Genomic DNA, 226,507 nt, shown 5'->3' with positions numbered 1-226,507 from the left:
CCGTCGAACGAAGTGCTCTGCTGGCCTTCAAGGACCGCGAAAGTCGTCGCAGCGGTGGCGGTGTCGCCAACCTTGAGAAGGCAATTAATTCCGGCCTGTCCAGCCATGTCATGTCTCCCTAGATAAAAAGGTAAAGGACGGTCGGAGCCGCCCTTTATTTATCGGGAGAGGTGTTTCATTTAGGCTGTAGGAGAGAGGATGATCCTGAACCGCGAAATACCGTGCTGTGTCTTGCCATCCTCGTCCCGGAAACTGTCCGAGTACTCCCAGCGACACAGGATCGTCTCGTGGCCCTCGACCACCAGCGGGAAGTTATGCAGGGCGGCGTAGACCGCGGCCTGGAGTTCCTTGGTTTCCTTACGGCTCCGGCTCTCCGACCACGTGTGGACCACCACCGTGGTCTCGGCGCCGTCGGTGGCCTTATCGTCGAACGGCACCGCGGTTTCCTCCCCGATGCTGACATAGGGGCACTGGGCGCCGGGTGGCGCGAAGTCGTAGACCGGCACCGCCAGGGCGCTGTCGAGCCGCGCGAAGAGTGCTTTCTGAAGGTTCCAGCCGGCCAGCATCACCGCCCCCTTGTCTGTTGGATCACCCGGTCGGTCGCCTCTTTGAGGGCGGCCAGGATCTTGGCCTTGCGGATCTCGAACGCCGGTCGGACGAAAGGCCGGGCCGAGTGGTGACGGGTGCCGTGCTCCATAAACTTCGCCAACATCCTATTCCGGCGCCGCTTCTTGCCCCGGTTCTTGAAACCGGCACCGACCTCGACTGCCAGACCATCCTTGATGTACGTGCCGTCGGCCGCCGGGGCGACGCCGATCGAGGCGATCAACTGGCCGGTGCGGACGGCGCCGCGGGCGTTGAGTTCGCGCTTCATCTGAGTGGCGAGCAGGTCGGCCTGATGAGCGATCGTGTCCTTGAGTTCGTCGGTCAGATCGTCCGGCAGGGTGCGGAGCCACGCCTGGAACTTCGGGTTGATTTCGAGGAACCGCTTCGCCATCAGGTCGGCCCGCCGTATTCGACCTCGATGACCCGGAACGCCGACCGCGGGCCGGGATCGGCCGCGTCGGTGATGTTCATAACCAGGCCGCGCCAGACCAGCCGGTTATCAACCGTGATGCCCCGGCGGTTCCGGATGGTGATCCGGTAGCGGTCGCGCGGCTGGGTCTGCTCCGCGTGAACGACCTCGCCCGCCTTGCCCGTCTGGGCGATCACCTCGGCCCACAGCGGCGTGACGGTGGTCCAGGCGACGGTATAGCCGCCACCGCCGTCGGGGGTGTGGACCTCCGCCTGGAGGAGGACGCGCTCCGAGAGGTTACCGGGCTGGATCTGCCGGGCCATCAGAAGGACACCAGCTTGTACGGCGCGATCAGGCACTCGATGCCGAACGGGATCTTGTTCACCGCGGCGCCGACGGAAACCGGAAGCCGCTCGCTGTGCCAGAGTGCCACCAGGAGCAGCAGGGCATGGCGGATCGCTTCCGGAATATCGCTCGGGTCGGTGCCGAAGCCACTGAGGTAGCGGATGCGGACCGCATCGGGTGCGCAGGCGGTGGCCGGCCAGACCGCGTTGGTGCGGAGATAGACCCGGCCGGGTTCGCTGGCGGTGCTGAGCCGGTAGATCGAGGGGTTCACGGTCTGCTCGACTTCGGCGCCGTCCAGATAGGTGATGGATTCAACCGCGATGGTCCGACCATGCAGATCGATCGGGCCGCAGGGGAAGCCCGGCAGGACGGTTTCCATCACGGTCGCCAGCAGCGGGCGGTTCAGGATCGTCTCGACGTGGCCGGTTGCCGCGGCGAGGTAGCCGAACAGCAGCGCGTCCTCGTCCTCGTGGTCAATCCTCAGATGGGCTTTCAGGTCTTCGAGGGAGACCGGCAGGCCGGCGGCCGGCGTGATGATGCGATAGCTCATGCCGCGCCTCCGACGACGAGTTGCTTCCGAATGTGCATGACGCCCTTGAGCGGCGTCGTGACGGCACCGCTGGCATCGGTTAGCTGAAGCTCGTGATAGAAATCACCCGACAGCGACACCGTGTCCGCGGGCTCCAGGTCGATCTGGAGTTCCCCCGCCGCGGCGTTGGTGATCGTGATGCCGGCGTCGGTCGTCTTCGTCAGCACCGGCGTCGGCGAGAACCGGGCCGGCGTGCCCTGGCTGGCCTGCCAGATCGCGGTGACGCCCGTCAGGTTCATCGCGGCACCGGCCTGATCCGTGATGATGACGAAAACCGGCATGGTGTCGCCTGCCGTGGCGCTGAAATTCCTCATGACGAGCCCTTCCCTGTCAGCCGGGTATTTAGCTCCACGCCGGTCAGCATCCGGGGTTGGACAGGGTTGACGCCGGTCAGGTGGATGCCGGCCGGCTGCTGACCCGTGAGGCGGATCACCGTGCGGGTCGAGCCCTGGCCGATCGCGAGGTCGTTCCAGCGGAGGTCGATCAGGCGGCCGATGGTGGCGCGGAGATCATAGGGCAGGTCCACCGACAGGCCGGCGGCCTCCCGGTCGTCCCACAGGAGATCCAGCGGCAGACCGACCCGGTCGCGAATGGCCCACGGGTGCTCGATCACCTGGGCGATCGGCTGGCGGATGCCCCAGCGGACATCGATCGGCACGCCGGAGAGAGCGCGGTCATGCCAGCGGAGATCGATCGGCGATGCGGCTTTACCCCGGACATCGAAGCGGGCATCGATGTCCCGCTGGACCCGCTCCCGGACGTGCCAGGACATCTCCAGAGCGGCGGCCGACGCGGAGATGGTCTGCTGGATGTTCCAGCGCAGTTCCGCGCCCTGGCCGACGCGACCCCGATCATCCCAGCGGACATCCAGCGACTGGGGCAGGGCGGAGCGGATCGAGTAGCGGAGTTCCGTGGTCGCCGGCAGGGTGGTCCGGTCGTCCCAGCGGAAATCCCGGCCGGCAGAGACGGTTGTCCGGTCGTGCCAGAGTGTCGTGACGATCTCGCCGATGGTCTGGCGGATCGAGTAGCGGAGATCCGCGGCCGAGGCTGCGGTCGTCCGGATGTTGTAGCGGGCATCCAGCGCGGCATTGAGGGCCGCCCTGTCGTTCCAGCGCGCATCAACCGCATCGGCGACGGCTGTTCTGTCGTGCCAGCGCGCATCGATCGAGGAACCAACCGCCACCCGAACGGTCGCCGAGGCCGTGTCCCAGCGGGCATCGAGCAGGCCGGCGACGGCTGCCTTGTCGTGCCACCGGGCCTCGACACTGCCGGTGACATTCGCCCTGTCGTTCCAGCGCGCGTCGATCGAGCCGGTGGTTTTCGTGCGGTCGTGCCACCGGGTCTCGACGTTACCGGCGGCGGTTGCCCGGTCGTTCCAGCGCGCGTCGATCGCACCGGCGACCGCTACCCTGTCGTTCCACCGCGCGTCGATCGATGTGCTGACCGGAGTCTTCACCCCGGCTGCTGCGGCCAGTGGTTCAACCAGCACCACGGCGGCGCCGACGCTGTTGAACGGGGCGCTGAAGGTCGTCGCCTGAACGCCGGGGGCATCGACCTCCCTGACGAACCCGACTTGCTGGTGGTTCGGGTTGGCCTTGTTCTCAAATAGGATCGCCGCACCGGAAGCCGTCAGGGCGCCGCCGGAGGTGTAGTGGTCGTGGCTCGAACCGATCAGCAGGCGGTTCTTGCCGGTGTTCGTGGCCTCCAGCGTGACCGACGCATTGGCGTGGGCCGCGGCAAACCCGCCGAAGGGGTTGCTCGCCTGGGTGTTGGCGAGGTTGATCGCGCTGGTGACACCCGTGTCGCAGTACTGGTCGGCCTTCGAGATGACGATGTTGCCGGTCGTCTGGGGCGGGTTGTTTAGGGCGAAGACCCAGAGCGTCCCTTGACCCCCGCTGCTGGTCGAGCGACCCAGCAGCGTCATGGCCTGCCCGGCGAAGCTGGCGGTCGGGTCCCAGGTGTACCCACCCGCGCTAGACGCGAAGACCAGGAGAGCACTGGCGCCGGTGGCGTTGTGGCTGACCGCGTGGTTATACGGGTAGGCGCCCGCCCAATTCGCGGTGGTCGTTCCGAGGACGGCCGGCAGGGTCGGGCTGTCGGTGGTCGTGTCCAGCATACCCAGCGGATAGCTATCGTAGTTCGCAACCTCGGCGTCCGACCACACCGTGTTGGTGGCGCCGATCTCGTATATCAGGGTCTGGAACTTCTGATACTGACCGCGCGGATCGTAACCGACCGCGATCTTGCGGCTGGTGTCCAGGCCGGGCGTCGTGATCGTCGCCTTCAGCACGCCGTTGACATATGCCTTGGCCGTCGTTCCCGAGATCGTCAGCGCGACGGTCTGGGTCACGGTCGCCGGGCGGTTGCCCAGGGTGGTGAAGGTCGATCCGTCGTACAATTCCCAGATCGAGCCGTAGAAGTCCCAGGTCAACCAACCGCCACCGGTGGTCGGGATACCGAACAGCACCAGATCGGTGCCGTAGTCGGGACCGTAGGGCTCGACGCGGGCGAAGACCGTAACAGATGTCCCCGTGACCCCCCACTGCGACAGGGTCGAGGCCGGAACACCGTTGTCCGACGACCCGCCCGCGGGTCGGAAGCAATTACCGATCGCGGTGTTGTCCCGGTTGCCCAGGCCACCATAGGCGAGGTTGTCCGCGGGGTTGACAATGTTCGGCGTGGTGGCCGAGGAGTCCACCGGCGGCGCTTCCCAGCCGGGCTCCAGCCACGCGAACAGCGCCCGCAGGCCGCTGTATTGGCCGATCAGATCCAGTTTCCAGGGACGCGCCCGCTTGACGATTTCCCGGTCGGGTGACCCGGTCGCCGCCGCAACGTCCCACCGCAGGTCGAGCGCCCCACTGACAGGAGTCTTGCTGGAGCCCCCGCCGAAGTACTGGCCGGTCAGCAGAGCGGCGGTCGAGGTCGTCGCGGTCAGGTTCTGACGGGTGAACCGCGGACTGCCGAGGACTCTGTAGGAGGTGCTCATCGCGGTTCCCTATCCTGCAACAACGCTGAGAGAGCCCATCACGAAGGCATTGCTCGCCGTGGGGGCCGCGTGCATGACCATCTGCAAACACGCATCCGGTTCGATCCGAGGGAGGCCCAGCGTCGCGAAATCTGCCGTGACTGCCACGTTGGCCACCGGCAGGGAGATCATCGCTACCCGTTTCAGGAGCACGATGGCGATGTTGCCGACGGCTCCGCTGGTGCCACTGAAGGTCAGGGACTGAATGCGCTGCACACCGGTATCACCATCCGCCAGGGGTAGCCGGCGCATGGTCCCCAGCGGAGGATTTGCGAAGGTCGATGTAGCGATCGTGCTCCGGTTGGCGACGCCTGCGGAGTTCGTGTAGGTGACGGTGGCGGCAGGACCGGAAGCGCCGGTGGCGCCATACCATTCCAGCCAGATCTCCAAACCTTGCCCGTTATTGGGGCAGCGGGCTGCTGGGATCGTCGCGGCGCCGCCGACAACCGTCTGGGTTGTCGTCGTGTTGCCGGAGAACCCGGCAGACGCCCACACCCGGTCGTAGATCCCAATGCTGCCGAAGATGCTGGACTGTAGAGTGCAGCCGGCGAGATACAGGTTCTGACCGGCGGGCGGGTCGTTCAGGTCGGGAAACCCGTGGGTGGCATCCGTCGGGACATCGGCCCCGACCGTATACGCAGTCGGCGCCGACGCCGTCCCCCAGGGAGAACCCGTCCCCCAGCGGTCGAGGCCGAAGAACAGCGAGCTAGTTCCCGTGAGGAGCGAGTGGTAAATCGGGATGTCCTGGCAGGCGCCGGTGAACGCCGCAACCAGCCCGTCCATCGACGAGATCGCCATCAGGGCACCGCTTCGAGGTATTGCTCGATCGAGACCGTCGTCTGGCCGAAAAGAACGTACTGGAAGTTATCGGTGACTTCATCGACCGGTACGTTGTTCTCGTCCAGATACTGGATGTCGTAGACCGTGTATTCGACGTAATCGACGAAAGGTGCGGTGAATTGGACCTTGTCGCCGGGTGAAAAGATCGGTGCGGGCATGGCGTTTCTTCCTGGTAAAAAAGCCGACTAGGCGGAGATCAGGGTCAGCGAACCCCAGGTCGGTCCGGTGCCGGTGCTCCCGGATAGCTGGACGAATTGGAGCGCGGCGTCCGGATCGATCACGGGCATCCCCAGTGCGACGAAATCCTGAACGATCCCGGTGTTGGCCGATGAGATGTGCACCACCGCCTTCCGCCTGAGCAGCGCGAGGCCGAAATTGCCGGCCGCGCCGGTGGATGCGCTGAGTCTGACCGACTGGACGGATGCCACGCCGCTGTCGCCATCCTGGAGGGGTATCCTGAGCATGCGACCGATCGGGAAGTTCGCGATCATCGCCGCGGTGGCTGTCCGGCCCGTGATACCGTCCGAGTTGGTGTAGGTGACGGTCACGTTGGACGCGGTGGCCCCCGTCGCGTCGTAGCTCTCCAGCCAGATTTCCAGACCCAAGCCGCTGTCCGGGGCACGGGTCGCCGGCAGGGTGGCCGTCTGGGCGATGTTCTGGGTCGCCGTTGAGGTGCCGCTGAACCCGCCGACCTGATAAACCCGGTCATAGAGCGCGCAGGATTGGATCACCGATGATGCAAATCCCCAGCGGGCGAGATACAGGCTCTGGCCGGCGGCCGGAGCGGTCAGGGGCGGATAGCCTCGGGTAGCGTCCGTCGGGATCAGCGGGGTGCTCGGGGTCAGCGACTGGTTATAGAGGTTGCCGCCGAACGTGTTGTTGAGATTGGCATATCCGCCCACCGCGGTCGTGCTGGACCCGTAGTATATCGGGATCTCCTGCGGCGATCCGGTCAGCCCCGCGATGAAGTCGTCCATGGTCGTGATGGGCATCAGGCTGTCCCCTTATCGGCATCGGCGGTAAAAACAGTGAGCATCCCGGTCGCCTATCCGGCGACGACGGTGACGGTGCCCTGGGTGAGCCCTGACGTGGTGGTGGTCGGTAGCAGCACGAATTGGAGACAGGCGTCCTGATCGATGGCCGGGAGCCCCAGACCGGCGAAATCAACCGGGTTGCCGGTGTAGGTTTGCGTCAGCGGGATCATGCACTTGCGCTTCAGCAGGGTGATCGCGAAGGCTCCCGCGGTATTCGCCGCCGACAAGGTCACCGAGTTGATCGCGGAAACGCCCGTGTCGCCCTCCTGGAAAGGGATGCGCTGCATGCGGCCGACTCCGAAGCTCGTGATCAGCGCCGTGGACGGCGTTGTCCGGCCATCGACACCCGCCGAGTTGACATACGAGATCGTCGCATTGGTGGCGGTGCTTCCTGAGGTCGTCTGTCCTTCGATCCAGATCTCCAGCCCTTCACCGCCACTGGGGGCGCGGGTGCTCGGGAGGGCCGGGAAACTCGTCACAGCCTGAGCCGCTGTGGAGTTGTTGACGAACCCGCCCCGCGCCCAGATCCGGTCATAGATCATGATCGCGCCCATGTTGGTCGGGGTCAGGTTGGCGCGGGCAATGTAGAGAGTCTGGCCCGCGGCGGGCGCCGTCAGAGAGGGGTAACCGGGGGCATCCCCGGTCATGATGTCCGAGGCTGCGGTTACGACCGCGGCCGTTCCCCAGGAGTTCGCGAGACTTACATGCCGGTTGAGATTGTAGTGTCCACCAGCAGCGGTCGTACCGCTCAGGAACAGGACTGACAGTTCCTGGTGGGTCCGGGAGAGTGCCGTGACCAGTTGATCCATGGTGGTGATGGTCATGCCGTTACTCCCCGGTCAGCGTCGTGTTGGATCTCGCTCAGGCGGCCGTTAGGACGCGCTGTCGCCCTCGGCCTGGATCACGACGCTGTCGGCGTTGTAGGCAGCGGCGCCGGCCGTCACGACCCGCTTGATCCAGATCGCCTTGGCCTGCCCGGCCGGGATGTCGCCGATCAGCAGGCCGCCGGCCTTGCTCGTCGGGGCGCTGAACGTAACGCCCGCGGGGGCGACGCCCTCGTTGGCAACGGCCGTTTCGGTCGCGTTCACCGCGGCGGCGCCGAGGCCGATTTCGCAGGTCGTGCCGGCCGCCGGGGTGTTGGCCGAGATCCAGACGGTGACTTGCTCCCACGTCAGGGTAGCATTTGCATTGTGCAAATACACGCAGCGGTATTCGGTGTCGCCGGCTGCCGCTTCATCGCCCGAGACATTGTCCCAGAGGTTGTTCAGGGTCGCGGTCGTGATGCTGGTCGAGGACTTCGTGCCACCGATCGACGAGCCGGGGGCGCTGTTCGAGGCGCCGCCGGAGAGGCGGAACTGGATCTCGGAGGAGATGATAGCCATGGTCGGTTACCCTGTTACTTCGCGCGCTTGCCGCGGCGGATGGTGGCTTTTTCCGGCACGGCCGGGGCGGTAGCTTCCTCGATCACGGGCTTCGCGGGCTCGGACTCGGAGATTGCGGCGGCGATGCCGGCCTCGATCCACGCCAGCGCGGTGGGGTCGGGCAGGTCAACGATCTCGCCGAAGGCGAAGGAGTGGTCGCTCCCTGCCAAGCTGGTCAGCATCGAAACTTTCATGTCGGTATTTAGCCAGGTCCCCAAAACAAAAGGGCGGCCCGAAGGCCGCCCCGATGCTGGTTACCGGACCCCGAGGGATCAGGTGGCCGAATGCTGGTAGAACTTCACGGCCGCCGGGTTGACGCCGTTGCTGTCATGCCGGCTGTAGGCCAGGAAGCCGACCTGGAGGCTGTCAGCATAACGCTCGTTCAGGCGGACCATCTGGACATCCAGAACATCACGGATGATGAATTTGGTCAGGTCGCCGAACAGGACGGTCTTGGCGTTGGCCGCGGGGACCGGCATGTCGTTGTTGATGATGTACTGGAAGCCCAGGAGGCGATCCGGCTCACCAGCGACCATGCCCGGCTGCCAGATCGGCAGGCCCGTGCTGTCCTTCAGCTTGCGCAGGTTGCGCAGCATGGCGTCAGACAGCATGAACTTCGCGTTCGCACGGTAGGACGGGTCCACGGCGTGAACGAGATCGATCAGGTCATCATAGGTGATCGAGGTGGTCTGGCCGACAGCGCCAACCTTGCCGGAGGTCGCGAACGGAACGATGCCCTTCGGCTGATTGATGCCGGTACCCAGGGTGAAGTGGGCGTTCGTCGCACGCGCGATGCGGGTGCCTAGAGCCGAGGCGAGATACGATCCGAGATCGAACGCCGCGTCCTGCATCAAACCGTAGGGGACTTTCACCTGACGCGAGGTGTAGGTATAGGCACCCAGGTTGACGGAACCGAACACGACATCGAGATCCGACACAGCGGTGTTCTCGGCGATGATCGAGCCCGAGTTCGCGGTGTCGTCCACGGTCGGCATGTTAATGGTGTTGCCGGTGCTGGTCCGCAGGATCTGCGCGCCCAGGCGGACGCCACCGAAAGCCTTGGTAGCGGCTTCAAGCTGATCGCGGAAACCGACGGGGACCAGATAGCCACCCTCGCTGGCGGTACCAACGGACTGGGCGCGGGTCTCGGCCTGCTGGTTCAGCACGTAATTCCGCATTTCTTCAGAAAGGCCGGCCATGCCGCCCTTCAGGAACGCGTTGAACGAGCGGACTTCCAGGTCCTCGGCCTTGGCGGCTTCACCACGGGAAACGCGGCCACGGTCGGCGCGGGCTTCGATCCTGGCTTCCAGGGCAGCTTCTGCATCGAGCAGGCGCTGTTCACGGGCGATCCGGCCTTCGACCTTCTCGGCCGCTGCCATCTGCTCGTCAAAACGGGCCTCGACCTCGGCAACCTGGACTTCGTCCATGTCATCCGAGATCTGGGCCAGTTCGGCGCGGGCGCCGGTGATCAGTGCAGCACGCTGCTCCCGCAGCAGATTAATGTGAGACATTCTGTCTTCCTCATACGAGGGCGGCATTCTGCCGCCTGAGCAAATTGACTGCGGGAGACCGTCAGTCACCAATGAAACGTCGCTTGAGATTTACTCTTGCGATGTCGGCACGGTATTTAGCCGCGGGCGCTTCAGATGTGGTTTTGTCTTCCCACTCCTTCAGAGACCGGACAGCAATGCTGGTGTCGAGATAGGCGGGGTAGGTCACGGGTGAGACATCGAAGAGTTCGACGCTCTTGAGCGTGCGGATATTCTTACCGCCGCGCTTCTCCCAGGAATCCTCGCGAACCCGGAAGCCGAAGCTCATTTGATCCACGTCGCCGCGACCCATGCTGACCATCAGGTCGCGCGCCCACTGGGCGTCGGGCGGGTCGATCTCGATCCGAAGACCGCGGTCGTCCTCGCTCATCCGGAGAGTGCCGCTCTTGTTGCGGCCGAGGCACCAGTCGGGGTTATGGTTCCAGAGGGCGCGGACATCATCGCGGGCGATGGCATCTTTGAAGCAGCCTGGAGCGATCTCTTCCACGAACCCGCCCAGGTCCTGCGACGGCGAGTTGAAGAGCGCGGCGTAACCGACCATCGTGGCCGGATCGTTGTCGCTGCGCTGTTCCAGGCCCAGGCTCTGTAGCCCGTAGGTGCGGCGTTCCACTTTCTTGTCCCCTTCCCGGCGTCCCGTCATGGCGTTTCCTCGCTGTCTTCGGCCGCCGGTTCTTCGGGGTCCGTCGTATTGGTCGCGTTCTTCACCGCATTGCCGGCCGTGCCGTCGGCAATCGCCTGGACGCCGGCCATGTTCTGCTGGAGGAAAATCTGATCGCCGGGCTCTACCGGAGGCAGGTCTTCCAAAGCCCTAGCCTCGTTAGGCGTGTACAGCCCGGATTGAATGCCCTTGGTCAGGCCATCGATCCGGTCCTTGTAGACACCACGCATCAAGGCGTTGAGATTGAATTTCACGAAGTATTTAGACGCCGCGGCACCGACGAATATCTTCCGATTAATCTCCGCCTCGATGCGGACGATGTACGGAGCGATGCAGTACTTGGCGAAGTGAAGATCTTGAGCTTCGCTGGAGGCGAAGGTATTGCCGATACTGCTTTGCAGGAACGACAGTGGTACCCGGAAGACTCTTGCGATTTCTTCCAGTTGGAAGCGTCTATTCTCCAGGTGCTGGGCATCGGCCGGCGGAATGCCGAGGCTTTTGACATCCAGGCCGTCTTCCAGCACCATGGTCTTGAAGGCGTTGCCGGCGCCCTGGTGGCTCGCGTTGAAGGACTCGCGGATGCGCTTGGCAGCCACGTCGCTCAGCGCCTTCGGCGACATCAGGATGGTGCCGGGGACACCGTTGTTCCGGTAGAAGCTCGACCCGAACTTCTCGGCCGCCATGCTCAACCCGATCGCGTTGCGCGACTGGGCGATCGGGCTGAAGCCCTTCAAGCCGTCGCCGAACAACGGCACGTGGAGCACGTCCTCGGACGGCAGGATGCGGACGGCGCCGTCGGTGGCGACTACCTTGTAGACCAGCCTGGGAGAGCCATCGATCTCCACCAGCTTGGGTTCGGTCCGGTCGGGCGGCAGCGGCCACAGTTCGACCGCTTCACCGCGGCCGTTCCTGGTGATCTCGCAGTAGGAATTGCCCCAGATCGCCAGATGGCTAGCCATGACTTCCCGGAAGCTCACGGCGCTCTGCATCGGGTTCGGCTCGATCGCCAGCATCCGGTGATAGACGCCCGCGCTGACCTTGGTGGAGCCGTCGGCGGTGTTCTCGTAGAGGTGCAGCGGCAGGCTGGCGACCGTCTCGGCGATGACCCTGACGCAGGCGAAAACGGCCGCGCTCTGCATCGCGCTGACTTCGGTCACGGTGACGCCGCTGTCGGTCGTGCCTCCCAGCCAGGAGACCAGCCACTCGTGCGGGTTGGCGAGCGATGTCGAGGGGTTTTCCGGACTGGATCGGATCTCCGACACCCAGCCGGCCAGCCTGTTGAGGATATTCATGCGATCCGGCCCCGAAGTAATAATGCCGGACTCACCGGCTCATTACTTACTTATCCAGATCACAGGGTGATAATGCCGCGATCTTCGTAAACACTAGCCGTGGACTTGGCCCCGAACAATGCCCTACCGAGGGCCATAATGGCGGAGACCACTCCGTCGATCTTGTTCTCTATTCTTTCTTTACGCGGGTAAATATTATCTTTGTTGTCCACATGGCACACAACGTTGGACATCATCCAGGCGAGCACGGGATCGCCGTCATGGTGCAGGCGGCCCTGCCTGATCAGCGCGTCGAGTTCTTTCATCGGTTCACTAAAATTCAAGACAGTTGGTTTGTATTCGATGCAGGCGGCGCCCTCAGCCATCAGGCGCTGGGATAGCTGCGTCGCCTGCCAGGGATCGTAGGCGATCTCGCGGACTTCGAACCGCTGGGCGTCCTCCAGGATATCTTCCTCGATCGTCGTGAAATCGAGGACATCGCCCATGGTGGTTTTCAGGCGGCCCTCGATTTCCCACCCGCTGTACTGTGAATTTCTGCCGTCCGTGACAGCATCTTCTGGTAGATAGCATTGGTTGAACAAATAGTAGTGGCGGACACCGTCAATATCCCGCCAGAATAGGCGTGAAATGGCTGCGATGTCGGTCTTCGACGCCAAATCGACCGCCATGACGCAGGGGTCACCCTCGAAGTCGGCGATGTCGAGGGTCGGGTCAGCGCACCGATCCCACGCTCTCATGTCCATCCAACTGGAATTGGCAGATACCCAAACATTCAAATGTTTTGTTAAGAAATTGTTCTGTGCCGATGGCATCGCCATCGCTTTTGTCGCCAACTGCCCAATGATTTCGGGCATGACGCTGACATTCCAATTCGGGTTAGCCTTCTGCCAACTCTTCTCACTGGTCCAGTCGTCGTCATCATCTATCGTGTAGATGATGGCAAACTGACTGTCATCTTGTGCGACACCATCGAGTACTTTGGTGCAGAATGTGCGGACTTCGTAGCAGATACCTGATCTGTCACTGCCCGCTGTGGTGATGCACCACAACAAAGACTGGTCTCTCTTACCAATTCCAGTCTCGATTACGTCGTAAACGGCACGTGTCCGGTGAGCATGAAGCTCGTCAATACATCCGAAGTGGATATTTAAACCGTCAAGGTTGTTGCCCTCCGCCGACAATGCCTCGAACTTGCTGGCAGACTTCAGCACGTGGATACTGTGGGCGGCGGTCTGGACGCCGAGGGCCGACATCAGACCGGGTGACCGCTCGGCCATTTGTCGGGCTGTCGCCCAAACAATCTTGGCCTGATCACGGGTCGTCGCCGCGCTGTAGACCTCGGCTCCGCCCTCGCCATCGGCAGCCGTCATGTAGAGGGCGAGCGGTGAGGTCCAGGCCGACTTGCCGTTGCCGCGGGGGCACTCGATGTAGACCCGACGAAAGCGTCGCTTGTCCTTGCGCGGACCGTCCTTGAACACCCAGCCGTAGACGGCCGTCGTGATAAAAAGTTGCCAGGGCTCCAACTGGATATTGACCCCCGCCAGGGGGCCTTTGATGTGCTTCAGGTTCTCGACGAACCGGCAGACGCGGGCCGCCTTCTCCTCGTCGAACCGGTAGGGGAACGCCTTGCTTTTGGCCTTCTTCAGATCGTCGAGGTGACGCTGGCAGGCGAGGACGACCCACTTGCACGCAGGGATCTTCCCGGCGACGACATCACGGGCGTACTTGAGAGCTTTGGAAATGTGTTCGGGACGGGCCATTGCCGTATTTATCGGCCTGCCATCCCCTTGAATGTCGGGCGCCAGAGAAGCTTACGCTGACCTGCTCCATGATTGTTTTGCCTACCAGACTTGAAACCATGGTTCAGCATCTATACGTGACATCCTCGGGAATTCGATCTCCAAACTGGTGAGTTGCCGAAAGATCGCAACGATGATGTTTCCTGAATATTGGTGGGTGCAATCATCCATGAGGGATCGGGAACGGCGCCGCGCTGGGAAAGCAGAGCTAGAATATACGGCACTTGAAGAAAAAGCCCATGATCTCGGCGACCAGAAAGGTCCAAATTATGATGAGGAAGCATCGCTGAGGCTTCACACGGCATCTCAACCCAATGTTGCACTCGTTACCAAGGCTGAGGGCGAAAAAGACGTTAAATCTTATCGCGAGGAGATAGTATATGCGCGTCATCTTGGCGAGCACATCTTCAAATTTTTCTCAGTAATACTTGCTGGATTAGGAGTGATAGCTTTTCATATTTTCGATGGCAAACTTTACGGTCTTGATATAGCAAGTATCGCTCATGATCACATTGAGTTACTGCTAGTTATCCCTTTTATTTCATCAATTTTGTTTGTGACTATTGGCCTTGCGTCGTTTGTAGTATTGTTGGTGTTTTTTGTGATACTGATGTTTTCGAGCACTTTCACGATCGTAATGCTTCTTATTAGCTGTTTTCACTTTATTTTTGGCGATCCTGGGGACTTTATCTGGTCATTTAGATGGGCCATTATAGGATTGTCAACTTCGATCACATTTCATCTGAGCGAACACATGCTGTGCAACTACCTCGAATTTAGGGACGAGCGAGCGAGGAAAATAGCTTTGAACAAAGCCTCGACCCTTACAGATTTGCCAAACTGATTCTCTATCAGAATATTTCATAGAAATTCGTCGAACGGGCTGGCTTCCGGCGTCGGTGTAGCCTGCACTTTAGACCGAGCCGCGGGCGTCAAGCCAAACTCGACCAGACCCGACATCACGCGGCGCCATGCCTCGGCCCGGATGCCGACCGCAGGGTGCTTCTTGATCAGGCCGTTCTCGGACATGAAGGTCATGCCGTCCCGCTCGATCTGCGCGTTCGCCTCGCGAAACTCAGCATACGAGATGCAGAGCATCTCCAGGGCGCTGGCGTCGGAGAGGGTCAGGACGCCCATCTTGAAGAGGTCCGGCGCCAGTCGGTCCCACAGTTCGCGGGAATGGCCGCCGGTCAGGAACCAGTCCGGGCAGGGTGGGATGCCGGTCTCGGGCTTTGGCTCCAGCTTGTTCAGCGGTCGGCCACCCGGATTTCCGGTGACAAGCTTCAGCGCGGTGGGTTTTGGACGACGGCCGGCCATGATTTCAAACCAGTCTGCGGGGGAGGGAAGGCCACCCGGAAAAGATTTTCAAATCGCTCTCGCGCGAAAAGAGTTCCCCTGGCGCGGTCCCCTCGGGTAGGGGGCCAAGAGGGGACCCGCCCCCTCCCAGAGCCGATCGACGACGCGGAAGGGGTAGAACACCACCAAACTGTGGGTAATTTACCTCGGAGGGGGTAGACGACCGCGCCCGGTGGCGATTTCGCTCGAACTATTTAGCACGGCGGCCGAATCCGCCGTCCTCCCGCGCCGTCTTCACGTCGTGATGGTGTTTACACAGGCTCTGGAGGTTGGACGGGTCGAGGCGCCTGTCGGGATCGACGCTGATCGGCACGATGTGATCGACCACGTCGGCGACCACGATCCTGCCCTCGGCCTTGCACCGTCGGCACAGCGGTTCGCTCTGGATGTGGGCCAGCCTCAGCCGACGCCAGTCGCCGTCGTAGCCCCGGCTGGCTGCCGATCCCCGATGGCGATCGACCGCGGCCTTGCGCCGTCGCTCCTGGATCTTGCGCTCCTGCTCCTTGATCTTGGGATCACCCGCATTGGCCGGCCGGTGGGCGGGGGCGCGTCTAGGCATGACCGACCGGCATGCAGGCCAGCACCCTGGCCTGTTCGCGCGTCGCCAGGGCGATCCGCAGGGCCAGGAGATCGTCCTCTCCGGCAGGTAGCCCGGCACGCTGGCGGATGATCAGGGCGAGATCCTTGCTCATCTCCCGGACCATGCGGTCGAACTCGCAGGACGGCAGGAAGGTCGAGGGCAGCACGAGGTCGAGGGCAGCGGCCTCGACCAGATCGACGATGTAGTCCTCGGCCGGCGCGCCGGCATCCTCGATCGCGTCGAGGAAGTCGTCGAGGTCCAGGAAGCTGACCGTGAACTCATCGGGAAAATCGAGATCGTCGTCCATGGGATGGTCTTTCAGTGGGTGCTGACCAGGGCCTGGAGCAGCAGGACCAGCGCGTAGACACAGCCGGCCAGCATGGCGTAGGCGGCGATCTGCTCGGCCAGGGTCGGCCGCTGCTTATGACAGGGACAGGTGCAGTGGCGGGGATCGAAGACCGGCGGTGGGCAGTGGATGTCCGGGTCGCAGGCTTCCCAATCAACGTCGAAATCGTCCATCACCGACCTCCATCAGGGGCCGGTATTTAGGACAGCAGCCGCCGGATCTCGGGAGGCAGCAGCCAGCAGGTCACGAAGCGGTCCCGCTCGTAGACGAAGAGGTGATGGCCGTAGATGCGGGGGTCGCCTTCGGGATGGGCGGTCGAGACCGCGCTCTCCAGGAGGACTCGGATACCGGTCCCGAAGTCGCTCAGGCGGCGGCCCTGAGCCAGTGCCCGCTCGGCCATACGGGCAACGGCCCGGCGGGGGATACCGAGGCGCTGACGCGCTCTCTGGTCGCCGTGGAACGTGACGTAGACCATGTCACGCTGCCGGGCTCTCGGTGGTCATGATCAGCATGGGAGGTTCCTGTCCGGGTCAGGATATTTATCGACCCGTCGGACCGATAGCGGGCACCGGAACGTGAAAAGGGCCGGCCGAAGGATGAGCGGCCAGCCCTTTCCGCAGACGCACCTGCTAAGGAGACCGATCGGCGAATGGCTCAATAAACCCCGACCGGCCTGTCGCGAGGTATAGACCGGTCGTGGTTAACACTCCATTAACCAGCAGTGCGGTTCCGGCTGAGACCGGCGATGATCTCGGCCGTCGTGCGGGTCGGATCGCTCGCCGGGATGCTGTACTTGGCAACTTCCGGATCGATCGCCACGGCCGGCGCCGAAGCGGTCCGGTTGGCGTTGGCCGGCTTGTTGTCGATCTTCAGGCCGAACGGCTTGTAGTAGGCGCCGAAGCGGTCGGCATCGTACAGTTCGCCGTTCACCGAGGCGTGGAACATCTCCTCGATCGCCTGGACCTGCTCCGCCGTCGGCTTCGCCGGCAGGGCTTCCTTGAGGTCGTGCAGGCCGTGGGTGTCGATCGCCTGCCGCTCCGCCGGGGTCAGCGCGCGGGTCTTCATGCTGAACATCGACGAGCCGTAGGACTTGTAATCGCCCTGCTTCGCAACGCTGATCCGGAAATCGCGGCCCTTCTCGAAATCGATGACGAAGTCCTCTATATCGCCGTCCATCAGGGTGTTGTAGATGATCTTGTAGAGCGACTCATTGATCACGAACCGGCGGATCGGATTGGCCGGGACCTCGGCTTCCTCGAACCCGCTGTTCACCACGAAGCCCTGGAAGACGTACGACTTCTTCCGGTAATACAGGCGAGCAAGCTCGCGCTGAGGGCCGTTCCACCAGTCGCGGATGCCTTCCGTGACGGCGCACTTCTCGCCCCACATCTGCATGCAGGGGACCTGGACCGACACTTCCTTGGTCTCGTCGCCGCCGCGGACACCGACGAACGGAAGCTTGATCACCATCCGCTCCCGCCAGAAGAACTCGTTGGTCTCGTCGGCATCGGGAAGAAAACGGATAGTGCTGGTCTGACCGACCGGCGTGATCCAGAAAGCATAGGACGCGTTGTCGCCCGTGCTCGTCTTGGACTGTTGTGCTGCCTTCTGGGCCAAACGTGCCCGGATTTCTGCCAGTGAAGCCATGATATCTCTCGTTTTGCCGTTAGGAGCGGTATTGCCCCCTCGATTTACTCACCATGGCAGATCCGATCCCTGGAGCGTTAATTTCTTTTCAGCCTCGCGAGAACTTTTTCCAGGAGGGCGCCGCGGTTCGGATCATCGACCCGGATGGCATCCTGGGGGTGGTTGCTCCGGCGGAGCATCTGGGCGTTATACCGCTCCATCTCCCGGCGCCATCCCTGCCACCGCTCGCAGAAGGCCGCCCAGGTCTCGCCGCGGCGGGGGCGGTCGGGTTCGTCGGGTGGCGGTTGGGGTGGGCGGAAGCCGCTCAGGCGGGGGTCGAAGTATTCATCGTCAGTCATCTGGACCTCGTTTTGTAGACATGCAGACAGGATGTAGACAGGATTTCTCGATCAGATCAATGTGTTAAGTTGGTTTGGGGGTCTGTCTACAGTCTACATTGCCAATACCCCCCGGCTGCTGTACTGTATATCTCTCCCTCTCTTCTCTCTTTTCTTTCTTCTTCTTCTTTTTAATGTAGAATGTAGAAAGAAGAAAAAGAGAGAGAAAAACCCAGACGGGGCCTGGGTTTTTCGTGTCTACATCGTGTCTACAAACTGTCTACATTTTTACCGGATTGTAGACACGGATCAGAAATCCTGGTCATCGATGACCACGGCGCGACCCCCCACCCCGACCAGCTTGACCCCACGGAAGGATTTTCGGTTGTTGAACCCATCCTTCCCGACACCCTCGACCACGTCACCGCCGGTCTTCTCCTTCCAGAACTTCACCATCTGGACCTTGAACGTCTTGAGATCTTCGGGTCTGGCCTTGGTGTGCAGCTTGGCCCAGTCCGCGTAGGCGCCGTGCATCTCGGCCCACTTCCGGAACCGATTGCCCCAGTCTTCCACCAGGGTTTCCTGCTCCTCGTCGATCCACTGGCCGATCGTGCTGCTGAAGTTCTCGACCAGCTTGGCGCGAAGCTCGGTCTGGAACGGCTTCCTGATGAAGTCGTAGTCGATCTCGACGGTGGCCAGGATGGCGGCGAACCCGGTGGCGATCCTCCGATCGACCAGCGAGTTGTCGGTCGAGTTCCACAGAGCCGAGGCCCGCTTCCGCCAGATCCCGTCGGGATCTTCGGTCGTCTGGACGTAGGTGTTCTGCCGATCCTCGGCATCGACCATCATCGGCTTCTCGTTGTTGGTCGTGAAGATATGCATCGCCACGGCGAGATGGTTGGCGATCCCCATGCCCCGCGTCGTCAGCGTCACCGTATCGTTGCCGGTCTTCAGTTTGATGTAGTTGGAATAGTCGTGATAGGTCTTGCCACCGAACTCGTCCCACTCGACCAGTTCCTTGCCGAACATGAAATCATCCCAGCCGCGGGTGATCTCCTCCTCGACGACCTTCTGGACGGTGGCGCTGCCCAGCAGGTATCGCATCAGCCCCACCAGGGAGGATTTCCCGATGCCGCGGGCACGGCCGATGAGCCACAAATTTGTCTGGCTGGTGAACCCCGGCCGCTGATACCTGGCTGCCAACCAGTGGATCACCCAGGCGAACAGCGTCCTGGCCTCGCGGATCTCCTTCAGCATGGCCTCCAGGCCGATCTCCTTGGGTTCAGCGCAGAGGCTGTTCCGGATGATCTTCAGAAGCTCCTCGGCCGCCGGGATATCGTCGGTCTCGCCCCGCAGGCGGTTGTTGACGAAGACGTTGAGCCGCTTCCTGTCATCGAACACGACCTGCTCCCCGACGCCGGGAGCGTAGATCAACGCCTCGTAGACCGGCATCGCGAGGCTGAGATACTGGTTGATCACATCCACGTCGAAGAACAGCGGGCCGGTCGGCCAGTCCTGCACCCCGGTGTACTGGCTGACGATCTGGGCGCGGAACGTTTCCTTGCTGTTGTAGCGGTTCCACGTTCCGGTGCGGCGATCCCGGAGCCAGTACTGGCCGGCCACGGCAACCGCTCGGGTGGAGAGGAACTGGAACCATTCATGGTGGTTGACGTGACCGGGCTGGTTCCAGGTCTGGTCCTCGAAATTGTATTCCTGGACCATGTCGGTCTTCAGACCGGTCGTCATCGCGTCAGGCGGCAAGGTGAGCATCGAAGGCATCCTTCAGCATGGGGTCGGGGTTCAGCACCAGCAGTTGCGCCAGCACCTCGGCGTAGTGCAGGGGCTTCTTTTCGCGGAGCCGGGTCAGGGACTTCAAAATCTTTTCGCTCGGCCGCTCGCCGCGGAGCCATTCCGTGATAGCGCGATGGCCGGGGATCGTCTCGTCGATCAGCAGCACTTCCGGGGCGTTCCTGGGTTCCCGCGGCATGCTGGCCGGCGCCGTCGTCTCGCCCTCCGGAGCGGGAGCAGGCTGCTCCCGCCCTTCCGGGCTCGCCTCCCCGACCGCGTCTCCGACGGGCTGGGACATGATGAAGTCCAGCAGGGCTTCCAGCTTGTCCCCCGGATAGTGGGCCTGGAAGTAGCCGCCATCCTGGGCGTCGATCTCCTGGAAGAGCTTGGTCATCTCGGCCGCGGCCAGCGTCGCGCCAGACTTCATCCAGATCCGGGAGAGCAGCGAGCGCATCGTCTGCCAGTGCGAGCCCCCGGCGATCTTGGCCTTGTAGTCGCCGTTCCAATTGGCGTTCCACAGGCGGGGGTTCTTCAGGGTGGTGAACGGCCGGACCTTGGTGCTCGACCGCAGTTCCCGGAACCGCTCCGCCTCCTCCTCGGTCAGCGGCCGGGTCGGTCCGCTCTGCCGGGGAGCCGTGCTGGCGCCGGCTTGACGAAGAGCCAACCGGTAGGCCGCCGGCAGGGCGTCCCAACGGGCCAGGGTGGCGTCAACATCCAGGGGATCTCCCGGTGAGAGGGCACCGATCCCGTAGCGGGCCGCCGGGCCATAGAGGTGATCGCCCTTGTCGTAGATCGAGAAATCGCCCTGCTGGCCGAACACCTCATGGCCCAGCACACCGGCGACCCGGAAGCACTCGTCCCAGGTCATCGCCCTGGAGGAATCAATGACGACGCGGAACTTGTGGCGGCCGTCCTCGTCGTGCGAGTAGGACGGGTAGAGGAAGAACGACAGACCGAGATCCTCCAGGGCCTGCTCGGCATCCTCCATCCGGATCTCGGGCTGATCGGGGTTGGCGTTGTCGATGTCGCCGAAGAAGCACGAGACCTCATCGCTGGCGGCCGAACCAACGCGCCAGAGACCCTCCTCGCCGTAGCGGTTCACCGACTCATCGAACAGGGCCGGCGACCAGCCGAAGGTGTGGAACTTGCTGGGCTGCTGGTCCGGATAGGTGAGCGAGCGGATCTGCTCATACAGTTCAGGGAACGTTTCCAGGCACACCTGATTGGTGATGCGCGACTGGTGGAGATCGCCATCACCGCGCTTGCCACGCAGTTCCGCGATGGCGTAGGGGTCGTTTCGAATCATTTTTGATCAAAGTCCTTCGATAATCGTCAGGCTCTTTTCGGCCCGCGTGATCGCGGTGTAGAGCCACTTCTGCCGCGCGTCGCCGCGACCGCGGCCGAAGCCGTCGTCGAGCACCAGGACGTTCTCCCAGGAGCTTCCCTGGCTGACGTGGACCGTGCAGACCCAGCCGTAGTCCAGGACGGCGACACCATCGACGGCTTCCGGGAGTTCACGGGCGACGCGGTAGTCCCGGAAATTGTCCGGCCAGAAAGTGACCTCCCGCTCGCCGTCCTCGAACCGGATCATGGCCCGCAGGGCGTCGCGGCGAACCGTCCGCTTGCTCTCGCCCCAGCCCTTGGTCACCGTTACGGTCACGGACCTCGCCGGCTCCATCAGGATGCCGATGTCACCCTTGGTTACGCCGAACTCGGCGCTGTTCGACCGCACGACCATCTTCATGCCGACGCGCGTTGGCATCAGGTCGGTGAGGGCCAAGCTGTATAGCCGCTTGATCACCGCGGCGTTCCAGTTCAGGCGGGTCGCGTTCTTGCCGGTCAGCGCCTGATCGGCCGCCAGGATGTCGCCGACAATGTCGCGGTTCGAGGGACCGTACTTAGCCGCCTCATCGCCGGGCTCGCCCCACTCGCCGCGGGGGATCAATTCGCCGTTGCGCGCCATCATGCTCAGCAGGATGATCGGCGACTGGTTCTTCTGCCGCAGGATCTTGTCCAGCATGAAGTCGGGCGTCATCGACGCCAACGGGCAGGTGTCCTTGATCGGGTCAAGCTGGCCGGGATCGCCGATGAACAGGATCTTCGAACAGGACTTCACGAGATCGTCGTACTGTTCCTGGCCGATCATGCTGCACTCGTCTGCCACCACCAGGGCCTTGCTCGTCAGGCGGTTCTGGGGGTCGAACCGCTTTACGAAGCGGGGGACTGTGATCGAGGCCCAGTCCTTGACACCGGCCAGCCGGGCCTTGGTCTGTGCAACCTTGGTCGCCTTCTCATCAACCACCGGAAAGCTCTTGTAGATTGCTTTGTGGATCGTCGTCGCCGGACAGCCCTTGGAGTTCAGCACCTTGGTGGCGCGGTTCGTATAGGCGACGTAATCGACCTGCTCGGCCTTCAGCCCCAACTGGGCGATGGCCTGCTCGATCATGGTCGATTTGCCCACGCCAGCGTAGCCGGCCAGATAGAAAATCTTCCGGCTGGAATCTTCCATGAAGTCCCGGAAGGCGCGGACCGCCTGCTGCTGGTCCGGCGTGAGGTCAACTTTCTTCTTCGTCTGGGTATCCATGAACAAGTCCTTCCGACACAGATATCCGGGCGCCGGGAAAGAGACCCTTCCCAGTCGGAACACTGTTGTTTTCGCGTTGAACCCATCATTGCAAAAGGACTTCGCCCGCGTCAAAATAGCATACAAAGAAAAACCCGCCTTTCGGCGGGTTTAAGTCTACGCGAAAACATCGGAGAACTGGACCGCAGGACGATATTCCTGGGAATCGAGAGTATTATACTTCGGTCCCAGCAGGGGGTGTTAATTAAATCTCGGCCTGGGAGGTTTCGTCGAAGCTGGCCTGATACTCTTCGAGCAGCCGGGCGATCATGTCCTTCACCAGGGCGAGGCGGGCGGTCGCCGTGCGGGTGTGCGACAGGATCTTCTGCTCGGCGACGCCGGCACTGTTGTAGTGGTTGCCGACATAGCTCATCAACTGGCTCTCGGCACCCGGCAGCGACTGGCGGGCGGCGATCTCGCCGAAGACCTTCAGCATGGCGTCGGTGTAGGAATAGATCGTCCAGTCGGTGGGGATCTCGCGGCCGGTCGGGTCGGTGATCGTGACCTCGAAGCCGATGTCGTACTGGTCTTCCTGGATCGCATACGTGTAGCCGGTAGCCTTGATCAGCAGCGGGGCTTCGATGTCGGTGCGGGTCAGGGTGATGCCGGAATCGGCGCCAATGTAGGGAAACATGTCTTTGCCTTCTGTGTGCCTGGGCTTGGACACCATGTCCGCGCCGGTGAACCCACAATCGGCGATCGGCTCCCAGAAAATCAAAACTCCCGGCCGTGTTTCAGATTGCCAAAGGTGTTTCACGGCATCAGAATCGCGACACTCTTATATGAGGTGTCTCGATGTCACGTAGACGGAAATACCGCCACAGCCGCGCGACCATCGCCAAGATCCGGGACACCATGCGGCAGATCCAGATGCTGCTCGAACAGCACGGCAGTTACCGGGCAAAGACGAGCGGCCGGATCATCACCAGATTGGGAAATCCCCACGGTGCGGAACACCTGCGCGGTCGTGGCAACCGCGAGGCGATGGCGGCCAAGAAAACCCAGGCTGACGCCTTCGCCCTGTCGGTCGCCCCGGTGATCGAGGAGATTCGCCGGGACTGGACCAGCGATGCCCCGCCGACGCTCCGCCAGTTCTGCGATGAACTGGCGTTGCGCGACGTTCGGACCTGCCGTGGCGGGATCTGGAGTTGGCGTCCCGCCACGGTGAAGCGCCTGCTGGAACGGATCGCGCGACTTCGCCAGCCCTAGAAGATCGAGTAGTAGTCCTCGTTCAGCGGCACGAAATACTCCTGGCGTCGATCATACGAGGCCGTCGTCTGGTAACAGACCTCGCCGTCCTTGGCCCCGAAGGCGGCCTTGAGGGCCGATGCCCGCTGTCGGGCGCGACGACTCAGCATCTCGCAATAGGCGTTCCGCTCCCAGTGGTCGCCGCCTGCGACGATCTCCGCGAAGGAGGGCGCCGGGTGGTCGTAACGCCAGCCCCAAACCTCCTGCGCGGCCTTGTGGGCCTCGACCCACTGGCGGGCATCCTTGACGATGTCGGCGGCCAACCCGAGGATCAGCACCCGCATCGAGTATGCCTTGCCGGTTCCGCGGTGATAGCAGAAGGCCGGGACCGCCCCCGCGTCCTGGAGGAACTCGGACAGGCACCGCGCCACGTCGGACGGCAGGTGGCCCATCTGGTGATCGTTCCACCAGACCTCGACCGCGAAGCGGTCCACCTCGTTGTCCGGGTTGGCCCGCAGTTCGACCGGCGTTCCGGTGATCGGGGTGGTTTCCGCGTCGTCCCAATAGACGTGCGACGGCAGACCGGCGACCTCGACCAGCAGCGCCTCCCGCTCGGGCGGCTGGAGCAAGATCATGGTCGCCATGGCGCGGAGCCGCACCATCTCGGTGCGCGCCATCAGGTTCGGACCGCCCATCGGCTCGTAGTGCAGGCGAGAGTCGGGCATCAGGGTTCTCCCTGGGTGAAGGCGCTGGCGGATTGTTCACGACCAGCGCGAGATGTGCCGCGGGCCGCACGGGCTCGGGCACGGGTTGGGGTTCGGATACCGGTTCGGGCTCGGATTGGACGGCCGCCAGCGGGATCGGGATGCCGTGCTCGTCCAGCACGCTGTCCTCGCCCACCCCGCCCCACCGCTGCACGCTACGGCCCTCGCCGGGCCGCTCGCGCCGCGGACTGCGGAGATGGATGCGCTCGCCCTCGGCATCGAGGTAGTGAACGTGACCATCCTGGGTGACGGCCATCCCCCACCCCGCCGGCAGTTCGTCGAAGTCGCGGAAAACGGCGCCCGGCCCGTGGGTTTTTTCCATGACGGCATAGGCTTCGCGGTAGCTCGTCTTGAGGTCAGCCCAACCCTTTCGGGCAGACCTGCTGACAAACATACCGACATGCTGGGTGGGCTGGAACTTTATCTCTTTTTCGACGAGAGAGAGACGGGCCTGTATCGCGCCCGAGATCGCGTCTATGGGGGCAAAGTGTTCCGGGTCGGCCGGAAGCCTGTCGGGGCAGTCGGCGGGAGCCGGCGGGGGCGGTGGCGGGTTGCGCCAGCGTTCGTCGGCCTCCTCGTTCCATCGCCGCTTCAACTCCGCAGTGGACCGCCGCAGGTCCGCGTCCATGGCGCGGGATCGCGCTACGCGTTCCTCCGGCGTCAGGTCGTCGGCGGTCTCCGCTTTCGCACCGCTGCTGGACGTTTTTCCGCCCCAGCTTCTGCGGGTTGGCATAGATTTTGCCTGCTCACCCCGCTGAGCAGAGCAGGCTGGTCGGCCTCCGCGTGGGGGTCGATCAGGAGGATCGTCGTCCCCGTCCGAATCCGGCGCCTTTTTCTTCCGGCGGGACTCGTTGTCAGCCCACGTCCACCACACCGACTCTGATGGCCACTTCGACTTCGCCACGAATCGCTTCAGCAGCGCGTCAACGTCGATCGTCGGATATCGGGAACGTGTTTCAGCCAACACTTCGGCTGTCGGTTTCCACTTATCAGAATCATCATCCTCCCGAAGGGGGTCGGATGATTCTGATCTAGAATTGGGTGTCGATTCCTGACACCCCCTGTCCATTTTTAATCTTCCCAGATCGGTATCGCTGAAGCGTTTCCGGACATTCTGGAACTGCGGGTGGGCTTCGAGCAGTTCGTAGTAGGACCGCTCCCGGTTCTCGGCGCTGACATAGGCCAGGACCTGCACGCACAGCGGCTGAAGGCCGGTCTGGGCGTGGATCGAGCGGATCACCCCGGCGGCGTGCAGGGTCTTGAAGGCCGCGTTCACGGTCGGCCGCGATCGGCCGATGGCCTGGGCGACTTCGCCCTGGGGGCGGAAGACGATCCCGGTCTGCCGGTCCGCCCCCTCCGCCAGGGCGAGCAAGGTGGCCTTGACCGTGGGGTTGAACCGGTGCCGATCCCACTCCGTCATCCACCGGGCAAAGCCGGCTGGAAGGTCTTGTGTTGCCGTTGCTGTCACGGTCCCCTCTCTGGGGAGTACCTGACCCGCTATGGCTTCCGGATTACCCTACTACTGGACGCACGGAGAGGGTTGACCGTCCCCGTGGGGACGATTATCTTTCCACGAATACGAACAAAGAGGGCCTGTTGGGTCACGGGATTCGTTCCCGCCCTGCTTCAGTTCAGTAGGGTTTGGATCTCGGAAGCTTTATCAGGTCATTAAGCTACTCCGCGTTTCGACGTTTCGGCCTCCTTTCCAGCCACGGAAAAAGCAGGAGGCCGAAACTGTTTCTGGGCGCGACAAAACCCGCGCTGCCCCATCCCACAAGTTGGCTGCGCGGATCTCATCGCCCCTCTCGCGCCCCCAACACTTAACGGCACCGGGCAAGTGCGACGCGATCGGTATCAGCAGAGTGTAGAGCGCGCGACCGCCCGTCAATGCTTCGGCGTAGTACTGGGCCGCACGGCTGCTGCGGTGCGCCTTCAACTGGCCGTTTTTCGTCTGCTGACTCTCTGTGGAAAAAAGGACTTTGACTAGAGGAAGGTTCTGTTCTATTTCGTGAATAGAAGATCAGGTGTTGAGTTGATAAAGTAGTGTCGGGTACAAATAATTCAGCCGAGTTCTCGCATCAATCGAGCGCGTGTGATTGACTCTCAAAAGTCTCAATAAGGTCAGAGGTTTACCGTTACGAGCAATGACGAAGCGCATCATGATGTGCGGCAGCCCGGCGGTGCCGAACACAAGGCCCAGCGACAGCGACACGGCGGAGACCGGGTCGGCCAGCAGCGAGCCGGGCGACATGATCTTGGCGCCGGCCTTGTGGGAGGCGACCGCCTGGGCCGCCATGAAGTCCAGGTCGAAGCCGAAGCGCGACAGGGCCAGCAGCCCGAGCAGCGATCCTCCCCCCAGCAGCAGCCCCGCCTTGATGATCTGCACCCAGGTGGTCGCGATCATGCCGCCGAAGGTCACGTAGACCACCATCAGCACGCCGACCACGATCACCGCGACGGCGTAATCCAGCCCGAACAGCAGTTTGATCAACTGGCCGGCACCGACCATCTGGACGATCAGGTAGAAGCAGACGACCGTCAGCGACCCGATCGCCGCGAAGGTCCGCACCTTGGCCTGGTCCAGCCGGTACGACGCGATGTCGGCGAAGGTGTAGCGGCCCAGGTTGCGCAGCCGTTCGGCGATCAGGAACAGGATGATCGGCCAGCCGACGAAGAAGCTGATGATGTAGATGAAGCCGTCGAACCCGGTGGCGAACACCAGGCTCGACAAGCCCAGCAGCGTCGCCGCCGACATGTAGTCGCCGGCGATCGCCAGCCCGTTCTGGAAGCCGGTGATGCCGCCGCCGGCGGTATAGAAGTCGGCCGCCGACTTGGTGCGGCTGGCCGCCCAGTAGGTGATGCCCAGGGTGGCGACGACGAAGACGAAGAACATGACGATGGCCGTCACGTTCACCGCCTGCTTCTCCGCCCCGCCCAGGTCGGCGGGGGCGGCCAGCGCCGGGGCGGCGAGGGCGAGGGCGGCGAGGCCGAGGGCCGCGACGGGGGACGGCAGGCGCCTCATTCCGCCGTCTCCCGGATCAGGTCGTTGGTCAGGTCGTCGAACGGGCCGTTCGCGAAGTAGGAATAGACGCCGGTCAGCAGCCAGGACACGACGATGATCCCCGCGCCGATCGGCACGCCGACCGACAGCGTGGCGCCTTCGCCCAGCGGCCGGCCGAGCAGGCCCGGCGCGAAGGCCACCACCATCATGAAGCTGTAGTAGGACACCAGGACCAGCGCCGACAGCACGACGGCGAGGCGCCCGCGCCGCCTGACCAGCACTTGGTAGTTCGGGTTCCGGCGAACCCTGGCATAAATGGAGTCGGACATATCATTTCCAATTCGTAGCTTGCTGCAATGCGGTACGATCCATCGTCCTGTCCGGACAGACGGCTTGATGTCGCAGGGCGGCTACGAAGGGGACCGGCGCGCTTTCTGCCGGTCGGACGGCCGGAGTCGTCGCTCGGCCAGTCAAGTCGGAGTGGAGGGAAAACCTGATGCGGAAGCCGCGTTGATCGCCTGGAAAGCAGCAGTCGGGTCGCCGCGTCCAGGTCGCGCCCGATGTCAGCCCAGAGCGCCGGGTTCGATGCCTCGCTCCGCGATCCGGTTTCTGAGGGACTCCGACAGGAAGCGCTCCGGGATCACGTCGGCGGTGAAGCCGGCGTCTGCCAGGGCCAGTTCCACGTCCAGGGCGACGTCGCCGTCCCGGCCGGCGGGAACGGCCATCAGGGCGACGTCGATGTCGGAACGCTCGTCGAAGCCGCCCTCGGCGAGCGAGCCGAACACCACCAGCCGCCCGCCGGCAGCCGCCGCGACCTTCTCCGCGTCCCGCACGGCCAGCACCGCGGCGGCGCGACGCTCCGCCAGGCGGCGGGACCGCAGCTCGTCGAAAGTCGGATAGGAATGAATCGCGGTACGGCGTTCGGAAATGCCTCGGGCTCTTGCGGAGCGGTCAACTCCGGTCGAGGATGGTCGCCTCGCACCGGGCCTGTCAACCGGAAGACGCCGGGCAGGGGGCAAAGGGCTTAGCCGCCCGGCGTTTGACCTGAAGCAATGACCGGCCGCCCCCGGCCCGGCCAGGATTTCGTCCAAGCCAGCCGTACGAAGACAGCGGTCAAGCCGTACCGCCTCCGAAACCAGGACAATGCTCTCCATGCGCGCCGCACCTCTCCTCGCCCTGCTCGCCGTCGTCGGGATCGCCGCCGGCGGCTACGCCTACTGGGACACGCAGCAATCCCGGACCCTGCCGGCCGGCCTGGCGTCCGCCAACGGCCGGATCGAGGTCGAGCGGGTCGATATCGCCACCAAGCTCGCGGGCCGCGTCGCCGAGATCCGCGTCCGCGAGGGCGACGCCGTCCAGGCCGGCGACACCGTCGCCCGCATGGACGTCACTGAACTCCAGGCCCAGCTCCTCGCGGCCAAGGCCGCCGTCCGGCGCGCGGTCGAGAGCATCGGCAAGGCCGAGGCGGAGGTGGCGATCCGCGAGGCGGAGCAGCAGCTTTCCGAGGTGGAGCTGCGCCGCGTCGTGGAGCTGGAACGGCGCGCCGCCGTCTCGACCGCCGAGGTGGACCGGCGCCGGGCGCAGAACGAGGTCGCCAAGGCCCAGATCCTGGGCGCCAGGGCCGCCGTCCGCGACGCCGGGGCCGCGCGGGAGGCCGCCGAGGCGCAGGTCGCCCAGATCGAGGCGACCATCGCCGACATGACCCTGAAGACCCCCGTCACCGGCCGGGTGGAATACCGGCTCGCCCGGGCGGGCGAGGTGCTGGGGGCCGGCGGGCGCGTGGTCACCGTCCTGGACCTGACCGACGTCTTCATGACGATCTTCCTGCCCACCGGCCAGGCGGGGCGGGTGGGCCACGGATCGGACGCCCGCATCGTGCTCGACGCGGCGCCCAGCTACGTGATTCCGGCCACCGTGTCGTTCATCGCGGCGGAGGCGCAGTTCACCCCCAAGGCGGTCGAGACCTCGGACGAGCGCGAGAAGCTGATGTACCGCGTCAAGCTCGCGATCGATCCCAAGCTGCTGGAGACCTACCGCGATTATGTGCGCGCGGGGCTCACCGGAAACGCCTATGTCCGGATCGACCGGGCGGCGGAGTGGCCGGCGGAGCTGGCGCCGAAACTTCCGCCGGCCCCCGAGCCCGCGGAGACCGCCGATGTCCGGTGACGACGCGGTAGCACTGGACTGCGTCTCGCACCGCTACGGGCGCACCGCGGCGCTCGACGGCGTCTCGCTTCGGATCCCCGGCGGCACGGCGACCGCCGTGGTCGGCCCGGACGGCGTCGGCAAGTCCACGCTGCTGGCGCTGATCGCCGGCGTCAAGCGCGGGCAGGCGGGGACCGTGCGGGTCCTGGGCGGCGACATGGCCTCGGCCGCGCACCGCGACCGGGCGGCGCCCGGCATCGCCTACATGCCCCAGGGGTTGGGGCGGAACCTCTATCCGACCCTGTCGGTGGTCGAGAACATCGACTTCTTCGGCAGCCTGTTCGGCCTGCCCCGGGCGGACCGCCGGGCGCGCATCGACCGGCTGCTGCACGCCACCGGCCTGCATCCCTTTCCCGACCGCCCCGCCGGCAAGCTGTCCGGCGGCATGCGGCAGAAGCTGTCGCTGTGCTGCGCGCTGATCCACGATCCGGACCTGCTGATCCTGGACGAGCCGACCACCGGCGTCGATCCGCTGTCGCGCCGGCAGTTCTGGCGCCTGATCGACGACATCCGGGCCGGCCGGCCGGGCATGACCGTGCTGGTCGCCACCGCCTACATGGAGGAGGCCGAGCGTTTCGAGCGCCTGGTCGCGATGGACGGCGGCACGATCCTGGCCGCCGGCCCGACCGCCGAGATGCTGGCCCGGACCGGCGCCGCGACCCTGGACGAGGCCTTCGCCGCCCTCCAGCGGGGCAGGGGGACCGGGCCGGCCGGGGGCTGGACCCCACTGCCGCCCCGCACCCCGGATCCCGGAGCGCCGCCGGCCATCCTGGCGGAGGGGCTGACCCGCCGGTTCGGCGACTTCACCGCCGTGGACGGGGTCAGCTTCCGGATCGAGCGCGGCGAGATCTTCGGCTTCCTCGGCTCCAACGGCTGCGGCAAGACCACGACCATGAAGATGCTGACCGGGCTGCTGCCGGCCACCGAGGGGCGGGCCGAACTGCTGGGCCGTCCCGTGGCGGCGGGCGACATCGCGACGCGCATGCGGGTCGGCTACATGTCGCAATCCTTCTCGCTGTACGAGGAGCTGTCGGTCCGCGCCAACCTGGACCTGCACGCCCGCCTGTACCGCATCCCGGCGGCGGAGGTCGGGCCGCGCACCCGCGAGGCGCTGGAGCGGTTCGACCTCGCCGAGGTGGCCGACGCCCGCCCCAACGGCCTGCCGCTCGGCATCCGCCAGCGCCTGCAGCTGGCCGCCGCCTGCCTGCACCGGCCGGAGGTGCTGATCCTGGACGAACCGACCTCGAGCGTGGACCCGGCGGCGCGGGACATGTTCTGGCGCCACCTGGGCGAGCTGGCGCGGCGCGACGGCGTCACCGTCTTCGTCTCGACCCACTTCATGAACGAGGCGGAGCGGTGCGACCGCATCTCGCTGATGCATGCCGGGCGGCCCCTGGCCGTCGGCACGCCGCGGGAGATCCGCGAGGCGCGGGGGGCGGCTTCCCTGGAGGACGCCTTCGTCGCCTGCCTGGTCGAGGCGACCGGCGAGGACGCGGGTTCCGGGGCGGGGCAGGGGGCGGGGCAGGGGGCGGGGCAGGGGGCGGGGCAGGGGGTGGGGCAGGGGGCGGCGCCAACGACCGCCGGCGCCGACGCCGGCGCCCGACCGCCGGACCATGCCACGCTCGCCGCGTCCTTCGGGCGGATCTTCGCCTTCGCGCGGCGGGAGATGATCGAGATCCTGCGGGACCCGGTCCGGCTCGCCTTCGCCCTGCTCAGCCCGATCGTGCTCATGGTCACCTTCGGCTACGGCGTCACCTTCGACGTGGAGGAGCTTCCCTTCGCCGTGTTCGACCGCGACCGGAGCGCCGAGAGCCGGCAGTTCGTCGAGAGCTTCGCGGGGTCGCGCTATTTCGACCAGAAGCCGCCGATGGGCAGCGAGAGCGAGATCGACGCGCGGCTCCGGTCGGGCGAGCTGCGGGTCGCCATCGACATCCCGCCCGGCTTCGGCCGCGACCTGCTGGGCGGCCACCGGCCGGAGGTGGCCTTCCTGCTCGACGGGTCGATGCCGTTCCGGGCCGAGACGGCGCGCGGCTACGTGGGCGGCATCGTGTCCTCCTACGCGCAGGACCTCGCCCGGCGCACGGCCGGGGAGGCGGTGTCGCCGTACCCGGTACAGGTCGAGGCGCGGTTCCGCTACAACCAGGAGTTCCGCAGCGCCGTCGCGATCACGCCGGGCTGCATCATGATCCTGCTGATCATCGTCCCGTCCATGCTGACCGCGCTCGGCGTGGTGCGCGAGCGGGAGATCGGCTCGATCAGCAATCTCCAGGCGTCGCCCGCGACCGTGGGCGAGTTCCTGCTGGGCAAGCAGGCGCCCTACGTCGCGATCGGCTTCCTCAGCTTCCTGTCGCTGGTCCTGCTGGTCGCCGTCCTGTTCGACGTGACCGTGAAGGGATCCATGGCGGCCCTGGCGCTGGGGGCCCTCCTCTACGTGTTCGCCGCCACGGGGGTCGGGCTGGTGGTCTCGACCTTCGTCAGGAGCCAGGTCGCGGCGATCATCGCGACCGCCGTCCTGGTCACCGTGCCGGCCATCAACTTTTCCGGATACCTCTACCCGGCGGCCACGGTCGAGGGGGCCGGGCGCTATATCGGGCTGGGCTTCCCCTCCCTGTGGTTCCAGAACGTCAGCATCGGCACCTTCGCGAAGGGGCGGCCCTTCGCGGATTTCCAACTGGAGTTCCTGATGCTGTTCGCGTTCGGCGCGGGGTTCCTGATGATCGCCAGCCGCTTGCTCAGGAAGCAGGAGCGTTGACCATGACCACCTGGCTTTCGAACGTCTTCCGCCTCGGCCTGAAGGAGCTGGCGAGCCTCGCCGGCGACAAGGTGCTGTTCGCCTTCATCCTCTATTCCTTCTCCTTCTCGGTCTACAGCGTGGCGACCGGGGTGAAGACCGAGATCGAGAACGCCAGCGTCGCGGTGGTGGACGGCGACCACTCGGCCCTGTCGTCCCGCCTGCGCGAGGCGTTCCTGCAGCCCTATTTCCGGCCGCCCGCGCTGATCGACCGGGCCGAGCTGGACCCGGCCATGGACCGGGGCGAGTGGACCTTCGTGCTGGACATCCCGCCGCGGTTCGAGGCCGACGCGCTGCGCGGGCTTCGACCGGAGCTTCAGCTCAACATCGACGCGACGGCGATGACCCAGGCGGGGGTCGGCGCCGGGTATATCGAGGCCATCGTGCAGCGGGAGGCGATCGACTTCCTGCGGGCGCGCGGCGACGCGGCGGCGGTTCCCATCGATGCCGTGACCCGCGCCTGGTTCAACCCGAACCTGGAGGGCGCCTGGTTCCACTCCGTCATGGCGGTGATGGAGAACATCACGATCCTGTCGATCCTGCTGGTCGGCGCCGCCGTCATCCGCGAGCGGGAACACGGCACGATCGAGCACCTGCTGGTCATGCCGGTCCGGGCGAGCGAGATCGCCGTCGCCAAGATCTGGGCCAACGGGTTGGTGATCCTGGTGGCGGCGGGGCTGTCGCTGCGCTTCGTGGTCCAGGGCGCGCTGGGCGTCCCGGTCGAGGGGTCGATGGCGCTGTTCCTGGTCGGGGCGGCGGCCTACCTGTTCGCGACCACCTCGCTCGGCATCCTGCTCGCCACCCTGGTCCGGTCGATGCCCCAGTTCGCGCTGATGGCGATCCCGGTCTTCCTGATCCTCAACATGCTCTCGGGCGCCACCTCGCCGATCGAGGGCATGCCGCCGGTGCTGGAGACCCTGATCCAGGCCTCGCCGACCGTCCATTTCGTCACGCTGTCCCAGGCGGTGCTGTTCCGGGCCGCGGGGCTGGAGGTGGTCTGGCCGCAGCTCCTGATCCTGGCCGGCCTCGGCGCCCTGTTCCTCGCGGCGGCGCTGGCCCGGTTCCGCACCATGCTGGCCCAGGCCCATCAATGACGGGCCGGGCCATGCGTCACGGGGTGACCGCGACCTTGAGCACGCCGTCGCGCTGGTGCGAGAACAGCTCGTAGGCGGCCTCGATCTCGTCCAGCTTGAACCGGTGGGTCACCATCGGGCGGAGGTCCACCCGGTGGGATGCCACCACGTTCATCAGCCGGCGCATGCGCTCCTTGCCGCCGGGGCACAGGGACGTGACGATGGTGTGGTCGCCCAGGCCGGCGGCGAACGGTCCCAGGGGAATGTGCAGGTCGGTGGAATAGACGCCCAGGCTCGAAAGCGTTCCGCCCGGCCGCAGGACGCGCAGGCAGGCCTCGAACGTCGCCTGGGTGCCCAGCGCCTCGATCGCGACGTCCACCCCGCGACCGTCCGTCAGGCTCATGATCTGCTCGACCGGATCGCCGGCCTTGAAATCGATCACCCGGTCGGCGCCCATCCGGCGCGACGCCTCCAGCCGCTCCCGCACCGTGTCGACGCCGATCACCAGCGTCGCCCCGCACAGCTTGGCGCCCGCGGTGGCGCACAGCCCGATCGGCCCCTGGGCGAACACCGCGACGGTGTCGCCGATCCTGATCCCCGCCCGCTCGGCGCCGGAGAAGCCGGTGGACATGATGTCGGGGCACATCAGCACCTCCTCGTCGCTCAGCCCGTCGGGCACCGGGGCGAGGTTGGCCATGGCGTCGGGCACCAGCACGAACTCGGCCTGGCAGCCGTCGATGGTGTTGCCGAACTTCCAGCCCCCGATCGCCTTCCAGCCATGGGCCGTCCCCGCGCCGTCCTGCGAATGGAAGCCGCACAGCGAGGCATGGCTGTGCCCGCTGGGGCAGATGGCGCCGGCGATGACCCGCTGGCCTTCCCGGTAACCCTGGACGGCCGACCCCAGCTTCTCGATCACGCCGACCGGCTCGTGCCCGACCGTCAGGCCGCGCGCGACCGGGTACTCGCCCTTCAGGATATGGACGTCGGTGCCGCAGATGGTGGTCGTGGTGATCCGGACCAGGGCGTCGAGCGGCCCGACGTCCGGGACGGGCTTCTCGTCCAGCACGATGCGGCCGGGTTCGACGAAGACGGCGGCTTTCATTTTCGGCATGTTTCCCCCCGTGTCTGACACGTGCCCGCAAGCCGGGCTTGGGCGGATCGTACCGGTTTGCCGGCGGGGGTCATTGATCCACGTTAAGCACCGCCGTGGGTCGAAACCCCGTGAAATCCGTCTTCGCGAAGACAAACCGGCCGAAAAGGCTAGGCCGAAAGACTCCGTGGCTTTGAATCAACTGTTAACCGCCGCCCGATACCCTTCTCCGAAAAAACACGACTGGAGAACGGCGTCGTCAACTCCAGCCTGTCACGGGAGGGATTCTATGAGAGACAGCGTGTCCATCGGCGCCGACCAGGCGGCCAATACCGAAACGGCCATCGTGGAACTGGCGCGGGAAATCGGCAGTCTCGGCGTCGCGTTCGCCGACGTGGCCGGCCATGTCGATGACGTCAGCGGCCGGATCGCCCACCAGGTCTCGGTGCTGGCGGAGCTTCGCGGCGATGCCGCCGACATGGCGGCCGGGACCGGGCACGTCGGCGCCGCCGCCGCGGCCGCCCGCGCGGTGACCGCCAAGGCCCAGGAACAGGTGGCCCAGGGCCGCGGCCAGGTAGACAACGCGCTCGCCGGGCTGCACACCCTGACCGAGGACGTGACGGCGATCGACAGGCAGTCGGCCGACCTGACCGACGCGCTGGTCCGCGTCGGCAAGGTCGCGCAGGAGATCAGCGCGATCGCCAAGCAGACCAACCTGCTGGCCTTGAACGCGACGATCGAGGCGGCGCGGGCCGGATCGGCCGGACGCGGCTTCGCCGTGGTGGCCCACGAGGTCAAGGCACTGGCCGGCAAGACCGCCGTGGCGACCCAGGAGATCGACGCGACCCTGCGCTACCTGACCGAGCAGGTGAAGGCCCTGGCGGCCCGCGGGGCCGGGGCGGCTGCCAAGGCGTCGTCGGTCGGCAGCGACGCCAGCCGGATCGGCGACCTGATGGAGACCCTGGCCGGCGCCATCGACGACGTGGACCGGCAGCAGGACCGCATCGAGGACTCCGCCGGCCTGATCGGGACCGGCATCGCCACGGTCGAGCGGCGCATCGTCGAGCTGTCCGCCGGGATCACCCGGTCCAGCGGCAACCTGAACCAGGCCCGCGACCGCCTGAACGGGTTGCTGGCGTCGAGCGAGAAGCTGATCGGCCTGTCCAGCCGCCTGGACGTCGAGACGGTCGACACCCCGTTCATCCGCGCGGTCCGGGACGGCGCAGCCCGCGTCGCCTCGATCCTGGAGCAGGCGATCGACGCCGGGACCCTGACCTTGGACGCCCTGTTCGACGCGGACTACAGGCCGGTGCCCGGCACCTCGCCCGAGCAATGCGTCACCCGGTTCAGCGATGCCGCCGACCGGCTGCTGGCAGGCTACCTGGACGGTATCCTGGAGATGTCGGACAGGATCGTCTTCTGCAACGCGACCGACCGCAACGGCTATTTCCCGACCCACAACGCCAAGTACCGCCATCCCCAGCGGCCCGGCGACACCCAATGGAACGCCGCCCATTGCCGGAACCGGCGCATGTTCAACGACCGCGTCGGCCTCGCCGCCGGCCGCAGCCGCGATCCCTTCCTGCTCCAGGCCTACCGCCGCGACATGGGCGGCACCTTCGAGCTGATGAAGGACGTATCGGCCCCGATCCTGGTCAAGGGGCGCCACTGGGGCGCGCTCAGGATCGCCTATCAGGCGTGAGGCGGGGTCGGGTATGACGGTTGACAAACTTCCGGCTTGATGTACCACTAATTCGCGGCGGAGGATTTGCGTTCCCCGCCTCAGGAGAGAGGAATCGGGCTGGTATGCATGGGAGGAGCAGGCTGGCGCTGATCGCCTCGGTCCAGAACCCGCTGCATGCCCGCGAAAAAGGCGTCAACGGATCCTGGCGTGGTGCGATCCAGGCGCCTTCGGGACCGGCGATACCGGCGATCATCAAGGATCTCGACGCCCGGCAGCTGGCGAACGAGCTGATGGCTCATGCCCTCTGCCGCACCGTCGGCCTGCCTATCCCCGAAGCCTACATCGTCATCGACGACGGAACCATACCCGAAGCCGTCAAGGGGCCGGCGGCTCCCGCGGAGCTTTGCAGCAGCCTCGGCATCGGTGAAGGACGCCTGATGTTCGCCAGCGCGACCTGCGGCAACGCCTTCGCCACGGTCTTCAAGATGCCCCGGCGCGGCGACATGCCCGACAGCCTGTTCGACAGGGTCCGCCGGGATGCCATCGGCGCGATGCGCCGTCGCCTGGTCGAATGGCCGGCCCTGGGCATGGCGGCGGCATTCGACGAATGGGCCGCGGTGATCGACCGGCATGAAGGAAACCTGCTGCTCGACGGGAACGGCGGCGTCTGGCTGATCGATCATGGCCATGCCTTCACCGGCGCCAGATGGGCGCCCGCCGACCTGCGGCAGCTCAGCTTCGGGAACTGCCTCGTCGCGGAAGCGGTTCGCGGCATGGCCAGGGAACAGTTGCTCGGACAGGTCATGCATGGCGCTTCCATCCTCGACGCCAAGCTTGCCGCCAACGACAACGCGCTGGCCGGCGCCGAAGCGGCGATCCGGGGATTGGGGCTGATTCCGGAGGAGGATTTCCGCGCCCTGGGAGCGTTCCTTGCGGAGCGCCGTAGCCGCGTGCGCGGATTTCTGGAACATTCCGTCGGAGAGGCGCTGAAAGGAGTAGCCGGTGGCTAGAACGCCGATCACGTGGCACCCGATCTATATCGAGCCGATCGAAGGGTCGGGCGAGCGCCTGACGATCGCGATCGCGGGCGGCACCGCGGACGTGGTCCGGTTCAAGGTCATCGGGGAATTCCGCGAAACCTTCGGACCCGATATCGAAGCGGCGCTCGCCGCCAAGCGCCCGATGCTGGACGCACTGGCCGGCGCGCTGCGCCACGGTCCGATAGACCTGCTGGCGTCGGCGGAAGAGCTTGGGCCGGGGCTGTTCGTCGGCGAAGCGCGCCGGATCATGACGGTGGACATCGATGCAGCACTGGAGGCCGCCGCTTTGATCACCTCCACCGTGTTCAATGCGCGCCCCGACCGCAAGGCCGAGCATGATGCTGAACCGGTCGAGCCTTTCCAGTGGGATCCGTCCGCCTTGAGGCGGCCCGCATCGATGTTCGATAACGAGGATATCAGGGCCGCCGTCGGCGCCTTCTGAAACAGGAGATTGCGATGGGCGTAAGTCTGGATAAATTGGGCGACGCTGAGGCTCTCGAAGAGATTTTCCGCCAAGCCACGCGAGACTTCGGCCGACTGGGCAGGCCGATCCACAAGAATAACTCGGCGATGGACTTCGATCCCGAAGATGTTCGCAGGTTATCCAACGACTTGCCCGACGAATACGTTCGGCGTCTGGCCGCCGGGTTGGGCAAGATGAAATGACTTCCGCCATGGGAGCAGGTTATCGCCGCGCCTTGTCGGATGCCTTCACCGACACCGCGCGGATGGTGACCCGCGCTCTCGACCTGGACCGGGCGGACGTGGCCGTGTCGGCGCTGGAGCTGGCCCGCGCGCTGGACGAAACCGACCGTTTCGTCCGCACCCTGAAGGAGCGCCGCCGGACGGATCAGGTCTCCAAGGGAAAGTTCGCCGGCGCGCTCCTGTATTTCCTGCGTCAATGCCGCCCGATCCAGCTGATTTCCGAGCAGGACGCCATCGAAAAGGGGGTCGATGCCACGCGGTTCCAGGATCTCGTCTGCGTCATGTTCGTCTGCGAATTCATCCTGCGATACCGGCCGCCCCACGGGATCCTGCTGGAGTTGATCTTCCTGCTTCGGCAGAACGAAGCCAGCGCCGCCGCCATCGGGTTGCTGTTCGAATCGTTCCTGATCCTCACCGACCGGACCGGCCCCCATTACATGGACGAGGCGGTCGTCTGATCCCGCTTCGGTCTTTGCAGCCGGCCGTTCCACTCTCCGCACTGTGTTGCGCCATGGGCGCAACCTACGGCTCGACGCAGGGCGGAAGTGATACGGGCCGACGAGCGTAGGTTGCGCCCGTGGCGCAACGCATCGGAGCAGCCGCGCACGGCGTGGAAATGGCGAGCATAGAATTTGCCGTCACTCCAGCATGGCGCCGGCCGTGCGGAGGACGGCTCGCGTGATGTCGCCCAGGCGGCTGCTCGCGATCCGGCTGCGCTGCCAGAACAGCGGAACGTCGAGCGGCTGGTCCGGGACCAGGGCGACCAGCCGGCCGGTCCGCAGATGGTCGGCGACCAGCATCTCCGGGTTCATTCCCCATCCGAGGCCGACCAGGGCCGCGTCGATGAACGCTTGGGACGACGGCAGCCAGTGGGTGGCCGGCGCGATCTCCGCACCGAAGACCTGCCGCGTCCATAGCGTCTGCAGCCGGTCCTTGCTGTCGAAGGTCAGGCACGGCGCATGGGCGAGGGACCCGGCATGCACCCCGCCGGGGAAATGCCGGCGGACGAACTCCGGGCTGGCGGTCGCGACGTAGCGCAACGCGCCCAGCGGCGTGCTGTCGCAGCCTTGCACCGGCTTGGCGCCGGACGTCACGGCCGCCAGGACCTCGCCCCGGCGCAACCAGTCCGCGCTGTGCTCCTGGTCGTCGATGACGAGGTCGAACAGGCAGTCCCGCGTCTCGGCCATCGCGGCGACGAACCAGGTGGCGAGGCTGTCGGCGTTCACCGCGATGCGGACGGTCACCGGCGGCCCGGCGTGCCGGATGCCCGGAAGCTCCTCGCGCAACTCGCTCTCCAGCAGGGCCACCTGCTCCACGTGCTGGCACAGGCGCTGACCCGCGGGCGTGCCGGCGCAGGGGGAGCCGCGCACCACCAGGATCGTCCCCAGCCTCTCCTCCAGGAGCTTGACGCGCTGCGATACCGCCGAGGGGGTGACGTGAAGCTGCTGCGCCGCCCGTTCGAAGCTGCCGGTGCGGATGACGGCCGCCAGGGCGGAGAGCAGGGCGTAATCGAGCACGGATTAGCATTCCTTAATCAAGCTGATCATCTTTAAGCATGCTAATCCGGTCCGCCGTGCTAGTGAAGCCGCCTCCGCAACCAAGGTGGCCCACCATGCTGTCCGCTTTCCTCCCCGGCCTTCTGCTGGGCCTCAGCCTGATCGTCGCCATCGGCGCGCAGAACGCCTTCGTGCTCCGCCAGGGATTGCGCGGCGAACACGTCCTGGCGGTCTGCCTGGCCTGCGCGGTTTCGGACGCCGTGCTGATCCTGGCGGGAGTGGGCGGCTTCGCCCGGGCCAGCGCATGGATACCCTGGCTCGAGACGGCGACGCGCTATGCCGGCGCGGCCTTCCTGTTCGCCTACGGCCTGCGCAGCTTCCTGGCGGCGGCCCGTTCGGGGAACGCGCTGATGCCGGCGGACGCCGTTCCCGCCAGCCTCGGCGCGACGCTGGCGACCTGCCTGGCGCTGACATGGCTGAACCCTCATGTCTACCTGGATACCGTGGTGCTGCTCGGCTCCGTGTCCACCCAGTTCGCGGCCGACAAAGGGCTTTTCGCGCTTGGAGCCATGACGGCCTCCTTCCTCTTCTTCTTTTCCCTAGGCTATGGCGCGCGCCTGCTGCGGCCGGTCTTCGCGCGGCCCGGCGCATGGCGGATGCTGGATCTGGGCATCGGCATCGTCATGGTCACCATCGCAGCGACGCTGATCGCCTGATCCCGGGGCGCAAATCCTGCGGCTGTGCTATGCCCTGATCGGCCGTTCGAAATGGGCCGTTTTCCGGTAAGACTCCATCCCGTCCAAGGAGACCCCGATGTATGTTCCCCCGGCGTTCCGCGAGAGCGACCTGCCCTTCATCCACGAGACGATGCGGGCCGCCCGGCTCGCCAACCTGGTCACGGCCACGGCCGGCGGATTGGTATCCACGCCGTTGCCCCTTTTCCTTGATGACCGCGAAGGGGAGATGGGCACGCTCCATGGCCACGTCGCGAAGGCCAATCCCCAGTGGAAAGCGGCGCCGGCCGGCGAGGCCCTGGCGATCTTCATGGGTCCGGACGCCTATGTCACCCCCTCCTGGTACGAGGGCAAGGGCCGGGACGGGAAGGTCGTCCCGACCTGGAACTACGTGGCGGTCCACGCCTACGGCCCGGTCGAGTTCTACGACGATCCCGACCGCCTGCTCGACGTCGTCACGCGCCTGACCGACCTGCACGAGGCGCCGCGTCCCCGGCCCTGGGCCGTCGGCGACGCGCCGCCCGATTTCGTCCGTGCGCAGCTGCGCGGCATCGTCGGTTTGCGGCTGCCCATCGCGCGGATCGACGCCAAGCGGAAGATGAGCCAGAACCGCACCGCCGAGGACAGGGCGACCGTGAAGAAGGGGCTTTCCCGGAGCGCCGACGCCCGCGACCGCGAGGCCGCCGGCCTCGTCCCGGAATGACATCGCATCGTCCAGCGCCCGGGCGTCAAGGAAAACGCAAGTATCGAAGGAACATGCACCAAAGGTAAGCGTTGGTGCCATGTCTCGCCGCCCCGTTCCGGCAAAGGCATATGAAGCACTCTTGACCGCTGGTGGCGCCCATGGCCGATCGACTCTCCCCGCAGCGGCTGCCGTCGGGAATCCGCGGGCTCGATGCCGTCCTGGGCGGCGGCTTCGCGGAGGGCCGGGTCTATGTGCTCCAGGGCATGCCCGGAAGCGGCAAGACCATCCTGGCCAACCAGATCGTCTTCCATCAGGCGCACGAGGCGCGCCGAGCCGTCTACGTCACCCTGGCCGCGGAATCCCACGACCAGATGCTCCAGAACCTGGCCTCGCTGGGTTTCGCCGACACCCGGCTGGTGCCCGACCCGCTCTTCTACGTGAACGGGTTCCAGATGCTAATCGAGGAAGGCATCAAGGGCTTCCACGATCTGCTGCGCGACGCCCTCCACAGGTTCGAGCCCTCGGTGCTGGTGATCGACGGGCTCCACGTCATCCAGGAATATGCCGAGTGCGACCGGGAGTTCCGGCGTTTCCTCTACGCGCTCCAGGGCGACGCGGCGCTGCGCCGATGCGCGATCCTGCTGATCATCAACGCGACCGGCCCGTCGTCCAGCCCGGAGCACACAGTGGTCGACGGTATCCTGGAACTGGGCGAGGAACTGTTCTCGGCGCGCGCCGTCCGGTCCCTGATCGTCCACAAGTTCCGCGGCAGCCCGACCTTGCCGGGGCGCCACCTGATCGAGATCACGGGCGGCGGCCTGCAGGTCTGGCCCCGGCTGGAGACGCTGCCGACGCCGGTCGATGCCGGGCGCATCCCGGTCGAGCGCGTCGGCATGGGCATCCCCAAGCTCGACGCGATGATGGGCGGCGGCCCGACGGTGGGTTCGACGACCCTGGTCGCCGGGCCGGCGGGCAGCGGCAAGACATCGTGCGGGCTGATGTTCATGGGCCGGTGCTCCCCGGCCGAGCGCGGCATCCTGCTGAGCTGCTACGAGGCGCCGGGGGAGCTGATGCGCAAGGCGCGCGGGCTCGGCATCGACCTCGAGGGGCTGTGCGCCTCGGGCGCGGTCCGCGTGCTCTGGTATCCGCGCACCGAGACCCTGCTGGACGAGATGGCTCACACGCTGCTGGACGCGGTCCGCGGCTCCGGCGCCCGCCGGGTGTTCATCGACGGCGCCGGCGCGCTGGGCAATGCCGCCGTGTTCGACAACCGGAACGAGGCATTCTTCACGGCGCTCACCCTGCTGCTCCGGGCCGAGCAGGCGACGATGCTGTGCACGGCCGAGGCCAGGGACTTCTTCCTGCCGGAGCTGACCGTCCAGGAGGACGTGGCGTCGGTGGCCGAGAACGTCGTGCTGCTGCGCTATGCCGAGAAGGACTCGACCCTGCGGCGCCTGCTGTCGGTGATCAAGATGCGGCACAGCGCCTTCGACGCCGCGATCAGGCCCTTCGTCATCGACGGCCGGGGCGTCATCATCGACGAAGAGTCCCCGTCCGGTGGGAGGATCGGCTGATGGCGCGCATCCTCCTGGTCGATGACGAAATCCTCAACACCATGGCCAACGCGGCGCTGCTCGCTCGGTACGGGCACGAGGTCCGCGAGGCCTACAACGGATTGGGAGCCCTGCGGCATCTCGAGGGCTTCAGCCCGGACCTGATCATCACCGACTACATGATGCCGCTGATGGACGGCGCGGAACTGGTCGGCCGCATCCGGGACACCCCGCCCCTGGAAGAGGTCAGGATCATCCTGGCCACCGCGGTGACCGAGGCATCCGTCAAGGACCGGATCGCCTTCGACCGCTATCTCGGGAAGCCGTTCAGGGACAGCCAGCTCCTCGCCGCGGTCGACGACCTGCTGAAGCCCTGAACGGATCGCCCGCCGCCGACCTGGCCGCCGGCGGCCGTGCGGTAAAGGCCCCGTCCGGGTCAGAAGGTCGCGGCGCCGTCCGACCCTTGCCGATGGTTGCGGGAGTATGCTGCTGTTCGCGCGACCATCACCCGACCGATGCCCGCGACCATGCAAGCCTCCGACTCCCTGTACCACCGCCTGTTCTCCGACCCGGTGATGATCGAGCAGCTCGTGCGCGGCTTCCTGCCCGCCGGGATCGCCGCTCTCCTGGACTTCACCCGGCTGGAACGGGTCAACGCCAAGTTCCACGCCCCCCGCGGCGACCGGCGTGAGGGCGACGTGATCTGGCGCGTGCCGACGCTGGCCGGCGAGATGGTCCACATCTACCTGCTGCTGGAGTTCCAGGCGACCCCGGAGCGGTTCATGCCGGTGCGGGTGCAGGTCTATTCCGGCCTGCTCTGGCAGCAGATCATCGACGTCCGCGCCCTCGCCCCGGGCGGCCGGCTGCCACCCTTGCTGCCGATCGTGCTCTACGCCGGCGAGGCCCGCTGGGACTGCCCCGCCGACACGACCGACCTCGTGGCGCTGCCCGAGGACTCGCCGCTCTGGCCTTGGCAGCCGCAGGTCCGCTATCATCTGATCGACGAGAAGCGGCTGCGCGCCGAGGACCTGGCCCGGCACGACAGCCTGGTGGCGCTGCTGTTCCGGATCGAGATCTGCGACCGGCCGGACGACCTGCCCGGCCTGGTCGCCCAGGCGGTGGCCTGGTTCGCCGAGCATCCGGGACATGCTACGCTGCGGCTGGCATTCGGCGATGTGGTGGCGCACGCGGTCGCGGGCCTGGTCGGCCCCGCGCCGGCCGCGACGGTGCCGATGGATATCGAGGAGGTTCAGGGCATGCTGGCGGAACGCATCAAGAAGTGGGAACGGGAACTGCTCGCCAAAGGCGCCGCCGAGGGCAAGGCCGAAGGCATCGCCGAGGGCGAGGCCAAGGGCATTGCCAAGGGCGAGGCCAAGGGCAGGGCCGCCCTGCTCAAGCGCCAGTTCACCCGACGCTTCGGCACCCTGCCGGCGGATGTGGAACGGTTGATCGACACCGCGACGCCGGACCAGCACGACGCCTACATGGACCGCCTGATGGACGCCCAGGCGCCGGGCGACGTTTTCCCCGGCCTCCTCCGCCCCGGCGAGTGACCCGGTATTCCGGCCGTTCCACTTGCCGCACCGTGTTGCGCCACGGGCGCAACCTACGGCTTGATGCAGGGCGGGGGTGATACCGGCCGACGGTCGTGGGTTGCGCCCATGGCGCAACGCATCGGATCAGCCGTCTCGGGCGGATCGACCTGATCGGGTACAGCTCCAGCCGACCATCCGGGACACGCCACGTCCGCACCGGTGATTCCCCCCTCTCCCCCGCGCCGCATTGCTGCGATGCAACAAGAATGTTGCGCCTGCACCCCCACCTGACAAAACAAATTTCCCGTTCGATCACAAAGCCCCTTGTAGGGTAGACCGTATCTGGTATACAGTATTCTTCATTCAGAGGCCGGAACGCGAATACCGAGCCGAACACCGGACGAAGCGCTGGAAAGCAAAAGAGCCGGGACGGGTGGAGACAGTTATGAACACCATGAAGTTCGCGGTAGAGCCCCTGGATACGGGGGCTAGTTTCAAGACCAAGGCCTATGCGGCGCTGAAAAGCGCGATTTCGCAGATGGGGATCTACGACCACCCCAGCGAGATCCGGCTCGACGAGCGTCAGCTGTGCGAGGCTTTGGGCGTCAGCCGTACGCCGGTCCGCGAGGCGATGGCGCTTCTGGAACGGGAGGGTTTCGTCCGCTCGGTCCCCCGTCGCGGAATCTTCGTGGTCCGCAAGACCAAGCGCGAGATCATCGAGATGATCACGGTCTGGGCGGCCCTGGAGAGCATGGCTGCCCGGCTGGTCACCCAGCGCTGCACCGACGCGGAGATCCTGGCCCTGGAGGAACTGGTCACGGGCTTCTCCAACGGCGGGCTGGAAGGTCACCTTGACGAGTATTCCGACGCCAACATCCAGTTCCACCAATCCATCATCCGGTCGTCGGACTGCAATCTGATCATCGAGATCACCGAGAACCTGTTCGTCCATATCCGGGCCATCCGCAAGATCACCATTCAACAGGATGACCGTGCCCACCGGTCGATCGTGCAGCACAGGCACATCATCGACGCACTGAAAAAGCGGGACGCGGATCTGGTCGAACGGCTCGTGCGTGACCACACGCTCGACTTGGCGGCCCATGTCGAGAAGCACTGCGACTTTCTCGACTGACCGATCTTGAACCTTAAGGAGCTCGGGGAGGAGCTACTGTTATGTCAAGTGCGGCTGCAACAGCGGTCAAGAACCAAGGCGCCGACGCATCGCAATTCGATGCGCCGCAAGCGTTGACGGATGGCTTCCAGCTCGTCATCGACGCGCTCAAGCTCAACGGCATCGAGCACCTTTACGCCGTGCCCGGCATTCCGATCTCGGACCTGCTCCGCATGGCGCAGGCCGAGGGGCTTCGGGTCATCTCGTTCCGGCACGAGCAGAACGCCGGCAACGCCGCCGCGATCGCAGGATTCCTGACCAAGAAGCCCGGCGTCTGCCTCACGGTGTCGGCCCCCGGCTTCCTCAACGGCCTGACCGCCCTGGCGAACGCCACGACCAACTGCTTCCCGATGATCCTGATCAGCGGGTCGTCGGAGCGCGAGATCGTCGACCTCCAGCAGGGCGACTACGAGGAGATGGACCAGCTGGCGATCGCGCGGCCCCACTGCAAGGCGGCCTTCCGCGTGCTCCACGCCCAGGACATCGGCATCGCCGTGGCGCGCGCCATCCGCGCCGCCGTCTCCGGCCGTCCGGGCGGCGTCTATCTCGACCTGCCGGCCAAGCTGTTCTCCCAGGTCATGGACGAGGCGGCGGGCCGCAAGTCCCTGGTCAAGGTGATCGACCCCGCCCCGGCCCAGCTGCCCGACCCGAACGCGGTCAAGCGCGCCCTCGACGTGCTGAAGAACGCCAAGCGCCCGCTGATCCTGCTCGGCAAGGGTGCGGCCTACGTGCAGGCCGACCAGGAGATCCGCGCGCTGGTCGAGAAGAGCGGCATTCCGTTCCTCCAGATGAGCATGGCCAAGGGCCTGCTGCCCGACACCCATCCGCAGTCCGCCGGCGCCGCGCGCTCGATGGTGCTGAAGGATGCCGACGTCGTGCTGCTGGTGGGCGCCCGCCTCAACTGGCTGCTGTCGCACGGCAAGGGCAAGACCTGGGGCGAGCCCGGATCGAAGAAGTTCATCCAGATCGACATCGAGCCGAAGGAGATGGACAGCAACGTCGAGATCGTGGCCCCCGTGGTCGGCGACATCGGCTCCTGCGTGTCGGCCCTGCTCGCCGGGATGGACGGCCAGTGGCCCGCCCCGCCGGCCGACTGGACCAAGGCAGTCGTCGAGCGCCGCGAGGCCAACATCGCCAAGATGGCGCCGAAGCTGATGAGCAACGCGTCGCCGATGAACTTCCACGGCGCCCTGGGCGCGTTGCGCCGCGTGGTCAAGGAGCGGCCGGACGCCATCCTGGTCAACGAAGGCGCCAACACGCTCGACCTGGCGCGCGGCATCATCGACATGTACGAGCCGCGCAAGCGCCTGGACGTCGGCACCTGGGGCGTCATGGGCATCGGCATGGGCTATGCCGTCGCCGCCGCCGTGGAGACCGGCAAGCCGGTCCTCGCCATCGAGGGCGACAGCGCCTTCGGGTTCTCCGGCATGGAGGTGGAGACGATCTGCCGGTACAAGCTGCCGGTCTGCATCGTCGTCTTCAACAACAGCGGCATCTATCGCGGCACCGACGTCAACCCGACCGGCGGCAACGATCCCTCGCCGATGGTCTTCGTGCCGGACTCCCGCTACGACAAGATGATGGAAGCCTTCGGCGGCGTCGGCGTCCACGTGACGGCTCCCGACGAGCTGTACCGCGCGGTCAGCGAGGCCATGGACTCCGGCAAGCCGACCCTGATCAACGCGGTGATCGACCCGGCGGCCGGCACCGAGAGCGGCAACATCGGCAGCCTCAACCCGCAGAGCACGGTCCGCAAGGCACCGCCGCCGCAGCAGTAACGGAACCGGTCCCCTGGACCCCGACGAGAACGGCCTGCCCCGCGCGGGCAGGCCGACCAACAAGAAAAACGCGGTCAGTAACACACCACGCAAGACCTCGGGAGGATTGCAATGACCAAGGCATTAGACGGCGTCCGTATCCTGGATTTCACCCATGTCCAGTCGGGACCGACCTGCACCCAGCTGCTCGCCTGGTTCGGCGCCGACGTGATCAAGGTGGAACGGCCCGGCGAGGGCGACATCACCCGTGGTCAGCTGCGCGACATTCCGGACGTGGACAGCCTCTATTTCACGATGCTGAACCACAACAAGCGCTCCATCACGCTCGACACCAAGTCGCCGGAAGGCAAGAAGGTGCTGGAGGAACTGGTCAAGACCTGCGACGTGCTGGTCGAGAACTTCGCGCCGGGCGTGCTGAAGCGCATGGGCTTCTCCTGGGAGCGCATCCAGGAGCTGAACCCGCGCATGATCGTCGCCTCGGTCAAGGGCTTCGGCCCCGGCCCGTTCGAGGACTGCAAGGTCTATGAGAACGTCGCCCAGTGCGCCGGCGGCGCCGCCTCCACCACCGGCTTCGACGACGGCCCGCCGCTGGTCACCGGCGCCCAGATCGGCGACAGCGGCACCGGCCTGCACCTGGCGCTGGGGATCGTCGCGGCGCTGTACCAGCGCAACAGCACCGGCCGCGGCCAGCAGGTCCTGGCGGCCATGCAGGACGGCGTGCTGAACCTGTGCCGCGTCAAGCTGCGCGACCAGCAGCGCCTGGCCCACGGCCCGCTGAAGGAATACCCGCAGTTCCCGCACGGCGAGTTCGGCGACACCGTGCCGCGCGCCGGCAACGCGTCGGGCGGCGGCCAGCCCGGCTGGATCCTGAAGTGCAAGGGCTGGGAGACCGACCCCAACGCCTACATCTACTTCATCACACAGGCCCCGGTGTGGGAGAAGATCTGCACGGTCATCAACAAGCCGGAATGGGTCACCGATCCGGAATACGCCAAGCCGGCCGCCCGCCTGCCGAAGCTGAAGGAGATCTTCGCGACGGTCGAGGAATGGACCATGACCAAGACCAAGTTCGAGGCCATGGACATCCTCAACAAGTACGACATCCCCTGCGGCCCGATCCTGTCCATGAAGGAGATCGCCGAGGACCAGTCGCTGCGCAAGACCGGTACCATCGTCGAGGTCGATCATCCGACCCGCGGCAAGTACCTGAGCGTCGGCAACCCGATCAAGCTGTCGGACAGCCCGACCGAGGTCACCCGGTCCCCGCTGCTGGGCGAGCACACCGACGAGATCCTGCGCGACGTGCTCGGCTTCGACGACAACCGGATCGCCGAGATCAAGAACTCCGGCGCGGTCGGACAGGCGACGCGGCTGGCGGCCGAGTAGGCGGTGCCGGGGGGGGATGCCCGGACCTGATCCGGGTATCCCCTCCAGGAGGCCGGAAGAAGATTCGACACCCGTGGAGGCCAAGGGCCGTTCCGCGAAAGCCCCTCCACGGCCTGCAACAAGCGGGAAACTCCAGCGAGTACCAGAGAGGAAACCCCAATGACTGCAGTAATCGACAAAGGCAATGCCAAGGAAGTCGTCAGCCGCCTGCTCGCCAAGGCCAAGTCCGAGGGCCGCGACAGCCTGACCGCTCCCGAAGCCAAGGAGCTGTGCGACGTCTACGGCATCCCCGTGCCGCAGGAAGGACTCGCCAAGACCGCCGACGACGCCGCCCGCCTCGCGGAAGGCATGGGCTTCCCGGTCGTGCTCAAGATCGTCTCGCCGCAGATCCTGCACAAGACCGAAGCCGGCGGCGTGCTGGTCGGCGTCAAGAACGCCGAGGAGGCCCGCAGCGGCTTCCAGAAGATCATCGACAACGCCAAGGCCTATGACGCCAAGGCCGACATCCACGGCATCCAGGTCCAGCAGATGCTGAAGGGCGGCCAGGAAGTCATCATCGGCGCCGTGACCGACCCCAGCTTCGGCAAGCTGGTCGCCTTCGGCCTGGGCGGCATCCTGGTCGAGGTGCTGAAGGACATCACCTTCCGCCTGGCCCCGATCACCCGCGACGACGCGCTGTCCATGCTCGACGGCATCCAGGCCGCCGAGATGCTGAAGGGCGTCCGCGGCTCCGAGCCGGTCGACCGCGAGGCGCTGGCGACCATCCTGGTCAACGTCTCCCGCCTGGTGGACGAGGTCCCCGAGATCGTCGAGCTGGACCTGAACCCGGTGTTCGCCCGGGCCGACGGCGCCACCGCCGCCGACGTCCGCGTGGTGCTCGACTTCGAGGCGAAGGTCCAGCGCTACCGGCCGAACGAGGAGCAGATCCTCAACAAGATGAACCGCATCATGAAGCCGGCTGCGGTGGCCGTGATCGGCGCCTCGACCGAGGACGGCAAGATCGGCAATTCCGTGATGAAGAACCTCATCAACGGCGGCTACAAGGGCGACATCTACCCGGTCCACCCCAAGCTGGACGAGGTCCTGGGCTACAAGGCGTACAAGAGCGTCAAGGACATCCCCGGCAACGTCGACATCGCCGTCTTCGCGATCCCGGCCAAGTTCGTGGCCCAGGCCCTGACCGAGGTCGGCGAGAAGGGCATCGCCGGCGCCATCCTGATCCCGTCGGGCTTCGCCGAGACCGGCAACGTGGAAGGCCAGGACGAGCTGGTCGCGATCTCGCGGAAATACGACATCCGCCTGATGGGGCCGAACATCTACGGCTTCTACTACACCCCGCTGAACCTGTGCGCGACCTTCTGCACGCCGTTCGACGTCAAGGGCAAGGCGGCGCTGTCGTCCCAGTCCGGCGGCATCGGCATGGCGATCATCGGCTTCAGCCGCTCGACCAAGATGGGCGTTTCCGCGATCGTCGGCCTTGGAAACAAGTCGGACATCGACGAGGACGACCTGCTGACCTTCTTCGAGCATGACGACAACACCCAGATCGTCGCCATGCACCTGGAGGACCTGAAGGACGGCCGCGCCTTCTCCGAGGCCGCCAAGCGCGTCTCCAAGAAGAAGCCCGTCGTCGTCCTGAAGGCCGGCCGCACCTCGCTCGGCGCCCGCGCCGCCAGCTCCCACACGGGCGCGCTGGCCGGCAACGACAAGATCTACGAGGACGTGCTGAAGCAGAGCGGCGTGATCCGCGCACGCTCCCTCCAGGATCTCCTCCAGTTCGCCCGCGGCGTGCCGGTCCTGCCGACCCCGAAGGGCGAGAACGTGGTGATCATCACCGGCGCCGGCGGTTCGGGCGTGCTGCTGTCGGACGCCTGCGTGGACAACGGGCTGAACCTGATGACCATGCCGTCCGACCTGGACGCCGCGTTCCGCAAGTTCATCCCGCCGTTCGGCGCCGCGGGCAACCCGGTGGACATCACCGGCGGCGAGCCGCCGACCACCTACCAGAACACGGTCCGGCTGGGCCTGGAGGACGAGCGCATCCACGCCCTGATCCTGGGCTACTGGCACACCATCATCACCCCGCCGATGGTGTTCGCGAAGGTGATCACCGAGGTCGTCCAGGAGATGCGCGACAAGGGCATCGTCAAGCCGGTGGTGGCGTCCCTGGCCGGCGACGTCCAGGTCGAGGAGGCCGCGGACTACCTGTACCAGCACGGCATCGTGGCCTACCCCTACTCGACCGAGACCCCGGTCGCGGTGCTAGGCGCAAAGTATAAGTGGGCACGCGCCGCCGGCTTGCTGTAAGACTTCCAGCTTTCCGCATCGTGGGAGCGGGTTTCGGCCCGCTCTCCCGGTACGGGACAAGAATAAATGCCCAGGGAGGGCCGTAATGAACATCCATGAGTACCAGGCCAAGGCCCTGCTCAAGCGCTACGGCGTCGTGGTGCCGCGCGGCGGCGTCGCCTTCACGCCGGAGGAGGCCGAGAAGGTCGCGAACGAGCTGGGCGGCCCGGTCTGGGTCGTGAAGTCCCAGATCCACGCCGGCGGCCGCGGCGCCGGCCGTTTCCAGAACAATCCCGACGGAAAGGGCGGCGTCCGCGTCGTCAAGTCGGTCCAGGACGTCTCGTCCAACGCCCGGGAAATGCTGAACCAGATCCTGGTAACCAAGCAGACCGGCCCGTCCGGCAAGGAAGTGAAGCGCCTCTACATCGAGGAAGGCTGCGACATCAAGCGCGAGCTGTACCTGGGCTTGCTGCTGGACCGCGCCACCTCGCGGGTCACCGTCATGGCGTCCACCGAGGGCGGCATGGAGATCGAGGAGGTCGCCCACAACACGCCGGAGAAGATCCTGAAGGTCGCGATCGACCCGGCGACCGGCATCTCCGGCTTCCACGCCCGCAAGCTGGCTTTCGGCCTGGGCCTGGAAGGCAAACAGGTCAACGCCGCGGTCAAGTTCATCATGGCCGCCTACAAGGCCTTCGTTGACCTGGACGCCTCGATCGTCGAGATCAACCCGCTGGTCGTGACCGGCGCCGGCGAGATCATCGCGCTCGACGCCAAGATGAACTTCGACGACAACGCCCTGTTCCGCCACAAGGACGTGGAGGAGCTGCGCGACCCGGACGAGGAGGAAGCCTCCGAGCGCGAGGCCGCCAAGCACGAGCTGAACTACATCAAGCTCGACGGCAACATCGGCTGCATGGTCAACGGCGCCGGGCTGGCGATGGCGACCATGGACATCATCAAGCTGTACGGCGGCGAGCCGGCCAACTTCCTCGACGTCGGCGGCGGCGCCACGCGCGAGCGGGTGACCACCGCGTTCAAGCTGATCCTGTCGGACAAGAACGTCGAAGGCATCCTGGTCAACATCTTCGGCGGCATCATGCGCTGCGACGTGATCGCCGAGGGCGTCGTGGCCGCGGCCCGCGAAGTCTCGCTCCATGTCCCGCTGGTCGTCCGCCTCGAAGGCACCAACGTCGAGATGGGCAAGCGCATCCTCGCCGAATCCGGCCTTCCCATCCTCTCCGCCGACGATCTTGCCGACGCGGCCAAGAAGATCGTCGACGCCGTCCAGAGAAAGGCCGCCTGACATGTCGGTTCTCGTCAATTCCGAAACGCGGGTCATCTGCCAGGGCTTCACCGGCGCGCAGGGGACCTTCCACTCCGAGCAGGCGATCGCCTACGGCACCCGGATGGTCGGCGGCGTGACCCCCGGCAAGGGCGGCACCAAGCACCTGGACCTGCCCGTCTTCGACACGGTCGCCGACGCGGTCAAGGACACCGGCGCCAACGCCAGCGTGATCTACGTCCCGCCGCCCTTCGCGGCCGACGCGATCCTGGAGGCGATCGACGCCGAGATCGCGCTGGTCGTCTGCATCACCGAGGGCATCCCCGTCCTCGACATGGTCAAGGTGAAGCGGGCGCTGGCCGGCTCCGCGACCCGGCTGATCGGCCCCAACTGCCCCGGGATCATCACGCCGGACGAGTGCAAGATCGGCATCATGCCGGGCCATATCCACCGCCGCGGCAAGATCGGCATCGTTTCCCGCTCGGGAACGCTTACATATGAGGCGGTGGCGCAGACGACCGCGGCCGGCCTCGGCCAGACCACCTGCATCGGCATCGGCGGCGACCCGGTGAACGGCACCAACTTCGTGGACAGCCTCGACCTGTTCCTGAAGGACGACGAGACCGAGGGCATCATCATGATCGGCGAGATCGGCGGCGACGCCGAGGTCAAGGGCGCCGAGTTCGTCAAGGCCAGCGGCACTAGCAAGCCGGTCGTCGGCTTCATCGCCGGCCGCACGGCACCGCCGGGCCGCCGGATGGGCCACGCCGGCGCCGTGATCTCGGGCGGCAACGACACCGCCGACTTCAAGGTGCAGGCGCTGACGGCGGCCGGCATCCACGTCGCGGACAGCCCGGCGAGCCTGGGGCGCACCATGCTCCAGGCGATGGGACGCTGACCGGGACCTTGCCTGGGACGAGGTAAGAAGAGAACGAAGAAGCAGGGGCAGGAAACCATGGACACGGCCATTCCCAACGAACCCAACAACAGGCATCCCGGTGCGGGGCGCCGCAAGACCCGTGGGCAACCGAGGGGGCGCCAGATAGACCTGGTCGCGCTGGCCGAGGTCCGGGACCTGCTCGGCGACCGTCCCCGCCGCCCGGACCTGCTGATCGAGCACCTGCACCTCCTCCAGGACCGCTACCATGCCCTGCACGCGCGCCATCTGGTGGCCCTCGCGCAGGAGATGCGGCTGGCCCTGGTCGAGGTGTACGAGGTCGCCAGCTTCTACGCCCATTTCGACATCGTGTTCGACGGCGAGGAAGCCCCGCCGCCGCTGACGATCCGGGTGTGCGACAGCCTGACCTGCGAGCTGAAGGGTGCGGCCAAGCTGCTCGAGGCCCTGCCGGACGCGGTCGGTCCCGATGTCCGCGTCATCCGCGCGCCCTGCATGGGCGCCTGCCACAACGCTCCCGCGGTGGCGCTCGGCCATGCCCTGCACGAGCACGCCACGGTGGAGAACGTCAAACAGGCGCTCGACGCCGGCCACACCCATCCCCATGTCCCCGACTATCACGGGTTCGACGACTACCGCGCCGGCGGCGGCTACAAGCTCCTGGAAGAGTGCCTGGACGGCACCCGCGACCTGGAATCGATCCTGACCGCCCTGGAAGGCTCCAGCCTGCGCGGCCTGGGCGGCGCCGGCTTCCCGACCGGGCGCAAGTGGCGCTTCGTCCGGGCCGAGCCGGGGCCGCGCCTGATGGCGATCAACGGCGACGAGGGCGAGCCCGGCACCTTCAAGGACCGCCACTACCTGGAGACCGACCCCAACCGCTTCCTGGAAGGGATGCTGATCGGTGCCTGGGCGGTGGAGGCGACCGACGTCTACGTCTATCTGCGCGACGAATACCCCCAGTGCCGCGAGATCCTGGACCGCGAGATCGCGAAGGTCGAGCAGGCGGGCCTCAGCCGGCACACCAGGATCCACATGCGCCGCGGCGCCGGCGCCTATATCTGCGGCGAGGAATCGGCGATGCTGGAAAGCCTCGAGGGCAAGCGCGGCCTGCCGCGCCACAAGCCGCCGTTCCCGTCCCAGGTCGGCCTGTTCGGCCAGCCGACGCTGATCAACAACATCGAGACCGTCTTCTGGGTCCGTGACATCGTGGAGAAGGGGCCGGAATGGTGGTCGGGCCACGGCCGCAACGGCCGCAAGGGCCTGCGCAGCTACTCCGTCTCCGGCCACGTGAAGGAGCCCGGCGTCAAGCTGGCCCCCGCCGGCGTCACCATCACGGAACTGATCGACGAGTTCTGCGGCGGCATGGAGGACGGCCACACCTTCAAGGCGTACCTGCCCGGCGGCGCCTCCGGCGGCATCCTGCCGGCCAGCATGGGCGACATCCCGCTGGATTTCGGCACCCTTGAGCAGCACGGCTGCTTCATCGGCTCCGCCGCCGTGGTCGTGCTGTCCGACAAGGACGACATGAAGGCGGTCGGCCTGAACCTGATGAAGTTCTTCGAGGACGAGAGCTGCGGCCAGTGCACCCCCTGCCGCGCCGGCACCGAGAAGGCCGTCAAGCTGCTGGAGCGTCCCCGCTGGGACCAGCCGCTGCTGGGCGAGCTGGCGAAGGTCATGACCTCGGCCTCGATCTGCGGCCTGGGCCAGGCCGCCATGAACCCGATCAAGCAAATCATGAAGCATTTCCCGGAGGACCTGACATGACCGAGGCGATCCGATTTTTCCTCGACGGCGAAGAGGTCGAGGCCCGTCCCGGCGAGACCATCTGGCAGGTCGCCAACCGTCGCGGCACCGAGATCCCCCACCTCTGCTATTCCCCGGCCCCCGGCTACCGGCCCGACGGCAACTGCCGCGCCTGCATGGTCGAGGTCGAGGGAGAGCGCGTCCTGGCCGCGAGCTGCATCCGCAAGCCGCAGAACGGCATGAAGGTCAACACCGCGAGCGAGAGCGCCAAGTCGGCCCGCAAGCTGGTGTTCGAGCTGCTGGTCGGCGACCAGCCCGACCGGAAGGAGGCGCACGACCCCGACGCCAAGTTCTGGCAGTGGGCCGACAAGCTGGACGTGACCGACAGCCGCTTCCCCGGCGCCGACGCGGCACCCGAGAAGGACTTCAGCCATCCCGCCATGGCGGTCCAGCTCGACGCCTGCATCCAGTGCAACCTGTGCGTCCGCGCCTGCCGCGAGGTCCAGGTCAACGACGTGATCGGCATGGCGATGCGCGGCCACGCCGAGAAGATCGTCTTCGACTTCGACGATCCCATGGGAAGCAGCACCTGCGTCGCCTGCGGCGAGTGCGTCCAGGCCTGCCCGACCGGCGCGCTGATGCCGGCCACCCAGGTGGACTTGCACACCGGCGTCTTCGCCGCGGCGCCCGACCGCAAGGTGGACAGCGTCTGCCCCTATTGCGGCGTCGGCTGCCAGCTGACCTACAACATCAAGGACGACAAGATCCTGTCGGTGACCGGCCGCGACGGCCCGTCCAACCAGAACAGGCTGTGCGTCAAGGGCCGCTTCGGCTTCGACTATGTCCACCACGAGGACCGGCTGACCGTCCCGCTGATCCGCCGCGAGGGCGTGTCCAAGCATGACGTGGACATCGACCCCGAGAACCCGCTGACCCATTTCCGCCGCGCCAGCTGGGAAGAGGCGCTGGAGGTGGCGGCCAAGGGCCTGGCGAGGATCCGCGACGAGCGGGGCGGCGACGCGCTGGCCGGCTTCGGCTCCGCCAAGGGCTCGAACGAGGAGGCCTACCTGTTCCAGAAGCTGGTCCGCACCGGCTTCGGCACCAACAACGTCGACCACTGCACCCGGCTGTGCCACGCCTCCTCGGTGACGGCGCTGATCGAGGGCATCGGCTCCGGCGCGGTGACGGCCCCCTTCATGGCGGCCCAGGACGCCGAGGTGATCGTGGTGATCGGCGCCAACCCGACCGAGAACCACCCGGTCGCCGCGACCTTCTTCAAGAACGCGGTGGAGCGGGGCGCCAAGCTGGTGGTGATGGACCCGCGCGGCCAGGCGCTGAAGCGCTTCTCCACCCACATGCTCCAGTTCAAGCCGGGCCGCGACGTGGCGATGCTGAACGCCCTGCTCAACGTCATCGTCACGGAGAACCTGTACGACCAGCAATATGTCCAGGCCAACACCCAGGACTTCGAGGAGCTGAAGGAGCACGTCAAGGACTACACGCCCGAGCGGATGGAGGAGATCTGCGGCATCTCCGCCGACGAGCTGCGCACGGTGGCGCGCCTCTACGCCCGGTCCGAGGCCTCGATCATCTTCTGGGGCATGGGCGTGTCCCAGCACACCCACGGCACCGACAACGTGCGCTGCCTGATCTCGATGGCGCTGACCACCGGCCAGATCGGCCGCCCCGGCACCGGCCTGCATCCGCTGCGCGGCCAGAACAACGTGCAGGGCGCGTCCGACGCCGGCCTGATCCCCATGGTCTTCCCCGACTACCAGTCGGTGGAAACCCCAAAGATCCGCGAGTTCTACGAGGATCTGTGGGGCAGCAAGCTGCCGGGCAAGCGCGGCCTGACCGTGGTCGAGATCATGGACGCGATCCATGACGGCAAGATCAGCGGCATGTACATCATGGGCGAGAACCCGGCCATGTCCGACCCGGACGTGGGCCACGCCCGCGAGGCGCTGGCGAAGCTCGACCATCTCGTGGTCCAGGACATCTTCCTGACCGAGACGGCCAAGTACGCCGACGTGGTCCTTCCGGCCTCCGCCTGGCCGGAGAAGGACGGCACCGCGACCAACACCAACCGCCAAGTGCAGATGGGCCGCAAGGCTCTGCCGCTGCCGGGCGAGGCCCGCCAGGACTGGGAGATCGTCGCCCAGCTCGCCAACCGGCTGGGGCTCAACTGGACCTACACCCATCCGCGCGATGTCTTCGCCGAGATGACCAAGGCCATGCCGTCGCTGGCGAACATCACGTGGGAGCGGCTGGAGCGCGAGCATTCCGTGACATACCCGTGCGACGCGCCGGACCAGCCGGGCCACGAGATCGTGTTCGGCAACGGTTTCCCGACCGAGACGGGCCGCGGCCGGCTGGTGCCGGCGGCGATCATCCCGCCGGCCGAGGAGCCCGACGCCGAGTACCCGATGGTTCTGACCACCGGCCGCCAGCTGGAGCACTGGCACACCGGCGCGATGACCCGCCGGGCGCAGGTGCTGGACGACCTGGAGCCGGAAGCCGTCGCCTACATGGCCCCCGCCGACCTGCGCCGGCTGGGCCTGAACGGCGGCGACCGGATGCGCGTCGCCACCCGGCGCGGCCATGTGGAGCTGGTGGCGCGGGCCGACTATGCGGTGCCGACCGGCCTGATCTTCATGCCGTTCTGCTACGCCGAGGCTGCCGCCAACGTGCTGACCAACCCGCAGCTCGACCCCTTCGGCAAGATCCCGGAGTTCAAGTACTGCGCGGCCCGGGTCGAACCGCTGCGGGAAGCCGCCCAGGCGGCGGAGTAGGGGAGCGGGGCGGCCTCCACCCCTCCCGCCGCCCCGAACCCTCCAACCCGCCCCGGCCGCCCCGGCCGCCCCGGCCGCCCCGGCGGCCCCGGCGGCCCTAACCGCCCTGGAACGTCATGACCGGGCTTGACCCGGTCATCTCCCCCAGGCCGAACCCGCGGCGGCAACGGAGGAGATAGCCGGGTCAAGCCCGGCTATGACGACAGGGGAGGGGACAGGGAGAGGACCCTCCACCACCAGTCCCGCCCCCGGCCAGGACGAAGATCAACCGACCGGTCCAAGAACGAGAACGAGAACGAACTCCATTCGGCAACGTGGGTCAGGTGATGGGAAGCCAGGAAGAGACATTGATACGTTCCGAACCGCCGACCCCCTCCAAGGCGGCGTCCGCGACGGCGGCCGACCCCCGATCCCAGACGGTCCAGTCCCTGGTCCGCGCGCTCCACATCATGACGATCCTGGGCGAGGCCGACGGCCCGATGTCGCTGACCGAGCTGGCCCGCACCGCCGACCTGTCCCCCTCGACCGCCCACCGCCTGCTGACCACGCTCCAGCAGGAACGCTATGTCCGCTTCGACGGCGCCACCCGGAGCTGGTATGTCGGCGTGCAGGCCTTCATCAGCGGCAGCGGCTTCCTGAAGACCCGCAACGTCGTGGACCTCGCCCGCCCGCGCATGCGCCAGCTGATGGACCAGGCGAGCGAGACGGTGAACCTGGCGATCATCGAGAACCACGAGGTGGTCTATCTGGCCCAGGTCGAATGCCACCAGATGATGCGCGCCCTGGCCCCGCCCGGCTCCCGCCTGCCGCTGCACTGCTCCGCCGCCGGCAAGGCGCTGCTGGCCCGCATGGCGCCGCAGTATGTCCGCAACCTGATGGAACAGCGCGGCCTTCCCCGCTTCACCGCCGCGACCTTGACGACGCTGGAGGCGCTTGAAGCCGACCTGGAACAGGTCCGCACCCGCGCCTATGCGGTGGACAACGAGGAACACGCGATCGGCCTGCGCTGCGTCGCCGCGACCATCTATGACGAGCGCAGCCAGCCGATCGGCGCCCTGTCCGTCTCCGGCCCGAAGGCCCGCGTGACCGACGACCGCGTGGCCTCGCTGGGCGGGCTGGTGCGGCAGGCCGCCGCCGCGGTGACCAACGAGCTGGGCGGCACGGCGCCGGGGTGAGGGGAGGGACTCCCCACCGCTTGTCAATGATCCGAGTAGTGTCTGGGGGTGCCCCTTACGTCCGATGATTATGGTTCCCGACGGCCCGACACGCGTCAAGCCTGACCCTGCGGGTCACCGCCGATGGCGGCACGGGCTTGACTCGTGCCGTTCCGCCGGAAGCGCCGCCTCCATCGGATGTAAGGGACAGTATCACCTCCGCCCAGTTTCAGAGGCTTGCTTCAGGCGGCTTGGCGTGTCCGCCCGGCGCGTTGCGGGTCGTACAAGCCGCGGCCACGCAACATGGCGCAAGCGGTTTCCAGCAGCCGGTCGCCGACCGTGCGCAACGCCCGGCCATGACTGTGGCCGGCTTTGCGCAGGGCTTGATAGCGCACCTTGCAGGTGGCGTCGCATTGGACCGCGACACGGCTCCAATGATAGACTGCGTCGCGCAGACGCTGGCAACAGGCCTGACGCATCAGCACGATGCAACTCTTGCCACTACGCCGGGTCACCGGCGCCACGCCGGCCAGCGCCCGCAGGGCTTGATGGTCACCCGCCTTCAGGGGCTCGCCGGCCTCGACCAGCAGAGTGGCGCAGACGATCCTCCCAACCCCCGGCAAGGAGCGCAGGATCGTCACGTCGCTCTGCTGTGGCGGCTGCCCCGGCACCGCCTCCGGTTCCTCTGGAGAGGCCGCCAACTCGGTCAGGATCTGGTCGACCCGCCGCTCGGCCGCCGAGATCTGGCGGTTGACGAGGCGCAGCCGGTCGCGCAAAGCGCCGACATGGGCGCTCGCCGCCTCGACCGTGCCGGACGCCACCGTCAGCGCCGGACGACGCAGGCGTCGCACCACTTCGGCGGCGTCGAGCCGGCGAATCCGATGCTTCCTCAGCAGCTTGGCGATCGTGCTCTCGCGCACCCGGCGCGCCTTGGCCGGCGTTGGCGCCAGCGCCCAAAGATCCAGCAACCATGCCGCCGACAGATCGTCGGATAGGTCCAGAATCTGCGGGTAATAGCGCCAGAGCTGCTCGCGCATCCGATTGGTCAGGCGAACGCGCTCGTGCTTACACTCCTCGGTCATGCGCAGCCGTTCGCGCAGTTCGATCATTCTGGGCTCATCCCGCCTCAGGCGCCGGAAGCAGCGGGTATCGGTGCGCAGGCTGTCGCCCAACACCCGGGCATCGCGCCGGTCGTCCTTGGCTCCGGAAACTGAAAATCGGTCCCGGAAGCGGTCGAGTTGCTTGGGATTGATGGCGTGCACCGCGAAGCCGCGTTCCATCAGGCTCTCCACGACCGGACCGTGGGGCAGTTCGATGCCAATGCCGATGCGTTCCGGAGCGGCGCCCGTGGTCTCGATCAGCCAAGCCGCCAGACCGGCCAGTTCCTCGCCACTGTGGCGCACCGCGCGCTCCCCGCGTACCACGCCACGATCATCGACCAGGCAGACCTGATGAACCTCGCTCGCCCAGTCGATGCCGACATACCAGTCGAACATCTCACTCATTCAAGGGCTCCCATCCAAATGGGCCGCCGCAGCCTGGATCCACCCCTGTACTGGCGCTCGCTTGGCGCTGACTCCCCACTGGGCCTCAGCCGCGGCCTGCCGCCGGGGCACGCGTCCCCCCCAGGTGTTCGTGACACAGGGGGCAAAAGGTTGCTCCCGGCGGATCGGCCCGATCAGTCAACGGCGCTATGATACCGCTGACCATTCGACCCGTGAAGGGTACAGGGGGCGGCGGCGGCCCCGTGCCGGTGAGCGGCTTCAGATCACCTCGGAGAAGGGCCGAAGAGAAGCCACGGTTTTTGGCAGCGACTGTCGGAGAGGGGTATCAAGATATTCCCCTGCGGATTTCGGTGGATTCTTGAGCTTACGATGATATCTCTGCGCAGCTATGACGACGGCCGCTCCGTCCAGTTCGAACAGACTCTGAATGAATTCATCCGGGTGGACCGCTTCGAAATCGTGCCTGGATAGCTCGCTCGCCGGAAAATCCTTCAGGTTGAACGTCACGATAGCGTCAGCGCGGGAGTGTATGGCGGCTGCGACGACATGGCGGTCATCCTCGTCCGGCAGAGAAACGGCGGGAATCAGATGCTCATAACCTTTGACCAAGCAATCGAGCACAGCCGTATTCATCAGTTCCCGTGTTCGGCGCAGCCGTTCGATACCCAAATCCGGCCGGTTGGAAAGCAGGTTCCTGATCCATTCATCATGGATCGCATCAGTCCACTTCGCGCGGAACAGGTTCGCAGCGGCGAGTTCGATCAGCAGGTCCCGTAAAGGTGCGGGATAAAGAACGCAGGCATCATAGACAACGGTGAAGCCGGCCAAGATCAATAACCCAGGTCCAGTTCCTGAGCCTGGGCCACAAGATCGCCCATGGCCATCTCGCGCTTCGCATCGGCCTGTTCCTTATAGGTCTTCAGGTCCTGGAACCTGACCCTGCGATGGGTCCCGACCTTGTGGAACGGGATGAAGTTCTCTTCGAGCAGACGCACCAGGTATGGACGCGACACATTGAGGTAATCCGCCGCTTCCTGTGTGGTCAGCTCCGCATGGACGGGTATCAGGGTGACGGCATTGCCGTGTGCCATTTCGGTCAATACTTGCTCCAGCAACCGGGTCGCGGCCATGGGCAGCGTCAGTGCCCGCCCATCGTCCAATTGCACCCGGAGGGCTGCATTTTCACGGCTTGCCGCCAAAACGCGACTCAATTCCGCCGCCAGTCGGGCATCCTCGTCAGTCGGTACGACGCTCTCCGGCCTCCTGATCAGCGCGTTCATGTCTGCCTCCTTGCAAGCTGACCGTTTATGCGCCTTCCGGACCTCAAACGCAATAAACGAAACGCTCGGCGAGAGCAAAGCGACTGCCGGCACGCCCGCCCGCCCGCTCACCGCTCGGCGAGCAGATCCGACGGCACCCGAAGCGCCGCCGCGATCCGTGCCATCACATCGGAACTGCCCGGCGTCTTCCCCGACTCGATCCCCGACAGGTGCGACGGCGAAACCCCGGCAACCTCCGCCAGTTCCCGGATCGTGAACCTCCGGTGCTCCCGCAATACAACGACCGGATGTTCGCCATCGAGCATCCTTTCCGCCACGTCGAAGGAGAACACCTCGGTTTCACCGGCAGCCAAACGGGTCTTCACGACATCGGCATCCGCGAGATCGACTTGATCCTGTGCGTCATTCATGGAACCCGTCCGTCAATGCTGATCTCCCACCGCACTGATCATGATGTCGGCAGAGTTTCGAACGGATCGATCGCCGCGACGCCCAGCGGCCCGAAATGCCGGAAGTTGCGCGTCAGGATGACAAGCCCATGACGCATTCCGGTCGCCGCGATCAGGATATCCGCCGTGCCCGGCGCGAACCCGCCGCCCTGGGCGACATCCGCAAGCTTTCCCGCCAACCGCGCAATCGCCGGATCGACCGGCAGAATCCGATTCCCGTACAGATGAACGAGGGCATCGAGCCATTCCGCCAAGTCGGCAGCCTTGCGCGTCGCTCCCTGCCGGGCCGCCTTGGCTATCCCGGCCTCGATCTCGGTGACCGTGACCACGGACAGAAACAGCCGGTCCGACGCGGCATCCATCCACGCCAGCAAATCGTTCCTCGAAACCGAACCGATGGATAACGAAGTGCTTGCGGATGCGCCGGCGGAAAGGACGTTGGTGTCGACCAAATACATCTACGCCGCATACTACGCAGGGACACGTCGAACGAGGGGCGGCACGATCAGAAATCCGCCGGCCGGATCGGCGCAGCATCCCTCTCGGGCAGGTCATCCGCCTGGAGCGGAGCCGACATCAGCAGCCATCCGAAAGACGGAATCCGCGACATACGCTCCCATTCCTCGAAGCTGACGATGACGGCCGTGGGTTTGCCATGCTTCGTGATGACCGACGGGCAACCCTGCACGGCATCGTCGATCACTGCCGACAGCGACGCCTTCGCATCCCTCAACTGGATTTCGCGCATGGTGCATTCCCGATCGTGAGACTACAATAGTCACTTTGGCCGACCAAAGCGTTGGCGTCAATTGTCGCCTGGGATGGCCTCCGCGAAGTGCCGCCAACCTTGAAACAGCCTGATGGGTTCTTGTCCATACCGGCTCCCGCTTGGCCGGCGCACTGCTCCGCCGCAGGCAAGGCGCTGCCGGCTTGCATATCCTTTCCGGTCACGCGATCCGGCGCTGGCACACGATGCTCTCCGGATCGGTGTCGATGACCTCCAGATTGGCCCTGGCGGGAGCATCGGACGTTCTCCGGCGCCGCTCCCAGTCGCGAAGCGTGCCGACCGGGATGCCGTAGGCGTCGGCAAATGCCTGTTGCGTCAGGCCGAGGCGCTCGCGCCGCTTCTTCAAGTTGACGACCTTGCGCATCCCTGTAAGCCGTGCCGCCGTCAAGGGCTGGGCATCGGGATCGGACACCGCGGCGGTATGCACTTCGGCATCGGTCAGGGAATCCACCCGCGCCCAATCGGTTCCCGTGTCGGGCAGCGGATCGCCGGGGTTATGGACGACCTTCGTGATACTATCGCTCCTCATGCCGCTCAGCCATTCTGACGCTGATGATGCGGGTGCGCTTCTCGCCCGGCTCCGTCGTGACAACGAAGAGCACGCGGAAGCCGTTCATCCCGATCGTGATAATGCGCTCCTATGGCGAATCGCCGTTTCGTTCGATTGAGAACTCCGCATCGGAATCTTCAAGAGCCGGGATACCGTCCGCAAAACCAAGGCCGTGCTTGCTCCGATTGGCGGTATCATTCCTGTTGTCTCACTCGTACTCCATGGGGAAATCCTACGGCTAAGCAGTACAAGCATCAACGCCGGATGATTCGAAATGAACTTGCGGTGCATGCGACGGTGCAGTTCAAGCGCGCCGGTGCGTTGACTCCGCTCAATACAATCATTCATTCTCATTGTACAGAATGATTACATCTAGTATCTAGAGCCTAATTTACTTACATTCTTCGAAAATTTTTATAGACATCCCACCACTAAAGATGATAATCCATAAAGAGTAACGTCTAGGATGCTGTAACATGTCAAGCGCACTCAACTTTGAGGAGTACATACATCGTGATGTATGTAGTGTATCATTATGGCACATCGCTGACCGAGAACTCCTAGTAAAAGCATTAGCGTGGATCTATGCACGTAAACCTCAGCATGCTGAGCGTGTTCTGGCTGCTCTCAATCCTGGAAAAGCACACTTTCCAGGCAAAATTTTTGAAAATGCGATAGCAAAATTATCGATAGAGCTTCATGATCTAGAGGAAGATCTCAAAAGCAGCAACCCTGATTTGGTGGACAAGGCCGAAAAAATTGCTGAGAAGAGAAGAGAGCAGAGAGATGGTCTTCTGTTCCAGAATATTTCTTGGCTGGCCGCAAAAATTAGAAACAGGAATATCTTATCTAGCCCCCCTCATGTTAGACTTTCAGACAAGGGATTTGATAGCACATTCATAAGGGTATCGGATGGCGATCTCAAGCTTACAGCGTTATTTATCTGCGAAGATAAAGCGACGATTCACCCCAGGAAAACCATCCAGAGTTCAGTATGGCCCGAGTTTCGGTCAATTGAGAATGAAGATCGAGATGACGAAATATTAGAATCAGTTTCAGCAATTCTAAAAAATACTTTGACTATTGACCCTGAAGAAGTCTTTAAAGATGTAATGTGGAACAACATACGTGGTTACAGAGTCTCTGTGACAGCGACAAAAAAAGACGAACGAAAAACAAATTATGCACACCTTTTTGAGGGATACGACGAAGTTGTAAAGAAAAATGTAGATCATCGCACAGCATGTGTACTTCCACTAGACAATATCCGTCTGTTTCTTGATGGCTTAGCTAATGATACTGCTGCGGAACTTTATATGATGGGGACTATGGAATGTTTGACTCTTTCACAAGGAATCTGATTGAAAGTGCTCCTCCGCTCGCAGGGTTGGATCTCTCTCACCTAGCCGACGAGCTATCTGCAGCTCATGCCGAAATTGCAGCAGCTCGCCTCAGGATACAATCGCCCATAGATCTTCCAGAGTTCTTAGTTACTTTAGAAGATCTGACTCGAGGAATGAGGCGGCTTGCAGAAACATATGAAGGTTTGATTGTACTTGATATATCCGTAGACGATAGAACGGCAGCTGCTTTTGTCTCAGCTGCCGCTAGGCAAATGTTGCTCCAAATTGAAACTCTGAAAGAAACTCATCATAAGCCTGCACGGCTTGACGGTGACGGAATTGGATCTGCTATCGCCGCTTCGCTCCTCCTCTTGATTGCCCAGCGTCCAGCTGATGCTTACGATATGGCGGATTTCATTCTACCGGTAACCGCTGAGATTCCACAGGGGGTTATCGGATTGTTGTTATCGGGATTGAAGATGCTAGCGTCTGGTCAAATCAAGAAATTAGCCGGTATGGAACTACCTAGAATGGACCAGCCTAAAATAGATTATCAGGAAACCTTTGACCTTGAAGAAGCTGCCTTAACTTCCTTATACACAAGAATACAACAAGGAATTATCTCATTTGCTAGAGAAATTATTGAAGCGGAAGACCTTAAGGGTAATATTTATCCAAGCCAAAGTATCTTTGACCAAGTGATTAGATTATCTTTCGACGTTAAAAACTATCATGATTTGGGCACTGTACCAACCGTTTTTTGTGGACCACATCACTTATCATGTCTATTGAAAGTAGCGACTAGAACACTTGCTGGATCTGCACTGACAAGAATACCACCACCTTCTGGCGTAGACATTCATAAATGGCGGAGTTGGACAAGTGATGAAGCAAAGAGACGCCCCTTTTTATGGGGGAATCACCTCGGAGCAGTGGCTACCGGTTTTCTCAATTCAGGGCAATCACTTGTCACCACATGCCCAACAGGTGCAGGAAAAACAACTATAGCCACTTTAAAAATTGCATCTGTGTTAGCAGCTGGAAGATTGGCAGTATACCTCGCCCCTACTCACGCTTTGGCAGCTCAAGCAGAAAGAGATTTGAAGGAGCGCCTTTCAGTCTTGGCTCTTGCACGTGACATTGCTAACGTGTCACTCGATGAACCAAATATCGACAACCTTCCTAGTATTGCTGTGATGACACCGGAAAAATGCCTTGCTCTTTTGTCATTCTCACCATCTATGTTTTCGAGGGTCGGCGTCCTTATATTCGATGAGTGCCATATACTTGATCCAGGTATAATAAATCAAAACGGATTGAGGCGTCAAATAAACGTAATTGCTCACGGGGTTGGCGAAAAGGGTTGCGCTGCGGCCTAGAATATGAGTCCACTTCGGGATGGAGAAACCGCCGCGCTATCGCCTGAGTGAGGCTGAGAAGGACGCCCTGCTGGTCGAGCAGGCGGCACTGATCGAGCGTCTGGCGGCGCGGGTCGCCGAACTGGAAGCGCTGGTCGGGAAGCCGCGGAAGACGTCGGCCAATTCGCACATTCCGCCGTCGCAGGACGGCCCTGGCGGTGCGTCGCGCAAGGCGGACGCCAAGCGCCGGCGCAAGCCGCGGCCGTCGCGGCCCGGAGTGTCGCGCCCGCTGGCCGACGATCCGGACCGGACCGAGCGCCGCCTAGCCGAGTGCTGTCCGCATTGCGGGACGGCGGTGCCCGAGGCCGCCCAGCGGTGCCGGCACCGCTACGACCACATCGACCTTCCGGTGATCCGCCCGGTGGTGACGCGGGTCGAGCTGTTCGGCGGCCGGTGCGGCGATTGCGGGCGGCGCTACCGGGCCGCCCCGCCCGCCGCCATGCCGCCGGGCACCCCTTTCGGGCCGGGCATCCGGGCGCTGCTGGCCTATCTGCACCACAGCCATCATGTCGGCTTCGAGCGGCTGTCGCGGATGCTGGAGGAGTTGTTCGGACTGACGATCTCCGAGGGGGCCATCGCCAATGCGTTGCGCCGCATGGGGGTGGCGTTCGACACGGCCTGCGCGGCGATCAAGGCCAAACTCCTGGGCGCCCCGGTGATCGCCTCGGACGAGACCACGACGCGGGTCAACGGCGTGACCCACTGGCAGTGGGTATTCCATTCCGGGCAAGCCGTGCTGCACACCATCGCGCCGGGCCGGGGCCGGGCGGTGCCCGCCGGGATCCTGGGCGGGCATAGGCCCGAAGTGTGGATCTCCGACCGCTACGCCGGGCAGCAGGAACTGGGACGGGTCCACCAAGTCTGCCTGGCCCACGTTCTCAGGGACGTGCAGTACGCCATCGACTGCGGCGACACCGTGGTCGCGCCGAAGATCCGCGATCATCTACGCTGGGCCATCCGCGTCGGCAAACGAAGACCGGGCCTGAAGGACAGTACGCTGGCCGCCTACGCCGCCAAAGCCGAGCGGGACCTCGATGCCCTGGTCGGCGTCCCCGCCGCCCATCCGGCCGGACGCGAGCTGCAGCGCCTGGTCAAGGCCTGGCGGGGCAAGTTCTTCGTCTTCCTCGCCGACCGCCGCGTGCCGCCGACCAACAACGGCAGCGAGCAGGAAATCCGCCCGTCCGTGGTCTTCCGCAAGGTCACCAACGGCTTCCGATCCGACTGGGGACCGGACATCCACGCAGGCTATCGCTCCGTGATCGGAACGGCCCGCCGGCAAGGTCAATCCGCCTGGACCGCCATCCGCGACCTCATTGGCGGAACCTTCGCCGTCGCCTGACGGCTCACGATCCGCCAACCCCGTGAGCAATTACAAATAAACCGTCGGAGCATAGATGCAATGCTGTGCCTTCTTGAATTCACAAAGGAATGTCCTAAATCAGATCTTCTTTTGGTATCAGCAATGGTAAAGAATGGCAATGAGCTAGCAGCATGGCTTCAAACAATTACATCTGGTAAATGCCAAAGTTTTTCGGATCAATGGAAGCCAACTCGACAAGCTCGTGGATGTGTAGTTTACAACAGCGATGAAACAGATTATCTTAATTCCCGCCTTTCCTCGACATACAATTCAACCAAACCCTCCAGCGTTCCAAAAGAGATTAAAAAAAGCATGCATGCTCATCCGCACGCGTTGTTCAGTCTCCGCCCAGGATGGCATCCAGGTCTTCGAGAGACACGGTTGATATCGCGTATTACCGGTTCAAATATTACATTGGGTGTTGGTTCAAACACACGCGGACGGTGGCTCACAGCCAACCGGAATGAAGTGGCCTCGGCTATAGCAATAGCTGGCGTGAAGAAAGGGCTAAAAGTACTTGTATTTGCAGAAAGCGTCACATCTACGTGCAGTATTATGAAAAAAATAATAGAGTCTTTTCCGAAAGTAAAACATGAACTTAGTGACCGGCAGATTGCGTGGCGCAGACAGGCAATCTTTGAGGCGGGATCGGAATCAGCTATATATGATTGTTCCTGTGGATATGCTGCAGTACATCATGGAGAGTTGCTTCCTGAAGAAAGAATGTTGATTGAAACAGTGTATCAAGACAAAAGTTCTGAACTCAAAGTTCTTGCAGCGACATCAACTCTAGCACAAGGGCTAAATCTACCATGTCAATTAGTATTGCTTGCTGGAACTGATCGCATTGACGACAAAGCTGACGAAGATGATCCTGAGCAGCAAAAAAAGTTTCGCTTTGTCCTTCCTTCTCATGAAATACTCAATGCACTTGGACGCGCTGGACGCGCAGGTCTATCTGCAACTGGATTAGCTATAGTTATTCCAGGCGATATCATAACTTTCAGCCCAGCCGGGTCGCGCGTTGCAGAGAATAGCATTCTCGACACTATATTTTCTGATCATGATCAATGCCTCATAATCAACGACCCCATCGAGTTATTGAAAGATTACATTGAAGTTCATGGTGAAAGATCTGAGGAAGCAGAATATTTATTTCGGAGAGTAGTACATTTAGCTCACCCAATGGCAGACGAAAACACAAAGCTAGAAGGAACACTACGAAGGTCACTTTCCTACTTCCGGAGGTTCTCCAATAGCGGCAACGACAGTGCTGAAGAATGGGTAACTGGTTTATGTAAAACGGTAAGAGATGCAGCTGAGGTTTCTGACGTCAGAGCTAAACTGGATTGGATAGATTTGCTTGCAGGTCGTATGGGAGTCGGTCGCGGTTTCCTCGATAGCTTAGCAACATCCATTGACGGTGCCATCGGTCAACTTGGTAATTCTTCTTTTGCCTGGATGGAATTTGCTTTGAATATATTAATAAATCACAATGAGGATTTCGATGCAATACTCCGCCCCTGGAATTTGACGAAAATTTTTGGTAGAGGGTACAGTAACGTTGATGGATCAAGCAGACGATTAGTTGCTAAAGATGGAATACTAATTGCTTTACGTAGTTGGCTTTCGGGTGCTCCGATGACGGTGATTGAGAGAAATATTGTCTCATTCATAAATTTGAATGAAGGAAATGTGAAAAGACCAACGTCTTGCGATTCTAAAGTAAAAAGAGCCAGAAGATTTATAATTCGACTTATTCCGGATTTAGCGTACTTGGCTGGGTGCTTAACACAAGTTGCAAGAGGGCCACAGCTTGCGCAGGATGAGTTTGGTGTTATAGCACTTCCACTTGTTGTTGAGGTTCTGAGTGCATCGGTACGTCGGGGGTTTGACAATCCCTACATGCTTGCGTTTGCAGCAGTCATTTCTGATAATGAGAAGGAGTATGAGATGGGGCGTGTTTCCATTCACCAAGATTACTTTAAAGTCGCCGTACATTTACGGACTACAGGAAAATTCAGCAGTTGGTCGGTAGCAAAAGAGCAAATGAAAGATGCGGTTGCTGTGGCAAAGACGTTAGATACATAGAACGGCGAAATTCCAACAAATTCCGCGATTGTCTCCACTGTGAGTTCTCGTTAATCGCACAGCACCGTGACTGGGAATTCGCATTAACCATTCACACCGCGATCTCAAAGTGGAAGCTTTCGGTTTTGCCTCCGGCAAGGCGAGCCTTGATCGTTTCGACCACCAGGCGGATACGCCGGTCGAGCGTGATCCCGCGCCGCTTGAGTTCGTCAGGCAGCTGGCCGGCTTCTATGTCATGAAAAACCTGCTTCATGGCGCCAGAGTGCCAGCTTTCGATACAGCCGTCGAGAGGGTCTGGGCGACCAGCAAGCCCCACCCGGAACCAGCGGCAAACTGACGCGACATTCCCACCACGCAACCACCCTCCCGGTTGCTGCACCCATCCCCGCACCCACTTACCAGAGTATTTGACAATGCGCCCGCATTCGGCGCACTGTTCGCGTGCCGTCGCACCCCGCGAGGCGGCCGAGCAAGGAGTTACCAGCTCCCCACCCGGCCTGACCAACGATGCACCATGTCAAGGATCTCATCGATGGCTACGCAAGCCCATACCACACCCGGCGCGTTCCTGCGCCAATCTTTGTTCTCCGCCGCCGCAGGGGTCTCGATCCCTGCGGCGGCGGGAACACCCGTTCCCGTCCCGCACCGTCACCGGCCGCGCCGCTCCCCCCGCGGTTCCTGACCGCGACCAAGCTCCGGCAGACCCCATCAGGCCGCCCGGCCGGGTTTCCCGGCCCGCTTTCGGCGAGCGCCCGGCGCTTTCCGGAAGACGCCCTCCCTTGGCCTACTCTCCCGACCGTGCTTGAAGGTCCGATCCGCATGCAGAACGATCCTGCCGATTCCCCCGGCACCGCGCCGTCCCCCGACCAGACCGCCGCCGCCCCGTCGCCCCTCACGTCGTCCCTCATGGCCCACGCCCTGGACGTCGTCGGCCTGCTGCGCGACACCGGGATGACCGTTATCGAGCCCGAGCCGACCCCCGCCATGGTCGCCGCCGGCATGGCCGCCTCCGGCCTCGGCGCCGACCGCGTCCGCGCCGTCTTCAAGGCCATGCTGGCGGCGGGCGGGACGCTCGCCGGCCGGGTCCAATAGCCGCGAAGGGCCGCCCGCCCGTGCCCCCTACCGCTACCCGGCCTGCCGCTGGCGCACGCTGAACCCCCAGCTCGACCCGCTGCTCACCGTCTGGCGCCACGCCCAGCGCCCCTGCGAGGGCCGCCACCCGCGCTGGTCCGAGATCGACGGCCGCCTGTGGATGCCGTTCCGCCGCCGCCTGATCCTGGTCCTGGTCCGCGACGGCCCGCGCGCCGACCCGCCATATTTCCTCGCCCTGTTCCCGCTGGCCGCCGAACTGCTCGGCCTGCCCGAAGGATTCCGCGGCACCGGCTGGGCCAGCCGCGCCCAGGCGGAACGGGTCGGCCGCCTGACCCTCGACGTCGCCGCGGCGCAGGCGGCGACCTCCGGCCCGATTCCGCCCGGCCCCCGCGCCGCCGAGCGCGACGGCATGCTCAAGGCCGTCGCCGTGCCGCTCGCGCCGGAGCCGGACGGCACGGCAGCCTACGACCGCCCGGTGCTGATCGCGGTCGCGTGGCCGGACCCGAGGCGGACAGACCAGCTCCTGTAAGCTACCGGCCGGCACCACCGCCGCCCACCCGCCCGGCCGTCGCCCTGACGGAAATCCCAAGCGTGACCGGCCCGCGTCCGCAAGAAACATAGCCGAAGACGCGGGATCGGAGCGATCTGGCGGCGCTGCGGCCTCCCCGTAAGGAAGCTATTCCTTCACCATTCTATGCCACACTCCGCGCCGCACCCCGGTGCCGGATCTTTGCAGCGTGAATAAGGAACACCGGGACGGGCGGCCGTTTGATGACAGTCGCTGACATGACCCGGGGGGAGCGGGCGCACGGCTACGGCACCGGGCGCCGGTACTTCCGTCCCGTCGGGGCAGCACCTTGCCCAAAGGCCGACCGGCAAGGATGTGCCAAGCCAGAGGCGTTTGCGCGTGGATGCGCGGGTCCAAGCCCGCGCATGACGAAAGGCGAAGCACTCGCCGTCCCGTGCAGAACGAAGACCCGCGTATGCCGCCGTCATGACGTTTGCTGACATGCCCCCCGGGGGGCAGCAGGCGCACGACGAAAACCGAAGCGACTACCATCCTTCTCCGAACAGGGACCGGCGTGGACGGCCGCCGCCATCATGACGGGCCGGCGTCCGTTCCAGCGTTCCCCCGCCTGCCGAGCCATCGCATCGAAACCTGCTCCCCTGGAGCGATACCCGATCAGGTGGAACCGCTCCGGTTCTCCTAGCCGGCCGTTCCACGCGCCGCATCGTGTTGCGCCATGGGCGCAACCTACGGCTCGATGCAGGGCGGAGGTGATGCGGGCCGACGATCGTCGGTCGAGCCCGTGGCGCAACGCATCGGATCGACTGTCTCGGGCGGATCCACCAGATCGGGTACAGCTCAAGGTACTGGTCACATCCCGGCATGCTCCCTATGCTCGCGGGCGAGCGGGCCCGCCCGTCAGCCCCGTCGCCAACAGCAAGCCGGAACCGACTCCATGAGCACACTCCCCGGTACCGCCGCCGCCCGCTGGGCCATCGCCCTGACGGAAATCCCCAGCGTGACCGGAACCGCCGACGAGGCCGGGTTCGCCGGGCGGCTGGTGGACCTGCTGCGCGCCAGCCCCCTGTTCGACGGCAGGCTCGGCGATCGATCCGGCGGCCGGCCCGGCGACGTCTGGACCATCCCCGTGCCGGGCGGGCGGCACGCGCGGGCCTGCGTCTGCGCGCTGCTGCGGGGCAGGGGGCCGCGCACCGTCGTGCTGACCGGGCATTTCGACACCGTGGGGATCGACGACTACGGCGACCTGTCGCCCCTCGCCTGCCGGCCGGAGGCGCTGAAAACCGCCCTGGCGGAACGGCTGCGCCGGGAGGCGGCGACCCCGGCGGAACGGCTGGCGTTCGCCGACCTGGACGGGCCGGACTTCCTGCCCGGCCGCGGGCTGCTGGACATGAAGGCCGGGCTCGCCGCCGGGCTGGCGGCGATGGAGGAGGCCGCGACTGATCCGGACTATCCGGGCAGCCTGCTGTTCCTGGCCGTGCCGGACGAGGAGGTCAACTCCGACGGCGCCCGCGCCGCCGCGGCCTCCCTGGCCGGCCTGGGCCGCGACCGGGGGCTGGAGATCGTCGCCGCGGTCAACCTGGACGCCCTGGTGGAGGACGGCGACGGCAGCGAGGGGCGGGCGGTGGCCCTGGGCACCATCGGCAAGCTTCTGCCCAGCGCCCTGGTGGTCGGCCGCGCGACCCACGCCTCCGACGCCTTCCGCGGCCTGGGCGCCTGCGCGCTGGCCGGCGCTCTGGCGGCCGAGATGGAATGGGCGCCCGACCTGCTGGAACGCACCCGGGGCGACAGCGGGGAGGAGGTCACCGCCGGGGTGACCCTGCTCGGCATGAAGGACACCAAGCAGGGCTACAACGTCACCACGCCCGAGCGGGTCTGGATGTTCTGGAACGTCATGACCCAGCGGCGCGGCCCGGCCGAGGTGCTGGGCATCGTGGCGCGCCTCGCCGGCCGGGCGGCGCGCGGCTTCACGGACCGGCTCGGCGAGCGGCACGGCACCCCGGCGGGCGAAGTGCCGGTGCTGACCTTCGACGTGCTCCGGCAGGAGGTCGAGCGCCGGGGACCGGCCGCCGCCGAAGCCCTGGCGGAGGCGGCCCGCGATGCCGCAGGGCGCGGCCTCGACCTGCCGGAACAGAGCCGGATCGTCACCGAACGCGCCTGGGACCTGAGCGGCCGGTCCGGCCCCGCGATCGTCCTGGGCTTCGCGTCGATGCCGTATCTCGCGACCAGCCTGGGGGAAGACCCGGCGGCGCGCCGGCTGGAAACCGCCTGCGCCGAGGCCGCCGCCGAAGTCGCCCGGCGCCACGGCACCACGATCCGGCTTCTGCGCTATTTCCCCGGCATCTCGGACATGAGCTTCCTGGGCCAGGCGGACGAGGCCGCCATCCCCGTCATCGCCGCCAACACCCCGCCCTGGGGCGCCGGCATCGCCTGGCCCGATGGTCCGGCGCTCGGCGGAGTCCCCATCGTCAACGCGGGACCCTGGGGCCGCGACTACCACACCCCGCTGGAACGCCTGTGCGTCTCCTACGGTTTCGACGTCCTGCCCGACCTGGTCGGCGGGATCGCGAGGCGGACGCTGGAGGACTCCGGTGCCGGATCTTTGCAGCGTGAATAGGGGAACCGGGGCGTGCCGCCGTTTGATGACATTCGCTGACATGACCCCGGGGGGAGCAGACGCACGGACACGTCGCCAGGCGCCGAGAATACCCCCATTTCTTCATGGTCTTCATGTTCTTCATGGCCGGGCTTGACCCGGCCATCCTCGCGCAAGCTTCACCACGGCAGTCTGCGCGTGGATGCGCGGGTCAAGCCCACGACTGTCCGGCACGTTTGTTGCCTGCCGCTCACAAGCCTGAATTCCAGGTGGAAACACCACTTTTTCGTCATGGCCGGACTTGATCCGGCCATCGTCTCGCAGGTCTCACCGAGGCTCCGTGGCTGGAGATGCCCGGATCAAGTCCGGGCATGACGATAAAGGGAAGATGAAGTATCCTGAGCATCAGCTTGGGGTTGATTGGCAATCGCCGTGCCGGACAGCCGCGGGTCAAGCCCGCGCATGACGAAAAGGGACGAAAAGCGAAGCACTCCCGGTGCCGCCGCCGTCATGACGTTTGATGACATGCCCCCCCGGGGGCCACCCCCGTCTCAGGCCTCCCGCGCCTTCGGCCGGGCAGGTTTCGACCTCGACGGCTTCGCCGCCTTGGCCGAACCGGACCGCCCCTGCGACGAGCCGCTGAAGCCCATGTCCTCGACCATCACGTCCTGGCGGCGCACGGTGCCGCTGACGGTCTCCTCGTGCTCGTTGCTGTGCCGGGTCAGGACGACTTCCTCGACGACGTGGGCGCGCTTGGCGACGACCGGCCGCTCGCGGGTCTCGGTCATCTCGATGGTGCGCTCCTCGAAGGCATGGTCCAGTTCCTCCGGGGTCAGGTCGCGATCCACCCGGCTGCGCTCGACCTCGACGCTCTCGCCGCGCAGGTTGATCGTCTGCTCGACCTCGCGTTCGCTGACCGTCACCTTCAGGCGCTTGCCGCCGGTGGTCCGCTCCTTGCCGACCTCCAGCTCCTCCTCGATCACCTGGGCGCGCTCCGCCTCTTCCTGTTCCTCTTCCTGCTCCGCCTCGGCCTGCTCCGCCTCGCGCGCCGCGCGCTCGTCCATACGCTCGGCCAGCGCCTCCGGAGTCAGCGCCCCGAAGCGGCGCATGACGGCCAGGGCGTCGTCCGCCCTGTCGTCGTCGGTCTCGGCGACCACCAGCGCGCCGCCCCGCTGCATCGCGTCGGCATAGCGCTGGGCCTGCCCCTCGTCGTAACCGGCCTCCAGCAGGCGTTCGGAAATCCCGTCCGCGGGCGCGCCCTGCAGGATCTCCATCGCCTCCTTGTCGAAACCGTCGCCGGCAAGCTCGCCGATCACGTCGGCGGCGATGTCGCCGTCTTCGAAAAGTCCGATGATCGATGTGGTCATTCCAGTCGCCCCTATGTCATTCGATAGCTGACGTCGAGCTGGCTCCAGCCCGACCACTTCGCACCGCACAAAAACATGACGGACCGCCCGAGGTTCCGCGGAACGGCCGGGGGATAAGGCATGCCGGTACCTGAACGAACGGGCTGGAACGGTCCGGCGGGACCGTGCCAGGATCGTCCTCCTGGGGATGACGGGAAGGGGAGGGAACGCCGCATGACCGCGGGAACCGACAAGCCCGGCGTGATCGCGCCGCCGCCGCTGCTGTTCGCGGGCGCCGTCGCGATCGGCTTCGCGATTCACCACTGGGTCGCCCCCGTAGGGTTCGGCCTGCCCGGCGGTCTCCGCCTGGGGCTCGCCGGCCTGCTCGCCGTCGCGGCCCTGGCGCTGGCCGCCGCGGCGATCCGGCTGTTCGGGCGGGCCGGCACCCATGTGGAGCCGTGGAAGCCGGCGACCGCGCTGGTCACCGGCGGGATCTATGCCCGCACGCGCAACCCGATGTATCTCGCCATGGCGCTGCTCCAGGCCGCGATCGCGCTCGGTTTCGACAGCGTCCCGGTGCTCGCCATGCTCGTGCCGCTGCTGCCGGTGATCCGGTACGGCGTGATCGGCCGGGAGGAACGCTACCTCGCCGCCAAGTTCCCGGCCGAGTATCCGGAGTACCGGCGCCGCGTCCGACGCTGGCTGTGAGCGTCCTCAGCCCGGCTTGCGGTAGGCCACCAACGAGGTCCTGGCGAGATGGACGAGGGGGAGCCGCTTCGACAGCTCGTTCAGGTGCCGGAACACGCCCGGCACCTTGGGCCGGTAGTCGTGCCACAGCACGATGCCGCCCGGCCTTACCATCCGCAGCGCCTTCTCCGTGTCGCTGACCACGTAGGAATGGGCGTGCGACCCGTCGACGAAGATCAGGTCGAAACTGCCGGCATGGGGTGCGTCATCCAGCGCCTTGCTGTCGCCGTAGAGCTGCTCTACCTTCCCGGCGGCTTCGGTACCCGTGTACAGGAATTCCGTGAAGCGGGATTCGCGAAGCGCGATCTCCCCATGCTCCTTGTCGTCCCTGTCGGACGCCGCGTAGGCCCCGTGCCCTTCCGGCGGCAGGGTCAGCGTGACGATCCGCGCGTCGGCGGGGCTGTTGCGCGCAAGGTGATAGGTGGTCTTGCCGGTGCAGGTGCCAAACTCGAAGATCCGGGTGCGGCGCTTCGCCAGCACCGACAATATCCAGCTTTCCAGGTCGGACACGCCGCCCACGGCCGGCCTGTCGCCCTGGCTGATGAAATGCACCTCGCCGTCCAGCCCCGGACCGAATTCGGTGGCGTTGAAGGCCGGATCGAACGCGCCGAGGGCGACGGTCGGGACCGGCCAGGGTCCGAAGACGGACCGGTTCTTGCGGCGCGCCCGCAGGGAAAGCAGGCGCCAGGCGAGCCAGGCGGCAACGAGGGTGACCGCCATGGCGTATGAAGCGATGAGTGGCATGAACCCTATGTACGACGGGCACGACAATATGGGCAAATCGAATCGAAAAGCCGCGCCCCCTCCCCGGGGGGAGAGGGCGCGGAGCCGGGCAGGAGATCACTGCGTCGTGGTGCCGGTCGCGGCACCCGGCGCGGCGGTGTCGGGCCGGTTGTTGAACGACACCATGCCTTCCTCCATCTCGAACTCGGGCAGGGCCTCCACGTCGGCCTGGGTCATGTTCGGCAGCAACAGGTCGTCGTCCTGACGGGTCAGCTCGGCCGTCGTCATGTCGACCGCGATCTGCTTCGCGCCGATCCCCAGGAAGCCGCCGCTGGAGATGACCAGATGCCGGGCCTCGCCGGACTGCGGATCGATGATCACGTCCTCGACCGAGCCGATGGACTCGCCGTCGCTGCCGCGGACCGTCTTGCCCATCATCTCGTCGACGCTGACCGCCGTCGTCATGCCCGTGGCGTCGGTCATGGTATCGGCCGGCTGGTCGCGCATCGCCTCGGCCGAAGTGTCGGGCGCCGTCCCCATCGCGGAGCTGCCGGACGGGGCTTCGACCGCCATGCCGGGAGCGGTGGTCGCCGGATCGGCCGGAGCCGTGCCTTCGGTGGTCTGTGCAAGCGCGGGGCCGGCAAGAAGAGCAAGGATGGACGCGGTGCAAAGAATGGACGAACGCATGGTGACCTCCTCAAAGCTGTTGTCAGCACGTTGCTTTCGGGAAGATAAACGACCGAACGCCAGTTTCAGTGCCATATCGATTTGAAAATTTAGTCGGGATTAAAACGCGGTTTCGTGCGTAGCGGGTCCATCGCTGCAATGCCGCACGATATCATCTTCATTTCCGCAGCGAATATCAAACGAATATTCCCTACCCCTTGCCATGGGGAAAGGCGGGACGGGAGCGGCGCCTGCCTGTTCAACAGGAAAGGGCGTATCACCAACCGAAAGGAACGACGCTTCATGAGATCCGCACACCAGGTCGCCCGGCCGTCGCCGCGCCAGCTCAGCCGCCAGCTCCGGACGGAGAACGACCCCCGCCTGCGCCGCCGGCGCTGGATCGTCGGCCTGTCCTGCCTGGGGGCGACCATGGGCCAGATCGTCGGGCTATACCAGGTCGGCGTGCTGCGCCGCCTGCCGGACCCGCCGGTGGACATCTTCGATTCCAGCGGGGTCGATGCATCGGACTACGCCTATCGCCGCATGCAGACGCCGGACGGCCTGATGATGGTTGCGACCTACGCCGTGACCGCCCTGCTGGCGGGAGCCGGCGGGCGGGACCGCGCCCGGACGGACCCGTGGCTGCCGATCGCGCTGGCCGCCAAGGCGCTCTACGACGCCGGGGTGACCGTCAAGCTCGGGCGGGAGGAATGGGCCGACAACCGGGCGCTCTGCGCCTATTGCCAGACCGCGACCGCCGCGTCCTTCGCCTCGGCGGCGCTGTCCCTTCCCGAAGCCGTGGAAGCGCTGCGCGGGTTGGGACGAACGGACTGACCGCGCCGCCCCATCCCGGGCCGAGGGCGACCCCGCTCAGCGGGACAACAGCTCGGCCGCGATCAGACGTCCCTCCTCGCCGGTGCCGCCCGATGCCAGGGAGCGCCCGGCGCGCCGGTACCAGTAGCCCGCATTGTCCAGGTCGCCCTCGATCCGGTGGAGCCACGCGTGGATCCAGGCGGCATCGGCCCCGTCGAGCCCCTGGACGATGCCGTGGGCCTGTTCCCATTCGCCCCGCAGGCCGTGCCTGATCGACTGGAGCGTCGGGGGAAGATCGGCCGGCGCCGGTTCCCGATCGAGCGACGCGATGAAATCCTGTTCCGTCGTCCTTGCCATCTACCTTTTGTCCTTATGTCCTCGACGTCTCCGCCCGGACCCGATTTTCCACCGATCGCCGCAAGTGGTCAACCGAACGCCAAGCCGGCCGGCCGGATCGGGCCGCAGGTCAATCCAACGCCAAGGGGGATAGGCCGCAGGCGCCCGGCGGCGCGGTCCCGGGCCTGGTGGTCAACCGAACGCCAAGGCCGGGAGCCCGTCACGGCACGAGTCCCGACCGCCTTTTCGCGATTCAACGGTAAATATCCGGAGCGGCGCCGATTCGCACGGCCGGCGTTGGCCTTTGGTTGACCTGAACCGGGCCGGGGTTGGCCTTTGGTTCACCTCGCCGTGGCTGCGGTTGGCGTTTGGTTCACCTCGGTCCTGACTCGCCCCGGAGTCGCGTTGGCGTTTGGTTGACCTGCGGGAAAAAGATCTGGCGTTTGGTTGACCTGGGCCATTCACCATCTGGACGGGCGGTCCGCCGGTGGCATGATGCATCCATGAGGAGGACCCATGAGTGAAGGACGCCAGTTAGGCCTGTTCGACAGCCCCTTGCGCGGGGATGTCAGCAATGACCGTCGGATGATGGTCTGGGGCTTCTTCGCGCTGGATACCAGCCGCAAGTCGATGGACCCCATCATCTATGATGACGGCCTGCGCCGGATCGAGGTCAAGCCGAGCTATTCCGGCATGGCCAACGTCGTGGACAAGGACTTCATCATCTATATCGCCAGCCTGATGCGCGAGAAGATCGACAAGGGAGAGCGGCCGGCGCAGAAGTTCACCTTCACCGCCAACGATTTCTGCCGCGTGTCGGGCAAGGTGGTCGGCGGTTCCGCCTACGAGCAGATCCGGGAGAGCATCGACCGGCTGCAGGGCACCCAGATCAAGACCAACATCGAGACCGGCGGGGAGGGCGAGGACGCCTGGTTCTCCTGGATCTCGAAGGCCAAGATCAACTACCGCACCACCAAGGACGGCAAGAAATCGATGCGCTCGATCACGGTCGAGCTGTGCGACTGGCTCTACCGGGCCATCCTGCACGACGACATGATGCTGACCTACAATTCGCGCTACTTCGAGCTGGCCCCGCTGCCCCGGCGCATCTACGAGATCGCCCGGAGCCACATGGGCGGCAACGAGGGGTTCCGCATCAACCTGGAATCCCTGAAGACCCATGTCGGCGGCTCGACGCCGCTGAAGGGCTTCAAATACCTGGTCAAGCAGTTGCTGGAGGCGGACAGCCTGCCCGACTTCGGCATCGCGCTGGCCAACCAGAAACGCCTGGAGGCCGGTCCGCTGGACGGCTCCGAACGCATTCCGCTGAAGGATGTCGCGGTCATCTTCTGGCGCCGGTCGTCCGGCCGCCCGAGCGATTTCGCGGCGCTGCCCTTCTGGAATCCCGAGCTGTGAGGTCCCGGAACCAGGGACGCCGGAAACAGGGGAACGCAGGGATGACATAGCGAAAAAGGAAAGGCCCGCCTGCCAGGGCGGGCCCTCCCCCGAACACAAGCGGCGGACGGATCCGCTTACCTGTAGCCTAGACACCTGCAGAGTAGTCGAGTCCGGTCCCGTCTGACAAGCGGAAAGCCTGCCAGGGTTTTCCGCAACGCAGAGGGTACGCCCGCCGCGGACACCAACACTCCGCAGGGACATCATGGGTGCTCACTCCGTGGGCAGCCGCTGGGGAACCGTCGCCGCGTCGGTCATGCGCCGGCCCGGCCTCTCCGTGGCTGCCAAAGCCGTCTATGCCGCACTCGCCACCTATGCCGACCGCGTCGGCTGGATCTGGGTGCGCCAGGAAACCATCGCTTCCGACCTGGAGCGCTCGCGCGCCTGGGTCCACGCCGCCATCGCCGAACTGGAGGCGCAGGGCCTGATCCTGCACGACCGCCAGTATATCGAGGGCCGCCAGCGGGCCAGCCGGTACCGGCTGCAGGACGGCATGGCCCGCCGGGCGGAAGCCGGGGACGGCACGCGGCCGGGGATCGGGACGGCTGCCGAGGTGTCGGAAGGTCCTGACGCCGCTGTCGAGCCCGCTGACACGAGTCATCACGACGAATCAACGGACTCTCGCAAGGCGGGTGCGGGCGAGTCGGCGCAGCCGGTTCGGGAAGCGGCCCGCCCGGTCGCTGCCGACTGGGTGCCGACCGGGGCAGACGTGGCCTGGGCCCGGACGCGGCACCCCGACCTGGACGTGCTGGCCTTCACCGAAAGCTTCGTCCTGTCCTGCCAAGCCAAGGGCTACCGCTACGCCGACCCGTCGGCGGCGTGGCGGCGCTGGCTGCTCGAACCCAAGGGCGGCCTGCCCCTGCTCAACTCCCAGAACGCCTGCCCCCAGAACGCCCGCCGATCCCCGGACCAGGAGAGCTCCCATGGAAACCGCACGCATGAAACCGTCACGCCAGCAGGCCGGCAACGTGGTGACTCTCGCCGCTTCCCCTCCGAAAGCGGGCGCAAACCCCAGGTCGCTGCCGGCCGCGGACCGGACCCGGACATCGCCGACCGCAATCGGGAACGGGCGGCTGCCTGCCTGGACCGACTCCTGGGCCGACGAGCCGGCGATCCATCTGCCGGACATGCCCGCTGAGGTGGTCGACGCCCTGCCGGAAGCCCTGGCGCGGGCCAGGGACGATCTCGCGCCCGGCGATCCGGCCGAAGTGCTCGCGGCCGTGACCACGCTGGCATCCCGCCGGGGCTTCCCGCTTCCCGACGACATCGCGCTGGAGTTGGACATCGAGGTGATGGCGAGCTGGCCGCGCGACCTGTGGCGCAAGGCGTTCCGGGCCGTGTGGGAGCAGTTCTCCTACCGGCGGCTGCCCGAGCCGGCCGATTTCCGGCGTCATATCGCGGCCGACCTGGAGGAGCGCCGCGCCCGGCTGGACCGGCTGGAATCCCTGCGGCTTAAGCTGGAAACCGTCCGGCTCAAGCGCCAGTGGGACGAGGAGGCGCGCATCCGGCGGGCGGGGGCGGGATGGCAAGGCCAATAGGAGTTGACCGCGGCGGCGGGGATCCTCGACATGCGGTCCGCCAGCCGGTCGTGCAGGGGCGTGGTCGGGATCGCGTTCAGCATGCCGACCCTGGAGCCGACGATCATGCCGCCGCGAGCCCCGTGTTTCCTGTCCTCTATCTCCTGCGGGAGACGGCGCGCTTGATCCTGGCCCAAAGCCCGGCGATCCGCCCCGGCAACCCGGCGCCGGCCGGCTTGCGGATCGCGAAGACCGGTTCGGCCGGTATCCGCGCAGGGGGAGCGGTTTCGGCGGGCGGCTCGGTCCGGGGCTCCGCCTGCCGGGGGCCGAGTCCCCAGAAACGCGCGATCCGGTACGTCGAGGAGATCCCCGCATCCAGGATGAACTGCCCGGCGACGCCCAGCGGCTCGTCGTCCTCCCCCGGACCGATCGGGGTGCCGTGGGCCATGCCGTCGATCTCGTACAGTTCGACCACGGCCCGTCCGTTCCGGTCGTGCAGGACAAGATGGCGCTGCCCGGCGACTTCGCCCTCCCGGGCGGGACCCGGCGCGCCGTGCAGACAGGCCCACTGGTTCGCCAGTTCGGCCGCGTTCATCGCGGCGACGGTCCGGTCGGCCGTGCCGTGCCAGATCGAGAGGACGGGCCAGGGACCCTCGTGGCCGGAAGCCTGCCGGACCAGTTCGCCCCATTCCGCCGGAGACTTGGCGCGGCCGCGGAACATCGCGCCCAGCGCCTCGCGCAGTCCGAGCGCCGCCTTGTAGGGCAATCCCGCGATGACGCCGCCGCCGGCGAAGGTCTCGGGATAAGTCGCCAGCATGACCACCGCCATGGCGCCGCCGGCCGACAGGCCGCTGACGAAGGTCCGGGAAGGGTCGGTGCCGTGGACCTGCCGCATCCGCTCGACCATGGCGCGGATCGACGCGGCCTCGCCGGCGTCCCGCTCGATGTCGCCCGGCTCGAACCAGTTGAAGCAGCCGCCCTGGTTGTTTTCCCGCCGCTGTTCGGGATAGAGCAGGGCGAAGCCCCAGCGTTCGGCCAGGCGCGACCATCCCGCGCCCTCGTCGTAGCCGGCGGCGGTCTGACCGCAGCCGTGCAGCACGACGACCAGCGGCGCCCCCGCTTCGAGTCCGTCCGGCACGAACTTGTACAGGACCAGATTGCCGGGGTTGGGTCCGAAACCGTCGTCGCGGGCGAGGCGGCGGGCGGTCTCCCGACCCTGTTCACCGTCCCGCCCCGTCCCGTCGTCCTGTCTCAGCACGGTTTCGCACCCTCTCGCTGGTCATGGCCGATCCATAGCAGCCCGACCCTCAACAGGATGCCGTACCGATGGTCGCACCGTGACTTTCCCAGCCCGCCCGTGTTGGCATTCCCGCGGGTCCGCCCTCCGGCGGACCCGCCGTTCAGCCAATTCACACGGGAGGCCGCCATGGCCGATGAGAACCGGACCGAAGACAAGAACCAGCCCGCAGGCGGCAAGCCGGACGCCGGCAAGGCCGACGGCAGCAACCAGAAGGGCGGACAGGTGAACCAGGAGGTTCAGGAGGAAGCCGCGGAAGAACGCAAGGAAGGCGGCTACCAGTAACCGCCGACATTCAACGGCCGTCGCTTTCCGTCCAGCGCGCCATCAGCGTGTTGGACGGCAGGGCGGGATCGACCAGCTTTCGCGCGCTCTCCACCCCCGCCACCGGCAGGCCGTCCGGCTTGAGCACGCCGATCTGCACCAGGACGGACGCCTGATCCCAGTAGATATGCTCGTTGTACAGCTTGTCGCCGCGGAAGTTGATGATCGCGATCAGCGGAATCTCGACATATTTGCCGGTCGGCGGGATGCCGGGCAACATCCAATCGATCTCGCGGTCGTGGGTGAAACAGAACAGCATCTCGTCCACCACGCGATCGGCGCCGACAGTGCGCGAGATCGGGATCAGCCTGGTGTCGGTCGGGTTCCCGTGGACGAAATGATTCGAGTAGAAGCGGTGAAGCTGCTTGTAGCCGTACCCGCCCGTCATGGTCGGGATATGGTTGACATAGGGTTCGGCCACCATGGTCGACATGGTGGCGTCCACGTCGCGGGTCGCGAACTCGTATTCGCAATGCTTGTCCCACAGCGCCGACAGGTCGTAATGCGGCCCCATCGCCTTGCGCAGCATCGCGATCGAGCGTGAATGCGCCATCAGCGCCGCCGGCTTGTCGAAGTGCGGGCCGGGCCGGTTGAACGCGTGGCCGGCCTGCGGGTAGACGAAGACCTCGATATCCGGCCGGCCCGCGAAGGCGGCGCGGATCTTCTCGATCACCTCGGGCGGGGAGATCCGGTCGGCTCCGCCGAAATGCAGGGTAAGCGGGCAGGCGATGCGGTCCGCCTCGTCCAGCAGCTTCTCGATGCCCCCGCCGTAATAGCCGACGGCGGCATCCACGCCGCAGCCCGCGGCGGCGAGATAGGCCAGGCGGCCGCCCAGGCAGAAGCCCACCGCCCCGACCGCCTTCCCGCCGTCGGGTCCGGCGACCTCCGGCATGGCGCGGGCGGCGGCGACGGTGGCGCCGATGTCGCGCACCCCCTGGTCCAGGTCGAAGCGTTTCATCAGGTCGAGCGCCTTTTCCCGGTCGGCGCCCTCGTAGCCGAGCTCCACGTCCCGCTCCAGCCGCCAGAACAGGTCCGGCGCCAGCACGACATAGCCTTCCTCGGCATAGAAGTCCGCCACGTCCCGGATATGCGCGTTGATGCCGAAGATCTCCGGCAGCAGGATGATAGCCGGGCCATGGCCCGCGGCCGGCACCGCCTTGTAGGCCCGGAACCGCTCGCCGTCCTCGGCCTCGATCTCGATGAAACCGCCCATGTCCGCCCCCGATCGTCAGTTGGTCGAACGGTCTGTCTATCCGGTCGCGGCCGGCACGCCAATAGCGGGGTCCGCTTTTTCATAGTCGATCGGCGTCGCGTGCCAGCCCTCGGCGCGCCTGGCCCAGAAGCGGTCGCGCAGCAGGACCGAGATCGGTCCCGGCCGGTCGTTGCCCATGATCCGGCCGTCGATGCGGGAGGCCGGCATGACGCCGCCGGCCGTGGTGCAGGCGAAGATCTCGTCGGCGTCGCGCAGCTCGGCGGCGGAGACGGGCCGGACCTCGCACGGGATGCCCAGTTCGGCGCACAGCTCGATCATGGACAGCCGCGTGATGCCATCGAGCGCGCCCCGGTCCGGCGTCGCGACGCGGCCGTCGGTGATGCTGAAGATGTTGAAGCCGGCGCCCTCGGTGACGTTGCCGTCGGCGTCGAGCAGCACCGCGAAGTCGGCACCCTTGTCCAGCGCCTCGAACTGGCCGCGGGTGAGGTCGCCCCAGTGGAAGTTCTTGACGCGGGGCTCGACCGATTCCGGCGGGATGCGACGGGTCTCGGCGATCATCAGGTGGAGCCCGCGCTCGCACATGTCGGCCCCCGCGACCGAGACCCAGGGCACCGCGAAGGCGGCGATGTAGTTGCGAGCATAGGCCGGATGCCGGGGCATGCCCGGGGCCGGGACGCCGCGCAGGCAGTCCATCGCGACATAGGCGGAGCGCAGGCCGGACAGGCGGACGAGCCGTTCCAGGATCTCCTTGATCTGGTCGTCGCTCTCGGCCGGCTTCATGCGGAGGAAGTCCATGGATGCCCGGAAGCGCCTGACATGGTCGTCCAGGCGGAAGAACGCTCCCTCCCAGACGCCGACCACGTCGTAGGTCACGTCGGAACGGCGATAGCCCCAGTCGGTCAGCGGGATCGAGGCCTGCCCGACGGGCATGTAGCGGCCGTCCACATAGGCGGCGCCGGCGGCGTAGGGGGAGGGGGAATCTTCCGTCATTTCGGCTCCTTGTCGTACAGTCGTATCCTGCGGCAGCAGAAGCCGGCATGACAATGTCCTTCGCATCGCCGGAATAATGCCGCAGCGCAGCACGGAGGGGATGGTGCGGCGGATTGCCGCCGGGTAGACTCCTCCCCGGCAATCCGGGAAGCGAAGGGGAGGCATCGACCATGCGGGAGATCAACCAGACCATAGGGCAGACCGGTAGCCCGGCTGACGGGCAAGTCGAAGTGCCCGAGAAGGACATTCCGCTCCGCGACGACATCCGCCTGCTCGGGCGCATCCTGGGCGACACGATCCGGTCGCAGGAGGGCGACGCGGTGTTCGACTTGGTCGAGGGCGTCCGCCAGACTTCCATCCGCTTCCACCGCGACCAGGACCAGGCGGCCCGGCGCGAACTGGAGGACCTGCTGAACGGCATGACGCCGCGGCAGACCACGCGGATCATCCGCGCCTTCAGCTATTTCTCCCACCTCTCCAACATCGCCGAGGACCAGCACCATATCCGCCGGACCCGCGCCCATGACCTGGCCGGGTCGGCGCCGCGGCCCGGCACCATCGGCCATGCGCTCGGCCGGGCGCAGGAGACCGGGATCGGGATCGAGCGGCTGGAAGCCTTCTTCAGGGAGGCGCTGGTCTGCCCGGTGCTGACCGCCCACCCCACGGAGGTGCGCCGCAAGAGCTCGCTGAACCGGGAGATGGACCTGGCGCAGCTCCTGGCGGAGCGCGAGCGGGGCCGGATGACGCCGGAAGAGACCGAGGCCTGCGACGAGGCCATGCGCCGCGCCGTGCTGACCCTGTGGCAGACCAGCCTGCTGCGCTGGACCAAGCGCACGGTGATCGACGAGGTCCAGAACGGCGTTTCCTTCTACGACCAGACTTTCCTGCGGGAGCTGCCGCGCTTCTACGCCCAGCTCGAGGACCGGCTGGCCACGCTGCGCCCCGACCGGCGCCCGGCCGAGGTGCCGCCCTTCCTGCGGATGGGGAGCTGGATCGGCGGCGACCGGGACGGCAATCCCTTCGTGACCGCCGACGTGGTCGCCCGGACCATGCGGCTGCAGAGCACCCGGGCGCTCGCCTTCTACCTGGACGAGGCCCACGCGCTGGGCGGGGAGCTGTCGCTGAACCGGCGGAACGTCACCGTCTCCGACGCGCTCCGCGATCTGGCGGACCGGTCGCCGGACCGTTCGCCCAACCGCCAGGACGAACCCTACCGCCGCGCCCTGACCGGCATCTACGCCCGGCTGGCCGCCACCGCGCGGGCGCTGGGGCAGGCCGAGGTGCTGCGCCACGCGGTCGGCGAGGCGCCGCCCTATGCCGACGCCTCGGAGCTGAAGGCCGAACTGGACGTCATCCACGACTCCCTGACGGGCAACGGGTCGGAGGTGCTGGCCCGCGGCCGGCTGCGCCAGCTCCGCTACGCCGTCGCGGTGTTCGGCTTCCACCTCGCCAGCCTGGACCTGCGCCAGAACTCCGACGTGCATGAACGCACGGTCGGGGAACTGCTGGAGAGCGCCGCCCCGGGCACCGGCTATGCCGGCCTCGACGAGGAGGCGCGCATCGCCCTGCTGCTGGAGGAGCTGAAGACCGCCCGGCCGCTGGCGTCCCCGTTCATCGACTATTCGGAGGAGACGGCCGGCGAGCTGGCTATCCTGCGCATGGCGGCCGACGCGCACCGCAGGTACGGCGCCGCGTCGATGCCGAACTGCATCATCTCCAAGGCGGACGGCGTGTCGGACATGCTGGAGGTGGCGCTCCTGCTGAAGGAGGTCGGGCTGCTCCGGCCGCTCGGCGGCGCGCTGGGCGTCAACATCATCCCGCTGTTCGAGACGATCGGGGACCTGCGCAATTCCACCCGGATCATGGACCGCCTGCTGTCGCTGCCGGCATACCGGAGCCTGCTGGAGAGCCGCGGCCTGGAGCAGGAGGTGATGCTGGGATATTCCGACAGCAACAAGGACGGCGGGTTCGTGACGTCGGGCTGGGAGCTGTACAAGGCGGAGATCGGTCTGGTCGAGGTGTTCCGCCGGCACGGCGTCCGGCTGCGCCTGTTCCACGGCCGGGGCGGGTCGGTCGGGCGCGGCGGCGGCCCCAGCTACCAGGCGATCCTGGCGCAGCCGGGCGGCGCCGTGCAGGGGCAGATCCGGATCACCGAGCAGGGCGAGACGATCTCCGGCAAATATTCCAATGCCGAGGTCGGCCGCCGCAACCTGGAGACCCTGGCCGCCGCGACGCTGGAGGCGACGCTGCTCCACCCCGACGCCGCGGCGCCCCGCGAGGAGTACCTGGCGGCGATGGAGGAGCTGTCCGGTCACGCCTTCGAGGCCTACCGCGACCTGGTCTACGGGACCCGGGGCTTCGAGGATTACTTCTGGGAATCGACGGTGATCACCGAGATCGCCAGCCTGAACATCGGCAGCCGGCCCTCGTCCCGGAAGAAGACCCGCAGCATCGAGGACCTGCGCGCGATCCCCTGGGTGTTCAGCTGGGCCCAATGCCGGCTGATGCTGCCGGGCTGGTACGGCTTCGGCTCGGCGGTCCGGGCCTGGCTCGCCGACCATCCGGGGGACGGGCCGGACGGCGGCATGGCCATGCTGCGGTCGATGCACCGGGACTGGCCGTTCTTCCAGACCCTGCTGTCGAACATGGACATGGTGCTGGCCAAGAGCAACATCGCGATCGCGTCGCGCTACGCCGAACTGGTCACCGACCCGGACCTGCGCCGCACCGTCTTCGAGCGTATCCGGGCGGAGTGGCAGGCCTCCATCGACGCCCTGCTGGCGATCACCGGACAGGACGGCCTGCTCCGGGGCAACCCCCTGCTGGCCCGCTCCATCCGGAACCGGTTCCCTTACCTGGACCCGCTGAACCACGTGCAGGTCGAGCTGCTGCGCCGCCACCGCGGCCGGAGCGAGGAGGAATACGTCCTGCGCGGCATCCAGCTGACCATCAACGGGATCGCCGCGGGGCTGCGGAACAGCGGGTAGGAACGGCGGCGGGGAGGACGGCTCAGGTGTAGCGGATCAGCAGGACGAGGCGGGCCGAGGAGATCGGCTGCATGGCGCGGTGGAAGGTGTTGGGGTCCTCGGCGAAGCCGTCGCCGGGCTCGCCGGTGGCGACCACGACCTGGCCGGGGCCGTAGTAGCGCATCAGCTCGGCCTCGCTGATCGTCGTGCTGGGCCGGAACAGCATCGACACCTTCTTCCTGCGGTGGGAGCCCAATATCGTCGCATGCGCCCCGTCCAGGTCGTCGTTCCCCTTGAGGATGTAGAAGAACAGCGATACCGAGTTCTTGCCGATCACGTCGTAGTGCCAGCGGCTCGCCAGGTCGATGTCGTTGTGCTGGGTGGGCGGCAGGTTGGTCGGGAACGACCAGCGCAGCGACGCCTCGATCCCTTGCGGGTTGAACCCCAGGACCCGCTTGCCGAGCAGCAGGAGCTTCGGGTCGTGGGTGATCCTCCGGACCGCCTCGCACCGGTCCAGGTCGACCGTCTCGGCGACGGCGACCGGCTCGCCGCTCGGCAACCTGCCGCCCGCGACCGCTTCCAGCGGCACCCCTTCCCTGGCGCCCCAGGGCTTGACCGGGGTGGTGGTGCCGAACTCGGCCAGCGCGTGCCGGAGGTCTTCCGGCAGCCGGAGCCCAAGGGCGAGCCCGTCCCGCTTGACCTGCAGGGCGACCTGCTCGACGTCCATCGTCGTGAACAGGGAGGCATTCTGTCCGCGGGGATCCAGATGGTCCTGGTTGGGGGCCGCGATCTGGTAGAGAGTGGACATCAGGCCCTGTATCCGCCTGACGGATCCGAAGCGCCCCAGCGTTCGCTGAAGGCGTTTCTCCTTGATGACGGCGTTCAATCTCGAAGGTTTCACTGTTACGCACCAGGGTTGAAGCGGTTTCAGACGAAAGTAAGAGAAGCGCCCGCCGCCGGAAAGCGACGCTAAGGCGCTAGTCCATAAAATTTTACCCAAATGCGCCATGCATGGCGCAGCAGCCCGCCGCGGTCGTTCCCAGGTTCCGGCGGACCTTGCGGTAGGCACCGACCACGTCATGGGAGAGGGCGTCGGTTTCCAGCGAGCGCAGCATGTCGCCGACGGTCCTGCCCCCCTTCACCACGATCTCGGCAGGGGCCTCGACCAGCAGCCCGGCGCGCCCGGCGTCCTGCATCCAGCTTTGCTCCTCCTGGATAGCCTCGGCGGCCAGGGCGGTTGCCTCCTCGGCGCAGGCCTGGACGAGCCAGCCCTCCATGCCGGCCGGAAGCCGGTCGAGCACGGCGGATTTCGCCAGCAGCTCGGTCGCCAGCCCCGGCGAGAAGGCGCCGAAGCGGACATAGCGGAGCCCGGCGTCGCCGAGCCGCCGGGCGGGGCCGGCGAGCAGCGGCGGCACCTCCGCCGCGACCGCCTCGCCGTTCACGACGGCGCCCAGGGCCGCCGCCGGGGTCATCGGCACGGCGTCGAACCCGAGCCGCTCCCAGACGGCGGCGGAGCCGGGGCTGCAGGCGATCCTGCCCGCATCGGGCCAGGCATGGTCCCGCACCGCCATCCCGCCGGCCGCGACCTCGCCGGTGAACCAGACCGCGAGGCCGGAGCGTCCGGCCTGGTCCTCGCGGACGCCCCGCCCCGGCGACGTGTTGCGCCAGACCCGGATCTCCGGCGCCGTCATCCCGAACATCTGCATGCCGAACAGGGTCCAGGCCGGCGGCGCCTCGGGCCACAGGTGGGCGGCCGAGTGCCAGGCGTCGACGGGGATGCGCGCGATGTCGTCGAGCGCGGGCAGGCTGGCGGTCCCGATATCCACCAGCTCGACCGCGACGGACCCGGCGCTCAGCCACCGGATACGCTGGGCGAGGCGCCGGGTGGAGAGGCCGAGCAGGTTGCCGTAGAGCGGCCACGCCGCGCCGAGGCGAAGGCGGTGGACCGGCGTTCCGCCCATCTCCTCCCCCGCCCGGCCCTGGGACAGGACCGCGGACGACGCGATCGGGACCAGGCAGGCCATGCCCCCCGCCTTGGCGCCGGCCTTCAGGCCGGCTTTCAGGAAGGAGCGCCGGTTGATCCCCGGGTCCGTCGTGGGCGGGGGCTTCATGGGCTGGCGGCCAGCGGCATGCCGCGCGGCGTCCGTTCGCGGCGCCAGCTGGCCAATCCTTCCATCCGGCCCCGCAGGGTCGCGCGCCAGCGGTCGAGGGCAAGGCGGCGGTCGGAGCGGGCTTCCAGCGCCAGACAGAGCAGTCCCGGCGCGTTCCGCGTCCCGCAGGCCAGCGACCACGCCAGCAGCGCCGCCCGCCGGACGGGCGGCAGGTGATTGAGCAGCAGGAAGGTCTCGTTGTGGACGGCGTCGCTGACCGCCCGCGCGTTGAAGCTGTTGCGCCTGTCGTAATCCTGGCGCGGCGCGGGGAAGTGGTCGACCAGGATCGCCGGGTCGTAGACCAGCTGCCAGCCCCGCCCGATCAGGTCCAGGCCGATGCCCAGCTCGAAATGGACCTGCGCGCCGGCTCCCTTCAGCCGCCGGTCGAATCCCGCCTTGCGCAGCAGCCCGGTCCGGTAGGCGCAGTTGACGCCCTTCAGCACCTGGACCCGGCGAGGGCCGCCGCATCCCAGATGGTGGTTGCCGACCACGCGGCCCCACCACTGGACCAGGCCGACCTTCTCGTGCAGGCCGCCCGGCTCGCCCAGTTCCCCCGGGATCAGGTCGCGCCCGCCGACGCCGCCGACCTTCACCGATTCGGCGAAGGTGCGTTCGATCCGCTCCAGCCAGTCGGCATGGGGAACCGCGTCGTCGTCGGTGATGGCGACGACCTCGCCCCGGACATGGTCGAGTCCGGCCGCCATGGCGTGGATGACGCCGGGCTGGTCGACCAGGATCAGGTCGGGCGGCGTGTTCGGGGCGAACAGGGGGGCGAAGCGCCGGACGGTATCGATGGTCTCGCCGTCGCCGTCGCGGGCGACGACGACGATCTGGTCGGCCGGGCGGCGCTGCCGGGCGAGGCCGGCCAGGCACCGGGCAAGGTCCTGCGGGCGCCGGTAGGAGGGAACAAGGACGCTGATCTTCATCGTGGTCTTCATGGTGCGGAGGCTCCGCGGCTGGAGGATCTGGCGGTGGAGGATTGGGAGGCCCAATGCCGCTCGGCCGCGATCGAGAAGCCGATGAAGCTCCAGAACAGGGTGCCGATGAAGCCGGTCAGCATGTTCGTGAAGACCATCTGGACCAGGATCGACAGGGCCACCGATTCCGCGACCGTGACGAAGCCGTCCTGGCGGCTCCAGCGTCGCTTGAAGGTGGCGGTGACCAGCAGCGCCACGCCGGACAGGTACAGGGCGCCGCCCAGCCAGCCGAGCACGAACGGCACTTCCAGCAGGCCGCTGTCGATCACGCCGAGCTCGCCCATCTTGCCGTTGTTGGAGATCTTGGTCGCGACGCCGGTGGCGCCGATCCCCTGGCCGATCGGGTTGGACAGGGCGTCCTCGACGAAGGTCTGGAAGAAGTGGACGCGGTCCTTGAAGCTCTGGTCGTCCTGCGCCTTGTCGCCGATCATGCTCTCGATCCGGGTCGTCACCGTCTTGGAGACCTCCTCGACCGACAGCAGCGGCAGCGACAGGACGACGGTCAGCGCCACGGCCGCGATCAGCTTGGCGCGGCGGGACATGTCCATCTTGGCGAGCATGATGAACAGGCCGGCGCCGAAGCCGATCCAGGCGGCCCGGACCAGCGACAGCAGCAGCGCCACGATCGCCGGGATTCCGGCCAGGAAGGGCAGGCGCCCGCGGGCGCCCAGCACGATCAGCAGGCTGACCGCCAGCATGTTGGCGTAGGGGCCGGGGGAGTTCAGCGTGCCGAAGATCCGCACCTCCATGGGCGCCGGCCTGCCGATCGAGTCCATCTGCACGACCCGCATCCAGAACGCGTCCCACGGCGCCAGGAAGAAGAACTGGTAGATGCCGTAGGCGCCGAGCACGGCCGCCCCCATCAGGAACGCCTGCTCGGTCGAGACCTTCAGCTTCTCGTAGCTGCGCCAGCTGAAGGCGATGTGGATGCCCATGACCACCGGCAGGACCCAGTTCAGCACGTCGAACGAGGCCGGGCTGAAGCCGGCGTTCATCACGCCGACCGGGTAGGCCAGCGACAGCGCCACCAGGATCGGCACGAAGGGGAACATGTCGCGCTGGTTGAGCCGGGGCAGGAACCGGATCACGGTGACCAGCATCAGCAGGCTGACCACGTAGGGCGCCAGCATGATCGGGCTGAACTCGGTCCAGCCCGACTTGAAATCGACCACCCGGCGCACGAACGGCGTCAGGAACCAGATCCACCAGAGATGGACAAGGTAGGCCGCCGGAAACCGCACGAACAGGAAGGCGCCGATCACGAAGGCGAGCGGCGTATAGAAGAACCGGGTGGCCCCCGTCAGCCCCGCCGCGCAGGACAGCAGCACGATGGCCCAGAAGCCGCCGACGAAGAACAGGCTGACCGGCACCGTCAGCTTGAGCTGCCGGTCGCGCCGGGCCCTGGGTGAACCCGGGGGCGGACCCTGGGGAGGAACCATGCTGTACGCCGTCATTCACCGCTTCCCGAATATTTGCAGGCCGATGCCATCGCCGGACCGGGCGACGGCACGGTCTCTCGAATATCACAGGCGGAGTGTCCGGACGGGCGAGGAAAGAAGATTAGTCCGAAGAAGAAACCGGCCGGAACGCCCGCGGAGTCTTCGGGATCATACGACAGGTCGGGCCGGAGACTTGGATGATCGGGATCACCCAAGGATAGGCCCCCGTCCGAGCGTACCGAAGAAAATAATCAGTTACTCCTTCGCTCCTCCTTTCGCTCCATCCGTCGCTTCCCCGACATCCCGGAAGGGTGGACCTTGGCGTCCCGGAAGGCCCCTCCGATGAGGATCTGGCGGCATTTGAGGCGATTGCCCTAGCCTCCGGCGTCAGATTCCAGTCACGACCCGGGTGTTTCCTTCATGACCTTGTCGCATCCTGCCGTCGACGCGCCCGGCGGCCGTCAGCCGCTGTCGCTGGTTCCGCCCGCGCGCGTCACCACCCTGCAGATCGGCATCGGCTGGTTCCCCGAGACGCCGGGCGGGCTCGACTGCGTCTATTACAATCTCGCCCGCCATCTGCCCGACCAAGGCGTCGACGTCGTCGGGCTGGTCGCCGGATCGGAAGGCGTCGCCCGCAGCAGCGGCGGCCGGGTCACCAGCTTCGCCCGCCACGACGACGACTGGAAGGTCAGGATGAAGGCGATCCGGGCCAGGGCCGGCGGGATCCTGAAGTCCGGCGGAGCCGACCTGATCGCCAGCCATTTCGGTCTCTACAGCCTGCCCCTGTACGACCATCTGCGCAAACATCCTTTCGTGATGCACTTCCACGGCCCCTGGGCGCTCGAATGCGCCGCCGAAGGGGGCGGGTTCCTGGCGCAGCGCAGCCGCTGGCTGATCGAGGCGGCGGTCTACCGCAATGCCGACCGCTTCGTCGTCCTGTCCGACGCCTTCGCCCGGCTGCTGGAGAACCACTACCGCGTTCCCGGCGACCGGATAGACGTGGTCCCCGGCGGCGTCGCCGACAGCTTCTTCCAGGAGAACGCCACACCGGCCGAGGCGCGCCGGCTGCTGGACCTGCCGTCGGACCGGCCGATCCTGCTGACCGTCCGCCGCCTGTGCCGGCGCATGGGCCTGGAGGACCTGATCGACGCCATCGGCGACCTGCGCGAGGCGGTTCCCGACGTGCTGCTGCTGATCGGCGGCAAGGGTCCGATCGAGGCCGAGCTGAAGCGCCGGATCGCGGAGCGCGGGCTGGACCGCCACGTCCGCATGCTGGGGTTCATTCCCGATGCCGAACTGCCGCTCTACTACCGCGCCGCCGACCTGTCGGTCGTGCCGTCGGTGACGCTGGAAGGCTTCGGCCTGGTCGCGGCGGAATCCCTGGCCGCCGGCTGCCCGGCGCTGGTGACGCCGGTGGGCGGGCTGCCCTCGGTCGTGGGCGACCTGTCGCCGGGCCTGGTGCTGGAGGACGGAGGCCAGGCCGGGCTGGCGGACGGCTTGGCCGCCGTGCTGCTGGGGGTCGTCAAGGTTCCCGACCGGGTGGCGTGCCGCCACTACGCGCTGGACCGGTTCCAATGGTCGCTGGTGGCCGAGCGCACCTCCCGGGTCTATCGGAAGGTGCTGGGAGGCGGTCGATGAGCGCCGCCCACGGGGCGATTCCCGGAGCCCTGGCGGGGCCGTGGATGCTCGACGGGCGCGACGCCATCTACGGCATGGTCGCCGGGGTGTCCAACGCGATCCCGGTCGGCGTGCTGCGCGGCACCGGCACCGTGTCGGTCGCCGACAAGGGGGCGATCGGCGACGGCGCCAGCCATCCCCTGTCGGAGGTCTTCCCGACCCTGGACGCCGCCCGGAAGATGTATCCGTTCGCCGCCACCCTGCGGATGGAGATCGACGAGGCGGCGATCCGCCTCGCGATCCTGGAAGCCGAGGCGGCGCGGCCGAAGAAGGCGGTCTACCTGCCCGGCGGCCGGCGCTACCGCGTCGGCGGCACCCTGACGCTGGACCAGGTGTCGATGTTCTCCGACGCGGTCGGGACGACCCTGGTCTGCGCCGACCTGGGGCCGGGCAGGCCCTGCGTCGAGCTGACCGGCGACTCCAACCGGATGAACGTCCGGCCGTATCTGCGCGACCTGACCATCGAAGGGCCGGGGCGCCCGGCCAGGGTGGGGGAAAGTCCCGCCGAGTGCGACGGCGTCCGGATCGGCCGGCCGGGCACGAAGACCGCGCCGCAGCTGGAGCGGGTATTCGTCAGCGGGTTCCGCAACGGCATCGTCATCGACCAGGATGACGGCCATATCATGATGTACAGCGTCGCCGCGACCGACAACTACTACGGCCTGCATCTGGTCAGGACCAACGGCGACACGAAGATGCTGAATTGCCAGTTCGGCGGCAACCGGTTCGCCGGCATCGGCTGCCGGCCCGACGCCGGGCTGGGCGGCGGCTTCGCCTGCTACCAGACCACGTTCGGCTTCCAGCCCTACGGCATCTACCAGGAGCCGGGGCCGGGGCGGAACAACCTGCTGACCGACGGAATCATCCATGGCCGGTTCGAGGCGCTGGGCAACGGGGCGATCGTCTCCGACGCGACGGCGTCGGGCGAGAACCCGATGGTGTCCGGCATCCGGATCGTCGGGACAGGCTTCAACTGGGACGATTCCTTCAGGATCGCGTCCCGGCCGCGCGACTATTGCCTGAAGCTGCCCTTCGTCCAGGGCATCAACACCATCGAGATGGACAATTTCCCGTTCACCCCGGGCGCCAAGGGAATGATCCATGCCGGCGACGGGCAGGGACGGTTCCGCCTGATCTTCTCCGGCCGGGCCAAGCCCGAGCCCGACTGGAAGCTGGTGGCCGGCAACGACTACACCGAGGGCCTGACCCGCGTCAGCGTCCGCGACACCGTGAACACGGTCGAGCTGGCGGTCCCCGCCGGGGCGCGTTCCGCCTCCACCCGGGTTCAGACCAACTGCTACGCCGCCTCGTCGCGGGGCATCAACCCGCAGGCCACGCCGATGGGCGATCCCGGCGGCTCCTGGTGGATCGCCACCGCGGAGCAGGGCGCCTTCACCGAACTGACCGTGCGGCTGTCCGCGCCGGCCCCGTCGGGCGGTGTGCGGTTCCGCATCCTGGTCACCGACAAGGACTGATCCATGAACCATGTCGAGCCCATGGCCCATGCCGAGCCCATGCCCCATGCCGAGCCCATGGCCCATGCCGAGCATTGCGGCCTGAACATCGGGATGGTCAGCTTCGCCTTCCACCGCGCGAATGGGCAAGGGCTGGTGAACTGCGAGATCGCCGCCGCGGCGCTGGCCCGGGGGCATCGCGTCACGCTGTTCTGCGAGGAGGCGGATCCGGCGCTGGCGGCGCACCCCGGCGTGGAGGTGGTGCGCCTGAAGGCGTGGAAGCTGCCGACCCAGCTGCTGCGCGACCAGGCCCTGGCGCTCCAGGCCACGGCGGCGGTCGCGCGCCGGCGGCGGCGGCTGGATCTGGTCGTGACCAACGGCTTCTGCATGTGGGGGCGCAGCGACGTCAACGCGGTCCATTTCCTGCACCGAACCTGGACCCGGTCGCCCAACCATCCCTGGCGCCTGAAGCGCAGCCCCGACAGCGCCTACCGCTGGCTCTACAGCCAGGCGAACTGCCTGTTCGAGCGCCACGCCCTCGCCCGGTCCGGGCGGATCGTCGCTGTCTCCGATCCGCTGCGCGACGAGGTGATCGGGATGGGCTTCCCGCCCGACCGCGTCGTCACGATCCACAACGGCGTCGATCTCTCCCGCTTCCGGCCCGGCCCCGGCGACAGGGCGCGATTCGGACTGCCGGAGGGGGTCCCGACCGGCATCTTCGTCGGCGACATCCAGACCAGCCGGAAGAACCTGGACAGCGTCCTGAAAGCGCTCGCCGTCACCCCCGGCGTCCATCTCGCGGTCGTCGGCAAGGCGGAGGGCAGCGCCTTCCCGGCCATGGCGGAGCGGCTGGGCGTCGGGGACCGCTGCCATTTCCTGGGCTTCATGAGGCCGGACGGGGTCGCGGCGGCGTTCCGCTCGGCCGATTTCTTCATCTTTCCCTCGCGCTACGAGACCAGCGGCCTCGTCCTGCTGGAAGCGGCAGCCACCGGCCTGCCGGTGATCACCGCGGCCTCGGTCGGCGCCGCCGGGATCTTCGCACCCGACGCGGCGCTGATTTCCCCCGATCCGGAGGACGTCGCCTGGCTCGCCCGGGCCATGGCCCGGCTGCGCGACGATCCCGACCTGGCCCGCAGCCTGGGCCGCGCAGCATTGGAGGTCGCCGGCTGCCAGACCTGGGACGTGGCGACCACGAACTACCTGGCGTTGTTTGACCGAATCGCTCGACGCGAGCCTGAAGCTGCACTCGATCAGGTCGATCCGATGCGTTGCGCCATGGGCGCAACCTACGATCGGCAGCACGCATCACCTGCGCCGTGCATCGAACCGTAGGTTGCGCCCACGGCGCAACACAGCGCGGCGAGTGGACCGAAGCGGTTCAACCTGATCGGGAACCGCTCCAAAGGCGGAACCGCGACGGTCCCGGGGGGTCCCGAAGGCGCCTTAGGATGCTTGCGGATTATCCCGCACCGCGCCATCGCGCAGGGAGCCGCGATCCTTTCGGTAGTAGTACAAATCCCGGACTGATCCGGCACCCGGGATTTTGGTAAAAAAACTTATAACGTATTTGTCACGGGATGCGCCGGGCCAGATGGATCCTTCCATACTCTTCGTCGATCACGCCTCCGATGTGGGCGGAGCCGAGCTGTCGCTGCTCGACACCGCGATGCATTGGGCGGCGCCCCTGCACGTGGCCCTGATGCAGCCGGGGCCGTTTCGCGACCTGCTGCGCGACCAGGGCGTGCCATCGACCCTGGTCGAGGCCGGCGAGGCCGTCCTCGGCGTCCGCCGCGGCGGCGGCTGGGACCAGGGGTTGCGCGCCGCCGCGGGCATTCCCCGGCTGGCGCACCAGCTCGCCCGGCTCGCGAAGGGCTACGACGTCGTCTATGCCAATACCCAGAAGTCGCTGATCGTCGGCGGCCCCGCCGCCTGGCTGGCCGGCCGGCCGCTGGTCTGGCACCTGCACGACATCCTCTCGGCCGAGCACTTCTCGGCGATGAACCGGCGGCTGCCGGTGCTGGTCGCCAACCGCTTCTGCGCCCGGGTGATCGCCAATTCGGCCGCGACGGCCGAAGCCTTCGTCCGCGAGGGCGGCGATCCCGATCTGGTCGGCGTGGTGCCGAACGGCTTCTCCAGGGCTCCCTTCGAACGGGACTCCGACGAGGAGGTCGCGGAACTCCGCCGAAGGCTCGGCCTGGAAGGCAAGCCGCTGGCCGGGATGTTCGGCCGTCTCGCCCCGTGGAAGGGCCAACACGTCTTCATCCGCGCCGTCGCCGCCGTTCCCGGCCTCCACGCCGTGATCGTCGGCGGCGCGCTGTTCGGCGAGCAGGTCTACGAGGAGGAGCTGAAGCTCCTCTGCGCCGAACTGGGCGTCCGGGACCGGGTCCATTTCCTGGGTTTCCGGCGGGACATCCCCCGGCTGATGCGCATGATGACCCTGATCGTCCACGCCTCCACCGCGGCCGAGCCGTTCGGCCGGGTGCTGGTCGAGGCGATGCTGGCCGGCTCCCCGCTGATCGCTTCCCGGGCCGGCGGCGCGCTTGAGATCGTCGAGGACGGCGTCACCGGCCGCCTGGTCGCACCCGGGAGCGTCGCCGAGCTCCGGGCCGCCATGGCGCGCATCCTGGCCGAACCCGGGGAGGCCGCCGCGATGGCGGACCGAGCCCGGCGGGCGGCTGTCGCGAACTTCTCCACCGAGGTCATGATCGACGGCATCCGCCGCGAGATCGGCCGCATCCTGCCCGCCCCGGAACCCGGCCCGCTTGCCGGCGGCCGCGGCAGTTCAACAGCCATTTCCGGCTGAATTCAAACACCATCAAACTTTGATTGAGGCGATAATGAGCGTCGAGATGCTCTCCTCCCCCATCAGCGAGCCGGCACCCGCCCACGCCCGCCCGGCCAAGGGCGACGAAATCGACCTTGGCGCGATCATGGCCGCGATCAAGCGCCGCCGGGGGACGATCCTGGGCCTGGCGGTGGCATGCACCGCGATCGGGATCGGCGCCAGCTACGCCGTCAAGCCGACCTACTGGGCCGAGGCGGTGATCTCCCTGAACGTGCGCGGCGCCGCCGTCACGGAAAGCGCCAGCGTCATCCCCGACCTGAAGGTCGACAACTCGATCATCCGCGGCGAGATCGACATCCTGACCTCGCGCACCGCCGCCGGCCGGGTGGTGGATTCCCTCAAGCTGACCCCGGAGCCGGTCTCCGAGGATGCCGGCGTGATCAAGGCAAGCCTCCAGCGCATGGGACGCTCGATCGCGGAGTCCGGCCTGTTCGACCGGGTCGCCGCCCTGGTCGGCCCGAGCGAGACGATCGACGGGCTCCGCGCCGCCCTGGTCCGGCAGGACGTCCAGGCCCAGCCGGTGTCGAGCGATCCGCGCGAGCAGATGATCAACATCCTGCTGGGCAATGTCAGTGCTGCCAACGACGGCCGGTCCTACAGCATCCGGGTGGGTTATTCCGCGGCATCGGCGGATCAGGCGGCGCTGATCGCCAACGCCTTCGCCGCCGAATATCTCCAGATGCAGCGGGACGAGAAGGTCCGCGAGACGGTCAATGCCAACGAGTGGCTGAAGCGCCAGGTCCAGGTGCTGCGCGAGGACGTGCTGGCGGCCGAGACACGGGTCCAGAAGCTCCAGGAGAACGCCGGCCTGGCCGACCCCGCGCGGGGCGGTTCGGCGGTGAGCCAGCAGATGGCGCAGCTCAACGTCCAGCTCGTCGCCGCCCGCGCCGCGGTCACCCAGGCCGAAGCCAAGCTGCGCTCCGGCCAGGACATGCTGCGCACCCGCGGCAGCATCGACAGCGCCGCGGCCGTGCTGGAAAGCCCGATGCTCCAGCTGCTGGCGCGCGACCAGACCGAGATCAAGCGCAAGATGGCCGACCTGTCGAGCCAGTACGGCGACCGTCATCCGACGATCATCGGCCTGCGCAGCGAGCTGGCCTCGGTCGACCAGCGCATCCGCGACGAGATGCAGCGGACCGTCCAGGCCCTGAACAACGACGTCGCGGTCGCCCGCGCCAGCGAGCAGAGCCTTCAGAACCGCCTGCGCCAACTCGAGGCGAGCTATGCCGACGGCGCCAAGGTCGAGATCCAGGTGCGCCAGTTCCAGCGCGAGGCCGATGCCGCCCGCGAGCTGTACCAGAGCTTCCTGCAGCGCATGAAGGAGACCGGCGCGCAGGCCGAGCTGGCCCGCCCCGACGCCCGGATCATTTCCGAAGCGGTCGAATCGCCGTTCCCGGCCTTCCCCAACCGCAAGCTGTTCGCCGTGATCGGCCTGGTGTTCGGCCTGTTCCTGGGCCTGTTCATCGCCTTCGTCGCCGAGAACCTGCAGCGCGGCTTCAACGACATCGACGACCTGGAAGGCGAGACCGGCATCCCGGGCTTCGGCAGCATCCCGCTGGTCCGGCGCGGCCGAAAGGGCAATCCGGTGGACTATCTGGTGGAGAAGCCGATCTCCGCCTATTCCGAGTCCCTGCGCACCGTCCAGAGCCTGATCCACAGCGTCAGCCAGAGCCGCACCGCCCGGGTCATCCTGGTCACCTCGGCGGTGGCGGGAGAGGGCAAGTCGACCTTCTGCGCCTCGCTGACCCGCCAGCTGGCGCTCGGCAACCAGAAGGTCCTGCTGATCGACGGCGACCTGCGCCGGTCCCGCCTGCTGGAGGTGCTGCCGGGCAAGCCCGTGATGGACCAGGCCGACGCGCCCGCCGACCTGATCGAGGTGCTGGAAGGCCGGCGGGAGTTCGGCGACGCGATCCGGGTGGACGAGGCGACCGGCCTCCATTACCTCGCGACCGCGCGCCACGAGCAGAACCCGCAGCGGCTTCTGATGGGCCGCCCGATGCAGGGCGTCATCACCCAGGCGCTGCGCCACTACGACCTGGTGGTGATCGACGCGCCGCCGGTGATGGCGGTGTCCGACGCGCTGGTCCTGGCCCGCTACGCCGACGCCAGCCTGCTGATGGTCCGCTGGTCCAAGACCTCGCGCAAGCTGGTCAACGATGCGGTCAAGCGGCTGCGGGTCAGCGGCGTCAAGGTTTCCGGCGCGGTCATGACCATGGTCGACCTGAAGAAGCGCGCGAAGGGCGGACACGAGGACTACAGCTACCGCAACCCCTACTACGCGGACTGAGCGCGACCGGCCGGGCGCCGCGCCGACGGCGCCCCGCAGGGGGTAGGGCATATCCGACAGAAATGGGTATGCGGAAGAGCGGTGCCGGACCTCTTCCTATTCGGCGACCGCGGTGCGCCGCAAAATTATACTAAATCCGTGACAAACAGCCAGAGAGGCAAGCACGTCATGCCGTTCGACAGTAGCGGTTTCCTGGTGGAAAAAGCGCGCGTGGCCGTGATCCACGACTGGCTTTATACTTACGGAGGCGCCGAGCGGGTGCTGGAGCAGATCCTCGCGGTCTTCCCCAACGCCGACGTCTTCAGCCTGTTCGATACGCTTCCCGACGACCAGCGGGGCTTCCTGGGCGGACGCAAGGTCAGGACCTCGTTCATCCAGAAGCTGGTTCGCAAGAACGGCAACCACCGGTTCCTGCTGCCCCTGATGCCGCTGGCGATCGAGCAGTTCGACCTGTCGGACTACGACCTGGTGATCTCCAGCTCCTACGCGGTCGCCAAGGGGGTCATCACCGGCCCGCGGCAGTTCCATGTCAGCTACGTCCACTCGCCGATGCGCTACGCCTGGGACCTGCAGCATGAATACCTGCGGAATTCCAAGCTGACCAGCGGCGCCAAGGCCTGGATGGCCAAGCTGCTCCTGCACAAGATGCGGCTGTGGGACATCCGGACCAGCAACAGCGTCGATTCCTACATCGCCAATTCCAACTTCGTCGCCCAGCGGGTCTGGAAGCTGTACCGCCGTCCGGCGAAGGTGATCTCGCCGCCGGTCAACGTCGATCGTTTCCGGGCGGGCGAAAGCAAGGGCGACTTCTATTTCACCGCGTCGCGCCTGGTCCAGTACAAGCGCATCGACCTGATCGCCGAGGCCTTTTCCCGGACGCCGGAACGGCGGCTGGTGATCGCGGGCGAGGGGCCGGAGATGCGCCGCATCCAGGCGCTGGCCGGCCCGAACGTCGAGATCCTGGGCCATGTCGATTCCGACCGGCTGACCGCGCTGATGCAGCAGGCCCGGGCCTTCGTCTTCGCGGCGGAGGAGGATTTCGGCATCGTCCCGCTGGAGGCCCAGGCTTGCGGCACGCCGGTGATCGCCTATGGCCGCGGCGGCGCCCTGGAGACGGTCCGCGGGCTGCTGACCTCGGCGCAGCCGACCGGCATGTTCTTCAACCACCAGACCAGCGACAGCCTCGTCGAGGCAGTCGACCTGTTCGAGCAGATGTCTTCCCGGATCACTCCGCAGGCCTGCCGCGCCAACGCGCTCCGCTTCGGCGAACAGCGCTTCCGCGACGACCTGCTGGCCTTCATCGGCCAGGAGTTCGACCGCCACGTCCAGCATTACGACGGCGTCCGGCCGGAGCCGATGGCCGAGGCCGAGTGGGTCGAGAAGCGCCTGGTCTCCCATCCAGGCCATGCGGCGTGACCCTGCCGGCCGAGCGATCCCAAGTCCAGCAAACGACAAAGAGTCTCTGTAAAGCGAAAGGCGCAATCATGAGCGTGCCCGAGAGGATGATGATGAACCCTGTTCAAGCGGCCGACGGCGTCGTCAGTCTCGGTGCCGCGACGGGGGGATCCCTTGCCGGCGATGCCACGGCCGTCGGTTCATCCTTCGCATCGATCCACAAGTTCAGGCTGCCCGACGTCAAGCAGACGTTCCGGTCGCGCCTGATCGAGCCGGTCGGACCCGTCCCGTTCAACCGGATCTTCCTTACGGGCGAGGAGCGGTCCAGCCTCAACGCCGCCTCGGGGGACGACAACGTCGCGACCGACGGCCGGGCGACCACCCGCTGCATCGAGTTCCTGAAATCCCGGCTGGGGCTCCGCCACGTCCTCCTGACCCCGTCCTGCACGCTGGCGCTCGAGGCCATGCCCCGCGTCCTGGGGATCGGTCCCGGGGACGAGGTGATCATGCCGTCCTTCACCTTCTGCTCGACCGCCAACGCCTTCGTGCTGGCGGGCGCCACGCCGGTCTTCGTGGACGTGCGGATTGACACCCTGACCATGGACGAGAACATCGTCGAGGCGGCGATCACGCCCCGGACCAAGGCGATCTGCGTGGTCCACTATGCCGGCGTCAGCTCCGACCTGGACCGGATCGCGGCCGTGGCGGCCCGCCACGGCATCCCCATGGTGGAGGACGCGGCCCAGGGCGTCGGCGCGTCCTACAAGGACCGGGCGCTGGGCAGCATCGGCGAGATGGGCGCCTACAGCTTCCACCACACCAAGAACATCGTCTCCGGCGAGGGCGGCGCCCTCTGCATCAACAACCCCGCCCTGGACGATTCCGCCTGCAACTACCGGGACAAGGGCACCAACCGCCGCCAGTTCTTCCGCGGCGAGATCGACAAATACACCTGGGTCAGCCCCGGCTCGTCGCTCGCCATGAGCGAGATCGTGGCTGCCTTCCTGGTGTCGCAGCTGGAAGCCATGGACCTGATCACGGCCCTGCGCGGAGCCGCCTACGGCTACTACCGCAAAGGCCTGCGCGGCCTGGAGCGCCGGGGCCTGCTGACGCTGCCGGTCATTCCCGGCTATGCCCGCAGCAACTACCACATCTTCCACTTCCTGCTGGAAAGCCAGGACACGCGGGACCGTCTGCTGGCCTTCCTGAAGAGCTGCGGCGTCCAGGCCACGTCCCACTTCGTCCCGCTGCACTCTGCGCCCATGGGCGTCTCGCACTGCCGGACGGCGGGACCCCTGCCGGTCACCGAGCACGCGGCGAGGTGCATGGTGCGGCTGCCGCTGTTCGCGAACATCACGCGCAGCGAGCAGGACAAGGTGATCGAGGCGGTCCGCGCGTTCTTCCAAGGCTGAAACGGCCAGACGCGGGCGTCCCTCGGGACGCCCGCGTGCGTAATCCCCATGGGAAAGATCTGATGAAGGCCTTGCGGTTCATCTTCGGCGGGGGCAGCACTGCCGCCGCCGTCCAGACATTCGGAGCCCGGGTGATCATCCTGGGCATGAACCTGCTCACGGGGATCGTGACGGCCAACCTGCTGGGTCCGGAAGGCCGGGGGGAGCAGGGTGCCATGGCCTTGTGGCCGTCGGTCCTGATGCCGATCCTGGCGATCGGCCTGCCGATGTCCCTGGTCTACAACTGGCGGAAGTCGGAGCGGTTCGGGCCGGACTTCTTCTACGCGGCGATCGCCGTCTCGCTGGCCGTCGGGACCGTGGGCGGCGGCGCCGCGGCGCTGGCGATGCCCTGGCTCCTGGGCGGCTACGACCCGGAGGTCGTGGCGGGCGCCCAGGGGCTGGTGCTGCTGATGCCGTTCATGCTGTGCAACACCCTGGTCTACAGCGTCTACGAGGCGCTGGGCCGGTTCCGGTGGATCAACATCGTCATGCTGGGGCAGACGCTGGCCACCCTGGTGCTGCTGGCCGTCCTGGGCTGGATGGGCGAGCTGACGGCGGTGCGCAGCGCCTACTGCTACGCCCTGCCGCCGCTGGTCCTGGCCCTGGTCTCCGGCCTGCGGCTGCTGCCGCGCCTGCCGGTGCGGCTGCGCCACCTGAGGGGGACGGTGAGGCGGCTCCACGGCTATGGCTGGCGGTCCTACGGGATCGAGTTCATGGGCGTGATCTCCTCCTACATCGACCAGCTGCTGCTGGTGGCGCTGCTGGCGCCGGCCGAGCTGGGCCTGTACGTCGTGGCCGCCAGCCTGGCGCGCATGCTGCACATGATCAGCGGTTCGGCCGCGGTCGTGCTGTTCCCCAAGGTGGCCGCCCAGCCGCTGGACGACGTCATCACCTATGTCTCGCTGAGCTCACGCGTCGCGACGACGGCGACCGGGCTGCTGGCCATCGGCATCGCCCTGGTGGCGCCGGTCATGCTGCCGTTCATCTACGGCGCCGACTTCGCGCCGGCGACCCGGATCTTCCCGATCCTGCTGGCCGAGGCGGTGCTGACCGGCAGCATCCGGATCATCGGGCAGGGCTTCATGGGTGCCGGCCGGCCGGGGGTGATCGCCTGGGCCCAGGGCGTCGGCCTCGCCTGCGTGGTGCCCCTGCTGTGGGTCCTGGTGCCTGCCTACGGCGTCATGGGAGCGGCGGCGTCGATGCTGCTGGCGACCATCGTGCGCCTCGCCTTCATCGCCGTCGCCTACGAGCTGCTGCTGAGCCGGCGCATGCCGGGCCTGATCATGCGGCGCAGCGACGTGAACTTCCTCTATCGGCGGTTCGTGAACTGAACCCGCGCGGAGTACCATTCCGATGAATGACCTGATCAGCGTCTGCATCCCGGCCTATGGCAAGCGGTTCCTGGCCGAGACCCTGGATTCCCTGCTGAAGCAGGACTACCGCCCGTTCGAGATCGTGATCGGCGACGACCGCCCCGACGCGGTCGACGAGGCGCTGCTGAACGCGCTGCGGACGGAGGAGGGGATCACGGTCCGCTACATCCCCAACCGTCCCCGGCTGGGCCAGGCCGGCAACGTCAACATGCTGTTCCGGGAGGCGCGCGGGGCCTGGATCCTGATCATGCACGACGACGACCTGATGATGGCCGGAGCCCTGTCGGCGCTGCACGCCGGCGCGGTCCGGCATCCCGGCGCCTCGGTCGTCTATGGCCGGGTCACCATGATCGATGCCGCCGGCACCGTCGACCCGGCGGCGACGGCCCAGGGCAACCGCGACTTCGGCCGCACGCCGGACCGGGCGGGCGCGCAGTCCTCGTCCCTGGCGGCCGCGGTGGACGGGCGCATCCCGCACAACGGCTTCCTGGTGCGCGCCGACCTGGCCCGCGCCGTGCTCTACAAGTCGCGGGAGGAGGTCGGCGACGTCTGCGACTATGATTTCGGCATCCGGCTGGCGCTCGCGGCCCCGGACGCGCCCTTCGTCTTCGTGGACCGCGACGCCTCGGCCTGCCGGCGCTGGGGCGGGCAGATCTCCGCCTCGTCGCGGAGCGGCATCTTCGCCCTGGACCTCCTGGACCGGCTCGCACCGCGCAGCGCCGAGGAGAGGGACGCCGTCGCACGCGCGGTGGCCCGCCATGCCGCCATCGCCCTGTGCGAGCACGCCCGCGCCGGCAACCGAGCCGCCGCCCTGCGGCTGCTGTTCTCCGGAGCCTACCGGAGCACCGCCCGGCCCGCCGAGGCGGCCTACCACGCGCTGCTGATCCTGTCGCCGGACCTGGCGGGAAGGCTCATGGCCAGGCTGCGGCTGGGCCGGCGCGCGCGCCACGCCGACGTGGCGATGGGGTGAGTCCGGAGCTCGGAGGGTGCGCGTCCCGCGCACCAGGGCGGCGAGACGCCGCCCCTCCGCAACCGCGGTCCTTCGGAAAGCTGTCGAAATCATACCAACGGCATCGGAGCTGTCCCGATCGGGTCGATCCGCCCTGCATCGAGCCGTAGGTTGCGCCCATGGCGCAACACAGTGCGGCGAGTGGAACGGCCGGCTGTGGACGACGTTCTCCTCCTGGTCCAGTTCGCGCCTGAACACCTCGATAACGATGCGTTCGGAAGATCGTCGTCGTCGTGATGCATGCTCTCGGTCCCGGGTGCCGCCGGCCTTCGACAAAGTGTATGGTCGTCGCCGACCATGACAGCAGCCACCGGACCCGTTTTCGCCGAACAGTTCCAGCGCGCGGAATCGCCGCTGCTCCGGCTGCCGTCCCTGCTCGGCGGGCGGGAGGGCGGCATCGGCCGGGCGGAGGCCGGGGCGGTCGCGGTCGTCTCGGCCACGCTGCCGCAGCGGCTCCGGGCCGTGCCGGTGCTGAAACACTGCCTGGTGGCGGTGATCGACGGCGTCAAGCACATCAGGGACGACGGGGAGGACGGGACCGCCGTGGCCCCGGCCGGCTGGTTCGTGGCCCTGCGGGCGGGGGAGCGGCCCAACATCGCCAACCTGCCCGATCCGGCAACCGGCCGCTACCGCGCCGTCGCCCTTACCTTCGACCGCGAGACGCTGGCCGTGCCGGCGCTGCCGTGCCCGGCGTCCCGCCGGGTTCCGCCCGGCTACGCGGTGCTGCCGGACGATCCGGCGCTCGCCGAGTCGTTCGTCCACGCCGTCGCCGGGCTGGCGTCGCCGGTCCTGTCGGGGGAACTGGCCCGCCATCGCTTGGCCGAGGTGCTGCTGGCCCTGGCCGAGCGGGGCGTCGGCTGGTCGCCGGCCGACGCGGAGGGACCGATCCAGAGGGTGCGGCTGATGATCTCGGCCCGCCCGCAGCTCCCCTGGTCGGCGGCCGATGCCGCTCGGCTGCTGGGGATCTCGGAGGCCACCCTGCGGCGGCGGCTGGCGGCGGAGGGCACCTGCTTCCGCGAGATCCTGGCGGAAAGCAGGCTGTCCCACGGGCTGGGGCTTCTTCAGACCACGCGGGCCGGCATCGCCGAGGTTGCCCTCGCCTGCGGGTATGATTCGCCGTCCCGGTTCTCCGGCCGGTTCCGGGAACGGTTCGGCATGCCGCCGTCCGAAGTGCGGGGCCGCGAGGGGTGAGCGAAGCGGGACAGGCGGTGAGCGGCAGCGGCGCGAAAGCCGGGGGCGGATCGGGGTAGCTTTCCGCCCGTCCATCCATTGGGAGAAAAGCGCATGAAAGCCGCATTGCTGCCGCTGGCCCTGGCCGGTGCCCTGCTGGCCGGTCCCGCCCTCGCCGCGGAAGAGTTCCGCCTGTCCAGCCCCGACGTGGCGGAAGGCAAGACCCTGGCCGCCGCCCAGGTGCTGAACGGGTTCGGCTGCACCGGGGGCAACGTCTCGCCGGCGCTGTCCTGGACGGGGGCGCCCGCCGACACCCGCAGCTTCGCCGTGACCGTCTACGACCCCGACGCGCCGACCGGGAGCGGCTGGTGGCACTGGGTCGTGTTCAACCTGCCGCCGTCGGTGACGAGCCTGCCGGCCGGGGCCGGCGACTCCGCCAAGCGCCTGCTGCCGGCCGGCGCCGTCGAGGGGCGCACCGATTTCGGCGGCCCCGGCTTCGGCGGCGCGTGCCCGCCGGCGGGCGACAAGCCGCACCGCTACATCTTCTCCGTCCACGCCCTGAAGGTGGACAGCCTGCCGCTCGACAGCCAGGCGTCGGGCGCGATGGTGGGCTTCTTCGTGAACGCCAACACGATCGCGAAGGCGTCGGTGACCGCGCTCTACGGGCGCTGATGCCGGCGGACGCCGTGCCACCGCACTGTGTTGCGCCGTGGGCGCAACCTACGGTTCGATGCAGGGCGGAGGTGATGCGGGCCGACGGTCGTAGGTTGCGCCCATGGCGCAACGCATCTGATCGGCTGGCCCGGGTGGATCGACCTGATCGGGCACAGCTCAAATCGTTGGTCGGCCTCCGCGCCTCAGCCTCCCGCCGTGCCGATCAGGCCGTGCCGGCGGGCGAAGGCGAAGAGGCCGCCGGCTTCCAGGATGCCCTGCACCTCGCCGAGCGGCCGCAGATCATGGCGGGTGCCGCGGGTCAGGTTCTCCACCTCGAGCTTCTCCAGGTCGATCGCCAGGCGGTCACCGGTCCGGGTCGCCTTGTTCAGCGACTCCCCCGTCTCCAGCGGGCTGAAGCGGGCGCCGGCGACGACGTTGCGGTAGAAGATGCGGGCGTAGCTGTTGGCGATCACCGCCTCGACCCCGGCGATCTCCAGGCAGGCCGGGGCGTGCTCGCGGCTCGACCCGCTGCCGAAATTGTCGCCCGCGACGATGATCGCGTAGGGGCTCCGCCAGCCTTCCGGAACGAACGGGCCGTCGCACCGGTGGTCGGGCACGCCCGACAGGGCGAAGCGGCCGTACTGCTTGCGCTCCTCCGGGTCGGACAGGGAATAGACCAGATGGTGGGCCGGGATGATCTGGTCGGTGTCGATGTCGTCACCGAGCACGTAGGCCAGCCCCTCGATGCGGGTCTTCATGCCGTCTGCTCCGCGCGCAGGTAGTTGATCAGGCCGCCGGCCTCCAGGATCCTGCCGGGCAGGCCGCCCAGGGGCTCGAACCGATAGGTCCTGCCGGCGTCGAGGTCCTCCAGCACCCCCGCCGCGAGGTCGAGCCGCAGGCGGCTGCCGTCGGCGATCTGCTCCGCTTCCGGAAGCACGATCACCGGCAGCGCGTTGTTGATCGCGTTGCGGGCGAAGATGCGGGCGTAGCCCAGCGCCACGATCGCGCCGACCCCGAGCGTCTTCAGCACGATGGGCGCCTGCTCGCGGCTGGAGCCGCAGCCGAAGTTGCGCCCGGCGACGACGATGTCGCCCGGCCGGCATTCCTTGGCGAAGTCGGCTCGCTGGGTCTCCAGGCAGTGGGTCGCCATCTGGGCCAGGGATCCCAGCACCAGGTACTGGGACGGGATGATCTGGTCGGTGTCGATGTCGTGGCCGAGCTTCCAGCTTCGGCCCGCGATGGTCTTGTCGGTCATGGCAGGAATTCCCTGGGATCGGTGATCTTGCCCGCGATGGCGGAGGCGGCGACGGTGGCGGGGCTGGACAGGTAGATGTTGCTGTCGGCGCTGCCGGCCCGGCCCTTGAAGTTGCGGTTGCCGCTGGAGATCATGGTCTGGCCGGCCGCCAGCACGCCCTGGCAGGCGCCCCAGCAGGCCGAGCAGCCGGGATGGTTGACGATCGCCCCGGCGCTCATGAAGGTGTCCAGCAGCCCCTCGCGCATGCCCTGGAGATAGACCGAGCGCGACGCCGGCGTGACCATGAAGCGGACGCCCTTGGCGACCTTGCGCCCGCCCATGATCTTGGCCGCCTCGCGCAGGTCCTCGATCCGGGCGTTGGTGCAGGCGCCGAGGAACGCCTGGTCGATCGCGATTCCGGCGGTCTCGCCCACGTCCACCACGTTGTCGACCGAGTGGGGGCGGGCCACCTGGGGCGTCAGCGAGCCCAGGTCGATCCGGTAGGTCTGCTCGTACACGGCGTCCGGGTCGGAGAACAGGGTCGGGTCCGGCTCGGGCGCGGAGCCGCGGACCGCGCGGATATAGTCGTAGGTCGCGGCGTCCGGGGCGATCATGCTGGACTTGGCCCCGGTCTCGGTCGTCATGTTGCACAGCGTGAAGCGCTGAGGAACGGGGATGCCGTCCAGGCCGGGTCCAGCGAACTCCACCGCCTTGTAGGTCAGGCCGCTGACCGTCGTCCGCTTGATCAGGTTGAGGATCACGTCCTTGCCGTAGACCCCGGCGCCGAGGCTGCCGGTCAGCTCGACCTTGACCGAGTGGGGCACCTGGAGCCAGGTCTCGCCCCGGACCATCACGGCGACCACGTCGGTCGAGCCCATCCCGCAGGAGACCGCGCCGATCACGCCGTACGAATTGGTGTGGCTGTCGGCGCCGACCACCAGCATGCCGGGCTCGACATGCTTCTCCACCATGACCTGGTGGCAGATGCCCTCGGTCTCGTAGAAATAGGTCAGGCCGTAGCGCTCGGCGAACCGGCGGGACAGGTCGTGGACCTCGGCGGTCTGGGGCGAGTCGGCCGGCACTTGGTGGTCCATGATCAGGATCACCCGGTCGGGGTCGAACACCCGGGTCGCCTTGACCTTGTTCTCGAAGATGTCGACGTTGAGCCGCATGGTCGCGTCGTTGGCCATGCACAGGTCGACCTTGGCCGAGACGATCTGCCCCGGCTTGACATGGTCCAGCCCGGCGTGCCGCGCGATGATCTTCTCGGTGAGCGTCATGCCCATTGTGGAATCCTCCCGGTTCTTCAATGCTTCAGGAATTCGCGCGGGTCGGTGATGCGGCCGGTCACGGCGCTGGCGGCGACGGTCAGCGGGCTGGCCAGGAAGACCTCGGCGCTGCGCGCCCCCATGCGGCCGGGGAAGTTGCGGTTGGTGGTGGAGAGCACCTTCTGCGTCTCCATCGCGCGGCCGAAGGTGTCGAGCGGCCCGCCCAGGCAGGCGCCGCAGGACGGCGGGCCGACCCGGCAGCCGGCCTCGGCGAAGATGTCGAGCAACGATCGGCCGTCCACCGCCTCGGTCGCCAGCGCGCGCTCGACGTCGGTCGTGGCCGGCACCACGAAGGTGTCGATCGCGACCTTGCGCCCCGCCAGGATGCGGGCGGCGGCGGTGAAATCCTCGATCTTGCCGCCGGTGCAGGAGCCGATGTAGCAGCGGTCGAGCGCGACGTCGCCGAGGTTGCGGGCCTCCTCGTAATTGTCCGGGCTGTGGGGCTTGGCGACGCCGGGGGCGAGGTCGGCGCTGACATAGCGGCGGCGGCTGTGATAGACGGCGTCCGGATCGGGCTCCAGGAACTCGCCCGCGGCCTTGCCGCGCCCGCGCAGATAGGCCTCGGTCACGGAGTCGGCGGCGACGATGCCGTTCTTGGCGCCGGCCTCGATCACCATGTTGCAGAGGGTCATCCGCTCCTCCATGGAGAGCGAGGCGATGCCGTCGCCGCCGAACTCCATCGCGCGGTAGGCGGCGCCGTCGCAGCCGATGTCGCCGATGATCCGCAGGATCAGGTCCTTGGCCATCAGGTAGGGCGGCAGCGGGCCGTCGAAGTCGAAGCGCATGGTCTCCGGCACCTTCAGCCACTGCCTGCCGGTGCCGAGCACGAAGGCGCCGTCGGTATTGCCGATGCCGGTCGCGAACATGCCGAAGGCGCCGGCCGTGCAGGTGTGCGAGTCCGTCCCGAACAGGATGCCGCCGGGCCGGTTGAAGCCTTCCGACGCCAGGGTGACGTGGCAGACGCCCTTGTAGTCCGCGGTGCCCGGCCTGAAGAAATGGGTGATGCCGTGCTTCTCGACGAAGCCGGCCAGCACCTCGATGTTGCGTCGCGCCAGCGGGTCTTCCGTGAAGATGTAGTGGTCGGGGATGACGACGACCTTGTCGCGGTCCCAGGCGGCCGCGTCGGGGCCGAACTCGCGCTCGAAGATCCGGAAGACCTCGGGGCCGAACACGTCATGGGTCATGAACAGGTCGGCCTGCACCCATATCGTCTCGCCCGGTCGCACCGATGCGCGGCCGGCGCCGCGCGCCAGGATCTTCTCCGTCAAAGTCTGTCCCATCGATCACCTCTTCTGCGGGTCCGGTCCCTCGTCCCGGACGCGGCGCGCCGGCCTCTCGCGGCTCGGCCGTTCGGGGTAGGATCTATCGCATATAAATCGAATGAATCGCAATTCATTCCCGTAATGGGCAAGTGCGGCGGTTGCGCACAATCGCGCACGCGAACCTTCTGCGACAGAATCGCCCGCTCGGTGGGCGTCGGATGACTGGAGGTTAGTCGTCGTTCGAATACGGCTCGATCTACGGTTGGTTGCGGGGTTTTCCCGCGGGCGGGGGCATCGGGAGTGGCGGGCGGGCTGGTTTCCAGGTTTTCCCGACAGTTATGCCGTTTCGCGGTCGCGAAATATTCATACGAGTGTATTTCCCAAAACTTATTCTTGTGATTGGACACGATGCCTACCTACCTGCAACTGCAATCAAACAAGATAAAATTTAGCTCTCTTTCTAGTTTGACTAATTACTAAGATAAGTATAGAAACCTTCATACCAGCCGAACGTATTACTATTTTAGATGATGCGCTCCGGTCCGGGTGCCATCCGCATACCGGACCCTATCCCGAAGGAGAGAGTGAAGAATGAGCTCCGACATCCTGACCAAGAAGAGCATCGGCACGGCGATGGCCGGCCGGATGATCGCGGCGGCGGAGGCCAAGGCGGTCGAACTGGGCATTCCCATGGCGATCAGCATCGCCGACGAGAGCGGCGTCCAGAAGGCTTTCGTCCGCATGGACGGCGCGCCGCTGCTCGCCATCGAGGTCGCCGTCAACAAGGCCAAGACCGCCGCCGGCTTCGGCATCCCGACCCATGTCTGGCACGACTTCATCAAGGACGACGCGCCGCTGGCCCTGGGCGCCCCGCACATCGACGGCCTGGTGGTCTTCGGCGGCGGCTATCCGGTCAAGGCCGGGGACACCGTGATCGGTGCCATCGGCGTCAGCGGCGGCCATTACAGCGACGACATGAAGGTCGCCGAGGCGGCGCTGGCCGCCGTTTCCTGATCGCCGCGGCCTTCCCCGGCCGCGGACCTCCCGTCCAAGCGAACCATCACCGGCCTGCCCCAAGGCCCTCCCAGGAGGGCGGCGCTCCCGCTCGCCCTGAATTCCGTAACCCGGCCCGGCATGCAGACCGGCCCGGCCAATCTTGAAAGGTGTCTCCGATGTCGCTCACCAAGGAAGCTCTCGACCAGGACGTCATGAAGCAGGAACTGAAGCAGTTCCTGGTGGACCAGCTGTTCGTGGACATGCCCCTCGATACCATCCGGACCGACATGGGGCTGGCCAGCGAGATCGGCGTCGACAGCCTGGGCTTCACCGAGCTGATGGCCCACCTGGAGGACAAGTACGGCGTCAGCATCAGCCAGGACGAGTTCGTCCCGGAGAATTTCCGCAGCCTCGACACCGTCGTCGCCCTGGTCCTGTCCAAGCTGGGCTGATCGCCATGACCGGCTCGGAAATCATCGCGGAGGCAGCCCCTCCGGCACGGGTCCGTCTGGCGGTAGCGGACGTGCTCTACAGCCACCGGGTGTGCCCGGCCGAGGTGGACGGCTTCAACGTCGTCCATTTCTCGAACTACCTGCGCTGGGTGAGCGCCGCCCTGATGGAGCTGTTCGAGAAGGCCGGCCTGGGGCCGGGTCGCTTCTGCGACGGCACCGTCGAGATCCGGGTCGGCCGCGCCCAGATGGCCTACGTCTCGTCGGCCCGGCTGGGCGACCCGATCGAGGCGTCGATCCGGTCGGTGGAGTTCGACCGGTCCAGCATGATCCTGGGCTGCGCGGTGCAGGCCAACGGCCGCGTGCTGTCGCGCGGGCGGCTCACCATCGCCTTCGTCCTGTCGGCCACCGGCGCCCTGACGCCGGTTCCGGACGAGGTGCGCGCGGCGCTGGCGCGGGGGAGGGCGGCATGACCTGCCAACCCGTCGTCACCGGCGCCGGCCTGGTCACCTGCCTCGGCCGGGACCAGGACGCGGTCTGGTCGCGGCTGATGGCCGGGGAGTCCGGCGTGGCCCCGATCGAGGCGTTCGATACCGCCCAGTGCCTGAACGGCTCCGGCGGCGAGATCAAGGACGGGCTGCCGTCCGACGGCGGCGCCCGCATGGCGGCGCTGCTGGAAGGCGCCCTGCGCGCCGCCCTGGACGACGCCGGCCTGGCGGCCGGCGACCTGGCGGGCCGCCGCGCGGCGCTGGTCGTGGGATCGAGCTTCGGCAACATCTTCCAGACCGAGAACGGCCCGGTCGAGCTGGACCACTATATAAGGCCGCTGCTCGGCGGGCTGGGACTGGACCTGCCCGTGATCAGCGTCTCGTCGGCCTGCTCGTCCGGCAGCGACGCCATCGCGACCGGCGCCGACCTGATCGACTTCGCGGGCTTCGACCTGGTGCTGTGCGGAGGGGTCGACGTGCTCGACATCTACAAGATGGTCGGCCATTCCGCGCTCGGCACGCTGTCGCCGACCCGCTGCACGCCCTTCTCGGCGGACGGCGACGGCACCGCCCTGGGCGAGGGCGCCGCCCTGCTGGTGCTGGAGGCGCCTGCCGACGCGGCGGCCCGCGGCGCCCGCGTCCGCTCGGTCCTGACCGGCCGCGCCTCCACCACCGACACCAATACCCTGACCTCGCCCGACCTGACCGGCGCCGGCGCCATGCGGGCGATCGACAACGCCCTGGCCCAGGACGGCGGCACGGCGGCCGACATCGCCTATGTCAACGCCCACGGCTCCGGCACCCCGGTGAACGACGCCATGGAGGCGCAGGTCTATGCCGGGATGTTCGAGAAGCACCGGCCGGCGATCTCCTCCACCAAGGCGGCGTTCGGCCACACGCTCGGCGCCACCGGCGCGATCGAGGCGGGCATCGCGATCCTGGCGCTGGAGCGCGGCGAGGCGCCGCCGACCTCCGGCCTCGCCGCCGTCCACGAGGACTGGAGCCGCGCCGCCGTGGTGCTGCCGGGCCGGCCGGCGCCGCTGCCGCCCGGCCGGGCGGCCCTGAGCGTCACCTACGGGTTCGGCGGGGCCAACGTGGCGCTGCTGTTCCGCCGGCCGGAGGCGTCGCCGTCATGACCCGCCCCTTCCCGCACAGGACCATCGCCGTCACCGGGGCGAGCGGCTTCGTCGGAAGCGCGCTGGTCTCCTCCTTCCTGCTGGGCGGCGAGCCGCTCCGCATCCTGTCGCTGGCCCATGACGATCCCGACGGCAGCCGGGTCCGCCAGGCGGTGTCCAAGGCTCTGGCCGGCTTCAACGGCTCCCCCGGCCTGGTCGAGGCGATCGAGCCGGTCGCGATCGACCTGACGCGGGCCGAGGCCGCATCGGAGATCCTCGCCGGCATCGAGGCCGACGAGCTGTGGCACGTTGCGGCCCACATGAGCTACGACCCCTTGCGGATCGCCGAGGCCTTCGCCTTCAACGCGGTCGGCACGACGCGGCTGATGCGCGCGACGGGCCGGATCGGACGGTTCTACTTCGTCTCGACCACCGGCGTCGCCGGGCCGGGCGACCGGGATTCCGCCGGCTGCCTGGTCCCGGAGCGGCCGCTGGAGGATTTCGAGGCGATCAACCCCTACACCGTGTCGAAGACCATGGCGGAATACATGCTGTGGCACGTCTCGTCCGAGACGGGGATCCCGCTGACCGTGCTGCGGCTCGGCTCGGTGATCGGGCACAGCGTCACCGGCTGGGTCAACGACACCCGCTACGGCTATTACTCCTATCTTCAGGCGTTCAAGCGGTTCCTCGGCCGCGAGCCGGCGTTCCACGTGGACATCGATCCGGAACGCACCTTCCCGGTGATCCACATCGACCACATGGGCGACCTGTGCGCCCGGCTCCGCCGCCGCGCGGAACCCGGGGACCGCGAGGTCTTCCACATCTGCGACACCGGCCTGATGACCGTGGCCGAGCATTTCCGGACCTTCGAGGAGGTCACCGGCGGACGTATGCGGATCGCCTACGGACCGGGCGAGAAAAGCTTCAACCAGGTCTTCAACAAGGTGAACGCCGACAACAACCGCTTCATGGGCACCCGGCACAGCTTCGACATGCGCCGGCTGGCGGAGGCGGTCGGCGATCTCCCGAGGCTCGAAAGGAGCGGCCTGGAGGCCGTGATCACCGCCTATGTCAACTCCTGACAATCCCCTGTCCGACGCCGAGCCGGGCGTCGTTCCGCGCGACTGGCCGATCGACCGGGTGGTCGAGCGCGAGCCGGGCCGGAAATGCGTCGCGCTGAAGTACCTGTCGTTCAGCGACCCGATCTTCACCGAGCATTTTCCCGGCATGCCCATCTATCCCGGCTCGATGGTGCTGAACAGCGTGTTCGCGACCGCCCGGGCGATGATGGAGGGCGGCCCGGCGGCCTGGCGGGTGGCCGGCGTCAAGCGCGCCAGCTTCCGCCGCCCGAGCCTGCCCGGGCGGATCCTGACGATCACCACGTCGATCGCGCCGGACGGGCCTCCCGGCTCGGCCGCGGAGGTCCGCTACACCGTCGGCGACGGCGAGGGCACGCCGCTCGGCAACGGCTCGATCCTGCTGGCGGAGGGGACGCCATGACCGCGCCGGCCGTCAACCCCGAGAGCATGCCGGCGCGGCTCGCGATCGTGACCGGCGGCAGCCGCGGCATCGGGCGGGTGCTGGTCAAGTCGCTGGTCGAGGCCGGGTACGACGTGCGTTTCACCTTCCGGACCAGCGAGGCGGAGGCCCGCTCCCTGGAGGAGGAACTGCCGGGCCGCTGCCGGGGCTCCGGCGTGGACGGCACCGACGCCTCCGCCGTCTCGGCCTTCGTCGGCTCGGTCCAGGCGGAGGGGCCGGTCTCGCTGCTCGTCAACAATGCCGGCATCACGCGGGACAACCTGGTGGACCGGGTCGGCGCCGACGAGGTCAGCTCGGTGATCGACAACAACCTGTGCGCCACCGTGCATTTCTGCCGGGCGGTGCTGCCGCAGATGCGGCGCGTCCGCTACGGCGACATCGTCAACATATCCTCGCTGGCCAGCGGCAACGTCCGCCCGGGCAACGCGATGTACGGCGCCTCCAAGGCCGCGGTGGAACGCTTCGGCCAGTCGCTGGCGATCGAATGCGCGCGCTCGAACATCGCGGTCAACACGGTGGCGCCGGGCTTCGTCGAGACCGAGCTGACCGCCGGCTTCCTGGACGGGCCGGCGCGGCGCGACCTGCTGTCGCGCATCCCGCTGCGCCGCCTGACCACGGCGGACGAGGTCGCGGACGCGGTGCTGATGCTGGCGGCGCGCCGCCCGCTGCTGATCGGCGTCACCCTGCCGGTCGGCGGCGGCGCGCATATCGTCTGCTGAGGCAAACCATCCGGGACGGATTTCAAGATACGGGCTTGATACAGGAAAGAACGGGAAAATGACGGGAATGATGGCCGGCAAGGCCGGGCTGATCGTCGGGGTCGCGAACCAGCGGTCGATCGCCTGGGGCATCGCTCAGACCTTGCGGAACCAGGGGGCCACGATCGGCCTCACCTATGCGAACCCCCAGATCGAGAAGCAGCTGAGGGGACTGGCCCCGCGCCTGGGCGTCGAGTTCCTGGCGCCGTGCGACGTGCGCGACGACGACCAGGTCAAGGCCGCCTGCGACGCCTTCGCCGAGCGCCACGGCGGCATCGACTTCATCGTCCACGCCGTGGCCTTCGCCCCCGGCGACGAACTGGCCAACGGCTTCATCAACACCAGCCGGGCGGCCTTCGAACTGACCATGGACGTCAGCGCCTATTCGCTGGTCTCCCTGTGCCGGCACGCCCGGCCGCACTTCAAGCCGGGTGCCGGCGTGCTGTCGCTGTCCTACCTGGGATCGGAGCGGGTCTGCGTCGGCTACAACCTGATGGGCGTCGCCAAGGCCGCGCTGGAATCCGCGGCCCGCTACCTGGCCGCCGACCTGGGGGCCGACGGGGTCCGGGTCAACGTGATCTCGGCCGGCCCGGTGCGCACCCTGGCCGCGCTGGGCCTGCCCAACTTCCGCGAGATGCTGGAGAAGCGGGCCAGCCAGTCGCCGCTGCCCTACAACGTCTCGCTGGAGGACATCGGGAATTCGGCGCTGTTCCTGCTGAGCGACATGTCGCGCTCGACCACCGGCTCGGTCGTGTGGGTCGATGCCGGCTACAACATCATGGGCTCCTGGAGCGAGGCCGACGCCCGGGCGGGTGCGGCATGACGCGCTTCCTGGCCCTGTGCGGCGAGCAGCGGGAGGAGGACGGCGTGTTCACCGCGCCGTTCCGGCCGGAAAGCTACGCCGTCCTGCACGACCCCTCCTTCGCCGGCCCCGGCATCCCGCCCTACTTGGTGGTCGAGGCCATGGCCCAGCACGCCTGCCGCGCCAGCTCGGCCGTCCTGTTCGACGGCCGGCGCACGGTTCCGGCCCAGGTCTCCGACCTCGGCCTGGCGCCCGTTCCCGAGGGGCGCCGGTACCGGCTGGTCGCCACGGTCGGCGGCCGGGGGCAGTTCGGTTCCGTCCGGTGCGAGCTGATCGATCCCGACGGCGCCGTGGTCGCGTCCGGGCACTTCACCACCTCGGCGATCGAGCCGCGGCCGGCCGCCGCTCCGGATCAGGCGGGGGTGGCGGCATGATCGCGACCCTGGGGGTGGCCGGAGCCCTGATCGGCACGCTGCACGGCTTCGGCCCGGAGGGGCTGGCGGCCATGGCGGCGGGCGGAGCCCTGGACCGGTCGGTCCTGCGCCCGCCCGCGCTGAAGGGCAAGGTGCTGGAGATCGATCCGGCGACCGCGCTGTCCGCCGCGGCCTGCGCCCGGCTACGGCCCTGCCTCGGCGGCGTTCCCGACCTGCGGATCGGCATCGTGGTCGCGAGCCGGATCGGCAACTACCAGATCCTCGGCAGCTTCTCGGGCAAGGTCCGCCGCGGCAGCCGCTCGCCGGTGCAGTTCTCCGGCTCCGGCTACAATGTCTGCGCCGGCGTCGCCGCGATGGCCGCCGGCGTCAACGGCCCCTCGCTCGCCCTGGCCGGGAGATCGGCCAACCTGGGCGACGCCCTGGGGATCGCCGCCTTCGACATGATGCGGGGAGACGCCGACGCCATGATCGTCGGCGCCGTCGCGGTCGAGGAAAGCGGCAAGGCCGGGGCCGGCGCCTTCCTGGCGGTGACCGCCCGGCCGGCCGCGGGAGCCCCGGTGCTCCGCCTCGGCGCCGACACGGAGAGCGAGCCGGCGCCGCTCCCGCTGCCCGGTTCCGCCGCCGCCCTGCTGCTCGCCCGCCTGCCGGAGCTGGCGCTTCCCTTCGCCCTGGCCTCGGCGCTGGAGGACGGCGCGTCCCCGCGTCCCGCGCGGTTCGATTTCCCCGACGCCGCCGCGGTCCGGCGGGTCGACCTGACACAGGCATGACGGAGTGTTTGACTATGCTTGAAGATCTCCTGGAGAGGACGGCGCCGGATCGATCCGCGTCGCCGGTCGAAGAGTGGTTCCGGTGGGCCCGCGGCAGCGAAAGCGTCGTGGTGGACCGGACCCGCTCCCCGTTCACGATCCACCGCCTGGCCGACCTGGTCGTCCAGGCGGACCTGGATGCCGAGAAGTGGCTGGCCCTCGGCGTGTCCGAGGGGACGCCGGTCATGCTGTCCTGCGGCACCAACCTGGTCTTCCTCCGCCACCTGCTGGCCCTGCTGCGGATCGGCGCGGTGCCGGTGCCGACCTCGAACCTGCTGCCGACCGCCAGCTACAACGCGGTGCGCGACCTGGTGAAGCCCGGCGCGGTCGTGGCGCCGTCGGCGCGGCTCCGGCATTTCTCCGAGATGGAGCATGCCGAGCACCCGTTCGGCGACGACACGGCGTTGCTGTTCGACCGCCGCTACCTGGCGCCCCGGCCGGAGCTGGCGGGCTGCCTGATCATCCTGTCCTCCGGATCGACCGGCGTGCCGAAGGCGGTGGTCCACCGCGCCGAGAGCGCCTTCCTGAACGCGCGGCTCCACGCGGAGTCGATCGAGTTCGAGCCGGGCGGACGCATGCTGCTGGCGCTGCCGGCCTATTTCTCCTACGGCCTGGTCGCCGGCGTGATCGCCACGATGCAGTCGCACAAGGACATCATCCTGTCGGAGCAGCCGTTCTCGGCGGCCAACTGGTTCAAGGTCTGCGACGAGGAACAGGTCAGCCTGTTCGCGACCACGCCGTTCCAGCTCCGCAAGCTGCTGGCGGTCGGAAAGCGTTTCCCGGAGTCCCTCAGGAAGCTGACCATCGGCGGCGACCGGGTGATGCCGGCCGACCTGGAGGCGCTGCGCCGGGTCTATGACGGCAAGATCTACCTGACCTACGGCCTGTCCGAGGCCGGCCCCCGGGTCTTCACCAACCTGCTGGGCGACGACCGCACCCTGTGGAGCACGGCCGGCCGGCCGATGGAGGGGATCGAGGTCGCGCTGCACGAGCCCGAGCACCGCGACGGCCTGGAGATCGGCGAACTGCTGGTGAAGACGCCGACCGCCATGCTGGGCTATCTCGGGGAGTCCGGCTTCGTGCGCGACGACTTCGTCCGGCCCGCCGGCCTGGGCGGGGAATGGCTGCGCACCCACGACGTGTTCATCCGCGACCCGGCCGCCGGCACCCTGCGGTACCTGGAGCGGCGGAAGAAGGTGATCGTGTCGGGCGGCGAGAAGCTGTCCGCCGGCTATATCCGCGAGATCCTGCTTCAGCACCCCCTGATCGCCCAAGCGGTTGTGAGTCCCAAGCCGGACCGCGACCTGGGCGAGGTTCCCGTGGCCGACATACAGGTGCAGATCGGCGCGATCGAGCCCACTCCGGCCGAATTGACGCAATGGTGCCGGCAGCGCCTGCGGCTGATAGAAATTCCCCGCGATTTCCGCTTTACCGACGCTCTCAAGGTCGTCAACAAATAGGAACTGCTGCCATGCCGGCACCGATACTCCAACCCTCCGAGGAAAATTTCGCCATCGCGGCGCGGTGCGTCGCCGAGGGCGGCGTCGTGATAGCGCCGAGCGACACCAACCTTGCGCTGACGCTCGATCCCTGGAACGACGACGCGATCCGCCGGGCGTTCGAGATCAAGCGCCGGCCGCCGACCCAGGCGCTGACCCTGTTCGTCCGCGAGCCGGGCGACTGGCGGACCTATGCCGACATGGCCGACACGGGGCCGGTGGACCGGGTGGTCGGGCGGTTCTGGCCCGGCCCGCTCAACATCGTGGTGCCGCGGAACGCCGCCGTGCCCGACACCATCGTGCGCGGCGGGCCGACGGTCGCGATCGGCTGCATCGCCAACCCGGTCCTGCGCGGCCTGCTGTCCTACCTGAAGCGGCCGGTCGCCATGACTTCGGCCAACCTGTCGGGGCAGGCGGACGGCGTCCTGGTCGACCTGGAGCTGGCGCTCGCCCAGGTGGGCGACGCGGTGGACTACATCCTGGCGGGGGGAGCGGACGGCACGACGAAGTCGAGCACCATCGTCGACCTGTCCGGCCCGCCGCGCATCCTGCGCCAGGGCGACATCTCGGCCGAAGACCTGGGCGCGGTCCTGCCCGGCCTGCAAGCCGCCTGACCGGAGAGCCAGCCATGACGACGGAGTCCCCCAAAGCCTCGCGCACCCTGCGCTTCGCAGCACTCCTGGCCGCCGTCGGCATGGCCGGAAGCGTCGCCTTCTACTGGTGGGTGCTGCGGCCGCCGCGCAGCATCCAGGCCTTCGTCAATACCGGCGTCACGGTGGTGCGGGCACCGATCGCCGGCCGCCTCGACCTGGACCCCGAGGTGCGCGTCGGCCGGTCGGTCGAGGCGTCGGACACGCTCGGGATGATCGAGAGCCACGTGGAGAACCCGCTGGTCTCCCAGCTCCTGGTCCAGGAGCGCCAGACCGAGGCCCTGGTCGCGACGCTTGAGCAGCAGCTCGCCGGGACGAAGCTCCGCATCGAGGCGCGGCAGCAGCTGGTCGCCCGGTTCACCCGGGAGAACGAGGAGCAGAAGCGCCTGCAGGAGCGCTATTACCGCTCGCAGATCAACACGGTCCGCGAGGAGCTCCGCCGCGCCGTGGTCGGCGCCGAGGTCGCCGCCTCGGAGGTGCGCCGGACGGAGAAGCTGTACGAGCGCGGCGTCTCCAGCGGGGTGGCCCTGGAGCGGGTCGTGGGCACCGGCCGCGAGGCCAACGCCAACGTGAGCGCGCAGAAGGCGCGGCTGGCCCAGTTCGAGGCGGGGCTGGAGGCGTCGGCCGCCGGTCTCCAGCTCGACGGGCCGCGCACCCTGAGCGAACCGGAAAGCCGGCTCCGCGACCTGCACACCGAGCTGGTCGACCTGGAGCAGGCGGGAGCGGACACGGAGCGGCGGCTGGACGGCGCCCGCCGGGAGTTGGCCGTGGTGCGCGAGCAGCTTCTCAGCCAGCAGCGGACCCCGGTCCGGTCGCAGAAACCCGGCGTCATCTGGTCGGTCGAGGCCCATTCCGGCGAGAACGTCCCCGCCAACGGCGGGATCGCCCAGCTGGTGGACTGCCGCGACGTCTGGGTCGAGGCCTTCTTCGACGAGGCCGACACGGCCCGGATGGGGATCGGCGACCCGGTCGCGGTGAAGCTGCTCTATGGCGACAGGACGTGGCCCGGCAAGATCGAAACCCTGCGGGCCGGTGCCGGCCGGGTCACCGTCGGTCAATACGTGGTCGATCCGCCCCCGGAGATCGCGCGGCGCCAGCTTCCGGTGCGGGTCATGACGGCCCGGGTCAGGGTGGACTGGGGAACCGACCTGGCGCCCGAGAAATTCTGCTTCGCCGGAAGCAGCGTCGAGGTCGTGCTGCGGTGACCGGGTCCGGCGCCATGCGGCGGGACGTCCTGCTGTTCATCTCGTACCGGGTCGTCTCGCGGCTCTATTTCCAGCTCCCGGTGCTGTTCCTGCACCTGCACATGGTCCAGATGGGCCTGTACAACACGATAGCCCTGCTGGTCGTCTACGGCCTGGTCACCACGGTCACGGCGACCCTCGGCACCGCCCTGCTGCGCCACATGAGGCAGAAGGCCGTCGTGGCGCTGGGCGAACTGATGAAGGGCGCCGGGCTGTTCCTGGTGATCCTCGGGACGGGTGTCGGCAGCACGGATTTCTGGACGGTGATGGCCGCCCAGGTGATCGGCGGGACCGGGTTCAGCCTCGCGATCTCCACCGATTCCAGCCTGCTGCGGACCGTGACCGCGGCCGGCGGCAACGACCTGTTCATGCGCGTCCAGAGCCGCTCGCAGAGCCTGATGTTCATCGCGACGCTGGTGGCGGGCTGCATCGGCAGCATCCTCTACGATTACGAGGCGCACTGGCCGTTCTACGCGGCGCTTGCCACCAACCTGCTGTCGGCGGCGCTGATCTTCGCGATCCGGGAAGAAAAGGCGGCGCCGGCCGCCGCCGGGGCGCCATCCGCCCCGGTGAGGCTGCGGCCGGACCCGGACCAGGCGTTCTGGATGGATTTCTACGCGCTGTCGCGGGCCTTCACCATGGCCCCGTTCGTGGGCTTCCTGCCGTTCTTCTTCATCATGCTGGGCGTCGATCCGTTCCTGTTCGGCTCCGTGCTCGGGCTGTTCACCATGGCGGGATTCATCGCCGCCCTGTACTGCAACGCCTTCCTGAAGCGATTCGGGCTGAACGCGCTGATGGGCGTCACGATCGGCTGCATGCTCGGGTCCATGTGGCTGTTCGGCTTCAGCGACTGGTTCGCCCGCCAGGGGGTGGACTATTTCCTGGTCGGCCTGGCCGCCATCGGCCTGCTCGGTCTCGGTTCCGGCGGCGTGCGTCCCGTGACCATGGGCAACATCCGGATGGGGGCGCTCGGTCCCCAGGAGCGCATCCTGCTGCTGTCCACCATGGAGCGGAACTTCGGCATCTGCAACGCGGTGCTGTTGGCAGCGGGGGGCTTCCTGCTGGTCGAATACGGCTTCGGGACCCTGATGATCGCGCTCAGCGCCAGCTACGTGGTGCTGGTCGCGGCCCTGCTCATGAAAAATAATTTGATAGCGAACAAAGTGATCGAGCCGGTGAGCCGGTGAGCCGGTGAGCCGATGTCGCTGAAACTCTATAACCAACGTATACACCCGCAGGTGAAAGCACTTCACCTGAAGAGAGAAATTATATAGGCCGTGACTCCGGGACGTGCCGTAACTGCGCTCCGGCATGAACTTTCTTGACACAGGAAAGGAAACTACCTGATCTGTATGCAGTTAATACTTGTCGAGGCAGGCTCGACCTGCTAAGCGCAACGGACGGCCGGCTGCGGAAAGGGACCATGCAATGGAAATGAACAGACGCGCAACACCCGCTTCCGTCGATCCAGATCCCACGGGGAGGGACACATCGGCGTCCCTGGTCCGCTAGCCTCGATCCGGTCCGTCCGGGATATGGTCACTTACCGGCGCAAGGTTCGGCGCTCCGCTTCTCTCTACTTGCGGCCCAGATGAAACTTCCACACCGCCTGCTTGCGGTCATCGCGCTAGCGCTTCTTCCGATCTCGGCGCTTCAGATCTTCAACGCGCTGCAGCGCGAGAAGCAGCAGACCGAGCAGACCTACGCCGAAACCCAGCGCTTGCTTCAGCTGATCGAGGACGAGCAACGGGGAACCGTATCGGGGATCCAGCGAATCCTCGCGACGCTGCGCCAGACCCCCGAAGTCGCGCAGGACGGTGCCGGCACGTGCCAGTCCCTGATGGACCGGCTTCGGGCAGAATATCCGCCCTACCTCGACATCTACGTGACGGACCGCCGGGGAACAGTCACCTGCGCCTCCGACCGTAAGGCGCTGGGAGTCGATGTCTCCTTCCGGGCCCATGTCCGGACGGCGCTGGCGGGCGGCGACTTCTTCATCGGGAACCATATCGTCACGCGCACGACCGGGCGGCATGCCCTGCCGTTCTCCCTGCCGTACCGGTCCTTCGACACCGGCGAGGTATCGGGCGCGGTGATAGCGCTGCTCGATACCGCCTGGCTGGAGTCGTACTTGGCCGGGAAGCCTTTGCCGCCGTCGGCGGTCCTCACCGTCGCCGACCGGGAAGGCACCGTCATCGCCCGCGTCCCGCACCGGCAGGAGGCCATCGGCAGCAAACTGCCCGCTGGCTTCCTGGATCTGCTGGACCGCGGCGATGCCGGGGTGGAGCGGGTGCGGGGATCGGACGGCCTGGTCAGGCTGGTCGCCTTCTCTCCCGTCGGGAACAGGCTCGAAGGGCTGTTCATGTCGGTCGGCATCGACGAGGAGGCGGCCCTCGGCGACATCCGGCGGGGCCGGGACGGAGCGCTGGCCCTGTTGGCCGTGATCGCCGCCTGCACCGCCGCCGCCATCCTCTGGATCGGGCGTTGGTACATCGAGGACCCGGCGGCCCTGCTGGCCGGCGCCGCCGATCGCTGGCGGTCCGGCGATCTCACGGCGCGGGCCGCCGTGCCGGCCACGGCGGTGGAGTTCGCCGAACTCGCCGAGGATTTCAACGCCATGGCCGATTCCCTCGATGCCCGCGGCAGGGAGCTCCGGGCCAGCGAGGGACAGCACCGGGCGGTGTTCGAGACGGCCGTGGATGCCATGGTGGTGATCGACGAGCAGGGCACCATCCACGGCTCCAACCCGGCCGCCGCCAGGATCTTCGGCTATTCCGGGGCGGAGATGCTGGGCCGGAACGTTGCCATGCTGATGGCGGGCGAGGATCATGCCGGCCATGACGGCTATCTGGGGAACTACCTGCGGACAGGAGTCCGCCGCATCATCGGTATCGGCCGCGAGGTCGAAGGGCGGCGGAGCGACGGTTCCCTGTTCCCGCTGGAACTGTCGATAGCCGAATGGCGGGGCCTCGACGGCGGGCGCTACTTCACCGGGATCATGCGGAACATCTCGGCGCGCCGCGCCGCCGAGCGCGAGGTCGAGGAGGAGCGCAGCCGGCTGCGCCGCGTCATCGAGAACGCCCCCTTTCCCGCCATCGTCCATGCCGACACCGGCGAGGTGCTGCATGTGAGCCGGGCCTGGCTCGACATCACCGGCTACACCCGCGAGGATCTCGCCACTATCGGAGCCTGGGCGGAGCGGGCCTACGGCGAGGCCCGCAGCACGACGATGGCCGACATCGACCGCCTCTATGCGCTCGACCGGCCGGTCGACGAGGGCGAGTACGTGATCCGCACGGCCGAGGGAAACAAGCGCATCTGGGCGTTCCGGTCGGCGCCGGTCGGCGGCGACTCGTCGGGCCGGCGGCTGGTCGTCAGCATGGCGGTTGACATCACCGAAAGGCGGGACAGCGAGGAGCGGCTGAAGCTGCTGATGCGCGAGGTCGACCACCGGGCGAAGAACGCGCTGATGGTCGTCCAGTCCATCGTCCAGCTCTCCCGGTCGGAGGATCCGGTGCGCTTCACCGAGGCCGTGGAGGGCCGGATCCAGGCGATGTCCCGGGCCCATTCCCTGCTCGCCGCCGCCCGCTGGTCGGGCGCCGATCTCCGCCATCTGCTGATGGAGGAACTGGCCGCCTATGGCGGGGGCGACAGGCTGGTGCTGGAAGGACCGCCCGTCTCGATCCGGCCGGAGGCGACCCAGGCCGTGTCCCTGGCTCTGCACGAGCTGACGACCAACGCCGTCAAGTACGGCGCCCTGTCGGACGGCGAGGGTCGGGTGCGCGTCTCGTGGGCCCTTCCAGAGCCGGAGGAGATCCTGTGCATCCGGTGGGAGGAGGTCGGCGGCCCGGCGATCGACGGCGTGCCCGCCCACGAAGGCTTCGGCTCCGTTCTGCTGCGCCAGGTCGTGGAATCGCAGCTGGGCGGGATACTCGAGATGGACTGGCCCGCGGAAGGCCTGTCGTGCCGGATCTGCCTGCCCGGCGATACCTGGCAGGCGGTCGGGGTGAGCGAGATCGCGCAGCCGGCCGGCGTGCCCGTAGCAACCGGTCCGGCCACCCATGCCGGCCGCCGCGTCCTGGTGGTCGAGGACGAGGCCCTGACGGCGATGGCGATCCAGCTTCTGCTGGAGGACGCCGGCTACGCGGTGCTGGGTCCCGTCGGACGGGTCGAGGACGCGCTCGACCTGCTGCGGTCCGGCCCGCCCGATGCCGCCGTCCTGGACGTCAACCTGTTCGGCGCCACGGTCGATCCGGTGGCGGCCACCCTGGAGGGCATGGGCGTGCCTTTCCTGTTCTGCACCGGCTACCACAACGGCGGCACCGCCGGCGAGCGCCATCCCAGGGCCCCGGTGCTGGGCAAGCCGGTCAACGCCAACAACCTGCTGGCCGCGGTCGGCAGCCTGATCTCGGGAGAGGCGCGGGCCGGCCCGGCCGGGGGGTGAAGCCCCCTCTCACCCCAGCGGCGCCGCTCCCGCGGGGATCGCGCGCGGCTTCGGCACCAGCTCCTCGTAGACCATGTCGACGTTCCGCACCATGTGTTCCAGCCGGAAGCGGTCCAGGTCCTCGACCGCGGCGCGCCTCAGCGATTCGGCGGTGTCCGGATCGGTCAGCACCCGCAGCAGGGCGTCGCCCAGCGCCTTCGCGTCCTGCGGCGGCACCAGCAGCCCGGCCTTGCCGTGGTCGAGCAGTTCCGGCACGCCGCCGACCTGGGTTCCGATGATCGGGGCGCCCAGTTCGCGCGCCTCGATCAGGACCAGCGGGAAGCTGTCCAGCCGGGACGCCAGGACGAACACGGCGGCCTTCCGCATATAGGCCTGGAAGTCGCTGCGGAAGCCGGTGAAGTGGATGCGGGACGTGCTCCCCAGCGAGGCGGCTTGGCGCTTGAACTCCGGCAGGTCCGGTCCGTCGCCGACCAGGTACAGGTTTGCGCCGGGGACCTTGTCCGCGATCGCCTCGAAGGCGGCCAGGAGCTCCGTGATGCCCTTGCGCTGGAACATGCCGGCGACGGTCACGATCGCGGGCTGGGCCAGTTCGACGGGATCGGCCGCCGTGCCGGAGGCGCCATAGGCGGAATAGCGCGGGCTGCCGATCACGGCGTTCTCGACGAAGCGCATCCGCCGCGCCGGCAGGCCCAGCCGGATGAACTCGTTGCCAACGTCCCGGCTGACCGCGATCGTGCGGTCGGCGATCCGCATCACCAGGGAGCTGCGCTGGTGCAGGCTGTGGAGATGGCCGACCACCGAATAGGAGTGGAAGGGCTTCGACAGCGTCGCCAGCACCGTTCCCGTCATGTTGTGGCAATGCACGATGTCGGGCTTCCGCGCCGCCACGATGCTGTTGAAGCGGTACAGCGCCTTCGGGACGTTGCCGGCCGTCCGCTTCTGGTCCAGCACCTGGTGATCGATGCCGCGGCTGCGCAGCAGGGTCTCGTACTCGCCGCCGCCGGAGACGACCGTGACCTCGTGGCCCGCCATCGCCTGGCCGCAGGCCAGGTCGAGGGCGGCGTTGATGATGCCGTTGCCAAGGTTTCGGACATCGTTGAGAACGTGGATTATCCGGTACATCGGTTCAGTCCTGATCTGTCGCTCAATAGGCGTTGCGGTCCCCGAAGACGCAGCCGGCGGTCTTCAGGAGGATCTTGATGTCGAGGGCCAGCGACCAGCCGTCCATGTAGCGGAGGTCATGGTCGACCCGGCCGCGGGCATGGTCGAGGCTGTCCACCTCGCCGCGGAAGCCGCTGATCTGGGCCAGCCCCGTGATGCCGGGCTTGACCCTGTGCCGGCGCGCGTAGTGGGGCACGGCCTCGTGGTAGAGCTGGTCGCCCACCCTCATGGCGGTCGCGTGGGGCCTCGGGCCGACCAGCGACATCGTCCCCATGAAGACGTTGAACAGCTGCGGGATCTCGTCCAGGCTGGACTTGCGCAGGAAACGGCCGACCCGGGTCACGCGGGGATCGCCCTTGGTGGTCCGCTGGGCTCCGGTCACGTCCTGCCTGTGGACATACATCGACCGGAACTTGAGGACGGTGATCTCCTCGTTCTGGAAGCCGAAGCGCCGCTGCCGGAAGAAGACGCCGCCCGGGCTCTCCAGCGCGATCGCGGCCGAGATCAGCCCGAACAGGGGCAGCAGCGCCAGGATCAGCGCGCCCGAGCCGAGAATGTCGAGCGCCCGCTTGGCCAACTCGTCCCAGTTCCGCACCGGCTTGTCGCGCACCTGGACGGCGAGCCATCCGCCGAACCGGCTGAGCGTCGCGTCCGCTCCGGCCGGCAGGTCGGCTCGGCCGAGCAGCCGGATGTCCGCGGCCATGCCGTCCAGCAGCCCCAAGACCCGTTCGGCGCCGGCGCTCGCGGCCGGCGAGTTCTCGATCAGGACGGTGCGGACGCGGTGCCGCACGCACCAGGAACGCAGGTTGCCGATGCCGCCGATGAACGGGGTTTCGCTCTCCCGGTCGATCTCCGACGCGGGATCGAAGGTTCCGACGACCTGGAACCCGCCCGTCGCCCGGGCGCCGATATAGGCGTTCATCTCGCGCACGAAACCGGGGGAGCCGATGAGCACCGTCCGGCGCCGCAACAGGGGCTGGAAGCTGGCCTTGCCGGCGAACCAGAGGAGCAGGCACCGCCATCCGACGAACAGCCAGACCGCCAGGGCGAACCAGGACGCCAGGACCGGCACCGTCAGGTGAGCCGGCCACGAGATCGACCAGACGAGGGCGAAGGTCAGGGCGATGCCCATGGCCAGCGCCGCGACGGTGCGGGCGACCTGACGGACCAGGCTTCCCAGCCGGTGGGGCGCATGCGACCGGAGCATGCGGGCGCACAGCATGAAGACCAGCAGGTTGATCGCCAGCGTCGCTATCTCGGCCGAGACCAGGGACTCGCTTCCGTGAAGCAGGTGGCCCAGCGTGAAGACGGACGCGCCGGCGATGACGGTCGCCAGACAGTCGCAGACGGCGATCACCTCCGTGGTGAAGGACGTGTGGTCGACACCGGAGGAGGGGTGCTGCACGGGGCTGAACTGGTCGGCTTCAGCCTTGCCGTGTGGGTAAAGGAGAGACATGCATGCTCCGCATACGATAAAGGCGGCGTGCCTGCAGATTTAACGTAAGAAATGGGAAAAAAAACGAGTGCGAAGGGAGCGCCGGTTAATAGTGATGGTTGGACCGCCGGGTTAATACCGCCGAAGTCCCAACGGCATGCCGTGTCGGCAATCGGAACAGGGAACCTCTCGAACATCATCCGAAAAAGATCTGGGCAGGCCAGCAACTTTCCTGTTCGGCGCGTTTGTTGCCGAGAAGGCGTGAACACTACCGGGGCTTGGTCCCGGGGGAAGGTGTACCCCTGGCAGATGCAAACTAGATCGGAGGGAATGGCCCTAATTTCCTAAAATTTAATATGTGCTGATACAAAGGCTCCGTAGCGGGTTCCGCCGATTGCGCCTAGGCTTGTGGAATATGTGTGACATAGCCGTTCCGCGGCGCGCCGGCAGGCGCATGATAACTTGGGACATCGAACATGGGCAGCGCATCGATCACACTGCTTGCAGTCACTTACCTGGCGGGGATCTTCTGGTTCGGCCTGGCGCAATGGATGGCGATCGAGCTGGACGGCGAGCGCCGGGTCCGCATTTCCATGCGGTTGATCCTGGCGCTCGTCTGGCCGCTGACGATCCTGATCGCCGCCGCGGCCGTCCTGGCCCGCCAAGTGTCGGAACATCACGAGCCGGCCGAGCGTCTCTCCGCCGGCGCCGCCCCCGAGGCCACCACCGCGCCGGACGCCCTGGTCCGCATCTTCACCCCCCGCGACGCGGCCCGCTGAAGGCCCTGCCGGCGGGTATGCTGAAGTATTCAGGGCAGCGTTCCCATCATTCATCGTCGTGCCCGGACTTGATCCACGGCCGTCCGGCACGGTGATTGCTCATCAACCCCAAGCTGATGCTCAGGATACTTCATCTTCCCACTATCGTCATGCCCGGACTTGATCCGGGCATCTCCAGCCACGGAGCCCCGGTGAGACCTGTGAGACGATGGCCGGATCAAGTCCACGGCTGTCCGGCACGGTATTTGCTCATCAACCGTTGGGAACGTTACTAACGATCGTTTTCTCTTCCGGTTCGTCATCCGCGGGCTTGACCCGCGGATCTCAAGGCACGGAGGCTCCGATGCTTCCTGTGAGAGATGGCCGGATCAAGTCCGGCCATGACGAAAATGGAGTAATTTTACCTGAGACCAACCCTTTCGCAGCACAAGCAATCGGGGTGCCGGACAGCCGTGGATCAAGTCCGGCCATGACGAAAAAGGGGTGGTTCCGCCTTGAGTTCAGGCTTGTGAGCAGTACGCAACAAACGTGCTGGACAGCCGTGGATCAAGTCCGGGTATGACGAAAAGGGGGCATTCTTGCCCATAGCCGAGCCTTTTGAGCAAATAGCAAATACCGTGCCGGGCCGCTTTGGACCCGGCCCGGTCCTCACTTGTCGAGCCGCAGGTTGCTCAGCTGCGATCCGATCTGCTGGAAGATCCCGCGCAGTTCGGCCGAGGTCGGCGAGTTGAAATAGTAGGTCGGCTGCGAGGCGCAGGAGCGGTACAGGCTCTTGGTGGTCTCGCTGGTGACCATCAGCGTGATCGTGTAGATCGTTATCCTCTTGGCCTTCATCGCCGCGCACAGGTCGGTCATCCGGCTGTTGATGCGGGACGTCGCCTGGCTCGCCGAGGTGGTGCCGAGCCGCCCTTCCGACAGCCGGCCATAGGCGGTGTAGTCGCCGGTCGGCGGCTTCGGGTGATCATACCATTCGTTGCTGCCGTCGGTCAGCAGCACCACGGCCTTGTCCACGTCGGGCGTGTCGTAGTCCAGCGGCAGGCCGGCGGGCGTCGGCCCGCCCCACAGCCCGCGCCACAGCGGCGACAGCGTGAACCAGCCGGCCTGGAGCCCGAGATTGCCCATGGTCCCGCCGCGGTTGACGCCCCGAAGCCCGTCGATGCGGCCGAGGATCTCCGCCTTGCTGTTGGACAGCGGAAGCACCGGCGGGCCGCAGCCGACGTTGGGTCCGGTCCGGTTGTTGTTGTCGGTGTAGGGCAGCGGGTCGTTGATCGGCGGCCAGTCGTTGTCGCCGCCGCCGGCATACAGCCCCAGGGTCGAGCGGTAGAGGAAGGCGGTGAAGGGGGCCGACGAGGGCGGCAGCTCGTCCGAGTCGTGGCTCGGCCGGGCCTCGACGCAGCCGCGCCAGGCGCTGGGCTGGTAGTCCGCGGCCCTCGGCGAGGCGGCGCCGAGCCAGCCCTGGCGGTCGGCGCCCAGGTTGACGGTCGCGGTATAGGGCACCAGCGAGATCCACAGCGTCCGGGACGTCTCGTTGCTGCCGAACAGGATGTTGACCAGGTCCTTCGCCGAATCCCGGAGCTGGCCGATCTTGTTGCTGCTCCACATGGACCCGGTGACGTCGAGCACCAGCGCCAGCTCCATGCCGCGCACGGTGCGCCGGACCTGGTTGCTGACCGACACCGGGACATGGTCGATCCCGAGCACCCGGATGAAGGTGGTCGGCAGCGTGGCGCTGGCCCTCACCACCATGGTCTCGTTGTCGGCGGCCACGGTGATGGTCGGGGCGCCGACCGTGGCGCCCAGGAAGTCCGGCGGGATATTGGCGTAGTAATACATGCGCACGTCGGCCGCGACGTTGGCGGTGGTCAGCACGCGCCCGCCCGCCAGCGCCGCGGCGTCGATCGCCGTGGTCATCCTGTTGTGCAGCATGTAGGCGCGGCCGAGATCGACCGCCACGCCGACGGCCCCGATCGCCGGGACCGCCAGGAGCGCCGTCATGACGGCGATGTTGCCGCGCCGGGTCCGCCGGGCACGCCGGCCGATGCGGCCGAACCGGCCCAGCCGGGAAGACAGGGTGCGCAGTAATGCAGCCATCTCAAAGGTCTCCGGAGGTCAGCGTTCCAGTTCGGTCAGGGTGCCGAAGCGCGGGCGGTAGACCGCCATCCGGCGCAGGTCGACCGCCTCGTCGGAGCCGGCCAGCCAGCCGATGCTGAACACGTAAGGGTGCAGGGTGTATTGGACCTCGACGAAAAGGACGCTCTCGCCGTAGCGCAGGGTGAAGCCGGCGGGCAGGGTCGCGGTGCCGCCGCCGCCGATCCCGCTGGCGGCGGAGGCGCGGCCGGACCGGCGCTGCCACATCACCACGGGCCCGCCGCCCTGGTCGGCGACGCAGGTGATGATCACCGCGCCGTTGCCGGCCAGGTCGAGCGGCCGGGCGATCTCGGCCGCCGCCAGGAACAGAACGCCCACTTCGTTGCCCTGGACGACGGTCATCCCGTCGCGCAGGCGGTCGAACTGGGTGCCGACGTCGGCCGTGCCCGAGGCCGCCCGTTCCAGCCTCAGCGCGGCCAGGGCGTAGCGGGTCATGTCGACCATGCCGACCAGCAGCAGGATCAGCACGGGAGCGATCACCGCGAATTCCAGCGCGGCCACTCCGCGCCGGCTGCCGATCGCGCTGCGGATGGTCTTGGCTGCTCCGGTCATGGCGGCGCCTCAGCTCCGGAAGGGTTCGTTGCGCACGACCACCCGCGCGGAATAGGCCAGCGGCGCGCGGGCGACCAGCCCGGCGACCACACCGGTCAGCGGCAGGCTCGTGTAGTTCAGCGTGTAGATCACCACCTGCCCGCCGACGCCCGCGCTGGAGGCGCCCTGGTCGGCGTCCCAGCGGCCGTTGCCGTTGACGTCGGTGAACGCTTCCCCGGCGTCGCAGATCCCGTTGCCGTCGAGGTCCCTGCAGGGTTCCGGGACGCCGATGCTGGCGAAGCCGTTGTAGGCCGTCATCTCGATCGTCAGCCGCGCCGGGTCGATCAGGCCCAGGCCGGTCTCGACCACCAGGTTGCGCAGCATCTCTTCCCGCGTCATGCCGGCCGGTGGGGCGGAGCCGGTCACGCCGGTGCGCGACGCCTTGCGGGCCGCCAATTCCAGCAGGTTCTGCACGGTCAGGGCATAGCTGAACTCGACGGTGGCGACGACCAGCAGCACCAGGAGGGGCGCCACCAGGGCGAACTCCAGGGCCGTGGTCCCCCGCCGCGACAGCGATCGTCCAAGCTTGCTCGGTCCCATGGCGTCGTTCCTCCGGCGCGGCTCAGGGCGCGTCCGGGCCGAGGTGCCGGACGGCGTCGTAGAAGGCCAGGTTGCCGCGCACGTCCTGCTCGCCCAAGTCGGTCCGGCCGAGCTGGGCGGCGCGGGCGGCGTCCCCCTTCAGCCCCGCGACCAGGGCCAGGTTCTGCCGCATCCGCGCGGAGCCCGCCGGACCGTCCACCAGCGGCAGCAGCAGCGCCTCGGCCTCGTCCAGCTGCCCGCTGAGCGCCAGGGACAGGGCCAGGTTGTTGATCGCCGTGCGGTTCCGCGGGTTGAGGTCGAGGGCGTTGCGGTACTGGACCTGCGCTTCCCCGTGGCGGCCCAGCGTGTCGAGCGCCACGCCCAGCCCGACCCGGGCGCGGGCGTCGTTCGGCGCCTGGTCCACCACGGCCCCGAACTGGACGACCGCCAGGTCCGGCTGGCGCAGCTGCATGGCGACCCGGCCCAGGCCCAGCCGGGCGTCGACGTTGAACCGGTCGGCGGCGATGGCGTTGCGATAGGCTTCCGCCGCCTCGTCGAACTCCTCCGCCCCGGTCAGCGAGTCGCCCAGCCCGACCTGGAGCGCCGCGTTGCCCGGCTGGCCCTCGGCCAGCGCGCGGTACAGCTTGGCCGCGTAGCCGTAGTTGCCGGCGGCGCGGGCGCTGTCCGCGAGCTTGAGCTGAAGGCGTCCCTTTTCGTCCAGCACGGTGGAAGCCGGCGCCGTCGCGACCGACGGGCGGGCGTCCATCCCGGTGCCGACGCAGGCCGAGGTCAGCAGGCAGCCGAGCACCAGGGCCAACGCGGCGGTACGGCGGGGAGCGGAGGGAGCGGTCATGGCGGGATGATCCTTCGGGAAAGCGGTCAGCGGGCGGCCAGGGTGGCGAGCAGGTCGAGCGCCGCCGGCCCGGCGACGACGATGAAGACGCAGGGCAGGATGAATCCCACCATCGGCAGGGTGATCAGCACGGGCAGCTTGGCGGCGCGCTCCTCGAAGCGGACCAGGCGCTCGCGGCGCATCTCGTTGGCGAGCACGCGCAGCGCCTGGCCGAGCGGCGTGCCGTAGCGCATGGTCTGGCTCAGGGTCGCGACCAGGCTGCGCAGGGTCTCCAGCTTCAGCCGGTCGGCCATGTTGGCGAGCGCCGCGTAGCGGTCGGGCAGCACCCGCATCTCCGCCGCGGTGATCGCCAGCTCCTTGCCCAGCTCGGGATGGGCCTGCTTCATCTCGCGGGCGACCCGCTCGAAGGCGATGTCCAGGCCCAGGCCGGCCTCGCCGCAGATCACCAGCAGGTCGAGCGCGTCGGGCAGGCCGCGCTCGATCGCCGCGCGCCGGTCGCGCACCAGCCGGGACAGCACGATGTCGGGCAGCCGCCAGCCGGCGAGCGCCGTGCCGGCCAGCCCGCCGAACAGCACCAGGGCCTGCGGCGCGACCGGCCGGGTCTCCAGCCACAGCCAGCAGAGCAGCGCCGCCGTGCCCGCCAGGGTCGCCTTGAGGCCGACGAAGAAGGCCGGGGCGCCCGGCTGGCCGTAGCCGGCCGCCGCCAGATGGCCGCGGATCAGCGCCATCTCGGCCTGCCCGACCAGCGGGCCCTTGGCCAGGGCGGCGCCGATCCGGTGGAGCAGGCCGGGCTGCCCGGCCGCCGGGGCGCCCGAGGCGGCCAGGGCCGACTGGCGCACCCGGTCGAGCCGGTCGTTCAGCCGCTTCCTGGCAAGCCCGGCCTGGAGGGCCGCGGCGGCGACCACCATCACCAGGAATGCCGATCCCAGCAGCAGGATGTCGAGCGGCTGCAGGGCCAGCGGCCCGAGCGTCAGCGCCGCGGGGGAGTCGGTGACGGCGTTCACGACAGGGCCCTCCGGATCAGCATCTTCATGGTGACCAGGCCGAGGGTCAGGCTGGTGGCGGCGGCGGCCAGCAGCAGCTTGCCCTGGGGGTCGGTGAACAGGCGCGTCAGGTAATCGGGATTGATGACGTACAGGCCGGCGCCCGAGACGAAGGGCAGGGCCGCCAGCACGTAGGTGGAGGTCCGCGCCTCCGCCGACAGCGCGTGGGCGCGCTGCCGGACGGCGCGGCGCTTGCGGATCACGTCGGCGAGGTTGTCCAGGGTCTCGGTCAGGTTGCCGCCGGTCTCGCGCTGGAGCACGACGGTGACCACGAAGAACCGGTATTCCGGCAGCCCGGTGCGGGCGGCCAGCGCCCACAGCGCGGTCTCCAGGTCGACGCCGACCGCCAGCTCGTCCACCACCCGCCTGAACTCCGGCCCGACCGGGGCCGGCAGCTCGGCGCTGACGATGCGGATGCCTTCGGTCACCGGGACGCCGGCCCGGACCGCGCGGACGATCAGCCCGATCGCGTCGGGGAACTGGTCGAGCAGGCGGTCGTTCACCGCGCGCCGGGCGCGGGTGAAGACGAGGCGCGCGCCGGCGACGGCGCCGGCTGCCGCGACGCCCAGCATGGCCGCCGACGGCAGCCCGCCGAAGGGTCCGGCCGCCCAGGCGCCGAAGGCGGCGGCCGCGATGCCGGTCGCCGCGGCGCGCGCCAGCAGCGGCCCGCGGGCGCCCGGCATCCGGGGGTCGTAGCCGAAGGTGCGGAACAGCGCCTGGCGGACCTGCGGCAGCCGGCCGTCCTGCTGTCCGAGCGTGATGCGGACCGGCTGGCCGGCGGCGGAGCGGGCCGGCAGGCCGCGGCTCCCCGCGTCGTGCAGGTCGGCGATGCGGCGGTTCAGCCGCCGCCGGCGGGTCTGCGCCGCGGCGAGCAGCGGCACCGTCGCGAGCAGGGCGGCGACGGTTCCCAGCAGAAGGTAATCGAGCAGTTCGAGATTGCCCATCGCGGTCGCCTCCTTACCCGCGGTCCTGGTCGATGGCGGCCATGTACGCGGTATCCAGTCCAAAGTATTCCAGACGATCCATGAAGGACGGCCTAACGCCTGCCGACCGGAAGGCGCCGCGGATGGTGCCGTCGCGGTTGTCGCCCTGGAATTCGAAGGTGAAGAGGTCCTGGGTCACCATGACGTCGCCCTCCAGCCCCGCCAGCTCCGAGACCTGGGTCACCCGGCGGACGCCGTCGCGCATGCGCTGGACCTGCACGATCAGGTGGACCGCGCTGGCGATCTGGTGGCGGACCGCGCGCGGCGGCAGGTTGACGCTGCCCATCATCACCATGTTCTCGATGCGGGCGAGCGCGTCGCGGGTGTTGTTGGCGTGGACGGTGGACATGGAGCCGTCATGGCCGGTGTTCATGGCCTGGAGCATGTCGAACGCCTCGGCGCCGCGCACCTCGCCGATGATGATGCGGTCCGGCCGCATCCGCAGGGCGTTCCGCACCAGGTCGCGCTGGGTGATCTGGCCGTGGCCCTCCAGGTTGGGCGGCCGGGTCTCCAGCCGGACCACGTGGGGCTGCTGGAGCTGGAGCTCGGCGGCGTCCTCGATCGTCACCACCCGCTCGCCGACGTCGATCATGCGCGACATGGCATTGAGCAGGGTCGTCTTGCCCGACCCGGTCCCGCCGGAGATGATCACGTTCAGCCGGGCGCGCGCGCAGATCTCCAGCACCCGGGCCATCGGCTCGGACATGCTGCGGTATCCGACCAGCGTCGCGAAATCGATGCGCCGGCGGGCGAACTTGCGGATCGAGATGCAGGTGCCGTCCAGCGCCAGCGGCGGCACCACGATGTTGACCCGGCTGCCGTCGGGCAGGCGGGCATCGACCATCGGGCTGGATTCGTCGATCCGGCGGCCGATGCCTCCGGCGATCCGCTGGGCGATGTTGAGCACGTGCTGCTGGTCGCGGAACCGCACGTTGGACAGCACCAGCTTGCCCTGCTGCTCGACGAACACCCGGTTCGGCCCGTTCACCATGATGTCGGTGATCCGGTCGTCCTCCAGCAGCGGCTCCAGCGGGCCGAAGCCCAGCATGTCGTGGACCAGCTCGGTGGCGAGCTGGGCCTGTTCCCGGCTGTTGAGCTGGAAGCGGTTCTCGGTCGCGATCTCGTCGATCAGGGATTCCAGCAGCGGGCGGAGGGCCGCCGGCTCCAGCCGCGACACGGCGGCGGGGTCGATCCGGTTCATCGCCTCGGTCCGGATGCCGTCGAGCGAGCGGGCGCGCGGCGACGCCGGGTCCGGCGCCGCCGGCCCCTCGACCGGCGCCAAGGCCGGCACAGGGACGGATGCCGGCGCCGGCACCGGCTGGGAAGCCGCGGGAAGCGGCCCCGACTTGCGGCCGAACAGGGCGTTCATCGCGCGGCCTTCCCGGAGCGGAACAGCCGGGCCAGCAGGCCGGCGGCGCCGTTCGCCGACTGGCCGGACACCGCCCCGGCCAGCCGGGAGATGTCGGACTTGAACGGCGCGCAGCGGCGGATCGCCGGCTCGCCCAGGGTCGCCGCCTCGACCAGCGGCTTGGGCCGGCATTCGATCGCGCAGTCGGCGGGCGAGCCCAGCGCGCGGCCGAAGTCGGCCTGCGACAGCGCGCCGGGCGCGCCGCGGCGGTTGTGGACTGTCAAGGTCTGGCGGGCCGTGCCGGATGCCTCGAAGGCGCCGCGCAGCCGAAGCGCGTCTCGGGCGCCCGCCAGGTTGCCGTCCGCGACGATGATCCGCAGCGCCGCGTGGTCGAGCACGGCGCGGGCCGTCTCCGACAGGCCGTGCGGCACGTCGACCACCACGTAGTGGTACTGGCCCCTCAGGCAGTCCAGCAGGTCCAGGACGGCGCGCGGGTTCTGGGCGACCGGCGGCACGATCGGCTCCTCGGTCGCCAGCACGTCCAGCCGGTCCGAGGCGGGCTGCATGGCGCGCTCCAGGAACAGGCCGTCGACCCGTTCCGGCGCCTCGATCGCCTCGCGCAGGCCGCGTCCCGGCTTCAGGTTCAGGTGCAGGGCGACCGTGCCGGTGTGGAGGTCGAGATCGACCAGCGCGATGCGGCGGCGGTCGATGTCGGCCAGGTAGGCCGCCAGGTTGACCGCGACCGTGGTGGCCCCGACGCCGCCGCGGGCACCCGTCACCGCGACCAGCTTGCCCTGGCGCCCGGTGTCCCCGCCGCGCCCGGCGGTCCCGGCGGCGCGGCCCAGCAGGGCCTCGACCTGGTCGGCCGGCAGCGGCTTGAACAGGTATTCGGCGACCCCCAGGCCGCGCAGGTTGCGGTAGAGCGCCACGTCGTTGCGGTCGCCGACCGCGACCACCGTGACGCTGGGCTCGCACACCTGGGACAGGGCCTCCATGGCGCCGATCGGCAGCTCGATCCCGCTGAGATCGACGATCAGCAGGTCGGGCGAGCGCTGGCGGGCCAGGTCGCGGGCCGCGGTGCGGACGTCGCCGCGCCGGACCTCGAACTCGCTGACCAGGAGCTGGGCCGCCGCCTGCCGCAGCGCCGTCTCCGTCGCGGCGTCGGTGACGTAGGCCACGACCTTGCCGCCGCGCTCGGCGGCGGGGACGGAGGCGGCGGGCGGGGGAGACTGGATCGGTTTGGCCAGGGCGGTCATGGCGGTCACTGCTTCGAAAGGGTTGCGCCGCGCCCACCGGTCGCGGTGGTCGAGATGAAGGGCTTGACCTTGTCGGCCTGGTACCGGGCGACGGCGCCGGCCTCGCGGGCTCCGTCCGCCGGGCCGAGGGTGCGGCCGATCACCAGGTCCCGCGGGTCCTCCACCATGAGCTGGAGATTGCGGTTGGTGACGCAGCCGAGCGGCAGCAGCGGCCCGTTCTCCACGTAGTTCTTCTGGATGTCGGGCCAGCCGGCGCAGGCCGGGGGGGTCACCTCGAACCGCTGGAGCAGGATGCGGACGCCGCCGGAGGCCGGGGCGGAAGCGGCGGGATCGTCGCCGAAGCTGACGTGGCCCGGGGGCACGCCGGCGTCGGCGAGCAGCCGGACCAGCTCCGTCCGCGCGGCCGGGGGCGCCCCGGCAATGCGCGCCCGGGTGGTGGCCGGCGAGCCGAAGTCGGCCAGGGTCCGGAGGGCGGCGGCGCGGTCGGCGCCGTTGATCCGTCCCTGGGCGTCGACCGGCAGGACGAAGTTCCCGTCGATCGCGTCGACCACGCCGACATTGCCGATCCGGGCCTGTTCGAGGGGTTCGTCCGGGGTGACGGCGCAGGCCGAGGCCAGCAGCAGGCCGGCGAGGACGGTGGCGATGCGGGGAATGGGATGCATGGGATGTCTCCTGTGACGCGCCGGGCCGCTGGGGTGGATCGATCAGTCGAGGATGAAGCCGACATCGCCGCGCAGCCGCACGCCGCCGGGGCCGAAGAGCAGGTTGCCGCCGTCGGACCGGCCGGGCTTGTTGATCCTGCCGGCGAAGATGCGTTCCACGTCGGAGGCCGGGACGTAGTTGTCGGTCGGGGCCTGGATCGCGCCCGGCTGGGACACCGGAGTGACCATGTAGGGGGTCACGACGATCACCAGCTCGGTCTCGTTGCGCTGGAACCGGGTCGAGCTGAACAGGCCGCCGAGCACTGGAACGTCGCCCAGGCCGGGCACCCGCTGGGCCACCGTGCGGCTGTTGTTCTGGAGCAGCCCGGCGACGGCGAAGCTCTGGCCGCTGCCCAGCTCGACGGTCGTCTCGGCGCGGCGCACGTTCAGCGCCGGGATCTTCAGGTCCTCGATGATGACGGCGCCCTCCTCGGTCAGTTCGCTGACCTCCGGCCGGACCTTCATGCTGATCCGCTCGCCCGACAGGACGGTCGGGGTGAAGTCCAGGCTGACGCCGAACTGCTTGAACTCGATGGTGATCTGGCCGTCGCGCTGGTTGACCGGGATCGGGAACTCGCCGCCGGCCAGGAAGCTCGCCGTCTCGCCCGACAGGGCCGTCAGGTTCGGCTCCGCCAGGATGGAGACCAGGCCGTCCTCCGCCAGGGCGTCGATCACCGTGTTGACGTCCACCCGGCCGTTGCTCGACCGGTAGCCTACCGGCAGGGTGGCGGCTCCGGTGACCGACCGCAGGACGGTGCCGCCGGCCACCAGCGCGTCGCGGCCGGTGGCGATTCCGAAGGTGAAGGCGCCGACGTTGAACAGGCTTTCCCAGTTGAAGCCCAGCTCCTTGGTCACCGACCGCGACACCTCGGCGATCCGGACCCGAAGGTTCACCTGGGAGCCGGCGGTGACCCGCAGCCGGTTGATCACCTGCTGGTCCTTGCCGAGATACTGGCGGACCAGCTCGGCGGCCTGGGACGCCGTCGCCGGGCTGGGCGCCGTGCCGGACAGGATGATGCCGCCGGGGGTCGATTCCAGGTCCGCCTGCACGTCCGGTACCTGGGTCGCCAGGCGGCGCTTCAGGTCGCCGAGCGGCTGGGTGACCGCGACCGTGTAGGACACCAGCGGCTTGCCGTCGGCGCCCAGCGCGAAGACGCTGGTGCGGCCGGGCGCCTTGCCGAAGACGAAGAAGGAGGCTCCGTTGGGCGGCGCCTGGACGTCGGCGATCTCCGGGTTGGCGACGAAGATGGTGGAGGCCGGGCGGGCCAGGGCGACGGTCTTGCCGGCATTGACCTCGATCGTCACCTCCGTGTCGGCCCGGGCGGGACCGGCGATCGTCAGGCAGGAAACGGCGAGCAGGGAAGCGAGCGGCAGGGAAACGGGCAGCGGGGAGACATTCGTGGCGGCTATGCCGGCCAGCGCGGCCCGGCCCAGTCGGCGGGCGATGGTCTGGATCATGACCTGTGGCTCCTTTCGGGCAATATCCGGGGGCGGGCAGCGTTGGAGGCGGGTTTCATTGGCCGTTGCGCGACGAGCCGCGCAGGATCTGGACGCCGGCCGGGGCGGACGCGGCGGGCGCGGCGGCCGGGGCCGGCTGTTTCTGCAAGGCGAGCGCCGGGGAAACGTCGGCCGCCCAGGTCGGCGTGACCTTGCCGGCGTCGGCGGCCTCGGCGTCTCCCTCGGTGGCGACGCTGCGCAGCGCCAGGGCCAGCCGCCCGAGGCCCGAGGCGACCGCGATCATCTCCGCCTGGCGGGAGGTCGCCTCCAGAGTCACCGTGCGCGGCACCCGCAGTTCGGAGGCGGCGGAAGCGTCGCTGGACGCCTCGTTCAGGTGCTGGTCGATCGCCAGGACACGCAGGTCGCTCAGCACGGTCTCGCCGACCGCCTTGCGGGTGGGCCTGGTGTCCTCCTGCTCGAAGGTCTGGGTCAGGATCAGGTCCACCCGGTCGCCCGGCCAGATCAGGCCGCTGGCGGCGCTGACCGCGTCGACCGCGACCGCCACGGCGCGGTTGCCGGGCGTCATGACGGCGGCCAGGAAGCCGCGGTCGCCGGGGCTGACCAGCTGGCCGCGGACCAGGGGCTCGTCGGCCACCAGGTTCCGCCGGGCGACGGAGCCGAAGACGGTCTCGGCGGAGGTCTCCATGCGGTTGATGTAGCCGGCCGGGACGTCGCCGGACGTCCAGTCCTGCCAGCGCACGTCGTCAGCCCGCAGCATGGAGCCCGCCGCGACCGGGCGGGCGGCGACCAGGATGGCCCGCCCCAGAACCGGGGCGGGCGCCGCGACGGCGGTGCCGGTTTCCTTGGGCAGGGACCGCATCACGACCAGTCCGACGATGCCGACGGACAGGCTGACGAGAACGACGAGCAGAATTCGCATGAGCATGACGGCACCCTGTTCAGAGGAAGCCGCCGAGCGTCATCAGGGCGCCGGCGGCGATGGCTACGCCGTAGGGAATGGATTGTTTGCGGGCGATCCGCCGGTGCTCCGCCGCCAGCACCAGGCCGAGGCGGTGGCGCGTCGCCCGCCGGCCGGGGCCGGAAGGGGCCGGGACCGCATGGGGCATGCCGGACAGCAGCAGGTGCCCGATCAGGTAGGCCAGAGCGAGGACGCCGCCGGCCAGGGCGGTGGCGGTCAGGAAATCCGCCAGCCGGTCGAAACCGAGGAGGAAGGTGCTGGAGCCGATCAGCTTCGCGTCGCCGCCGCCGAGCAGGCCGGCCGCGCACAGCATGACCAGGGCCGCGAACACTCCGAAAGAGACGGCGGCGTCGATGAGGGCCGAAGCGCCGCCGTCGGTCAGTGTCAGTCGGAAGAGAGCGAGGAGCAGAAGTGCTATGGAACAGGTGTCCGGGATCGTCCTCGCCGCGACGTCGTGCGCCGCGGCCAGGGCGTAGGTCAGGCAGGCCGCCAGGAGGATCGGTTCGACGGTGGTCATGACGTTTCCTCCGGCGGCGGGCTGATGACGGACCGGAGGATCAGTTGGACGTCGCGACGCCGCCGATCGTGGTGGCGAGTTCGTCGAACATGGTGTTCAGGTTGGTGCCGAGGGTCCCGACGCCGGCCATGATGACGACGGCGATCAGGCAGGCGATCAGGCCGTACTCCAGGGCGGTGACGCCGCGGCGGCTGGACAGGGCCGGCGCGATGCGGCTGACGACGGGCAGGTTGGAGACGAAAGCGAGGGCGAGCTTGACGTTTTCCATGGTACTGACTCCTATGTGAAAGCAATGTTCGATGGGGAGCGGGAGGTGACAGTCCGAGGAGTTCCGCGTAGCGAGCCGGGAGTGCCGGTCGCCGGCGGAAAACGGCCTTCGTGAGAAACTGCCTAACGAATTCGATCTTTGAAATGACGCATTTACTTAAGGTGAATAAGAGAAGTTCAGGATACTTTCAGTTTTTTATCTTGCCGTTAACTTATCATCTTAAAGCTTGTTCGATGCTCTCTGCAGTTTGTTCAAGGTTTGGATCGCTCCGTGCTTGGTGAACTCAATGTGCTTAAATTCCAAAACAAACTCAAACTATCGATAGGCATAGTTTTCCTACTACGAACGATTTAGGAAAATTTTAACCAAAGTGGTAAGTGCCTGAAAAAGAAGGAATTTTAGATAAAATGCCGTTCAGTTCCGCGATTTCGGGGTGGGGTGGGCTTAAGGAAATCTTAAGTGTTATGCGTTTGGATGGATTTTTCATCCCTTCGTATATGCGAACCCGCCTCCTCTCCGACCTGTCGCCGCGCTCTTCCGCCACCCCCGGCGGGGAACCGGCGTGATGCGCTCCTTCCGGCATCGGCACCGGCCGGGGCGCGCCGGCGCCGGCGCCTTGGGCGAATTCGGAACGCTGTTGCGCCTCGTGTTCGGATCGGCGGCGGCGACCGTCGCGGCCTATTTGGACAGGCGGGGAACCGGGGCCGGCCCGGGCGCTTCCGCGGCCCTGTGCCGCCGTGAGCTGGTCTTGAAGAGGGCGGAAGGCGCCCGGCTGGCCGACGAGATCCGGCGCTACGACAAGGCGCGTGACGTGCTGATCGCCCAGGTGGCGGCGGAGTCCGACTCCGCCCGGCGCGCCACGTTGCGCCAGTCGCTCGATGCCCTGGAGGATCGACTGTCCGGCTGGCTTGACGAGCATGATGCCCTGCTGGAGACGATCGCCCGTCTGGAGGCGGACCTCGCGTTCTTCGACGCCGCCTCCGGTGCCGCCGGGCAGGAAACCGGCGGGTACCAGGATCGGGATGCCGGCCGGGAGGAGGAGGCGCGTCCAGGAGGCGAGCCGCCCGCGCCCGACGCGGCGACCGCGCGCCACCTCGCCGCGCTCGGTCTGACCGCCATGCCGGCGACGCTGGACGGGTTGAAGTCCGCCTACCGCGCCCGGCTGAAGGCGGTGCATCCCGATGTCAGCGGCCGGCCGTCGTCCGACGACGCCGCGCGCGCGACCGTCGCCTTCGCCGAACTGCGTCGCCGGTTCGAATAGGCCGAAAGGACTTCACCCGGCATTAACCACCCGGCGGCTATACCGCGCGGCGATCCCGTACCGCTGCCGCGAACCGTCGGCAGGGTCATTCCTGAGGGTTGGGCACTATGATCCTTTTCCGCTTGGTTTTGGCCACCCTGATGCTGGTGGCCACCGCGCTCGTCTCCCCCTCCATCGGCAATTCGGCCCAGAATGCGGCCGACAAGAAGGCGCCTCCCGCCTGCGGCGCCGTCTCGTTCCGGCCGCTTCCGCCCGGCATGGCCGATGGCGAGCAGCAGTCCGGCCTGTACCGGTCGCGCTTCGGCTCGGTCGTCGTGATGGCGAAGGTCCAGGGCGGCCAGCCGACCGACTATTACATGCAGCTGAACGGCAAGACGCCCGAGCCCTTCACCGCCGCCGTCCCGAAGTCGGCCGACGGCTGCCTGAAGTCCAAGAGCGTCAAGCTGCCGGTCGCCAAGGCCGAGGGGGCGTGCGTCGGCACCCGGTTCCGCGTCGTCCTCGACCGCAGCACCCAGCAGCCGCTCGCGATGCTCTTCGCCCTCCAGGGCGGCGACTGGAAGCTGTGCAGCGCCGCCAAGGCGTAAAAGCCTTCGCTCCTTCCGGATGCGGAGGGGCGGCGTCCCGCCGCCCAAGGTGCGCGAGACGCGCACCCTCCATACAGCCCTTCCGCCCCAACCCGGGCGGGAGGGCTTTTTCGTTCTCAATGGTCAAGACAGATTCGCGCATTGACACATATGGTCAAATAATTTATCCGTTCATCCAAAGAAGGTAAATTCCATAGCGGGGGAACGCACTTGAGCGCCATGTCCTCGCCGCCTGCCGCCGTTCCCCCGGAACGGCCGGAGACGGTCTATTTCTTCGGCACCTGCCTGGTCGACCTGTTCTATCCCCAGGCCGGGCTCGCCGGCATGGAGCTGCTCAAGCGCCAGGGGCTGCGGGTGGTGTTCCCCCAGGACCAGACCTGCTGCGGCCAGCCGGCCCGCAACTGCGGCTTCTTCGAGGAGGCGCGCGCCGTCGCCCGCGCCCAGTTCGACGCCTTTCCCGAGCCCTGGCCGATCGTCGTCCCCTCGGGAAGCTGCGCCGGGATGATGCGCGTCCATTATCCCCAGCTGTTCGCCGACCAGCCCGACCGGGAGCGGGCCGAGGCATTCGCCGCGCGGGTCTACGAGCTGAGCTGGTTCCTGGTCCATGTGCTGGACTGCAGGCTCGCCGACCGGGGCGAGCCGGTGACCGTCACCTGGCACGCCTCCTGCCACTCCATGCGCGAGATGGGTGTGACCGACGAGCCCAAGCGGCTGCTCCGCTCGCTGGAGAACGTGACGCTGATCGAGAACCCGCGCGAGCGGGAATGCTGCGGCTTCGGCGGCACCTTCTCGGTCCGCCAGCCGGAGGTTTCCGCCGCCATGGTCGCGGACAAGATCGACGCCCTGCGGTCCACCGGCGCCGCCGAGATGGTCACCGGCGATTGCGGTTGCCTGATGAACATCGCGGGCGCCCTGGACAGGATGGACGGCACCCCTCCGCTGCGCGCCCGGCACCTCGCCGAATTCCTGCTGGAGCGCAGCGATGACCGCTGACGTTCAGGCCGGCGCCGGGGCGCCGAAGGCCGGCAGCTTCGCGGAGCGCGCGCACCTGGCCCTGGACGACAAGCCGCTGCGGGCCAATTTCCGCCGCGCCATGGACGGCCTGATGGCCAAGAGGGCGGCGCAGTTCCCCGACGCCGCCGACCTCGCCGCGCTGCGCGCGCGGGGTGCCGCGATCAAGGAGCGGGCGCTGGCCCGCCTGCCCGACCTGCTGGAGCAGTTGGAGGCGCGCTGCATCGGGAACGGCATCAAGGTCCACTGGGCCGAGACCACCGAGGAGGCCAACCGGATCGTGCTCGGCATCTTCCGGGAGCACGGCGTCAGGACCGTGGTCAAGGGCAAGTCGATGGTCTCGGAGGAGATGCACCTGAACGCCTTCCTGGGCGAGCACGGCATCCAGGCGATCGAGTCCGACCTGGGCGAGTACATCATCCAACTCGCCGGCGAGATGCCCAGCCACATCGTCATGCCCTGCATCCACAAGAACAAGGGCCAGATCGGCGCCCTGTTCGCGGAGCATATCGAGGGCCAGCGCTACACCGAGGACGTGGACGAGCTGACCGCGGCGGCCCGGCGCGTGCTGCGCGACCGCTTCGCCGAGGCGGACGCCGGCATCTCCGGCGTCAATTTCGCGGTCGCGGAGACCGGCACCCTGGTGCTGGTCGAGAACGAGGGGAACGGCCGCCTTTCCACGACCCTACCGCCGCTCCACGTGGCGGTGATGGGGATCGAGAAGCTGGTCGAGACCCTGGACGACATCCCGCCGCTGCTGGCGCTGCTGCCGCGCTCGGCGACCGGCCAGCCGATCACCACCTATGTCAACATGATCACCTCGCCCCGCCGGGAGGGCGAGAAGGACGGCTCGCGCGAGGTCCATCTCGTCCTGCTCGACAATGGCCGGACCCGGGTCTACGCCGACCCGGAGTTGCGCGAGACCCTGCGCTGCATCCGCTGCGGCGCCTGCATGAACCACTGCCCGGTCTATGTCCGGGTCGGCGGGCACACCTACGACGCGGTCTATCCCGGCCCGATCGGCAAGATCCTGACGCCGCAGATCGCCGGGCTCGACGTGGCGAGCGACCTGCCCCACGCATCCAGCCTGTGCAATGCCTGCGTCGAGGTCTGCCCGGTCAAGATCCCGATCGCCGACATCCTGGTCCGGCTGCGGCGGGAGGCGGTGCGGCCGTCCGCTTCCACCGCGGTGAAGGGGGCCGCGGTGAAGGGGGCGGGCGGCGGCTGGACCCTGTCGGAAAGCTCCGCCTGGGCCGGCTGGAAATGGCTCCACGCCAATCCCGCCCTGTACCGCCTGGGCTCTCGTGCCCTGGCCCTGGCCGGCAACCTGATCCCGGCGGGCCTGCCGCCGCTGAAGGCCTGGACCAGCGTCCGCTCCAAGCCGAGATTCGCGCCCAGGACCCTTCACCAGCTCGCCCGCGAAAAGGGTTTCGACGATGCATGACTCCTCCGCCGCCCGCGCCCGCATCCTGTCCCGCCTGCGCGCCGCCCCGCCGGCCCCGGCACCCGCGCTGCCGGACTGGCAGGCTCCCCGGTTCGGCGCGTCGGCCCGGCTCGACCGGTTCCGCACCATGCTCGAAGCCATGAAGGCGGAGGTCCACGAGGTCGACGCGGCGGACTGGCCGAGCCGCCTGCGCACCCTGCTGGACAACCGCGGCGTCCGGGCGGTGGTCCATGGCGACGGCTCCGACGCGGCGCGGCAGCTCGCCGAGGCCTGGAGCGCCGATCCCCAGGCGCCGCGTCTGGTCGCCTATGATCGCGCGGTCGAGCACTGGAAGGGCGAGCTGGTCCACGGGGTGGATGCCGGCGTCACCCGTGCGATCGGCGGCATCGCCGAGACCGGCACGCTGATCCTGTGGCCGACCGCGGCGGAACCCCGCCTGATGTCGCTGCTGCCGCCGATCCACGTGGCGCTGGTGGAGGAGGACACCATCCGCGACAGCTTCGCCGAGGTGATCCGGGAGCAGGGCTGGGCCGGGCGGATGCCGACCAACGTGGTCCTGGTCTCCGGTCCGTCGAAGACCGCCGACATCGAGCAGACGCTGGCCTTCGGCGTCCACGGCCCGAAGGAACTGATCGTCCTGGTGCTCAAGCGATCCGGGAGGACCTGCGCCGCCGCTGGATAAAAGCTTTCACCAAGATACTTGCCGTTGCAAAGACGCTTTGCCAAATTGACGGGGAGGCAATACCCGCTTCCGTAACCTCAGGGCCAGAGCATCGCCATGACCGAGCCGATCCGCCCCGCCAAGCTCGCGGATGCCATCGCCGACCGCTTGGAAAGGCTCATCCTCGAAGGATCGCTTCGGCCCGGCGAGCGTCTTCTGCCGGAACGGGAACTTGCCCATCGGTTCGACGTCTCCCGCCCGAGTCTCCGCGAGGCGTTGGAGAAGCTGGAGCGGCGCGGCCTGCTGGTCAGCGAGCGCGGCGGCGCCACGCGGGTGGCGCCGCTGCTCGACGAAAGCTTCACGGCCCCGCTCGCCGACGTGGTGAACAGCAACCCCGAAGCGACCTACGACTACCTGGAATTCCGCGGCATCGCCGAGAGCTCGGCGGCCTACCTGGCGGCCCTGCGCGGTACCAGCGTGGACCGGGAGCTGATCCAGGAATGCTTCGCCGCCATGGAGGCCGCCCACCAGAAGGAAGACCCGACCGACGAGGCGAACGCCGACGCCGACTTCCACCTGGCGATCTACGAGGCGTCCCATAACCTCTTCATGCTGCATGTCATGCGCTCGCTGTCGGAGATGCTGCGCAACGACGTCTTCTACAACCGCGCCACCCTCTATCTGAGGCGCAACGTGCGGGAACTGCTGCTGGCCCAACACCGGGCGATCCACGACGGCATCATCGCCGGCGATCCCGAGACCGCCCGGCAGGCCGCGCGCGACCACATGGCCTTCACCTCCGGCGCCCTGAAGGAGATCGCCAAGGCCGACGCCCGCCTGGAAGTCAGCCTCAACCGCATCGCCCGCGCCGACGTCCTGGCGGCGCCGCCGCGCTGAGGATCGCTGCCTACGACCCCATGTGAGATCGGCTGGAGCGGTCCCCGATCAGGTTGAACCGCTCCGGTCGTCGCAGCCGGCCCTTCCACTCGCCGCACTGTGTTGCGCCATGGGCGCAACCTACGGCTCGATGCAGGGCGGAGGTGATGCGGACCGATGATCGTAGGTTGCGCCCATGGCGCAACGCATCGGTTCGGCTTCCCCGGGGCGGATCGACCGGATCGGAGACCGCTCTACCCGACCTACGTTTCTTGCAACTTATCTGGTCGGCGGATCCCTCACCGCGCCGGCGCCAGTTCCGCCATGATGCCGGGGATCTCCGCCAGAAGTTCCCGGGCCAGGAAGCCCATGGGGCCGCGGCTCCGCGCCAGGCGGTTGCCGGCCTGGCCGTGCAGGTAGACGGCCCAGATCGTCGCCTGCGCCGGTTCGGCGCCCCGCGCCACCAGGCCGGCCACGACCCCGGCCAGCGTGTCGCCCGATCCGGACGTGGCCAGCCCGACATTGCCGCTCTCGTAGAACCAGGCGTTGCCGTCCGGGTCCACGATGTGCGTGCAGCCGCCCTTCAGCGCCACCACCATGCTGAACTCGGTGGCGACCCGGCGGGCGGTGGCGAGCGGGTCGGCCTCCACGGCGTCGCGGCCGATCTCCAGCAGGCTCGCCATCTCGCCCGCGTGGGGCGTGATGATGGTCCGTCCCTCGCGCCGGCACAGCGGTTCGCGCAGGGTGTCCAGGCAGACCAGCGCCTCGGCGTCGATCACCAGCGCGGGGCCTTCCAGGCTGTTCACCATCCCGGTGGTCAGGGCGGCGACCGCCTCCTTGTCCATCATGCCGGGACCGAGCAGCACCGCGTCGTTCCGCTTGCCCCGCTCGCACAGCAGGTCGGCCGATTCGGGACGGATTCCGCCGGAAGGCGTCTCGGGCAGGCCCAGCACCAGCGCCTCGGGGACGGCCAGCCCCAAGTGAAGGGCCACGCTGGAGCAGGTGGCGATCTGGAGCTTGCCGGCGCCGGCCCGCAGCGCGGCGGTGCCCGCCAGCAGGGCGGCGCCGGGCACCTCGACGCTCCCGGCCACGACCAGGACGCTTCCCCTGGCCTTCTTGTCGACGGAACCGGACGGCTCCGGCAGCGGCATGCCGCGCAGCAGTTCCGCCGTGATCTTGGTCGCTTCTGTCATCATCGCTCCGTCGGAATCAGCGGGAGGCCACGTTCTCGTCGGGGTCGGCGGTGACCGGCGCGCCGGCCTGGCGTAGCGGCGCCACGAAATTGTACCGCCGCAGCTCCATGCCGCCGATCTTCCCGATATCGGGGTTGTAGGCGTATTCGGTGACCGAGCAGTTGGCCACGTCGGCCTCCCGGTCGATCGCCAGGATCTGTTCCTCGGTCATGTTTTCCAGCAGATAGCGCAGGCACAGCACGACCACCTGGTGGCTGACGATCATCACCCGGCGGCCGCAATGGTGGAGGCTGACCGTGTCGAGCGCGCTGCGCAGGCGCAGGATGACGTCGCACCAGCTCTCCCCCGCGGGCGGCCGGTGATAGAACTTGCCCAGCAGGCGGCGGAACTCCGCCTGGTCGGGAAACTCCTCCTGGATGCCGCGCCGGGTCAGCCGGTCGAGCACGCCGAACTCCTTTTCGCGCAGCCGTTCGTCGATCACGAAATCGGCGACGTCAACGTCCAGCCTGCCGAACTCCCGCACGATCTCGGCGGTGCGGCGGGCCCGGACATAGGGCGACGTCAGCACCACGTCGGGGCGCTCCTCCGCCGGCATCCGGGCGAGCCACTCGCCGAGCGCCTGGGCCTGTTCCTCGCCCCGGGCGCTCAATGGCACGTCGACGTCGCGTTCCGCGATGTCGATCCGGCCGAGCCCGGCGGCGTCGGCGGCCTCGCGGGCCACGTTGCCGGAGCTTTCGCCATGGCGGACGATCCGGAGATTACTGGGCCAACGTTGCTGCATGGTACCGACCGCTCCCCACGTTGCTTGCCCCGCTTCAACCCGCGGAACCCGTGATCGTTTCAGGAACCCTGCGGCGGCAAACGCGGTTTCCCCAGCGGAACGTCAACCCGAAGAGGAGCCCCCGCCATGATCCTGGACAGGATGCTGACAGACCATCAGGCCGGCCGCGATTTTTTCGCGCTGGCCGGCAACTCCGTGTTCGAGGGCTATGCCGAGCGGGCCGGCCTGTTCTCCCGGTTCGCCGATCTGTGGACGGCCCACGCCGACATGATGGATGAGGCGGTCTTCCCCGTCCTGGCGGAGGACGCGCACCGGTCGGAAGCCCTGGCGCGGCTCCGGGACGGCCAGCGCCGGCTGCGCGGGGCGATCGCCGACCTCGCCCGGCGGGCGGCCGACGAGTCGGTCGCCAACGACCGCTGGTTCGCCGAATTCCACCGGCTGAAGCAGGAGTACGAGCAGCAGGCCGAACTGGAGCAGGCCCTCGTCGTCCGCATGATCCAGGAGGACCTGCCGCCCGACCGGATCGCCCGCATGACCCATGCCGGCGACCGCATCCGGGCCGAGCGCGGCATCTGACGCCGGGCGGCCGACCGTTCAGCCGTCCCGGAGGGACTCGATCGCGCCGATCAGGTGGTGGGGCAGGATCGGCTTCATCAGGACGCCGTCGGGGTCCATGGCGCTGATCCGCAGGCGGGTCGCCACCTCGTTCGATCCGGTCAGGAAGATCACCTTGCAGGGGTGCTGCCGGCGGATCCGTTCCGCGGCCTCGATCCCGTCCATCCCGGTGCCGAGGCGCACGTCCATCAGCACGACGGTGGGGCGCTGCCGCAGGGCCATGTCGACCGCGGCCGGGCCGCTCCGCGCGACGCACAGGTTGCAGAATCCCGCATCCTCCAGGGTCATACGGATGCCGAGGCGGACCAGGTTGTCGTCGTCCACGATCAGGATGGGGTCGTCGCTTTTCAGCATGACAGCCCCTCCGGGCAGGGAAAATTGACAGAGACGATGGTCCCGTGATCCTGCTCGACCGCGATCTCGCCGCCGAGCTGGTCGACCAGTTCCGCGATGATCTGCTGTCCGATCTTGGCCGGGGGCGCTCCCGGGAGCATGGCCGGCGGCAGGCCGATGCCGTTGTCCGCGACGACCAGCCGGGCCATCCCGTTTCCCCTGCCGGTCAGCGAGACGGCGACGTGGCCCTTGCGGCCGGTCGGGAAAGCGTGCCGGAAGGCGTTGGTCACCAGTTCGTTGACCAGCAGTCCCAGGGAAATCGCGAAGTCGATGGTGATGGCATTGCTCCGCGGCTCGACCTTGACGCTCATCGTTATGTCGGGCCGGCCCGCCGCATAGGGGGCGGCCAGCGAGTGGCACAGGTCGCGCAGGAATTCGCCCTGGTCGATCGTCTCCAGGTCTTCCGACTGCATGAGCTTCTGGTGGACGAGGCCCAGGCAATAGACCCGGTGGCGCAGGTCGCCCAGGCTTTCGGAGATCGCCGGGGTCTGCCGTCCCTGGAGCGCCAGCAGGGTATCGACGACCTGGAGGTTGTTCTTGACCCGGTGATAGACCTCCCGCAGCAGGGTCTCCTTCTCGTTCAGCAGCCGCTGCAGCCGCTGCTCCGCCTGCTGCTGCTCGCGGACCTTCTGCCGCAGGGCCAGGGTGGCCGAGCGGGCCTCGATCTCGGTCATGACGAGGTCTGCGAAATCCTTCAGGATGCCCCGCTGCACGTCGCTGAACTCGGGGTGCGGCGCGCGGTCGATCACGCACAGGGTGCCGAGCACGTAGCCCTCGGGCGTGACCAGCGGAGCGCCCGCGTAGAACCTGATCCCGGGATGCTCGACCACCAGCGGATTGGCGGCGAAGCGGTCGTCCGCCGCGGCGTCCGGCACGACGAGCGGCTCCCTGGCGAGGATCGCGTGCGAACAGAAGGCTATCTCGCGCCGGGTCCAGCGGGCGTCGAAGCCGTGCCGGGACTTGAACCACTGCCGGGTTTCGTCGATCAGGGAGATCAGCGAGACCGGCATGCCCAGCACCGTCGCCGCCAGCCGGGTGATGCGGTCGAAAGCCTGCTCCGGCACCGTATCGAGCAGGTCATAACGTTTCAGCGCGACGAGCCGCTGCGGCTCGTCCGACGGTAACGGCGCTGTGCCGACGCTCCCCTGCGAGGCGCTCAGGGACGGAGACCCTCGTTCGCCCATCTGCCCATCCGTGCCCTATGGTTGCCGTCCGTCCGGATATCCAGCCGGTACTGCTCTGGCGAGCGGCAGATGCTTGTCGGCTGGCCGCTCCGAGCGCGGCGCGCAACTTCGGACCGGCATTCCCGGACTACCGTCCGGCGTCGTTCGGTCCGATCACGTTCAGGTCCGGAAAGCCCACCAGAGATTGACGTATTACTAAATCAGGGGGACTTCATCGTAATCTCAGCGGTACATCTCTCTCCAGTACAGGGGAAGTTCAGTGCCGGTTCCGGAAAGTTCTATCCCTCTGCCGAAAGAGTCTGAAGAAATTAAAAATACATGCTTGGAAACAAGTGATCCGTCAGCCTAAAACCTTTGGAGAGATGAAAAGTTCAGCGAGAAACTTTCAATCGCGCCAAGGATGGGAAAGATGCTTTTGCCGTGCCGGATCCGGGCAGGACTGGTTCCTGGGGAAAAGGGCGGATACCGCCTCCGGACTTGAAACCGGCGGCCGGCAACCGAGCATCGAGGACTGACAATGCGCCAAGCGATACCCGAACCGTCGATCGACGATCTTCTCGATGATCCGATCCTCCGCACCCTGCTGGCCCGGGATGGCCTGAGGGTCGAGGACGTCAGGAGCTTCCTTGAAGAAATGAAACGGAAACTCGTCCCCCGCCGATCCGGCGAACGACTCCTTTCCGGGACCCGCCAAGGCGGCCAGGCGCTGCCTTCCGAAAGATCCTGATCATCCTCATCCAGGGCAGATCTAGTTGACTTCCCGCGCTGAAGCAGGTGCAGGCACGTGCCGGGCCCGGACGGTCCCGGCGGAGGTGCCGCGTTCGTCCCGGACACCGCCGGGGATATGGCTCTCCCTGCGTCGGGAGCGCTGCCGATGACGGTCGGGGCAGGAGGGAAATTTCCGGCCTTCGTCCTGGGTATGATCAGGTATCCCCTGCTTGTGGTCGACCGGGACGGCAGGGTGGAGGCGGCGAGCCGCGCCGCGGGCGATCTGTTCGACGCGCCGCCGGAGACCGTCCAGGGACGGCACCTGCGCGAGATGGGCGGCGGTGCCGCCCTCCTTCAGGACGCCGTGGCGTCCGCCGTAGGGTCGGAGCAGCCGGTCGAGCTGGTGATCCGGATCCGGGACCGCCGCTTCGACATCGTGGTCGAACCCTTGCGCGCGGACGCCGGCGGCGTGTCCGGGGCCTTGATCCACGCCACCGAGGATCACGGCCCTCCCACGGACGGCGACATGCTGTCCCTGGTGCTCGACCAACTGCCCTGCGCCGTCTACTGGAAGGACAGACGTTCCAGGTATCTCGGCGGCAACCGGCTGTTCGCCGAGGTCGTCGGGCTCGGCTCGCCGCGCGCCGTTCCGGGCATCACCGACGACGACATCATGGCGTCCCTGGACGCGGAAATCGTCCGCCGGGAAGACGAGCAGGTCATGCGGACCGGCGAGAGCCTCGTCAGCATCGAGCAGGAGCTCGAGCTGTCCGTGGGCGGCAGGAGCATCGAGAAGCTCAAGGTGCCGCTCCGCGCCGCGGACGGGGGGATCATCGGTATCCTGTGCATCGCCCAGGACGTCACCCAGCGGAAGAAGGCCGAGCAGAAGCTGATCACCGACAAGCTCGCCGCCGAGCAGGCGAGCCGCGCGAAGACGAGCTTCCTGGCCGCCGCGAGCCATGACCTGCGCCAGCCGATCCAGGCGCTCGCCCTGTTCGCCAAGCTGCTGGAAAAGCGGGTGACCGAACAGGCGTCCAAGAACCTCGTCGGCCTGATCCAGCAGTCGGCGAGGTCGCTGTCCGACCTGCTGGAGGCGGTGATCCACCTGTCCCGGCTGGAAGCGGGAGAGGTCGAGCCGAACATCGGGCCGACCCTGCTGGGCGAGCTGGTCGAGCGGCTGGTCGGGGAGTTCAGCCACCAGGCGGTCGGGAAGGGCCTGGATTTCCGCGCCGTCAACACGGACATGGAGGTGCAGAGCGACCCGCTGCTTCTGGAAAGGATCCTGCGCAACCTGATCTCCAACGCCATCCGCTACACGGAACGGGGGCGCGTCCTGGTCGGGTGCCGGCGCCGGGGCGACAGGGTCAGCATCGAGGTCTGGGACACCGGGATCGGCATCCCCAAGGACCAGTTCGGCGAGATATTCCGCGAGTTCCACCGCAGCCGGAGCAAGAACCACAAGGCGGTGGACGGCTTCGGCATCGGCCTGGCGGTCGTGGACCGGCTGACCAACCTGCTGGGGCACCGCATCGAGGTCTCGTCGGTCCCGGGGAAGGGGTCGGTCTTCCGGATCCAGGCCGAAGCGGCCTCCGCGTGCCTTTTCCATAAAAGCCCTGTTGAGATGTCGCCAATCCAGGGGAAACACACCGATGCGTAAATCCATGCTGACCATCGCGGCGATCCTGCTCGGGACCCAACCGCTCACCGCCCAGGAGCCCTCCAAGGTCGTCCGGCAGGAGGGATGGGCGTCATAGCTCCAGTCGGCGGTCCGGTAGGCCGGCGGCGGAACCCGGCCGGGCACATGGGCCTTTTCGCCATCCTGCGCCGGGTCGCGCTGGCCGCGGGCGTCATGGCTGCGGCGGTGCCGTCGCACGCCGCGGCCCAGCAGGACCACCGCTACGCCGCATACCGGGAGCCTGGGTCCGGCACCGTCCTGACCTATCCCGCGTCCGTCTTCACCAGGGCGGACGACGGGACCGGCCGGTTCGCGAAGTTCGTGTCCGCCGACCTCCGGTCCACCTTCTACGTCGTCGGCCGGGAGAACGATCCAGGGCAAGGCATCGCCGAGCTGTCCGCGGCGGCGGAGTCGGCGCTGGCGGAAGAGAAGGCCCTGATCACCTATCGGCGCCGCAAGGAGGACTGGTTCGTCCTGTCCGGATACATAGGCGACAACATCTTCTACCGCAAGACCGTGCTGGCCCGGCGGGGGCGGACGGTGGGCACCTTCCAGATCAATTTTCCGAAGGACCAGAAGCCCTTCTATTACGGGATCGTCGAACGCATGTCGTGGTCGTTCAAGCCGCGGTGACGCCGCCGGTCAGACGACCAGCGGCGCGTTCTCCACGCCGGCGGTGCCGAAGACGGCGCGGTAGCGGGCGATCTCCTCCGGCGGCCCGGATGCCTTGAGATAATTGTCGCTCAGCTTGACGGCCGGGCGGCCGTTGGCGGCGGTGATCTTGCAGACCAGGGAGATCGGGTCCAGGTCGTCCCGCCCCGACGGGTGGCAGCCGCGGAAATCGTTGGTCAGCAGGGTGCCCCAACCGTAGCCGTCGCGGACCTTGCCCCGGAACCGCTCGTGCAGCGCCAGGATCTGTCCGACGTCGAGCCCGTCCGAAAACAGGATGCGCTTGTCGCACGGATCGCAGCCATGGTCCGTCCACCAGGCGATCGCCTCCTCCGCCGCGACGAAGGGATCCTTGCTGTCGATCCGGATGCCGGTCCATTTCTTGGCCCAGTCCGGCGCGTCCCGCAGGAACTGCGTGGAGCCGTAGGTGTCCGGCAGCATCACCAGCAACGCCCCGGCATAGGTCTGCTGCCAGCGCTCCAGCACCGTGTACTGCGACTGCTTCAGCTCGGCGTCGTCCAGGGCCAGGGTGGCCAGCACCATGGGCAGCTCGTGGGCGTTGGTGCCGATCGCCTCGAAGCCGTGCTTGTGGGCGAAGAAGGCGTTCGACGTGCCGGTGAAGGCGGCACCCAACTCCTCCGCGGCGGCCAGGATCGCCCATTCCTGCCAGAGATGGCTGTGGCGCCGCCGGGTCCCGAAGTCGGAGATCCTCAGCCCGTCCGCGCCGCGCAGCCGGTCCAGCTTGGCCCACAGCTTCGTCTTGGCATGGGCGTAGAGCTTGTCCAGCTCGTACTTGCTCAACCGGTTCAGCCCCGTGCGGGCGCCTCGGTCCCGCGACCGGCGCCCGCGGTTGCGCAGCTCGTTGACGATCGTCAGCGCGTAGATCTCCCACAGGGTCACGTCCACCCAGGGGCCGGAGAAGGTCAGCTCGTACTGCCCAGCCTTCGTCTCGAACTGGTATTCCGGCAGCCGGTAGCCGCGCAGGTACTCGATGAAGTCGGGTTCGAACAGGTCGCGCCGGCCGTACAGCTTGTTGCCGGCCAGCCAGACCGTCTCGCTTTCGGTGAAGCGCAGCGACCGGGCGTGGTCCAGCTGGTCGCGGAGTTCAGCCTCGTCGATGATGTCGGCCAGCCGGACGCCGCGCGACCGGTTGATCAGGGAGAAGGTCACGGGGATCCGCGGGTACCATTTCCAGACGAACTGGAGCATCAGGAGCTTGTACACGTCCGTGTCCAGCAGCGAGCGGATGACGGGATCGATGTTGAAGCTCTGGTTGTACGCCCTCGCGGCGAAGTCGATCATGTCGATGCTCCCGGTTCCAGCGGCCGTCCCCTCGTTTCCAGGTCGATCCGGCCGACCGCCACCGCCGCCACCAGCAGGAGCACCGCGAACAGCCCGATCGCCGCCTCGAATCCGGCCCCGACGACCAGGGCGACCGCGGAGGGGGCCAGCAACCCGCCGAAGCGGGCCATGGCGCCGGCCATGCCCATGCCGGTCGCCCGCAGCTCGGTCGGGTAGAGCTCCGGCGTATAGGCGTAGAGGGCGCCCCAGGTGCCCAGCAGGGCGAAGCTCATGGCGAGCAGCGCCGCCGCGATCAGCAGCGGGTGGCCGGCGATGATGAAGGTCAGGCAGCCCGCCGCGCTGGCCACCAGGAACAGGATCAGCGTGGGCCGCCGGCCGATGGTCTCCAGGCCGACCGCCGCCAGGGCGTATCCCGGAACCTGGGCCAGGGCAAGCAGCACCAGGAAGCCGTAGCCGCGCACGAAGCCGTAGCCCTCCGTGACCAGCCGGCTCGGCAGCCAGACGAAGACCCCGTAATAGGCCGCCGAGACGAACAGCCACGTCGTCAGGATCAGCAGGCTGCGCCGGCGCAACGCCCCGGAGAACAGCTCCGACATGCGGGAGTGCCGCCGTTCCACCGCGGTCAGGCCGCCCCGGACCGGCTCGGCGCCGTTCGCGCGCGCGATCCGGTCCAGCACGGCGCGGGCCGGCTCCGGCCCGCCTTCCCGCAGCAGGTAATGGGGCGACTCCGGCAGCCACAGCCGCAGCCAGAAGCCGACGGCGGCGGGCAGGGCGGTCAGGACGAACAGCCAGCGCCAGGCGTCCGGTCCGGCCCACAGGCTGGCGCCCCAGGCCGCAAGCGCCACCATGATCGTGCCGATCGCCCAGAAGCCCTCGAGTGCCACCAGCCAGCGGCCGCGCCGCTCGGGCGGCAGGAACTCCGCCATCATGGCGTAGTCCACCGGCAGGGTGCCGCCGACTCCGATGCCGGTCAGCAGGCGCAGGACCAGCAGCATCTCGAAGCTGGTGGAGAAGGCGGAGGCCAGCCCGAACACCGCGTCGATCAGGACGGTGACGACCAGCACGTTCCGGCGCCCGATCCGGTCGGCCAGCCGGCCGAATCCCCAAGCCCCGATCAGCATGCCGAGGAACAGGGCCGTCCCGGCCTGTACCGCTTCCGGTATGGAGAGCCCGAATCCGGCCGCCAGCGACGGGGCGGCGAAACCGATCGCCAGGACCTGCATGGCGTCCGCCGCCCAGACCAGGCCGAAGATCGCCAGCAGGCGGCGGTGGAAAGGCCCGGTGCCTATCCGGCTTAACGCTTCATCGACCGTAACGGCGGTCATCGCACTCCTTTCGCGGATTCCCCTTTCGGCAACAGGGATCGAGCATCCCTGTTCCTGATCCGAAAGGCGATGTTTATCATGTATATGATCGGAGATGCGCGGGCATCGGGCCCGTCCGCGATTCCGGTCCGAAACCGATCGCGTCGCGCGGTGTTGGATGCCGGCGGCCAGGTACTCTGCTGGCGGCTTCGTTCAGGCTTCAGGGGAGTTCTCAGTTTGAGCACGGGATTGATCGCACTAATAGACGATGTCGTCGGACTGGCGAAGGTCGCCGCCGCGTCGCTGGACGATGCCGCCGCGCAGGCCACGCGGGCGGGAGCCAAGGCGGCCGGCGTGGTGGTGGATGATGCCGCGGTCACGCCGCGCTACGTGGTCGGCCTCGCGGCGGAGCGGGAACTTCCCATCGTCGGCCGGATCGCGATGGGCTCGTTGAAGAACAAGCTTCTCTACCTGCTGCCGGCGGCGCTCTTCCTCAGCCTGGTGGCGCCCTGGGCGATCATGCCGCTGCTGATGGTCGGGGGTGCCTTCCTGTGCTACGAGGGGGCCGAAAAGCTCCACCATGCCCTGTTGCCCCACGGGCCGGGGCACGGCGAGGACGGCGTGGTTCCGGCCGGGACCCCCGCCGACATCGAGGAGGAGAGGGTCCGCGGCGCCATCCAGACCGACCTGATCCTGTCGGCCGAGATCATGGCGATCACCCTGTCCACGGTCGCGGCCGCCACCTCCTCCTTCTGGACCCAGGCGCTGGTCCTGGCGATCGTCGGCACCGGCATCACCTTGGTCGTCTACGGGGCGGTGGCGCTGATCGTGAAGGCGGACGACGCCGGCGTGTCGCTGGCCCATAACGACAGCCCGGTCTCCAGCATCCTGGGGCTGCGCGCCGGCAGCAACCCGCCGGGCGGCGCCGACCGCGCGCTCCGTCCCGTGACGAAGGCGGTCGGGCGCGGCCTCGTCATCGGCATGCCCTACTTCCTCAAGGCGCTCAGCATCATCGGGACCGCGGCCATGCTCTGGGTCGGCGGCGGCATCATCATCCACGGGCTGGAGGAGTTCGGGTTCACGGCGATCGGGCACGCGGTCCACGATTTCGCGGCGGCGGCCGGCCATGCCGTCCCCGCGGTCTCGGCGGTGCTCGAATGGCTCGTGGCCGCCGCGGCGGCGGGGCTGCTGGGGGTCGCCGTGGGCGCGGTGCTGATCCCCCTGGTCCACAACGTCGCCATGCCGGCCGTGGCGAAGCTGAGGGGTTAGCCGAACTGCGGCAGGACCCGCTCGCCGAAGGCGTCGACGAAGGCTTCCTGGTCCGTCCCGACATTGTGCAGGTCGATGCCGGCGAAGCCGATCTCGGCGTATTCGGCGAGCCACCCGGCCAGCCGGCCCAGGTCGGAGGAGACGTGGATGGCGTCCCGGCAATCCTCCGGCCGGACGAAGCGGGCGGCGGCCTCGAACTCCGCCGGGGTCCGCAGGTCCCAGTTGACGCTGCCGCCCAGGATGTTGAAGCGCCACTGCTCGTGGGCCTGGCGCAGGGCTTCCTCCTCGCTCCGCGCCCAGCAGAGATCCATCTTGAAATAGATCGGCTTGCCGCCGCCGCCGCCGCGCCGGAACGCCTCGACCACCTTGCGCACGGACTCGGGTCCGCGCCCCACGGTCAGCAGGCCGTCGGCCCAGCCTCCCAGCCATTCTGCCGTGGCCTCGCTGACCGCGCCGCCGACCAGCCTGGTCTCCCGCCGCGGGAGGGAATAGAGCTTCGCCTCCGAGACCGTGATCCGCCCGCGGCGCGTCACCTCCTCGCCGCGCAGAAGCGCCCGCATCACCTCGGCGCCTTCCCTCAGCCGCTCGTTCCGCTCGGCCTTCTCGGGCCACTCGCCGCCGGTGATGTGCTCGTTCACCAGCTCGCCGCTGCCGACCGCGATCCAGGGCAGGCGGTCGGGGAACATCTCCCCCAGCGTCGCGACGGCCTGGGCCAGCACGGCGGGATGGTAGCGCCAGCCGCCGGGCACGGTGATCAGCCCGAAGGGCAGGGACGTCGCCTGCATGGCGGCGCCCAGCCAGGACCAGACGAATCCGGAATGCCCCTGCGAGGGTGCCCAGGGGTGATAGTGGTCCGATGAGAAGACGCCCCCGAACCCGGCGGCCTCGGCCCGGCGGACGAGGTCCACCAGCCGGCTCGGGGGGAACTGCTCGTGGGAGGCGTGGTAGGTCAGCAAGGGCATGGTTCGACGTCTTCCGGCCATTCGATCCGTCGGGTTGACCGGATCCGCTCCAGCCCAACAATCCGGATGCCCCGATGTCGCCGGGACCTCGGCCTGAGTAACCGATGATAAAAAGGCGCCATCGTTCTGGAATTTGCCGAATGATGATCAGGCTTGATTTGCCGATCCCCGGTGCGGACCGGATGAATTTTCGATGACGACGGTAACGGGCGTCGAAGCCGCGATGTTGGGAAGCCGCCAACAGTAACAGGAGGGTTCCAATGCGAAATCCGATCGCTCGCCTCGGCGCCGTCGCGCTGATCGCCGGCCTTGCCGTTTCCGCCGTGCCGGCGCAGGCCCGGCAGCAGGGTCCGACCTGCCGTTCCATGATCGACGATGCCCGTCAGGTCCTCGCATCGGGGACGGCGGTCCGGGACGGGGGCAAGGGTCCCAGCAGCCAGACCGCCGAGGAGCCGGAACCGGTCACCGCCGAGGAGCGCCGCGACGTGCAGGAACTGATCGCGGAAGCGGAAGGCCATGCCGGCCGGGGCGAAGAAGGGCTCTGCGCCAGCGCCATGCAGCGGGCGCAGAGCGTGCTTTTCGTGATGGAACAGCCGGGAGGAACGGCGGGCGGGGACGCCGCGCGCCGTTAGCCCCGGCGGTCCCGGTTCCCCGCCGGTCCCGCATCATCCAGGTCAGGGGATCATCCCGGTCAGGGGATCATCCCGGTGAAGACATAGGCCTGGAGGACGGTGATCACGCCGATGATCGCGACGAAGAACAGGCTGTGCTTGAGCGTGAAGCGGAACAGGTCCGCTTCGCGCCCGACCAGCCCGACCGCGGCGCAGGCCACGGCGATCGACTGCGGCGAGATCATCTTGCCGGTGACGCCGCCGGTGGTGTTGGCAGTGACCATCAGGATCTCGGACAGCCCGAGCTGCTGCGCCGTGGTCGCCTGGAGCGCTCCGAACAGGGCGTTGGACGAGGTGTCCGACCCGGTCAGGAACACCCCCAGCCAGCCCAGCACCGGCGAGAAGAACGGGAAGGCGTCGCCGGTCCCGGCCAGCAGCAGGGCCAGCGTCGAGGACAGGCCCGAATAGTTGGCGATGAAGGCGAACGCCAGCACCATGCCGATCGAGTAGATCGGGCGGCGCAGCTCCATCAGCGTCTCGCCGAAGGTGGCGACGGCCGCCGCCGGCCGCATCCGCAGGAACAGGATGGAGATCAGCGCCGTCAGCAGGATCGCGGTGCCGGTCGCGGAGATCAGGTCCAGCTTGTAGACGGCGTCGTAGGGCTTGGGAGAGGTGACGATCGGGGCGACCTTGGTGACCAGCTTGTCCAGCCCCTCGATCGGGAAATAGAACACGGTGGAGGCGAGGGCGCCGGCCTTGGCGAAGGCCGCCTTGAACGGGGCGAGGCTCCAGATCGTCACGATCACGGTCAGGACGAGGAAGGGCGACCACGCCTTGACCACCTGGCCGGTGGTGTATGTCGCGGCGGCGGCATAAGCGGCGTAGTCCGAAGCTGGCGTGACCGCGGCCCCGACGGCGCGCGGGACGGGGGCGCGGGGAACGGGGACGCCGGCCTCCCGGTCGGAGAAGCGGAAGATGCGCTTCGGCTTCCACACCTTCAGGAACAGGGTCAGGCTGACCAGGCTGATCAGGGCGGAGGTGATGTCCGGCAGCTCCGGCCCGATGAAGTTGGAGGTGAAATAGACGCCGAAGGCGAAGGTCGAACCGGCGACCAGCACGGCCGGCCATGTCTCCCGCACGCCGCGGACGCCGTCCATGATGAAGACGATCCAGAACGGCACGAAGACGGCGAGCAGCGGCAGCTGCCGGCCGGCCATCTGGCCGATCTTGAAGGCTTCCAGCCCCGTCACCTGGCCGGCGACGATCATCGGGATGCCCATGGCGCCGAAGGCGACCGGGGCGGTGTTGGCGATCAGGCACAGGCCGGCGGCGTAGAGCGGGTTGAAGCCCAGGCCGACCAGCAGCGCCGCGGTGATCGCGACCGGCGCGCCGAAGCCGGCGGCCCCTTCCAGGAAGGCGCCGAAGGAGAAGCCGACCAGCAGCATCTGGAGGCGCTGGTCCTCGGTGATCGACACGACCGACGCGCGGATGATGTCGAACTGGCCGGTCTTGACCGTCACCTTGTAGAGGAAGACGGCGGTCAGGATGATCCAGGCGATCGGCCACAGGCCGTAGACGAAGCCGTACCCGGCGGAGGCCAGCGCCTGCCCGACCGGCATGCGGTAGAACAGGATCGCCACGGCCAGGGCGAGGGCGACGGTGATGGTCGCCGCGACATGGCCCTTCATCCGCAGGACGGCCAGGGCCACGAAGAAGAACACGATGGGAAGCGCCGCGACCAGCGCTGAGACCCACAGGTTGCCTGCGGGGTCATAGACTTGCATCCAGGGCTGCATGATGTTTCCACTCTAGAATGCCGCACCCGGGCCTTTCGGGGGCGCGTCGCGGCGGATTGCGGTTTATTTTCTGTCAGCCTGACCTGTTATGGTAAAATTAATATACCGGCTGCGGGTGTGGTGGATAAAACACCGGCCGGCGGCTTGTACATGGAAAAATGCGTTTCAAGGGTGTCGCGGATGTCGCAGGCGTTGAACCGCCGCCGCCCCGTTCGGTATCATCGGGACATGACCGACACATCCGACCGGACCGAACCTGAGGACGCCGCGGCTGCCGATCCGCTGACCCGGCTGCTCCAATGCCATCCGGAGACCGCCTTCGACTACCTGGAGTTCCGCCGGATGATGGCCGGGCCGTCGGCCGCCTTCGCGGCGGAGCGGGCCACGCCGGAGGATATCGAGCGGCTGCGCGCCTGCCTGACCGCCATGGAGGAGGCCCACGGCCTGGACGACCCCACGCGGGAGGCGGCGGCCGACGCGGAGTTCCACCTCGCCATATACGAGGCGGCGCACAACCGGGTGATGGTCGGGATCATGCGGCAGTTCATCCGCATGATGAGCGAGAACGTGTTCTACGACCGCACCAGCCTGTATCTGCGCCGCGGCGTCCGGGACAGCTTCCTGCGCCAGCACCAGGCGATCTTCCACGCCATCGCCGCCGGCAACCCGGAGGCGGCGCGCGCCACCGCCGACGCCCACATCGCCTCGACCACCGAGGCCCTGCGCGAGGCCCAGCGGGCGGACGCGCGGCTAGAGGTCGCACTGCGCCGCCAGCAGGGCGTGAACCTCGTGACCAGCAAAGGGAAATAGCCGGTTCCGGCCGGTGCCGAGTTTCTGGCAAAAACATTTTACCGCTTTACGCCCACGGTAAGTTCGCGTATCCATTCCTGGAGCGGCCCGGAGGAGACGGCCGCATGACGGAGGAACGCCGGAAACCGCCGGGTCGCGCGCACGCGCCGGCCCCCGCGCTTTCGCCCCCGCCATGCCGCGCGCCTTCCGAAGGCTCCCCCTGTTTCTCGACAGCCGACCGGCGCCGTCGCGCCGGCGACAGGAAGGCGTGCGGAATGCCAGACGGAACCTCCCTCCCAGGAACCTCCCTCCCCGGGCCCTTGCGGGCGGCCGACGCGGCCGATGCCTTCGCCGGCGCGATCGCCGAGTTCACCGCCCTGCTCGGTCCGGAGCGGGTGATCCGCGACCCGCTGCGGCTGCTGGCCTACGGCACCGACGCCAGCTTCTACCGGCTGGTCCCCCGGGTGGTGGTCAAGGTGGAGAGCGAGGAGGAGGTGGCCGCCATCCTGGCCGCCTGCCGCCGCGACCGGCTGCCGGTCACCTTCCGCGCGGCCGGCACCAGCCTGTCCGGGCAGGCGGTGACCGACGGCGTGCTGGTCGTCCTGGGCGACCGCTGGACCCGGATCGTGGTGGAAGAGGACGGCAGGCGGGTCCGGCTCCAGCCGGGCGTGCTCGGCGCGGACGCCAACCGGCGCCTTGCAGCCTATGCCCGCAAGATCGGCCCGGACCCTGCCTCGATCGACAGCGCCAAGATCGGCGGCATCGCCGCCAACAACTCGTCGGGCATGTGCTGCGGAACCTCGGACAACAGCTACAAGACGCTGGCCGCGATGCGGCTGCTGCTGGCCGACGGCACCCTGGTCGATACGGGGGACGCCGGCAGCCTGGCCCGATTCCGGCGGAGCCACGGCGGGTTGCTGGACCGGCTGGCCGGTCTGGGCGCCGCGACCCGGGCCGACGCGGATCTGGCGGCGCGCATCCGCGCCAAGTTCGCGATCAAGAACACCACCGGCTACAGCATCAACGCGCTGGTCGATTTCGAGGACCCGGTCGAGATCCTCCAGCACCTGATGATCGGGTCGGAAGGGACGCTGGGCTTCATCGCGGAGGTGACCTACCACACCGTGCCCGACCATGCCCACAAGGCGAGCGCGCTGCTGCTGTTCCCCGACATCGGCGAGGCCTGCCGCGCCGTGGCGCTGCTGAAGCCGGCACCCGTCTCCGCCGTCGAGCTGATGGACCGGGCGGCGCTCCGCTCGGTCGAGGACAAGCCCGGCATGCCGGCGGAGATCCGCGGGCTGGCCGACGGGGTCACCGCCCTGCTGGTGGAGACCCGCGCCGAGGACGCCGCCGGCCTGGACGCCAACATCGGCGCCATAGCCTCCGTCCTGGCCGGCGTCGCGACCCTGGGGCCGGCCGCCTTCACCTCGGCGGCCGACGAGTACGGCAAGCTGTGGAAGATCCGCAAGGGCCTGTTCCCCGCGGTCGGTGCCGTCCGCCGGGCCGGCACCACGGTGATCATCGAGGACGTGGCCTTTCCGATCAAGGACCTGGCCGCCGCCACCCTGGACCTCCAGGCGCTGTTCGCGAAGCACGGCTACCACGAGGCGATCATCTTCGGCCACGCCCTGGACGGCAACCTGCACTTCGTCTTCACCCAGGACTTCGCGATCGATTCCGAGGTGGAGCGCTACGCCGCCTTCATGGACGACGTCTGCAAGCTGGTGGTCGAGACCTATGACGGCTCCCTCAAGGCGGAGCACGGCACCGGCCGCAACATGGCGCCCTTCGTCGAGATGGAGTGGGGCCGCGACGCCTATCTGCTGATGCGTGAGATCAAGTCGCTGCTGGACCCGCTCGGCATCCTGAACCCCGGCGTCATCCTGAACGACGACCCCAAGGCGCACCTGCGCGACCTGAAGCCGATGCCCAAGGCCGACCCGCTGGTCGATACCTGCATCGAATGCGGGTTCTGCGAGCGCATGTGCCCGTCGGCCGGGCTGACCCTGACGCCGCGCCAGCGCATCGTCGGCTGGCGCGAGATTTCCAGCCTGGCCGACACCGGGGCGGACCCGGCGCGCGAGGCCGGGCTGCGCAGCCTCTACGACTACCAGGGGTTGGACACCTGCGCTGCCTGCGGGCTGTGCGCCACCGCCTGCCCGGTCGGGATCGAGACCGGTTTGCTGACCAAGGCGCTGCGCGGCCGGTCCCAGTCGCCGCTGCGCCGCCGGATCGGCAGCCTCGCGGCGCGGCATTTCGGCGGCGCCCTGGCCGCGGCCCGCCTGGGGCTGGGGGCGGCGGCCCTGTCGCGCCGGGTGATCGGCCGGACCGCGACCATCTCCCTGGCGGGATCGCTGCGGCGGCTGTCCGACGGGCGCGTCCCCAAGATCGGGCCGTCGCTGCCCGGCCCCGGCGCCGTTCCGTCCGCCGGCGGCGATCCGGCCGGCACGCCGGTGGTCTATGTGCCGAGCTGCGCCACCCGGACCTTCGGCGCCTCGCCCGATGCGCCGGAACGGGACGGCGTGCCCGAGCGGTTCGCGGCCCTGCTCGGCAAGGCCGGCTTCCGCGTCGTCTTCCCGGAGGGCCTCGGCGGCCTGTGCTGCGGTCAGGCGTTCGAGAGCAAGGGAATGGCGGAGACGGCGGACGCCATGACGGAGGCGATGGCGGCGGCCCTCGCCCAGGCCAGCGACGGCGGGCGGATCCCGATCGTGATGGACGCGTCCGCCTGCACCCTGCGGCTGAAGCGGACCCTGGCCGGCCGGCTGACCGTGCTGGACAGCATCGAGTTCCTGCACGACCACGTGATGCCGCGCCTGGAGGTCGTCGCGAAGGAGACGGCGCCCGTGCTGGTCCATGTCAATTGCTCGGCCCAGCGGATGGGTCTGGGCGACAGGATCACCGCCCTGGCCGGGGCCTGCGCGGAGACGGTCGTGGTTCCCGAGGGCGTCGGCTGCTGCGGCTTCGCCGGCGACAAGGGCTTCGGCACGCCGGAGCTGAACGACCATGCGCTGCGCCGCCTGCCGGAGGCGGTGCCGTGGGACGCGGAGGGCGGCTATTCCTCCAACCGGACCTGCGAGATCGGCCTTTCGGAACATGCCGGCGTGCCCTACCGCTCGATCGTCTATCTGGTGGACCGGGTCACCCGGCGGCGCTGAGCGGCATCGGGAGGGGCTGGGGGAGCGGCAACGGGAGCGGTGGGGTCAGCGAGGTCGAGGTCATCAGGGCGGGTGCCCGGCGCGGGGCGAAGGGCGCCGGCTTCACGGCGGCCGGCCTGCCGGACGGCTTCTGCCGCGACACCGGGTCATCCACCGAGGTCACTATCTCGACGGCGGCTTCGGCGAGGCGGCCGTCGTTCTCCTCGGCCGGGTCGAAGTCGTGCGCCTCCAGGTCGGCGTCGGGGTGCGGGGCGGCCGTGAAGTGATGGGGGATGCGCTTGTCCAGCATGATGCCGCGCAGCTTCAGGCGCAGCTCGACCGCGCGCAGCGCGAGGGCGCTCTGCTTCTTCTCCATCGCGTCGGCGATGATCGCCTTGACCGTCTCCGCCGCGTCATTCAACTCGACCTCGATCCCGGCGGAACGGGCCGCCCGGAGCTGATCGACGCGGATGCGGATCTCCGGCCGGGCCATCAGGCACGACCCGCGCTGCTTGGCGCCCTTGGGCGAATAGCCGGCCCGGCGCGCGGCCTCGGCTCCGCCGACATTGGCGGCCATGGCCTGGCAGAAAGCCTCGTGCCGGGCGGTGAGGCGGATCACGGGAGTTGCATCGGACATGGCGGCGGCCCTCGGCGGTAGACGATGCCGGAAAGTTTACGGGATTTTTCGGAACAAAGACAGAACATTTAGGTATCGGAGAGGGCACCCGACGCAAGCGGGTGTGTGAGGGAAGCCGGGGTCAGACCACCATTTCGCCGGAAGATAGGCATTCGGAAGGCTTGGTGCGAAATGGTGGTCTGACCCCGGTTTCCCGCCGTTGCGAACACCTCGCCACAATATAGTTGCGCTGCGGTTGAGCGCTGGCTTCGGAGTGGTAGTGGTCGGGGAAGACGTCGCTCGGCGTACCGGCATCGATCAGGCGCTCCGCGCCGGCCGGCAGGGCGCCGAAGCGCCGGGCGAACTGGCGCCGGAGCATCGCGGTCCGGCCGAGCGCGACGCCTTCGGCGAGCAGTTCGCATTCCCATTCTCGATGCGTTCCGCCAGCATGCCTTGAACCTCCTCGATATCCATCGGCACCGTCGCGGCCTGTGGGCCGGCGACCAGACCTGCGACCGCGTGCGCGCCCCCTTGCCGAAGGATGGTCGGCTGGAGCTGTACCAGATCAGGTCGATCCGCCCGGGGCAGCCGATCCGATGCGTTGCGCCAAGGCGCAACCTACGATCGTCGGCTCGCATCACCGCCGCGCTGCATCGAGCGTAGGTTGCGCCCATGGCGCAACACAGGGCGGAGAGTGGAACGGCAGGCTGCGAGGACCGGAGCGGTTCAACCTGACCGGGGACCGCTCTGACGGTTACGGTGCCGGCCGGAGAATCAGGTTATTCGCCGGGGCGGAGGAGGCCGGGGAAGACGTCGCCGGGCGCTTGGGCGTCCATCAGGCGATCCATGTAGGCGTCGTGCTGATCCGGCGTCGCGGTATCGATCAACCGTTCCACATCCGCCGGCAGGGTGCCGAAGCGGCGGGTGAACTGGCGCTTGAACATGGCGGCCCTGCCCTCGGCGATGCCTTCGGCCTTGCCCTCCGCGGCGCCCTTGGCGATGAGTTCCTGTTCCCACTTCTTGATGCGTTCCGCCAGCATGCCCTGAACCTCCTCGATATCCATCGACACCGTCGCGGGCTGCGGGGCGCCGACCAGGCCCGCGACCGCGTGCGCCACCACATCGCCGAACGCCAGCCGCAGCGTAGCATGTCCCGGATGCTCGGCGAACCAGGCCACCGCCTGGCCGACCAGGCCGGGCAGGTCGTCCGGCCGGTCGCAGATCTCGATCCGGAACAGCAGCGCCACCAGGCTGTCGTGCCGGGCCAAGTCCTCGGCGCGCAGCCGCTTCTCGTCAATCAGATGATAGCGGACCTGCGGCTGCCAAGGCCAGAGCGGCGAGTCCTCCGGCAAGGCCACCAAGTCGGTCGTGTCGGCGGGGCAGTCCCAGCGGGCCTCGCCGGCGTAGAGCACGATCGGCAGCAAGGGCGGCAGCCGGCCGCCCGGCGCCAGGGCGCGCCCGTCGATGATCTGCTGCCAGAGCAGGCCGGAATAGACCTGCACCCGCACCGGCATGAACCGCTCCGGGGTCGCCTGGAACTCCAGCAGCAGGTAGATGTGGACCATCTCGCCGGCCAGCGTCGGCACGCGCCAGATCACGTCGCCCTCGCGCCGCTCGCCGCGGGGGGCGTGGAACTTGGCGTTGACCCGTTCGAGCCGGGTGAAGTCCAGCAGGGCGGCGATCCCGGCGGGCAGGAAGCCGCGCACGAGCTGCTCGATCATCACCGGGTCGGAGAACAGGCGGTGGTACAGGGAGTCGGAGGCTTGCATGGTCGCGGGCGCCGGTCGGGGTATGGTCGCGCGAACAGCAGCATACTCCCGCAACCATCGGCAAGGGTCGGACAGCCGCCGCGACCTTCTGACCCGGTCCGGTCCCTCGGAACGCGGGCGCCCGCCGGAGCGCCATCACCTTCGGTTTCGTCGGTGTTTACTTGCGTGCCTCTCTCCGGATGAATCCCGGATGTCCCGATGCGCCTCTCCCCGGCTCGGGGAGTTATGGTAAATAATGCCGCGTCGGGTAGCGAACGCGCGAGGTGAGCGATGGAAACGGTCGGGGGAGTCCTGCGTCGGTTCATCGGGGCGGCGGGGTTGCTGCTCGCCACTGCCGCGGCGCCGGCCGTGGCGGACGAGACCTGCATGTCGCCCTTCATGCCCAAGATCACGGGGCAGGAGGATTACGTCTATGTCTGGACCCTGGGCGTCGAGGGGATGGGCGACGGGTCGGACAAGCTGGTGACCGTGGATGTCCGGCCGGGCTCGGCGACCTATGGCAAGGTGATCGCCAGCGCCCCGGTCGGCAGCCGGAACGAGGCGCACCATGGCGGCTTCACCGACGACCGCCGCTATTTCTGGACCAGCGGATTGGACACCAGCCGGATCTTCATCTTCGACATCCACACCGATCCGGCCCGCCCGAAGCTGGAGCGGACGATCGAGGACTTCGTCCAGGCCAGCGGTGGCGTGGTCGGGCCGCACGGCGCCTACGCCCTGCCCGGACGCATGCTGATGTCGGGGCTGTCCAACGCCAAGGACGGGGGCGGGCGCACCGCGCTGGTCGAATACACCAACGACGGCCGGTTCCTGGCCTCCCACTGGATGCCGACCGCCGAGGATCCCCGCGGGGCCGAGATCGAGAAGGTCGCCGACGGCTACGGCTACGACCAGCGCGTCCTGCCGCGCAGGAACGCGCTGCTGACCTCGTCCTTCACGGGCAAATCCAACTATATGAGGAACTTCGGCGAGATGCTGAAGGACCCGGAGGCCATGACGCGGTTCGGCCAGACCGTCGTGCTGTGGGACTTCCACGAGCGCAAGCCGCGCAAGGTGTTCCATGTGCCGGGCGCGCCCCTGGAGATCCGCTGGGCCTGGGGGCCGACCCACGACTACGCCTTCACCACCACGGCGCTGACCTCCAAGATCTGGCTGATCCACCTGGACGCCGACGGCGAGTGGAAGGCCAAGGCGGTGGCCGACGTCGGCAATCCGTCCGACATCCCGCTGCCGGTGGACATCAGCCTCAGCGCCGACGACAGGACCCTGTTCGTGGACACCTTCATGGACGGCAAGGTCCGGGTGTTCGACGTCAGCGACCCGCACGCGCCGAAGCAGATCCACGAGGAGACGATCGGCAGGCAGGTCAACATGGTCTCCCAGTCCTGGGACGGACAGCGGGTCTATTTCACCACCTCGCTGCTGGCGAACTGGGACAAGAAGGGCGCCGACAACGACCAGTTCATCAAGGGCTACGACTGGGACGGCCGGAAACTCCACCACCGCTTCACCATCGACTTCAACGCCGAGAAGCTGGGCCGGCCGCACATCATGCGGCTGGGAGCCGCCAGCCTCTACGCGAACTGAGCGGGAGGGAGCGCCGTGCGCGCCCTCGCCCCGGGCTTTGCCCTGTTCCTGTTCCTGTTCCTGTTCGCGGCGCCGGCCGCCGTCGCCGGACCCGGGCACCATCCCGGCGGGTTCGACTACGACCCGCCGGAGCCGGGAACCTACCGCCTGCCGCCGCTGGCCCCGGCGGCGGACGGGACCGCGCTGGACGAGACGGGGGAGGTGCGCGGCCTGCACGACCTGATGGCGGGCAGGATCACCGTCCTGGGATTCATCTATACCCGGTGCGGCGACGTCTGCCCGCTGGGCACCCAGATGATGAGCGGCCTGCACGAGGCCACGGCCGGGGATCCGGCCCTGGCCGCCGGGGTGCGGCTGGTCACCATGAGCTTCGACCCCGGACACGACACGCCGGAGGTGATGGCGGAGCAGGCCCGGGCGCTGCGCGGGAATGGGGGCGCCGACTGGCAATTCCTGACCTCGCGCGGCGGGCCGGAGCTGGAGACGGTCCTGGCGGCCTACGACCAGCGGGTGCTGCGCAAGCCCGACCCGGACGACCCGGCCGGGCCGCTGGCCCATCAGCTCCGGGTCTACCTGATCGACGGGGAACGGCGGATCCGCAACATCTACAGCCTGGACTTCCTGGACCCCCGGCTGGTGCTGGCCGACATCCGCACCCTGATGCTGGAGCACGCGGCGCGCCACTGATGGGCGGCGCGGGACGGCCTATGCCGGGCCGGGGAGCGCGAAATGCCTGTCCGCCCAGGCGACCGCCGCCGCGGCGTCGCGGCCATGGGCGTCGGCGCCGATCCGCCGCCACAGGTCGGGGCAGCGGTTGAAGGGATGGCCGCCGACGATGATCCGGGTGTTGGCGCATCCCGGATCGGCCCTCAGCGCCTCGACCAGGGCGGCGGCCTTGGGCAGGTTGGGGGCGATGGTGACGGACAGGGCCAGGAGCTCGGGCCGGTCCGCCTTCACGGCCCCGACGATGCCGGCGACCGGGACGCTGGCGCCCAGGAAGGTGGTTTCCCAGCCGTTCAGGGTGAAGACGTCGCCGACCATGCGCAGGCCGATCTCGTGCAGCTCCCCGTCGATGCAGACGGCGAGCAGGCGCCGCCCGGTGCCGGAGCGGCAGGCGGCATAGGGCTGGAGCTGGGCCAGGATCGACTGGGTCGCCGTCGTGGCGAAATGCTCCTGCGGGATGGTGAGCCGGCCGGTCATCCAGAGCCGGCCCACCTCGTGCAGGCAGGGCTGGAAGACGTGCAGGTAGAGGTCGGTCAGCGGGATGCCCGTGTCGGCGGCGTTGATGATCAGGTCCGCGGCGCCCTGCCGGTCCTGGTCGAGCAGCAGCGCCAGGTAACCCTGGGCCAGGGTCCGGTGCGGGTTGTTCTCCGCCAGCAGGTTCGGGGGCACGTCCTCCATGCTGTCCATCAGCCGCAGGCTGTCGGCCAGGTACTCGGCCGGCAGGGCGTCGCCGCGCTCGGTGAAGATTTCCAGAAGCGTTTCCAGCGTTCCGGCCAAGTCGGCGACGTCGAGGTGGTGGCAGATGAAGATCGACCGGAGCCATTCCGTGTAGCTGCGGAACAGCTCCAGGCTGCCGGTGGCGGTGGCGGCCTCCAGATAGAGCAGCGTGTATTGAAGGTCCTCGACGCAGCGCCGGCGGCCTTCGGTGCCGTACCGCTGCGCCATCTCGGGATGCCGGAGCCAGTAGCGCAGGACGGCTCGCTCCGCGAAGGCGCGGCGCTGCGGATCCGAACCGGCATCGAAGATCAGGCCCATGCTCTCTCCCGGACGGCACGCTCATGGGGTCGCCTCGCGCGTACCGTACCGTACATATGGGGACGGATCGCGCACGTGGAACCGGCTGTCCTTAAGTGCTTGATCCGCCTGAACGGATGACAGCCGGCCCCGGCCGGGGCTAGCCTGTCCGTGCCGGCCCGAAAGAACGGCCGGGTTAAGATAAAGAGGAAGGGAGACCATGGCGAAGAGCCTGGACCAGCGCTTCGAGCCCATCGTCGTCGAGGACGCCGACGATATCGGCAGCAATGATTCGACCAATACCCCGTTCCTGGAGGTCTCCGGGATGAGGGCGGGCAGGCGCGACCTGCTGAAAGGCCTGCTCGGCACCACGACCGCCCTGGGCGCCGCCTTCGCGACGGGAGCCGCCGCCGGCGTGCTGCGGCCGTCCGAGGCGGCGGCGCAGGGCGCTTCGACGCTCACCTTCACGCAGCCGAGGCATGTCATCCTGGACTCCCACCAGGTGGCTCCCGGCTACGACGCGGACCTGCTGATCCGCTGGGGCGACAAGGTGATGCCGGACGCGCCGGCGTTCGACCCGAAGAACCTGACCGGCGCCGCGCAGGAGAAGCAGTTCGGCTATAACTGCGATTACATCGGCTACCTGCCGCTGCCCCACGGCTCCGACAGTTCGGAACACGGGCTTCTCGGTATCAACCAGAATACACGGCGCCCGAGCTGATGTTCGCCGATTGGCTCCGGACCGGCGCGGACGGGAAACAGAAGGAGCGCGGCACAACCGCTGAGGAAACAAAGGTCGAGATGGCGGCCCATGGCCATACCGTCGTCGAGGTCAGGAAGGAGAACGGGCGCTGGGCCGTGGTCGACGGCAGCCCCTATGCCCGCCGGATCACCATGAACACGGCCTGTCGCATCTCCGGCCCGGCCGCCGGGCACGCGCGCATGCGGACCGGCGCGGACCCGGCCGGCACCACGGTCTACGGCGTGCTCAACAACTGCGCCGGCGGCAAGACGCCGTGGGGCACGATCCTGATCTCGGAGGAGAACTTCAACGGCTATTTCGGCGGCGGCGACCCGGCGTCGTCGCCGCAGGCCAAGCATTACGAGCGCTACGGCATCTCGGCGGAGTCGCGCTACTGGTGGCACGAGACCGTCGACCGCTTCGACCTGGGCAAGGAGCCCAACGAGTCCAACCGGTTCGGCTGGATGACCGAGTACGACCCCTACGACGCCGCGTCCGTGCCGGTGAAGCGGACGGCGCTCGGCCGGTTCAAGCACGAAGGCGCGACCAGCATCCTCAACAAGGACGGCCGCGTCGTGCTGTATTCCGGCGACGACGAGCGGTTCGACTATCTCTACCGCTTCGTCACGAAGGGCACCTACGACCCGAACGACCGGGCCGCCAACCGCGACCTGCTGGACGAGGGGACCCTGTCGGTCGCCAGGTTCGGCGACGACGGCACCCTGGAGTGGCTGCCGCTGGTCCACGGGCAGGGACCGCTGACCGCGGCCAATGGCTTCGAGAGCCAGGCCGAGGTGCTGATCGAGACCCGGCGCGCCGCCGACCTGGTCGGCGCCACGCCGATGGACCGTCCGGAGGACGTGGAGCCGAACCCGGTCAACGGCCGCGTCTACGTCATGTGCACCAACAACTCGCGCCGCAAGGCAGGCCAGGTCGACGCGGTCAATCCGCGTCCGGAGAACCGCCACGGCCAGATCGTCGAGTTGATCCCGCCCGGCGGCGCCGGCCGGGAGGCCGACCATGCGGCCGGGACCTTCCGCTGGGACCACGTTCTGCTGGCCGGCAATCCCGCCTCGGAGAAGGACAAGGCGGCCTACCATCCGGCCACGGACGTGTGGCTGTCCTCGCCGGACAACTGCGCGTTCGATCCGCAGGGACGGCTGTGGATCTCGACCGACCAGGGCGAGGCGCAGGCGAAGAACGGCATCCCGGACGGCATGTATGCCTGCGACCTGGAAGGGCCGGGGCGGGCGCTGGTCAAGTTCTTCTTCGGCTGCCCGGCCGGGGCGGAGATGTGCGGGCCGGAGTTCACGCCCGACGGGAAGACGCTGTTCCTGGCCGTGCAGCACCCGGCCGAGGGCGAGGGCTCGACCCTGGAGAACCCGCTGACCCGCTGGCCCGACTTCGAGCCCGGCATGCCGCCGCGCCCGTCGGTGGTGGTCGTCACCAAGCAGGACGGCGGCCCGGTCGGAAGCTGAGCCTTGGGCCCGCCGCTCGGAATATTCCCGCGGCGGGCCTGTTGTCACGGGCCAACTATTTACCCGTTTGCGCGGGAAGCTATAGTTGCTACCCCGAGTATAGTGCCTTTTCCGGGCTCGGCCCGGAACAACGCTTGGCCAAATGGATCGCCGGTGAGACCTGATGTGGGATTCGAGAGCTGATGTCTGATACTCCGGACGGGAACACCGCCCGGTCGCCCGGATTGCGCTCCCCCCGTCCTTCGCCCTCATTTCGCGTGCGGACCTGGCTGGTTCTGCTGGTGACCGCCTGCGTCCTGCCGCTCGCGCTGTTCTGCATGCTCTTGCTCTATCATAACGCGAACGATCAGGCCGACCTGACCATCCGGCAGGTCCAGGACAGGGCGAGGCTCCTCGCCGAGGACATCGACCGCGAGGTTTCCCGGATCATCGCCGGCGCCGAGGTCCTGGCGACGTCCGGCACCCTCCTGGACGGCGATTTCGAGTCTTTCCACCGGCGCGCCGTCCAGGTGCGCGACCTGCTCGGCACCAATATCCTGGTCCGCGACCTGACGAGCCAGCAGCTCGTCAATACGCGCGTGCCCTGGGGAACGCCCCTGCCGCGCAACGACAGCTTCGAGGTGGACCGGCGGGTGATCGCGACCGGCGAGCCGCAGGTCTCCGGCCTCCTGATGGGGGCCATCGCCAGGTCGCCGCTGCTGATCGTGGTCGTCCCGGTCCCCCGCGGCGGCGAGCCCCGCTATCTCCTCAGCCTGACCATCGGGCTGGACCGGCTCCAGGCCATCATGTCTCCCGAGCGCCTCCCGCCGGGCTGGGTGGCGGGCGTGGTCGATCGCGACGGCATTCTGATCGGCCGCTCGCATCGGGCCGAGGAGTTCGTCGGCACCCGCCTCCGGGACGACCTGTGGGCCAGGATGAGGGACCTGCCGGAAGGCATACAGTCCGCGGAGACTTTGGACGGGGTCCCGTCGCTGCAGGCCTACAAGCGCTCCCAGGTTTCCGGCTGGCTGGTCGGGGTCAGCGTTCCGGAGTCCCTGGTGGCGGCGCCGTGGCGGCGGACCCTGGCGCTTTTCGCGGGCGGCGGCGCGCTGCTTTTCCTGATCGGGCTGGGCGTCGCCCTCCTGGTGGGCCGCCGGCTGGCGCGCCAGATCGCCGATCTCGCCGGTTCGGCCAAGGCGCTCGGCGCCGGCCGCCCGGTCGCCTTCCCGGGCCGGGGCGTCGTGGAGATCGAGGCGATGGGCGGCGCGCTGCGGGGCGCGGCGGAGCTGATCGGCAAGCGCGAGGCCGCCCTGATGGAGAGCGAGGCCCGGCTGCGGCACGTGGTGGAAGGGGCTCCCTTCCCGATCATCGTGCATGCCGAAGGCGACGAGATCGTGCATGTCAGCCGGACGCTGATCGAGGCGACCGGCTACGCGCGCGACGAGATCGGCACCCTGGAGGACTGGGAAAGGCGCGCCTTCGGTGCCGAAAGGCGGGACGGGGCCCTCGGCACCGCCCGGTTGATGACGCTGGACCGTCCGATCGACGAAGGGGAGTTCCAGGTCCGGACGGCGGACGGCCGGACGCGCGTCTGGTCGTTCCGCTCCGCCAAGATCGGGCGCGACAGCCGGGACCGGCTGCTCGTGGTCACCATGGCCGCCGACCTGACCGAGCGCAAGGAGGCCGAGGCGAGCCTGCACCTGCTGATGCGCGAGGTGGACCACCGCGCCAAGAACGCCCTTGCCGTCGTGCAGTCGATCATGCAGCTGAGCCGGAACGACAACCCGGCCGATTTCATCGAGGCCGTCCAGGGCCGCGTCGCGGCGATGGCCCGCGTCCACACCCTGCTTGCCAAGACCCGCTGGTCGGGCGCCGATCTGGAAGTCATGCTCCAGGCCGAACTGGAGGCGCTCGACGGCAACGGCCGCACCGACTTGTCGGGAACGCCGGTCTCCATCGTGGCGGAGGCCGCGCAGGCGATTTCGATCGTGCTGCACGAACTGGTCACCAACGCCGCCAAGCACGGTGCTCTGTCCGTTCCGGACGGGCGGGTCGCCGTTTCCTGGTCGGTCGATGCCGAGGACGGGAGGCTCGTCGTCGACTGGCGGGAGGAGGGCGGGCCGCCGGTGTCCCCCCCGACGCGATCCAGCTTCGGGACCTTCGTGATCGACCGGACGATCAACGGCCAGCTCCGGGGGGACCTGTCCCGCGACTGGCGCCGGACCGGGCTGTGCCTGCGCATGACGCTTCCGCGGGACTGTTTCCAGACGAGCGGGGTGCGCGGCCCCACCCTCCCGGCCTCGCCCCGGCCGGCCGTGGAGCAGCCCCGGAAGCCGGCCGTCAGGAACGCCTCGGTGCTGATCGTGGAGGACGAGGCGCTGACCGCCACGGCGATGGCAAGGGAACTGGAAGCGGCGGGCTACCGCGTGCTCGGCCCGGTCGGGCGCCTGCAGGAGGCCATCGACCTGGCGCGCACCTCCCGGCCCGATGCGGCCGTCCTGGACGTCAACCTGTTCGGCCAGCCCTCGTACCCGGTCGCCTCGGTGCTGGACGGCATGGGGGTGCCGTTCCTGTTCTGCACGGGATACGGTTCGCTCAACGGATCGGACGAACGCCTGGGCAGGGCGATGGTCCTGACCAAGCCGGTCAGCCCCGCCGTCCTGAGGGATGGCGTCGCGTCGCTGCTGACCGCCGGCGCTGAGACGGAGGTGGGCTGACGGCTCCGGCGGCCGGGGCGGCCCGATGGAACTCGGGAACCTGGAAGGGGTTGGCTGGGTATCGTTCATCCCACCGCCGAAAGAGGCCCATCATGGAAACCGCTCCCGTCGTCTGCGTGACCGGCGCGTCCGCCGGCATCGGCCGTGCCATCGCCCTCGCCTTCGCCGCCGAATGGGGCGCCTCGATCGGCCTGATCGCCCGGTCGAAGGAGGCGCTCGACGAAGTCGCCCGCGAGGTCGAGCGGCTGGGCGGGGAGGCGCTGGTCCTGCCCCTGGACGTCGCGGACGAGGCGGCGGTCCACGGTGCCGCCGACCGGATCGAACGCGAGCTGGGGCCGATCGACGTGTGGGTCAACAACGCGATGGTCACCGTGTTCGGGCGGGTCCGCGACCTGGAGCCCGAGGAGCTCCGACGGGTGACGGAGGTGACGTATCTCGGCTCGGCCTTCGGCATCCAGGCGGCGCTGCGCCACATGTCCGGGCGGGACCGCGGGACGGTGATCCAGATCGGCTCCGCCCTGGCCTACCGCTCGATCCCGCTCCAGGCGGCCTATTGCGGCGCCAAGGCGGCGATCCGAGGCTTCATCGACGGCCTGCGCTCGGAACTGATCCATGACGGCAGCGGCGTCATGATCTCCATGGTCCAGCTTCCGGCGGTGAACACGCCGCAGTTCGACTGGGCGCGCAGCCACATGCCCCGCCGCGCCCGTCCCATGGGCAAGATCTTCCAGCCGGAGGATATCGGCCGCGCCGTCGTCCGGGTGGCGGAGCGGCCCCGGCGGGAGGTCTGGCTGGGCGCCTCCGCCATGCAGGCGATCCTGGGCACCTCCGCGCTGCCCGGCTTCGCCGACCGGCACCTGGCGGACAACGCGGTTGAGGGGCAGCTGACGGAAGAGCCGGAAAGGCCGGGCCGCCCCGACAACCTGTTCGAGACGGTGCCCGGCCGGCACCGGATGCGCGGCCGCTTCGGCCTGCCGCGCCACCATCTGCGCCTGACCTCCAGCGGCGGGGCCGCGCGGGCCGCGAGCTTCGCCGCCGGCGTGGCCCTGGTCGGCGGGCTGGGCTTCCTGGCCCATGCCGCGCTGGCCGGGCCGCGCCGCTGAGCATCCTCCCTCCGTAACGCAAGGGCCTTGGCCGGGACGCGACCCTCCCGGCCGCGGCCTTGTCCCGCCGATTCATCGGGAAATTCGGGTTTCGCGATGAGTCGTAGAGGCCGACCGTACGGACGAGGATCGGAGCCCACGGAAGGCGACCCCACGCCTGTTCTCCAGGACGGCGGCTTCCTGGGTCCATGGTCCCAAGGAGAAAAGGGCAGGGCGGTGAACCGATCGGGCCCTCCATCCGTTTCTTTCCTTTGGGCGGCGCCATGCGCGGCGGAAGCGCCCCGCGCCCGTCCGGCCGACCAGGGAGTTATGCGTGCCAGAGCCGATACCGACGAAGAAGCTGCCGACCGGTATCCCTGAACTGGACCTGATCCTGCGGGGCGGCCTGCCGTGCCACAGGCTGCACCTGCTCGAAGGCGCTCCCGGTGCGGGCAAGACCACCATCGCCCTCCAGTTCCTGCTGGAAGGGCGCAAGGTGGGCGACCGGGGCCTCTACATCACCCTGTCGGAATCGACCGACGAGCTCGCCGCCTCCGCCGCCAGCCACGGCTGGTCGCTGGACGGCATCGACGTGTTCGACCTGATCCCGATCGAGGCGGAGCTGGACCGGCAGCAGACCGTGCTCTATCCGGCGGAGGTCGAGCTGGGCGAGACGATGCGGCTGATCACCGACCGCATCGCCGCCGACCAGCCCGACCGGGTGGTGATCGACAGCCTGTCGGAGCTGCGGCTGATCGCCCAGGACCAGCTCCGCTACCGCCGGCAGATCCTGGCCCTGAAGCAGGCGCTCCAGAACCGCCGCTGCACCACGCTTGTCCTGGACGACCTGACCAGCTACCCCGCCACCAAGGAGCTGCACAGCCTGATGCACGGCGTCATCTCGCTGGAGATGATCGAGCGGAACTACGGCGCGTCGCGCCGCCGGCTGCGGGTCGCCAAGATGCGCGGCGCCGACTATCAAAGCGGCTGGCACGACTTCGCGATCACGCCGGGCAACGTGCTGGTCTTCCCCAGCCTGATCGCCAAGGAGCACGGCGCCGAGTTCGACTCCTCCAACATGTCGAGCGGCCTCAAGGAACTGGACGACCTGCTCGGCGGCGGGCTGACGCGGGGCACCACCACCATGCTGGTCGGGCCGTCGGGCGTCGGCAAGTCGTCGCTGGCGCTGCAATACGCCATGTCGGCCGTGCGGGCCGGCGAGCACGCCGCCTATTTCTCGTTCGACGAGACCTACGGCACCCTGTCGGACCGCAGCGCCGCCCTGGGTATCGACATCGCCGGGCCGCTCGGGTCCGGCCGGCTCGGCTGGTACCGCGCCAGCCCGTCCCGCCTGTCGCCCGGCGAGTTCGTCTGGCAGGTCCGCCGCCAGGTCGAGGACTTGAACGCCCGCGTCGTCGTGATCGACAGCCTGAACTCCTATATCAGCACCATGCCGGAGGAGACCGCGCTGATCCTCCAGCTCCACGAGCTGCTGAACTACCTGAACAACCAGGGGGTGGTGACCATCCTGATCCTGGCCCAGCAGGGCATCGTCGGCGACGTGGAGAACCCGATGGACCTGTCCTTCATCAGCGACACCGTCGTGCTCCTGCGGTTCTTCGAGGCGGGCGGCGAGGTGCGGAAGGCGATCTCGGTGGTCAAGAAGCGCTCCGGCATCCACGAGCTGGCGATCCGGGAGTTCCAGCTTTTCCCCAACGGCATGAGGGTCGGGCCGCAGCTGCTGAATTTCCGCGGCATCCTGACCGGCGTTCCCAGCTACGACGGTCCGCTGGACCCTTTGCTCGACGGCGAAGAGACCGGCTGAGCGATCCCATGCCGTCAGCTCCCATCCTGATCCTGGCTCCGAAGGGCAGGGACGCCGAGGTGATCCGGCTGGTCATGGACGAGGCCGGCATCCCCGCGCGCGTCTGCGCCGATCTGTCGGAGATCTGCCGCGGCCTGGGCGGGGAAGCGACGGCGCTGCTGGTGACGGAGGAGGCGCTCCTCGCGGGCTATGACGGGTTGCTGGAGTGCCTCGACGCGCAGCCCCCCTGGTCGGACATCCCGGTGATCCTGCTGACTTCCCGGGGGGATGGCAGGGACCGGCGGGCGCGCCTGGACGACTTCGGCCGGCTCGGCAACGTCACGCTGCTGGACCGTCCGCTCCATGCCGACACGCTGAAGAGCGCCGCCCGCGCGGCGGAGCGCGCCCGGCGCCGGCAGTACCGCACCCGTTCGCACCTCCGGCAGATCGAGCAGGCCGCCGGCCAGCTGGAGCGCCGGGTGGCGGAGCAGTCGCGCGACCTGGAGACCGAGACGGCCCAGCGCGAGCGGGTTGAGGAGGCGCTTCGCCAGGCCCAGAAGATGGAGGCGGTCGGCCAGCTCACCGGCGGCGTGGCCCACGACTTCAACAACCTGCTCCAGGCGATCCTGGGCAACCTGGACATGCTCCAGGAGGGGCTGGCGGGACAGGAGCGCCTGCTGCGGTACGTCCGGGCCGCGACCCAGGCGGGCGAGCGCGCCGCGACCCTGACCCGGCGGCTGCTCGCCTTCGCGCGCCGCCAGCCGCTCCAGCCCGGCAGCCTCAGCCTCAACGCGCTGGTCGGCGGCATGCAGGAACTGCTCCAGCGGTCGGTCGGCGAGGCGATCCAGGTCGAGGCGGTCCTGGCCGGCGGCCTGTGGCGGACCTGGGCCGACGCCAACCAGGTCGAGAACGCGCTGCTCAACCTGGCGATCAACGCCCGCGACGCGATGCCGAACGGCGGGCGCCTGACCATCGAGACCGCCAACAGCCACCTGGACGACGCCTATGTGGCCGCGGAGCTGGGGCTTCAGCCGGGGCAGTATGTCGTGCTGTGCGTGACCGACACGGGCACCGGCATGTCGGCCGAGGTGCGGGCCCGGGCGTTCGAGCCTTTCTTCACCACCAAGCCGATCGGACAGGGGACTGGCCTGGGCCTCAGCCAGCTCTACGGTTTCGCGCGGCAGTCCGGCGGGCACGCCGCGATCTATTCCGAGGAGGGCAGGGGCACGACGGTCAAGCTCTACCTGCCGCGCCACCGCGGCCCCGTCCCCGAGGAGGCCGCGCCGGCCCTGCCGGAGCCGGAGGAGGCCGAAGAGGGCGAGACGATCCTGGTGGTCGAGGACGAGGCGCTGGTCCGGCTGCTCCTGGTCCAGTCGCTGGAGGACCGCGGCTACCGGGTGATCGAGGCGCCCGAGCCGCAGGCCGCGATCAAGGTGCTGGAGTCCGACGCCAAGATCGACCTGCTGGCGACCGACGTCGGCCTGCCGGGCCTCAACGGCCGCCAGCTCGCCGAGATCGCGAGACGGGCCAGGCCGGACCTCGCGGTCCTGTTCCTGACCGGCTACGCCCACAACGCCGCGCTGGGCGACGAGCCGCTGGGACCCCGCACCCAGCTTCTCAGCAAGCCCTTCGCGGTCAAGTCGCTGCTGTCCAAGGTCCGCGCCATGCTGGAGGGCGGCGACTGACCCGGCGCGGGGATCCATCGAGGAGGGAGCCGGCCATGGGCTTCATCAGGCTTGTCTGGAAGATACTGTACGATGCGGCGATGGGCTGGATCGACCACGAGGCCATGACCCGGGGAGCGGCCATCGCCTTCTACACCATCTTCGCGCTGGCCCCCTTCGTGATCCTGGTCACCGCCGTCGCCGGGCTGGTCATCGGCGAGGAGGCCGCGCAGGGCGCGCTGATGGACCAGATCGGCCGGCTGATCGGGGACGACGCCGTCACGACCCTGCAAGGGCTGGCCGCCAGGGCCGACGACGCGCGGACCGGAACCCTGGCCGGCATCATCGGCATCGCGACGATCTTCGTGGGTGCCACCACCGTCTTCGCCGAACTCCAGACCTCGCTCAACCGCATCTGGAAGGCCGAGCCGCCCGGGAACTCCACCATCACCTGGCTGGTCAAGGTGCGCCTGAAGGGGCTTGCCCTGATCGGCATGATCGGGTTCCTGCTCATCGTGTCGCTGATCGTCAGCGCGGTCCTCGCGGCCTTCGGCAGGTGGTACGAGAGCCTGATGCCGGACGCCTACGTGCTGGTCTGGACCGTCAACCTGATCAGTTCCCTGGTCGTCTTCACGGTCCTGTTCGCGCTGGTCTACCGGGCGCTGCCGGACACCCGGATCCCCTGGAAGGATCTCTGGCTGGGGGCGGCCGTCACGTCCGTCCTGTTCACCATCGGCAAGTCCCTGATCGGTCTCTACCTCGGCACCAGCGGCGTCACCTCGGCCTATGGCGCCGCCGGGTCCTTCGTGCTGATCCTGCTCTGGGTCTATTACTCCGCCACCATCTTCCTGTTCGGGGCGGAAATCACGCGGTCGTACTCCGAGCATGTGGGAAGTCGCAGCCGAGCCCGTGGGACGCTTCGGGGCGGCGAAGCGGCACCCGCCCGGTGAGGGATCCCGGCGGCACGATCCCGCGTCCCGGCTTCCGGACGAAGCGATCGTCCGGAGAAGAGGGGAGGTTGAAAGATGAAGTTATTCTGACCCCTTTTTACTCGGCTTTACAGCTGATCCGACGCGTTGCGCCATGGGCGCAACCTACGACCTTCGGCCCGCATCACCTCCGCCCTGCATCGAGCCGTAGGTTGCGCCCATGGCGCAACACGGGGCGGCGAGTGGAACGGCAGGCGGCGAGGGCCGGAGCGGTTCAACCTGATCGGTCGCACGGCTTGAGCCGCACGTCGATCGCATCGCGCTCTTTTGCATCCGGGGGCCTGGGCAGCGCGCGGAGGGCGGCCACCGCATCCTTCGCGTTACCGCGCGCCGGATAACTGGTGATGACATCGCCTGCTCAAGGCCGTCGCCTTGCCGCTCGCGCCGGAGCCGGATGGCACCATCGCCCACGACCGCCCGGCGGCGTCCCGGCTTGCGCCGCGCCGTTGCTCAGCGCCACGATGCGGGTTCCGGCATCGCCCAGGGTCCGGAAGGCTTCCCCGGCGTCCGCATGGGGCGAAAGCCGCTTCATGCCGTCCAGCACGTCCGACCGCTGCGCCGCCGTGGCGCTCCGGCCATGCTCCGCCAGCGCCTGCTCCAGGGCCGGGTCCAGGACGCTCCGGAACGGCTGGAAGCGTGCAAAGGATTGTGTTCCTACGACGTAAGCGCTACCATGCCCGGGTCACCACCCGGAAAAGGTCCCGTCATGCCGCTCCCTACCTTTTCGGTCGCAATCATCACAAATGCTGACATAAGGGGGGAGGGGGATGTCATCATCCTGTCTCGGCGGGAGCCGGGGCAGGGCGCGGCGCGGGTCGCAAGATCCCCCCTCGGCCGTCGCCCGTCACCACGGATGCATACGGATGATGACATGAGCCGGGGGGGTGAACCGGGCGGCGATCCTCTACATCTACATCCTCCAGCGGAGGACCGGCGCCAAGCCTCCCTCCGGCCCCGCAAACCCCGTGAATCCCGCGAACAAGGAAACGTCACCATGACCACCAAGCGCGCCCTGCTCGTCATCGACATCCAGAACGACTATTTCCCCGGCGGCCGATGGGAACTGGCCGGGATGGACAAGGCGGCCGCCAACGCCGCCCGGCTGATCGAGTCGGCCCGCGCCGCCGGCGATCCGGTCGTGCATGTCCGGCACGAGTTCCAGTCCGCCGACGCGCCGTTCTTCGCGCCCGGCTCCGACGGCGCCCGCATCCACCCCGCCGTGGCGCCGGCCGAGGGCGAGACCGTGGTGCTGAAGCACTATCCCAACGCCTTCCGCGAGACCGGGCTGAAGGACATCCTCGACCGCGACGGCATAACCGATCTCGTGATCTGCGGCGCCATGAGCCACATGTGCGTGGACGCCGCCACCCGGGCCGCCAAGGACCTGGGCTATGCCTGCACCGTCGTCCACGACGCCTGCGCGTCGCGCGACCTGGAATTCGACGGCGTCCGGGTCCCGGCCGCCCAGGCCCACGCCGCCTTCATGGGCGCGCTGGGATTCGCCTACGCGACCCTCGCCACGACCGACGAGTTCATCGCCGGGGCGTGACCGGCGGGAGTCCTCCGGAAGAAATCGTTGCAGCGGCGCGGCGCTATGTCACACTCACCGGAGCGTCGGACGGGCCGCCAAGGTCCCGCCGCCGCACCGGGACCGGCGCTCCGTCCGTCTTGACGGTCGGGGATGAGCGGTTCCGCAAGGACAAGGATAACGTAACGGGTCCAACGATCCGAACCGGTTCGGGAGGAACAACGATGTCCAGCACCAAGGGACCGCGGCAGCCGTCGCGGCGTGACTTCATCCGTGCCGCCGGCGCTTCCGCCGGGGCGGGCGCCGTCCTGGCCGGCGGCTTCGGCTTCGATCTCGGCTTCAGCCCCGCCTTCGCGGCCGAAATGGCCAAGGAGACCGCGCGGTCGGAAAAGCCGCTCCGAGCCGCCTTCTCCAATGCCGGGCTCCAGGCGACCTGGTGCGCCCAGGGCAAGCGCGCCGCCGAATGGTGGGGCAAGCTGCTCAACGTGGAGATCACCTGGTTCGACGGCGAGCTCAGCGCCACCAAGCAGCGCGCCGCGATCGACAACATGGCGTCCCAGAAGTGGGACTTCGTCGCGATCCAGGCGTTCGGCATCGGCACGCTGACCGCGCCGGTCAACAAGATGATCGACGCCGGCATCCCCGTGCTGGACATGGACACGCTGATCGCCCCGCTGGAGCAGATCAAGGTCCACAGCTTCCTCGCCCCCGACAACGAGTTCATGGGAGCCTCGGTCACCCAGGCCCTGCTGGACGAGATCGGCGGCGCCGGGACCATCATCATGACCCAGGGCGCGCTGGGCCATACCGGCGCCCAGGGGCGGGCCAGGGGATTCGAGTCGGTGGTCAAGAAGTTCCCGAAGGTCGAGGTGCTGGACACCACGCCGGCCGACTGGGACGTGACCAAGGCGGTGCGGATCTGGGAGACCCACCTGACCAAGTATCCCAAGATCGATGCCGCCTTCTTCCATAACGACGACATGGCGCTCGCCGCCTGGAACGTCATGAAGGCCCGGGGCCGCACCGACATCAAGATCGGCGGTGTGGACGCCATGCCGCCCGCGATCCAGGCGGTCAGCGAGGGCCGCATGCACGCGACGGTGCGCAACCCGTCCTGCCGCATCCATGGCGGCGCGGTGCTGGCGGGCGTCGCGGCCGTCGTCAACGGCGAGAAGAGCGGGGAAGGCATTCCCAAGCACATCATCACCGACGGCCCCGTGGTGACCAAGGCGAACGCGCCGGGCATGCAGTGGATGCAGGACCATTACCTGATCTAGCAGTCCCGAGGCTGCCGGTCGTCGATGCCGACGAGGGATACCGGGGTCGGACCACCATTTCCCACCGGCCTTCCCGAAGGGGAGCGTTCAGGGGAAATGGTGGTCCGACCCCGGTATCCCGGCTCCGGCCGACCGACGCCGGCACGGTTCCAACCTTTCGGCGAAAGCACCAGCATGGAAACCGATCCGGCGGCGACCGCGCCGCCGCTCCTGGAGCTGACCGGCATTTCCAAGTCGTTCGGCGGCGTCGCGGCGCTGCGCGAGGTCGACTTCACCCTGCGCGCCGGCGAGATCCACGGTCTCGTCGGCGAGAACGGGGCCGGCAAGAGCACCCTGATGAAGATCATCGCGGGCGTCCACGCCGACTATGGCGGCACGTTCCGGATCGACGGGCAGGACCGGCGGTTCCGCTCCGCCCGCGACGCGCTGAAGGCCGGCATCGGCATGGTCCACCAGGAACTCAGCATCGTGCCCGACCTGTCGGTCGCCGAGAACGTGTTCCTGGGCAGCCAGCCCGTCCGCCGCTTCGGCGTGGTCGACTGGCGGCGGATGAACCTCCTGGCGGCGGAGCACCTGCGCAGCCTGGGCATCGACGTCGATCCCCGGACTCCCATCGGCGCGCTGCCGATCGGGCTCCAGCAGCTGATCGAGATCAGCCGCGTGCTGTTCTCGGGCGCCCGGATCATCATCCTGGACGAGCCGACCTCCGCCCTCTCCCCGCCGGAGATCGAGCGGCTGTTCGGCCTGCTGCGCGGGCTCCGGGCCTCCGGGAAGAGCATGATCTTCATCTCCCACTTCCTGGACGACATCCTGGACGTGTCGGACACGGTGACGATCTTCCGCAACGGCCGGAAGATCGTCACCGCGCCGGCCGCCGGGGCCTCCAAGGGCTGGGTGATCGAGAACATGATCGGCGCCGGCCACGAGGACCTGGAGGAAAGCTACACCTCGGAACTGATGCTCGACAGCAAGCCCGACGCACCCGTGGTGCTGACGGCGTCGGGACTCGGCCACGGGCGGGCGTTCCGCGACGTGTCGCTCGACGTGCGGGCGGGGGAGGTGCTGGGGATCTACGGCTTCATGGGCTCCGGCCAGCTGGAGCTGGCGCGGGCGCTGTTCGGCAAGCTGCGGCCGGACACGGGCACGCTGACCATCGGCGGGCGGCGGGTCGTGCTGAGCGGCACGGCGGCGGCGAAGCGGGCGGGGGTCGCCTTCGTGCCGGAAAGCCGGCGGTCGATGCTGTTCGCCCACGAGCCGGTCTACCGCAACATGTCGATCTCCATCCTGGAGCGGCTGCATCCGGTGCTTCTGCGGCCGGCGGCCGAGCGGGAGATCGCCGGGCGGCACGTGGAGAGCCTGGGCATCCGGCCGCCGCGCGTGGACCAGCCGCTGGGCACCCTGTCCGGCGGCAACCAGCAGAAGGTCGGGCTGGCCAAGTGGCTGACATACCTGCCCAAGGTGCTGGTGCTGAGCGAACCGACCCGCGGCATGGACGTGGGCGCCAAGGAGGACGTGGTCAGGATCGTCCGCTCGCTCCGCGGGCAGGGCGTCGGCATCGTCGTGGTGTCGAGCGAGCCGGAGACGGTGCTGTCCCTGGCCGACCGCATCCTGGTGATGAAGAAGGGCGAGGTCGCCCGCGAGTTCGCCGGCGAGCCGGTGAGCAAGGACAGATTGCTGGACGCCGCCTGAAGCCTATTCCCCTTCGAGCCTTCCACAAGGAACCCAAATGAGCGCACGCGTGACAGAAACCGACCGGGCGGGCAGCGGGAACCAATCCGCCGTGATGAGCTGGCTGCGCGGGCGGCTGAGCAACATAGCGCCCTTCATCACCCTGCTGTTCCTGGTCGCCTTCTTCTCCATCGCCAGCCCGTCCTTCGCGACGCTGGACAATGTCGGCAACATCCTGAACCAGATCTCCATCACGGCGATCATGGCGGTGGGGCTGACCTACGTCATCCTGTGCGCCGAGATCGACCTGAGCGTCGCCAGCGTCGCCAACGCCACCGGCATCGTGCTGGCCTATTTCACGCTCCAGGACACCTACGCCAACATCGCCCACGTGCCGATGCCGGGCTGGGTCGCCATCCTGTTCGCGTTCGGCGCCTGCTTCGCGCTGGGGGCGGTCAACGCCTTCGGCGTGACCCGGATCGGCATCCCGTCCTTCATCATGACGCTCGCCATGCTCCAGATCGGGGCCGGCATCTGCGCCATGCTGGTGCGCGGCCAGATCGCCTACAACGTGCCGCCGCTGGTCCAGACCCTGGGGCAGCAGGCGCTGGGGCCGGTGCCCTACGTGGTGATCGTGGCCGGGCTGTTCCTCCTGGTCGGGCACCTGGTGCTGACATACACGCGGTTCGGCCGCTACGTCTACATGGTCGGCGGCAACCGCGAGGCGGCGGAATATTCCGGCGTCAACGTCAAGCTGGTGATCGCCTCGGTCATGGTCATCTCCGCCGTCTGCTCCGGCGTGGCGGGCATGGTGGGCGTCGCCTATTTCGGCAGCGCCCAGCAGAACGAGTTCGACAGCTACCTGCTCGATTCGATCTCCGCCGTGGTGGTCGGCGGCACCAGCCTGTTCGGCGGGCGCGGCGGCATCGGCAACACGGTCGTGGGATTGCTGGTGCTGGGCGTGCTCAACAACGGGCTGGACCACATCAACATCGACAGCTTCCTGAAGATCCTGATCCGCGGGCTGATCCTGCTGGCGGCCCTGGTCATCAACATCTACGCCCAGCGCCTGCGCACCGCCCAGGCGGCGACTACCCATTAGGTATAACCCGGTATGGCCGGCTGTGGGTTCAGGGATCGTTAACCAACGGATGCGCAAACTTATTGCGCGATGGCCCCTGTAGATACCATAGTATTGGTGATACCAGCATGTTCGACGTTGAATTCCTTTCCCCGGCCGATCGGGAGTTCGAGGCACTGCCGGAAAGCACCCGCAACGAGATCCTCGCGGCGGTGCGGAAGCTCGCGGCGGGCGGTGCGACGACGACCACGGATGCTGGGTTCGCGGTTGCCCGTGCGGCAGGGCAGGTGGCGGTCTGCCAGACCGACACGTATCTTGAAGGTATACAGGTCTTGCTGTTGGTTGATGAAAAACTCTGGGACGAGGGGGCCAAGGCGGCTCCGGACGCGGAGCAGGCGGCGGTGAACCGCGTCGTCTGGCCTTCCGGCCCCGCCTCGTTCCGCGACGCCCGCCTGAACTGCGCCGAGATCTCGGGGCTGGAGGAGGCCATCGCCCGCGAACTGCTCGACATGGGCATGGCGGAGGTGGCGGCGCTCGCGATCGGCTTCGGCTCCTGGGTCGCGGTGTGCGACCTCGACGCCCAGGGCACCGCCTCGGTGCTGCGCCTGCTGCCGCTGGCCGACTACACCGCCCTGGTCGACGACGAGGAGGCCGACCTGTTCATGGGCCTGCCGACCACCGTCCTGGACGGGATCTCCGCCACCCGGCACTGACGGTCCGCCGGAGGATCGGCAAAAGACTGACCAGTCTGCGGAAATAGCATGGCGGTTTGACCGTCCCGGGATGTTACCCACGTCGGGAATTCTCCGTAACCGTGGGTCGCCTCCCGATGAACAGAGTGGCCGCGGAGGACCGGAAGCCGACGCTGGCCGACGATCTCCTGATCGACCGCGAGGATACTTCCGCCTCCGAAACCAAATTGCCCCGCCGCGCCCTGCTGGTGGGGGCGGCGCTGGTGCTGGTGGCGCTGAACCTGCGCCCTGCGCTGTCCAGCCTCGGGCCGATCCTGCCGGAGGTGATCCGCGACACCGGAGTCTCGGCGTTCGGCGCCAGCATCCTGACCACCGCGCCGGTCCTGTGCCTGGGGCTGGCCGGCTTCCTGGCGCCGCGTCTGGCGCGGCGGCTGGGCACGGAGCGCGCCATCGCCCTGTTCCTGCTGGTCCTGGCGGCGGGAACCGCGCTGCGCGGGCTGGGCGCGTTCCCCGGATTGCTGGCCGGGTCGATCGTCGCCGGCCTCGGCATCGGGGTCATCGGCGTGCTGCTGCCGGGGCTGGTCAAGCGCGACTTCCCGGCCCATGCCAGCCTGATGACCGGCGTCTATACCATGGCGCTGTGCGCCGGGGCCGCAGGCGCCGCCGGATCGACGGTCCCGCTCCAGGCGGCGTTCGACGGAAGCTGGGCGGCGGCGCTGGCCGCCTGGGCCCTGCCGGCGGTGGTCGCGGCGCTGGTCTGGTTCCCGCTGGCCGACCGCAGCGGGCGCGGCTCGGCCCGGCCGCCGACGCTGCCGGTGCTCGGGCTGTGGCGCGATCCGCTGGCCTGGCAGGTCACCTTCTACATGGGCCTGCAATCGGCGGTCGCCTATATGGTGTTCGGCTGGCTGGCGCCGATCCTGCGGGACCGCGGCCTGGACCCGGTCATGGCCGGGCTGGTGGTCTCCTGCTCGATCATGGTCCAGATCCCGGCGGCGCTGGCCGCCCCGCTGCTGGCGGCCCGGCGCCCGTCGCAGAGCCTGGCGGCGGTCGTCCTGATGGGCTCCACCCTGGCGGGGATCCTGGGCTTCTTCCACGCGCCGCTGGGCTCGGTCTGGGTGTGGGCGGTGCTGCTGGGGATCGGGCAGGGCGGCAACTTCGCGCTGGCCCTGACCATCATCGTGCTGCGGTCCAAGGACAGCCATGTCGCCGCATACCTCTCGGGCATGGCGCAGAGTGTCGGCTACACCCTCGCCGCCTGCGGGCCGCTGGGGGTCGGGCTGCTGCACGATTGGACCGGCGGCTGGCAGGCGGTCGGCCTGCTGTTCGTCGGCGTCTGCCTGGTCGCGGCCCTGTTCGGCATCGCCGCCGGGCGCGACCGTCACGTCCTGCCGTCCCGGCGAACCCCTTGAAGCATCGACCATGCCGTTCATCCTGATCCTGGGCCTGGCCGGTTTCGCCAGCGCCCTGTCCCTGCGGGCGACCGACCCGCTGCTGCCGGTGCTGGCGGCCGACCTGGGCGTGACCCTGCGGGAGGCGGCGCTGCTCGCCTCCGCCTATACGCTGCCCTACGCGATCATGCAGCTCGTGCTCGGCCCGGTCGGCGACGCGATCGGCAAGATCCGGCTGATCCGCATCTCGCTGGCGGTGCTGACGGTCGGGCTGGCGCTGTCGGCGCTGGCGCCCGGCTACGGCAGCGTGCTGGCGGCGCGGGCGCTGGCCGGCGGCTTCGCGGGCGGGGTGATCCCGGCCTCCATGGCGCTGATCGGCGACCGGGTCGCCTATGCGGAACGCCAGTTCTCGATCAGCCGCTTCCTGGTCGCGGTGATCTTCGGCCAGCTTTCCGGCTCCGCCGTCTCGGGCGCCCTGGCCGAGGTGGCGGGCTGGCGCGCGGTGTTCGCCCTGTCGGCGGTGGTGGCGGGGCTGGCGCTCGCGGCGTCCCTGCTGTTCCTGGACGGCGAGCGGACCCGGGGCGAGCTGTCGCTGGGCGGCTCCATCGCGCGCTACCGGACGGTGCTGGCGAACCCGGCCTCGCTGTTCGTCTTCGCCACGGTGGCGGGGGAGGGGATCCTGATCTTCGGCGTCTTCCCCTTCGTCGCCCCCATGCTGGTGCCCCACGGCGGCACCGGCTCGCTGGAGGCGGGGATCGCGATCTCCGGCTTCGCGGTCGGCGGCATCCTCTACAGCCTGGCGGTGCGCCGGCTGGTCGCCGGGCTGGGGCAATGGGGCATGATGCGGATCGGCGGCGCGGTGGCGGGCCTCGCCTACATGCTGGTCGCCACGCCGCTGCCCTGGACCGCCGTCGCCGGCCTGTTCGTGGTGGCGGGGTTCGGCTTCTACATGCTGCACAACACCATGCAGACCCAGGCGACGGAACTGGCTCCCGGCGCCCGCGGCTCCGCGCTGGCGCTGTTCGCCTCGTCCTTCTTCCTGGGCCAGGGGCTCGGGCCGATCCTCGCCGGCCCGATCTCCCACGCCTACGGTTTCGGCACCCTGTTCGTCCTTTCCGGCCTGCTCACCGTCGGCCTCGGCCTGGGAGCGGCCTGGCTGATCAAGTCCCGTTAAAGAAGCAGCGCCTTCTCGCGGTGGACCTCGCCGGACATCCTGGCCGTTTCCCGCTGGTCCATGACCTGGCGCAGCTTCGGGAAATCGACCTCCTCCTCCTGGTCGACATGGTGTTCGATCAGCCGCCTCAATTCCCCGGCGCGGGTCCGCCAGCGCGGATCGTCCTTGGGGATCTGTTCCAGCGCATAGAGATGCATCTTCATCTCGGCATGCTCGCTGTAGAGCTGCCTCGTATGCTCGACGGCCTGGGCGCGGTCGTGGAGCAGCGGGTAGACCACGTCCTCCTCCGCCATGGCATGGGCGGCCAGGCGGTGCTTCAGGCGGAGCAGCAATTGCGTCCGGTCGAAGACGGCGCGGTCGGGACTATGCTCCATCCGATCCAGCAGCGACAGGATGATCCGGTGGTCCCGCGCCAGCGCATCGAAGGCGTCGCGGCCTGCCGAAGCCCGCGCCGTTCCCGCCGCCTGCGCCACGACCGGGGGCAGCAGCCGGCTGGCGATCAGGGCCGCGGCGGCACCGCCGGCGAAGGCCAGGAGGCCGCGCATCGAAATCCAGTCCGCATCTCTCCGCATCACGTGTTTCCTTTGGTTTTCCAAGCCTCAGGAACCGCAACAGGATTCGGGCGGCACCGTTGCGCAGGGTGCCGTCCGCGGACGCCGTCCCTCCGGAAGGTCGCGCCGGTGCCGGAGGAACTTCATTTTCCATAAGATAGATTATGGCTTAATTGAATGACCCTACGGTACGGAACCGGCCGGGATCCGCCTATGGCGTTCCCCTGCCCGCTCCGGGCGTGATGCCGCCCCAGCGGCCGATCGTGTGGAAGCGGTCCGGTTCAAGAAACTCGGGCTCGGTGACGGGCCAAGGGGCCATCTTCGCCATGTCCGGGGCGACCGCGTGCAGGGCGGCCTGCACTTCCGGGTCCTCGCTCGCGGTCGCGAGGGCATCCGGATCGGTCCAGCGGAGCTGGGCTGCCTCGAAGCGGGCATAGATGCGCCCCGTGGCGCGGTCGGCCAAGTTCACCCGCGCGAACTTCCGGACACAGCGGGCCAGGTATCCCGCGTTGTTTTCCGCGGCCATCGTCGCCTGGTCCGGATAGACTTCTTCTCGCCGCCGGGCATCGACGTTGATCTTCCGATATCGCTCCAGGTTGAGTATGCACCGGACGTCCAGGATGTTCATCTCGCCGCTCCAGCCGAACGCGGCCGTGAGAGGCACCTCTCCGCGCGGGACGCTGTTGTCGAGGAACTCGAAGTGGACGGACATGTTCGGGTCCAGCGCGCGCCCGAACAGGATGTCCTGCATTCCCGTATAGGCCTCCACGTTGTGCGCGAGCAGATCGTCCACCGACTTGTATCGGCCGACTTCCAGGCCGCGCTGCCAGGCGCGCTCGACCGTCTCCTCGGGAGGAGTCACCATGAACAGGTAGCAGAGCAGGTTGCCGAAGCGGGACGGCAGGTGCTTGCTTTCGTCCGAGTGGAGCGCGAAGCTGTCGAAACGGAAGCGATCGATCAGGAGGTGGGAGGTCTGCCGCTTGTCGCCCTTGCGCACGAGGTGGGCGTCGAGCTTGCGGTCGATCAGCGTGACTTCCTGGCTGGTGAGCATCCCCGCGTACTTGTACAAGGGACCCAGTGAATCGAAGTCGAGCAGGGCCTTTCTCCAGGTATCGGGGCTTATCAGCGCGAAGTCGTTCCACTGGATGCCCATCTTCGCGGCCAGCTTCCTTTGCAGGGGCCGCATCGTGCTCTTCCCCGATGCGGAAGCGCCCTTGGTCAGCATGGTGACCGGCCGACCCTGGGCGGGGATCTGCCGAAACCCTTCCCGTTGCGCGACGTCGCGGATCTTCGGTTCGAGGAACCGGCCGATGACGCTGCCGCCATAGTCGTTGCAGGCGAGGCCCAGGGCGAGGGACGGAAGGAACGTGCGCTCTCCCAGGATCCGGCCGTGCTTCAGCCGGGTGGCCGAAGCGACCCTCACGAGCGACCGGAAGGCAGCCTTCTCCAGCGCCGCCTCGCTCGCGTGCGCCCGCATGCTCCACGCGCGGACGACCCGCTCGTCGCGGTCCCACTCGCTTTCCACGGCGGGCGCCGCCGCGACGCCGGGCGACCTGCGGAACCAGGCCCAGAAACCGCGCGGAGCCGTGTCCCGCTCCCTGCCGGGATCGGTCGGGGAACGGCGGAACGAACCCGACAGTTCGCTTCCGATGAAGGTCTCAAGCTCGGATCCCGCCTGACGGTACAGGTCGTCGAGCTGGGATCGGTGCGGTTCCACGACCAGCGTCATGAGCGTCTGGGTCATGCGCCGCAGGTTCATGCCCAGGCTGCTGACGCTCGCGTCTTCGGGATCGGGGATCTCGTAGTCCGCCGTGACCCGTACCAGCACCTCGTGCAGGGCCAGCCGTTCCGGCCGGAAGATCGCCAGATCCTCCAGGGACAATCCGGTGACGTCCCGGAGTTCCATGGCTTGCGCGATGTCGTTGAAGGAGTTCTCCGGCCGGAAAATGGTCGAGAGCGCCAGCAGTTCGCGCGTGAACCCCGATTGGATGCCTGGATTCCAGGGACCCTCGGGGCGGTCGTCGCTATCCCCGTCGTTTCTTCGCATGGTCGGGCATACCCAGTTGGCAGGGGGACTCCGCTGGCGGCTTGCCGCCGTTGCGAAAGACGGGAAACGGGCAGCCGCTGCCGGTTCGGGTGAACGAGGCGACGCGGATGGCGGCGAGGGCGACTATCGCCTCGGAAAGCTCCGACCGTGGCAGTGCTCCCGAAACCGCCCTGGCCTCCGGATGATACCGCCTTTGGTCCGGAGTGTATATTGTATATCGTCAGGCCCGGAGCGCCGGACGGGGCATTCCCCCGCAGGGCCGGAGGAGCGCCCCTCCCCGCCCCGCGATCCTCACGCGGGAAACTCGACCCGGGTCAGGCTGCTGCCCGGCTCCGGCAGGACCAGTTCCCCGTCGAGCTGGGAGGCAAGGCCCTGGATGATCTGGAGGCCCAGGCTCGGGACGACCTTCCGCGGCATCCCCGGGCCGTCGTCGGCGACGGTGAGCGCGGCGCGGTGCGGGCCGAGGCGCTTCAGGTCCACCTCGATCACCCCATGGTCGCGCCCCTTGAAGGCGTGCTTGACCGAATTGGTCACCAGCTCGGTCAGGATCAGGGACAGCGACGTGAGCCCGCGCAGGTCCAGCCGGACATCGTCGGCCGTCACCCGGCAGGCCACGCCCGAGGCGCCGGCGGCCTTCAGCACGTCGTCGCAGAGGCCGTGGAGATAGGTGCCGAGCGGCTGGTCCAGCGCGGCCGGGTCGTGCAGGCGCCGGTGCAGCCTGGCCATCATCTCCAGCCGATGAATCGCGTCGTCGAACGCGCCGGAGGCCGACGCCGGGTCGGCGGCGACGGCGGCCTTCTGGAGCAGGAGCAGCGAACTGACGAAGGAGAGATTGTTGGCGACGCGGTGCTGCAGCTCGGCGAACAGGGTGCTCTGCCGTTCGGCGAGCTCCGCGGAAACCTGCTGCGCCGCCTTGAGACGTTCGCCCGCGCGCCTCATGGCGTGGATGATGGCGATGTCGACGCCCACGATGAAGACGTAGAACGCCAGGGCAAGCGCGGTGTGCGACGTCAGTCCGAAGGAGTCGAACGGCGGTATGAACCAGTACCAGGCGGCCAGCCCGCTCAGCACGGCGCACAGCGTGCCGGCGCGCGTGCCGGCGACGAAGCAGGTCAGGATCACCGCCGGGAAGAAGGTGAGATAGGGGAACCCGGGCGGCAGCACGGGATGGATCAGGAAACGCGCGCCGAGGCCGACGAGGAACGCCGCCGCCGCGAATCCGTAGGCCGGGACGGGCGGCATCAGGACACCTGCCCGGACAGCAGGCGGTCGACCGCGGCGATCAGCTGGTTGCCGTTGACGGGCTTGGTCAGGACGGGCGCGTGCCCGTGGTGCTCGGCGATCCCGCCGCCGTTCTGATAGCCGGTGCAGAACACGAACGGCACGCCCTTGTCCCGCAGGGTGTCCGCCAGGGGGAGCACCGTCTCCCCGAACAGGTTGACGTCGAGCACCGCCGCCTCCGGGTCGCCGGTCCGGGCGAGCGCGAGGGCGTCGCCGACGCGTCCGACCGGCCCCAGGACGCGGAACCCCGCGTCGCTCAGGAGAGTCTTCAGGGCAAGGGCGGTCAGCGCCTCGTCCTCGACCACCAGGACCCGCCGTTCCCGTCCCCGGGCCGAAGGGACGGCTTCGCTTTCGCGGGGTCCGGATGCCTCGGCGGCGCCCTGAAGGTGCCATACGTCGGACGGCAGCATCAGCCGGCACCCCAGCCCCTGCGCCTGCCAGTCCATTTCCAAACGCCCCATCAACTGCCCCTCGATCGTCTGGCGCATCAGCGTGATGCCGAAACCGCCGGTCCCGGGCGGCATCTCCGCCGGCGGTCCGCCCCGTTCCTCCCACTCCAGGCGAAGGCTGCCGTCCGGGTCCGGCCGCCAGCCGACCCGCAGCCGGCCCCCCGGCCTGGACAGCGCGCCGTAGCGGGAAGCGTTGACCGCCAGCTCGTGCAGGACCAGCGTCACCGCCTGGGCCGCCTCGGCCCGGATCGCCGCTCCCGGCCCGGCGGCGTCAAGGATATTGTCCGGCCCGCGGAGGGAGTCCACCTCGCCTTCCACCAGGCTCCGGATATCCACGCCTGACCACCCGGACGCCGCGAGCAGGACATGGGCCCGCGCCATCGCCGCGACCCGGCCCTGGACGGCCTCGGCATAGACGGCCGGATCCTCGGCGCGGGAGAGCTGCACGATGGCCTGCACCACGGCAAGCGCATTCTTGGCCCGGTGGTCCACCTCCCGCATCAGCAGCCGGAGCCGCGTTTCCGTGGCCCGCCGGTCGGTCAGGTCGGCCGCCATGGTGACGACCAGGCGCCGCCCCCGGGCGTCATGGCCGATCGGCGCGGACCGGAACGCCCAGAGCAGCGTCCGCCCGTCGGCGGCCTGGACTTCGTAGTCGCCCTCGTCCAGCGGACCGTCGAGTTCGAAGAGCCGGTCGATGTCCATGCGCACCTCGTCCACCCTCCGGCCATAGGCGCGGGAGGTCCAGTCCGCCACGGTCCCGATATCGTGGGCGGCGTACCCGGTCAGGTCGAGCCAGGCATGGCTGACCAGGGAGATCTCGCCGTCGTCGGCGTGCACCATGACAGGGAACGGCGCCTCTTCGACCACGCGGCGCAGGCGCTTCTCGCTTGCCCGCGCCAGGGCGTCGGATCGGTCCAGCCGGGCGGCGTGCAGGATGACGGCCGCCGCGAGGACCAGGGCGCTGAGCGCCGCCACCAGCACCATCCGGAACTCCGGCCCGTAGATGCCGGAGTTCACGCCCCGGTCGAGGAGCCAGGCCGCCCCGAGCGGTCCGGCGACGGCGATGGGCAGGAGCGTCCGGGCCGTGGCGGCGCCCGGCCCCGGTCCGGTCAGCCACGCGATCAACCTGCCATCCGTTGCCAGGGCGAAGAGGCCGGCCGTCAGCGCCAGCAGGGCCAGGGCGGTGGGCAGGGCCATGGCGGTGGCGAAGCCGGTACCCCGGAGAACGTCCGCGCCGATCACGTAACCCGCCCCGGCCAAGGCGGGCGGAACGGCGCCCAGCGCCGCGAGCCACGCAGCCGCGAGGTTCCTTCCCCGCCCTCTTCCGGAAACCGCGATCCCGAGGGCGGTCGCCGACAGGCTGAGCGCGGTAGCCCAGGCCATGCGGCCCGGGGTCGGGTGACCCGCCGTGACGGCGATATCGTCGAGGATCCGCACCCAATCCAGGGGAAGCGGGATGCCGGCGGCATAGGCCAGCAGCGTCCATGCCGCGACGGCCGCTACCGCTCCGGCGGACAGCGTCGCGACGACGCCCGCCAAGCGTCCGGGCAAGCTCCGCGCGCCCAGGCCGAGCGCCGCGAGGCACAGGCACACGGCCGTCAGGGGAAGCATCTGCAGGCTTTCCGGCATCGGCCCGGCGGTGATCCATCCCGCGACCCGGACGGCGATGGAGCACCCGGCGATCAGGGCCGCCAGGGCGGCGCACAGGCGCGCGACGGCCCTCGCCCTGGCCGTCACGGCCATGGCCAGGCTTTCGGCCCGCCGGCGCGCCGCGTGGCCGGGGCAAGGCGGGCGTCGTCACCCGGACCAAAGGCGTGCTTAGCATTCGATTTTCGGTGAACCATCAGCTGGTTTTAGGTATTGGCGACCCTGTCGGGAACGCGATTGAGATAATGTTATTCATTTTCTTCTTCAGCAGCAGGGTCTCTCGACAATGTCAGCGATCCGCGTCTTGTTCATTCGCGAATCGGAGGTATGTTTTGATTATTGATTCGAGCGGCGCAAGATCAAAATATTAGTTGCCTTATGATTTGCCGCGCCGACCGGTCCCGCCGTCAGACCGGATGAAGCAGCGCCAGGACCACGGTGATGCTGACCACGGACAGCAGGGTCGTCAGCATGACGGCATTCACGGCGCCGGCGACGTAGCAGCCGAACTGGTGGGCCTGCAGGTACACGTTGGCTCCCGCCGGCAAGGCGGCGGTGACGGTCGCCACGGCGACGGCCTCGGGCGACAGGCCCGCGACCTTGGCCGCCAGCAGCCAGACGACCAGGGGATGCAGCACCAGCTTGAGCACGGCCACGGTGAGGGCTTCGACCAGTTCGCCGCCGATGCGGAGCGCGCTCTGGGCCTGCGCGGCGCCCAGGGCGATCAGGGCGGTCGGCGACGCCGCGGCGGCGAGCATCGCGGTCATCCTGTCCAGCGGCTCCCAGATGCCCAGGCCGGTGAAGCTCCAGGCGAGGCCGCTCAGCAGGCCGATGATGATCGGGTTGGACAGGGTCTCCCTCACCGCGGGCAGGACGATCGACAAGAGCCCCCCGGAATGGCCGCGCCCGACGGCGATCAGGATCGTGGTCACCGGAAGCAGGATGAGCGAGTGGAAGGCGATGATCTTGGTCTGGAGGATGACGCCCTCCGGACCGAAGGCGGTCTGGACCAGCGGAAGGCCGAGCAGCACGGCGTTTGAATACATCGCCGCCATGCCGAACACGCCGAGCTGGTCGAGCCGCAGCCGGAACAAGGTCCGGCCGCAGGCGAGCGCCAGGGCCAGGATGACCAGGCAGCCGCCGAAATAGGCCAGCGCTATCGCGGGCTCCATGTTTCGGGCCGTCCCCTCCGCCGCCGTGGAGCGGAACAGGAGCACGGGGATCATCAGCCAGGTCGCCGCGTTGGCGACTCCGCGGACCGCCGCCGCCGGCAGGATCGGCGTCCGCCCGGCGACGTAGCCGACCAGGATCAGGCCGAACACCGGCAGAATGATGTTGATGAAGATCACCATGGGGATGTCGGATTCCTGGTTTGAAGCGTCGGACCGGCGCCCCGGCAGGGCGCGGGGGTATGGCGCGGGCCGGTCAAGGCGGGTTAGACAGGGACTCCGCACCCCACAAGCGAGGAACACAGAGATGCGCACTGCCCCTTACGGAGCCTGGAAATCGCCCATCACGACGGACCTGATCGTCGGCGAGGCGGTGGGGCTGAGCGAGCTTTGCGTGGATGGCGGCGATATCTACTGGATCGAGGGGCGGCCCGCGGAGAAGGGCCGGGGCGTCATTGTGAAGGGGAGCGCCGGCGGTGTCATCCGCGATGTGCTGCCGCCGCCGTTCTCCTCCCGCAGCCGGGTCCACGAGTATGGCGGCGCCAGCTACGTGGCTGCCGGCGGCACGGTCTGGTTCGTCAACTTCGCCGACCAGCGGATCTGGCGGCTGGAGGAGGGGGAGGAGCCCGTGCCGGTGACCGTCGAGGGCGACGGCTGGCGCTTCGCCGACCTGGTGCTCGACGCGGCGCGGGACCGGCTGATCGCGGTCGGCGAACTGCACCGGGAGGCCGGGCACGGGGAGCCGCTCAATGTCCTGGTGTCGGTCGCGGCCAGGCCGCCCGCCCCGGCGGCGCCGGAGACGATCGCGGCCGGGGCCGACTTCTACGGGGCGCCGCGGCTCTCCCCGGACGGCGGCCGGCTGGCCTGGATCGAGTGGAACCATCCCAACATGCCCTGGGACGGGACCAGGCTGATGGTGGCCGGGGTGCGGGACGACGGGACCCTGGCCGAGACCCTGGAGGTGGACGGCGGGGACGACGTCGCCGTCGTGCAGCCGTCCTGGTCCCCGTCCGGCGCGCTCCACTATGTCTCGGACCGGAGCGGCTGGTGGAACCTGGTCCGCTGGAACGGCACGGGAGCCGGCGCCGATGCCGGGGTCCCGCTTCTCCCCATGGCGGCGGAGTTCGCCCGCCCCTACTGGAACTTCGGCCAGGCGACCTACGGCTTCGCCGGCGACGGGATCGCCGCGGCCTTCACCCGCGACGGATTCTGGTCCTTGGCTACCGGCATCGGCGACGGGCTGTCGCCCCGGGCCGCGGACATTCCCTACGACCAGATCGGCGCGGTCAAACCGATGGCCGGCGGCGGCATCGCGCTGCTGGCGGGCAGCGGCAGGGAGCCCGGCTCGGTCGTCCTGCTGACCTCCGACGGCGTCCGGGTGCTGCGCCGCTCGGCGCCGGTCGACCTGCCGGAGGGGACGATCTCGGTCGCCCGGTCGATCGAGTTCCGGAGCGCCGGCGGGCGGACCGCCTATGCCTTCCACTATCCCCCGACCAGCGCCGATCATCGGGCGCCCGACGGCACCCTGCCCCCGCTGCTGGTCAAGAGCCACGGCGGCCCGACCTCGGCCGCTTCCCCCCAGCTGAGCCTGCCGATCCAGTACTGGACCAGCCGCGGCTTCGCGGTCGTCGACGTGAACTATGCGGGGTCGAGCGGCTTCGGGACGCCGTACCGCCGGGCGCTCGACGGTGCCTGGGGCGTGGCCGACGTGGAGGACTGCGTCGCGGCCGCGACATACCTGGTCGGCCAGGGACTCGCCGATCCCGACCGGATCGCGATCACCGGGGGCAGCGCCGGCGGATACACCACCCTGTGCGCCCTGACCTTCACCGACCGGTTCCGGGCGGGGGCAAGCCATTACGGCATCTCCGACCTGGAGGCGCTCTACCACGACACCCACAAGTTCGAGTCCCGCTACCTGGACCGGCTGGTCGGACCCTTGGAAACTTCGGGCGACGTCATCCGGGCGCGATCGCCGATCCATCATCTGGACCGGATCGGCTGCCCGGTCATCCTGTTCCAGGGGCTGGACGACAAGGTCGTTCCGCCCAACCAGGCCGCCATGATGGCCGACGCGCTCCGCGCCAAGGGTCTGCCGGTGGCCCTGCTGGCCTTCGAGGGCGAGGGCCACGGGTTCCGGCAGGCGGCGACCATACGGCGGACCCTGGAGGCCGAACTGTGGTTCTACGGCCGGATCTTCGGCTTCGGGCCGGCCGACGCGATCGATCCCGTCGAGATCGACAACTGGCCGCGCTGAGAAAAGGGAGGGCCGGCACGAAGACTATGTCCCGGCTTCCGGCCGCGGTGGCGATCGCGCCGCCCGTGTCCCGATGCCCCCTTACTGTCACCGCGCAATTCTGGTAGTTGGTATAACGTATGCCAGATTGCCGCCGCCGAGGGAGGCAAGTCCCGGGCGATCTGCATCGAAGCCAAGAAGCATCGAACTCAAGAAAAAGAACGGAGGAAACGATGAAGGCCGGCGACATCATGACCCGCAGCGTCATCACGATCGATGCGGACAGTACCGTCGCGGAAGCGGCGAAGCGGATGCTTGAGCACCGGATCAGCGGCATGCCCGTCGTCGACGGCCAGGGCCGCGTCATCGGCGTGATCAGCGAGGGCGACCTGCTGCGGCGGGCGGAAACCGGGACCGAGACCCAGGGCAAGGGCCGCGGCTCCTGGTGGCTCGGCCTCGTCGCGGGCGCCTCGTCGCAGGCGGACGCCTTCACGAAGCAGCACGGCCGGACCGTCCGCGACGCGATGAGCGGCAGCGTGATCAGCGTCGACGAGGACGCCCCCCTCAACGAGGTGGTCGAGCTGATGGAGAGCCGCCGGATCAAGCGGGTTCCGGTCACCCGCGACCGTCAGGTGGTCGGCATCATCAGCCGGGCGAACCTGATGCGTATCCTGACGACCCTGGAGCCCGGAACGGCCGCCCCGTCGGTGGACGACAGGACGATCCGCGAGCGGGTGCTGAAAGCCTACGCGGAGCAGCCCTGGGCGCCGGACTTCGGCGAGAACGTGGTGGTGAAGGACGGCGTCGTCCATCTCTGGGGTGCCGTGCGGACCCAGTCCCAGCGGCAGGCGCTCGTGGTCGGCGCGCGGACGGTCCCGGGCGTCCGGGACGTCGTGGACCATATCGACGTGGTCGATCCGGTCGCGGAAGGCTTCGTGGGCTGGTAGCCGTCGGCGCCCGCCGGGGCGGCGGGTTCCGGATCGCGCGCAGGCGCGGCCCGGGACCCGCCGCCCTGGGCTGTTCCGAACGGCGTCAGCCGAGCTCGATCTCGCCGTCGATCTCGTGGCGCAGGTCGATGCCGTCGACGGTGAGCACGACCTTGGCGGACAGGGTCTCGCCGCCCTTGATCCGGCCCGACCGGATCGCCCGTTCCACCGCGGCCTCGATCTCGCGCTGGGAGGTCACCCCGACGACTTTGAGAAACTTGCGGACTTCCATGTTGAAGGTGTCCGGATCCATCCTGTCTTCTCCCTGTCCGCCGCCCGCTCCGGACGGCGCTGAGTTGCTGCTTCCATAATCAACCTTGCACAAAGTCCGTGCACCGTACTACCCTTTCCTTCTGGCATGTGGTGTACGGTATGCAAAGAATACGCAAGGCACCCGACAAGGCCCCCGACAAGGCCCCGGAGACGCGCTCCGCCCCGCGCCCGGCGGCGACCCTCATCCTGCTGCGCGATGCGCCCGGCGGGCTAGAGACCCTGATGATCGAACGTCACGCCGGGCTGGGTTTCGCCCCGGGCGCGCTGGTGTTTCCGGGAGGATGCCTCGCCGCGGAGGATCGCGGCTCCTCCGGAAGCTCCGGCGGCGGCCTGCATCCGGCCCGGCTGGCGGCGATCCGGGAGACATTCGAGGAATGCGGTATCCTGCTGGCCCGGCGGCGGCATGACGGCGCCCTGCCCGATCCCGCCCGTTGCGCCGACCTGGCGGCGCGCTACCGCGCCCGGCTCCTGTCCGGGGACATCACCTTCGGCGCCCTGCTCGAGGCGGAGGGGCTGATCCCCGCGGCCGACCGCCTCGTCCCCTTCGGCCACTGGGTGACGCCGTCCGTGCGTCCCAGGCGCTTCGACACGGTCTTCTTCATCGCGGCGGCCAGTCCCGGCCAGCAGGCCCAACCCGACGGATCGGAGATCGTGAGCTGCCGGTGGGGCCGTCCGGCGGAAATCCTCGGCGAAGCGGATGCCGGCGCGGCGCGCCTGATCTTCGCCACCCGGATGAACCTGATGCGCCTCGCCGCCAGCCGCACCGTCGCGGAGGCGGTCGAGGCGGCGATGCGGCAGCCGCTGGTCAGGATCGTGCCGGAATGGATCGAAACGCCCGGCGGCGCGGAACTCCGCATACCGCATGGGGCCGGATACGGCCCTTGCGTCGTGCCGGCCGTCCCGGCGGACCTTGGTTAGGACGGAAACTGGCGCTTGGGAAAGAAAATCGGACGGCGCGGATGCCGCGCCTCAGAACCCCGTTCCGCCAATCGGGAAAGGGGCTGGATAGGGAACGGAGCCGGTTGCGTTTACAGACCGGTCCGTTGAAGATGAAACCGATAACAAGAAAGAAGTGGGAGGAAGCGTGCATATCAGGAAATCACGGGACGCTCCGGCGGACGGCACGCATCGGAAGGTGCTGGTCACCACCCTCTGGTTCGGCGTGCTGAGCGGCCTGTGCCATGGGGCCGTCCTGCTGCTGGCCGGATCACCCGGACCCGACCTGACACGCATGGTCTGGACCAGCTTCTGACGGATCACTCGATCCAGAAAGGCCGTTCGTGGCCTTGGCCGCCCTGGGACAGCCGGTCGGATGTCCAGAAGATGCTGTCTCCCTCGTCCTCGCCGGCGGACGTGGAGAACGGCCAGGCGGAACCCGAGGTCAGGACGTGCGTCGCGAGGCCGGCGAAAGCCATGAGGGTGAGGAGGAAGTCGGAGTTCTTCAGCATTTTCCAGGTTCCCTTGGTCCGAGGCGGTGCGCCGGTGTCGTTTGCTGCATAGCAACATAACGGCGGCGCGGCACGACATCAAGCGTACTGGAATACAGAATACCAAAGGTCAGCCTTGCATCGATGTCAGGGCTGGCCTTGCCGCGCCCGCAAGTAAATCCCGGACGGCACCTCCCTCCGGCGTGGTATTCGACCGCCCCTTTCCAGTCCTGAACGCCCTCCCGGCCTCCCGGCCGACGCCTTCCAGAGTCGCGGCCTAGTCGTCCGGCATACTCCCTGCCGCCGGGAATTGGTTTCCGTTTCAACCGATTGTCCGACGCCACTTTGGAATTCGCGTTCCACATCGTGGAAAAATAATAAAACCATTTGCATCACGGTTGGTGTTTGGCATTCAATATACCAGACACCAGAGGGCGTCACGTTGTCGCAGCCGGGAACCAGTGGGTTCCGAGGCTGCCGTCACGGGATCAAGGCCCTCCGGAAGAATAAGAAACACCGGACCAATAGTCGTCCATCCACACGGAGGAAATGTCCGATGCATACATCGGTTGATCAACAGGGAAGGACTCGGGCTCCCGATTCCGCCCGCATGCGATGGATCCAGCTCGCCGTCGGCGTGATCTGTATGGTGGCGACGGCTAACATACAGTATGCCTGGACGCTGTTCGTGCCGGAGATCCAGGCGACCTACGGATGGACCCGCGCCTCGATCCAGGCCGCCTTCACGATCTTCGTCGTCGTCCAGACCTGGCTGACCCCCATCGAAGGCTACTTCATCGACAAGTACGGCCCGCGCGTGATGGTCGCCATCGGCGGCGTGCTGGTCGGCCTCTCCTGGATCATCAACTCCTATGCCACCACGCTGACCGGCTTCTATGTCGGCGCCGCGGTCGGCGGCATGGGCGTCGGCTGCGTCTATGCGACCTGCATCAACAACGCGCTGAAGTGGTTCCCGGATCGCCGCGGCCTGGCGGTCGGCCTGACCGCCGGCGGCTACGGTGCCGGCTCGGCCCTGACCATCCTGCCGATCGCCGCCGTGATCGCGTCGAGCGGCTATCAGAGCGCCTTCTTCTACTTTGGCGCCGTCCAGGGCATCGTCATCTTCGCCGTGGCCTGGTTCCTGCGGTCGCCCCAGAAGGGCGAGGTCAACTACTCCACCAAGGTCGCCCAGTCCCGCCGCGACTACACGCTCAGCGAAGCCCTGCGCACCCCGGTGTTCTGGACCATGCTGCTGATGTTCACCCTGACCGTGACCGGCGGCCTGATGGCGGTGGCCCAGCTCGGCCTGATCGCCCACGACCTCGGCGTCAAGGAATTCCCGGTCAACCTCTACTTCTTCACCATGGCCGCCCTGCCCTTCGCCCTGATGCTCGACCGCGTCATGAACGGCCTGTCGCGTCCCCTCTTCGGCTGGATCTCGGACCATATCGGCCGTGAGAAGACCATGTTCATCGCCTTCTCCATGGAAGGCCTCGGCATCATCGCGCTGGGCTACTTCGGCCACAACCCCTACGCCTTCCTGATCCTGAGCGGCGTCGTGTTCCTGGCCTGGGGCGAAGTCTACAGCCTCTTCAGCGCCACCGCGGGCGATGCCTTCGGCACCAAGCATGTCGGCAAGATCTACGGCCTCCTGTACTGCGCCAAGGGTATCGCGGCCCTGATGGTCCCGCTCGGCAACATCCTGATGGAAGCCACCGGCACCTGGTCGACCGTGCTCTACACCGTCGCGATCATGGACCTCTGCTCCGCCGTCTGCGCCATCGTCGTCCTGCGGCCGATGCTGGCCCGCCATCACGCCCGGAACGAGCAGGAATACCGCCTCGCCACCGGCGGGCAGGCCCAGCCGGTCGGTTCCGCCGCCACCTGATCCCCCCTCGAACCCAGACCTAACCGTTCGGGATCGAACCTCGTGCCGCTGCCGAAAGGCAGCGGCGCTTTTTCCGTCTCCGGGCGGCCAAACCCTCAGTCGGGCCTGACCTGTCCCGTGACGGGATCGATCTTGACCTCGCGGTCGCCGCCGCCGCGGGTGCGGTACTCGACCTCGTAGTACCCGTCGTCGTCCCAGTCGATCTCCTTGAAATGGGCGAAATCGTCCTGGCGCTCGACGGCGGCGATAAGCTGGGACAGGGGCCGGGCGTTCGGCGGCGGAGCGTCGGCCCAGGCCGCGGCAGCGCCGAAGCCCAGTCCCGCAGCCACCAGGGCGGCCGTCATCCTGGACATGCGCGATCTCCCGTGCCGGACCGTATCAATTGGAGTCGCGGCGGGCCTGGCCCACCTTGACCGCCTGCGAGACGCGCCCGATCTCCCGCGGGTCCATGCTGACCGTCGGGTTGGGGTTCTCGACCATGCTCATCGACCGGTTCGCGGTTCTGCCCGAACTGGGATGATGGCGGACGCGGTTCTGGCGCTTCAGCTCCAGGGCGCGCCGGGCGATGTCGGTCTGGCTGCCGCCCGATCCGGCCTTGCGGATCCGCCCGAGCTCGCGGTTGAGGCGCTTCACCGCGCCGGCGAAGATGGCGGCCTTCGCTTCCGTGCCGGTATTGTCGCGGGCGGCGGTGGCGCCGCGCGGCTCGGCCTTGCCGCGCATCTCCCGACGCTGCTGGCGGGAGCGATCCCTCGCCTTCCGACGGTACTCGCGCAGAAGCTTCAGATTGCTTGCCAGTGCATCCTCGGACAGGCCGCAGATCGCCGGATAGTGTGACTGGCTGACGACGTCGAATTCATTCGCGGTCAGCAACCGCTTCTCGGTCGAGATAGGCACACTCATCGAACTGCTCCTTGCTCAGTGGAACCCGATCACTTTCTTGTCCGGCTTCCCTAATTGGGACTATTTTTGCAATTTCCACCCTTGAATCTCCCGTCCGGATCGCCGTCCCGCAGGACGGCGCCATGGCTCCGGCACGGAGCCGCGGACCCGGGGCGGGCAAGCCTCGTCCTTTCCTTTCGCGCCTTCAGGCGTCCATGGTCATCTCCCTTCCTTGACGATCAGCCGGGTCCGGAACACCGCCTTCTCGAAGTCGGTGACCAGGACGTCGAGGGCCAGGGTCCAGTTCCCGGTGAACGGCAGGTCCACGTCGCCGGCGACGGTCCCCTGCGCCGAAACGGCCAAGGGGCGACTGATCGGCTCGATGCCGGCATCCGGGTGAGCCAACTCGACGGTCGCTTCCAGCGGCGACAGGACATCGTCGCCGGGTCCGGTCAGGTACGCCTTCACGCTGTTGCGGCCCGGCCGTGCCGGTTCCACGGCGATGACGGCCGTGCGGTTCCCGACGGTCACGACGGCGGTATATCCGTCGGGCCGCCCAGGTCCGGCCGCGGCTTCCGGAATCCCGTCGTGACGGTGGTTTTCCCCGGCGCCCTCCCGCATGCCGGCTTCCTGGGCCAGCAGCGCCCGCGGCGGCGGCGTCAGCGGGAAGCTCGCGGTGGCCAGGATTATGCCGGCGACCGCCAGCAGCTCGATCCGGATGCCGCGGGCGAGCCGCCGGGCGGCTGCGGGTCGTCCCTCGGCGAGGGCGGGTGTCAGTCGCTGCCGGTTGATCGCCGCCAGCGCGAGAAGGATGGCGACCAGCATCGCCTTGGCAAGCCAGATCCGGCCGTATGCGGTGGTCGCCACCGTGGCCGCGTCGCCCAATTGGAGCATGCTGATGACCGTGCCGGCGAGGGCAAGCACGGCGACGGCGGGAACGGCAAGCCGGGAGAACCGTTGCACCGCACGGATCGCCTCGTCCGGCGGGACCGTGCGCAGGACGACGATCAGCGGCCACAGGGCGCCCACCCAGTAGATCGCCGCCAGGGCATGGGCGAACACCAGAGGCTGGCTCAGCCATCGCGGCGGCGCCGTGGCGGCGTGGCCGGTGACGGCCAGGGACGCCGAAGCCAGCAGCGCGCCGACGACGAGGGCGGCGTCTCCCCGCCGGCCATCGAGCGCCAAGCCCGTCGTGCCGGCGAGCAGCCCCGCCAGGGCGAGCAGCCCGGCGAAGCCGACCGAGGTGGCCAGCCCGGTCTGCCAGGTGCCGCCCTGCAGCAGGCTGCCGAGAGGCGCGCCTTGCAGGTTGGCCCCGGCAAGGCCGATGCCCAGCATCCCGGTCAGCGCCGCCACCGCCGCTCCCAGGCACAGGGCCGGCGTCAGGCGTCCGCCCAGGGGATCCCGGCGCGCCGGGACGAAGGCCAGGAACAGTCCGCCGCCCGCCGCGAACAGCAATGCCGCGTAGTGCAGCGCCCGGACGGCCGCGGCCGCGACGGCGGTCCCGTCGGTTGCCGACGGCTCGGTGACGGCGGCCGGGGGAGCCTCCGTTCCGGCCGCGAAGACGATCGAGCCCGCCACCGGATGGCCGTCGGCCGAGGTCACGCGATAGCTGAGGACATAACCGCCTTCCGGCAGATCCTCGGGCAGGGCGATGCGGATCGTCTCGCCTTCGGCCGTCACCGCCTCGGGTCCGGTCACGGCACCGCCCCCGGCGGCGAGCACCCGCACCGTGACCGGCCTGACAGGCTCGTTGAACCGCAGCCATGCCTCGCGCGGCGGCGCGTCCAGGCGGGCGCCGTCCTCCGGGCCGGTCTCCACCACGACCGCGTGCGCCAGGGCCGCCGGCGCGTGAACCAGCGACGCCAGGACCAACATCAGCAGACCGGCCGATCGGGCGATGCCGTCCCGCGGACCGGCGCGATGCCGTCCCGCGGGATCTCCGGTGCTCACGGCTTGGCCGTGATCTTTACGCCGGGAGCCGGCTCCTTGTAGTCGTCCGCGCTCCGGCCCGGCTCGGGGATCTCGATCCAGCGATGCACGCCCGTCTCGCACTGCTGGACGATCGGGAAGTGGATGACCGTACCCGCCGGAACGTCGGGCAGCCTGGCCCGGAAGACGAACTCGTCATACCAGGCATCGGGCAGGTTGCCGCCGGACCAGGATACTTCCGTGACGCCCTTGGTCAGCTTGTCGCCGTAGTAATCGTAAGCCTGGGCGTACTGCCCCTCCTTGGTGGTCAGTTGCCACCCCGGCTTGGGCATCGGCTTGACCGCGATGACGCCTTCGGGAATCTGGACACGGATGGACGTCGTGGCAGCGCCTTCGCAGCCGTGGCCGATCCGGATCACCGCCTTGTAGAAGCTGCCGGCGGGAGCCTCCCTGGTTTCGAGGGTTGCATGGGCCGAAGCCGGGCTTGCGCCGGCCAGGCAAAGGATAGCGGCGCCAAGCGCCGCCGTCAGGGCATGGTTCATGGAGTTTCCATCGCGGAAGACGAACGGGACGACGGACGGCAGGGTGCCGTCCGTCGATGGGGAATCAGGCCGTGTCGTCTTGCGGTGGAGCGCGGGGATGGAGGCAGGTCAGGAACTGTCTGGCGACGAGGGGAACGGCGTCGCGGACCGTCACCTTCAGGGGGACCGCGACCGAAGGCGACGCGATCCGTCCGCCGTCGGCCGGCAGAACCTGCAACGACTGCACGAAGCAGAAGGGACAGGAGTCGTGGACGCCCGGCGGGGGCTGTCGATCCGGTTCCGTCGTCCCGCAATCGTGGGATTCCTGGGGCTCGTGGGCGCCGTGTCCGGCGACCATTCCCGGCGCATGCGTCCCGGTGGCCGCGATCCGGCGTTCCGGGGCGTCTCGCGCCGCCATCGCCAACTCGGGGACGATGGACTGGATCAGGAGCGCGCAAACGGCGAGCCACGCGAAAAGGACGCGCCGGACCGGTGATCCGCTCCGCCCTTTCCGGAGATCGTTGCGTCGGCCCGTCCCCATGATCCTTCCGGTTTCATGCGTTTCCCGCATGCGGGACAATGATACAGCCGGCGACAGGAAGCTACCGGGAAGATCGGGGCTTATGCTTTCCAGCCGGTCCTGATCCAGGGCTGTCCGGCACGGTTGTTGCGTACTGCTCACAAGCCTGAACTCAAGGCGGAACTACCCCTTTTTCGTCATGGCCGGACTTGATCCGGCCATCTTTCACGGGAAGCATCGGCGCCTCCGTGCCTTGAGATCCGCGGGTCAAGCCCGCGGAGGACGAACTGAAGGAGAAAACGGTCACTAGAAATGTTCTCAATGGTTGATCAGCAACCGCCGTGCCGGACAGCCGTGGATCAAGTCCGGGCATGATGAAAAAGGGGCGGAATGACTCGGCCGGAAGCCGCGGGCGGGCGACTATACCCCGATCGCCGCCTTGACGCGGTCGCGGGTCAGCGGCAGGTCGCGCAGGCGGACGCCGGCGGCGTCGGCGACCGCGTTGGCGATGGCGGCCGCCGCCGGTCCCTGGGCGGCCTCGCCGGTGCCCAGGTAGGGCGCTCCGGGACGGTCGATCACGTGGACCTCGACGCTGTCGGGCACCTGGTCGAAGCGCAGCACCGGATAGCTGCTCCAGTCCCGGCTGGTGATGCGGGTCCGGTCGAAGGTCGCGCGCTCCAGCAGCGTCCAGCTGGCGGACTGGATGATGCCGCCCTCGGTCTGGTTGCGGATGCCGTCGGGATTGACCGCCTGCCCGCTGTCGATCGCGGAGACGGCGCGCACCAGCCGGACGGCGCCGGTCTCCCGCTCGACCGCGACCTCCACGGCGACCGCGCAGTAGGCCGCCAGGTTCTTGTAGCGGGCGAAGCCGAAGCCCCGGCCGTGGCCGGCGGGCAGATCGGCGGCGGCGGGCCAGCCGAACCGCTCGGCGGCCAGGGTCACCACGTCGCGTGCCCGAGGGTCCTCCAAGTGGCGCAGCCGGAACTCGACCGGGTCGGCCCCGGCCTCGCCCGCCAGCTCGTCCATGAAGCTCTCCAGCGCGAACACGTTCATGTAGCCGCCGAGCGCCCGCAGGGCCGAGACCCGCAAGGGCATCTCCGGAATGAAATGGTGGGTGATGCGGGCGTTGGGCAGGACATAGAGCGGGATCGCGTTGCGGTCGCCGCCGCCGGCCGGCTGGGGGATCGGCGTGGGCGGGTCCGGCCGGAACGGCCGGTCCAGGTGCCAGGCCGGCATCAGCGCTCCCGCCCCGCCCGGCCGGGTCGAATGGGCGTTGCTCCAGACCTCGTAGTTCCAATCGACGATCCGGCCCTCGGTATCGAGCGCGCCCGCGGCGCGGGACAGCATGGCCGGTCCGAACGGTTCCCAGCAATGCTCGTCCTCGCGCATCCACTGGACGCGCACCGGCCGGCCGGGGAACGCCCGGGCGAGCAGGGCGGCGTCGGCGCCGGCGTCGTCGGCTCCGTTGTGGCCGTAGCAGCCGGACCCCTCGGCATGGATGCAGCGGACCCGGTCCTCCTGCAGCCCCAGCATCTCGACCAGCGCGGCCCGCAGCGGGTACATGCCCTGGGCGTGGGACCAGACCGTCATCATGCCGTCCTGGAACAGGCCGACCGCGCAGGACGGGCCGATGGAGGCGTGGACATGGTACTCGCGCCGGTACTCCGCCTCCAGCCGCCGCGTCGAGCCGGCGGCCGCCGCCAGGCCGTCGCGCCGGTCGTGGATCACCGTGTCCTCGGACGGGAGGGCCAGCAGGGTATCGAAGATGTCTGCCTGGTCGGGCAGCGCCGTCGCATCGTCCCAGACCGCCGCACGGGCAAGCGCCCGGGAGGCGGTCACCGCCTGCCACTCCCGCTCCGCGACCACGGCCAGGTAGCTGCCGTCGCGGTGGACGCCGACCACGCCGGGCATCCCTTCGACCGCCGCGGCGTCGACCGCGCGCAGGCGGGCGCCGTAGCCCGGCGGCCGGACGACGCGGGCATGCACCATGCCGGGCATGCGCAGATCCTGGACATAGGCCGGCCCGCCGGTGACCTTCGCCGGGATGTCGATCCGCGGGAGGTCGCGGCCGATCACCCGGTACTGCTCCGCAGGCTTCAAGGCTGCGCCCGCCTCCGCCGGGACCCCGTCGAGGGCGCCGCCGCCCACCAGCTCGCCGAAGGTCACGGCCCTGCCGTCCGGCGCCCTGAACGAGCCGCCTTCCAGGCCCAGCCGTTCGGCCGGCACCTCGAGCCGCTCCGCCGCCAGGTCCGACAGGATCGACCGCACCTGGGCCGCGGCGTGCAGGATCGCGGTGCCGCTGTCCTGCATGGACTGGCTGCCGGCGGTGAAGCTCTCGTTGGGGGTCCGGCCGGTGTCGGCCGTGACCAGGGCGATGTCGGCGGGATCGACGCCCAGCTCCTCCGCCGCGACCTGGGTCAGCGCCGTCCTGATCCCCTGCCCCAGCTCGGCCTTGCCGGTGAAGACGGTGATCGCGCCGTCGGCGTCGATCCGGATCCACGACTCCAGGGACGGATCGGCCCCGAGCGCCTTGGGCAGCCCGACGCCGCCCCCGCCGTCGGCCTCCTGCGGCGCCTGGGCGAGCAGGTGACCGGGCATCAGGGTGAATCCCACCAGCAGCGCGCCGCCGCCGAGGAAGGCGCGGCGCGACAGCGCCCGGGGGAAACCGGCCAAATCCTTCATCGCGCGTCCTCCCGCCCGGTTCCGGCGGCATCGGCCGTCTGCATCGCCTGGGCGGCCCGGCGCACCGCCTTGAAGATCCGCATGTGGGTGCCGCAGCGGCACAGGTTGGGATGCAGGGCATCGCGGATCTCCGCGTCGGACGGCGAGGCTGTCCGTTCCAGCAATGCCTGGGCGCTGATCATGAAGCCGGGGATGCAATAGCCGCACTGGGCCGCCTGCTCCTCGATGAAGGCGCGCTGGACCGGTCCCGGATCTTCGACGGTTCCCAGCCCCTCGACCGTCCGGATGCGCCGCCCTTCCAGCGCCGCCACCGGGGTCACGCAGGAGATGACCGGCGCGCCGTCCACCAGCACCATGCAGGAGCCGCACTGGCCCAGGCCGCAGCCGAACTTCGCCGCGTTGAGCCCGAGGTCGTCGCGCAGGACGTAGAGCAGCGGCGTCGCCGGGTCGGCATCGACGCTATGGTCCCGGCCGTTGACGGACAGGGTGATCATGGGGTTCCTCCTATTCCGCGGATCGGCCCGAGCGGGCCTCGGCGACCTCGGCCTCCAGGTCGTCCCAGGCGGGTCCGCCGGAGAACCGCGTCCGCAGCCAGGCCGTCAGCTCGGCCACCTGCGCGTCGGTCAGCGCGTTGGCGAAGCCCGGCATCAGCGGTTGGGCCGCGGCGTCCGGCGTCTCGACCCCGTGCAGGATCGCCCGGATGGCGTTGCTGGGGTTCGGCTGCGCCAGCGACGTGGCCCGGTCCAGGGCGACCGGCGCCTGGAACTGGAGCGGACCGCCGGGTTCATGGCAGGTGGCGCAGGCCCCGGCATAGATCGCCGCCGCCCTGCCCTGCTCCTGCCCCCGTTCCTCCCCGCCGGCGCGGGCGACAGGCGCTGGGGGCGGCGGGGCGGGCGGCGCGGGGGCAGGCCCGTCCGGCGCGCCCATCCGGTCGGCGACATAGGTCGCGATGGCCCGGATGTCCGCATCCGGCACGTCGGAGAGGTTGCGCACCACGGGCGCCATGGGTCCGGACGCCACGGCATGATCCTCGCTGACGCCGGTGCGCAGGTAATCGAACAGGGCATCGCGAGTCCAGGGCACCGGCGCGGCCGAGTCCCGGTCCAGCGCCGGGGCGTACCAGCCTTCGGAGAAGCCGCCGGCGAACTCCCGGCCGGCCTCGCGGGCACCCAGCGCGTTCCGCGGCGTGTGGCAGGCGCCGCAATGGGCCAGCCCCTCGGCCAGGTAGGCGCCGCGGTTCCACTCGTCCGACCTCTCCGGGTCGGGGCGGTATTCCCCGGCCTCCAGGAACAGGAGCTTCCATCCCGCCAGCAGCGGCCGGAAGGTCAGCGGCAGGGGCAGCCGGTTCGGCGGCGCCTCGGCCCGGACCGGCTCGCGGGTCATCAGGTAGGCGTAGAGCGCGCGATTGTCCCGGTCGGTCACCCTGGTGAAATGGTCGTAGGGAAAGCCCGGATACAGATGCTCGCCGGAGCGGCCGACGCCCTCGGCCATCGCCCGCCGGAAAGCCTCCGCGGACCAGGTCCCGATGCCGGTCTCCGGATCGGGCGTGATGTTGGTGCCGTGGATCGTGCCGAACGGCGTCTCGAGCGGATAGCCGCCGGCGAAGGGCTTGCCTCCCGGCGCGGTGTGGCATTGCAGGCAATTGCCCAGCGCCGCCAGCTTCGCCCCCTCGGCGATCTCGGCCTGGTCGAAGGCGGCGCGGGCGGGCGGTTCCACCGGCTCGATCTCCGGCTGCCAAGCGAGCACCGCGAAACCGGCGGCGCCCGCCGCCGCCGCCAGCAGCACCCCTCCCGCGATATGGGATACCCGCATCTGCCGGCCTCCTTCCCTTCTCCCCGATCCAGAACCCGGCACGGGCCCGACACTCGCAGGTTTCAACCTCCGGAAGGACCGATCGGTTCCCCGGGAAGCGGAAATGGCGAGACCAATCGTCAAAATGCTTAGGTCACGATTTATTAACCATTGAAACACCAAGGTCGACTCTTCCGGAACCAGTTCGCGCCATGTCCGTCACGCCTTCGCTCCGTCGCCTTCCCGCCGTGCCCCTCCGCCGACACCTGCTGTCGCTGGTACTCGTCACCCTGCTGCCCATGCTCGTCCTCGGAGGAACCCTGACCGCTTGGCTGGCGACCGAGCGGAGGGCCAGCGTCGAGCGGGGACTGCGGGAGACCGCCCAGGCCCTGGCCCTGACGGTCGATCGGGAGGTGACCGCCAACATCGAGGCCCTGCGGGGGCTTTCCGTCTCGGAATCGCTGATCAGCGACGACCTCAGGGGTTTCCACGAGCGCGCCCTGCTGGCGCGCCACCTGCATTCGAACTGGCAGAACGTCGTCCTGCTGGACCCGAACGGCACTCCGCTGGTCCATACCGGGCTTCCGTTCGGCGCCCCGCTGCCGCGGAGCGCCAACCCGGACCTCCTGCGCTTCGCGACGCAGGCCCGGCGGCCGGTGGTGTCGGACCTGTTCACCGGCAGCCTGTCGGGCGAGGCCGGCGTCGGCCATGTCGTCCCGGTGATGCGCGACGGGGCCGTGCGGTACCTGCTGACCGCCTTCGTGCGCCCGCAGGCCTGGGCATCGCTGCTCGCCGAATTCAGCCCGCAGGACGGCACGGTGGTGGCCGCCTTCGACCGCCAGGGCCGCTTCGTGGCCCGGAACCGGGATTCCGCAGCCTTCGTCGGCAGGATGATGCCGGACTGGCTGTCGGATGCCCGCGCCCGCTCGCCCAACGGCATGGCGCAGGGACTGTCGCTGGAAGGGACGGAACTGGTCAGCGCCTACCGGACGTCCGCGCTGACCGGATGGACCCTGTTCGTCGGCGCCCCGACCGCCGACATCGACCGTCCGCTGATCCGCACCCTGTGGGTCGCCGGCGGGTTGGCGGCGATCCTTCTCGTCACGTCGCTGGCCCTGGGCCGCGCGCTGTGCCAGCGGATCCTGGGCCCGATCGAGGCCCTCGCCGAAGCCGGCCGGGCCCTTGAGAGCCTGCACCGCGCCGGCGTATCCGGTGCCTCGCCGCGGAGATCGGCACCGATCGCCGAGGTCGAGCGGCTGTGGCGGGCGCTCGACGACGCCAATTCGAGCATCCTCAGCGCCGGGCGGGCGACGGAGCAGGCCGAGGCGCAGTACCGCTCGATCGTGGACAGCGCCGTCGACGCGATCGTGGTGATCGACGACCAGGGGACGGTGCGGTCCTTCAACCGGGCGGCGGAGCGGATCTTCGGCCATGCCGCCGGGGAGGTCATCGGCGGCAACGTCAAGATGCTGATGCCGGAAGCCGAGGCGAGCCGCCACGACGGCTATCTCGCCCAATTCCGGCGGACCGGCGAACGCCGGATCATCGGCAGCGACCGCGCGGTCGAGGGGCGGCGCAAGGACGGCTCGGTGTTTCCGCTGGAACTGTCGATCGCGGAGTGGCAGGCCGACGGCCGCCGCTTCTTCACCGGGATCATCCGGGACATCACGGAGCGCCGGGAGGCCGAGCGGGAGCGCGAGGAGATGATCAGCCGGCTGGAGACCAAGCGGCTCCACCTGCGCGCGATCATCGACACGATGCCGGTAGGATTGCTGATGGCCGACGCGCCGTCCGGCAGGATCGTCCTGGGCAATCCCGAGGTCGAGCGCATCCTGGGCCATCCGCTCCTGCCGACGCCCGACGTCGCGGCCTACGCCGCCTGGGGCGCCTGCCTTCCCGACGGCACGCCGCTGGCCCCCGAGGCCCATCCGCTGGCCCGGGCCCTGGGCGGCGAGGAGGTCCAGGCGGAGGAGATCCGCTACCGCCGCGGCGACGGGTCGATCACCTGGATCAGCGTCAGCGCCGCGCCGATCCGGGCGGCCGGCGGGCGGATCACCGGCGCGCTGGTCGCCTTCCAGGATATCGGCGCCTCCAAGGCGTGGGAAGGCCGGCTGGCCCTGGCGAAGGAGCAGGCCGAGCGGGCCAACATGGCGAAGTCCAAGTTCCTGGCCGCCGCCAGCCACGACCTGCGCCAGCCGATGCAGTCGCTGTTCTTCGTCTTCACGGCGCTGGAGCGCCATGTCGGGACCGACGCCGGGCAGGCCCTGCTGGAACGGCTCGGCCAGGGGTTGGGAGCCCTGAAGGACCTGCTGGACAGCCTGCTCGATGTGTCCAAGCTGGATGCCGGCGCGATCGTCCCGGAACTGGCCGACGTGCCGATCGGCCCGCTGATCGACGAGACCGCCGCCTGCTTCGCCCCCGCCGCGGCGGCCAAGGGGCTCCGCCTGTTGCGCGACGCGGCCTGCGACGTCGCGGTGCGCAGCGACCGCACCTTGCTCGGCCGGATCATCCGCAACCTGATGGAGAACGCGATCCGCTACACCGAGGCGGGCGAAGTCAGGATCCGCTGCCGGCCGGCGGCCGACGGCGTCCGCGTCGAGATCGCGGACACCGGCATCGGCATCCCGCCCGAACACCTGGACCGGATCTGGGAGGAATTCCACCAGATCGGCAACCAGGAGCGCGACCGGAGCCAGGGGCTCGGTCTGGGCCTCGCCATCGTCCAGCGGCTGTCGCGGCTGCTCGGCCACCCGGTGGAGGTCCACTCCGTGCCCGGCACCGGGTCCGTCTTCTCGATCCTGCTGCCGGCGGCGTCCAGGCCCCTCGGCGCGGAGACCCGCCGCACGGGACCCGCGGCGGACCGGGCGGGCGACGCCTCCGGCCTGGGCCGCGTGGCGCTCGCCATCGACGACGACGCCATCGTCCTGATGGGCCTCCGGTCGATGCTGGAAGACCGGGGCTACGAGGTGCTGGCGGCATCGTCGGGCGACGAGGCCATCGCGGCCCTGGAACGGAGCGGCCTGACGCCGGACATCGTCGTCACCGACTACCGGCTGCGCAACGGCCAGGTCGGCACCGACTGCCTGCTGCGGATCCAGGAGTTCCTCGGCCGCAAGGTGCCGGGCGTGGTCCTGACCGGGGAAACCGGCCAGGATATCGTCTCCGAGATCGTCGCCCTGGGTTTCGGCGCCGCCCACAAGCCGATCACCGGTGCCGAGATGCGGGCCGCCATCGAGCGCCAGATGGCACGGCACGCGGGCGCCTCCGCGAGCCCCGTTCCGGAGGAGAGCCGGGTCGCGGAGCCGGCCTGATGCCGGGAAGCGTCGGGGCGCCCGCGGTCACAGCTCCAGGAAGCTCTGGAACCCGCCGTAGATCATGCGTTTGCCGTCGAACGGCATGTCCTTCATGCTGTCCTTCAGCCGCGGGTCCGCCATCACCTTGGCATTGACCGCGTCGCGCTGTTCTCGCGATTCGTAGGTGATCCAGGAGAACACGACGACTTCGTCGTCCGTCGCCTGCACGGCGCGCGGAAACGAGGTCAGCTCGCCGTAGGGCGTGTCGTCGCCGATGCATTCGACGAACGACAGCGCGCCGTGCTCCTTCCAGATCTGTCCGGCATGGCGGGCCATGGCCTGGTAGGCCTCGATGTTCCGCCTGGGCACCGCGAGCACGAATCCGTCAACATAGGGCATCGACTGCCTCCTCTCGTTGGACACGGCCTCAGGACGACGGGCCGGGCGGAAATCCTACACCCGCCGGTCCGCCGGCACGGAAAATCTTGCAGTATCCCGATCAGGTCGATCCGCATCGCCTCCGACCTGCATCGAGCCGTAGGTTGCGCCCATGGCGCAACACGGTGCGGCGAGTGGAGCGGCCGGCCGCGTTCATCCTCCGCCTCCGGCTATGGGCCGGTCCTTGCATGGGCCGGCGATCGATCAATATGCGGACGCTGCCGTTTCGCTCCGGAAGACACCGCCATGAAGATTGCCAAGGTGCTGGCTTGCGCCGCTCTCGTTTCGACGCTGCCGGCGGGCCCTGTCCAGGCGGTCGCGCCCGATGCCCTCACCCTCTTCGGGGCCCGGCTGACCGACAATTCCTTCGAGGAACTGCTGACCGCCGAGGATCTGACCTGGCGGGACTCCTACCTGGTGGGAGTGGCTGCGTCGCGCCGGGTGTGGGAGTTCGGCCCTTATGCCGAGATCGACCTGGAAGGCCAGGTGGTCCGCCATTTCGGCGACGACAGCCACTGGGAGTTCAACGCCCTGCCGGTCGCCCGCTGGCTCCGGTTCCCCTGGAGCGAGTCGGTCCACACGGGGGTCGCCTATGGGCTGGGCCTGTCCTACGCGACGCGGAAACCGGCGGAGGAAGTGGCGATGAACGGCTCCACCGAGCGCTGGCTGATCTACTGGGTGATCGAGGCCGAGGTCGGGCCGCCCGCCCGGTCGTGGAGCGCGGTGGCCCGCCTGCACCACCGCTCCCCGGCGTTCGGCCTGATGGGCGACGCCGGCGGGGCCAACTCCGTCACGGCGGGGGTCCGCTGGCGGTATTGAGGGCCGGCGGTATTGAGGAAGGTGACGCCTCAGACCCGCTTGTAGAAGAAGGTCGTCGGGCAGGGCCGGCCGTCGGGATAGAGCGCATAGTCCGGCACGCTGCCGGCGGCGGTCCAGCCGAGGCGGCCATAGAGCCGCGCCGCCGCGCTGTCGCTGACGGTGTCGAGCACCAGCAGGGTGCGGCCGGCGCGGCGGGCGGCGTTCTCCGCCTCGGCCATCAGGGCGGCGGCGACCCCCCTGCCCCGCGCGCCGCTGTGGACCAGCAGCTTGGCGATGTCGGCCCGGTGCGGCTGGTTGTCCTGGGGCGCCGGAACCATCTGGACGGTGCCGACGATCCGCCGCGATCCCGTCCCGCCGCCCATCCCGCCGCCCATCCTGCCATCGATCTCGGCGACCACGAGCGCGCGATCGCCGCGGGCCACGCCGGCGGCGACGCCGTTCCAGAAGGCTTCGGCCTTTTCCCGCGCCAGCGGCGCCATGAAGCTGACCGAGGCGCCGCCATGGACGCAGTCCAGCAGCACGTCGCACAGGTCCGGGACGGCATCCCGCGCCGCGTCGGCGTCCAGGGTCCGGACCGCGGTTCCGGAGAGGTCAAAGAAGCTCGATGACCCGTCGCTTGGCTTCATCGCTGCCGTCCACATAGGTCTGGGTGGAGGCCAGGCTGGTGTGGCCGGCCAGTTGCTGGACATCGCGCAGGGAACCTCCCGCCCGGGTGATCAGGCGGGCGGCCGACGTGATGAAGGTGCGGCGGCCGGAATGGCTGGAGAAGCCGGTCAGGCCGAGCTCACCATACATCTGGCGGAACATCAGCACGATCGAATTCGGGGCCATGCAGACCGGGCGGGTGTCGTCCGGGTCCTCCGGGTTCCTGCGCATCGCCCGCTCCGACAGGATCAGCGGATCGGGCGGGCCGCCGGGAACCGTGCCGAACAGCGTGACGACATGGGCGCGCAGGTCGCGGTGCATGGGGATGATCCGGCCGGCACCCTTCCGGCAGATCCCGTCCTCCAGCACGATCTCGTCGCCGATGTCGCCGCCGGCCGTCATGACGTGGGCGCGGCGGAGCCTGGCGATCTCCATCGCGCGCAGGCCGGCGCGGACGCTCAGCAGCACCGCGACGCGGTCGCGATGGGGATAGCGCCTGCGGTCGCCGCACCAGCGCAGGCAGTCCCGGACCTGAGCGTCGGTCAGCAGCTCGGCGCGTCTGCCGGGGGATTCGGTCATCAGGAAAACATGCCTTTCGAAATCCGGGGCCGGAAGCGATTTGTTCCATGTTCCGGGGTCTGCGATGCGTCCGTCGTTATCGGTGATCAGGTTACCTCTCTTCGACTCATCGTGAAAACGGAAAAATGCGAAGGGTCGTCGGGCGACGGTACATGCATTTTTAAGAAACACCGTCATAATTTCGTCAAATCCCAACTCAGGGGAGTGATGCGTATTGTCCCTGCAAGCAAATGCGACGGGTCGGGAAGTCGATTTTCCGGACGGACAGCTCCTCGTGTCCCGCACCGATCTCGCCGGCACGATAACCTTCGTCAACCGCGCCTTCTCGGAGATCAGCGGCTTCTCCGAGGAGGAGCTGCTGGGAGCTCCCCACAACATCATCCGGCATCCCGACATGCCTGCCGACGCTTTCGCCGATCTTTGGCGGACCATCAAGGCCGGGCGGTCCTGGGAGGGGATGGTCAAGAACCGGACCCGATCCGGCGACCATTACTGGGTGCGGGCCAACGTCACGCCCGTGGTCGAGGGCGGCGCGGTCACGGGTTACGTTTCGATCCGGTCGAAGCCGACCCGGGAAGAGGTCGGGCAAGCCGAGGCGGGTTACGCGGCCCTGCGCGAGGGCCGCGCCGGCGCGGTGGCGCTGGAGGAGGGCGAGATGGTCGGGACCGGCATCGCGGCCCGTGCCGCCGCAGCCTGGCACGGCCTGCGCGTGCGCTTGGTAGCGTCCTTCGCGCTGATCATAGCCATGATGATCGCGGTCGGCTGGCTGGGCCTGGGGGGCATGGAGGGATCGAACGGCAGGCTCCAGACCGTCTATGCCGACCGGGTCGTGCCGCTCCGCGACCTCAAGCGGATTTCCGACGCCTATGCGGTCTCGGTGGTCGATGCCTCGCACAAGGTGAACAACGGGAACTTCGGATGGGACGAGGGGGTCGCCTCCGTCGCGGCCGCCCGGAGCGAGATCCGAAGCCTCTGGAAAACCTACCTCGACACGCTGCTGACCGCCGATGAGGCGGCCCTGGTCGAGCAGGCGCGGCGGCTGATGACGGCCGCAGACGCGGCGGTCGATGAGCTGTCCCGCCTGCTGGCCGCGCGCGACTCGGCCGGGCTGGACTCGTTCGTCAGGTCGCGGCTTTATCAGACCATCGATCCCGTGACGGAGAAGCTGGCCGAACTGATCAACCTCCAGCTCCGCGTGTCCGAGGCGGAAACCCGGAGCGCGCAGGAAAGCTTCCGGATCCGCTTCCAGGCGGTGATCGGGCTGGTCGCCCTGTGCATCGCGATCACCGCCCTCTTCGCCTTCGGCCTGGTGCGCGCGATCCAGCGCCCGGTCGGCCGGCTGGAGGTCCATTTCCAGGCGATCGCGGCGGGTGACGCCCGCCACCGCATCGACCTGCCCCGCACGCGCGAGTTCCGGCGGGTCACCGCCCAGCTCCGGACGATGTGGGCTCACCTGCTCTACGGCGTCCAGGCGCGGGCGGAGCTGGACCGCAAGGCGGAGGCCGACCGGATCGCCGCCCTGCTGGCCATGGCCGACACGGTCGAGCGGGAGGCCGGGCACGCGGTCGAGCAGGTCGCGGCGCGCACCGGCTCCATGGCGGCCGATGCGGACGGCATGGCCGCCTCGGCCGAGCGGGTCAGCCTCAACGCGGGGAACGTGTCGTCGGCCGCCGACGCGGCCCTGGCGAACGCCCAGACGGTCGCCGCCGCCACCGAGCAGCTCTCTGCCTCGATCCAGGAGATCACGACCCAGGTGTCGGCCGCCGGCACCGTGACCCGCCGCGCCGTCGAGGACGGACGCCATACCCAGGAGACGATCCGCTCCCTGTCCGACGCGGTGGCGTCGATCAGCGACGTGGTCGACCTGATCCGGGACATCGCGGGGCAGACCAACCTGCTGGCCCTGAACGCCACCATCGAGGCCGCCCGCGCCGGGGAGGCGGGCAAGGGCTTCGCCGTGGTGGCGCAGGAGGTCAAGAACCTGGCCAACCAGACCGCCCGCTCCACCGAGGAGATCACCCGCCAGATCGCCGAGATCCAGTCGGTCACCGGAACGGCCGTCGGCGCGGTGGAGCGGATCGGCGCCACCATCGCGGAGATCGACCAGATCTCCGGGGGGATCGCCGCCGCGATGGAGGAGCAGTCCGCCGCCACGCGGGAGATCAGCCGGAGCGTGGCCGAGACCTCGGTCGCGGCCCAGGAGGTCTCCGCCCGCATCGCCGACGTCTCGCACGAGGCGTCCGAGACCGGACGCCAGGCGGTGCAGGTCAAGGCCGGCATGGGCGAGGTCGCCCACGCCACCGCCGACCTGCGCGCCGCGCTGGTCCGCGTGGTCCGCACCTCGACCGTCGTGACCGACCGCCGCCGCCTGCCGCGCGTCCGGGTGGACGAGCCCTGCACGGTGACCCTGGAGGGCTCGGTGCGGCAGGCCCGCATCCTCGACCTGTCCGCCGCCGGCGCCCTGGTGTCGGCCGCCGGCGCTGCCGCGGTCGGGACCGCCGGCCGGCTGGACCTGCGGGACGGCACCGGCATCGGCATCACGGTCCGGGATACCGACGGAGACGGGATCCATGTCGAATTCGTCGAAGGCTCGGAGAACGGCAACTTCGCGGATTCGGTGGAGCGGATCACCCGTGGACGGCCGATGGCGGCGGCTTAGCCCGTCCGGCCGGGGCGGAGGCGCCGCCGGCTCGTTCCGGCGGAGCGTCGGCGATCCGCTCGACCGCGCGGGCCGCCGCATCCTCGAAGGGGCTGATGACCAGGTCGGTTCCCGCGAGCAGGAGATGCTCCCCGTCGGCCCTGTCGGCACTCGTCAGCGCCACCCGCCCCGCGAAGCCCGCGTTTCGCAGCGACTGAAGCAGGGAGAGCCGGAAGTCGTGATGGCTGATCGTCCGCGGATGCGCCGGAATCGCCACCACCACCCAGTCGCTGCGCCGCAGCGGCAGCTGCTCCAGGAAATCGGGATCGGTCGCATCCCCGTACAGGCCCGGCAGGCCGCGCCTGCGCCATCGGGCCATGGCCTCCGGATCGAAATCGACGCCCAGCACGGACATGCCCCTTCCGGTCAGTCCCTTCGCGATTTCCCGTCCGTAGCGGCCCAGGCCGAACAGGACGACATCGTAGTCGCCGCCCGGGTCTGCCGCGTCGGCCGCCTCCTCCCGATGCGGTACCGCGCGCTCGAAGGGGCCGAGCAGCTTCTCGACCAGCCCGTAGAGGGGTTGCGAATAGACGATCATGTAGGTGGACAGGGTGATCGTCACGAGGCCGACCAGCGTGACAAGCCCCATCGCCTCGGGCCTGACATGCCCCAGCGACAAACCCATCGCCATGAAGATGAGAGAGAACTCGCTGATCTGCGCCACCGTCAGCCCGGCCATGAACCCGGTCCGCTTGCGATAGCCCATGTAGCCCATGATGGCGAGCACGATCAGCGGATTGCCGATCAGCACGAAGAGCGCCAGGATGAAGGACGCGCCGAGCTGGTCGCCGAGAACCTCCAGGTCCAGCCGGGCGCCGAGCCCGATGAAGAAGAACAGCAGCAGGAAATCGCGCAGGCTGGCAAGGCGTGAGGCGACCGCCTCGCGGAAGCTGGTGGAGGCGATGGAGACACCGCCGAGCAGTCCCCCCAGCTCCTTGCCGAAGCCCAGCCAGTCGCTGACCGCGGCCAGCAGCACGGCCCATGCGATGGAGAAGGTCACCAGCAGTTCCGGCAGGGTGACTATCCGCGCCAGCAGCCGCTCGGCCCCGAAGCGGATGAACAGGCCGACCGCTCCCAGCAGCAGCGCGCCGCTGCCGACCGCCCCCGCGATGCCGAGTCCGGACCGGCTGCCCCCCGCCCCGACGCCGTAGGCGGACAGGACCACCATCGCCAGCACCACCGCGATGTCCTGGACGATCAGGAAACCCAGCGCGATGCGCCCGTGCAGGGAATCGATCTCGCGCTTGTCCGACAGCAGCTTGACGATGATGATCGTGCTGGAGAACGTCAGGGCCACGGCGACATAGGCGCTGGTGACCGCGTCGAACCCCAGCAACAGGCAGATCAGGAAGCCGAAGACGGAGGTGAAGGCGACCTGGCCCAGGCCAGTCGCCAGCGCCACGGCGCCCAGCGTGCGCACGAGCTTCACGTCGAGCTTGAGGCCGACGAGGAACAGCAGGACCGCAATGCCGATCTCGGCGAGCAGCTCGATATGCTCGGTCGACCGGACCAGCCCCGACGCGTCGGGGCCGGCGATGATGCCGACCGCGATGAAGCTGACGATCAGCGGCTGGCGCAGCAGCAGCCCGGCCAGCCCGACCACCGAGGCGAGCGCCAGGAGCGCCGCCATCTCGTAGAAGATCGATTGATGCAGGAACTCCACCCTTCCCCCTTTCGCGAGGCTTTTCGCATGGCGCGCCGAAGCCGCCGGCAATGCCTACGGACCGTCGCCTTCAGGGCGATTGGCGCGGGCGTTGAGGAAGCTTTCCAGATCCCGCGCCACTATGCGCCATTCCCGGCCGAACTTGATGGCGCGCAGGGACTTGTCATGGATCCACTCGCGGACGGTATCATCGGAAATCTTCAGAAGGTCGGCAACCTCCTGCACGGTCAAAAGGGGTTTGGTGAGCATGGTTCCGGGCGGGTTCAGGTTGGTTCATGCCGACCGATGGTGACAGAGCCGGTTTGAAATGCCTTGATCCATGTCAAAGCCGGCAGAGCTGGAAGCTGATGTCTTGAGGTCATGACGCCCCGCTCGATACCGGCAGCCGGAGCCACTCTCGATGAAAGTCATTCTCGCCGCATCCGATCTGTCGCCCCGAAGCGACCGCGCCGTCGTCCAAGCCGCATATCTGGCGGCCCGCATGGAAGCCCGCCTGGTCCTGCTGAACGTGGTCGACGACGAGCTTCCCGCCCCGATCTTCGACGAGGAACGTGGCCTGGCGCTCCGTGCGCTGGAGAGCACCGCGGCACGGCTGGACACCCTTCCCCGCGACCGCATCGACATGCGTGTCTCCGGCGGCCTGGACTTCCGGGAGATCCTCGCCGCGGCTCGGGAGGAGGAGGCCGACCTGATCGTGCTGGGCGCGCACCGCCGCGCCATCCTGGAAGACATCCTCGTCGGCACCACGGTGGAGCGCGTGGTCCGCAACGCGAGCACGCCGATACTCGTGGTCAAGCGTCCCGGCCCGGGAGACTACCGATGCACCCTGGCGGCGCTGGACCTGACCGCGGAGGCGGTGAGCATCCTGGAGCAGGCGCACGGGCTGGCCGGCGGCCAGACCCTGTACGCGCTGCATGTGGCCGACGACTCCGTCGGGCTTCGCCAGTTGGGAGACGCCGCGGCAGCCGACCGGCATCGCGCCGAACTGGCGCGGACGTGCGAAGGCCTCCTGCGCGGGATCGCCCGACGGGCGGGGCTCGCCCCGAACGGCTTCCTTCCGGTCGTCGAGCGGGGATCGCCCGCCCAGGCGATCCTCGACGCGGCCGGAGCCTTCGGGGCCGATCTCGGCGTGGTCGGCACGCGCACGCGGACCAGAGGACCGATGGAGCGACTGCTGCTCGGCAGCGTGGCCGAGCGCCTCCTGCTCGACATGCCCTGCGACGTGCTCACGGTTCCCCTGGAGGGACCGACGCCGCTGGAGGGTGCCGGTGCGGTCCCCATGCCGGGCTGAGCCGCGCGCGGCCGGAAAGAATCGAAACGAACCAGGGAAGGAAGACAGGATGTTCCGGAACATTCTCGTGCATGTGAAACCGCTGGAGACCTCGTCCCCGCACGAGGCGACCGCCGTGGCCATCGCGAAGGCCCATGGCGCCCGCCTGACCGGGCTCTCGACGCTGCGGGACGTGTCGATGCTGAAGCTGCTGTTCCCCGGCGAGGGCGGCGCTTCCGCCACCCGGATCGAGCGGTCCTACGCGCTCGCCGCCGAGGCCGAGCGGCGGTTCCGCGCCCTGGCGGAGGCCGCCGAAGTGCCCTGCGACTGGCAGGTGGCGGAAGGCGACGCGGCGGAGGTGCTGAGCGTGGCCGCCCGGTACCACGACCTCACCGTCGTCGAGCAGACGGACCTGGTCTCGGACGAGGTGGGTTTCGACGTGCCCGAGACCTGCGTCCTGTCGAGCGGCCGTCCCGTCCTGATCGTCCCCAATGCCGGCCGGTTCGACCATGTCGGCCGGTCGATCGTCGTCGCCTGGAACGGAAGCCGGCAGGCCGCCGCGGCCCTGCACGGCGCCCTGCCGTTCATCGACCGCGCGGAGCGGGTGCTCGTTCTCCAGGGCCGGGGACGCGCGTCCTGCCCCTCCGTCACGCGGTGGCCCTTGCTGGACCTGAAGCGGGCGATCTCGTCGCACGGGGCTCCCGTCTCCATCGAGCCGATCGGGGCCGAGGATAGCGATGCGGGAAGCGCCATCCTGGCCGCTGCGGCCCGCGAGGGAGCCGACCTGGTCGTCATGGGGGCTTATGGGCGGTCGTGGCTGAGCGAATGGATCCTGGGCGGCGCCACGCGGCATATCCTGGGGCATATGGGCGTGCCCGTGCTGATGGCCCATTGACCCGGCGCCCCGCCGGCCGAAGCGCCGCCGCGGCGGCCCGAGAAGCGATGATCCGGAGAGTCTTCCATGGAGTTCGGGCAGCGCGACGGGCGCGTCGCGCCACGTCAGATCGACGCCCTCTTGCCGAAGGAGATG

At 68.2% G+C, this 226,507-nt stretch carries 207 protein-coding genes and 2 pseudogenes (2 of these 209 cut by a window edge); 105 read left to right on the top strand and 104 right to left on the bottom strand.

Features of this window, described 5'->3' with window-relative positions; all coding sequences use genetic code 11:
* The 17 genes from IGS68_RS33625 to IGS68_RS33545 all read right to left on the bottom strand — a co-directional run.
* Positions 1-107 carry the 5' portion of a phage tail tube protein gene (locus tag IGS68_RS33625; RefSeq protein WP_201083216.1) on the bottom strand. 307 nt of this gene lie to the left of the window's left edge, so 107 of the gene's 414 nt are visible here — the first part of the coding sequence; it begins with the start codon at positions 105-107; its stop codon lies off the left edge, out of view.
* 72 nt (positions 108-179) lie between these two features.
* Positions 180-566, bottom strand: coding sequence for a DUF3168 domain-containing protein (locus tag IGS68_RS33620; RefSeq protein ID WP_201083214.1), 387 nt, complete (start codon positions 564-566; stop codon positions 180-182).
* Complete coding sequence (locus tag IGS68_RS33615) at positions 566-997, bottom strand: HK97-gp10 family putative phage morphogenesis protein (protein ID WP_201083212.1); 432 nt, start codon at positions 995-997, stop codon at positions 566-568. The genes IGS68_RS33620 and IGS68_RS33615 overlap by 1 nt, the downstream gene beginning before the upstream one ends.
* On the bottom strand, positions 997-1,338 hold the full coding sequence (locus IGS68_RS33610) for a phage head closure protein (RefSeq protein ID WP_201083210.1): 342 nt from the start codon (positions 1,336-1,338) through the stop codon (positions 997-999). The genes IGS68_RS33615 and IGS68_RS33610 overlap by 1 nt, the downstream gene beginning before the upstream one ends.
* The gene (locus IGS68_RS33605; RefSeq protein WP_201083208.1) at positions 1,338-1,910 is read right to left on the bottom strand and encodes a head-tail connector protein; all 573 of its coding nucleotides are present in this window, start codon (positions 1,908-1,910) and stop codon (positions 1,338-1,340) included. The genes IGS68_RS33610 and IGS68_RS33605 overlap by 1 nt, the downstream gene beginning before the upstream one ends.
* Entirely contained in the window at positions 1,907-2,263 is a 357-nt protein-coding gene (locus tag IGS68_RS33600) for a hypothetical protein (RefSeq protein WP_201083206.1), read from the bottom strand. The genes IGS68_RS33605 and IGS68_RS33600 overlap by 4 nt, the downstream gene beginning before the upstream one ends.
* Positions 2,260-4,935 (bottom strand): RHS repeat domain-containing protein, encoded by a 2,676-nt coding sequence (locus tag IGS68_RS33595; protein WP_201083203.1) that lies wholly within the window; start codon positions 4,933-4,935, stop codon positions 2,260-2,262. Before IGS68_RS33595 ends, IGS68_RS33600 begins: the two co-directional genes overlap by 4 nt.
* Before the next feature lie 9 nt (positions 4,936-4,944).
* Complete coding sequence (locus tag IGS68_RS33590) at positions 4,945-5,772, bottom strand: hypothetical protein (protein ID WP_201083202.1); 828 nt, start codon at positions 5,770-5,772, stop codon at positions 4,945-4,947.
* Positions 5,772-5,972 carry a hypothetical protein gene (locus IGS68_RS33585; protein ID WP_201083200.1) on the bottom strand — a complete coding sequence of 67 codons (201 nt, stop codon included), beginning with the start codon at positions 5,970-5,972 and terminating at the stop codon, positions 5,772-5,774. Before IGS68_RS33585 ends, IGS68_RS33590 begins: the two co-directional genes overlap by 1 nt.
* Positions 5,973-5,999: 27 nt before the next feature.
* Positions 6,000-6,806 carry a hypothetical protein gene (locus IGS68_RS33580; protein ID WP_201083198.1) on the bottom strand — a complete coding sequence of 269 codons (807 nt, stop codon included), beginning with the start codon at positions 6,804-6,806 and terminating at the stop codon, positions 6,000-6,002.
* Positions 6,807-6,859: 53 nt separating this feature from the next.
* Positions 6,860-7,672, bottom strand: coding sequence for a hypothetical protein (locus tag IGS68_RS33575; RefSeq protein ID WP_201083196.1), 813 nt, complete (start codon positions 7,670-7,672; stop codon positions 6,860-6,862).
* A gap of 48 nt (positions 7,673-7,720) precedes the next feature.
* Positions 7,721-8,230, bottom strand: a complete 510-nt coding sequence (locus IGS68_RS33570) for a hypothetical protein (RefSeq protein WP_201083194.1) — start codon at positions 8,228-8,230, stop codon at positions 7,721-7,723.
* Between the two features lie 14 nt (positions 8,231-8,244).
* Positions 8,245-8,451: a hypothetical protein gene (locus tag IGS68_RS33565; RefSeq protein WP_201083193.1), complete on the bottom strand. Its 207-nt coding sequence runs from the start codon at positions 8,449-8,451 to the stop codon at positions 8,245-8,247.
* Positions 8,452-8,541: 90 nt separating this feature from the next.
* Positions 8,542-9,780 carry a phage major capsid protein gene (locus IGS68_RS33560; protein WP_201083192.1) on the bottom strand — a complete coding sequence of 413 codons (1,239 nt, stop codon included), beginning with the start codon at positions 9,778-9,780 and terminating at the stop codon, positions 8,542-8,544.
* Positions 9,781-9,841: 61 nt separating this feature from the next.
* Positions 9,842-10,459, bottom strand: a complete 618-nt coding sequence (locus IGS68_RS33555; RefSeq protein WP_201083191.1) for an HK97 family phage prohead protease — start codon at positions 10,457-10,459, stop codon at positions 9,842-9,844.
* Positions 10,456-11,769 carry a phage portal protein gene (locus IGS68_RS33550; RefSeq protein ID WP_201083190.1) on the bottom strand — a complete coding sequence of 438 codons (1,314 nt, stop codon included), beginning with the start codon at positions 11,767-11,769 and terminating at the stop codon, positions 10,456-10,458. Before IGS68_RS33550 ends, IGS68_RS33555 begins: the two co-directional genes overlap by 4 nt.
* 59 nt (positions 11,770-11,828) lie before the next feature.
* Positions 11,829-13,529 carry a terminase large subunit gene (locus IGS68_RS33545; RefSeq protein ID WP_201083188.1) on the bottom strand — a complete coding sequence of 567 codons (1,701 nt, stop codon included), beginning with the start codon at positions 13,527-13,529 and terminating at the stop codon, positions 11,829-11,831.
* Between the two features lie 172 nt (positions 13,530-13,701).
* On the opposite strand from IGS68_RS33545, the gene IGS68_RS33540 reads away from it, so the two are divergent.
* Positions 13,702-14,412 (top strand): hypothetical protein, encoded by a 711-nt coding sequence (locus IGS68_RS33540; RefSeq protein WP_201083186.1) that lies wholly within the window; start codon positions 13,702-13,704, stop codon positions 14,410-14,412.
* A gap of 17 nt (positions 14,413-14,429) precedes the next feature.
* Here the strand turns inward: IGS68_RS33540 and IGS68_RS33535 are convergent, their stop codons facing one another.
* The 11 genes from IGS68_RS33535 to IGS68_RS33485 all read right to left on the bottom strand — a co-directional run bounded on the left by IGS68_RS33535 (position 14,430) and on the right by IGS68_RS33485 (position 22,859).
* Positions 14,430-14,885 (bottom strand): phage terminase small subunit P27 family, encoded by a 456-nt coding sequence (locus IGS68_RS33535; protein ID WP_201083185.1) that lies wholly within the window; start codon positions 14,883-14,885, stop codon positions 14,430-14,432.
* A 229-nt stretch (positions 14,886-15,114) separates the two neighbouring features.
* Positions 15,115-15,483: an HNH endonuclease signature motif containing protein gene (locus IGS68_RS33530; protein WP_201083184.1), complete on the bottom strand. Its 369-nt coding sequence runs from the start codon at positions 15,481-15,483 to the stop codon at positions 15,115-15,117.
* A complete protein-coding gene (locus IGS68_RS33525) occupies positions 15,476-15,811 on the bottom strand; it encodes a hypothetical protein (protein ID WP_201083183.1) in 336 nt (111 codons plus the stop codon). Before IGS68_RS33525 ends, IGS68_RS33530 begins: the two co-directional genes overlap by 8 nt.
* Positions 15,812-15,822: 11 nt before the next feature.
* A complete protein-coding gene (locus IGS68_RS33520) occupies positions 15,823-16,023 on the bottom strand; it encodes a hypothetical protein (protein ID WP_201083182.1) in 201 nt (66 codons plus the stop codon).
* A gap of 26 nt (positions 16,024-16,049) precedes the next feature.
* Positions 16,050-16,325 carry a hypothetical protein gene (locus tag IGS68_RS33515; RefSeq protein WP_201083181.1) on the bottom strand — a complete coding sequence of 92 codons (276 nt, stop codon included), beginning with the start codon at positions 16,323-16,325 and terminating at the stop codon, positions 16,050-16,052.
* Positions 16,326-16,561: 236 nt separating this feature from the next.
* Positions 16,562-17,497: a hypothetical protein gene (locus IGS68_RS33510; protein ID WP_201083180.1), complete on the bottom strand. Its 936-nt coding sequence runs from the start codon at positions 17,495-17,497 to the stop codon at positions 16,562-16,564.
* Positions 17,498-17,574: 77 nt separating this feature from the next.
* A complete protein-coding gene (locus IGS68_RS33505; protein WP_201083178.1) occupies positions 17,575-17,835 on the bottom strand; it encodes a hypothetical protein in 261 nt (86 codons plus the stop codon).
* A 288-nt stretch (positions 17,836-18,123) separates the two neighbouring features.
* On the bottom strand, positions 18,124-19,584 hold the full coding sequence (locus tag IGS68_RS33500; RefSeq protein WP_201083176.1) for a primase-helicase family protein: 1,461 nt from the start codon (positions 19,582-19,584) through the stop codon (positions 18,124-18,126).
* On the bottom strand, positions 19,565-20,908 hold the full coding sequence (locus IGS68_RS33495; RefSeq protein WP_201083174.1) for a hypothetical protein: 1,344 nt from the start codon (positions 20,906-20,908) through the stop codon (positions 19,565-19,567). Before IGS68_RS33495 ends, IGS68_RS33500 begins: the two co-directional genes overlap by 20 nt.
* 6 nt (positions 20,909-20,914) lie before the next feature.
* On the bottom strand, positions 20,915-22,186 hold the full coding sequence (locus IGS68_RS33490) for an ATP-dependent DNA helicase (protein ID WP_201083172.1): 1,272 nt from the start codon (positions 22,184-22,186) through the stop codon (positions 20,915-20,917).
* Between the two features lie 244 nt (positions 22,187-22,430).
* Positions 22,431-22,859, bottom strand: coding sequence for a hypothetical protein (locus IGS68_RS33485; RefSeq protein ID WP_201083170.1), 429 nt, complete (start codon positions 22,857-22,859; stop codon positions 22,431-22,433).
* Between the two features lie 161 nt (positions 22,860-23,020).
* Here IGS68_RS33485 and IGS68_RS33480 point away from each other — a divergent pair, with 161 nt between their 5' ends.
* A complete protein-coding gene (locus IGS68_RS33480; RefSeq protein WP_201083168.1) occupies positions 23,021-23,434 on the top strand; it encodes a hypothetical protein in 414 nt (137 codons plus the stop codon).
* On the opposite strand, the gene IGS68_RS33475 is transcribed toward IGS68_RS33480, so the two are convergent.
* The 4 genes and pseudogenes from IGS68_RS33475 to IGS68_RS33460 form a co-directional block, all read right to left on the bottom strand.
* Complete coding sequence (locus tag IGS68_RS33475) at positions 23,431-24,138, bottom strand: HIRAN domain-containing protein (protein ID WP_201083166.1); 708 nt, start codon at positions 24,136-24,138, stop codon at positions 23,431-23,433. The genes IGS68_RS33480 and IGS68_RS33475 overlap by 4 nt on opposite strands.
* 2,167 nt (positions 24,139-26,305) lie before the next feature.
* Positions 26,306-27,199, bottom strand: a pseudogene (locus tag IGS68_RS33470) (sodium:solute symporter family transporter); the annotation flags it as partial.
* Entirely contained in the window at positions 27,196-27,507 is a 312-nt protein-coding gene (locus IGS68_RS33465; RefSeq protein WP_201083165.1) for a DUF485 domain-containing protein, read from the bottom strand. The pseudogene IGS68_RS33470 and the gene IGS68_RS33465, both read right to left, overlap by 4 nt.
* A 234-nt stretch (positions 27,508-27,741) precedes the next feature.
* Entirely contained in the window at positions 27,742-28,020 is a 279-nt protein-coding gene (locus IGS68_RS33460) for a nucleotidyltransferase family protein (protein ID WP_201083163.1), read from the bottom strand.
* Between the two features lie 310 nt (positions 28,021-28,330).
* Between IGS68_RS33460 and IGS68_RS33455 the strand changes: the two genes are divergently transcribed.
* The 3 genes from IGS68_RS33455 to IGS68_RS33445 are packed head-to-tail and all read left to right on the top strand — an operon-like array spanning position 28,331 to position 33,268.
* A complete protein-coding gene (locus IGS68_RS33455) occupies positions 28,331-29,344 on the top strand; it encodes an HlyD family secretion protein (protein WP_201083161.1) in 1,014 nt (337 codons plus the stop codon).
* Positions 29,250-32,135 (top strand): ribosome-associated ATPase/putative transporter RbbA, encoded by a 2,886-nt coding sequence (gene rbbA / locus IGS68_RS33450; protein WP_412766145.1) that lies wholly within the window; start codon positions 29,250-29,252, stop codon positions 32,133-32,135. Before IGS68_RS33455 ends, rbbA begins: the two co-directional genes overlap by 95 nt.
* A gap of 2 nt (positions 32,136-32,137) precedes the next feature.
* Entirely contained in the window at positions 32,138-33,268 is a 1,131-nt protein-coding gene (locus tag IGS68_RS33445) for an ABC transporter permease (RefSeq protein WP_201083157.1), read from the top strand.
* Positions 33,269-33,284: 16 nt separating this feature from the next.
* On the opposite strand, the gene IGS68_RS33440 is transcribed toward IGS68_RS33445, so the two are convergent.
* Positions 33,285-34,358 carry an NAD(P)-dependent alcohol dehydrogenase gene (locus IGS68_RS33440; protein WP_201083155.1) on the bottom strand — a complete coding sequence of 358 codons (1,074 nt, stop codon included), beginning with the start codon at positions 34,356-34,358 and terminating at the stop codon, positions 33,285-33,287.
* Positions 34,359-34,626: 268 nt separating this feature from the next.
* On the opposite strand from IGS68_RS33440, the gene IGS68_RS33435 reads away from it, so the two are divergent.
* From IGS68_RS33435 to IGS68_RS33415, 5 genes are read left to right on the top strand one after another with little or no spacing between them, the layout of a single operon-like run.
* A complete protein-coding gene (locus IGS68_RS33435) occupies positions 34,627-36,039 on the top strand; it encodes a methyl-accepting chemotaxis protein (protein WP_201083153.1) in 1,413 nt (470 codons plus the stop codon).
* 20 nt (positions 36,040-36,059) lie between these two features.
* A complete protein-coding gene (locus tag IGS68_RS33430; protein WP_201083150.1) occupies positions 36,060-37,031 on the top strand; it encodes a hypothetical protein in 972 nt (323 codons plus the stop codon).
* On the top strand, positions 37,024-37,503 hold the full coding sequence (locus IGS68_RS33425) for a hypothetical protein (RefSeq protein WP_201083148.1): 480 nt from the start codon (positions 37,024-37,026) through the stop codon (positions 37,501-37,503). Before IGS68_RS33430 ends, IGS68_RS33425 begins: the two co-directional genes overlap by 8 nt.
* A 14-nt stretch (positions 37,504-37,517) precedes the next feature.
* Positions 37,518-37,727 (top strand): hypothetical protein, encoded by a 210-nt coding sequence (locus tag IGS68_RS33420; RefSeq protein WP_201083146.1) that lies wholly within the window; start codon positions 37,518-37,520, stop codon positions 37,725-37,727.
* 8 nt (positions 37,728-37,735) lie between these two features.
* Positions 37,736-38,224, top strand: coding sequence for a hypothetical protein (locus IGS68_RS33415; protein WP_201083145.1), 489 nt, complete (start codon positions 37,736-37,738; stop codon positions 38,222-38,224).
* 180 nt (positions 38,225-38,404) lie between these two features.
* Here the strand turns inward: IGS68_RS33415 and IGS68_RS33410 are convergent, their stop codons facing one another.
* Positions 38,405-39,283 carry a LysR family transcriptional regulator ArgP gene (locus tag IGS68_RS33410; RefSeq protein WP_201083144.1) on the bottom strand — a complete coding sequence of 293 codons (879 nt, stop codon included), beginning with the start codon at positions 39,281-39,283 and terminating at the stop codon, positions 38,405-38,407.
* A gap of 95 nt (positions 39,284-39,378) precedes the next feature.
* Here IGS68_RS33410 and IGS68_RS33405 point away from each other — a divergent pair, with 95 nt between their 5' ends.
* From IGS68_RS33405 to IGS68_RS33340, 14 genes are all read left to right on the top strand, one after another.
* Complete coding sequence (locus tag IGS68_RS33405; RefSeq protein ID WP_201083143.1) at positions 39,379-39,978, top strand: LysE/ArgO family amino acid transporter; 600 nt, start codon at positions 39,379-39,381, stop codon at positions 39,976-39,978.
* Positions 39,979-40,075: 97 nt separating this feature from the next.
* A complete protein-coding gene (locus IGS68_RS33400) occupies positions 40,076-40,699 on the top strand; it encodes an FMN-binding negative transcriptional regulator (RefSeq protein WP_201083142.1) in 624 nt (207 codons plus the stop codon).
* 140 nt (positions 40,700-40,839) lie between these two features.
* The gene (locus tag IGS68_RS33395; RefSeq protein ID WP_201083141.1) at positions 40,840-42,255 is read left to right on the top strand and encodes an ATPase domain-containing protein; all 1,416 of its coding nucleotides are present in this window, start codon (positions 40,840-40,842) and stop codon (positions 42,253-42,255) included.
* Positions 42,255-42,611 carry a response regulator gene (locus IGS68_RS33390; protein ID WP_201083139.1) on the top strand — a complete coding sequence of 119 codons (357 nt, stop codon included), beginning with the start codon at positions 42,255-42,257 and terminating at the stop codon, positions 42,609-42,611. The genes IGS68_RS33395 and IGS68_RS33390 overlap by 1 nt, the downstream gene beginning before the upstream one ends.
* Positions 42,612-42,761: 150 nt before the next feature.
* Positions 42,762-43,787 carry an Rpn family recombination-promoting nuclease/putative transposase gene (locus IGS68_RS33385; protein ID WP_201083137.1) on the top strand — a complete coding sequence of 342 codons (1,026 nt, stop codon included), beginning with the start codon at positions 42,762-42,764 and terminating at the stop codon, positions 43,785-43,787.
* Positions 43,788-44,214: 427 nt separating this feature from the next.
* On the top strand, positions 44,215-44,904 hold the full coding sequence (locus tag IGS68_RS33380) for a GntR family transcriptional regulator (protein ID WP_201083135.1): 690 nt from the start codon (positions 44,215-44,217) through the stop codon (positions 44,902-44,904).
* A 41-nt stretch (positions 44,905-44,945) separates the two neighbouring features.
* Positions 44,946-46,721, top strand: a complete 1,776-nt coding sequence (oxc, locus tag IGS68_RS33375) for an oxalyl-CoA decarboxylase (RefSeq protein WP_201083133.1) — start codon at positions 44,946-44,948, stop codon at positions 46,719-46,721.
* A gap of 111 nt (positions 46,722-46,832) precedes the next feature.
* Positions 46,833-48,107 carry a formyl-CoA transferase gene (gene frc / locus IGS68_RS33370; protein WP_201083131.1) on the top strand — a complete coding sequence of 425 codons (1,275 nt, stop codon included), beginning with the start codon at positions 46,833-46,835 and terminating at the stop codon, positions 48,105-48,107.
* A 159-nt stretch (positions 48,108-48,266) separates the two neighbouring features.
* The gene (locus IGS68_RS33365; protein WP_201083129.1) at positions 48,267-50,414 is read left to right on the top strand and encodes an acetate--CoA ligase family protein; all 2,148 of its coding nucleotides are present in this window, start codon (positions 48,267-48,269) and stop codon (positions 50,412-50,414) included.
* 85 nt (positions 50,415-50,499) lie between these two features.
* Positions 50,500-51,699: an ADP-forming succinate--CoA ligase subunit beta gene (gene sucC, locus IGS68_RS33360; protein WP_201083127.1), complete on the top strand. Its 1,200-nt coding sequence runs from the start codon at positions 50,500-50,502 to the stop codon at positions 51,697-51,699.
* A gap of 1 nt (position 51,700) precedes the next feature.
* The gene (gene sucD / locus IGS68_RS33355; protein WP_201083125.1) at positions 51,701-52,576 is read left to right on the top strand and encodes a succinate--CoA ligase subunit alpha; all 876 of its coding nucleotides are present in this window, start codon (positions 51,701-51,703) and stop codon (positions 52,574-52,576) included.
* Positions 52,577-52,633: 57 nt separating this feature from the next.
* Positions 52,634-54,337 (top strand): NAD(P)H-dependent oxidoreductase subunit E, encoded by a 1,704-nt coding sequence (locus IGS68_RS33350; RefSeq protein ID WP_201083123.1) that lies wholly within the window; start codon positions 52,634-52,636, stop codon positions 54,335-54,337.
* Entirely contained in the window at positions 54,334-57,108 is a 2,775-nt protein-coding gene (gene fdhF, locus IGS68_RS33345; protein ID WP_201083121.1) for a formate dehydrogenase subunit alpha, read from the top strand. Before IGS68_RS33350 ends, fdhF begins: the two co-directional genes overlap by 4 nt.
* A gap of 347 nt (positions 57,109-57,455) precedes the next feature.
* On the top strand, positions 57,456-58,283 hold the full coding sequence (locus IGS68_RS33340; protein ID WP_247881503.1) for an IclR family transcriptional regulator domain-containing protein: 828 nt from the start codon (positions 57,456-57,458) through the stop codon (positions 58,281-58,283).
* A 221-nt stretch (positions 58,284-58,504) separates the two neighbouring features.
* Here the strand turns inward: IGS68_RS33340 and IGS68_RS33335 are convergent, their stop codons facing one another.
* The 8 genes from IGS68_RS33335 to IGS68_RS36395 all read right to left on the bottom strand — a co-directional run bounded on the left by IGS68_RS33335 (position 58,505) and on the right by IGS68_RS36395 (position 62,900).
* Complete coding sequence (locus IGS68_RS33335) at positions 58,505-59,767, bottom strand: IS110 family RNA-guided transposase (RefSeq protein WP_201070323.1); 1,263 nt, start codon at positions 59,765-59,767, stop codon at positions 58,505-58,507.
* Positions 59,768-60,025: 258 nt separating this feature from the next.
* Positions 60,026-60,598 (bottom strand): PIN domain-containing protein, encoded by a 573-nt coding sequence (locus IGS68_RS33330; RefSeq protein WP_201083564.1) that lies wholly within the window; start codon positions 60,596-60,598, stop codon positions 60,026-60,028.
* On the bottom strand, positions 60,598-61,047 hold the full coding sequence (locus tag IGS68_RS33325) for a helix-turn-helix domain-containing protein (RefSeq protein ID WP_201083118.1): 450 nt from the start codon (positions 61,045-61,047) through the stop codon (positions 60,598-60,600). Before IGS68_RS33325 ends, IGS68_RS33330 begins: the two co-directional genes overlap by 1 nt.
* Positions 61,048-61,154: 107 nt before the next feature.
* Complete coding sequence (locus tag IGS68_RS33320) at positions 61,155-61,457, bottom strand: helix-turn-helix domain-containing protein (protein ID WP_201083116.1); 303 nt, start codon at positions 61,455-61,457, stop codon at positions 61,155-61,157.
* 38 nt (positions 61,458-61,495) lie between these two features.
* Positions 61,496-61,954, bottom strand: a complete 459-nt coding sequence (locus tag IGS68_RS33315) for a type II toxin-antitoxin system VapC family toxin (protein ID WP_201083115.1) — start codon at positions 61,952-61,954, stop codon at positions 61,496-61,498.
* A 47-nt stretch (positions 61,955-62,001) separates the two neighbouring features.
* Positions 62,002-62,244 carry a type II toxin-antitoxin system Phd/YefM family antitoxin gene (locus tag IGS68_RS33310; RefSeq protein ID WP_201083113.1) on the bottom strand — a complete coding sequence of 81 codons (243 nt, stop codon included), beginning with the start codon at positions 62,242-62,244 and terminating at the stop codon, positions 62,002-62,004.
* A 199-nt stretch (positions 62,245-62,443) separates the two neighbouring features.
* Positions 62,444-62,812, bottom strand: a complete 369-nt coding sequence (locus IGS68_RS33305) for a helix-turn-helix domain-containing protein (protein ID WP_201083111.1) — start codon at positions 62,810-62,812, stop codon at positions 62,444-62,446.
* Positions 62,799-62,900: a BrnT family toxin gene (locus IGS68_RS36395; RefSeq protein ID WP_201083109.1), complete on the bottom strand. Its 102-nt coding sequence runs from the start codon at positions 62,898-62,900 to the stop codon at positions 62,799-62,801. Before IGS68_RS36395 ends, IGS68_RS33305 begins: the two co-directional genes overlap by 14 nt.
* A gap of 409 nt (positions 62,901-63,309) precedes the next feature.
* Between IGS68_RS36395 and IGS68_RS33295 the strand changes: the two genes are divergently transcribed.
* The 4 genes from IGS68_RS33295 to IGS68_RS33280 are packed head-to-tail and all read left to right on the top strand — an operon-like array spanning position 63,310 to position 69,045.
* Positions 63,310-64,194, top strand: coding sequence for a hypothetical protein (locus tag IGS68_RS33295; RefSeq protein ID WP_201083107.1), 885 nt, complete (start codon positions 63,310-63,312; stop codon positions 64,192-64,194).
* Complete coding sequence (locus IGS68_RS33290; protein WP_201083105.1) at positions 64,167-65,555, top strand: DEAD/DEAH box helicase; 1,389 nt, start codon at positions 64,167-64,169, stop codon at positions 65,553-65,555. The genes IGS68_RS33295 and IGS68_RS33290 overlap by 28 nt, the downstream gene beginning before the upstream one ends.
* A 19-nt stretch (positions 65,556-65,574) precedes the next feature.
* Complete coding sequence (gene tnpC / locus IGS68_RS33285; protein WP_201070572.1) at positions 65,575-66,933, top strand: IS66 family transposase; 1,359 nt, start codon at positions 65,575-65,577, stop codon at positions 66,931-66,933.
* A 60-nt stretch (positions 66,934-66,993) separates the two neighbouring features.
* Positions 66,994-69,045, top strand: coding sequence for a hypothetical protein (locus IGS68_RS33280; protein WP_201083103.1), 2,052 nt, complete (start codon positions 66,994-66,996; stop codon positions 69,043-69,045).
* Between the two features lie 91 nt (positions 69,046-69,136).
* On the opposite strand, the gene IGS68_RS33275 is transcribed toward IGS68_RS33280, so the two are convergent.
* Positions 69,137-69,298 (bottom strand): hypothetical protein, encoded by a 162-nt coding sequence (locus tag IGS68_RS33275; protein ID WP_201083101.1) that lies wholly within the window; start codon positions 69,296-69,298, stop codon positions 69,137-69,139.
* Positions 69,299-69,864: 566 nt separating this feature from the next.
* Between IGS68_RS33275 and IGS68_RS33270 the strand changes: the two genes are divergently transcribed.
* The 3 genes from IGS68_RS33270 to IGS68_RS33260 all read left to right on the top strand — a co-directional run bounded on the left by IGS68_RS33270 (position 69,865) and on the right by IGS68_RS33260 (position 73,280).
* Positions 69,865-70,137: a hypothetical protein gene (locus IGS68_RS33270; RefSeq protein WP_201083100.1), complete on the top strand. Its 273-nt coding sequence runs from the start codon at positions 69,865-69,867 to the stop codon at positions 70,135-70,137.
* 160 nt (positions 70,138-70,297) lie between these two features.
* A complete protein-coding gene (locus IGS68_RS33265) occupies positions 70,298-70,666 on the top strand; it encodes a hypothetical protein (RefSeq protein WP_201083099.1) in 369 nt (122 codons plus the stop codon).
* 934 nt (positions 70,667-71,600) lie between these two features.
* A complete protein-coding gene (locus IGS68_RS33260) occupies positions 71,601-73,280 on the top strand; it encodes a M20/M25/M40 family metallo-hydrolase (RefSeq protein ID WP_201083098.1) in 1,680 nt (559 codons plus the stop codon).
* A 530-nt stretch (positions 73,281-73,810) separates the two neighbouring features.
* Here IGS68_RS33260 and IGS68_RS33255 read toward each other — a convergent pair.
* A complete protein-coding gene (locus tag IGS68_RS33255) occupies positions 73,811-74,626 on the bottom strand; it encodes a YsnF/AvaK domain-containing protein (RefSeq protein WP_201083097.1) in 816 nt (271 codons plus the stop codon).
* A gap of 213 nt (positions 74,627-74,839) precedes the next feature.
* Here IGS68_RS33255 and IGS68_RS33250 point away from each other — a divergent pair, with 213 nt between their 5' ends.
* On the top strand, positions 74,840-75,313 hold the full coding sequence (locus IGS68_RS33250) for a methyltransferase family protein (RefSeq protein ID WP_201083096.1): 474 nt from the start codon (positions 74,840-74,842) through the stop codon (positions 75,311-75,313).
* 6 nt (positions 75,314-75,319) lie between these two features.
* On the opposite strand, the gene IGS68_RS33245 is transcribed toward IGS68_RS33250, so the two are convergent.
* Both IGS68_RS33245 and IGS68_RS33240 read right to left on the bottom strand, forming a co-directional pair.
* Complete coding sequence (locus IGS68_RS33245) at positions 75,320-76,096, bottom strand: O-methyltransferase (RefSeq protein WP_201083095.1); 777 nt, start codon at positions 76,094-76,096, stop codon at positions 75,320-75,322.
* Between the two features lie 96 nt (positions 76,097-76,192).
* Positions 76,193-76,762, bottom strand: a complete 570-nt coding sequence (locus IGS68_RS33240) for a PRC-barrel domain-containing protein (RefSeq protein ID WP_201083094.1) — start codon at positions 76,760-76,762, stop codon at positions 76,193-76,195.
* Between the two features lie 282 nt (positions 76,763-77,044).
* On the opposite strand from IGS68_RS33240, the gene IGS68_RS33235 reads away from it, so the two are divergent.
* Complete coding sequence (locus IGS68_RS33235; RefSeq protein ID WP_201083092.1) at positions 77,045-77,575, top strand: vitamin K epoxide reductase family protein; 531 nt, start codon at positions 77,045-77,047, stop codon at positions 77,573-77,575.
* 36 nt (positions 77,576-77,611) lie between these two features.
* Here IGS68_RS33235 and IGS68_RS33230 read toward each other — a convergent pair whose 3' ends face one another.
* Positions 77,612-77,911: a hypothetical protein gene (locus tag IGS68_RS33230; RefSeq protein ID WP_201083089.1), complete on the bottom strand. Its 300-nt coding sequence runs from the start codon at positions 77,909-77,911 to the stop codon at positions 77,612-77,614.
* A gap of 495 nt (positions 77,912-78,406) precedes the next feature.
* On the opposite strand from IGS68_RS33230, the gene IGS68_RS33225 reads away from it, so the two are divergent.
* The 3 genes from IGS68_RS33225 (at position 78,407) to IGS68_RS33215 (ending at position 80,883) form a co-directional block, all read left to right on the top strand.
* Complete coding sequence (locus tag IGS68_RS33225) at positions 78,407-79,306, top strand: replication initiator protein A (protein WP_201083087.1); 900 nt, start codon at positions 78,407-78,409, stop codon at positions 79,304-79,306.
* Between the two features lie 244 nt (positions 79,307-79,550).
* Positions 79,551-80,483, top strand: a complete 933-nt coding sequence (locus IGS68_RS33220) for a helix-turn-helix domain-containing protein (protein ID WP_201083085.1) — start codon at positions 79,551-79,553, stop codon at positions 80,481-80,483.
* On the top strand, positions 80,473-80,883 hold the full coding sequence (locus IGS68_RS33215; RefSeq protein WP_201083083.1) for a hypothetical protein: 411 nt from the start codon (positions 80,473-80,475) through the stop codon (positions 80,881-80,883). Before IGS68_RS33220 ends, IGS68_RS33215 begins: the two co-directional genes overlap by 11 nt.
* A 136-nt stretch (positions 80,884-81,019) precedes the next feature.
* On the opposite strand, the gene IGS68_RS33210 is transcribed toward IGS68_RS33215, so the two are convergent.
* Positions 81,020-82,120 (bottom strand): extracellular catalytic domain type 1 short-chain-length polyhydroxyalkanoate depolymerase, encoded by a 1,101-nt coding sequence (locus IGS68_RS33210; RefSeq protein WP_201083081.1) that lies wholly within the window; start codon positions 82,118-82,120, stop codon positions 81,020-81,022.
* 168 nt (positions 82,121-82,288) lie between these two features.
* Here IGS68_RS33210 and IGS68_RS33205 point away from each other — a divergent pair, with 168 nt between their 5' ends.
* Positions 82,289-82,444 (top strand): hypothetical protein, encoded by a 156-nt coding sequence (locus IGS68_RS33205; protein ID WP_201083079.1) that lies wholly within the window; start codon positions 82,289-82,291, stop codon positions 82,442-82,444.
* Between the two features lie 10 nt (positions 82,445-82,454).
* Here the strand turns inward: IGS68_RS33205 and IGS68_RS33200 are convergent, their stop codons facing one another.
* Positions 82,455-83,696: a dienelactone hydrolase family protein gene (locus tag IGS68_RS33200; protein ID WP_201083077.1), complete on the bottom strand. Its 1,242-nt coding sequence runs from the start codon at positions 83,694-83,696 to the stop codon at positions 82,455-82,457.
* Positions 83,697-83,732: 36 nt separating this feature from the next.
* On the bottom strand, positions 83,733-84,686 hold the full coding sequence (locus IGS68_RS33195) for an aminotransferase class IV (RefSeq protein ID WP_201083076.1): 954 nt from the start codon (positions 84,684-84,686) through the stop codon (positions 83,733-83,735).
* 170 nt (positions 84,687-84,856) lie between these two features.
* Here IGS68_RS33195 and ppc point away from each other — a divergent pair, with 170 nt between their 5' ends.
* Positions 84,857-87,673, top strand: coding sequence for a phosphoenolpyruvate carboxylase (gene ppc, locus IGS68_RS33190; protein WP_201083075.1), 2,817 nt, complete (start codon positions 84,857-84,859; stop codon positions 87,671-87,673).
* 22 nt (positions 87,674-87,695) lie between these two features.
* On the opposite strand, the gene IGS68_RS33185 is transcribed toward ppc, so the two are convergent.
* From IGS68_RS33185 to IGS68_RS33170, 4 genes are all read right to left on the bottom strand, one after another.
* On the bottom strand, positions 87,696-88,460 hold the full coding sequence (locus IGS68_RS33185; RefSeq protein ID WP_201083074.1) for a hypothetical protein: 765 nt from the start codon (positions 88,458-88,460) through the stop codon (positions 87,696-87,698).
* Positions 88,461-88,644: 184 nt separating this feature from the next.
* Positions 88,645-89,763, bottom strand: a complete 1,119-nt coding sequence (locus IGS68_RS33180) for a hypothetical protein (protein ID WP_201083073.1) — start codon at positions 89,761-89,763, stop codon at positions 88,645-88,647.
* Positions 89,760-90,740, bottom strand: a complete 981-nt coding sequence (locus IGS68_RS33175; RefSeq protein ID WP_247881502.1) for a glycosyltransferase family 2 protein — start codon at positions 90,738-90,740, stop codon at positions 89,760-89,762. The genes IGS68_RS33180 and IGS68_RS33175 overlap by 4 nt, the downstream gene beginning before the upstream one ends.
* Positions 90,737-92,233, bottom strand: coding sequence for an O-antigen ligase family protein (locus IGS68_RS33170; RefSeq protein ID WP_201083072.1), 1,497 nt, complete (start codon positions 92,231-92,233; stop codon positions 90,737-90,739). The genes IGS68_RS33175 and IGS68_RS33170 overlap by 4 nt, the downstream gene beginning before the upstream one ends.
* A 405-nt stretch (positions 92,234-92,638) precedes the next feature.
* Here IGS68_RS33170 and IGS68_RS33165 point away from each other — a divergent pair, with 405 nt between their 5' ends.
* The 11 genes from IGS68_RS33165 (at position 92,639) to IGS68_RS33115 (ending at position 107,551) form a co-directional block, all read left to right on the top strand.
* Positions 92,639-93,856 carry a glycosyltransferase family 4 protein gene (locus IGS68_RS33165; protein ID WP_201083071.1) on the top strand — a complete coding sequence of 406 codons (1,218 nt, stop codon included), beginning with the start codon at positions 92,639-92,641 and terminating at the stop codon, positions 93,854-93,856.
* Positions 93,853-95,370, top strand: coding sequence for a hypothetical protein (locus IGS68_RS33160; RefSeq protein ID WP_201083069.1), 1,518 nt, complete (start codon positions 93,853-93,855; stop codon positions 95,368-95,370). The genes IGS68_RS33165 and IGS68_RS33160 overlap by 4 nt, the downstream gene beginning before the upstream one ends.
* Positions 95,371-95,373: 3 nt before the next feature.
* Entirely contained in the window at positions 95,374-96,681 is a 1,308-nt protein-coding gene (locus IGS68_RS33155; protein ID WP_201083068.1) for a glycosyltransferase family 4 protein, read from the top strand.
* 259 nt (positions 96,682-96,940) lie between these two features.
* Positions 96,941-98,152 carry a glycosyltransferase family 4 protein gene (locus IGS68_RS33150; protein ID WP_201083067.1) on the top strand — a complete coding sequence of 404 codons (1,212 nt, stop codon included), beginning with the start codon at positions 96,941-96,943 and terminating at the stop codon, positions 98,150-98,152.
* A gap of 34 nt (positions 98,153-98,186) precedes the next feature.
* A complete protein-coding gene (locus IGS68_RS33145) occupies positions 98,187-100,481 on the top strand; it encodes a GumC family protein (RefSeq protein ID WP_201083066.1) in 2,295 nt (764 codons plus the stop codon).
* A 168-nt stretch (positions 100,482-100,649) separates the two neighbouring features.
* Positions 100,650-101,897 (top strand): glycosyltransferase family 4 protein, encoded by a 1,248-nt coding sequence (locus IGS68_RS33140; protein WP_201083065.1) that lies wholly within the window; start codon positions 100,650-100,652, stop codon positions 101,895-101,897.
* Between the two features lie 68 nt (positions 101,898-101,965).
* Positions 101,966-103,288, top strand: coding sequence for a dTDP-4-amino-4,6-dideoxygalactose transaminase (gene rffA, locus IGS68_RS33135; RefSeq protein WP_247881501.1), 1,323 nt, complete (start codon positions 101,966-101,968; stop codon positions 103,286-103,288).
* 62 nt (positions 103,289-103,350) lie between these two features.
* On the top strand, positions 103,351-104,658 hold the full coding sequence (locus tag IGS68_RS33130) for a lipopolysaccharide biosynthesis protein (RefSeq protein ID WP_201083064.1): 1,308 nt from the start codon (positions 103,351-103,353) through the stop codon (positions 104,656-104,658).
* Between the two features lie 22 nt (positions 104,659-104,680).
* On the top strand, positions 104,681-105,670 hold the full coding sequence (locus tag IGS68_RS33125; RefSeq protein ID WP_201083062.1) for a glycosyltransferase family 2 protein: 990 nt from the start codon (positions 104,681-104,683) through the stop codon (positions 105,668-105,670).
* Between the two features lie 336 nt (positions 105,671-106,006).
* Positions 106,007-106,900, top strand: a complete 894-nt coding sequence (locus tag IGS68_RS36230) for a helix-turn-helix transcriptional regulator (protein WP_201083061.1) — start codon at positions 106,007-106,009, stop codon at positions 106,898-106,900.
* Between the two features lie 93 nt (positions 106,901-106,993).
* Positions 106,994-107,551 carry a YbhB/YbcL family Raf kinase inhibitor-like protein gene (locus IGS68_RS33115; protein ID WP_201083060.1) on the top strand — a complete coding sequence of 186 codons (558 nt, stop codon included), beginning with the start codon at positions 106,994-106,996 and terminating at the stop codon, positions 107,549-107,551.
* 185 nt (positions 107,552-107,736) lie between these two features.
* Here the strand turns inward: IGS68_RS33115 and IGS68_RS33110 are convergent, their stop codons facing one another.
* From IGS68_RS33110 to IGS68_RS33095, 4 genes are read right to left on the bottom strand one after another with little or no spacing between them, the layout of a single operon-like run.
* Complete coding sequence (locus IGS68_RS33110; RefSeq protein WP_201083059.1) at positions 107,737-108,291, bottom strand: hypothetical protein; 555 nt, start codon at positions 108,289-108,291, stop codon at positions 107,737-107,739.
* Positions 108,288-108,788 carry a LeuD/DmdB family oxidoreductase small subunit gene (locus tag IGS68_RS33105; RefSeq protein ID WP_201083058.1) on the bottom strand — a complete coding sequence of 167 codons (501 nt, stop codon included), beginning with the start codon at positions 108,786-108,788 and terminating at the stop codon, positions 108,288-108,290. Before IGS68_RS33105 ends, IGS68_RS33110 begins: the two co-directional genes overlap by 4 nt.
* Positions 108,785-110,053: a 3-isopropylmalate dehydratase large subunit gene (locus IGS68_RS33100; protein ID WP_201083057.1), complete on the bottom strand. Its 1,269-nt coding sequence runs from the start codon at positions 110,051-110,053 to the stop codon at positions 108,785-108,787. The genes IGS68_RS33105 and IGS68_RS33100 overlap by 4 nt, the downstream gene beginning before the upstream one ends.
* A gap of 20 nt (positions 110,054-110,073) precedes the next feature.
* Entirely contained in the window at positions 110,074-111,375 is a 1,302-nt protein-coding gene (locus IGS68_RS33095; protein WP_201083055.1) for a 3-isopropylmalate dehydratase large subunit, read from the bottom strand.
* 573 nt (positions 111,376-111,948) lie between these two features.
* On the opposite strand from IGS68_RS33095, the gene IGS68_RS33090 reads away from it, so the two are divergent.
* From IGS68_RS33090 to IGS68_RS33020, 15 genes are all read left to right on the top strand, one after another.
* A complete protein-coding gene (locus IGS68_RS33090; RefSeq protein ID WP_201083053.1) occupies positions 111,949-112,371 on the top strand; it encodes a GlcG/HbpS family heme-binding protein in 423 nt (140 codons plus the stop codon).
* A gap of 158 nt (positions 112,372-112,529) precedes the next feature.
* On the top strand, positions 112,530-112,805 hold the full coding sequence (locus IGS68_RS33085; protein ID WP_201083051.1) for an acyl carrier protein: 276 nt from the start codon (positions 112,530-112,532) through the stop codon (positions 112,803-112,805).
* A 5-nt stretch (positions 112,806-112,810) separates the two neighbouring features.
* Positions 112,811-113,275, top strand: coding sequence for an acyl-CoA thioesterase (locus IGS68_RS33080; RefSeq protein ID WP_201083049.1), 465 nt, complete (start codon positions 112,811-112,813; stop codon positions 113,273-113,275).
* Complete coding sequence (locus tag IGS68_RS33075; protein ID WP_201083048.1) at positions 113,272-114,426, top strand: beta-ketoacyl synthase N-terminal-like domain-containing protein; 1,155 nt, start codon at positions 113,272-113,274, stop codon at positions 114,424-114,426. Before IGS68_RS33080 ends, IGS68_RS33075 begins: the two co-directional genes overlap by 4 nt.
* Complete coding sequence (locus tag IGS68_RS33070; protein WP_201083047.1) at positions 114,423-115,490, top strand: NAD-dependent epimerase/dehydratase family protein; 1,068 nt, start codon at positions 114,423-114,425, stop codon at positions 115,488-115,490. Before IGS68_RS33075 ends, IGS68_RS33070 begins: the two co-directional genes overlap by 4 nt.
* Positions 115,477-115,908 carry a 3-hydroxyacyl-ACP dehydratase FabZ family protein gene (locus IGS68_RS33065; RefSeq protein WP_201083046.1) on the top strand — a complete coding sequence of 144 codons (432 nt, stop codon included), beginning with the start codon at positions 115,477-115,479 and terminating at the stop codon, positions 115,906-115,908. Before IGS68_RS33070 ends, IGS68_RS33065 begins: the two co-directional genes overlap by 14 nt.
* On the top strand, positions 115,905-116,666 hold the full coding sequence (locus IGS68_RS33060; RefSeq protein ID WP_201083045.1) for an SDR family NAD(P)-dependent oxidoreductase: 762 nt from the start codon (positions 115,905-115,907) through the stop codon (positions 116,664-116,666). Before IGS68_RS33065 ends, IGS68_RS33060 begins: the two co-directional genes overlap by 4 nt.
* Before the next feature lie 58 nt (positions 116,667-116,724).
* Positions 116,725-117,528: an enoyl-ACP reductase FabI gene (locus IGS68_RS33055; RefSeq protein ID WP_201083044.1), complete on the top strand. Its 804-nt coding sequence runs from the start codon at positions 116,725-116,727 to the stop codon at positions 117,526-117,528.
* Complete coding sequence (locus IGS68_RS33050) at positions 117,525-117,941, top strand: hypothetical protein (RefSeq protein ID WP_201083043.1); 417 nt, start codon at positions 117,525-117,527, stop codon at positions 117,939-117,941. The genes IGS68_RS33055 and IGS68_RS33050 overlap by 4 nt, the downstream gene beginning before the upstream one ends.
* Complete coding sequence (locus IGS68_RS33045) at positions 117,938-118,708, top strand: beta-ketoacyl synthase N-terminal-like domain-containing protein (protein ID WP_201083041.1); 771 nt, start codon at positions 117,938-117,940, stop codon at positions 118,706-118,708. Before IGS68_RS33050 ends, IGS68_RS33045 begins: the two co-directional genes overlap by 4 nt.
* Positions 118,709-118,722: 14 nt before the next feature.
* Positions 118,723-120,207: a class I adenylate-forming enzyme family protein gene (locus IGS68_RS33040; RefSeq protein WP_201083039.1), complete on the top strand. Its 1,485-nt coding sequence runs from the start codon at positions 118,723-118,725 to the stop codon at positions 120,205-120,207.
* Between the two features lie 11 nt (positions 120,208-120,218).
* Positions 120,219-120,860, top strand: coding sequence for an L-threonylcarbamoyladenylate synthase (locus IGS68_RS33035; protein ID WP_201083037.1), 642 nt, complete (start codon positions 120,219-120,221; stop codon positions 120,858-120,860).
* A gap of 14 nt (positions 120,861-120,874) precedes the next feature.
* Positions 120,875-122,101 carry an HlyD family secretion protein gene (locus IGS68_RS33030; RefSeq protein ID WP_201083035.1) on the top strand — a complete coding sequence of 409 codons (1,227 nt, stop codon included), beginning with the start codon at positions 120,875-120,877 and terminating at the stop codon, positions 122,099-122,101.
* The gene (locus IGS68_RS33025) at positions 122,098-123,327 is read left to right on the top strand and encodes an MFS transporter (protein WP_247881500.1); all 1,230 of its coding nucleotides are present in this window, start codon (positions 122,098-122,100) and stop codon (positions 123,325-123,327) included. The genes IGS68_RS33030 and IGS68_RS33025 overlap by 4 nt, the downstream gene beginning before the upstream one ends.
* A 404-nt stretch (positions 123,328-123,731) precedes the next feature.
* Entirely contained in the window at positions 123,732-126,584 is a 2,853-nt protein-coding gene (locus IGS68_RS33020; protein WP_201083032.1) for a PAS domain S-box protein, read from the top strand.
* Positions 126,585-126,593: 9 nt separating this feature from the next.
* Here the strand turns inward: IGS68_RS33020 and IGS68_RS33015 are convergent, their stop codons facing one another.
* Both IGS68_RS33015 and IGS68_RS33010 read right to left on the bottom strand, forming a co-directional pair.
* The gene (locus IGS68_RS33015; protein WP_201083030.1) at positions 126,594-127,706 is read right to left on the bottom strand and encodes a glycosyltransferase family 4 protein; all 1,113 of its coding nucleotides are present in this window, start codon (positions 127,704-127,706) and stop codon (positions 126,594-126,596) included.
* Between the two features lie 22 nt (positions 127,707-127,728).
* Entirely contained in the window at positions 127,729-129,201 is a 1,473-nt protein-coding gene (locus IGS68_RS33010) for an exopolysaccharide biosynthesis polyprenyl glycosylphosphotransferase (RefSeq protein WP_201083028.1), read from the bottom strand.
* A gap of 455 nt (positions 129,202-129,656) precedes the next feature.
* Here IGS68_RS33010 and IGS68_RS33005 point away from each other — a divergent pair, with 455 nt between their 5' ends.
* Positions 129,657-129,959, top strand: coding sequence for a hypothetical protein (locus IGS68_RS33005; protein ID WP_201083026.1), 303 nt, complete (start codon positions 129,657-129,659; stop codon positions 129,957-129,959).
* Positions 129,960-130,607: 648 nt separating this feature from the next.
* On the opposite strand, the gene IGS68_RS33000 is transcribed toward IGS68_RS33005, so the two are convergent.
* Genes IGS68_RS33000 through IGS68_RS32940 form a run of 13 tightly spaced genes read right to left on the bottom strand, consistent with a single transcriptional unit; the run spans position 130,608 to position 142,602 of the window.
* Positions 130,608-132,050: a TadE/TadG family type IV pilus assembly protein gene (locus IGS68_RS33000; RefSeq protein WP_201083024.1), complete on the bottom strand. Its 1,443-nt coding sequence runs from the start codon at positions 132,048-132,050 to the stop codon at positions 130,608-130,610.
* Between the two features lie 18 nt (positions 132,051-132,068).
* A complete protein-coding gene (locus IGS68_RS32995; RefSeq protein ID WP_201083022.1) occupies positions 132,069-132,659 on the bottom strand; it encodes a TadE/TadG family type IV pilus assembly protein in 591 nt (196 codons plus the stop codon).
* 9 nt (positions 132,660-132,668) lie between these two features.
* Positions 132,669-133,238, bottom strand: coding sequence for a TadE/TadG family type IV pilus assembly protein (locus IGS68_RS32990; protein WP_201083020.1), 570 nt, complete (start codon positions 133,236-133,238; stop codon positions 132,669-132,671).
* 22 nt (positions 133,239-133,260) lie between these two features.
* Positions 133,261-134,070 carry a tetratricopeptide repeat protein gene (locus IGS68_RS32985; protein WP_201083019.1) on the bottom strand — a complete coding sequence of 270 codons (810 nt, stop codon included), beginning with the start codon at positions 134,068-134,070 and terminating at the stop codon, positions 133,261-133,263.
* Between the two features lie 26 nt (positions 134,071-134,096).
* A complete protein-coding gene (locus tag IGS68_RS32980; RefSeq protein ID WP_201083018.1) occupies positions 134,097-135,074 on the bottom strand; it encodes a type II secretion system F family protein in 978 nt (325 codons plus the stop codon).
* Positions 135,071-136,057, bottom strand: coding sequence for a type II secretion system F family protein (locus tag IGS68_RS32975; protein ID WP_201083017.1), 987 nt, complete (start codon positions 136,055-136,057; stop codon positions 135,071-135,073). Before IGS68_RS32975 ends, IGS68_RS32980 begins: the two co-directional genes overlap by 4 nt.
* 13 nt (positions 136,058-136,070) lie before the next feature.
* Positions 136,071-137,465, bottom strand: a complete 1,395-nt coding sequence (locus IGS68_RS32970; protein ID WP_201083016.1) for a CpaF family protein — start codon at positions 137,463-137,465, stop codon at positions 136,071-136,073.
* On the bottom strand, positions 137,462-138,700 hold the full coding sequence (locus tag IGS68_RS32965; RefSeq protein ID WP_201083015.1) for an AAA family ATPase: 1,239 nt from the start codon (positions 138,698-138,700) through the stop codon (positions 137,462-137,464). The genes IGS68_RS32970 and IGS68_RS32965 overlap by 4 nt, the downstream gene beginning before the upstream one ends.
* 5 nt (positions 138,701-138,705) lie before the next feature.
* The gene (locus IGS68_RS32960; RefSeq protein WP_201083013.1) at positions 138,706-139,362 is read right to left on the bottom strand and encodes a CpaD family pilus assembly lipoprotein; all 657 of its coding nucleotides are present in this window, start codon (positions 139,360-139,362) and stop codon (positions 138,706-138,708) included.
* A 42-nt stretch (positions 139,363-139,404) separates the two neighbouring features.
* Positions 139,405-140,859: a type II and III secretion system protein family protein gene (locus tag IGS68_RS32955; protein WP_201083012.1), complete on the bottom strand. Its 1,455-nt coding sequence runs from the start codon at positions 140,857-140,859 to the stop codon at positions 139,405-139,407.
* A 55-nt stretch (positions 140,860-140,914) separates the two neighbouring features.
* Complete coding sequence (cpaB, locus tag IGS68_RS32950; protein ID WP_247881499.1) at positions 140,915-141,784, bottom strand: Flp pilus assembly protein CpaB; 870 nt, start codon at positions 141,782-141,784, stop codon at positions 140,915-140,917.
* 13 nt (positions 141,785-141,797) lie between these two features.
* Positions 141,798-142,334 (bottom strand): prepilin peptidase, encoded by a 537-nt coding sequence (locus IGS68_RS32945; protein ID WP_201083011.1) that lies wholly within the window; start codon positions 142,332-142,334, stop codon positions 141,798-141,800.
* Between the two features lie 40 nt (positions 142,335-142,374).
* The gene (locus IGS68_RS32940; RefSeq protein WP_201083010.1) at positions 142,375-142,602 is read right to left on the bottom strand and encodes a Flp family type IVb pilin; all 228 of its coding nucleotides are present in this window, start codon (positions 142,600-142,602) and stop codon (positions 142,375-142,377) included.
* Positions 142,603-143,167: 565 nt separating this feature from the next.
* Here IGS68_RS32940 and IGS68_RS32935 point away from each other — a divergent pair.
* The 6 genes from IGS68_RS32935 to IGS68_RS32910 all read left to right on the top strand — a co-directional run bounded on the left by IGS68_RS32935 (position 143,168) and on the right by IGS68_RS32910 (position 148,460).
* Positions 143,168-143,863, top strand: coding sequence for a J domain-containing protein (locus tag IGS68_RS32935; protein ID WP_201083009.1), 696 nt, complete (start codon positions 143,168-143,170; stop codon positions 143,861-143,863).
* 122 nt (positions 143,864-143,985) lie between these two features.
* Positions 143,986-144,447, top strand: a complete 462-nt coding sequence (locus IGS68_RS32930; RefSeq protein ID WP_247881498.1) for a hypothetical protein — start codon at positions 143,986-143,988, stop codon at positions 144,445-144,447.
* A 219-nt stretch (positions 144,448-144,666) separates the two neighbouring features.
* On the top strand, positions 144,667-145,440 hold the full coding sequence (locus tag IGS68_RS32925; RefSeq protein ID WP_201083559.1) for a (Fe-S)-binding protein: 774 nt from the start codon (positions 144,667-144,669) through the stop codon (positions 145,438-145,440).
* Positions 145,430-146,902, top strand: a complete 1,473-nt coding sequence (locus tag IGS68_RS32920) for a LutB/LldF family L-lactate oxidation iron-sulfur protein (RefSeq protein ID WP_201083005.1) — start codon at positions 145,430-145,432, stop codon at positions 146,900-146,902. Before IGS68_RS32925 ends, IGS68_RS32920 begins: the two co-directional genes overlap by 11 nt.
* Entirely contained in the window at positions 146,895-147,584 is a 690-nt protein-coding gene (locus tag IGS68_RS32915; protein WP_201083003.1) for a LutC/YkgG family protein, read from the top strand. Before IGS68_RS32920 ends, IGS68_RS32915 begins: the two co-directional genes overlap by 8 nt.
* A 96-nt stretch (positions 147,585-147,680) precedes the next feature.
* Entirely contained in the window at positions 147,681-148,460 is a 780-nt protein-coding gene (locus IGS68_RS32910) for an FCD domain-containing protein (protein ID WP_201083000.1), read from the top strand.
* A 278-nt stretch (positions 148,461-148,738) separates the two neighbouring features.
* On the opposite strand, the gene IGS68_RS32905 is transcribed toward IGS68_RS32910, so the two are convergent.
* Positions 148,739-149,632, bottom strand: coding sequence for an NAD(P)H-hydrate dehydratase (locus IGS68_RS32905; protein WP_201082998.1), 894 nt, complete (start codon positions 149,630-149,632; stop codon positions 148,739-148,741).
* Positions 149,633-149,648: 16 nt separating this feature from the next.
* Entirely contained in the window at positions 149,649-150,413 is a 765-nt protein-coding gene (locus tag IGS68_RS32900) for a histidine phosphatase family protein (RefSeq protein ID WP_201082996.1), read from the bottom strand.
* Positions 150,414-150,539: 126 nt separating this feature from the next.
* Here IGS68_RS32900 and IGS68_RS32895 point away from each other — a divergent pair, with 126 nt between their 5' ends.
* Positions 150,540-150,989 (top strand): hemerythrin domain-containing protein, encoded by a 450-nt coding sequence (locus tag IGS68_RS32895; RefSeq protein WP_201082994.1) that lies wholly within the window; start codon positions 150,540-150,542, stop codon positions 150,987-150,989.
* Between the two features lie 18 nt (positions 150,990-151,007).
* On the opposite strand, the gene IGS68_RS32890 is transcribed toward IGS68_RS32895, so the two are convergent.
* Both IGS68_RS32890 and IGS68_RS32885 read right to left on the bottom strand, forming a co-directional pair.
* Positions 151,008-151,382, bottom strand: coding sequence for a response regulator (locus tag IGS68_RS32890; protein ID WP_201082992.1), 375 nt, complete (start codon positions 151,380-151,382; stop codon positions 151,008-151,010).
* A complete protein-coding gene (locus tag IGS68_RS32885) occupies positions 151,376-152,605 on the bottom strand; it encodes a sensor histidine kinase (RefSeq protein ID WP_201082990.1) in 1,230 nt (409 codons plus the stop codon). The genes IGS68_RS32890 and IGS68_RS32885 overlap by 7 nt, the downstream gene beginning before the upstream one ends.
* Positions 152,606-153,479: 874 nt before the next feature.
* On the opposite strand from IGS68_RS32885, the gene IGS68_RS32880 reads away from it, so the two are divergent.
* Both IGS68_RS32880 and IGS68_RS32875 read left to right on the top strand, forming a co-directional pair.
* Complete coding sequence (locus IGS68_RS32880) at positions 153,480-154,970, top strand: PAS domain-containing sensor histidine kinase (RefSeq protein ID WP_201082988.1); 1,491 nt, start codon at positions 153,480-153,482, stop codon at positions 154,968-154,970.
* A gap of 144 nt (positions 154,971-155,114) precedes the next feature.
* Positions 155,115-155,621, top strand: coding sequence for a hypothetical protein (locus IGS68_RS32875; protein ID WP_201082986.1), 507 nt, complete (start codon positions 155,115-155,117; stop codon positions 155,619-155,621).
* A gap of 9 nt (positions 155,622-155,630) precedes the next feature.
* On the opposite strand, the gene pncB is transcribed toward IGS68_RS32875, so the two are convergent.
* Together pncB and IGS68_RS32865 are read right to left on the bottom strand one after the other, a co-directional pair.
* Complete coding sequence (gene pncB / locus IGS68_RS32870) at positions 155,631-156,959, bottom strand: nicotinate phosphoribosyltransferase (RefSeq protein ID WP_371821979.1); 1,329 nt, start codon at positions 156,957-156,959, stop codon at positions 155,631-155,633.
* The gene (locus IGS68_RS32865) at positions 156,956-158,284 is read right to left on the bottom strand and encodes an MFS transporter (protein ID WP_201082984.1); all 1,329 of its coding nucleotides are present in this window, start codon (positions 158,282-158,284) and stop codon (positions 156,956-156,958) included. Before IGS68_RS32865 ends, pncB begins: the two co-directional genes overlap by 4 nt.
* Before the next feature lie 216 nt (positions 158,285-158,500).
* Here IGS68_RS32865 and IGS68_RS32860 point away from each other — a divergent pair, with 216 nt between their 5' ends.
* Positions 158,501-159,532 (top strand): DUF808 domain-containing protein, encoded by a 1,032-nt coding sequence (locus IGS68_RS32860; protein WP_201082982.1) that lies wholly within the window; start codon positions 158,501-158,503, stop codon positions 159,530-159,532.
* Here IGS68_RS32860 and IGS68_RS32855 read toward each other — a convergent pair.
* A complete protein-coding gene (locus tag IGS68_RS32855; RefSeq protein ID WP_201082980.1) occupies positions 159,529-160,494 on the bottom strand; it encodes a TIGR03885 family FMN-dependent LLM class oxidoreductase in 966 nt (321 codons plus the stop codon). The two genes, IGS68_RS32860 and IGS68_RS32855, sit on opposite strands and share 4 nt — an antisense overlap.
* A gap of 260 nt (positions 160,495-160,754) precedes the next feature.
* On the opposite strand from IGS68_RS32855, the gene IGS68_RS32850 reads away from it, so the two are divergent.
* Positions 160,755-161,126, top strand: coding sequence for a hypothetical protein (locus IGS68_RS32850; RefSeq protein WP_201082979.1), 372 nt, complete (start codon positions 160,755-160,757; stop codon positions 161,124-161,126).
* Between the two features lie 59 nt (positions 161,127-161,185).
* On the opposite strand, the gene lldP is transcribed toward IGS68_RS32850, so the two are convergent.
* Positions 161,186-162,901 carry an L-lactate permease gene (gene lldP / locus IGS68_RS32845; RefSeq protein ID WP_201082978.1) on the bottom strand — a complete coding sequence of 572 codons (1,716 nt, stop codon included), beginning with the start codon at positions 162,899-162,901 and terminating at the stop codon, positions 161,186-161,188.
* A gap of 228 nt (positions 162,902-163,129) precedes the next feature.
* On the opposite strand from lldP, the gene IGS68_RS32840 reads away from it, so the two are divergent.
* Complete coding sequence (locus IGS68_RS32840; protein ID WP_201082977.1) at positions 163,130-163,711, top strand: FCD domain-containing protein; 582 nt, start codon at positions 163,130-163,132, stop codon at positions 163,709-163,711.
* Positions 163,712-163,965: 254 nt separating this feature from the next.
* The gene (locus IGS68_RS32835; protein ID WP_201082976.1) at positions 163,966-166,845 is read left to right on the top strand and encodes an FAD-binding and (Fe-S)-binding domain-containing protein; all 2,880 of its coding nucleotides are present in this window, start codon (positions 163,966-163,968) and stop codon (positions 166,843-166,845) included.
* On the opposite strand, the gene IGS68_RS32830 is transcribed toward IGS68_RS32835, so the two are convergent.
* Positions 166,829-167,461, bottom strand: coding sequence for a terminase small subunit (locus IGS68_RS32830; RefSeq protein WP_201082974.1), 633 nt, complete (start codon positions 167,459-167,461; stop codon positions 166,829-166,831). The genes IGS68_RS32835 and IGS68_RS32830 overlap by 17 nt on opposite strands.
* Positions 167,462-167,720: 259 nt before the next feature.
* On the opposite strand from IGS68_RS32830, the gene IGS68_RS32825 reads away from it, so the two are divergent.
* Positions 167,721-167,897: a hypothetical protein gene (locus tag IGS68_RS32825; RefSeq protein WP_201082972.1), complete on the top strand. Its 177-nt coding sequence runs from the start codon at positions 167,721-167,723 to the stop codon at positions 167,895-167,897.
* Between the two features lie 322 nt (positions 167,898-168,219).
* Here IGS68_RS32825 and IGS68_RS32820 read toward each other — a convergent pair whose 3' ends face one another.
* Positions 168,220-169,209, bottom strand: coding sequence for an Rpn family recombination-promoting nuclease/putative transposase (locus IGS68_RS32820; RefSeq protein WP_201082970.1), 990 nt, complete (start codon positions 169,207-169,209; stop codon positions 168,220-168,222).
* 270 nt (positions 169,210-169,479) lie between these two features.
* On the opposite strand from IGS68_RS32820, the gene mtoX reads away from it, so the two are divergent.
* Together mtoX and IGS68_RS32810 are read left to right on the top strand one after the other, a co-directional pair.
* Positions 169,480-170,796 carry a methanethiol oxidase gene (gene mtoX, locus IGS68_RS32815; protein WP_201082969.1) on the top strand — a complete coding sequence of 439 codons (1,317 nt, stop codon included), beginning with the start codon at positions 169,480-169,482 and terminating at the stop codon, positions 170,794-170,796.
* 15 nt (positions 170,797-170,811) lie between these two features.
* The gene (locus IGS68_RS32810) at positions 170,812-171,483 is read left to right on the top strand and encodes an SCO family protein (RefSeq protein WP_201082967.1); all 672 of its coding nucleotides are present in this window, start codon (positions 170,812-170,814) and stop codon (positions 171,481-171,483) included.
* Positions 171,484-171,501: 18 nt separating this feature from the next.
* Here IGS68_RS32810 and IGS68_RS32805 read toward each other — a convergent pair whose 3' ends face one another.
* A complete protein-coding gene (locus IGS68_RS32805; protein WP_201082965.1) occupies positions 171,502-172,554 on the bottom strand; it encodes a cobalamin B12-binding domain-containing protein in 1,053 nt (350 codons plus the stop codon).
* A gap of 199 nt (positions 172,555-172,753) precedes the next feature.
* Here IGS68_RS32805 and IGS68_RS32800 point away from each other — a divergent pair.
* From IGS68_RS32800 to IGS68_RS32740, 13 genes and pseudogenes are all read left to right on the top strand, one after another.
* Positions 172,754-174,753 (top strand): annotated as a pseudogene (locus tag IGS68_RS32800) (PhoX family protein).
* Positions 174,754-174,935: 182 nt separating this feature from the next.
* A complete protein-coding gene (locus IGS68_RS32795; protein ID WP_201082963.1) occupies positions 174,936-177,449 on the top strand; it encodes an HWE histidine kinase domain-containing protein in 2,514 nt (837 codons plus the stop codon).
* Between the two features lie 92 nt (positions 177,450-177,541).
* The gene (locus tag IGS68_RS32790) at positions 177,542-178,552 is read left to right on the top strand and encodes an SDR family oxidoreductase (protein WP_201082961.1); all 1,011 of its coding nucleotides are present in this window, start codon (positions 177,542-177,544) and stop codon (positions 178,550-178,552) included.
* A gap of 313 nt (positions 178,553-178,865) precedes the next feature.
* The gene (locus IGS68_RS32785; RefSeq protein ID WP_201082960.1) at positions 178,866-180,356 is read left to right on the top strand and encodes an ATPase domain-containing protein; all 1,491 of its coding nucleotides are present in this window, start codon (positions 178,866-178,868) and stop codon (positions 180,354-180,356) included.
* A gap of 8 nt (positions 180,357-180,364) precedes the next feature.
* Entirely contained in the window at positions 180,365-182,020 is a 1,656-nt protein-coding gene (locus IGS68_RS32780) for an ATP-binding protein (protein ID WP_201082958.1), read from the top strand.
* A 35-nt stretch (positions 182,021-182,055) separates the two neighbouring features.
* Positions 182,056-182,949, top strand: coding sequence for a YihY/virulence factor BrkB family protein (locus tag IGS68_RS32775; protein WP_201082957.1), 894 nt, complete (start codon positions 182,056-182,058; stop codon positions 182,947-182,949).
* A gap of 1,033 nt (positions 182,950-183,982) precedes the next feature.
* Positions 183,983-184,537: a cysteine hydrolase family protein gene (locus tag IGS68_RS32770; RefSeq protein ID WP_201082956.1), complete on the top strand. Its 555-nt coding sequence runs from the start codon at positions 183,983-183,985 to the stop codon at positions 184,535-184,537.
* A gap of 203 nt (positions 184,538-184,740) precedes the next feature.
* On the top strand, positions 184,741-185,793 hold the full coding sequence (locus IGS68_RS32765; protein WP_201082955.1) for a sugar ABC transporter substrate-binding protein: 1,053 nt from the start codon (positions 184,741-184,743) through the stop codon (positions 185,791-185,793).
* A 174-nt stretch (positions 185,794-185,967) separates the two neighbouring features.
* Complete coding sequence (locus IGS68_RS32760; protein ID WP_201082954.1) at positions 185,968-187,482, top strand: sugar ABC transporter ATP-binding protein; 1,515 nt, start codon at positions 185,968-185,970, stop codon at positions 187,480-187,482.
* A gap of 94 nt (positions 187,483-187,576) precedes the next feature.
* Positions 187,577-188,563, top strand: a complete 987-nt coding sequence (locus IGS68_RS32755; RefSeq protein WP_247881516.1) for an ABC transporter permease — start codon at positions 187,577-187,579, stop codon at positions 188,561-188,563.
* A gap of 107 nt (positions 188,564-188,670) precedes the next feature.
* Entirely contained in the window at positions 188,671-189,255 is a 585-nt protein-coding gene (locus IGS68_RS32750) for a hypothetical protein (protein ID WP_201082952.1), read from the top strand.
* Positions 189,256-189,371: 116 nt separating this feature from the next.
* Positions 189,372-190,643, top strand: coding sequence for a CynX/NimT family MFS transporter (locus tag IGS68_RS32745; RefSeq protein ID WP_201082950.1), 1,272 nt, complete (start codon positions 189,372-189,374; stop codon positions 190,641-190,643).
* A 10-nt stretch (positions 190,644-190,653) separates the two neighbouring features.
* Positions 190,654-191,796, top strand: coding sequence for an MFS transporter (locus IGS68_RS32740; protein ID WP_201082948.1), 1,143 nt, complete (start codon positions 190,654-190,656; stop codon positions 191,794-191,796).
* Here the strand turns inward: IGS68_RS32740 and IGS68_RS32735 are convergent.
* The 5 genes from IGS68_RS32735 to IGS68_RS32715 all read right to left on the bottom strand — a co-directional run bounded on the left by IGS68_RS32735 (position 191,793) and on the right by IGS68_RS32715 (position 199,123).
* Positions 191,793-192,368: a hemerythrin domain-containing protein gene (locus IGS68_RS32735; RefSeq protein WP_201082946.1), complete on the bottom strand. Its 576-nt coding sequence runs from the start codon at positions 192,366-192,368 to the stop codon at positions 191,793-191,795. The two genes, IGS68_RS32740 and IGS68_RS32735, sit on opposite strands and share 4 nt — an antisense overlap.
* 190 nt (positions 192,369-192,558) lie before the next feature.
* A complete protein-coding gene (locus IGS68_RS32730) occupies positions 192,559-194,394 on the bottom strand; it encodes a DEAD/DEAH box helicase family protein (RefSeq protein ID WP_201082944.1) in 1,836 nt (611 codons plus the stop codon).
* A 291-nt stretch (positions 194,395-194,685) separates the two neighbouring features.
* Entirely contained in the window at positions 194,686-195,636 is a 951-nt protein-coding gene (locus tag IGS68_RS32725; protein ID WP_201082942.1) for a sensor histidine kinase, read from the bottom strand.
* On the bottom strand, positions 195,636-197,867 hold the full coding sequence (locus tag IGS68_RS32720; RefSeq protein ID WP_201082940.1) for an HWE histidine kinase domain-containing protein: 2,232 nt from the start codon (positions 197,865-197,867) through the stop codon (positions 195,636-195,638). Before IGS68_RS32720 ends, IGS68_RS32725 begins: the two co-directional genes overlap by 1 nt.
* A 311-nt stretch (positions 197,868-198,178) precedes the next feature.
* Positions 198,179-199,123: an AEC family transporter gene (locus tag IGS68_RS32715; RefSeq protein ID WP_201082938.1), complete on the bottom strand. Its 945-nt coding sequence runs from the start codon at positions 199,121-199,123 to the stop codon at positions 198,179-198,181.
* 124 nt (positions 199,124-199,247) lie between these two features.
* Between IGS68_RS32715 and IGS68_RS32710 the strand changes: the two genes are divergently transcribed.
* Positions 199,248-201,197 carry an alpha/beta hydrolase family protein gene (locus IGS68_RS32710; protein ID WP_201082936.1) on the top strand — a complete coding sequence of 650 codons (1,950 nt, stop codon included), beginning with the start codon at positions 199,248-199,250 and terminating at the stop codon, positions 201,195-201,197.
* A 212-nt stretch (positions 201,198-201,409) separates the two neighbouring features.
* Positions 201,410-202,123 (top strand): CBS domain-containing protein, encoded by a 714-nt coding sequence (locus IGS68_RS32705; protein ID WP_201082934.1) that lies wholly within the window; start codon positions 201,410-201,412, stop codon positions 202,121-202,123.
* An 85-nt stretch (positions 202,124-202,208) separates the two neighbouring features.
* Here the strand turns inward: IGS68_RS32705 and IGS68_RS32700 are convergent, their stop codons facing one another.
* On the bottom strand, positions 202,209-202,415 hold the full coding sequence (locus tag IGS68_RS32700; protein ID WP_201082932.1) for a DUF6494 family protein: 207 nt from the start codon (positions 202,413-202,415) through the stop codon (positions 202,209-202,211).
* Between the two features lie 119 nt (positions 202,416-202,534).
* Between IGS68_RS32700 and IGS68_RS32695 the strand changes: the two genes are divergently transcribed.
* Together IGS68_RS32695 and IGS68_RS32690 are read left to right on the top strand one after the other, a co-directional pair.
* The gene (locus tag IGS68_RS32695; protein WP_201082930.1) at positions 202,535-203,353 is read left to right on the top strand and encodes an NUDIX hydrolase; all 819 of its coding nucleotides are present in this window, start codon (positions 202,535-202,537) and stop codon (positions 203,351-203,353) included.
* Positions 203,354-203,519: 166 nt separating this feature from the next.
* Entirely contained in the window at positions 203,520-203,687 is a 168-nt protein-coding gene (locus IGS68_RS32690) for a hypothetical protein (protein ID WP_201082928.1), read from the top strand.
* 4 nt (positions 203,688-203,691) lie between these two features.
* On the opposite strand, the gene IGS68_RS32685 is transcribed toward IGS68_RS32690, so the two are convergent.
* Entirely contained in the window at positions 203,692-203,883 is a 192-nt protein-coding gene (locus IGS68_RS32685) for a hypothetical protein (protein ID WP_201082926.1), read from the bottom strand.
* Between the two features lie 589 nt (positions 203,884-204,472).
* Between IGS68_RS32685 and oxlT the strand changes: the two genes are divergently transcribed.
* A complete protein-coding gene (oxlT, locus tag IGS68_RS32680; RefSeq protein ID WP_247881497.1) occupies positions 204,473-205,750 on the top strand; it encodes an oxalate/formate MFS antiporter in 1,278 nt (425 codons plus the stop codon).
* 95 nt (positions 205,751-205,845) lie between these two features.
* Here oxlT and IGS68_RS32675 read toward each other — a convergent pair whose 3' ends face one another.
* The 8 genes from IGS68_RS32675 to IGS68_RS32640 all read right to left on the bottom strand — a co-directional run bounded on the left by IGS68_RS32675 (position 205,846) and on the right by IGS68_RS32640 (position 214,093).
* A complete protein-coding gene (locus IGS68_RS32675; RefSeq protein ID WP_247881496.1) occupies positions 205,846-206,103 on the bottom strand; it encodes a PepSY domain-containing protein in 258 nt (85 codons plus the stop codon).
* 25 nt (positions 206,104-206,128) lie between these two features.
* A complete protein-coding gene (locus IGS68_RS32670; protein WP_201082923.1) occupies positions 206,129-206,650 on the bottom strand; it encodes a hypothetical protein in 522 nt (173 codons plus the stop codon).
* A 198-nt stretch (positions 206,651-206,848) separates the two neighbouring features.
* Positions 206,849-208,579, bottom strand: a complete 1,731-nt coding sequence (locus IGS68_RS32665; RefSeq protein ID WP_201082922.1) for a copper resistance CopC/CopD family protein — start codon at positions 208,577-208,579, stop codon at positions 206,849-206,851.
* Positions 208,576-209,100 carry a YcnI family copper-binding membrane protein gene (locus IGS68_RS32660; protein WP_201082921.1) on the bottom strand — a complete coding sequence of 175 codons (525 nt, stop codon included), beginning with the start codon at positions 209,098-209,100 and terminating at the stop codon, positions 208,576-208,578. Before IGS68_RS32660 ends, IGS68_RS32665 begins: the two co-directional genes overlap by 4 nt.
* Before the next feature lie 64 nt (positions 209,101-209,164).
* Positions 209,165-209,620, bottom strand: coding sequence for a DUF2946 domain-containing protein (locus IGS68_RS32655; protein ID WP_371821972.1), 456 nt, complete (start codon positions 209,618-209,620; stop codon positions 209,165-209,167).
* A 399-nt stretch (positions 209,621-210,019) separates the two neighbouring features.
* On the bottom strand, positions 210,020-212,281 hold the full coding sequence (locus IGS68_RS32650; protein WP_201082919.1) for a xanthine dehydrogenase family protein molybdopterin-binding subunit: 2,262 nt from the start codon (positions 212,279-212,281) through the stop codon (positions 210,020-210,022).
* Positions 212,278-212,775: a (2Fe-2S)-binding protein gene (locus tag IGS68_RS32645; RefSeq protein WP_201082917.1), complete on the bottom strand. Its 498-nt coding sequence runs from the start codon at positions 212,773-212,775 to the stop codon at positions 212,278-212,280. Before IGS68_RS32645 ends, IGS68_RS32650 begins: the two co-directional genes overlap by 4 nt.
* Positions 212,776-212,785: 10 nt before the next feature.
* A complete protein-coding gene (locus IGS68_RS32640) occupies positions 212,786-214,093 on the bottom strand; it encodes a c-type cytochrome (protein WP_201082915.1) in 1,308 nt (435 codons plus the stop codon).
* Between the two features lie 191 nt (positions 214,094-214,284).
* Between IGS68_RS32640 and IGS68_RS35825 the strand changes: the two genes are divergently transcribed.
* Entirely contained in the window at positions 214,285-217,383 is a 3,099-nt protein-coding gene (locus tag IGS68_RS35825; RefSeq protein ID WP_247881495.1) for a PAS domain S-box protein, read from the top strand.
* A 27-nt stretch (positions 217,384-217,410) separates the two neighbouring features.
* Here the strand turns inward: IGS68_RS35825 and IGS68_RS32620 are convergent, their stop codons facing one another.
* Positions 217,411-217,764, bottom strand: a complete 354-nt coding sequence (locus tag IGS68_RS32620; RefSeq protein ID WP_201082913.1) for a DUF1428 domain-containing protein — start codon at positions 217,762-217,764, stop codon at positions 217,411-217,413.
* Positions 217,765-218,049: 285 nt separating this feature from the next.
* On the opposite strand from IGS68_RS32620, the gene IGS68_RS32615 reads away from it, so the two are divergent.
* On the top strand, positions 218,050-218,622 hold the full coding sequence (locus IGS68_RS32615) for a hypothetical protein (RefSeq protein WP_201082911.1): 573 nt from the start codon (positions 218,050-218,052) through the stop codon (positions 218,620-218,622).
* A gap of 29 nt (positions 218,623-218,651) precedes the next feature.
* Here IGS68_RS32615 and IGS68_RS32610 read toward each other — a convergent pair whose 3' ends face one another.
* On the bottom strand, positions 218,652-219,248 hold the full coding sequence (locus IGS68_RS32610; RefSeq protein ID WP_201082909.1) for a GNAT family N-acetyltransferase: 597 nt from the start codon (positions 219,246-219,248) through the stop codon (positions 218,652-218,654).
* Positions 219,214-219,846, bottom strand: coding sequence for a tyrosine-type recombinase/integrase (locus IGS68_RS32605; protein WP_201082907.1), 633 nt, complete (start codon positions 219,844-219,846; stop codon positions 219,214-219,216). Before IGS68_RS32605 ends, IGS68_RS32610 begins: the two co-directional genes overlap by 35 nt.
* A gap of 274 nt (positions 219,847-220,120) precedes the next feature.
* Between IGS68_RS32605 and IGS68_RS32600 the strand changes: the two genes are divergently transcribed.
* The gene (locus IGS68_RS32600) at positions 220,121-222,505 is read left to right on the top strand and encodes a methyl-accepting chemotaxis protein (protein WP_247881494.1); all 2,385 of its coding nucleotides are present in this window, start codon (positions 220,121-220,123) and stop codon (positions 222,503-222,505) included.
* Here IGS68_RS32600 and IGS68_RS32595 read toward each other — a convergent pair.
* Positions 222,474-224,174, bottom strand: a complete 1,701-nt coding sequence (locus IGS68_RS32595) for a cation:proton antiporter (RefSeq protein WP_201083555.1) — start codon at positions 224,172-224,174, stop codon at positions 222,474-222,476. The two genes, IGS68_RS32600 and IGS68_RS32595, sit on opposite strands and share 32 nt — an antisense overlap.
* An 87-nt stretch (positions 224,175-224,261) precedes the next feature.
* Complete coding sequence (locus tag IGS68_RS32590; RefSeq protein WP_201082903.1) at positions 224,262-224,456, bottom strand: helix-turn-helix domain-containing protein; 195 nt, start codon at positions 224,454-224,456, stop codon at positions 224,262-224,264.
* A gap of 151 nt (positions 224,457-224,607) precedes the next feature.
* Between IGS68_RS32590 and IGS68_RS32585 the strand changes: the two genes are divergently transcribed.
* The 3 genes from IGS68_RS32585 to IGS68_RS32575 form a co-directional block, all read left to right on the top strand.
* Positions 224,608-225,498 (top strand): universal stress protein, encoded by an 891-nt coding sequence (locus IGS68_RS32585; RefSeq protein ID WP_201082902.1) that lies wholly within the window; start codon positions 224,608-224,610, stop codon positions 225,496-225,498.
* A 49-nt stretch (positions 225,499-225,547) separates the two neighbouring features.
* Positions 225,548-226,372, top strand: a complete 825-nt coding sequence (locus tag IGS68_RS32580; protein ID WP_201082900.1) for a universal stress protein — start codon at positions 225,548-225,550, stop codon at positions 226,370-226,372.
* Positions 226,373-226,438: 66 nt separating this feature from the next.
* Positions 226,439-226,507 carry the start of a formate/nitrite transporter family protein gene (locus IGS68_RS32575; RefSeq protein ID WP_201082898.1) on the top strand. The gene runs 801 nt beyond the window's last position, so only the first 69 of its 870 coding nucleotides appear in the window; its start codon is at positions 226,439-226,441; its stop codon lies beyond the right edge, outside the window.

The sequence above is a fragment of the Skermanella sp. TT6 genome (assembly GCF_016653635.2).
Lineage (GTDB): Bacteria > Pseudomonadota > Alphaproteobacteria > Azospirillales > Azospirillaceae > Skermanella > Skermanella cutis.
The sequence above is the reverse complement of the archived record's forward strand: the minus strand, read 5'-3'. Positions and strand labels throughout refer to the sequence as shown.

Coding starts and splice junctions, on each gene's coding strand:
- IGS68_RS32710 (WP_201082936.1), top strand. CDS start 199,248: ATGCGCACTGCCCCTTACGGAGCCTGGAAATCGCCCATCACGACGGAC.
- IGS68_RS33270 (WP_201083100.1), top strand. CDS start 69,865: ATGCAGAACGATCCTGCCGATTCCCCCGGCACCGCGCCGTCCCCCGAC.
- pncB (WP_371821979.1), bottom strand. CDS start 156,959: ATGATCGACTTCGCCGCGAGGGCGTACAACCAGAGCTTCAACATCGAT.
- IGS68_RS32820 (WP_201082970.1), bottom strand. CDS start 169,209: ATGCAAGCCTCCGACTCCCTGTACCACCGCCTGTTCTCCGACCCGGTG.
- IGS68_RS33535 (WP_201083185.1), bottom strand. CDS start 14,885: ATGGCCGGCCGTCGTCCAAAACCCACCGCGCTGAAGCTTGTCACCGGA.
- IGS68_RS33055 (WP_201083044.1), top strand. CDS start 116,725: ATGACGGGAATGATGGCCGGCAAGGCCGGGCTGATCGTCGGGGTCGCG.
- IGS68_RS33230 (WP_201083089.1), bottom strand. CDS start 77,911: ATGGCAAGGACGACGGAACAGGATTTCATCGCGTCGCTCGATCGGGAA.
- IGS68_RS32855 (WP_201082980.1), bottom strand. CDS start 160,494: ATGCCCTTGCTGACCTACCACGCCTCCCACGAGCAGTTCCCCCCGAGC.
- IGS68_RS33575 (WP_201083196.1), bottom strand. CDS start 7,672: ATGACCATCACCACCATGGATCAACTGGTCACGGCACTCTCCCGGACC.
- IGS68_RS33525 (WP_201083183.1), bottom strand. CDS start 15,811: ATGGACGACGATCTCGATTTTCCCGATGAGTTCACGGTCAGCTTCCTG.
- IGS68_RS33180 (WP_201083073.1), bottom strand. CDS start 89,763: ATGAAGCCCCCGCCCACGACGGACCCGGGGATCAACCGGCGCTCCTTC.
- IGS68_RS33315 (WP_201083115.1), bottom strand. CDS start 61,954: ATGTATTTGGTCGACACCAACGTCCTTTCCGCCGGCGCATCCGCAAGC.
- IGS68_RS32975 (WP_201083017.1), bottom strand. CDS start 136,057: ATGGGCAATCTCGAACTGCTCGATTACCTTCTGCTGGGAACCGTCGCC.
- IGS68_RS33010 (WP_201083028.1), bottom strand. CDS start 129,201: ATGTCTCTCCTTTACCCACACGGCAAGGCTGAAGCCGACCAGTTCAGC.
- IGS68_RS32640 (WP_201082915.1), bottom strand. CDS start 214,093: ATGCGGGTATCCCATATCGCGGGAGGGGTGCTGCTGGCGGCGGCGGCG.
- IGS68_RS33095 (WP_201083055.1), bottom strand. CDS start 111,375: ATGGGACAGACTTTGACGGAGAAGATCCTGGCGCGCGGCGCCGGCCGC.
- IGS68_RS33110 (WP_201083059.1), bottom strand. CDS start 108,291: ATGAAGACCCGCATCGAGGGGCTGGCCTACGTGCTCGGTGACGACATC.
- IGS68_RS32720 (WP_201082940.1), bottom strand. CDS start 197,867: ATGGCCGTGACGGCCAGGGCGAGGGCCGTCGCGCGCCTGTGCGCCGCC.
- IGS68_RS32985 (WP_201083019.1), bottom strand. CDS start 134,070: ATGACCGCTCCCTCCGCTCCCCGCCGTACCGCCGCGTTGGCCCTGGTG.
- IGS68_RS33020 (WP_201083032.1), top strand. CDS start 123,732: ATGAAACTTCCACACCGCCTGCTTGCGGTCATCGCGCTAGCGCTTCTT.
- IGS68_RS32945 (WP_201083011.1), bottom strand. CDS start 142,334: ATGACCACCGTCGAACCGATCCTCCTGGCGGCCTGCCTGACCTACGCC.
- IGS68_RS33140 (WP_201083065.1), top strand. CDS start 100,650: ATGCCGTTCGACAGTAGCGGTTTCCTGGTGGAAAAAGCGCGCGTGGCC.
- IGS68_RS32790 (WP_201082961.1), top strand. CDS start 177,542: ATGGAAACCGCTCCCGTCGTCTGCGTGACCGGCGCGTCCGCCGGCATC.
- IGS68_RS33160 (WP_201083069.1), top strand. CDS start 93,853: ATGAGCGCCGCCCACGGGGCGATTCCCGGAGCCCTGGCGGGGCCGTGG.
- IGS68_RS32755 (WP_247881516.1), top strand. CDS start 187,577: ATGAGCTGGCTGCGCGGGCGGCTGAGCAACATAGCGCCCTTCATCACC.
- IGS68_RS33310 (WP_201083113.1), bottom strand. CDS start 62,244: ATGCGCGAAATCCAGTTGAGGGATGCGAAGGCGTCGCTGTCGGCAGTG.
- IGS68_RS32925 (WP_201083559.1), top strand. CDS start 144,667: ATGTCCTCGCCGCCTGCCGCCGTTCCCCCGGAACGGCCGGAGACGGTC.
- IGS68_RS32650 (WP_201082919.1), bottom strand. CDS start 212,281: ATGAAGGATTTGGCCGGTTTCCCCCGGGCGCTGTCGCGCCGCGCCTTC.
- IGS68_RS33590 (WP_201083202.1), bottom strand. CDS start 5,772: ATGGCGATCTCGTCGATGGACGGGCTGGTTGCGGCGTTCACCGGCGCC.
- IGS68_RS33445 (WP_201083157.1), top strand. CDS start 32,138: ATGACCACCTGGCTTTCGAACGTCTTCCGCCTCGGCCTGAAGGAGCTG.
- IGS68_RS33235 (WP_201083092.1), top strand. CDS start 77,045: ATGAGATCCGCACACCAGGTCGCCCGGCCGTCGCCGCGCCAGCTCAGC.
- IGS68_RS33530 (WP_201083184.1), bottom strand. CDS start 15,483: ATGCCTAGACGCGCCCCCGCCCACCGGCCGGCCAATGCGGGTGATCCC.
- IGS68_RS36395 (WP_201083109.1), bottom strand. CDS start 62,900: ATGAACGGCTTCCGCGTGCTCTTCGTTGTCACGACGGAGCCGGGCGAG.
- IGS68_RS33070 (WP_201083047.1), top strand. CDS start 114,423: ATGACCCGCCCCTTCCCGCACAGGACCATCGCCGTCACCGGGGCGAGC.
- cpaB (WP_247881499.1), bottom strand. CDS start 141,784: ATGCTCATGCGAATTCTGCTCGTCGTTCTCGTCAGCCTGTCCGTCGGC.
- lldP (WP_201082978.1), bottom strand. CDS start 162,901: ATGCAGCCCTGGATGCAAGTCTATGACCCCGCAGGCAACCTGTGGGTC.
- IGS68_RS33105 (WP_201083058.1), bottom strand. CDS start 108,788: ATGACCGACAAGACCATCGCGGGCCGAAGCTGGAAGCTCGGCCACGAC.
- IGS68_RS32580 (WP_201082900.1), top strand. CDS start 225,548: ATGTTCCGGAACATTCTCGTGCATGTGAAACCGCTGGAGACCTCGTCC.
- IGS68_RS32745 (WP_201082950.1), top strand. CDS start 189,372: ATGAACAGAGTGGCCGCGGAGGACCGGAAGCCGACGCTGGCCGACGAT.
- IGS68_RS33495 (WP_201083174.1), bottom strand. CDS start 20,908: ATGATTCGAAACGACCCCTACGCCATCGCGGAACTGCGTGGCAAGCGC.
- IGS68_RS32730 (WP_201082944.1), bottom strand. CDS start 194,394: ATGCGAAGAAACGACGGGGATAGCGACGACCGCCCCGAGGGTCCCTGG.
- IGS68_RS32770 (WP_201082956.1), top strand. CDS start 183,983: ATGACCACCAAGCGCGCCCTGCTCGTCATCGACATCCAGAACGACTAT.
- mtoX (WP_201082969.1), top strand. CDS start 169,480: ATGGAAACGGTCGGGGGAGTCCTGCGTCGGTTCATCGGGGCGGCGGGG.
- IGS68_RS33365 (WP_201083129.1), top strand. CDS start 48,267: ATGACTGCAGTAATCGACAAAGGCAATGCCAAGGAAGTCGTCAGCCGC.
- IGS68_RS33545 (WP_201083188.1), bottom strand. CDS start 13,529: ATGGCCCGTCCCGAACACATTTCCAAAGCTCTCAAGTACGCCCGTGAT.
- IGS68_RS33550 (WP_201083190.1), bottom strand. CDS start 11,769: ATGAATATCCTCAACAGGCTGGCCGGCTGGGTGTCGGAGATCCGATCC.
- IGS68_RS33500 (WP_201083176.1), bottom strand. CDS start 19,584: ATGCTCACCTTGCCGCCTGACGCGATGACGACCGGTCTGAAGACCGAC.
- IGS68_RS32835 (WP_201082976.1), top strand. CDS start 163,966: ATGCCAGACGGAACCTCCCTCCCAGGAACCTCCCTCCCCGGGCCCTTG.
- IGS68_RS33570 (WP_201083194.1), bottom strand. CDS start 8,230: ATGGCTATCATCTCCTCCGAGATCCAGTTCCGCCTCTCCGGCGGCGCC.
- IGS68_RS32675 (WP_247881496.1), bottom strand. CDS start 206,103: ATGTCCAGGATGACGGCCGCCCTGGTGGCTGCGGGACTGGGCTTCGGC.
- IGS68_RS33475 (WP_201083166.1), bottom strand. CDS start 24,138: ATGCCCGACTCTCGCCTGCACTACGAGCCGATGGGCGGTCCGAACCTG.
- IGS68_RS32940 (WP_201083010.1), bottom strand. CDS start 142,602: ATGGAAAACGTCAAGCTCGCCCTCGCTTTCGTCTCCAACCTGCCCGTC.
- IGS68_RS32700 (WP_201082932.1), bottom strand. CDS start 202,415: ATGGATCCGGACACCTTCAACATGGAAGTCCGCAAGTTTCTCAAAGTC.
- IGS68_RS32645 (WP_201082917.1), bottom strand. CDS start 212,775: ATGATCACCCTGTCCGTCAACGGCCGGGACCATAGCGTCGATGCCGAC.
- IGS68_RS33380 (WP_201083135.1), top strand. CDS start 44,215: ATGAACACCATGAAGTTCGCGGTAGAGCCCCTGGATACGGGGGCTAGT.
- IGS68_RS32990 (WP_201083020.1), bottom strand. CDS start 133,238: ATGGGACCGAGCAAGCTTGGACGATCGCTGTCGCGGCGGGGGACCACG.
- IGS68_RS33240 (WP_201083094.1), bottom strand. CDS start 76,762: ATGCGTTCGTCCATTCTTTGCACCGCGTCCATCCTTGCTCTTCTTGCC.
- IGS68_RS33275 (WP_201083101.1), bottom strand. CDS start 69,298: ATGAAGCAGGTTTTTCATGACATAGAAGCCGGCCAGCTGCCTGACGAA.
- IGS68_RS33000 (WP_201083024.1), bottom strand. CDS start 132,050: ATGGCTGCATTACTGCGCACCCTGTCTTCCCGGCTGGGCCGGTTCGGC.
- IGS68_RS33435 (WP_201083153.1), top strand. CDS start 34,627: ATGAGAGACAGCGTGTCCATCGGCGCCGACCAGGCGGCCAATACCGAA.
- IGS68_RS33155 (WP_201083068.1), top strand. CDS start 95,374: ATGAACCATGTCGAGCCCATGGCCCATGCCGAGCCCATGCCCCATGCC.
- IGS68_RS33400 (WP_201083142.1), top strand. CDS start 40,076: ATGTATGTTCCCCCGGCGTTCCGCGAGAGCGACCTGCCCTTCATCCAC.
- IGS68_RS33060 (WP_201083045.1), top strand. CDS start 115,905: ATGACCGCGCCGGCCGTCAACCCCGAGAGCATGCCGGCGCGGCTCGCG.
- IGS68_RS33295 (WP_201083107.1), top strand. CDS start 63,310: ATGTCAAGCGCACTCAACTTTGAGGAGTACATACATCGTGATGTATGT.
- IGS68_RS32735 (WP_201082946.1), bottom strand. CDS start 192,368: ATGCGGAGAGATGCGGACTGGATTTCGATGCGCGGCCTCCTGGCCTTC.
- fdhF (WP_201083121.1), top strand. CDS start 54,334: ATGACCGAGGCGATCCGATTTTTCCTCGACGGCGAAGAGGTCGAGGCC.
- tnpC (WP_201070572.1), top strand. CDS start 65,575: ATGGAGAAACCGCCGCGCTATCGCCTGAGTGAGGCTGAGAAGGACGCC.
- IGS68_RS33100 (WP_201083057.1), bottom strand. CDS start 110,053: ATGGGCATGACGCTCACCGAGAAGATCATCGCGCGGCACGCCGGGCTG.
- IGS68_RS32850 (WP_201082979.1), top strand. CDS start 160,755: ATGCGAAATCCGATCGCTCGCCTCGGCGCCGTCGCGCTGATCGCCGGC.
- IGS68_RS32805 (WP_201082965.1), bottom strand. CDS start 172,554: ATGGGCCTGATCTTCGATGCCGGTTCGGATCCGCAGCGCCGCGCCTTC.
- IGS68_RS33480 (WP_201083168.1), top strand. CDS start 23,021: ATGTCACGTAGACGGAAATACCGCCACAGCCGCGCGACCATCGCCAAG.
- IGS68_RS33040 (WP_201083039.1), top strand. CDS start 118,723: ATGCTTGAAGATCTCCTGGAGAGGACGGCGCCGGATCGATCCGCGTCG.
- IGS68_RS33265 (WP_201083099.1), top strand. CDS start 70,298: ATGCCGTTCCGCCGCCGCCTGATCCTGGTCCTGGTCCGCGACGGCCCG.
- IGS68_RS32865 (WP_201082984.1), bottom strand. CDS start 158,284: ATGACCGCCGTTACGGTCGATGAAGCGTTAAGCCGGATAGGCACCGGG.
- rbbA (WP_412766145.1), top strand. CDS start 29,250: ATGTCCGGATCGACCGGGCGGCGGAGTGGCCGGCGGAGCTGGCGCCGA.
- IGS68_RS33220 (WP_201083085.1), top strand. CDS start 79,551: ATGGGTGCTCACTCCGTGGGCAGCCGCTGGGGAACCGTCGCCGCGTCG.
- IGS68_RS33195 (WP_201083076.1), bottom strand. CDS start 84,686: ATGACGGAAGATTCCCCCTCCCCCTACGCCGCCGGCGCCGCCTATGTG.
- IGS68_RS33490 (WP_201083172.1), bottom strand. CDS start 22,186: ATGGATACCCAGACGAAGAAGAAAGTTGACCTCACGCCGGACCAGCAG.
- IGS68_RS33320 (WP_201083116.1), bottom strand. CDS start 61,457: ATGAATGACGCACAGGATCAAGTCGATCTCGCGGATGCCGATGTCGTG.
- IGS68_RS33090 (WP_201083053.1), top strand. CDS start 111,949: ATGAGCTCCGACATCCTGACCAAGAAGAGCATCGGCACGGCGATGGCC.
- IGS68_RS32795 (WP_201082963.1), top strand. CDS start 174,936: ATGTCTGATACTCCGGACGGGAACACCGCCCGGTCGCCCGGATTGCGC.
- IGS68_RS33215 (WP_201083083.1), top strand. CDS start 80,473: ATGCCCGCTGAGGTGGTCGACGCCCTGCCGGAAGCCCTGGCGCGGGCC.
- IGS68_RS33305 (WP_201083111.1), bottom strand. CDS start 62,812: ATGAGGAGCGATAGTATCACGAAGGTCGTCCATAACCCCGGCGATCCG.
- IGS68_RS32760 (WP_201082954.1), top strand. CDS start 185,968: ATGGAAACCGATCCGGCGGCGACCGCGCCGCCGCTCCTGGAGCTGACC.
- IGS68_RS33280 (WP_201083103.1), top strand. CDS start 66,994: ATGCTGTGCCTTCTTGAATTCACAAAGGAATGTCCTAAATCAGATCTT.
- IGS68_RS32905 (WP_201082998.1), bottom strand. CDS start 149,632: ATGACAGAAGCGACCAAGATCACGGCGGAACTGCTGCGCGGCATGCCG.
- IGS68_RS33560 (WP_201083192.1), bottom strand. CDS start 9,780: ATGTCTCACATTAATCTGCTGCGGGAGCAGCGTGCTGCACTGATCACC.
- IGS68_RS32970 (WP_201083016.1), bottom strand. CDS start 137,465: ATGAACGCCCTGTTCGGCCGCAAGTCGGGGCCGCTTCCCGCGGCTTCC.
- IGS68_RS33565 (WP_201083193.1), bottom strand. CDS start 8,451: ATGCTGACCAGCTTGGCAGGGAGCGACCACTCCTTCGCCTTCGGCGAG.
- frc (WP_201083131.1), top strand. CDS start 46,833: ATGACCAAGGCATTAGACGGCGTCCGTATCCTGGATTTCACCCATGTC.
- IGS68_RS36230 (WP_201083061.1), top strand. CDS start 106,007: ATGACAGCAGCCACCGGACCCGTTTTCGCCGAACAGTTCCAGCGCGCG.
- IGS68_RS32750 (WP_201082952.1), top strand. CDS start 188,671: ATGTTCGACGTTGAATTCCTTTCCCCGGCCGATCGGGAGTTCGAGGCA.
- IGS68_RS33045 (WP_201083041.1), top strand. CDS start 117,938: ATGATCGCGACCCTGGGGGTGGCCGGAGCCCTGATCGGCACGCTGCAC.
- IGS68_RS32875 (WP_201082986.1), top strand. CDS start 155,115: ATGGGCCTTTTCGCCATCCTGCGCCGGGTCGCGCTGGCCGCGGGCGTC.
- sucD (WP_201083125.1), top strand. CDS start 51,701: ATGTCGGTTCTCGTCAATTCCGAAACGCGGGTCATCTGCCAGGGCTTC.
- IGS68_RS32585 (WP_201082902.1), top strand. CDS start 224,608: ATGAAAGTCATTCTCGCCGCATCCGATCTGTCGCCCCGAAGCGACCGC.
- IGS68_RS32685 (WP_201082926.1), bottom strand. CDS start 203,883: ATGCTGAAGAACTCCGACTTCCTCCTCACCCTCATGGCTTTCGCCGGC.
- IGS68_RS33415 (WP_201083145.1), top strand. CDS start 37,736: ATGGGAGCAGGTTATCGCCGCGCCTTGTCGGATGCCTTCACCGACACC.
- IGS68_RS33290 (WP_201083105.1), top strand. CDS start 64,167: ATGTTTGACTCTTTCACAAGGAATCTGATTGAAAGTGCTCCTCCGCTC.
- IGS68_RS33170 (WP_201083072.1), bottom strand. CDS start 92,233: ATGACGGCGTACAGCATGGTTCCTCCCCAGGGTCCGCCCCCGGGTTCA.
- IGS68_RS32725 (WP_201082942.1), bottom strand. CDS start 195,636: ATGCCGCCCGTCCCGGCCTACGGATTCGCGGCGGCGGCGTTCCTCGTC.
- IGS68_RS32915 (WP_201083003.1), top strand. CDS start 146,895: ATGCATGACTCCTCCGCCGCCCGCGCCCGCATCCTGTCCCGCCTGCGC.
- IGS68_RS32840 (WP_201082977.1), top strand. CDS start 163,130: ATGACCGACACATCCGACCGGACCGAACCTGAGGACGCCGCGGCTGCC.
- IGS68_RS33335 (WP_201070323.1), bottom strand. CDS start 59,767: ATGAGTGAGATGTTCGACTGGTATGTCGGCATCGACTGGGCGAGCGAG.
- IGS68_RS33505 (WP_201083178.1), bottom strand. CDS start 17,835: ATGACTGACGATGAATACTTCGACCCCCGCCTGAGCGGCTTCCGCCCA.
- IGS68_RS32935 (WP_201083009.1), top strand. CDS start 143,168: ATGCGCTCCTTCCGGCATCGGCACCGGCCGGGGCGCGCCGGCGCCGGC.
- IGS68_RS33600 (WP_201083206.1), bottom strand. CDS start 2,263: ATGAGGAATTTCAGCGCCACGGCAGGCGACACCATGCCGGTTTTCGTC.
- IGS68_RS32830 (WP_201082974.1), bottom strand. CDS start 167,461: ATGTCCGATGCAACTCCCGTGATCCGCCTCACCGCCCGGCACGAGGCT.
- IGS68_RS32775 (WP_201082957.1), top strand. CDS start 182,056: ATGGGCTTCATCAGGCTTGTCTGGAAGATACTGTACGATGCGGCGATG.
- IGS68_RS33605 (WP_201083208.1), bottom strand. CDS start 1,910: ATGAGCTATCGCATCATCACGCCGGCCGCCGGCCTGCCGGTCTCCCTC.
- IGS68_RS33615 (WP_201083212.1), bottom strand. CDS start 997: ATGGCGAAGCGGTTCCTCGAAATCAACCCGAAGTTCCAGGCGTGGCTC.
- IGS68_RS32705 (WP_201082934.1), top strand. CDS start 201,410: ATGAAGGCCGGCGACATCATGACCCGCAGCGTCATCACGATCGATGCG.
- IGS68_RS33035 (WP_201083037.1), top strand. CDS start 120,219: ATGCCGGCACCGATACTCCAACCCTCCGAGGAAAATTTCGCCATCGCG.
- IGS68_RS33595 (WP_201083203.1), bottom strand. CDS start 4,935: ATGAGCACCTCCTACAGAGTCCTCGGCAGTCCGCGGTTCACCCGTCAG.
- IGS68_RS32955 (WP_201083012.1), bottom strand. CDS start 140,859: ATGATCCAGACCATCGCCCGCCGACTGGGCCGGGCCGCGCTGGCCGGC.
- IGS68_RS32920 (WP_201083005.1), top strand. CDS start 145,430: ATGACCGCTGACGTTCAGGCCGGCGCCGGGGCGCCGAAGGCCGGCAGC.
- IGS68_RS32615 (WP_201082911.1), top strand. CDS start 218,050: ATGAAGATTGCCAAGGTGCTGGCTTGCGCCGCTCTCGTTTCGACGCTG.
- rffA (WP_247881501.1), top strand. CDS start 101,966: ATGAGCGTGCCCGAGAGGATGATGATGAACCCTGTTCAAGCGGCCGAC.
- IGS68_RS33205 (WP_201083079.1), top strand. CDS start 82,289: ATGGCCGATGAGAACCGGACCGAAGACAAGAACCAGCCCGCAGGCGGC.
- IGS68_RS32765 (WP_201082955.1), top strand. CDS start 184,741: ATGTCCAGCACCAAGGGACCGCGGCAGCCGTCGCGGCGTGACTTCATC.
- IGS68_RS33185 (WP_201083074.1), bottom strand. CDS start 88,460: ATGTCCACTCTCTACCAGATCGCGGCCCCCAACCAGGACCATCTGGAT.
- IGS68_RS33510 (WP_201083180.1), bottom strand. CDS start 17,497: ATGGCTTCACTGGCAGAAATCCGGGCACGTTTGGCCCAGAAGGCAGCA.
- IGS68_RS32895 (WP_201082994.1), top strand. CDS start 150,540: ATGATCCTGGACAGGATGCTGACAGACCATCAGGCCGGCCGCGATTTT.
- IGS68_RS32995 (WP_201083022.1), bottom strand. CDS start 132,659: ATGACCGGAGCAGCCAAGACCATCCGCAGCGCGATCGGCAGCCGGCGC.
- IGS68_RS33150 (WP_201083067.1), top strand. CDS start 96,941: ATGGATCCTTCCATACTCTTCGTCGATCACGCCTCCGATGTGGGCGGA.
- IGS68_RS33130 (WP_201083064.1), top strand. CDS start 103,351: ATGAAGGCCTTGCGGTTCATCTTCGGCGGGGGCAGCACTGCCGCCGCC.
- IGS68_RS33515 (WP_201083181.1), bottom strand. CDS start 16,325: ATGGTCTACGTCACGTTCCACGGCGACCAGAGAGCGCGTCAGCGCCTC.
- IGS68_RS33555 (WP_201083191.1), bottom strand. CDS start 10,459: ATGACGGGACGCCGGGAAGGGGACAAGAAAGTGGAACGCCGCACCTAC.
- IGS68_RS32960 (WP_201083013.1), bottom strand. CDS start 139,362: ATGCATCCCATTCCCCGCATCGCCACCGTCCTCGCCGGCCTGCTGCTG.
- sucC (WP_201083127.1), top strand. CDS start 50,500: ATGAACATCCATGAGTACCAGGCCAAGGCCCTGCTCAAGCGCTACGGC.
- IGS68_RS33245 (WP_201083095.1), bottom strand. CDS start 76,096: ATGCCACTCATCGCTTCATACGCCATGGCGGTCACCCTCGTTGCCGCC.
- IGS68_RS35825 (WP_247881495.1), top strand. CDS start 214,285: ATGTCCGTCACGCCTTCGCTCCGTCGCCTTCCCGCCGTGCCCCTCCGC.
- IGS68_RS33520 (WP_201083182.1), bottom strand. CDS start 16,023: ATGGACGATTTCGACGTTGATTGGGAAGCCTGCGACCCGGACATCCAC.
- ppc (WP_201083075.1), top strand. CDS start 84,857: ATGCGGGAGATCAACCAGACCATAGGGCAGACCGGTAGCCCGGCTGAC.
- IGS68_RS33030 (WP_201083035.1), top strand. CDS start 120,875: ATGACGACGGAGTCCCCCAAAGCCTCGCGCACCCTGCGCTTCGCAGCA.
- IGS68_RS33620 (WP_201083214.1), bottom strand. CDS start 566: ATGCTGGCCGGCTGGAACCTTCAGAAAGCACTCTTCGCGCGGCTCGAC.
- IGS68_RS33075 (WP_201083048.1), top strand. CDS start 113,272: ATGACCTGCCAACCCGTCGTCACCGGCGCCGGCCTGGTCACCTGCCTC.
- IGS68_RS33485 (WP_201083170.1), bottom strand. CDS start 22,859: ATGTTTCCCTACATTGGCGCCGATTCCGGCATCACCCTGACCCGCACC.
- IGS68_RS33585 (WP_201083200.1), bottom strand. CDS start 5,972: ATGCCCGCACCGATCTTTTCACCCGGCGACAAGGTCCAATTCACCGCA.
- IGS68_RS33125 (WP_201083062.1), top strand. CDS start 104,681: ATGAATGACCTGATCAGCGTCTGCATCCCGGCCTATGGCAAGCGGTTC.
- IGS68_RS33610 (WP_201083210.1), bottom strand. CDS start 1,338: ATGGCCCGGCAGATCCAGCCCGGTAACCTCTCGGAGCGCGTCCTCCTC.
- IGS68_RS33165 (WP_201083071.1), top strand. CDS start 92,639: ATGACCTTGTCGCATCCTGCCGTCGACGCGCCCGGCGGCCGTCAGCCG.
- IGS68_RS33385 (WP_201083137.1), top strand. CDS start 42,762: ATGCAAGCCTCCGACTCCCTGTACCACCGCCTGTTCTCCGACCCGGTG.
- IGS68_RS33420 (WP_201083146.1), top strand. CDS start 37,518: ATGGGCGTAAGTCTGGATAAATTGGGCGACGCTGAGGCTCTCGAAGAG.
- IGS68_RS33455 (WP_201083161.1), top strand. CDS start 28,331: ATGCGCGCCGCACCTCTCCTCGCCCTGCTCGCCGTCGTCGGGATCGCC.
- IGS68_RS33325 (WP_201083118.1), bottom strand. CDS start 61,047: ATGAACGCGCTGATCAGGAGGCCGGAGAGCGTCGTACCGACTGACGAG.
- IGS68_RS32715 (WP_201082938.1), bottom strand. CDS start 199,123: ATGGTGATCTTCATCAACATCATTCTGCCGGTGTTCGGCCTGATCCTG.
- IGS68_RS32695 (WP_201082930.1), top strand. CDS start 202,535: ATGCAAAGAATACGCAAGGCACCCGACAAGGCCCCCGACAAGGCCCCG.
- IGS68_RS33465 (WP_201083165.1), bottom strand. CDS start 27,507: ATGTCCGACTCCATTTATGCCAGGGTTCGCCGGAACCCGAACTACCAA.
- IGS68_RS33440 (WP_201083155.1), bottom strand. CDS start 34,358: ATGCCGAAAATGAAAGCCGCCGTCTTCGTCGAACCCGGCCGCATCGTG.
- IGS68_RS33085 (WP_201083051.1), top strand. CDS start 112,530: ATGTCGCTCACCAAGGAAGCTCTCGACCAGGACGTCATGAAGCAGGAA.
- IGS68_RS32965 (WP_201083015.1), bottom strand. CDS start 138,700: ATGACCGCCCTGGCCAAACCGATCCAGTCTCCCCCGCCCGCCGCCTCC.
- IGS68_RS32890 (WP_201082992.1), bottom strand. CDS start 151,382: ATGCTGAAAAGCGACGACCCCATCCTGATCGTGGACGACGACAACCTG.
- IGS68_RS32900 (WP_201082996.1), bottom strand. CDS start 150,413: ATGCAGCAACGTTGGCCCAGTAATCTCCGGATCGTCCGCCATGGCGAA.
- IGS68_RS32740 (WP_201082948.1), top strand. CDS start 190,654: ATGCCGTTCATCCTGATCCTGGGCCTGGCCGGTTTCGCCAGCGCCCTG.
- IGS68_RS33115 (WP_201083060.1), top strand. CDS start 106,994: ATGAAAGCCGCATTGCTGCCGCTGGCCCTGGCCGGTGCCCTGCTGGCC.
- IGS68_RS33050 (WP_201083043.1), top strand. CDS start 117,525: ATGACGCGCTTCCTGGCCCTGTGCGGCGAGCAGCGGGAGGAGGACGGC.
- oxc (WP_201083133.1), top strand. CDS start 44,946: ATGTCAAGTGCGGCTGCAACAGCGGTCAAGAACCAAGGCGCCGACGCA.
- IGS68_RS32595 (WP_201083555.1), bottom strand. CDS start 224,174: ATGGCGGCGCTCCTGGCGCTCGCCTCGGTGGTCGGGCTGGCCGGGCTG.
- IGS68_RS33580 (WP_201083198.1), bottom strand. CDS start 6,806: ATGCCCATCACGACCATGGACGACTTCATCGCGGGGCTGACCGGATCG.
- IGS68_RS32655 (WP_371821972.1), bottom strand. CDS start 209,620: ATGGGGACGGGCCGACGCAACGATCTCCGGAAAGGGCGGAGCGGATCA.
- IGS68_RS33065 (WP_201083046.1), top strand. CDS start 115,477: ATGTCAACTCCTGACAATCCCCTGTCCGACGCCGAGCCGGGCGTCGTT.
- IGS68_RS32780 (WP_201082958.1), top strand. CDS start 180,365: ATGCCGTCAGCTCCCATCCTGATCCTGGCTCCGAAGGGCAGGGACGCC.
- IGS68_RS33250 (WP_201083096.1), top strand. CDS start 74,840: ATGACCGCGGGAACCGACAAGCCCGGCGTGATCGCGCCGCCGCCGCTG.
- IGS68_RS32590 (WP_201082903.1), bottom strand. CDS start 224,456: ATGCTCACCAAACCCCTTTTGACCGTGCAGGAGGTTGCCGACCTTCTG.
- IGS68_RS33350 (WP_201083123.1), top strand. CDS start 52,634: ATGGACACGGCCATTCCCAACGAACCCAACAACAGGCATCCCGGTGCG.
- IGS68_RS33015 (WP_201083030.1), bottom strand. CDS start 127,706: ATGTACCGGATAATCCACGTTCTCAACGATGTCCGAAACCTTGGCAAC.
- IGS68_RS33405 (WP_201083143.1), top strand. CDS start 39,379: ATGCTGTCCGCTTTCCTCCCCGGCCTTCTGCTGGGCCTCAGCCTGATC.
- IGS68_RS33200 (WP_201083077.1), bottom strand. CDS start 83,696: ATGGGCGGTTTCATCGAGATCGAGGCCGAGGACGGCGAGCGGTTCCGG.
- IGS68_RS33260 (WP_201083098.1), top strand. CDS start 71,601: ATGAGCACACTCCCCGGTACCGCCGCCGCCCGCTGGGCCATCGCCCTG.
- IGS68_RS33540 (WP_201083186.1), top strand. CDS start 13,702: ATGATGTTTCCTGAATATTGGTGGGTGCAATCATCCATGAGGGATCGG.
- IGS68_RS32910 (WP_201083000.1), top strand. CDS start 147,681: ATGACCGAGCCGATCCGCCCCGCCAAGCTCGCGGATGCCATCGCCGAC.
- IGS68_RS33005 (WP_201083026.1), top strand. CDS start 129,657: ATGGGCAGCGCATCGATCACACTGCTTGCAGTCACTTACCTGGCGGGG.
- IGS68_RS33390 (WP_201083139.1), top strand. CDS start 42,255: ATGGCGCGCATCCTCCTGGTCGATGACGAAATCCTCAACACCATGGCC.
- IGS68_RS33255 (WP_201083097.1), bottom strand. CDS start 74,626: ATGACCACATCGATCATCGGACTTTTCGAAGACGGCGACATCGCCGCC.
- IGS68_RS32610 (WP_201082909.1), bottom strand. CDS start 219,248: ATGAAGCCAAGCGACGGGTCATCGAGCTTCTTTGACCTCTCCGGAACC.
- IGS68_RS33225 (WP_201083087.1), top strand. CDS start 78,407: ATGAGTGAAGGACGCCAGTTAGGCCTGTTCGACAGCCCCTTGCGCGGG.
- IGS68_RS32670 (WP_201082923.1), bottom strand. CDS start 206,650: ATGAGTGTGCCTATCTCGACCGAGAAGCGGTTGCTGACCGCGAATGAA.
- IGS68_RS32880 (WP_201082988.1), top strand. CDS start 153,480: ATGACGGTCGGGGCAGGAGGGAAATTTCCGGCCTTCGTCCTGGGTATG.
- oxlT (WP_247881497.1), top strand. CDS start 204,473: ATGCGATGGATCCAGCTCGCCGTCGGCGTGATCTGTATGGTGGCGACG.
- IGS68_RS33145 (WP_201083066.1), top strand. CDS start 98,187: ATGAGCGTCGAGATGCTCTCCTCCCCCATCAGCGAGCCGGCACCCGCC.
- IGS68_RS32660 (WP_201082921.1), bottom strand. CDS start 209,100: ATGAACCATGCCCTGACGGCGGCGCTTGGCGCCGCTATCCTTTGCCTG.
- IGS68_RS33080 (WP_201083049.1), top strand. CDS start 112,811: ATGACCGGCTCGGAAATCATCGCGGAGGCAGCCCCTCCGGCACGGGTC.
- IGS68_RS33175 (WP_247881502.1), bottom strand. CDS start 90,740: ATGAAGACCACGATGAAGATCAGCGTCCTTGTTCCCTCCTACCGGCGC.
- IGS68_RS32605 (WP_201082907.1), bottom strand. CDS start 219,846: ATGACCGAATCCCCCGGCAGACGCGCCGAGCTGCTGACCGACGCTCAG.
- IGS68_RS32620 (WP_201082913.1), bottom strand. CDS start 217,764: ATGCCCTATGTTGACGGATTCGTGCTCGCGGTGCCCAGGCGGAACATC.
- IGS68_RS32885 (WP_201082990.1), bottom strand. CDS start 152,605: ATGGGCGAACGAGGGTCTCCGTCCCTGAGCGCCTCGCAGGGGAGCGTC.
- IGS68_RS33395 (WP_201083141.1), top strand. CDS start 40,840: ATGGCCGATCGACTCTCCCCGCAGCGGCTGCCGTCGGGAATCCGCGGG.